Origin of the sequence: Cellulomonas sp. Root485 (genome assembly GCF_001426705.1) — a bacterium.
In the GTDB taxonomy this organism is placed as follows: Bacteria; Actinomycetota; Actinomycetes; order Actinomycetales; family Cellulomonadaceae; genus Cellulomonas.
Genome location: NZ_LMFC01000004.1, coordinates 230,687 through 410,480, shown reverse-complemented (window position 1 = coordinate 410,480; position 179,794 = coordinate 230,687). Strand labels below are relative to the sequence as shown.

Sequence of the window (179,794 nt, the reverse complement as noted above, 5' to 3'; positions counted from 1 at the left end):
CAGTCTTCCAAACTGGCGGTGCGGGTTCGATTCCCGTCGTCCGCTCGCATCTTGCCAGGTCACGGGGCACTATCCGGCTGCTTGGCGTCCGTCGCCCGGCGACGAATCCGACCCGGTGTGCCCCAGCATGCCCTCTCACCAGAGATTCAGTTCCTGTTCAGTTCCCATCCCGAAGACCTGGCTATGTAGAGACCTCCGGCCCGCGCATGTGGAGCCCGACCCCGTGCCCCGGAACCTCGGGCAACGCTCGGGCCGGGTGCCCGCTTGTGGAGCGGCGCAGGTCGAGCAGGATCGCATGCAGACGTCCCGCGGCAGTGTCCTCCATCGACATGATCGGACCCTGGCTGCACTCGGCCAGGAGATTGGTGACGACGGGTTCAGCCACGTTCGGATCCTGATAGAACGGGCACGTCAGCCGCTCGGTCCAGCGACCCGCTTCCTGTAGAGAGGCAGCATCACGCGCTCCGCAGGAAGCTGGGGACGCGTTACCCCCGGTCTTCGCGTCACCGCATGGGAGGCGGAAGTAGCTCCTCGCAGACCTGGCTCGTCCCCCATCGTTGCGGGTCNCAGCGACCCGCTTCCTGTAGAGAGGCAGCATCACGCGCTCCGCAGGAAGCTGGGGACGCGTTACCCCCGGTCTTCGCGTCACCGCATGGGAGGCGGAAGAAGTTTCTCGCATAGTTCTTCGCTATGAGCGACAACTACGGAAGCGGCCGAGCGCTGACCGCCAGGCAAATGTCGCCGAGTGGGTCGCATAGCGCCCAATATGCGGAATCCGGCCTGCACTGTCCGCCGCCCGCGCGCCGCGGCCAACTCGGATCCGTAGCTGCCTGCACGTCCGCGGCACAGCCAATGAGACCGGGAGGTCAGGGCAGCACGAAACAGCGTTCCAACACGGCTGCCTCTGCGTGTTGCGGCAACATCCAGAGCCGAATGGGGCCTCCCTGAGAAGGCCCACCCGCTGCTTGAAAATCGATTGCGGAGTCTCTTCGTCTACTCATCGATCTCTTACCTTCAATCGCTATAGCCACCATCCATTACAGCCTCGCGGACCGCTCAGGACTCTGGCTTGCTTCAGCGTTCTTTGAGCAGGTGCCATGGCCCGGCGGTGTAGTCGTTTAACTCCCGAAAGTAGCGTTGCGCCACGGGGTTGCCAACGTGGCTCGCGAGCGACTCGGCGCCGTCCGTGTAGTCAGAGTCCAACGAGAGATGACGGAGCGGCGTCGGCAGGACGAGGCGCAACGTGGGCATATTGGGCCGCGCGAGGACAAGCGTGCTGTACAACCCGCCGAGATGAACGCGCGCGCGCGCCGTGGTCTTCCCGTCGATCGGGTAGACCCACCTGCCGATCTGGATGATGATCGCTCGACCGTCCGCACCAACGTAGTGTGCGACCAACTTGCCGCCCATCTTTTGGCAAGACCCTGCCGTTTGCGACGTCATCGCCTCTCGGGTACGAAATTTCCGGTATGCACCCGAGTCGGTTTCGAACAAGTAAGCGACATGGCCGATGTTCGCGACATCGCTCAACCAAATCTGCGCCATGCGATCACTTCACCCTCAAAAGCCGGTTGAGCCTCGCACCGGTCTTGCCGGCGCTGACAATTACAGCGATCGGATCGCCGCGCTTCGCCTGCAGGCGCTGAGCGAGCGTGGGACCCACACTATTTCCATACTTGAGCCTGTTGCGCCACTTCGGGATGACATTCAAGATTGCGGGCAGTTTGGCCCGAGTGGCCAGCTTGAGCTGGTTACGTTGGTGCACCACGTCCCCCGCGACCTTAAGGGCATCCTCACCCGCTTCGACCCGCGCCAGCCCTCCTGCACTGAGTGCACGACTTGCATTGACGTAGCCCCGCGCGGCAGGCTTTCCAGTAGGTTGAGAGTTTCCTCGTTTGTAAGCGAGTCCTTCTCGTCGTCAAAGATTTCGGCGTACTGATCGTACAGGTCGCGGCCGAAGATGAATGGGAAGATGATTCGACCGTCCGCAATCTCACGATGGACTGCCTCGGCGAGTTTCGTCGGATCCGTCTTTGCAACATCGATGAACAGGTCAGCGTGCCCAATGGACAAAGCGCACATTAACTTCGCTTCTTTTACTGGGACGCCCTCCTTCCGTGCCAAACGATCTCTAACTGTGACTCCTGCTGGGGTGAGAGCAACCGCGTCATTGAGCGCGTCAGAGATCGCATACTTGTCCGAAATGGTACAATCCCCTAGAACCTCCATGAGGTCGCAAATCTGCGTGAATCGTTCACGCCAGTCCGCGTCCGGGTACTCGACCTTCAGTTGCTCTGCGGTCCGGTGTGCCACGTCGCCCTCCCCCGCTCCTGAGAATCAGAGCGTAGTGTTCGGCTCGGCGCTCCGGGTCGGACGGACGAGGGCGAAATTCATCTCACCCGAGTGGCGGCGCAGTGGCGACGAACCGTCGGCCGACGTGGCAGGGCGCCAGGCAACCTGTGTTTGGGAAGACCCCGCATCACCGGCTCGCGGTGCGGGGATCTCGCGTGTGGCGGCTGCGGCCTACCGGAAGGAGGTCTCGACCGGCTCAAGCGGGAACAGGCGGCCGTTGTTGGGCTCGTACCTGCCGACGCGGGCCACGATATGCAGGTTGGCGCCGGGTCCGATGGTGTCGCGGGTGTAGCGCATGTCGAACGTCGTGTTGACGTCCTCGAACGTGAACGAGGGACCGGACGCGGACGTCTCGCTGTAGTCGCCAGGGAGAATGAGCATGTCGTACCGGGTCTGCGTTGAGCCATGCCGGTTCATCGCGCCGATGTTCCCGTCGAACTCGATGAGCCGGCCCTCGAAAAAAACTGGGCCGTGAGCTGTGCGACCTCAGGGCTGCAGGAGTCGGTCAGCGCGAGAAGGGCTGCAAGCTCCGGACTCGTCTGCACCGTCGCACGCTCTTCCGCTGCGGGCTCCGCGCTCGCTTCCTCGGTCGGCTCGGCCGCGGGCTCAGTGGCCTCCGCAGTCGGCTCGTCGTCATCCTCACCGCAACTGCGGTCGACGACAAGACGCGGCTCTCCGTCGACGGTGACTCCGGACTTGGGCAGTCAGTTCCTGAGCGGCTGGATGACGGGCGACGTGGGACGGGTGGGAGACCCGGCGCCCAGGCACTTCGGGTCGCGCGATTCGAGCCTGCTGGCTGCTGGCCGGCCTACGCCGGGCCTGACGGCCGACCGGCTTGCGAGCCGCTAGGTCTCTCCTCGCAGGAGGCGGCGCGGGCTCGGCTCGACGAAACAGCCCGCGAACGTGACCGCAGCTCGTGGGTCGATCCGGGGGCGTCACATCAACGCTTCGACGCCTCCGCCACTCGTGCCTGGCGCTCGCTCCTAACCGCAGCCGCACCAGGTCCTCGATGTCGCGGTGGACGACGGAGCCCTCGACAGAACCGTTGACAATCCGGAACTAACGCGCGTAAGGTCCCCGCCAAGCGGTCGTCCTAACGCGCGTTAGTTCTCCACTCACTGCGCCCCACGATGCCGCTGACCAGGAGTCAACGTCGACAGGAATGGTGTGCCGTGGCTGGCGATGGATCAAAGGCAGTCCGGATGGGCGACATCGCCCAGCGGGTCGGGGTGTCCAGGACGGCGGTGTCGTTCGTCCTGAACAACCGCGACGACGGCAGCGTCTCGCCCGCGACCCGTGAGCGGATCCTGCGGGCCGCCGAGGATCTCGGGTACCGGCCGCACGCCGCAGCCCGGGCGCTGGCCGCTCAGCGGTCCGGCCTGCTGGGACTGGTGACGGAGATCGTGACCAGCCCGTTCGGGATGGAGACGGTGAAGGGAGCACAGGACCGGTCGTGGCAGGAGGGGAAGTTCCTTCTCATCGCGGCGACCGACGGTAATCCCGGACTCGAGCGCGCGGCGATCGAGAAGCTGCTGGAGCAGCGCGTCGAAGGCCTGATCTACGCCTCTGGCTTCCATCGCGAGGTCACGCTGCCGCCGATCGCCTTCGACGTACCGACGGTTCTTGTCCACTGCTTCGACGCAGACGGTCGACTGCCGTCGATCGTGCCCGACGAGGAGGGCGGAGGGCACAGTGCGACCCGCCACCTGATCGAGGCTGGTCACCGTCGCATCGGATTCATCAACCTCGAGCCCGACACGACAGCAGCGCGCGGCCGGCTCGCCGGCTACCGGCGGGCCCTGGACGACGCGGGTGTCGAGCCCGATGACGACCTCGTGAGGTCGTCGGACGACTCGTCCGCCGACGGCGGCTACCTGGCCGCGAGCGCCCTGCTGAGCCTCCCCGACCGTCCCACCGCGATCTTCTGCGGAACCGACCGCATCGCCATGGGCGCGTACGACGCCATCAAGGAGCACGGGTTGTCCATCCCGTCCGACGTCGCCGTCGTCGGGTTCGACAACCAGGAGCTGATCGCCGCGTACCTGCGGCCGAAGCTCACCACGGTCGCGCTGCCCTTCCACGAGATGGGCACACGCGGCGTCGAGATGCTCGGCGCCGCTCTCGCAGCCGGGCAGCCGATCGCACCCGAACAGGTGACGATCGGCTGCCCGCTGGTCGAACGCTCGTCGGTCTGAGGTCCAGTCAGCCGATCGAGCCCATTCCCACACCCTTCGCTCGCAGCCCAGAAGCAGCAGAGAAGCAGCACAGAGATGGAGAGCAGCATGATGACACGACCGACAACGACCCGACGGGGACTCGCGCTGAGCGCGATCGCCCTTGCGGGAGCCCTCGCCCTGACCGGGTGCGCCGGAGGCGGTACATCCGGGGCACTCGACGGCACCCAGCTCCTGCAGATCCCCCGGGAGGACACGGCGACCTTCAGCCGAAACTTCAACCCGTTCTCTCCCAACGCCGCACCGATGACGCAGCAGGCGATCTACGAGTCCATGCTCGTCTTCAACCCCAACGACGGCACGACGACGCCGTGGCTCGCGACCGAGTGGACTCCCGCGCCCGACGGGACGGGGATCACGTTCACCCTGCGCGAGGGCGTCCAGTGGTCGGACGGGGAGCCCTTCACGGCTGCGGACGTGGCCTTCACGTTCGAGCTGCAGAAGGAGGTCGCCGGCGGCTACGAGTACCTCGACACCGTCACGGCGGAGGACGACGACACCGTCACCTTCACCTTCACCACCCCCTTCGCCCCGGCCCTGTACGAGCTCGGCCGGCAGGTGATCGTGCCGGAGCACATCTGGGAGAGCATCGACGATGCCGCTCTGGAGACGAACGAGACGCCGGTCGGCACCGGTCCGTACACGGAGATCATCAGCTTCGAGAGCCAGGCCTTCAGCCTCGGGAAGAACCCGAGCTACTGGCAGCCCGACAAGCAGAAGATCGAGGGCATCCAGATGCTGGCCTTCGCCGGCAACGACCCCGCGAACCTGGCGACGACCAACGGGGAGACGGACTGGGCCGACCAGTTCATCCCCGACATCGAGAACGCGTTCGTCGCCGACGACCCGGACCACCGGCACTTCTGGTTCCCGGCGACCGACGGCGTGATCAACTGGCAGCTGAACACGACCAAGCCGCCCTTCGACGACGTGCAGGTCCGCAAGGCGCTGAGCATGGCGATCGACCGTGAGTCCATCACCGAGGTCGCGATGCAGGGCTACACCCACCCGGCCGACTGCACAGGGCTGTCCGACGGGTACGACGCCTGGCGCAACGAGGACGTGGCGGGAGCCTGCGACTGGACCGACCGTGACGTCGACGGCGCCAACGCGATCCTCGACGAGGCCGGGTACACCCGCGGAGCCGACGGCACCCGGACGATGCCCGACGGCTCGCCGCTGGCGTTCGACATCTCCGTCGGAGCGACGTCGTCGGACTGGCTGTCGGCGGCGAACATCATCGACCAGAACCTCGACGACGTCGGCATCGACGCGACGGTCGACGCGCCGGACTGGTCCGCGGTGGTCGCCGGCTACGAGGACGGCAGCTTCGACACGGGCATCGTGTGGAGCAACATGGAGGCGACGCCGTACCAGTTCTTCCGCGGCGTGATGTCCACCGAGACGGTCAAGCCTGTCGGTGAGCAGGCGACGCAGAACTACCACCGGTTCGGCGTGCCCGAGGCGGACGCGCTCCTCACGCAGTTCGCCGGGTCCACCGACGAGGCGAGCCAGCAGCAGGCGATCGACGAGCTGCAGGTGCTCTTCGACGAGCTCGCACCGGTCGTCCCGCTGTTCCCCGGCCCCCGGTGGGGCGCGTACAACACGACGCGCTTCACGGGCTTCCCGACCGAGGACGACCCGTACGCGACCCTCTCGACCCGCGGCCCCACCACCGTCCTGGTGCTGACCACGCTCGAGCCGGTCATCTCCGAGTAACCCTCGCCCGCCTTCTCCCGCAGCTGCACACCCGACGGCGCACGCGCTGTCCCGCGCAGGCGCCGTCGGGTGCGCCGCACAACACAACGGAGTGAATGCCATGCGATTCGTCGTCAGCCGCCTGGGCTTCTACCTGGTCGCCTTCTGGGTCTCGGTCACCCTCAACTTCCTGCTCCCCCGCTTCATGCCCGGAGACCCGGTCTCGCGGATGCTCAGCCAGTCCCAGGGACGGATGACGCCGGAGCAGGTCGACCAGATGCGCGTCCTGTTCGGGCTGGACGAGCGCCCGATCTGGCAGCAGTACCTCAGCTACTGGCAGAGCATCTTCACGGGCGACATGGGGGTCTCCATCTCCCGGTTCCCCACCCCGGTGACCGAGGTCATCGCCAGCCAGATCGGTTGGACGCTGCTGCTCGGCGGCACCGCACTGATCATCGCCGTGGTGGTCGGGAACTCCCTGGGGATCCTCGCGGCCTGGCGGCGGGGGGGCGTGCTGGACTCGATCCTGCCACCGGTGCTGGTCTTCATCGGGTCCTTCCCCTACTTCTGGCTCGCCATGGGTGCGCTGTACCTGTTCGGGGTCACGCTCGGCTGGTTCCCCCTCCGGCACGCCTACAGCGCGGGGATGACCCCGTCCTGGTCGCCGGAGTTCATCGCCGACGTCGCAGCACACCTCGTCCTGCCCGTCACGACGATCGTGCTGGTGTCCATCGGCGGCTGGATGCTCGGCATGCGGAACACCATGATCGCCACCAACTCCGAGGACTACATCGTCATGGCGGAGGCCAAGGGGTTGCGACCGTCGCGCGTCATGCTCCGGTACGGCGCCCGCAACGCGACCCTGCCGGCCACCACCTCGTTCGGCATGGCCATCGGGTTCGTCGTCGGCGGCGCCCTGCTCACCGAGGTCGTCTTCGCCTACCCCGGCCTGGGATACCAGCTCCTCGCGGCCGTCTCCGCCCTGGACTACCCGCTGATGCAGGGCATCTTCCTGACCATCACCGCCGCCGTCCTGGCCGCGAACTTCCTCGTCGACGTCGTCTACGTCCGCCTCGACCCGCGCGTGCGGGTCTCCTGAACCGGAAGGAGGAACACTCGTGTCTGCTACCGACCCAGCCGAGGTGCAGCTCCTCGTCGCCACGGATCACCGCGAGATCCTGAGCGGCCCCACCGCACCGGCGGCGCTCGACCGCCCCCCACGACACCCGGTCCGTCAGGGCCTCGGGCACAGCCTCGTCGCCAACCGCAAGGCGCTGACCGGGATGATCATCCTCGCGCTCTTCGTCGCCGTGGCGCTGCTCGCCCCGGTCCTCGCCCCTGGCAACCCGTCGACCATCACCTCGCTCGGAGCGCAACCGCCCTCGGCGGAGCACCTGTTCGGCACCACCGCGAAGGGGCAGGACGTCCTGGCCCTGACCATGTGGGGGGCGCGCAGCTCCCTGCTCGTGGGCTTCGTCGTCGGCATCGCGGCCACGTTCATCGGACTGCTGGTGGGCCTGTCCTCGGCCTACTTCGGAGGCCGGGCCGACAACTCGTTGTCCCTGGTCACCAACGTGTTCCTCCTCATCCCCGGCCTGCCGCTCCTGGTGATCCTGGCCGCGTTCCTGCCGACGGGGATGACCACGGTGATCCTCGTCCTCACGTTCACCGGCTGGGCGGGTTCGGCCCGCGTCCTGCGGTCCCAGGCGCTCTCCATCCGTGGGAAGGACTTCGTCGCCGCCGCGATCGTCACCGGTGAGCGTGCGGGCTGGATCATGTTCCGGGAGATCCTCCCGAACATGGCGTCGATCGTGATGATCACCCTGATCGGGTCCGTGATCTTCGGCATCGGTGCCCAGGCCGGCCTGGAGTTCCTCGGGCTCGGCGACGTCAGCGTGGTCAGCTGGGGCACCAACCTGTACTGGGCCAGCAACGACGGAGCCCTGATGTCGGGCACGTGGTGGGCCTTCGTGCCCTCAGGTGCTGCCATCGCCCTCGTGGCCTTCGCCCTGGCGCTCATCAACTACGGCGTCGACGAGGTAACCAACCCCCGACTGCGATCCACCCGCCGGGGCAGGGCCAGCCGCCGTGCGGCGCCCGGCTCGGCAACCCACCAGGAGGTGAACCGATGAGCACGATCCCGTCGTCACCAGATGACGCGCCGGTCCTGGAGGTCTCGGACCTGTCCGTCGAGTACCACGGCGAGTACCGCACGGTGCGCGCCGTCGACCGGGTCAGCTTCCAGATCGGCAGGGGCGAGATCTTCGGGCTGGCCGGCGAGTCCGGCTGCGGCAAGAGCACCGCTGCCAACGCGATCATGCGGCTGCTGCGCCCGCCGGCCGTGATCACGGGCGGGTCCATCCGGTTCCGGGGACGAGACATCCTCACCCTCGACGCCGAGGAGCTGCGCGCGCTGCGGTGGCGGGAGGTCGCGATGGTCTTCCAGTCGGCCATGAACTCCCTGAACCCCGTCATGACCGTCGGTGACCAGATCGTCGACATCTTCACCACCCACGAGGGCCTGTCGAAGAGCAAGGCGCGGGCCCGGGCGGCCGAGCTGCTCGAGCTCGTGCGCATCGACCCGGCCCGCCTGCGGTCCTACCCGCACCAGCTGTCCGGCGGCATGCGCCAGCGCGTGGTCATCGCCATGGCGGTCGCCCTGCGGCCCCACCTGCTGATCATGGACGAGCCGACGACCGCGCTCGACGTCGTCGTCCAGCAGGAGATCATGGCGCAGATCGCCGAGCTGCAGCGCGAGCTCGGGTTCTCCGTCCTGTTCATCACGCACGACATGTCGCTGATGATCGAGCTGTCCCACCGGATGGCCGTCATGTACGCCGGCCGGTTCGTCGAGACGGCCGACGCGAAGACCATGTTCGCGGACCCGCGCCACCCCTACACCCGCGCGCTCATCAACGCGTTCCCGCCGCTGTCCGGACCCGTCGCCCCCCTGGTGGGACTGGGCGAGGGGGTGCGGTTCACCGACATCCCGGACCTGCGCGAGGAACAGCCCGGCCACTGGGTCGCACCCGTGCCGGTGGGCACCGTCATCGATGGAGGACGATCATGAGCATCTCAGCGCCGGCGACCGGTACGCGTGCGGACACCGAGGCGGTGCCGGACGCCGTGATCAGCCTGCGAGGACTCAGTGTCGACTTCCCGGTCGGGGGCCTCTTCTCGCGCACGGTCGTGCGTGCGCTCCGCTCGGTGGACCTGGACCTCGAGCGTGGGGAGATCCTGGCGCTGGTGGGTGAGTCGGGCAGCGGCAAGAGCACGATCGCGCGCTGCATCGCCCGGCTGGAGCGGCCGACCGCGGGACAGATCTTCGTCGACGGCGTCGACGTGCTCCGCAGCGAGCCACGACGCGCGTCCCGGGAGTTCCGCAGCAAGGTGCAGATGATCTTCCAGGATCCCTTCGGCTCCCTGAACCCGGCCCACCGGGTCCAGCAGTTCCTCGAGCGGGCTGCCCGGCTGCACGGCCGGGCCAAGGGCGCCGACCAGATGCGGGAGCTCGTCGCGGAGCTGATGGCGACGGTCGACCTGCCGATGGACATGCTGGACTCGCGCGCGTTCGAGCTGTCCGGCGGCCAGCGTCAGCGTGTCTCCATCGCCCGGGCGCTCGCCATGGACCCCGAGGTGATCCTCGCCGACGAGCCCACGTCCATGCTCGACGTGTCCGTCCGGATCGGCGTCCTCAACCTCATGCGCCGACTGCGTGACGAGCGCGGCATCTCGATGCTCTTCATCACGCACGACCTCGCCTCGGCGCGGTATGTCGCGGACAGGACGACGGTCATGTTCGCCGGTGAGCTCGTCGAGAGCGGCGCGTCCACGGCCCTCATGGCCCGGCCGGCTCACCCGTACACCCAGCTGCTGCTGTCCGCCGTACCGAACCCGTTGCGGGCCGGCAGCTACGACCCCGACGAACGGGCGAGGCTGCGCGCCGCGGTGCTCGACTCGGAGTCCTGTCCTTTCGACGGGGACCCGAACCAGGTCTGCAGCCGCACCGAACCCGTCCGGCACGACGTCGGACCGGCCGAGGACCGGCACTGGGTCCGCTGCCACCTGTACCGGCCCGCCGCGGACGTCGCCTCGCGGGCCCTGGCCGTGGACACGGTCGAGGGCTAGTCACCGACGCCGCCGCACGCCGATCCGCTCGCCGCCGAACCTCTAGGACTTCTCGTGAACCCGATCCCCGCCGTGCCCACGGCCGACGTCGCCTCGGCCGCGCAGGCTGCCACCCCGCACCTGCGGCCGTCCGCCCACTTCACCGCCCAGGACACCTGGCTCAACGACCCCAACGGGCTGCTCCACCACGCCGGCGTCTACCACCTGTTCTTCCAGAACAACTCCGAGGGCAACATCTGGGGCCCGATGTCCTGGGGTCACGCCACCTCCACCGACCTGGTCACGTGGTCGGAGCATGACGTGGCCATCGCGCACACACCCGAGGAGAACGTGTTCTCGGGCAGCGCCGTGGCCGACGTGCGCAACACCGCCGGCTTCGCCGGACCCGGCGAGACCGCGCTCGTCGCCGTGTACACCAGCGCGTACACCAGCGCGTCACGCCGTCCGGGAGTCCAGGCCCAGTCCCTGGCGTACAGCCTGGACGGCGGGATGACGTGGACCCGGTACGCCGGCAACCCCGTGCTCGACACCGGTTCCTCGGACTTCCGCGACCCGAAGGTGTTCTGGCACGGCGGCGACGAGGGCCGCTGGATCATGGTCGCGGTCGAGGCCCAGGATCGCCAGGTCGTCATCTACAGCTCGCCGAACCTCCTCGACTGGACCCTGGAGTCGCGCTTCGGGCCCGCCCATGCCGTCGGGGGGATGTGGGAGTGCCCTGACCTGTTCCCCCTCGAGGTCCGCGGCACCGGCGAGACCAGGTGGGTCCTGGTGGTCAGCCTGAACCCCGGCGCCATCGCCGGCGGATCCGGGACGCAGTACTTCGTCGGCGACTTCGACGGCTCGACCTTCGTCCCGGACCGACTGTCGGACTCCCCTCACCTCGCCGACTACGACTGGCTGGACTACGGGCGCGACTACTACGCGGCCGTGTCGTTCAACGACGCTCCGGAAGGCCGGCGGCTGATGATCGGCTGGGCAAGCAACTGGGACTACGCCAACGACACCCCCACCCACCCGTGGCGGTCCGCGATGTCTCTCGTCCGCGAGCTCGAGCTGGTCCGGTGCTCGGACGGGGTCCTGCGCGTCACACAGGAGCCGCAGCTCCCCACGGACGCGACCCGTCTCCAGGTCTTCGACGTCCAGGTGCCGTCGGGGCCGGGAGACCGCACCGACATCGTCCTCGGATCCGACGATCCCCACGGCGGCAGGATCACCATCACCGTCGACGGGGACGCACGCACCATCACGTGCGACCGGAGCCGCAGCGGCGCCGTCGACTTCCATCCCGCCTTTTCGTCGGTCGACACCGCCCCTCTGCTCAGTGCCGAAACCCTCACCCACGTCGAGATCGTCGTCGACGCCAGCATCCTCGAGGTCTACGTCGACGAGGGACTCGTCACGCTCACCCAGCAGATCTTCCCCCACGTGCCACTGACCACCGTGAGGCTGGAACCGTCGTCACCCAGCTGACGCATCGGTCGGGCCGGGATGGCGACGTCCACGTCAGGCGTCCGGCTCACCCGGCGACACCTCTCGACGCAGACCCAGGAGCAGCATGCCGTCGCCTTCCCCCACCCGTCGCTACCTCGTCATCGGCGAGGCCGTGGCTGACGTCGTCCACCCGCTGTCCGGCCCTGCCTCCACCCACCCCGGGGGAAGCCCCGCGAACGTCGCCTTCGGCCTGGCCCAGCTCGGGGCCGAGGTGTCCTTGATGACGCAGCTCGGCGACGACGACCACGGCCGCCTCATCCGTGCTCACCTCGCCGGAGCCGGTGTACAGGTCCTCGCCGTGCCGGACCCAGCGGCGAGCGGTGCCGCCACGCCGTTCGCGGTGGCGTACCTGGACCACACCGGCGCAGCGACCTACACGTTCGACATCAGCTGGACATTGCCGCAGGTCGATCCGCCCTGCACGCCGCTGCACGTCCACACAGGCTCCATCGCTGCCCTGATGGCTCCTGGCGCCAGCTCCGTCCGAGCGCTGGTCGAAGGCATGCGTGGCCGGTCGAGCATCAGCTTCGATCCCAACATCCGTCCCGCCCTCGTGCCCGACCACGCCGAAGCAGTCGCCCGCGTCGAACAGATGGTGGAGCTCAGTGACGTGGTCAAGGCCAGCGACGAGGACATCGCCTACCTCTACCCCGGGGCCGATCCGGTGCAGATCGCCCAGGACTGGGTGCATCGTGGACCCGCGGTGGTCGTGGTGACGCTCGGCAGAGAAGGGTCCTGGTGCGCCACCCGGGACGGCGTGGTGCACATCGAGCCGACCGTCGTCACGGTGGTGGACACCGTCGGCGCAGGTGACGCCTTCATGTCCGCCCTGATCGACGGGCTCGGTCGGGAGCACCTGCTGGGAGCCGCGGGCCGCCCAGGACTGTCCGCCAACCGCAACCACGCCGTCCAGCTCGCAGCGCGCCGAGCCTCCCGAGCGGCCGCGATCACCGTCTCCCGCCCGGGCGCCGCACCACCCCGCCTCCACGAGCTCGACGAGGCTGAGTCCGGCGCCCCGTAGACCGGACGCACGCAGACCCGACAAAGCGCCGGACAGGGCACCTGTCAGAACGTGGTCAAGCCGTGTGCGCGGAACTGGCCCCGGACCCGGCCCAGCAGCTCGGGGTCGGGCGAGCGGACACCGTCCAGCTCGTACGTCATGCCGAGCTCGGCCCACTTGTCGCGGCCCATCTGGTGGAACGGGAGCACCTCGACCCGGGTGACGACCGGACCCAGCGAGGCGACGTACTGCGCCACTGCCTCGACGTTCTCGATCGCGTCGGTCAGGTCCGGGACGAGCACGAAGCGGACCCACACCTCCTCGGTGCCGCGCGCTGCCAGGCGACGGCCGAACGCCAGCGTCGGGGCCAGCTCCTGCCCGGTGACCCGCTTGTACGTCTCGGGCAGGCCGGACTTCACGTCCAGCAGCACCAGGTCGATGTCGTCGAGCATCTCGTCGGTGCACGATGCTCCGAGGAAGCCGGAGGTGTCGATCGCGGTGTGGACGCCCATCGCCTTGGCTCCGCGCAGCAGCGTGCGGACGTACGCCGGCTGCATCATCGGCTCGCCGCCGGAGAGGGTCAGTCCCCCACCGGTCGCCGTCATGACTCCGCGGTAGCGCTTGACCCGGCGGAGCAGCTCCTTGGCGGTCACGCTCTTGCCGCGTCGGATCTCCAGCGTGTCGGGGTTGTGGCAGTACAGGCACCGCAGCAGGCAGCCGGCCAGGAACACGGTCAGGCGTGTTCCTGGGCCGTCGACGGCCGTGACCAGCTCCCAGGAGTGGACCGACCCGAGCTCGCCCGCGCGCACCGCTGCGAGCCGTCCACCGTGGTCGTACTCGACGTCCTCCAGCCCGGCGGTGCCGTGACCCACCGGGCGCTCGCTCGAACCCCCGACGACAGGTTGCCCCAGAGGCACCACCTGTGGGCCCGTGGTCTCGTTGCTGACCATGCCTCTCCTGCGCCCGAAGACCCGACAGACTCAGATGGAGCCGTGGAACGTCCGCGACAGCACGTCGAGCTGCTGCTCACGGGTGAGGCGGACGAAGTTGACCGCGTAGCCGGACACCCGGATGGTGAGCTGCGGGTAGTTCTCGGGGTGCTCCATCGCGTCGAGCAACGTGTCCTCGTTCAGCACGTTGACGTTCATGTGGTAGCCCTCGGAGATCATCTGCGCGTCCAGCAGGCCGACCAGGTTGTGCACCTGCTCCACCCGCGTGCGGCCGAGGCCCGGAGGGGTGACCGTGTTCGTCAGGGAGATGCCGTCCTGCGCCTCGTCGAACGGCAGCTTCGCGACGGACAGTGCGGACGCGAGCATGCCGTGCGAGTCGCGGCCGCTCATCGGGTTGGCGCCGGGCGCGAAGGGCTGACCGGCCCGGCGGCCGTCGGGGGTGTTGCCCGTGGCCTTGCCGTAGACGACGTTCGAGGTGATCGTCAGCACCGACTGGGTGTGCACCGCGCCACGGTAGGTCGCCAGCTCGCGGAGCTTCGCCATGAACGTGCGGACCAGGTCGACGGCGATCTCGTCGACCGCGTCGTCGTCGTTGCCGTAGGTGGGGTAGTCGCCCTCGATCGTGTAGTCGACGACCAGGCCCGACTCGTCGCGCACCGGGTGGACCGTGGCGTACCTGATGGCCGACAGCGAGTCGGTCACGACCGAGAGCCCGGCGATGCCGCACGCGAGGGTCCGCATGACCTGGCTGTCGTGCAGCGCCATCTCGATGCGCTCGTAGGCGTACTTGTCGTGCATGAAGTGGACGACGTTGAGCGCGTCGATGTAGGTCTGCGCCAGCCAGTCCATCGTCGCGTCGAACTTGGCCACGACGTCGTCGTAGGACAGGACGTCGCCCTCGACCGGCGCGGTGACCGGCGCGACCTGCTTGCCCGTCACCTCGTCGCGGCCGCCGTTGATCGCATACAGCAGCGTCTTGGCGAGGTTCACGCGGGCGCCGAAGAACTGCATCTGCTTGCCGACCTTCATCGGTGACACGCAGCAGGCGATGGCGCCGTCATCGCCACAGACCGACGTGATGTGCGCGTCGGACTCGTACTGGATGGCCGACGTGTCGATCGAGACCTTCGCGCAGAACTCCTTGAAGCCCGCGGGGAGCCTCTCGCTCCAGAAGACGGTCAGGTTCGGCTCCGGCGCCGGTCCCAGGTTGTACAGGGTCTGCAGGAGGCGGAACGAGTTCTTCGTGACGAGCGTGCGCCCGTCCTCCCCCATGCCGCCGATCGACTCGGTCACCCACGTCGGGTCGCCCGAGAAGAGCTCGTCGTACTCCGGGGTGCGCAGGAAGCGCACGATCCGCAGCTTGATGACGAAGTCGTCGATGAGCTCCTGCACCTGCTCCTCGGTGAGGAGGCCGGCGTCGAGGTCGCGCTGCAGGTAGATGTCCAGGAACGTCGACGTGCGGCCGAGCGACATCGCCGCGCCGTTCTGCTCCTTCACCGCGGCCAGATAGGCGAAGTACAGCCACTGCACGGCTTCACGGCCACTGGTCGCCGGACCGGAGATGTCGTACCCGTAGGACGCGGCCATGACCTTGAGCTCACCGAGCGCCCGGAGCTGCTCGGCCAGCTCCTCACGGTCGCGGATCACGGTCTCGACCGAGCGCTCCATGTCGAGCATCGAGCGGTCGCGTTGCTTGGCCGCGATCAGCGCGTCGACGCCGTACAGCGCGACGCGGCGGTAGTCACCGATGATCCGGCCCCGACCGTAGGCGTCCGGGAGGCCGGTGATGAGGTGCGCGGACCGTGCCTTGCGCACGTCCGACGGGTAGGCGTCGAAGACGCCGTCGTTGTGGGTCTTGCGGTACTTGGTGAAGATGTCGCGCACGAGCGGGTCCGGCTCGTAGCCGTAGGTCGCCAGGGCGTTCTCGACCATCCGGTAGCCGCCGTTCGGCATGATCGCGCGCTTGAGCGGCGCGTCGGTCTGGAGCCCGACGATGAGGTCCTTGTCCTTGTCGATGTAGCCCGGCGCGTGCGACGTGATGGTCGACGGGGTGTGCGCGTCGACGTCGTAGATGCCCTTGGCGCGCTCCTCGGGGAACATCGCAGCGATCTGCGCCCAGACAGCGGTGGTGCGCGCGGTCGCACCGGCCAGGAACCTGTCGTCACCCTCGTACGGCGTGTAGTTGCGCTGGATGAAGTCGCGGACGTCGATGGCGTCGGCCCACGGGCCGACGCTGAAACCAGCCCACGCGTCCCGGACGACCTGGTCGATGGTGGAGGTGTTCATGGTTGCTCCCTCATGTCGTGCCTGGCCACGCGTCGCCCGGCGACGAGCCAGCCGCTCTCGGCACGTGGAAGAGCCACCAGGACCTCGGAACCTTCGATGAAGAGCAACCTTCACCGTAGACCTCGAACAGGCCCAGATCGATGGGTCCGCGCGAGCGGCGTGATCGTCGAGGCGTCACAGCCGGCTGCGGTCCGCGTCCGCCGGGCCCGTCGGAGCTAGTGGCTGCCGGAGTGGTAGCCCTCGGCGTGCAGGTGTGCTCGCGGCAGCCCGGCACGGGTCAGGTCCGCCATGAGCGTGCGGGTCATGGCGGGCGGCCCGCAGATGAACACGTCCCGGGTCACCAGGTCCGGCACCCGGCCGAGCAGGGAGGCAGCGGTGAGCTCCCCTCCCCCCGGCTGGGTCAGGTAGTGGAGCCGAGCGCCGGCACGCTGCGCGAGCCGGTCGAGCTCGTCGCCGAGCAGCGCGTGCTCGGGGTCGGCCGTGCGGTACAGCAGGAGCACGTCGCCGCCGGGTGGTATGGCCAGCGTCTCGAACAGCGCTCTCATGGGGGCGATCCCGACACCACCGGCGATCAGCACGACGTCGCGTCGGGTGCGCCGGCGCTCGGTCAGGATTCCGTACGGGCCCTCGGCGACGACCCGGGTGCCGGGCTCGATCGACTGCAGTGCGTGGGTCCCGTCTCCCCGGGCCGAGACGGTGAGGCGGAACGAGTCGTGAGCCGGTGGTGCGGACAACGAGAACGGGTGGGCGCTGAGCCAGGTGTCCGGGGTGAGGAACCGCCAGCGGAAGTACTGTCCCGGCTGGGCTCGCAGCTCGTGGAGACGGCTCCCGCCCACGGTGATCGAGACGGTTCCGGCGCCTTCCTCGACCACGTCCGCGACACGCAACCGGTGCCGCATCGCCGTGCGGAGCGGCACCAGGAGCCGGTAGTGCACGACGAGCGCGAACGCTGCCGTGTAGAGCAGGGACCAGCCCACCTGCACCGCCCGGTGCCCTGCGAGGTCCGGTCCGGCCAGCTGGTGGACGAACCCGGCCGCGACGGCCAGGTAGCTCACCAGGTGGATGCCGTGCCAGGTCTCGTACCGGATCCTGCGCCGGGCGCGGCGGATCGAGGTGCCGGCGACGGCCAGGAGGAGCACGAGGGCGACGACGGCGGCGGCCACGCCGGGCATGCGCACCACCTCGATCAGGGCGCTCCCGGCGTCGATGCCACGGAGCCTGGCCCAGACGACGACCGCGGCGCAGGCGTGGGTGACGATGAGGGCCATGACCAGCCGGCCGCCGCGCGCGTGCCACCGGGCGAGCTCGTCGGCGCCGACGGCACGTTCGATCACGGGCCACCGCGACATCAGCGCGACGAGGACGACGGCGCCGTACCCGGCGAGCATCCCCGAGACGTGGGCGATGACGACGTCGCCGGTGATCCCGGTGGCCGACGGCCGGACCGGCCACACGGCGACCACGGCCCCCAGCACGATCAGGGCCTGCGGGAGGGCCGCGTTGCCTGGTCCGCGGTCGGCGCTCATGGCCCGTGGACGGGAGCGGTGCTCGGGAGCTGGTTCACCGGCGACGTGACGGGAGCGGTCAGACCCAGCCACAGCCCTACGGTGAGCGCCACGCCGGCCAGCACGACCGTCGCCCAGTGCCGCTGCCACCACTGACCCGCCATCACGGCACGCTGGCTGCCAGTGCCGGCGTCGACGGGCGGTCGACGTCGAGCTCACCGAGGAAGCCCGCCATGGTGCGCTCGGCCCCGTACGTGCGCCGCAGCCACCGGTAGTACAGGAAGGCCGCCGGGCCGAACGCCGCCTGCGCGGGCACGATGACGTCGGTCCGTGCGTCGATGAACACGTCGGTCAGGACGGGAAGCAGCGCCGGCACGACCGCTCCGCACAGCACAGCGATGATCGTCGCCCCCCGCGCCGCTCGCGGACCGTACGCCTTCAGTGCGGCGATCACGAACAGGCCGTAGACGAGCAGGTCGCCCAGGCCGATGGTCGCGTTGTAGATGCCGATGCGAAAGCCCACGGACGGGTCGAACGGCCACCCGATGAAGCGTTGGGCGAGGGTGTTCGTGACGGGCCAGACGAAGGTGAAGATGGCGTCGTAGACCGCCAGGATCAGGCCGAACCAGGCGACGTGCCGCAGCCTCATCCCGCCCTGCACGTAGAGGTTCGCGGTCGTGACAGCCGCGCAGACGACGAGGATGTCGTTCTCGATCCAGAACAGCTGCCAGCCCACCACGGTGCCGAGCATCGTCCGACCCATCCAGATGTTGGCGGCGATCACGATGCCGACGACGATCCACGTGGCGGTGGGCCCGATCATCGGCCGCAACCCGATCACCAGGGCCGAGGTGAAGGTCAGGCCGAGGGCGACCAGCAACGGCGTGAGCGGCAGGATCAGGTAGAACAGCGGCAGCGCGACGATGAAACCGAAGAGGACGACGATGTCCGAGCCGTTGAACGTGCCGATCGCCGGGCGGTCCATCCGGACGCGTCGCAGGTAGAGGACGCAGAGCGCGATGGTGATGAGCGTCCCCGTGATGGCCACGCACAGCGCCAGCAGGGTGGGGAGGGTGGCCGAGGTCGGCGTCGACATGTCAGGCTCCCACCGGCTCAGCAGCGGCGAAGGAGAGCTCGCGCAGGTCGCTGCGCACGCGTCGCAGGCCCGGTGCCCGATGGTCCTCCAGGACGCGCACCTGAGCATCCAGGCCACGTTCGGCGAAGTGGTCGGTCAGCCCGGCGTTGCTCAGCCCGGCCACCGCACCGGCCGGCAGGTCGATGCGCAGGCGACCGTCCTCCGGTTCCGCGTGGAAGCGCGCCGGCCACGGCCTGCTGGGCAGGTCCTCGACCGCTTCGACCAGCTCACGGGGGGTGATGACGCGTTCCGGCGTGACCTCGATCAGCTGGGTCGCCTTGCCCAGCACGGCGCTGGTGGCGGGGATGCCGGCCTGTTCGCAGTCGACCGGGCCGGGGAGCTGACGCACGACGTCACGGGTGTCGTACCGCAGGACGGGCATGCACTCCCGGTAGGGGAAGTACGGCGTGACGACGAGGGTGCCGAGCTCCCCCGGCATCGCTGCGACGCCCGACCGCAGACCGAGGACCTCCACGTGCCCCATGGTCAGGTCGTGATGGAGGTGCCCCGCCGAGCAGCTGGTGCCGGTCACGGGGATGACCTCGGTCATGCCGAAGTTGTCCGACACCGGTGCACCGAGGACCTGTTCGGCAGCGGCGCGGACAGCGGGTGACAGGATCTCGCTCACGCAGTCGATGCGGCGGAGGCGGAAGTCGGCCGGGCCGAGACCTCGGCGCTGGGCGGCCACCACCAGCTCGGCCAGATAGCTGGCGTTGACCGACATCGTGGTGGCACTGCCGGCGAGCGCGTCGAGCGCGTCGTCGACGGCGATGATGCCCAGGACCCGGCAGCGCGCACCGACCAGGCGGCACGTCATGGCGGAGAGCTGCACGGCGGCGGTCGCCCGGGAGCTGACGTGCACCTGCATGAGGTCGCCGCCGTGGAGCTCGTCGTGCAGGACCGCGCTCAGGGCGCCGAGCGCCGCAGCGACCTCGAGCTCGTACCGGGACAGCCAGACCTCCAGGGCTCGGCCGGTGGTGCCTGTCGTCCGGGTCGCCAGGTGCGGCTGGCTGCCGCGGCAGACGAAGTCGCGAGGCCGGCTCATGAGGTGGTCCTTCGTGGTGACCGGCAGTCCGAGCAACGTGGTGGCATCGGCGGTGCGGGCCTGGAAACCGTGGGCGGCGAACCACTCGGCGTAGAACGGCGACAGCTCCGCCAGCCGTCGCGCCGTGCGCCGCAGCGACCGGTCCGCGTGGTCGACCCGGTCGGCGTCGTCGGCGAAGGGCGTCTCGATGACCTCCCGGGCCTCGAGGCCGAGCTCACCGAACTCGTCGATCGTGGCGACCGCGTCGGCGACGAGCCGCGTCAGGGAGTCGGTGTGGAACGGTCGGCCCCACACCATGCTCAACGCCATGCGCAGCTGGCGAACTCCGGTCTCTAGCACGGCTTGCTCCTGTCCTGGTGACGAGGGTCGGAGACTGTCCGCCCGAAGCGATGGCCGGGCGGACAGTCTGGGGTGACGGTCAGAAACCGTTCCCGGCGCCGACGGCGAACATGACGGCCGACAGCGAACCCAGCACGTACTTCGCGTGCTTCGCGCTCTTGAGCAGTGACTTCATGGCTTTCCCCTCCCCCCGTGGTGTCGAGGTCGATCGACCGACCGGGTTGGTCGGCACGCTCTGTGGTCACGGCACGACGACGACCTTCGCGTTCATGTCGGGGTGCACCGTGCAGGTGAGGTCGAACGTGCCCTCGGTCGTCCACGCGTGCGTGCTGAACACGTCGTTCTCCTCGAGCATCTTCAGAGGCGTCATCGCGCCGTCGCCCGGGTCGGTGAGCAGCCCGCGCTTTCCGGGACCGATGATGTGCACCCATCGCGAGTCGTTCTGGAACGTCAGCCGGTCCCCGCGATGGATCGTGATCACCGGGACGCCGTCGGTTCCCAGGTGAGCGTCATGGACGCCGCCGATCCGGTACCCCTCGTGCCCCATGCCGATCACGCCGGCCGGCCGCGCGTCCAGCGGTGGCGCGGCAGCGGGAACCGCCATGGCAGCGACGACGAGCGCGGCGGCGACCGTGATCCGCGGAAATCTCATCATTGCCCCCCGTTCGACCTCGTCCGGATCCCGGAAGAACACACCGGCACGGAGAGCAGAACCTCCGTGCCGCGGTGGATCGCTGTGTGACGAGGTGCCTGACTGAACGAGCACCCACCGGAATGACGGATACACCGGCCCGACGTCTTCACCCACCACGGGCACGGACCGCTCGGCCCCGCGCCCGACCCGTCGACGGGTCGCGGTCGCCCCCTACGGTGGTGCCGTGGGTACCGCACTGATCACCGGCGCGGCCGCCGGGCTGGGGCGCGAGTTCGCCTGGCAGCTCGCCACCGCTCGCCACGACCTGGTCCTCGTCGACCGGGACTCCGAGCGGCTCGAGCGGCTGGCCGGTCAGCTGGAGGGCGCTGCCGGCGTCCGCGTCGAGATCCTCGTCGCCGACCTGTCGGTACGCGGCGACGTCGAGCGCGTCGCCGAGCGGCTCCGGACGGCCGAGCGCCCGGTCGGGCTGCTGGTCAACAACGCCGGCGCAGCTGCGGGGCAACGGTTCGTGGGCGGCGACGTCGGTCGCGAGGAGGCCGTGCTCGACCTCATGGTCCGCGCCGTCCTCGTGCTGTCGCACGCCGCTGCGGGGCAGATGACCGCGCGCGGGCGCGGCGCGATCCTCAACGTCGCGTCGGTCGCCGCGCTCATCACGCTCGGCACGTACTCCGCGCACAAGGCGTGGGTCCGGACGTTCACGGAAGGGCTGGCGGTCGAGCTGCGGGGCACCGGGGTCACCGCGACCGTCGTGTGCCCCGGGTTCGTCCACACCTCGTTCCACGACCGCGCCGGCATCGACATGACGTGGCTGCCCGAGATCGCCTGGCTGCGTGCCGAGGACGTCGTCGCCACCGCCCTGGCCGACGTCCGGCGCGGCGCCGTCATCTCCACGCCGAGCCTGCGCTACCAGCTGGGCTCCGGCGCCGCACGGGTGATGCCCCGCTCGGTGGCGCGGGCGATCGGCGCGCCCCGGCGGCGAGCGCGTCCTCGCGGGCTCGCGGGCTGACCAAGCCTGTGGGAGGTCGAGTTGCCGACCGGCGACCGACGTTCTAGCGTCTAATCCGTCGTCCTTTAGAAGAACGCCAGCCACGTTCCTCCACGGACGTGCCGCCCACGACGCGAGCGTCACGTCACCCCCGGAAGCAGAGCGAACGGCCCGAGGAGGACCGATGTCTCGACCCCGAAAGATCCGGACCCTGACCGTCGCAGCGGTCACCTTCCTCTCAACCGCGCTCGCCGGCGCCGCCCCGGCGGCCGCGAGCGCGGACACGACTCCCCCGAGCACCCCGGTCCTCGGCTACACCGCGGGCTTCCAGTGCCTGATGCTCATCGTCGGCACCCAGCGATCCACCGACGACGTCACGCCGCAGTCCCAGATCGTCTACCGCGTGCTGGCGAACGGCGTCGAGATCGGCGTGCTCACCGACCAGGGCGCCTACTCGGGCGTCTACGGCGTGCTGCACCTCCTGCAGCCGGGCACCAGCACGGTCTCCGTGCAGGCGGTCGACCAGGCGGGCAACCGCTCACCCAGCCGTTCGACGACGGCGTGGGGCTACTACACGCCCGGCTGCACCCCGGGTCACCTCTGACCGCTCAGGGCTCCCGGACGATCACGCAGCAGCGGTCGGGGCCGGGGTCGAGCCGCGCCGACAGCGCGCCGGGACAGATCGCGTCGATGACGCCGTCAACCAGGTCCCGGTTCATCGAGCAGACGAGCCCCGTGTAGTCCGCGGCGAGCCGGTGGAACGGGCAGTTGGTCAGCACGATCTGGTCGTCGACCGTGCGCGGCTCGTACCCGTGGCGCGCCAGCACCCCGCTGACGGCGTCGCGACCGCCGGCCTCGTCGACGGGGCCGTCCCTGCCGACCCGGCGGCCTGTCTCGCGGGCCGCCGCGTGCAGGGCGTCCCCGACCGGGATCCCGTCGCGGTCCACGAGGGTGAGGGCCTCGGCCATGACGCGGCCCGCCAGGTCGTACCGGCGCTCCGGCAGGCTGACCGCGATCTCCCGGGCGGCGCGCCGGTACAGCTTCGAGGGGCGGCCTGCGCCCGGCCCGCCACGACCGGGGGGACGCCGGTACTCCACCTCCAGCAGCCCGGCCGCGACGAGCTTGTCGAGATGGAACTTGGCGACGTGGTGCGCGACGCCGGTACCGCCGGCCGCCGACTCGCGGCTGACCGGCTCACCCTGGGCGACGACGTAGCAGTACAGCTCTCGACGCACCGGTTCGCCGAGCGCCGCCACGCCCGCCACGTCGGCCGTGAGCTCCTCCGACATCGCCGCCACCTCCAGCCGACCGACCTGCCCTGTGACGGGCACTCTATCGTTCGGCAAACTCTCCGTTGGAGCCGCGGCCGACCGCCGTAGGGTCACGCGAGGTCGAGCGCCACGGTGACGTACGAGTGCGCCGGCAGGTCGACCGCCAGACCCCGCGGGTGCGCCCGCACCCCTGCGTGGGACGCGGGCGCCACGGCGTCGCGCTGCTCGGGGGTGTTGTGCGCGTCGAGCGTGGCGGCCGTCAGCACGCGTGCGGTGTGGCCCACGACGTCCCGGCCGCGCAGGTCCAGCACGAGGGTGCGGTCCTCGTCGGCGTCCAGGTTCGACAGGGAGACGAGCGCGGTGTCGTCCTTGACGGACGCGGACGCGGAGACCAGCGGCAGCGCGGCGGAGCCCTCGACGTGGCGGGTCGGCACGTCGCGCAGGTGCACGGTGAGGGCGCCGGCGTCGTGATGACCGACGTTCATCGCGAACACGTGGTACGTGGGCGTGAGGACGAGCGCGCCCGTGTCGGGGTCCGTGAGGATCATCGCCTGGAGCACGTTGACGGTCTGGGCGATGTTCGCCATCACGACCCGGTCGGCGTGGTCGTGGAACGCGTCGAAGTGGAGTGCGGCCACGAGCGCGTCGCGCAGGGTGTTCTGCTGGTACAGGAACCCGGGGTTCGTGCCCTTCTCGACGTTCCACCACGTGCCCCACTCGTCCACGACGAGCCCGACCTTGCGGTGCGGGTCGTGCCGGTCCATGACCGTCGAGTGCCGGGTCAGCAGCTCGTCCATGTACCGCGCACGCGCCATCGTCACGTACCACTCGTCGGTGCTGAACGCCGTCGCGTCGCCCTTGTCGGCCCACGGGCCGCTCATCGTGTAGTAGTGCAGGGACAGGGCCTGGAACGGTCCCGCGGCGGCCGCCGGGTCGGCGGCGAGATCGCCCAGCGACCGCATCAGCGTCTCGGTCCAGTGGTAGTCCGCGTCGCTCGCCCCGGCTGCGATCCGCGTGAGCGTGTTGCCGCCCTGGTTGCGTGCGTAGGTCGCGTACTGCCGGGCGAGCGAGGCGAACTGCTCAGCGCGCAGATTCCCGCCGCAGCCCCAGGCCTCGTTGCCCAGGCCCCAGAACGGCACCCGCCACGGCTCCTGACGCCCGTTCGCCCGCCGGAGGGCAGCCATCGGCGAGTCGTCCGCCCGGGTCAGGTACTCGACCCACTCGCTCATCTCACGCACGGAGCCCGACCCGATGTTCGCCGACACGTACGGGTCGGCCCCGAGGAGCTCGCACAGGTCCATGAACTCGTGCGTGCCGAACGCGTTGTCCTCGACCACGTCGCCCCAGTGCGAGTTCACCATCCGGGGCCGGTCCGCACGCGGGCCGATGCCGTCGCGCCAGTGGTAGTCGTCCGCGAAGCAGCCGCCCGGCCACCGCAGGTTCGGGATCGCGATCGCCCGCAGCGCCTCCACGACATCGGTGCGGATGCCGCGCACGTGGGGCTCCGTGGAGTCCTCACCCACCCAGAACCCCCCGTAGATGCAGCGACCCAGGTGCTCGGCGAAGTGCCCGTAGACGTGCCGGGAGATCGTCGCCCCCGGCAGGTCGAGGTCGATGACGGCGGTCGGGGTGGTGCTCACGGTGGTCCTCTCGATCGGGCAGGTGGGACGGAGCACGACCGCGGCGTTGCGGTGGCTCCGGTGGGCGCCGGGCGCCTGGGATCTACCGGCGGGTCGACCCGCGGACCACGAGGCTGACCGGCGCGACGACGTGCTCGGCCGGCCCGTCACCGCCGGCCATCCGCCGGTGCAGCAGTCCGACGGCGTGCTGGGCGACCCCGTGGTGGTTCGGGTCGACGGACGTGATCCCTGGCGGGACGAAGCTCGACACCTCGAGGTTGTCGAACCCCGCGAGCTGGACCTCGTCGGGCACGCGCAGCCCGCGGTCGGCCAGCGCGGCCACGGCACCGAGCGCGATGACGTCCGTCGCGGCGAAGATGCCGTCGAAGGGCAGGCCCGACGCGATGACGTCGTGGAGCGTGGCGCGGGCGGTGTGCGAGGAGTACGTCGCGATCGGCACGACGTACCGCTCGTCGACGGGGAGGCCTGCGTCGCGGTGGGCGGTCTCCCAGCCCAGTCGCCGGTCCGACGTCATCATGTGCGCCCGGTCGAGCGTGCAGCCGAGGGCCAGGATGCGGCGCGATCCGCGCTCGATCATGTGCGCGGTGGCCAGGCGGGCCCCCTCTTCGTTCGCCAGCCGCACGTGGTCGAAGTGGGCGGGCACGTCGCGCTCGCCCAGGAGCACGATCGGCTTCGACGTCCGCACGCGGCTCAGCTGCTCCGGGTCGAGCCCGGCCACGGACAGCAGGACGCCGTCGTAGAGCTGGAGCCGGGCGACGCTCACCGCCTCCATCTCGTACTGCGGGCTCGCGCTGGTCCGCTCCAGGACGAGGTGGCGCCCCTGCGCCTCGACCAGGGGCGCGATCTCGTCGGCGACCTCGCCGAAGTAGTCGTGGAAGCTGGGCACGATCAGCGCGACCGTGTCGGTCCGGCCCGCCCGCAGGTGCCGGGCGGTCAGGTTCACCTCGTAACCGAGCGCTTCGACCGCAGCCAGGACGCGTTCCCGCGTCGGCCCGCCGACCGGAAGACGTTCGTTGAGCACGTTCGACACGGTCATGACCGAGACGCCCGCCTCACGCGCGACGTCGGACATCGTCACCATCGGCATCCTCCTGCGGGGATTGTGTCAGGCGGGAGACCCCGCGAGGCCTCGACCATCTGACCGCCGCTGCGCGAGTTCGCAGACTATATCGATAAAACGCGCCGCGCCGGAAGCCCGGCGACCGTCCACGCGGCCGGGCGCGCCGTCGCGCGCCGGTCGCCCCACAGCTCCTCCGGTCACGAGTCGGTCACAGGTTCACGACAGTCGCGCAAAGGGTTGACTCTGCGAGTGGTTGCTCCTATTTTAACGCTAAAATTGCGACGCGACCGGTGTGGACCCCCTCGCACCTCAAGGCGGCATGGATCTCGGGCGACGGCGCCCGCGACGTTCTCAAAGGAGAGACATGAAGCTTGACCTGGCACCACGCCTGACCCACCGCGCACGGCACCGCGTGACCGCGCTCGTCGCGGCCACGGCCCTGATCAGCCTGGCTGCGTGCAGCTCCGGCGGCTCGGGCGACGACGACGCCGGCGAGAACGACGCGGCGTCGATGAGCGACTACGCCGCCGACACCACCTTCAAGGCCACCGAGCCCGTGACCTTCTCGATGCTCTGGACGGACTGGCCCGAGACCCCGATCACGGACTCGTGGGAGATCTTCGACGAGATCGAGGAGCGCACCAACGTCTCCCTCGACCTGACGAACATCCCCTTCAGCGACGCCGTCGAGAAGCGCAGCCTGCTCATCAGCTCGGGCGACGCGCCCGACATCATCCCGCTCATCTACACGGGCGACGAGCAGCAGTTCGCGGCCTCCGGGGCGGTGCTCCCGCTCAGCGACTACGAGAAGTACATGCCCAACTTCCGCAAGTACGTCGAGGAGTGGGACCTGGGCGACATGGTCGACAACCTGCGCCAGGCGGACGGCAAGTACTACATGACGCCGGGCCTGCAGGAGGTCTCCGTCCCCACGTTCACGGTCCTCATCCGCAAGGACATCTTCGACGAGGTGGGCGCCCCGATCCCCGAGACCTGGGACGAGCTGCGCGACGGGCTGGTGAAGATCAAGGCCAAGTACCCGGACAGCACCCCGCTCGCCGACGGCTTCGAGGGCGCGTCGATGCTCAACTACGCCGCGCACGCGTTCGGCACGGTCGCCGGCTGGGGCTTCGGCAACGGCACGTTCTGGGACGAGGACAAGGGCGAGTTCGTCTACGCCGCCACCAACGACGGCTACAAGGACATGGTCGAGTACTTCCACGGCCTGGTCGAGGACGGCCTGCTCGACACCGAGTCCTTCACCGCCGCGAACGACGGCAGCGGCACGGTCACCGAGAAGTTCGCCGCCGGGCAGGTCTTCGCCGCCTCCGGCGCGAACGGCACGGTCAACGACTTCTCCACCGCGCTCGACGCCACCGTCGGCAAGGGGAACTACGAGGTCGTGCAGATCGCCCCGCCGGGTGGCGAGGCCGGTCAGGTGGTCGAGCCGCGCAACTTCTGGAACGGCTTCATGCTCACGTCCGAGGCCAAGAACCACCCGAACTTCATCGCGATGCTGCAGTTCCTCGACTGGCTGTACTACAGCCCCGAGGCTCGCGACCTGCTGCGCTGGGGTGTCGAGGGCGAGACCTACACGAAGGCCGACGGGAAGTACACGCTGAACCCGGCGTTCTCCCTGGACGCCTTCAGCATCAACCCGGACGCACCGACGGACATCCTCAAGGACCTCGGCTACTCGAACGACGTGCTCGCCGGCTCGACCGAGTCGCGCGCGTTGAAGGAGTCGTACAACGCGCCCCAGTACGTCGAGTACATCGACTCGGTCCTGTCCACGCGCACGCCGCGCGACCCGTTCCCGCCTGCGCCTCTGGACGAGGCCGAGCTCGAGCAGGCCTCGCTCCTCGCGACACCGCTCAAGGACACCGTCGACACCAACACGCTGCGGTTCATCCTCGGCGAGCGCCCGCTCAGCGAGTGGGACGCCTACGTCGGCGAGCTCGAGTCGCAGAACCTGCAGGGCTACCTGGACCTGATCAACGGCGCTCACGAGCGCTACGCCGAGGACAACGGCTGACCGGTCCGAGCCCGAGGTCCGGTGGGGCGGCGACGCCGCCGCCCCACCGGCGGTCGTGGAAGGTGTGACAGATGACCATCCCGCGCGAGCGCACGGACGCCGTGCTCGTCGCCGACGACCCCAGGGGGATCGGCGCGACGCCCGGAGAGCCCCCGGTCGACCCGGTGCGGCGACCACCACGCCCGACACGCCAGAAGGTGGCGAAGGTGCCCTGGCGCCTGGCTCTGCGGCGGGACGGCGCGCTGTACCTGATGGCGCTCCTGCCGCTGCTGTTCCTCCTGGTGTTCCGCTACCTGCCGATGGTCGGGAACGTCATCGCGTTCCGCCGGTTCCGTCCGGGGGGCAGCATCTTCGGCGAGGAGTGGGTCGGGCTGCGCTACGTGCGCATGTTCATCGAGGACCCGACGTTCTGGCACGTCTTCACCAACACGGTGATCCTCGGGGGCCTCACCCTTCTCGTCTGCTTCCCGCTGCCGATCATCCTGGCGCTCCTGCTCAACGAGGTGCGCACGAAGTGGTTCAAGGGCGCCGTCCAGTCGATCTCGTACCTGCCGCACTTCCTGTCGATCGTGATCGTGGCGGGGATGGTCATGCAGCTCACCTCCCTGCAGGGCACCGTGAACCAGATCGTCGAGGGGTTCGGCGGTGAGGCGATCCCGTTCCTGCAGCGACCCGAGTGGTTCCGGGCGATCTACGTCGGCTCCGAGGCGTGGCAGACCGTCGGCTGGGGCACGATCCTCTACCTCGCAGCCCTCACGACGGTCGACAGCTCGCTGTACGAGGCGGCCCGCATCGACGGCGCCAACCGGTGGCGGCAGACGTGGCACGTGACCCTCCCGGGCATCCGGCCCACGATGATCACGCTGCTCATCCTCAACATCGGTCTGTTCCTCAACGTGGGCTTCGAGAAGGTGCTGCTCCTCTACACGCCCCTGACCTACTCGACCGCCGACGTCATCTCGACCTACCTCTACCGGGTCGGCCTCGTGTCCAACAACTTGAGCTACGCGGCAGCCATCGGCTTGTTCCAGGCCGTCATCGGCCTGGTCATGGTGCTGTCCGCGAACTTCATCTCGAAGCGAGTGGTGGGAGCAAGCCTGTGGTGAGCACGGATCTGACGCCCCGGGTCGACGAACGAGCCGGCGTGCCGGTCGGCCCGCGCGACTCCCGCGGCTACCGCCTGTTCACCGGGCTCAACGCGACCGCTCTGGTGCTTGTCACCCTGCTGATCCTGTACCCGTTCGTCACGCTGCTCGCGCAGTCGTTCTCCAGCTCGGGAGCGATCAAGGCCGGCCTGGTGAACGCCGTGCCGGTCGGCTTCAACCTCGAGACGTACCGCGTGGTGGCCGGCGACGACCGGTTCTGGACGAGCTACGGCAACACCGTGCTGTACACGGTGGTCGGGACCGTCATCGCGATGGTGCTCACGACGACCTTCGCCTACGCGATCTCGAAGCCGCACCTGCGCGGCCGCAACGCGCTGATCGGGATCGCCGTCTTCACCATGTTCTTCAACGGCGGGATCATCCCCAACTACGTCCTCATCTCCTCGCTCGGCATGAAGAACACCATGTGGGCCCTCGTCCTGCCCGGGGCGCTGTCGGTGTTCAACCTCCTGGTGATGAAGTCGTTCTTCGAGAACATCCCCCGCGAGCTCGAGGAGGCCGCCCAGATCGACGGCCTGGGCTGGTTCGCGATCTTCACCCGGATCGTGCTGCCGCTGTCCAAGGCCGTCATCGCGACGATGATCCTGTTCTACTCGGTCGCCTACTGGAACGACTGGTTCACGGCGTTCCTCTACCTCGACGAGGACAACCTCTTCCCGCTGTCGCTGTTCCTGCGCAACCTCATCGCGGGTGCGACGACGACCACCGCGGCGAGCGCGGCGGCGGCGGGGACCACGTCGGCCGCCATCTCGGCGAACATCCAGGCCGTCACCATGATCCTGGCGATCCTGCCGATCCTGTGCGTCTACCCGTTCGTCCAGCGCCACTTCGTCTCAGGCGTGATGCTCGGCTCGGTGAAGGGCTGAGGGCCCCGAGCGCGCGCCGCGCTGTGTGACCGATCCCTCGCGGTCTGCAGGGAGTATCCCGACATGGTGTCGGTAAGATGTCGACACCATGTCGGGAAAGGCATGGCTCCCTGCCGCCCTGGAGGTCCTCGGTGTTCCTCGCTCTGCGCGAGCTAGCTTTCGCGCGCACCCGCTTCGGCCTGATGGCCGCCGTCATCGCGCTCATCGCCGTCCTCATGGTCCTGCTGTCCGGCCTGTCCTCCGGCCTGGTGGTCGACGGCGTCTCCGGGCTGATGCGCAGCCCGATCGGCGCCATCGCCTTCTCCGAGGGGACGAAGGACGACTCGGCCTTCACCCGGTCCGAGGTCACCAGGGCCCAGTCCCAGATCTGGGCGGATCGCGACGACGTCGCGGACGCCGAGCTGCTCGGCACCGCGATCGTCAACGCCAAGAACGCCGACGGGAGCGCGCTGGACCTCACGCTGTTCGGCGTCGAGCCGGACGGGTTCGTGGCACCGTCCGCCGCGGAGGGCCGCGAGCTCACCGGTACCGGCGAGGCCGTGCTCAGCTCGTCCGCGCGCGACGCGGGCGTCGACCTCGGCGACGTCATCACGCTCGACCGCCTCGGCACCGAGCTCACCGTGGTCGGCTTCACCGCGGACCAGCGGACCTTCGGGCACGTGGACATCGCGTTCGTCCCCCTGACCACCTGGCAGGAGGTGCACGCCGGAGTGACGGCCGGTGAGCAGGCCGACGCGGACGCGTACGACGTCGCCAGCGCCGTCGCCCTGCGCGGGCTCGACGGTCAGGTCCCGGACCTGGCCGCGGGCGACGCCGCAGCGGGCACGTCCGCCCGCACCCTCGAGGCCGCGTTCGACTCCTCCCCCGGCTACACCGCCGAGACGATGACCATGGAGATGATCAAGGCGTTCCTCTACGCCATCTCCGCGCTCGTCGTCGGGGCGTTCTTCACGCTGTGGACGGTGCAGCGCACTCGGGAGCTCGCCGTGATGCGCGCCATGGGCGCCTCGACGCGCTTCCTGCTCACCGACGGTGTGCTGCAGGCGGCGATCCTGCTGACCGGGTCCCTGGTCGTCGGCGTGGGCGCGGGTCTCGCCTTCGGGAGCCTCCTGGAGGGCACCGGCATGCCGTTCGCCCTGCAGTCCGGTCCCGTCCTGACCGGCGCCGCCCTGCTCCTCGGGCTCGGCCTGGCCGGCGCGGCCATCGCCACGGCTCGTATCGCCTCCATCGACCCTGTGACCGCGCTGGGAGAGAACCGATGACCACCACCGCCTCGAGCACCCGCACCCGGACCGGCCTCAGCCTCACCGACGTCACCCTGACGTTCGGCGACGGCGACGACCAGGTCGCCGCCCTCGACCACGTCGACCTGACGGTCGCGCCCGGCGAGCTGATCGCGATCGTCGGACCCTCGGGCGCCGGCAAGTCCAGCCTCCTGGCCGTCGCCGGCGGCCTGACCCGGCCCACCTCCGGATCGGTCGTCGTGGCCGACACCGACCTGATCGCGCTGTCACCGCGCGCGCTGGCGGCGTTCCGACGCGACCACCTGGGCTTCGTGTTCCAGTCCGGCAACCTGGTGCCCGCCCTCACGGCCCTCGACCAGCTCCGGCTGGTGGAGAAGATCACCGGCCGGCGCGCCGCCACACTACCGCTGGAGCTGCTCCGGGCCGTGGGGATGGAGAACCACGCAGGTCGTCGCCCGGGACGCCTCTCCGGTGGTGAGCGCCAGCGCGTCGGTATCGCCCGGGCGCTCGTCGCCTCGCCGTCGGTGCTCCTGGTCGACGAGCCCACGGCAGCCCTGGACCGGCGCCGGAGCCACGAGATCGTCGAGGTGCTCGCGCACCAGACGCACGAGTTCTCCGTCGCGACCGTCATGGTCACCCACGACCACGACGTGCTCGGGCACTGCGACCGCGTCCTGGAGATGGTCGACGGACAGCTGCGCCCGGTCTGACCCGCCGACGCCCGGCGCCCGGTGGAGACCGGACGCCGGGCCTCGGCGTGGTCAGCCCTGTTCGACCGCCCGCAGGTACGCGTCCATCAGGGACGCCGCAGCGGTGTAGGCGCGCTCGAGGTCGCCGTCCTGCTCCACCCGACGCGACGCCGCGTGCACGAGCGCGTTGACCAGCTCGCTGGTGGTCGCCGGGTCCGGCACGCCGATCTCGACGAGGGCGCCGACGACGGGCAGCAGGAGCTGGTCGTGGAACTCGCGCGACTGCCGCGCCAGGTCCTCCGACGGCGCCACCATCGCGAGGGTGCGCGCCAGGGCGTGCTCGCCGTCCGCCACGAGCTCCAGGTTGGCGCGCAGGAACGCCAGCACGCGCGCCCGGGGGCTGGTCGCCGCGGCCACCGCGGCGTCGAGCCGCTGCTGCCACCGCGGGAACGAGTCCGCGACGACGGCGGCCAGCAGGTCCTCGCGCGACGCGTAGTACTGGTACACGCTCGACCGGGACAGACCGGCCAGCGCACCGACCTCGGCAAGGGACGGCACCGTGTCCGGCTGCGCGGTGAGCAGCGCACGGGCCGCCTCCAGCAGCGCCTGCTCCCGCGCGGCCCGGTGCTGGACCACGGTCGGGGCGTCGATGCGGGGCACACCCCATCCTCTCAGTCGACAGCAGCACGGGAGCGGCAGGGACGCGCACCGCACCCGGACGGTCTGCCGCTCAACCCTCCTGCACGAGCGACGCCACCGCCCACGGAGGCAGATCGAGCAGGATCTCCAGGACGCCGGTGTCCGGCACGACGAGCGTCTCCCGGTGCAGCGCGTCGGCGACGCCGCGCAGCCGTTCCGTCTCCAGCGGCGTGAGGTTCAGCGGCTCGCCCAGGTGGTGCCACGCCTCGGCGACGTTGCCGTGCTCCCAGTCGAGCACCTCCAGGGTGAGGCGTGTCCCCGGCGCGAGCCCCTCGACGGTGTGCTGGACGGTGCGGCGGGGACCCAGGTCCTTCAGCGCACGCGTCGCGTCGTAGGTGATCCGTGAGCCGATCGACCTGGTCCCCATGTCGTCCGGGTAGTTGAGGAAGACGGCCGCGAGCGCGCCGTCGCGGCCGCGACGCGTGATCACCCCGTCGGGCGTCGACAGCAGGAGCCGGTCGCCCAGCCGCGCCAGCATCGCCATCGCGTGGAACGTGGGCTTGTGGATGCCCTGCTCGTTGACCAGTCCGAAGCCGCCGTGGAACGGGCCGATGCCGCCACCGCCCTCCTCGAAGACGTCGGTGAAGGTCCAGTAGGAGATCGAGTCGGCCAGCGCGGCTCCCTTGAGGAACGCCCGCGTGATGTAGGTGGCGGCGAAGAGCGTGTCGTGCATCCGGTCGCGGCTGGACGGCGAGCTCGACCACTCGCTGATGTGCAGCTCAGCGTCGGGGAAGGGGCCCTCGTCGATGATCGCGCGCATCACGACCAGGTCGTCGTAGGTCGCGTCGACGTGCCGCTGGATGGGTCGTCCCTCTCCGTCGGCGCCGAACGCGTAGTCCGTCGGGTACAGGTGGGTCGACAGGAAGTCGACCGGGACGTCACGGGTCGCGCACCAGTCGACGAACTCGTGGATCCACACCGGCTGCCAGTCGAGCGCATCGGGATCGGTCGCCTCCGCCGTCGCGACCTCGGCCGACCTGTCCTGCGTCTCCCCGGCGTAGCGCGCGTCCGGCACGAAGACGCTCGTGGACGGTCCCCCGACCCGGAGCCCTGCGTCGATGTCCTTGAGCGCCCGGGCCGTCGCCTCGTACAGCTCGAAGTACTGCGTCCGCGTGCCCGTCCAGAAGTGCGGCACCAGGTTCGGCTCGTTCCACACCTCGAAGCGCCACTCGCGGACCTCGTCGAGTCCGTACCGCTCGATCCAGTGCCGCACCGTCGTGGTGACCAGCTCCACCCAGCGCCACATGTCCTGCGGCGGGCTGCCATGTGCCTTCCACCAGAACACGGTCTCGGTCTGCGTGGCGAGCTCGCGAGGCAGGAAGCCGAGCTCCACGAACGGCCGCGCTCCGGTGGCGAGGACGGCGTCGAACACCTTGTCGACGTAGGCGAAGGTGTAGACGGGCTCGGGCAGCGGCGTGGGCGGACCGAAGCCACCGCCGTCGGCGACGCGGTACACGAACATGTCGTCGTGGAAGACGCCGTGGAAGCGCACGAACCGCGCCCCCAGCACGTCGACCGCCTCGCGGAAGTGGGCCTGCCAGTCCGCACGCAGGGCCTCGTTCGCCCGTCCTGCTCCGACGCACGCGTTCCAGACGTGCCGGAGCTCGGTCTCGACCGGCGCCCGCCCGTCGATCAGGAGGGTGGCCGGCGCGGCGTCAGAAGACATGAGAGCTCCGATGCATCTCGAAATGTTTCGACCGGTGTTCGGTCGCCCGGCTATGCTAGCGAACGGCTAGCACGAGGGATTGCCCGCGACGGGTGTCCTGCATGACGAAAACATTTCGAGAGGATGGCCCCCATGGTCGGCCGCAGCAGACCCACGCTGGCCGACGTCGCGCGGGCCGCTGGGGTCTCGCCGGCCACCGCCTCCAAGGCGCTCAACGGCCGTCTCGACGTGGCGACGAGCACGCGTGAACGTGTCCTCGCAGCCGTGGCGGAGCTCGGGTACCGGCCGGGCACGTCGCCGGTCCCGGGCACGTCGCGTCGAGCGCTCGCGGTGGTCTTCGACCTCCCCGCGTCGCCCTACATCCTGAACGTGCTCCAGGGGGTGCTCGCATCGGCCACCGACGCGCACCTCGACCTGCTGACCCGCCTGGCCCCCGACCGGGCGACGCGCACGCAGCACGCCACCGCCCGCGCGTGGATCGCCGACCAGCGGTCCTCCGGCGTCGTCGGGATCGTGGGCCTGACGCTGTCCGAGCCCGACGGGCTGCTGGCTGCGGCCGCGGACGCCGGGCTGCCGTTCGTCATGGTCGACCCCGTCGACGCCCGGCACCGACCGATGGTGAGTGTCAGGTCGAGCAACTGGGCGGGAGCCCGCGCCGCGGCCGACCACCTGATCACGCTCGGCCACCGACGGATCGCCTGGGTCGGCGGCCCGGATGCCTCGACCTCCGCCCGGGACCGCTTCTTCGGCTACCGCGCGGCTCTCGAGTCGGCGGGGATCGAGCTGGACCCGGCGCTGGTGCGCAGCGACCGGTTCGAGGTCGACGCAGGCGCGCGGCATACCCGCGACCTGCTCACCATTGCCCACCCCCCGACAGCCATCATGGCGGCCGACGACGAGATCGCCGTGGGGGTGCTCGCCACCGCCCACCAGCTCGGTGTGCAGGTTCCGACGCAGCTCAGCGTCGTGGGGTTCGACGACACGCCACAGGCCGCCTGGACCACTCCCGCGCTGACCACCGTCCGCCAGGACCTGGACGGGATGGGGCGGCTGGCCGTCCACACGGTCCTCGCCATGTCCTCCGGGGAGCACCCGCAGTCGCGACACATCGAGCTGGCGACGTCGCTGACCGTGCGGGACACGACCGGGCCGGCCGCGACGCCGCCCGAGGAGCGGTAGCCGGCCAGGGGCGACGACACTGGGCACATGAGCGACTGGAACCAGCAGATCATCGACGAGTTCCGCACGAACGGCGGCGACGTCCGCACGAACGGCTTCGGCAAGGGTCTCGTCCTGCTCCACCACCGCGGTGCGAAGACCGGCGCCGAACGCGTCAGCCCCGTGGCAGGCATCCGGGTCGACCCGGACACGTGGCTCGCCGCAGCGTCCAAGGGCGGCGCGCCCGACAACCCGGCGTGGTTCCACAACCTGCTGGCGCACCCCGACGTCGAGATCGAGACACCGGACGACGGGATCGTGCCGGTGCGCGCGACACAGCTCCTCGGCGCCGAGCGCGACGCGGGCTGGGCCCGGTTCACGGCCCGCTCGGCAGGGTTCCGCTCGTACGAGCAGCGCACGACCCGCACGATCCCCGTGCTGCAGCTCACGCGCCGGGACACCTGACCCCAGACATCCGCCACACTTCCTCGGTGCGTACCCGCAGCAAGGCGTTCGTCGCCGTCACGGTCGTCCTCGTCGTCGGCGCGCTCGCGGCCGTGCTCGTCGAGCGCGGGGTGATCTGGCCCAACCGCCTGCTGGCCGCACGGTACGAGGTGCTTGGTGTCGACGTGTCCTCCTACCAGGGCGCGATCGACTGGCCGGTGCTCGCGGCACAGGACATCGACTTCGCGTACGTGAAGGCGACCGAGGGGTCCGGGTTCGTCGACGAGACGTTCGAGACGAACCTGCAGGGCGCCCGGGAGGCCGGCGTCCTCGTCGGCGCCTACCACTTCTTCAGCTTCGAGAGCCCCGGTCGCGCGCAGGCGGAGAACATCATCGCGACCGTCCCCGCGGACCGCGAGCTCCTGCCGGTCGCCATCGACGTCGAGCACTACGGGACCTTCTACCGCGATCCTCCCGACCCCGAGACGATCCGCGCGGAGCTCGAGGCGCTCGTCTCGACGCTGCGCGAGCACTACGGCGTCGAACCCGTGATCTACGCGACGCAGGCCGCCTACAGCCGGTACATCGCCGGAGGCTTCCCCGACGCGCCGCTGTGGATCCGCGCCGTGTACCTGCCGCCACGCGTGTCCGACGGCCGCGCCTGGACGTTCTGGCAGTACTCGCACCGGGACCGTCTCGACGGGTACGACGGCGAGGAGTCCTTCATCGACGTCAACGTCTTCCGGGGGGACCTGGCCGATCTGCGGCTCCTCCGATCCGGCAGTTGACCCTCGGGCCACCCGAAGGTCCACAGTTCTGCTTGTGGACACCGACGAGATCTCCATCGGCAGGTTCGGGCGGCTCTGCGGCCTGTCCGTGCACACCCTGCGGCACTACGACGACGTCGGGCTGCTGACCCCGGCACGCGTCGACGCGGCGACGGGCTACCGGTACTACCTCCCCGACCAGCTCGAGCGTGCCCGCCACATCCGCTCGCTGCGCTGGACCGACCTGTCGGTGGAGGACACCCGCACGGTCCTCGACGACCCGTCGCGCGCCGACGCGGTGCTCGCCGCACACCGCGACAGGCTCGGACGTGAGCGCGCCCGCCTCTCGGCGAGCCTCGGCGACACCGAGCGGTTCGCGGACGACGGGCTCCCGGCCACGGCTCCTGCGACGGGCGCTCGCCCCGTGCAGGTCAAGCTGCTCGTCGCCGACCTGGATGCTGCGGCGGCCTTCTACATCGACGCGTTCGGGTTCGGGTACGAGGTCACGCAGCGCACCGCCGACGAGGACTTCTCCGGGTTCGTGTTCGGCCGGTACGGCGAGAGCGACTTCTTCCTCGTGCACCTGCAGACGGCCGACTACCCGGGGGCGGCGGGGCCGGCGACGATCGGGGTGCTCGTCGACGATCTCGACGTCGCCCACCGACGGGCGCTCGACGCCGGCGCGACGGAGGTCCTGGGACCCCACGACACGACGGGCATGCCGCGCTCGTCGGCCGTGCGGGACCCGGACGCGAACGTCGTGTGGCTCTACCAGGGGTGAGCGTCAGTAGGCGGTCTGGCCGCGCTCGGTGTTGAAGATGTGCCGGCAGCCGGGGCACTCGCCGCGGTCGGGGCCGTCGTCCTCGGGGAACCGGGTGGTCGGCGTGACGAACCGCCCGCAGACACTCATGCCGTCCCGGAAGAAGTGCTGCCGCCGATCGTTCCGGGTGAGTCGGAGCCAGCCCTCGGCGTACGTGGTGACCATGAGGTCAAGTCTTGTCCGGCCGTCCGGGCGTCGGCAGGGTCGAAAGGCCCGGGGGACGACAACGGCCCCGGTGCTGCGCCGCGACTCTCGTCGCGGGCTGCACCGGGGCCGCATGTCCGTCAGCACCTGTTGGCCTTCGCCCACCGCGCCCGCTTGTCCTTGTTGCGCGCGGCTTGAACCGCCCCCAGCGCCATTGGGGGCTGTCGAAGATCAGCCACCCGAACCATGGCCGTCTGCCGCTCTCGTAGCGGCGCGTTCCACCTCCGGGCCGATCTTTCACGATGGGATGCTGACACCATCGCGCAGACCGGGAGATCCAAGGTTGAACTATACACACGTTCTGGTCACCTGTCTAGCTCGAGCCTGACCGGTACCCCGGCGAACGCCGCGAGCCGGTCGAAGGACGCCCGCATCGCGTCGCGCTGATCGGCGTCCAGGCGCACCGCGAGGTGCGGCTCCGCGACGACGTGGTCACGCTCGACCACCCGACGCCACCAACCGATGACCTGGCTGTCGAGCACGAGCGGCTGGATCACCTGGTTGGTGCCGGCCGGCGCGACGGTCAGGCCCGCGATGTTCGCCGCCGCGCGGCCCTCGGTATAGGCGACGCCGTACTCGTCGTACCCCTGCAGCACGTGCACGGTCGGGGACGGGTCCCGGGTCGGTGCCTCCGCCGGTACGAACCAGTAGGTGAGCCCGTCGACGTCGACGGACGTCAGGTCGTCCCCGACCATCGCCAGGCCGCGGCGGATCTGCGTGAGCGCCAGGCTGGACCACCAGCGGAAGTCCTTGATGGTCGCCGGTCCGTGGCTGTCGAAGTACCGGCGGGTCAGCTCGGCGAGCGCCTCGTCCGCATCGAGCACCGGCGCCGGCGGCACCCGCTCGTCGAGCATCGCGTAGGTCCTCTGCTTCCCGCGCACCTCTCCGCTGACCACCACGGCCGCCAGCTCGGCCGCCATCACCAGGTAGGCGAGCCGGACGCCGCTCGCCTCGATCCCCCGGCGCGCCAGGGCCTCCTGCACCTGCGGACGGGTCAGGTGGTTCCCACCCCGGAGCGCCTCCCCCATCACGGAGATCGCCCGGTCCACGAGGTCGTCGTCGATCCCTGCCTGGCGCTCGTAGTAGCGGCTCGCCTGCCGCACCCGCGGTCCGGTGAGCGCCAGCATCCAGCGGACGTCCTCGGGGGCCACGAAGTGCCACGTCGGGCGCAGGACGTGCGTGCGCAGGACCGTGCCCGCATCCAGCGCCGCCTGGACCGCGGCGTCGTCGGCACCCGCGCTGCGCTGGCCGAGCGACCACCTGGCCATCGCGTACTCCTGGGCCTGCGACGCGCCGAGGTGCCTGACGACGGCCGCCGGGTCGGGCAGCGGCGGCCCGGACAGGCGGTGGTTGTGGAGCCGACGGTGCGCCACCTCGAGGCGGTCCATGAGGCTCGATCCTGTTGCGTGTGGGCGGGCGGTGACAAGGTGGCCGGGTCGGAACCCAGTCGAAGGAGACCACCCGTGGCGACATACCTGAACCCCTACCTGAGCTTCCGGGACAACGCCCGCGAGGCCATGGAGTTCTACCAGTCCGTGTTCGGCGGCGAGCTCGTCCTCAGCACGTTCGGTGACTTCCACGCCAGCGACGACCCCGCCGAGGTCGACAAGATCATGCACGGCCAGCTCGAGACGCCCGGCGGCCTCGTGCTCATGGGCGCGGACACGCCGGCCTCGATGGAGCGTGCGGCACAGACGAACATCTCCGTCTCGATCAGCGGCCAGGACCTCGCGGAGCTGCAGGGCTACTGGGACAAGCTCGCGGACGGTGGCACGGTTCTGCAGCCCTTCGCGGACGCCCCGTGGGGCGCGCGGTTCGGGATGCTCAACGACAGGTTCGGCACCCCCTGGCTGGTGAACTGCGGACCCGAGACGGCATAGCGATCCGTCGCGGGGCCCGCACCCTGAGCGACTCCTCCACGACCGGGAGGGGCCATGGTGAGGTGGCCCCATGACGACGTTCCTGCAGCCTGACGACCGCATCCTGCTCACGGGTGACTCCGTCACCGACTGGGGCCGCGACCGCTCCGACCCGACGAGCCTCGGGCACGGGTACGCAGGCATCGTCGCGGCGATCGCCGGCGCCAGGAGGCCGGATCTCGGCCTGACCTTCCTCAACCGGGGCGTCGGTGGTGACACGTCCGCCATGCTCCGCGCGCGGTGGGAGCAGGACGCGGTCGCGCTGGCACCGACGGTCGTGTCGATCCTCATCGGCATCAACGACACCTGGCGCCGGTACGACGCGGGCACGCCGACGTCCACCGACGAGTACGAGGAGAACCTGCGGGCCGTCGTCGGGACGGTCGACCGGCTCGTGCTGATCGAGCCGTTCGTCGTGCCCGTGACCGCGGCGCAGCACGCCTGGCGCGAGGACCTCGACCCGCGGATCGCGGTCGTGCGCCGGGTCGCCACCGAGCGGCGTGCCGTGCTCGTGCCGGCCGACGGGCTGTTCGCCGCCGCGGCCGCCCGGACCGGGCCTGTGACGTGGGCGGACGACGGCGTGCACCCCACGCCCGCGGGTCACGGGCTGCTCGCGCAGGCCTGGCTGGACGCGGTCGGCCTCGGCTGAACGTCCGCCTGGTGGGGATGCTTTGCGCGCGCGTGGGCGTTGACGCTAGCGTCGTGGCCGATCGTGTCCCGCAGCCGCGGGTACGACCTGACCGATCCGGTCCTGGAGGACGAAGCGATGCGCGTGCAGCCTGCCGCCCCCGCCGTCCTGCGCCGCGCCCACGTGGCGCTGCCGTGTTGTCGCTGTCTGTAGAGCGCTGGCTGCTCCTTCGCGCGAGAACCCCTGAACCAGGGGTCGACTCCCGCGCCAGCGCTCGCCCCGCACCGGGACGGACGGCCCCCCGCTGATCCGCTCCTCCGTCCGGCGTCCGTGCGCCGCCGGAGCCCCGGACGCATCGCTAGTCAGTCCCCCACCAGCTGCCGGCCGGCCGGCAGCTCGACCAAAGAGGAACCATGGCACGCATCTACGACGACGCCACCGCGCTCATCGGCAACACCCCGCTCGTCCGCATCAACAAGATCACCGACGGCGCCCCCGCGACCGTCGTCGCGAAGCTCGAGTTCTACAACCCGGCCAACTCGGTCAAGGACCGCATCGGCGTCGCGATCATCAACGCGGCGGAGGCGTCCGGCGAGCTCAAGCCCGGTGGCACCATCGTCGAGGCCACCAGCGGCAACACGGGCATCGCGCTCGCGTTCGTCGGTGCCGCCCGTGGCTACAACGTCGTCCTGACCATGCCGGAGACGATGTCCAAGGAGCGCAAGCTCCTGCTGCGCGCCTTCGGCGCCGAGCTCATCCTCACGCCGGGCTCCGAGGGCATGCGCGGCGCGGTCAACCGTGCCGACGAGATCGTCGCCGAGCGTCCGGGCGCCATCCTGGCCCGCCAGTTCGCCAACGAGGCCAACCCCGAGATCCACCGCACGACGACCGCCGAGGAGATCTGGGCGGACACCGACGGCGAGATCGACATCCTCGTCGCGGGCATCGGCACCGGCGGCACCATCACCGGCGTCGGTCAGGTGCTCAAGGCCCGCAAGCCCGGCGTGAAGATCGTCGGCGTGGAGCCGGCCGAGTCGCCGATCCTCAACGGTGGCGCACCCGGCCCGCACAAGATCCAGGGCATCGGCGCCAACTTCGTGCCCGAGATCCTCGACACCACGGTCTACGACGAGATCATCGACGTCGACGCCGAGACGGCCGTCAAGGTCGCCCGCCGCGCCGCCGCCGAGGAGGGGCTGCTGGTCGGGATCTCCTCCGGTGCCGCCCTGCACGCCGCGACGCTCCTGGCGCAGCGCCCGGAGAACGCCGGCAAGCTCATCGTCGCCATCGTCCCGTCGTTCGGTGAGCGCTACCTGTCCACCGTGCTGTACGCGGACCTCGTCGACTGACCTGCAGAACGCTCGCGCCACACCCGACGACAGGACGAAGGCATCCGTGTCCGACCACCACCTGCACTTCTTCGCGACCCTCAGGGAAGACCTCGAGGCCGCCCGGCACCGCGACCCCGCGGCCCGGTCGCTCGCCGAGGTCGCCCTGGGGTACCCGGGCGTGCACGCGGTGTGGGTGTACCGGCTGACGCACAGGATGTGGCACCAGCCCGGCCTGCGGCTGCCCGCGCGACTGGTCTCCCAGCTCGCGCGGGCAGTCACCGGCATCGAGATCCACCCCGGCGCCCGGCTGGGACGCCGGCTGTTCATCGACCACGGCATGGGCGTCGTCGTCGGCGAGACAGCCGAGGTCGGGGACGACGTCGTCCTGTTCCACGGGTCGACCCTGGGGGGCAAGTCGATGCGCCACGGCAAGCGGCACCCGACGCTCGGCGACGACGTGGTCGTCGGGGCCGGGGCCAAGATCCTGGGTCCGGTGTGGATCGGTGCGGGCGCGCAGATCGGTGCGAACGCCGTCGTCATCCACGACGTGCCGCCGGGCGCGATCGCGGTCGGGGTGCCGGCGACGATCCGGCTGCGCCCGGCGGCTGCTCCGTTCGACGTCGAGATCGACGACCCGGCGATCTACATCTGAGGCGTCTGATGTTCTAGTTGTCCTCGAACAACTAGGGTCGACGCATGCTCTTCCGCATCGATGCCGCGTCACCCGACCCGCTGTTCACGCAGCTGGCCGGGCAGGTGCGGGCCGCCGTCGCGCACGGTGAGCTGGTCGACGGCGAACGGCTGCCGGGCGCCCGGGAGCTCGCCGCGTCGCTCGACATCAACCTGCACACGGTGCTGCGCGCCTACCAGGAGCTGCGCGACGAGGGCGTGATCGAGCTCCGCCGCGGCCGGGGTGCCGTGGTCACCGCCCCCGCACAGGACAACTCCGAGCTGCACGCCGCCGTGGAGACGCTGGTGCGCGTCGCCGGGTCGCTCGGCATCGCCCCGCAGACCACCACCGCCCTGGTCACCGAAGCGCTCCGGCGACACGCGATACCCGGGGTAGCAGGTAGCCTGGCGCGGGCGTCGACGACGACGCCGGACCAGGAGGACTGACGATGCGGCTGGGCTACCACACGGGCTACTGGTCGGCGGGTCCCCCGCCCGGTGCGCAGGAGGCCGTCCTCGGCGCCGAGCAGCTCGGGTTCGACTCGGTCTGGACCGCCGAGGCGTACGGCTCCGACGCCCTGACCCCGCTCGCCTGGTGGGGTGCACGCACCTCGCGCATCCGGCTGGGCACGGCGATCGCGCAGATCTCCGCGCGCACCCCGACGGCCGCGGCGATGGCCGCCCTCACGCTCGACCACCTGTCCGGCGGCCGCTTCGTGCTCGGGCTCGGCGCCTCGGGCCCGCAGGTGGTGGAGGGCTGGTACGGCCAGCCCTACCCCAAGCCGCTCGCCCGCACCCGCGAGTACGTGTCCATCGTCCGGCAGGTCCTGGCCCGCGAGGCACCCGTCACGTTCGACGGCCAGTTCTACCGGCTCCCCCTGCCGGCCGACGAGGGGTCCGGGCTGGGCAAGGCGCTGCGCTCGACCGTGCACCCCCTGCGCTCCGACCTGCCGATCCACCTGGCGGCCGAGGGTCCGCGCAACATCGCGATGTCCGCGGAGATCGCCGACGGCTGGCTACCGCTGTTCTACTCCCCCCGCATGGACGGCGAGTACCGGACGCTCCTGGCGGAGGGCTTCGCCAAGCGCGCGGCCGGGCTCAGCCCCGTCGAGGACTTCGAGGTCGTCGCCACCGTCCCGGTCGTGATCGGTGCCGACGTCGAGTCCGCCGCCGACAGCGTCCGGCCGTTCATCGCGCTCTACGCGGGCGGCATGGGCGCCAAGGGCGCCAACTTCCACCGCGACGTGCTGGACCGGCTCGGGTACGCCGAGGCGTGCGACGAGATCCAGGCGCACTACCTCGCCGGCGACCGCGCGCGTGCCACCGCCGCCGTGCCGATCGAGCTGGTGCGGGACATCGCGCTGGTCGGGACGGTCGAGGACATCCGCGCCCAGCTCCCCGCGTGGGAGACCACGGCGGTCACGACGATGCTGGTCCAGGCCGACCCGCGCACGCTCCCGGCGATCGCGGACGCCCTGCGCGCACCGGCCTGACCCGCGGCATGGACGACGACTACGCGGAGGCCGTGCTCGACCTGGTCGCCGCCATCCCCGCCGGTCGCGCGATGACCTACGGGACCGTCGCGGAGGTCGTCGGCGACCTGCTCGAGGCCCGCGACGGCGTCCGGCGGGGCGGACCGCGGCAGGTCGGCCAGGTCATGAGCCACGCCGGCTCGGGGGTGCCGTGGTGGCGCGTCGTCAACGCCGCGGGCAGGCCGCCCGCCCGGCACACCACGCGCGCGCTGGCGCTGCTGGGCGACGAGGGCACCCCGCTCACCGCGGACGGCACACGCGTCGCGCTGCGTCGCGCGATCTGGTTCCCGGACGAGGACTGACCGGCCCGCGTGTCCGCGGCCGGATCGCCCGTCGACCCGACCTACCCTGGCCGCACGGGAGCGCCCCCAGGCACCCCGTGCACGTGCACCGACCCGGGAGATCCATGACCGTCACCGCCCAGCGCCCCGCGCTCGCGGAGCAGCGGTCGCCCCGCCCGAGCGTCCCGGCCCGCATGCCGCACCTGGGCGGGCTCGACGGGGTCCGCGCGATCGCCGTCGCCGGGGTGGTGATCTACCACCTGGGCGCACCGTGGATGCGCGGCGGGTTCCTGGGCGTCGACGTCTTCTTCGTCCTGTCCGGCTTCCTCATCACCACGCTCGTGCTCGACGAGGTGGAGGGCACCGGAGCCTTCTCGTTCCGCCGCTTCTACGCCCGGCGGGCACGCCGCCTGCTGCCGGCGCTCGGCCTGCTCCTGGTCGCGATGGCGGGCGTCGCGGTCGCGATGCCGAGCGAGGCGGCGGAGCTGCGCGGGGACATCGCCGCCGCCGCGACGTACGTGTCGAACTGGTGGCAGGTCTACGCGGACCGCTCGTACTTCGAGATGGTCAGCCGCCCACCCCTGCTCCAGCACCTGTGGTCGCTGGCCATCGAGGAGCAGTTCTACCTGGTGTTCCCGCTGGTCGTCGTGCTGGCGCTCAAGGCCGGCCGGGCGCGGGTCGGCCAGGTCGCCGGGATCCTGGCGCTGCTGTCGACGGTGGCGATGGCGGTCCTGGCCATCCGTACCTCCTCCCCCGTGCCGAACGACCCCAGCCGGGTGTACTTCGGGACCGACACCCACTCGATGGGGCTGCTCGTCGGCGCCGCGATGGCCGCGGCCTGGACCCCGTGGCGCACCTGGGACCGGACGGGGTCGTGGCTCCGCGAGCGCGGCCGGGCGGTCCGGCGGTTCGAGGCGGGCGTCACCGACGTCCTCGGGCTCCTCGCTCTGCTCGGGGTCGTCGCGGCGTTCGTGTGGGTCGACGAGTTCAGCGACGCCCTCTACCGCGGCGGCTTCCTCGCGTTCTCCCTCGTGGCCGCGGTGCTCGTCGGGGCGGTCGCGGATCCCGCCGGGCTGCTCGGGCGCGCTCTCGGCCGCCAGCCGTGGCGCTGGCTCGGCGAGCGGTCCTACGGCATCTACCTGTGGCACTGGCCGGTCTTCATGCTCAGCCGCCCGGGGGTGGACCTCGACGTGTCCCCGTGGCTGGTCACGATCCTGCGGCTGGCCGCGGTGCTGGGCGTCGCGGAGCTCTCCTACCGGTTCGTCGAGCTCCCCGTCCGCCGAGGAGCCGTGGGCCGGGCGGTCGCGCGGGTGCGGCGGCCGCACGAGGACCGGGCGCGCACCGTGCTGCGGGTCGTCGCCGCGGCCGTCGGTCTCGCGGTGGTCGGCGGGGTGGCGACGGCAGCCCTCGCCCAGGTGCCCCGGGTGGGCGGGGACGTCGCGTCGTGGCAGCCGGCGCCCGTGGCCACGGCGACCTCGCAGCGGTCGACCCCGACGCCCACCCCGACACCCACGCCGACGCGGTCGGAGACCCCTGCGGCCGTCCAGCCGCCACCTCCGCCGCCGCCGGAGGAGGTCGGTGCCGTCTCCAGCATCGGCGACTCCGTCATGCTCGGGGCCGCCGCCGACCTGGCCGCCCGCGGGGTCGCCGTGGACGCCGAGGTGTCACGGCAGTTCGGCGCCATGCTCGAGCTCGTCCGCGCCGGCGTCGCCGCAGGGACCCTCGGGCACACGGTGATCGTGCACGGCGGGACCAACGGGCCGATCGACGAGGCCAGCCTCCGGGAGCTGCTCGAGCTCACGCGGGACCGGCGCGTCTACCTGGTCAACGTCCACGTCCCGCGGACCTGGGCGGACTACAACAACGAGCTCCTCGCCCGCGTCGCTCCCGAGTACCCCCAGGCGCACCTGCTCGACTGGAACACGCTCGGCGCCGCCAACCGCGCGTGGTTCTACGACGACGACATCCACCTGCGGGCCGGTGGCGGTCGCGAGGGGTACGCCGACTGGCTGGTCCGGTCCGTGCAGCCCTGACGTCAGTCGCGGTGCACCAGCACGACCGCGCGGTCGTCGTCGTCACCCGCCCTGACCGCGGCCAGCACCGCCGCCGCGGAGCCGCGGCCGGGCGCCAGGACGCGGTCCGCCGCCCCCATGAAGCGGTCGATGCCCTGGTCGAGGTCTCCCCCGCGCACCTCGATCAGACCGTCCGTGTAGAGCAGCAGGACGTCGCCGTGCTCCATGCGTCCCGCGCGTGACTCGCACCGGATGTCGGCCACCACCCCGAGCGCGGGGCTGCCGACCGTGTCGATCAGCTCGAGGCGCCCGGAGCCGGCGTGCAGCTGGACCGCGGGCGGGTGCCCGGCCGACGACACCCAGAAGTCGCCCGTGCGCAGGTCGAGCGCGAGGTGGATCGCCGTCGCGAAGCCCTCGTCCCACGCCTGCGCGAGCAGGTACTGGTTGGCGGCGCGGAGGAACTCGTCGCGCGGCATGGCGCCGAGCAGACCGCCGAACGCACCGGACAGCTGCAGCGAGCGCACTCCCGCGTCCAGGCCCTTGCCGGACACGTCGACCAGGACGATCTCGAGCGCGTCCGCGTCGGACCGGGTGCCCGCCACCATGAAGTCGCCGGAGAAGCCGTCGGCGTGCGCCGAGCGGATCTCGCTGTCCACGCGCCACCCGGCGGGCAGCGGGGGGACGCGGCCGTGCGCGGCGAGCCTGTCCCGCAGGTCGACGAGCATGAGGTCGCCGGGCGCCCCCTGGAGGCCGAGGCGCTCCCGCTCCCGCGCGAACGCGATGGTCGCGCCGACGGAGACGGTGACCACGACGAGGATGCCGGGGATCATCGACGTCGCCCCCCACCACCACAGCCACCACGAGCACCCGAGGATCGCGACGCCGAGCACCACGATGTTGCGCAGCCGCAGCAGGAACACCGCCACCAGCTCGACGAGCAGGAAGGTCGACGGCGGGACCCACTCGGGCTGCTGCGCGATGCCCAGCGTCAGGAGCCCCACGCTGAGCACGAGGGCCGCCGTGAGCGTCACCTGGGAGCGACCGCTCCACCGGCGCAGCACCAGGCTGGCGCGGGTGAAGAGCCCCTGCGCCGGCACCCATCGGGTTCCCCTCACCTGGCGAGCGTATCCGCAGGTCCGGGGCATACGAATGTCTCCGGCGCGCCGGAAATGACGTGCCGATCCGGGTGCCGTGACGGACGATGGGCGGCATGACCCCGCTTCCCGACGGATACCGCCTCGTCGACGTGCCCGAGAGCCGCAAGGACGAGTACCTCGAGGTCGACCGCCTGGCGTTCGCGTTCGACTCGAACGCCGAGACCGACGCCCTGGTCCCCATCACCTTCGAGTGGGACCGCGCGCAGGCCGTCGAGGATGCCGACGGGGTGCTCGCGGCCGTGCACGCGTCGTACGCGCACGCGATGCCGGTGCCGGGCGGGACGATCGCCTGCTCGGGGCTCACCTGGGTGGGCGCCCGGCCGGACCAGCGTCGCCGTGGCCTGCTGACGGCGATGATCGACTCCCACTTCGCCCGGTCGCTCGCCCGCGACGAGCCGATCTCCGCCCTGTTCGCCGCCGAGCACGCGATCTACGGGCGGTACGGCTACGGATCGGCCGCCGACGACGTCCGCGTGAAGCTCGCCCGGGGTGCCGCGCTGCGTGACGTCCCCGGCGCCGACGAGCTCACGGTGAGGCTGGCGACCGCCGACGTCGCCCGGCACAGCGCCCTGGTCGACGCCGTGCACCGCGCTGCGGGCGCCGGCCGGCCCGGCTGGACCACGCGGGACAGCGAGGCGTGGCGCACCCGGGTGCTCGTCGACCCGCCGGCGTGGCGCGAGGGTGCCGAGCCGTTGCGGATCGTCACGGTGCACGACGCCGCGGGCGACGTCCGCGCCTTCGCGCTGTTCCGGCGCAAGGAGAACTGGGCGGAGGGCGGCCCCGCCGGGACCGTCAAGGTGCGCGAGGCGGTCGCCGTCGACGCGGCGGCGACCCATCGCCTCTGGTCGTTCCTGCTGGACCTCGACCTCACCGCCACCGTCGAGGGGCCCATGCTGCCCGTCGACGACACCCTCCTGCACCTGCTCGTGGACCCCCGCGCGGTGGTCCCCAAGGTCAACGACAACCTCTGGGTCCGGATCCTCGACCTGCCCACGGCCCTCGCCGGACGCCGGTACGCGGCACCGGTCGACGTCGTGCTCGACGTGACCGACACCCGCCTGACCGCGAACGCGGGCCGGTGGCGTCTGACCACGGGCGCCCGGCAGGACGACGGGACGTACCCGGCCGAGGTCACCCGCACGCAGGACGACGCCGACCTGACGCTCGACGTCCGCGAGCTCGGCGCCGCCTACCTGGGCGGCCGGTCGCTGGCGGCGCAGGCCCGCGCGGGCCTGGTGACCGAGCAGACGCCCGGTGCGCTGCAGTCCGCGGCCGTCGCGTTCGGCTGGCCGGTCGCGCCGATGTGCAACTACGTCTGGTGACCTGCGACAGCTAGCGTGCGGCCTCGTAGTCCGCGAGGAGGTCGATCCGGCGCTGGTGGCGCGCGTCGTGGCTGAACGGCTCGGCCACGAACGCGTCCACCAGCTCCAGCGCCTCGTCGACGGAGTGCTGACGGGCGCCGATCGCGACGACGTTGGCGTCGTTGTGCTGACGGCCCAGCTGCGCGGTCGTGAGGTTCCAAGCGAGCGCGGCGCGCACCCCGGTGACCTTGTTGGCGGCGATCTGCTCACCGTTGCCCGAGCCGCCGATGACGACGCCGAGCGAGCCCGGCTCGGCGACGACGGCCTCGCCCGCCGCGAAGCAGAACGGCGGGTAGTCGTCGAGCGCGTCGTAGGTGTCGGCACCGTGGTCGACGACGTCGTGGCCCGCGGCCCGCAGATGCTCGACGAGAGCGACCTTCAGCTCGTAGCCGGCGTGGTCGGAGGCGACGTGGATGCGCATGAGGCCATCCTGCCGCACCACCCCCGGGGCGCCGCGTCGGCAGTCCGGCAGGCGGTCGTCAGCCCTGGGCGTAAGCGTCGGCAGAGCAGAGCTACCCGTCCGTAGGCTGTGCGCATGACGCGCAGTGGCATCGACCTGTCCGCACTCGACCCCGACGTCCGCCCCCAGGACGACCTCTACGCCCACGTGAACGGCCGCTGGCTCGCGGCGCACGTGATCCCCGCGGACCGCGCGATGGACGGAGCGTTCCGCGCCCTGCACGACCACGCGGAGGAGCAGGTCCGCGACATCATCGCCGACGCCGGAGCGTCCGCCGCTGCGGGGACCTCCACGGACCCCGTCGAGGCGAAGGTCGGCGCCGTCTACGCGTCGTTCATGGACACGGAAGCCGTCGAGGCCGCCGGCATCGCGCCGCTGCGCACCGATCTCGCGCTCGTGGAGGCGGCGACCACGCAGGCCGAGCTCACCGGGGCGCTGGGGGCACTGCAGCGCACCGGGGCCGGCGGTGCCGTCGGGTTCTACGTCGACAACGACGCCAAGGAGCCCACCCGCTACGTGGTCCACCTCGCGCAGGGCGGCCTGGGTCTGCCGGACGAGGCCTACTACCGCGACGAGCAGTACGCGCCGGTGCTCGCCGCGTACCGCCCGCACGTCGCCCGCATGCTGCTGCTGGGCGGAGCCGCAGCGGACGAGGCGCAGGCCGACGAGCTCGCCGGTCGCGTCGTGGCCCTGGAGACCTCGCTGGCCGCGGGGCACTGGGACGTCGTCACGGACCGGGACGCCGACCTCACCTACAACGCCCTGACCCTCACCGCGCTGGCCGAGCGCGCCCCCGGGTTCGACTGGCACTCCTGGGTGCTGGCGCTCGGGGCGCCCGCCGCGGCGTTCGACCACCTCGTCGTGCGCGAGCCGTCCTTCGCGGAGGCGTTCGCCGCGCTCTGGGCGAGCGAGCCGCTGGAGGACTGGAAGGCGTGGCTCAGCTATCACGTCATCTCCGACCGGGCGCCGTACCTGAGCGACGCGCTCGTCGAGGCGAACTTCGACTTCTACGGCCGGACGCTCACCGGCGCACAGGAGCTGCGCGACCGCTGGAAGCGCGGCGTCTCGCTGGTCCAGGGCGTGCTCGGCGAGGCCGTCGGCAAGGTCTACGTCGAGCGGCACTTCCCGGCGGCGCACAAGGCGCGGATGGAAGGGCTGGTGGCCAACCTGGTCGCCGCGTACCGCGAGTCCATCTCGCAGCTGGACTGGATGGGCGAGGAGACACGCGCGAAGGCACTGGCCAAGCTCGAGGCGTTCACCCCGAAGATCGGGTACCCCGCCCGCTGGCGCGACTACTCGACGCTCGTCGTGTCGGCGGACGACCTGCTGGGCAACGTGCGCCGCGCGTACGCGTTCGAGCAGGACCGCGACCTCGGCAAGATCGGCAAGCCGATCGACCGCGACGAGTGGTTCATGACCCCGCAGACGGTCAACGCCTACTACAACCCCGGGCTGAACGAGATCGTGTTCCCGGCCGCCATCCTGCAGCCGCCGTTCTTCGACGCGGATGCCGACGACGCCGTCAACTACGGCGGGATCGGCGCCGTGATCGGCCACGAGATCGGCCACGGGTTCGACGACCAGGGGTCCAAGTACGACGGCGACGGGCGCCTCGAGGACTGGTGGACGGCCGACGACCGCGCCGAGTTCGAGTCGCGCACCAAGGCGCTGATCGACCAGTACGCGGAGTTCTCCCCGGTCCAGCTGGACGGGTCGCACCACGTGAACGGCGAGCTCACCATCGGCGAGAACATCGGCGACCTCGGCGGGCTGTCCATCGCGTTCACGGCCTACCGGATCGCGCTCGGCACCCCGCTCGAGGACGCCCCCGTGATCGACGGGCTGACGGGCGCGCAGCGCGTGCTGCTCGGCTGGGCGCAGGTCTGGCAGTCGAAGGGTCGCGACGAGGAGCTGATCCGGCGGCTCGCCATGGACCCGCACTCCCCGAACGAGTTCCGCTGCAACGGTGTGGTGCGCAACGTCGACGAGTTCTACGCGGCCTACGACGTGCAGCCGGGTGACGCCCTGTACCTCGCCCCCGAGGAGCGCGTCCGCATCTGGTGAACCCTCCTGGTCCGGGCGGCCGGCGTCAGGCCGGCAGCTCGGACCACGAGGCGCGCGCCAGCTGGAAGCCGGTACCCGACCCGTCGACGCACTGCACGCCGTCGGTCGCGCTGCGGCACGTGTAGTCGCCGACGCTCGTGGTCATCCCGTACTCGAGGACGGGGACGTCGTCGCCCGCGACCGCAGGCGCCGGCCCGCTCACGCAGTCGAACGCGACACCGTCCGCGTTCAGGACGATCACGTGGCCGGTCACCTCCGTGCATCCTGCGACGACCGGCGGTGCGTACGTGTAGCTGGCGATGGTGCAGGTCACGCCGTCGACGGACATCGTGCACGCGATGTTGCCGCTGGGCAGCGCGAACGCGACCGGCTCCGTGGACGAGGACGACGAGCTCGACGTCGGGGTGCTCGACGCGCTCGCCCCGGCGGTCGCGTCGTCCGAGCCGTCGTCGCCTCCGCCGTCATTGCTCAGGTAGACGATCGCCATGATCAGCAGGAGCAGCACCAGCACCGCGTCGACGATGACGAAGAGCCGGATCGTGCGCGCCGAGGTCATGCTGCTCCGTTCCTCCCCGTGGGGGTCGCCGACCCGCCCCGTCCGGGGCGGAGTCGGCGACCAGGATCACACGGGACGAACCGGACGGGCCAATCTTCCTGGTCGGATGCTCAGAACGACGGGCCGGCGGTCCGCGAGCGCTTGAGCTCGTAGAAGCCGGGGACGCTCGTCATCAGGGCCAGACCGTCGAACAGGCGACCGGCGGCGTCGCCTGTAGGGGCGGGCGTCATGACCGGACCGAAGAAGCCGACGCCGTCGATGGCGACGACCGGGGTGCCCACGTCGTCGCCGACGAGCGAGATGCCCTCGCCGTGCGACTCGCGCAGCAGCGCGTCGACCTCCTCGGTGCCGGCGACGGCCGCCAGCTCTGCCGGAAGACCGACCTCGGCCAGCGACTCGGCGATGATCGCGGCGGTGTCCGTGCGACCGCCGGGGTGGCGCCGCGTGCCCATCGCGTCGTAGAGGGGCTTGATGACCTGCTCACCGTGGTCGCGCGCGGCGGCGATGATGACGCGCACCGGTCCCCAGCCCTCGTCCATGAGGTCGCGGTACCGCTCCGGCAGGTCGTCGCGCTTCTCGTTCAGCACGGACAGGCTCATGACGTGCCAGCGGACGTCCACGTCGCGGATCGCGGCGACCTCGTCCATCCAGCGGGACGTCATCCACGCCCACGGACAGGCCGGGTCGAACCAGAAGTCGACGACGGGGCGGGCGGTGGGCGTGCTCGTCACAGAGTCCTCCAGAGATGTCGGTGCCTGGCGCAACCATCGCGCCGCGCCCGAGTATTCCCGCAGGTCGTCAGGCTGTGCCGAGCACCGCGAGCGCGGCGGCGCGACCGGGGATGCCGCTGACACCGCCTCCGCGGCGGGCTCCTGCGCCGGCGATCAGGACGCGTGGGTCGGCCGTCTCGACACCCCACGCCCCCACCTCGTCGTCGTGCTCGGCCCAGGGCCACGCGAGGTCGCGGTGGAAGATGTGGCCGCCGGGCAGGCCGACGTCCGCCTCCAGGTCGACGGGGCTGCGGACCTCCAGGCAGGGCGCCCCGGTCGCGTCGCGGGCGAGGCAGTCCTCGAGGGGTTCCGCGAGGACGCTGTCGATGGACCGCAGCGTGGCGGCCAGCGCGCGCTCGCGCGCACCGTCGGGGTCGGCCGCGAAGAGCCGCGCGGGCATGTGCAGGCCGAAGGCCGTGAGCGTGTGGTGCCCGGTCGCGCGGAGCTCGGCGCCGAGGATCGAGTCGTCCGTCAGCGAGTGGCAGTACGTCTCGACCGGGGGCACGTCCGGGATCGTGCCGACGGCGGCCTGCTGGTAGGCGGTCTCGAGCTCGCTCGCGGACTCGTGCACGTGGAACGTGCCGGCGAACGCGACGGCCGGGTCGATCCCTGAGCGCAGCCGCGGCAGGCGTGTGAGCAGCATGTTCAGCTTGAGCTGCGACCCTTCGGGGGCCGGTCCGGGAGGCCTGCCGAGCAGCCGGTCGAGGACGGCGGGAGCGCACGCGGCGAGCACGTGCCGCGCGCCCACCCGGTGGGTCACCCCGTCGGCGTCGGACCACGTCACCTCAGCCGGGGTCGTCGCGCCACCCGGGTCGACGGCTGCCACGTCGGCGGACGTGACCAGCTCCGCACCGCCCGCGCGGGCCGCCACCTCCAGCGCTCCGGACACGGCGCCCATGCCACCGACGGGGACGTCCCAGTCCCCCGTGCCGCCGCCGATCACGTGGTAGAGGAAGCACCGGTTGGCTCGCCCGTCCGGCTCGTGCGCACGCGCGAACGTCCCGATGAGCGCATCAGTCAGGACGACCCCGCGCACCAGGTCGGAGGCGAACGACGCGTCCACGAGCTCGCCGATCGGGCGCTCGACCAGGTCGCGCCAGTCGTCCTCGCGCAGCAGGCGGCGGGCGTCCGCGGCGGACATCAACGGCTCGGTCATCGTCGGGAAGAGACGTGCCGCGACCGTGCCGGTACGCCACGCCAGCTCCCGCCAGGCGGCAACGTCCCCGGCCGCGCCGACGGACGCGAACGAGGCGTCGGTCCCCTGACGGTCGCCCGCGTCGACCAGCAGACCTGCGCCGTCGGGAGCCGGCGTGTAGGAGGAGATCCGTCTGCGGCGCAGCTCGACCCGCAGCCCGAGCTCCTCGCGGACCTGTCGCGGCATCAGCGAGACCAGGTAGGAGTACCGCGACACGTTGGCGTCGACCCCGGGGAACGCGCGCGCCGACTGCGTCGCACCGCCCAGGTGGTCCGCCCGTTCGAGCAGCAGGACGGTCCGCCCCGCGCGGGCCAGGTAGGCCGCCGCGGTCAGGCCGTTGTGGCCCCCGCCGACGATGACGGCGTCGTAGGTCGCGTGCACGCGTCGACCTTAGGACCCCCATCGCTGCGTGCGATGATCGACCCGGCCAAGAGCCCACCCGATCGCGTCCCGAGGAGTACCTGCGTGCCTGGAGAGAACCTCACCCGTGCAGAGGCGCGCGAGCGCGCCGCAGTCGTCGCCACCGAGTCCTACGACGTCACCCTGGACCTCACGACCGGTCCCACGACGTTCGGCTCCCGCACCGTGGTGCGGTTCACGGCGACACCGGGCGCCTCGACGTTCATCGACCTGATAGCGCCGACCGTGCACGAGGTCACGCTCAACGGGCGGTCGCTGGACGTCGCCGCGGTCGTCACCGACGCGCGCATCCAGCTCGACGGCCTCGCCGCGAGCAACGAGCTCGTCGTCGTCGCCGACGCCGCGTACATGAACACCGGCGAGGGGCTGCACCGCTTCGTCGACCCCGTGGACGACGAGGTCTACCTGTACTCGCAGTTCGAGGTGGCCGACTCCCGGCGCGTGTTCGCCGTCTTCGAGCAGCCCGACCTCAAGGCAGCGTTCACGTTCACGGTCACGGCTCCGGCGCACTGGACCGTCGTGTCGAACTACCCGCAGGTGGGCATGCCCGTCGTCGTCGAGGGTGGCACCAACCTCAACGGCGGCGTCGACAAGGGCACGGCGACGTGGTCGTTCGAGACCACGCCGCGCATCTCGTCGTACATCACCGCCGTCATCGCGGGGCCGTACCACGCGGAGCACCGCGAGCTCACCAGCCAGGACGGCCGCATCATCCCGCTGGGCGTCTACTGCCGCGGCTCGCTCGCCGAGCACCTGGACACCGACAACATCGTCGACCTCACGCGCGCCGGCTTCGACTTCTACGAGCGCGCCTTCGGCGTCCCGTACCCGTTCATCAAGTACGACCAGCTCTTCGTGCCGGAGTTCAACGCCGGGGCCATGGAGAACGCCGGCGCGGTGACGTTCCTCGAGTCGTACGTCTTCCGGTCCAAGGTGCCCGAGGCCACCATCGAGCGCCGCGCCGTGACGATCCTGCACGAGCTGGCGCACATGTGGTTCGGGGACCTGGTCACCATGCGCTGGTGGGACGACCTGTGGCTGAACGAGTCGTTCGCGGAGTACATGTCGACGCTCGCCACCGCGCAGGCCACCCGCTGGACCAGCGCGTGGACCACGTTCTCCTCGATGGAGAAGAACTGGGCGTACCGGCAGGACCAGCTGCCCTCCACGCACCCGATCGTCGCGGACATGCGCGACCTGGAGGACGTCGAGGTCAACTTCGACGGCATCACGTACGCCAAGGGCGCGAGCGTGCTCAAGCAGCTGGTGTCGTGGGTGGGCCAGGACGAGTTCTTCGCGGGCGTCCGCGCCTACTTCGCCAAGCACGCGTGGGGCAACACCGAGCTGCGCGACTTCCTGACCGAGCTCGAGGCCACCAGCGGCCGCGACCTCTCCGCGTGGTCCGGTCTCTGGCTGGAGAAGGCGGGCGTCACCCTGCTGCGACCGTCGCTCGAGGTCGACGACGCGGGACTCATCACCTCGTTCGCCGTCCTGCAGGAGGTGCCCGCCGAGCACCCGGTGCAGCGCCCGCACCGCCTCGCGATCGGCGGCTACGACCTGTCCGACGGCCGCCTCGTCCGCACCGTGCACGTCGAGCTCGACATCGACGGCCCGCGCACCGAGGTCCCGCAGCTCGTCGGCGCGCAGCGGCCCACGCTCCTGCTGGTCAACGACGACGACCTCGCCTACGCCAAGGTCCGCCTCGACGAGCAGTCGCTGGCCGCCTCGATCGAGCACCTCGGCAAGTTCGACGACTCGCTGCCCCGCACGCTCGTGTGGACCGCCGCCTGGGACGCCACCCGCGACGGCGAGACGCCCGCCCGGGACTTCGTCGACCTGGTGCTGAACAACATCGCGCACGAGACGGACTCGTCCGTCGTGCTCGTGCTGCTGCGCCAGCTGTCCACGGCGCTCGACCTGTACGTGGCACCCGAGCACCGCTCCGCCACCGAGATCGCGGCGGCCGACCGCCTGCTCGCTCTCGCCCGCGCGGCCGAGGCCGGCTCCGACACGCAGCTGCAGCTGGTGAAGTCCTTCGCCGGACGGGCCGCGACCAGCGAGCAGCTGGACGCCGTCCGAGACCTGCTGGACGGTCAGGCGACGCTCGAGGGACTGTCGATCGACACCGACCTGCGCTGGGAGCTGCTCACCTCGCTGGTGACCGGTGGCCGCGCGGGCGACCCGGACATCGCCGCCCAGCTGGCCGCCGACGCCACCGCGACCGGTCAGCGCGCCGCAGCCGCCGCGCGCGCCGCCGTGCCGACGCCCGCCGCCAAGGCGACCGCGTGGGCGTCGGTGGTGGACCAGGACGGTCTGCCCAACGCGATCCAGGCCGCGACGATCGCCGGGTTCGGCCGCGTGCACGACCGCTCGCTGCTCGTGCCGTTCGTCGAGCCCTACTTCGCCGGGCTCGAGTCCGTGTGGGCGGACAAGACCAGCGAGATGGCGCAGAACATCGTCGTCGGCCTGTACCCGACCGAGCTGGCCGACGACGCATCGGTGGACGTGCTGGGCGCGACCGACGCCTGGCTCGACGGCCACCCGGACGCCCCCTCGGCGCTGCGCCGGCTGGTGCTGGAGTCCCGCGACGGTGTCCGCCGCGCGCTGGCCGCACAGCAGGCAGACCTCAGCCGCGCCTGACTCACCGCGCGGCGGCCACCCGGCCGCCGCGCGGCGCTGGTCAGACCTGGTCCAGCCAGTGGGCCGCCTCGCGCGGGCTGCGCAGTCGGACCACCGGGATCGGGGACTGCGTGGCGAGCGCCGAGTAGCGGGTCCGGTTGCGGGCGTGCGACGTCCATGACCACAGCACCACGTTCTGGTCCGGGTCGGCGTTCAGCACGTTGCGCAGGTTCTCGCGGTTGCCGTGCCACAGCTCGGTGCGCAGCAGCCCGCGGCGCACGGTCCGTCGGACCACGCGCGACATCACTGTCCGGCGGGGGTAGTCGAGCCAGACGAACGCGTCGGCGTCCTCCAGGAGTCCCTCGGTCCCGGTCGTCCAGTTGCCGTCGGTCACCCACCCGTGCTCCGCCGACGCCACGAACGCACGGATCAAGGAGCGCGCCTCGTCCGGGTCGCGCTTGGTCCAGCCGGCGTCCCAGAACACCTCGTCCAGCTCCAGGTGCGGCACCCCGAGCCGCGCAGCCAGGCGACCGGCGAACGTGGTCTTCCCGGAGCCCGAGGTCCCGACGACGCGCACCCGGCGGAGCTGCCCGGTCATGCTCCGCTGTTGAGGACGGCCGCCAGCGACCGCAGCCGCTGGTTGGTGAACAGGTCCTCCACCAGCACGACCCGGCCGGAGCTGTCCGCCAGCGGCACCTTCCAGTTCGGGTACTCCTGGTCGGTCCCGGGCTGGTTCTGCGCGCGCCGCTCCCCCACCGCGTCGGCCAGCGAGACCCCGACCAGCACGGACGGGGTCGCCATGACGTAGCGGTGCAGCGCCTCGACGATCTCGCGCTCCGACGGGTCGTCGCCCACCAGGCCACGGTCGCGCAGGGCGCCGAGCATCTGGTCCTTCTCGGCCAGCGCCGCCGCACGGACCACCGCCACCGGGTCCGTCAGCAGGCCGAGGCGCTCGCGGATGGCCACGTGCTCGCCGGCCAGGTATCCCGCGGTCGGGGGCAGGTCGTGCGTCGTCACCGTGGCCAGGACGAGCGGACGGTAGTGCTCGGGCGCGAGCGGGGCGCCGTGCATGTCGCGCTCGAACCAGAGCACCGAGGTGCCGAGGATCCCGCGCTCCGACAGGTAGTCCCGCACCCACGGCTCGACGACGCCCAGGTCCTCGCCGATGACGACGGCGCCGGCCCGGTGCGCCTCGAGCGCCAGGATGCCGACGAGCGCCTCGTGGTCGTACCGGACGTACGCGCCGTCGGCGGAGTCGGCGCCCTCGGGGATCCACCAGAGACGGAAGAGCCCGATGACGTGGTCGATGCGGATGGCGCCCGCGTGCCGGAGCACCGTGCGCAGCATGTCCCGGTACGGCTTGTACGCGGCCCGCGCGAGGGCGTCGGGCCGCCACGGCGGCTGCGACCAGTTCTGCCCCTGCTGGTTGTACATGTCCGGCGGCGCTCCCACCGTGGCGCCGCGGGCGAGCACGTCGCCGAGCGCCCACACGTCGGCGCCCTGCGGGTGCACCCCGACGGCGAGGTCGTGCATGATGCCCAGCGCCATGCCCCCGTCGAGGGCGGCCCGCTGTGCCGCGGCGAGCTGCTCGTCGGCCACCCACTGCAGCCACAGGTGGAACTCGACCCGCTCCGCCAGCTCGACGCGGAGCTCGGCGACCAGCGAGGACGACGGGTCGAGGGCGGCGGCCGGCCACGGCGTGACGTCGGCGTACTTCTCGGCGAGAGCGCACCACAGCGCGAACGTCTCCAGCCCGAAGCCCTCCTGGTCGACGAACGCGTCGAACGCGGCCTGCCGGGCGGCCGACCGCGGGGCGGCGAAGACGACCTCGAGCGCGGCGCGCTTCGCGGTCCATGCGGCGTCGCGGTCGATCGGGCCGGCGTCGTCGTCGGTGGCCAGCACCGGCTCGGACGCCCACTCCACCAGCGTGCGGTCCGCCGACGACAGGTAGCCCGCCTCGCGGACGTCCTCGACGCGGATGTAGAGCGGGTTCACGAAGCGGCGCGTCGTCGGCAGGTACGGCGACGGCGTGAGCGGGACCGTCGGCTCGGCGGCGTGCAGCGGGTTGATGAGCAGGAAGTCGGCGTCGAGCTCGCGCCCGGCGAGCCAGCCGATCTCGGCGAGGTCCGCCAGGTCACCGACTCCCCACGACGCGCGCGACCGCACCGAGTAGAGCTGGGCCATGAGCCCCCACGCCCGCCGCTCGCGCAGCGCCTCGGGAAGCTCCAGGTGGGACGGCGTCACCACCAGGGGGCTGTGCGCGCTGGCGCTCGGTCCCTCGGCGACGATCTCGTGCCAGCCGAGCGGCAGGTCCGTGGGCAGCGTGAACGTGGCGCGCCCGACCAGCCGCCCGTCGACGGTCCGGGGCTCGACGGGCACGTCGGCCTGCGCGACCTCCCGCCGACCGCCGCCGACCTCGGGGTCCAGCTCGATCCACACCTCGACAGGGTCCTCGTGCGTGACGTGCACCGCCACGTGCGCCTGGCGGCCCTCCCGGACCACGAGCACCGGCGGCAGCACGCGGCGCCACGGCATGTCCTCGACGTGGGCGATGGCCAGGTCGACACGCTCCGGGGAGGACGCGTCGACGCCGAGCGCCCCCAGCACCCCCTGCAGGGTGGCGGCCGACGCGCGGCGGCTCTGCCCGTGGAAGTCCCAGTGGTCCGGCACCACCCCGTAGGCCCCCGCGAGGCGCAGGAGGGCGTCGGACGCGGTACCCGGGTCGTCTGCCACACGCCGATCCTGCCAGAGCATCACGCGCGCACGCAGGACAGACGCTCCCGATCGCGTCACTCGCGCACCCTCGTCGGTGCGCGTCGTAGCCTTGCGGACCATGACCGCACCCGCTCTGCGCACGTACCCGGCCGCCCCTCGGACCGATCTGGTCGAGGACCTGCACGGGCACCGCGTCGCCGACCCGTTCCGCGGGCTGGAGGACGCGGGGTCCGACGAGACCGAGGCGTGGTCGACCGCGCAGGACGACCTGTACGTGCAGTACCGCACGTCGCTCGGCACCGCCGGCCCGTTCGCCACCGAGGTCCTGACCGACCGGCTGAGCGCCCTGCTCGGTGCCGGCTTCGTCAGCCCGCCCGCGTGGCGCGGCGACCGCCGGTTCTTCTCGCGCCGGGTCGGCGACCAGGAGCACGCGGTCGTCGTGGTGGTCGACGGTGACACCGAACGCGTCCTGCTGGACCCGATCGCGATCGACCCCGCCGGCACCACGACGCTCGACGCGTGGCAGCCGTCCAAGGAGGGTCACCTGGTGGCGTACCAGGTGTCGTCGGGCGGCACGGAGGAGAGCGTGCTGCACGTGCTGGACGTGGCCACCGGTGAGCTGGTCGACGGTCCGATCGACCGGGCGCGGTACTCCCCGGTGGCGTGGCTGCCGGGCGGCGAGGCGTTCTACTACGTCCGCCGGCTCCCCCCGGAGGAGCTGCCGCAGGACGAGGCTCAGTACCACCGCCGCATCTGGCTGCACCGTCTGGGCACCCCGGCGAGCGACGACGTGGAGGTCTTCGGGGCAGGCCTCGACCACACCAACTACTACGGCGTGTCGGTCTCCCGTGACGGGCGCTGGCTGATCGTCTCCGCCTCGGCGGGGACCGCTCCGCGCACCGACGTGTGGATCGCGGACCTCACGGCGTCGGGGCTCGAGACGCCGTCGTTCGTCGACGTCGCCGTCGGCCTCGACGCCCAGAGCGGCGCGTGGGTCGCCCGGGACGGCCGGCTGTACGTGCACACCGACCTGGATGCGCCACGGGGACGGATCGCGGTCACGGAGCCCACCGCACCGGGCGTCGAGCACTGGACCACCCTGCTGGCGGAGGACCCGACCGCCGTCCTGGAGGACGTCGCGTTCATCGACGGCGGCGGCGCGGACACGACACCGACGCTGCTGCTGGCGTCGTGGCGCCGGCACGCGGTGTCCGAGGTCAGCGTGCACGACCCGCGCACGGGCGAGCGCCGCCCGGACGTGTTCGCGCTGCCCGGCCTCGGCTCCATCTCCGGACTCGCGACGCACCCCGACGGCGGTCCCGAGGTCTGGTTCTCGTACGCCGACCACACGTCGCCGACCAGCGTGCACCGGTTCGACGCACGCACCGGCCGCACGACCCTCTGGGCGGCACCTCCCGGTCTGGTCGCCGACCTGCCCGACGTGCGCGCCCAGCAGATCGAGGTCACCAGCCTCGACGGCACGACCGTCCGCGCGTTCGTCGTCGCGCGCACCGACGCGCTCGACGACGACGGCCGTCCGCTCGCCACGGCGCCGACGATCCTCTACGGCTACGGCGGGTTCCAGATCTCGCTCGACCCCGCGTTCTCCGCGACGACGCTCGCGTGGGTGGAGGCGGGCGGCGTGTACGTCGTCGCCAACCTGCGCGGCGGTGGCGAGGAGGGCGAGGAGTGGCACCGCGCGGGCATGCGGGCGCACAAGCAGAACGTGTTCGACGACTTCCACGCCGTCGGCGACCACCTCGTCGCGCAGGGCTGGACCACCCCGGACCAGCTGGCGTGCTGGGGCGGCTCCAACGGCGGCCTGCTGGTGGGCGCGGCCCTGACGCAGCGACCGGACCTGTTCGCGGCCGTCGTGTGCTCGGCCCCGCTGCTCGACATGGTCCGCTACCAGCGGTTCGGCCTCGGCGTCACGTGGACCGAGGAGTACGGCGACGCCGACGACCCCACGGAGCTCGGCTGGCTGCTCGGCTACTCGCCCTACCACCGGGTGGTGGACGGCACCGCCTACCCCGCGACGCTCTTCACGGTGTTCGAGGGCGACACGCGCGTCGACCCGCTGCACGCGCGCAAGCTCGCCGCGGCACTGCAGGCCGCGACCAGCAGCGACCGGCCCGTCCTGGTCCGGCGCGAGCGCGGGGTCGGCCACGGCGGCCGTGCCCTGTCGCGGACCATCGCACTCACCGTCGAGCAGCTGCAGTTCGTCGCGGACCGCACGGGCCTCGCACGGGGTGACGCATGACGAGCGCTGCGACGCCCGACCCGTCGGAGACGACGAGCATCCTGGACAAGGACATCCCCCCGCCGAGCACGTGGTGGGACTGGTTCGTCGGCCTGCCGCTGCGGATCATCCTCATCGTCGCGATCAGCAGCATCGTGCTGTTCCTGCTCCGGCGGTCCATCCGCACCATCACCAACCACGTCGCGGAGGGCACGCCGTTCCTCGACCGCGGCATCCTGCGCCCGATCGGCGAGTCCGAGGTCGGCAACGTCCTCGCGAAGGCGAACCCGCTGTCGAGCGCACGTCGCGCCCAGCGCGCGCGGACCCTCGGGTCGGTGCTGCGCTCGACCTCCACGATCATCGTCGGCGGGATCGCGTTCTTCCTGATCCTCGCCGAGCTCGGCGTGAACCTGGCCCCGTTCATCGCGTCCGCCGGGGTCATCGGCGTTGCGCTCGGCTTCGGCGCGCAGAGCCTGGTCAAGGACTTCCTCACCGGCCTGTTCATGCTGCTGGAGGACCAGTACGGCGTCGGTGACGTGGTGGACGTCGGCCCGGCGAACGGGACCGTCGAGGCGGTCACGCTGCGGATCACGAAGATCCGCGACTCCGACGGCACGCTCTGGTACGTCCCCAACGGGACGATGCTGCGCGTCGGCAACAAGACGCAGGGCTGGGCGACGGCGGTCGTGGAGATCGACGTCGACTACTTCGCCGACCTGGACCAGGTCCGCGCGCTGCTGGCGGAGGCCGCGTCGCGCGTCGTCAAGGACCCGGTGGTGGGCGCGCACGTCCTCGGGGAGCCGACGATCACCGGCATCGAGCGACTGAGCGCCGACGCCGTGACGCTGCGGCTCAAGGTGAAGACGTCGCCGGCCATGCAGTGGGAGGTGGCCCGTGAGCTGCGGACCGCGACGCGGGACGCGCTCGAACGTGCGGACGTGCCGCTGGCCGGCCAGCGCGACCTCATGGCGACGCACCGGGCGGCCATCGCCCCCCAGGACGAGACCACTCCGCGGGACCCGCGGAACACCCCGATCGACGACGTCGTCAGCAACCGTGACGCCCGGGTCGCGGCGACGGGCGACGAGCCGGTGCCGACGGAGGAGCCCGCCCCGGCCGAGGAGCGCTGACCGGCTACTGGCCGGGCGGACCGTCGAGGATCGTCGGCACGTACTCGACAAGCTGGATCTTCCCGTCGAACGTCCGGCTGTCCACCATCTCCAGCCCGACGTCGGGGTAGCCGTCGTAGATCCGCTCGGCCCCGGTCCGGCCGGTGATCACCGGGAACATGACGACGCGGAACCGGTCGACGAGGCCCGCCTCCAGCAGGGTCCGGCACAGCATGAGGCTGCCGATCGTCCGCAGGCCGGGAAGGTCGCCGTCGGCCTTCATGGACCGGACCACGTCGACGGCATCGCCCCGGACGAGGGTGGTGTTCGCCCAGGTCAGCGGCTGGGTGAGGGTGGAGGAGAACACCACCTTCGGCATGCCGCCCAGGACGTCGGCGCCTTCCTCCCCCGCCGCCGCGAACTGCGACATGAGCCGGTACGTGGTGGCGCCCATCAGGATCGTCCACTCGCCCTCGGGTGACTGGGTGAGCCAGTCCAGGTACTCGGGGCCCTCGAGACCCCACCAGCCCGGCCAGCCCTCCGCCGACGCGTACCCGTCGAGCGAGGTGATGAAGTCGACCAGCAGCTCTGCCATCGCAACCTCCCGTGCTCGACTCCACCGTGCCGCCGTCGTCGGCGCACGGCAAGCGGGGGTCAGGCCCAGTCGAGCAACGGCTCCCCGGCCTGGACGGTCTCGCCGTCGGCCACCAGGTACGTCAGCAGATCTGGGTCGGCCTGGAGCGCGACGACGGGGCAGATCGTCGCCAGCCCGGCGGCGGACACGTCGACCGGCGACCAGGTCACCAGCCGGTCCCCCGCGCGCACGGTCTGCCCGCCGTCGACGTGCAGCGTGAAGCCCTGCCCGGCGAGGCCGACGGTGTCGATGCCGAGATGGACGAGGATCGTGCGGCGCTCACCGAGCTCGAGCGCGAAGGCGTGCGGGTGCAGGGCGCCCACGACCCCGTCGGCGGGCGCGACCACGGTCTGGTGCTGGACGTGCTGCGGCTCCAGCGCGAGGCCGGGACCGACCATGCCCTCGGCGAACACGGGATCCGGGACCGCGGACACGGGCCGGACGACCCCGGTCAGGGGACTGAGCAGCCGCAGGGTGGTCATCGGTCACACCCCGGGGCCGCGGCGGCCGGTCAGCGCAGGCTGTCGAGCTCAGCGGCGAGGTTGTCCGCCTCCGGGCCGACGATCACCTGGACGATGCGGCCCGACCGCACCACGCCGAACGCACCGCTGGCCTTGAGCGCCACCTCGTCGACCAGATGGGCGTCACTGACCTCGACGCGGAGCCGGGTGATGCACGGCTCGAGGTCGACGACGTTCGCGTCGCCGCCCAGCGCTGCGAGGATCTGCTCTGCCTTGCTCAATGGAACTCCCCACTCCGTCGGCGCCGTCTGCGTCCGGGGGCAAGCCTAACCCTGAGACGCCGCTCACAGCCCGCGCCCGGCTGGCGTCCGTGGACGTCGAGGGACCACACTGCCGTCAGGTCGACGAGGAGGTCCCCCGAGGTGAGTCCGGTGCACGCAGCATCCCCCACGGTCATCACCGGGATCGGGGTGAGCCCCGGCCGCGTCGTCGCGCCCGCGGTGCTCATGCCCGACCCGATCGCCGAGCCGCCCTCGGGTCGGCGCCTTCCGCCCGGCACCGACTACGCCGCCGTGTCGAAGCGGATCGGCGCAGCCTCCGAGGTGGTCCGCGCCGCGCTCGACGCGGCTGCCGACCGCGCCCAGGGCGAGAGCGCCGACCTCCTGCACGCGACCGCGGCGATCGCCGCGGACCCGACGCTCGTGGCGGACGCCGAGCAGCGCGTCGTCGACGACCGGCTGGTGCCCGAGCGCGCCGTGTGGGAGGCCGCCGAGGCGGTGTCCGCGCAGTTCGAGGCGCTCGGCGGCTACTTCGCGGAGCGCACCCGGGACATCGCCGACGTCCGCGACCGGCTCGTCGCCGAGCTCACCGGCCGCCCCGCACCGGGCGTCCCCGCGCACGAGGCGCCGTTCGTGCTGGTGGCGGCGGACCTGGCCCCCGCGATCGTCGCGACGCTCGACACCGAGCGGGTGCTCGCGATCGTGACGGGGACGGGCGGGCCCACGTCGCACACCGCGATCCTCGCGCGCGCCCGCGGCATCCCGACGGTCGTGGCGGCCCGCGGTGCCGAGGCGGCCGTGCTGGCCGAGGGCCTGGTGCTGGTCGACGGGTCTGCCGGGACGGTGACCGTCGACCCGACGGAGGAGCAGGTCCTGGCCGCGCTCGCGCTCGCTGCGCAGGTGCGGACGTTCGACGGCCACGGGCACACCGCCGACGGCCACCACGTCGAGCTGCTGGCCAACGTGGGCGACCCCGCCGACGCGGCGCCGGCCGCCGCCGCGGGTGCGGAGGGCATCGGGCTGTTCCGGACCGAGTTCGGGTTCCTCGACCGTGACGAGGCCCCGAGCATCGACGAGCAGGTCAGCGCCTACCGCCGCGTGCTGGCCTCCTTCCCCGGTCGCAAGGTGGTGGTCCGCACGCTCGACGCGGGCGCGGACAAGCCCTTGCCGTTCCTCGCCGGCGACGCCGAGGTCAACCCCGCGCTGGGCGTCCGTGGCCTGCGCACCGCAACCCGGCACCCGGAGGTGCTCGACGACCAGCTCACGGCGATCGCGCGCGCCGCTGCCGCCGAGACCGCCGACGTCTGGGTGATGGCACCGATGGTCTCGACGGTCGACGAGGCCCAGCAGTTCGTCGCCGCGTGCACCGCCCACGGGCTGCCCGTCGCCGGCGTGATGATCGAGGTGCCCTCCGCAGCGCTGCTGGCGGGGCCGATCCTGGCGCACGCCGCGTTCGCGAGCATCGGCACCAACGACCTCACGCAGTACGCGATGGCGGCCGACCGTCTGCTCGGCGCCGTCGCGGAGCTGTCCGACCCGTGGCAGCCGGCCGTCCTGCACCTCGTCGCGGCGGCCTGCAACGGGGGTGCCCAGCAGGGCCGGCCGGTGGGCGTGTGCGGCGAGGCCGCCGCCAACCCCGCGCTCGCGGCGGTCCTCGTCGGCCTCGGGGTCTCGTCCCTGTCCATGACGCCCCGCGCGCTGCCCGACGTCGCGGCGCTGCTGGCGGTGACCCCGCTCGACGAGTGCCGCCGCCTCGCGCAGCTGGCGCTCGCCGCGTCCAGCGCCGCCGACGCGCGAGCCGTCGTCCGCGCCGGCCTCCCCGTGCTGGAGGAGCTCGGCCTCTGACGCGCGTGTGAGGATGGCCGCGTGAGATCCGACTCCTTCTACGCGGCGATCGGCGGGCACGAGACGTTCGTCCGGCTGGTCGACGAGTTCTACCGCGGCGTGGCCGACGACCCGGTGCTGCGACCGATGTACCCGGAGCAGGACCTCGGCCCCGCCGCCGAGCGGCTGACCCTGTTCCTCGAGCAGTACTGGGGCGGGCCCACCACCTACTCCGACGAGCGCGGGCACCCGCGCCTGCGCATGCGGCACGCACCGTTCAAGGTGAACCCCGAGGCCCGCGACCGGTGGCTGCTGCACATGCGCGCCGCCGTCGACAGCCTCGACCTGGCCCCTATGCACCAGGCGCAGCTCTGGGACTACCTGGAGCGGGCGGCGTTCTCGATGCTCAACACGTTCGACGACTGAGCGACCGACGTCACGCTTTCTCGAGGCCCGTCGGCCGCTGGCGTCGTGAGACGCTGCCGTCCATGACGACCGAGCCCGACCCGACCGCCTCCGTGCTCGACATCCTCCGGCTCGAGGACGACCCCACCACCCCCGACCTGTTCAGCGGGCGCAGCCTGCCGCAGCCGCGCGGACGGGTGTTCGGCGGTCAGGTGCTCGCGCAGGCGCTCCTCGCCGCGGGACGCACGGTGCCCGACTCCCGGCTGCCGCACTCCCTGCACGGGTACTTCCTGCGCGCCGGCGACGTCCGCGAACCGATCACGTTCGCCGTCGAGCGCCTCCGGGACGGCCGCTCGTTCAGCGCCCGCCGCACGCACGCCCTGCAGGGCGGTGAGGCGATCCTGTCGATGATCGCGTCCTTCCAGGAGGACCAGCCCGGAATCGACTACGCCGACCCGATGCCGACCGGCATCCCCGGACCGGACGAGGTCCGGTCGGCGCACGACCTGCTCGGCGGCATCGACCACCCCGTCGCCAGGTTCTGGACGCAGGAGGCCGCGTTCGACGTCCGTCACGTCGGCGGCGCGATCTACCTGGACCCGCCGAGGGAGGCCGTCGGCCAGCAGGCGGTGTGGTTCCGGTCGCGCGGCCCGCTGCCCGACGACCAGCTGCTGCACCGGGCGCTGCTCGCCTATGCGTGCGACCAGGTCATGCTGGAGCCGATCCTGCGACGGGCCGGCCGGTCGTGGCGGACACGTGGCCTGTCGATCGCCAGCCTCGACCACGCCATGTGGTGGCACCGCGACGTCCGGGTCGACGACTGGCTGCTGTACGTCCAGTCGACGCCGAGCGCGCAGGGCGGACGCGGGCTCGGTGCCGCCCGGGTGTTCACGCAGGACGGGACGCTCGTCGCATCCGTCGCGCAGGAAGGCATGGTCCGCTTTCCCGACTGACTCCCGCTCGACGCGCGGTCCGGCATCGCGCGGGCGACACTGCCCGCATGGTCCGCCTGCGCCGCGTCCGCATCGACGCCCCCGGCTGGTCGCGACGTCGCGCCGGCCGGGGGTTCGTCTATCTCGACCTCGACAAGGTCCGGATCGTCGACGAGGAGCACCTCGAACGGATCACCACGCTCGCCATCCCGCCCGCGTGGCGGGAGGTCTGGATCAGCCCGTGGCCGAACGGCCACATCCAGGCCGCCGGGCTCGACGACGCCGAGCGGCGTCAGTACCTCTACCACCAGCAGTGGACGCTGCGCCGCGGCCGCCTCAAGCACGACCACGTGCTCGACGTCGCCCGCCGCCTCCCCGCGGCCCGGCGTCGGGTCCGCGCGGACCTCGCTCTCGAGGGGATGCCGAAGGAGAAGGTGCTCGCCCTCGCCTTCCGGCTGCTCGACCTGGCCTACCTGCGGGTGGGCGGCGAGGGGTACGCGCTGCAGCACGGCTCGTACGGGCTGGCGACCCTCCTGCGCTCCCACGTGCGCGTCCTGGCGCCCGAGAGCGACGGGGATCCCGGACGCGTGCACCTGAACTTCCCGGCGAAGTCGGGCCAGGTCCGGGACACCGTCGTCGAGGACGACGACGTCGCCACGATCGTGCGGACCCTGACCCGGCGGCGGGACGAGGGGCCCGAGCTGCTCGCCTGGCGCGACGACGACGGCGCGTGGCACGACGTGACCAGCGCGGACGTCGGTGCCTACGTCAAGGCACGGCTGGGCGAGGACGCGACGCCGAAGGACTTCCGGACGTGGCACGCGACCGTGCTGGCCGCCCGGGGTCTGGCGGACGTGGGTCCGCCCCCGGCCAGCGAGCGTGCCCGCACGCGTGCGGTGACGCAGGTGGTGCGCGACGTCGCCGAGGAGCTCGGGAACACCCCGGCCGTGTGCCGCTCGTCGTACATCGACCCTCGGGTGATCGAGCTGTGGCAGCGGGGCACGATGATCCGCGCCACCCGGTCGCAGGCCGTCGCCGAGCGGGAGACCCTCGCGATGCTGAGCGACGGCTGAGGATCCGGTCCGACCGGGTGCGCGTCGCCGTCGGGCACCGCAGACTGCGCAGATGGCCACCTCTGTCGACGACCTCCTGCCTGCCCCCGTGGCGGACACCCTGCCGGGTCTGGTCCCGGGCCTCGGCGCCGACGGCCGACCCCGTCCCGACGCGCCGCTCGTGGCGGTCACCGGTGTCACCGGGTACGTGGGCGGCCGCCTGGTGCCCGAGCTGCTCGCGGCGGGCTACCGGGTGCGCGCGATCGCCCGGCACCCCGACCGGCTGCGCGGCAGGGACTGGTACGGCGACATCGAGGTGGTCGCGGCCGACGCAGCCGAGCCGGAGCAGATCCGGGCGGCGCTCGACGGGACGCAGATCGCGTACTACCTCATCCACTCGCTCGGCTCCGGACGTCGCTTCGAGTCGACGGACCGGCACACCGCGCTCGTGTTCGGGCAGGCCGCCCGCGAGGCCGGGGTCGGCCGCATCGTGTACCTCGGCGGTCTCTACCCCGAGGGCGAGGACCTTTCCCCGCACCTCGAGTCCCGCACCGAGGTCGGCGAGATCCTGCTGGCCAGCGGCGTCCCGACGACCGTTCTGCGGGCGGCGGTCATCCTCGGGTCGGGGTCCGCGTCCTTCGAGATGATGCGCTATCTCACCGAGCGGCTGCCTGCGATGACCGTCCCGAAGTGGGTGGAGAACCGCATCCAGCCCATCGCGATCCGGGACGTGCTGCGTTACCTCGTCGGCTCGGCGTCCATGGACCCCGACGTGAGCCGCGGGTTCGACATCGGCGGACCCGACGTGCTGACCTACCGCGACATGATGCAGCGGTACGCGGAGGCGGCCGAGCTCAAGCGGCGCATCATCGTCGGGGTGCCGGTGCTGACCCCGAAGCTGTCCTCCCTCTGGGTGTCTCTGGTGACACCGGTACCCGGCGGCCTGGCCCGCCCCCTGGTCGAGTCGCTGGTGCACGAGGTGGTGTGCGACGAGCACGACATCGCCGAGCACGTGCCCGACCCGCCCGACGGGCTGATCGGTTTCGACCGCGCCGTGCGGCTCGCGCTGCGCCGGGTCCAGGACGCCGCCGTCACCACCCGCTGGTCCTCCGCAGCCGTCCCCGGAGCACCCAGCGACCCGCTGCCGGGCGACCCCGACTGGGCCGGCGGGTCGCTGTTCGTCGACGAGCGCAAGGTCACCGTCGACGCGTCCCCGGCGGCGCTGTGGCGGGTGCTGGAGGCCGTCGGTGGCGAACGTGGCTGGTACTCGTGGGGGCTCGCGTGGCGCGTCCGGGGGCTCGCGGACCGGCTCGTCGGTGGACCGGGCCTGCGCCGCGGCCGCCGCGACCCGCTGCAGCTCCTGGTGGACGACGCCGTGGACTTCTGGCGCGTCGAGGAGATCGAGGAGGGGACCTTGATCCGGCTGCGTGCGGAGATGCGCGTCCCCGGGCTCGCGTGGCTGGAGCTGCGCGTCGAGCCGACGGAGCGTCCCGACGAGACGGTGTTCGCCCAGCGCGCCCTGTTCCACCCGAAGGGGCTGCTCGGGCAGGTCTACTGGTGGTCGGTGTACCCGTTCCACGGGATCGTCTTCGGCGGCATGCAGCGGAACATCGCGCGGGCCGCCGAGACGGCCGAGCGGGCGCGCACCGACCGGGGCGTCAGCGCCTCCGGCGGATCGTGACCGGCTCCTCCAGGAACGCGGACCACGCCTCCCGCTGCTCCGGGCCGATGCGACGCGGCGACCCCGTCGCGTTGTCGACGAGGACGAGCGTGGTGAGCGCCCGCGCGTACGTCACGCGCTCAGGACCGACGTCGCCCGCGTCGCGCACCTCGTAGCAGACGTCCAGGCTGGCGCCGCCCAGGTGGCCCAGCCACATCTCCACGATCACCGGCGTGCGGCGGTAGCCGAGCGGCTTGAGGTACTCGATCTCCTGGCGCGCGACGAGCGTCGAGACCTCCGCACCCGGGCCGGCGTCGATGACGGCGGTGGGGAACGCGCTCTCGACGCGGCTGCCGTCGGGTGCCACCGGATGGCTCCAGAAGGCCTCGATCCGGGCCTCCTCCAGCAGCCGGAGCATCTCCACGTTGTTCACGTGCTGGTAGGCGTCCATGTCCGACCAGCGCAGCTGCACCGGGATCTCGAGGCGGGTCATGCGCCCGATCCTAGGAGCGCTCAGGCCGCAGCCTGGGACGCCGCCGACCGGCACCGGGCGAGCGCGTCCATCTCCGCGGCCACGGGCCCGATGACGTGGTCGTGCACGGCCTGAGCCACCGAGGCACCCAGCTTCCGACGCGCCCTGGCCGCCCGACGTCGGCCGGCGAGGACACCGAGCAGCCAGCCGAGCCCCGCGACGAGCACCCCCGCGAGCACTCCCCCGAGCAGCAGGAGCGTCGGCGCGGGGAACCCCCACCACATCGGGGTCTCCGGCGCGGGCAGCTGGAGCCAGGCGAGACCGGCGAGCAGCAGGAGCCAGAGCAGCCCCGCTGCCGCCACGACGAGCAGCACCCACTGGAGGAACGCCAACAACCGCCATGTCCACGGCACCCGGGCGTTGCCGAGCGGGACGCGCACGACGGTCCGGTCCAGCACGTCGTCCAGGGGCACGTCGGCGGCGCGGGACCGGGCGGCGAGCACCCAGTGGTCGGGTGCCCCGGCGGTCGCGGCGTCGACGTACGAGCGCACCGCGCTGAGGGCGGCAGACCGCTCGCCCGCGGCAGGAGCAGACCGGGACGAGCGCAGCAGGTCGTCCTGGCCTGCCTGCACGCGCTCCTTCCCGAGGCCCAGGCGCCGCAGCGGGTCGGGTCGCAGCCGGGCGACCCATCGCGTCACCGGCCAGCCGGTCGCGGCCCGCGCCGACCGCTTGGTCGAGCGCCGCACGGCGTCGGCGACCTCGTCCACGCCTGCCGCGCCCTCCCACGCGCGCACCAGCGCGGCGGCGGCACCGACCTCCCGCCGCGCGTCCGGTGGTGAGCCGCAGGCATCCACCAACGCCCGCGCGGCCTGCCGCACGTCGCCGGTCACCCGCTCCGTCGCCGCGAGCCGTCGCTGCGCGGCCCGGGCCAGCAGGTCGCGCAGCTCGGTGACCCCTGCCCCCGTCGACGCGCTCACGGCGAGCACCGGCGATCCACCCAACCCGTCCTCGGTCGCGAGCCGCTGCAGGTCCGCGACCATCGCACGCTGCTCGGCGGGAGCCAGCCGGTCCGCCTGGTTGAGCACGAGGACCACGACGCCCGCGTGGTCGCGCAGGCCGCGCAGGTACCGGGCGTGCAGGGCCGCGTCCGCGTACTTCTGCGGGTCCACCACCCACACCAGGAGGTCCACCCGCTCGTACAGGCGCTCGGCGATCGCGCGGTGCTCGGTGACGACGGAGTCGTGATCGGGCAGGTCCAGGAGCACGAGGCCCGTCGCGGACTCCTGCAGGGCGCGGCTGCCGGCCACGTGCCGGTCGCGGACGTCGAGCCAGTCGAGGAGCTCGTCGGCGCCGTGCTCCGTCCCGGTGCCCTTCGTGGGGACGATCACAGCCACCGGGTGCCCGGTGGTCGGGCGGCGGACACCGGGCTCGGCGATGTGCGCGTCCGCGAGCGCGTTGAGGAGGGACGACTTCCCGGATCCCGTCGCGCCCGCGAGAGCCACCACGGTGTACTCCCCGGACAGCGCTGCACGGTCGCGGGCGCGGGCCACCACCGCGGCGGGCACGTCGAGAGTGGCGTCGGGCAGACGTCCCCGCGCGAGCCCGACCGCCTCGTCCAGGGCCGCGACCCGTGCGCGCAGCGTGCCGGACGACCCGGTCCCCCGGTTCACCGCCACCAGCGTGACCACCACCGGGTGCGCTCCGGCTGCTCGGTCTCGGCGACCTCGACGGACCCAGCGACGGCGCCCGTCCCGCGCAGGTGCCCGCCGCCGCCGGCCGGGAGCTCGCCGGCTCCCCAGGCGGTCGCTGCGGTCCGAGACGCCATCGCGGACTGCACCCGGCCGGCTGCCGCGCGCAGATCGTCACCGTCGCGGCTCGCGGCGCCCGCGGCGTCCAGCTGACGGGTGAACCGCGACGACTCCTCGTCCAGCAGCGCGTCCGTGCGGACGGCGAGCCGCGTGTGCGCCTCCAGCGTCAGCCGGCGGACCGCCTCGTCGCCGAACACCGCCTCCAGCACCCGCTGCGCGAGCAGTGCCGACCCGCCGACGATGCCGACCTCGGCGCCCGTCAGACCGCCGGTCGATGCGAACACCGCGACCATCAGGACGGCACCGAGCCCGTTGACGCCGTACGAGAGCGCCCGCGCGGTCGTGCGCCGGTCGGCGCCCTCCGTCTCGACCAGGCCGAGCACGTCGCCCTGCCACGCCCGCACCTGCTCGGCCGTGCGCGACCGCAGGTCCGACGACGCCCGGGAGAGCGCCAGCCCGTCCAGCAGTGCCCGGCCGGCCGGGTCGTGACGCCACGCCGAGTGCGCCGTCTCGGCGGCCTCCTCGGCGGCGTCCTGGATGACTGCGGACAGGCCGTGCGCGACAGCCTCGACGAGCGCCGGCTCGGCCGGACGGCGACCGCGCACGAAGCCGACGACGCGGTCCCGCAGCCGGGACACCCCCTGCTCCAGCGACCGGAACCACTCGCTGGTGCCGACGACGTCCTGCCACCGGGCCAGCACCTCGCCGCGCAGCAGCGACCCGTCGGACGTCGCGTGGGCGATCTGGTCCGACGCCGTCGCGTACGCCGCGGTGACCGCTGCGCGCAGCCGCGCGTCCGCCGCCTGCTGCTCGTCGGCGGCCGCCGCCAGGTCGAGCGCACGTCGGGACACATCCGTCACGGCGCCGTCCCACGTCTCGGCCAGTGCCGCGGCTCGGACGGCCGGATCTGTCGCGGTCCGGGTGAGGACGTCGGCGATCGGGCCGATCGCCGCCTCGGGCAGCAGCCCGTCCTCCAGCTCGACCTCCGGGACGACGATCACCGTGGCGGAGGCCAGCCCCGCGTCGGCGAGCATCTGCCGCAGGTGGTCGCCCACCGCCGTCTCGGCGCCGGGATCCACCCGGTCGAGCACGAGAGCGAGGTGCGTCCCGCGGCGCGCGGCGTCGGCCAGCAGCTCCCACGGCACGGCGTCGGCGTACCGCGCGGCGGTCGTGACGAACAGCCACACGTCGGCCGCACCGAGCAGCTGCGCGGCCAGCACACGGTTCCCCTCCTCGACCGAGTCGACGTCGGGGGCGTCCAGCAGCGCGAGGCCCACCGGCACCGCCTCGGACGCGACCAGCCGGAGCCCCGGCCGAGCACCGGTCAGGCCCTGCTCCCCCGCCGCGTCCGCTCTGGACAGCGACGGCAGCACGCGGTCGGAGCTGAACCACCGCACGTCCAGCGGGTGGTGCACGAGCACCGGCCAGCGGGTGGTGGGGCGCAGGACCCCCGACGGGCTGACCTCCGCGCCCACCAGCGAGTTGACCACCGTGGACTTGCCTGCACCGGTGGAGCCGCCGACGACCACGAGCACGGGGGCGCCGGGGTCCCGCAGCCGGGGCAGCAGGTAGTCGTCGAGCTGGTCCAGGACACGCGTGCGATCCGCCCGCGCGTCCGGCGCCGCGGCGGTCTCGAGCGGCAGGCGCAGCTCCGCGACCCGTTCGCGCAGCGCGAGCAGCGCACTGACAAGCTCGTCGTGCTCCATCGCCACACCGCCTCTCAGGTCGTGTGCAGCGTATCCGCGCAGGTCGCGGGCGGCTCATCGACGAAGCCGCCCGCTCCCACAGGAACGGGCGGCTCGTGCGTGCAGGGGATCACGTCCCCCGCCTGCCCCTACGGGAACGGGCGGACTCGCGCCGGCTGCCAGTCGGGCAGGCTTGCGTCCGCCGTCAGTCGGGCGGGCTTGCGTCTGCCGTCAGTCGCGGCGCAGCTTGCGGTACGTCACCCGGTGCGGACGGGCCGCGTCGGGGCCGAGGCGCTCGACCTTGTTCTCCTCGTAGGAGGCGAAGTTGCCCTCGAACCAGTACCAGTTGCCCGGGTTCTCCTCGGTGCCCTCGTACGCCAGGATGTGCGTCGCCACCCGGTCGAGGAACCACCGGTCGTGGGAGACCACGACGGCGCAGCCCGGGAACTCGAGCAGCGCGTTCTCGAGCGAGCCGAGCGTCTCGACGTCCAGGTCGTTGGTGGGCTCGTCGAGCAGCAGCAGGTTGCCGCCCTGCTTGAGGGTCAGCGCGAGGTTCAGACGGTTGCGCTCACCACCGGACAGGACGCCCGCGGGCTTCTGCTGGTCGGGTCCCTTGAAGCCGAACGCGGCGACGTACGCCCGCGACGGCATCTCGACGTTGCCGACCTTGAGGAAGTCCAGCCCGTCCGAGACGACCTCGAAGAGGGTCTTCTTGGGGTCGATGCCCCCACGCGACTGGTCGACGTAGGAGATCGAGACCGTCTCGCCGACCTTGAGGTCACCGGCGTCCAGCGGCTCGAGCCCGACGATCGTCTTGAAGAGCGTGGTCTTGCCGACGCCGTTGGGGCCGATGACGCCGACGATGCCGTTGCGCGGGAGCGTGAAGCTGAGGCCGTCGATGAGCACACGCCCGTCGAAGCCCTTCTCCAGGTCCTTCGCCTCCAGCACGATCGAGCCCAGGCGCGGGCCCGGCGGGATCTGGATCTCCTCGAAGTCCAGCTTCCTCGTGCGGTCCGCCTCCGCCGCCATCTCCTCGTAGCGCGCGAGGCGCGACTTGGACTTGGTCTGGCGGCCCTTGGCGTTGGACCGGACCCACTCCAGCTCCTCCTTGAGGCGCTTGGCGAGCTTCAGGTCCTTCTTGCCCTGGATGGCGAGGCGCTCGCCCTTCTTCTCCAGGTACGTCGAGTAGTTGCCCTCGTACGGGTACAGCCGGCCGCGGTCGACCTCGCAGATCCACTCGGCCACGTGGTCGAGGAAGTACCGGTCGTGGGTGACGGCCAGGATGGCGCCGGGGTAGTCCTTCAGGTGCGCCTCGAGCCAGAGCACGCTCTCGGCGTCGAGGTGGTTGGTGGGCTCGTCGAGGAGCAGCAGGTCGGGCTTCTCCAGGAGCAGCTTGCACAGAGCGACCCGGCGGCGCTCACCACCGGAGAGCACGGTGACGTCGGCGTCCCCCGGAGGGCAGCGCAGCGCGTCCATCGCCTGGTCCAGCTGCGCGTCGAGGTCCCACGCGTCGGCCGCGTCGATGGCCTCCTGCAGGACACCCATCTCCGCCAGCAGGGCGTCGAAGTCGGCGTCCGGCTCGGACATGAGCTCGGAGATCTCGTTGTAGCGGTCGAGCTTGCCCTTGATCTCGGCGACGCCCTCCTCGACGTTGCCGAGCACCGTCTTGGACTCGTTCAGCGGCGGCTCCTGCTGCAGGATGCCGACCGTGTAGCCGGGGCTCAGGCGTGCCTCGCCGTTCGACGGCTGGTCGAGGCCGGCCATGATCTTCAGGATCGTCGACTTGCCGGCGCCGTTGGGTCCGACGACGCCGATCTTGGCGCCGGGCAGGAAGTTCAGGGTGACGTCGTCGAGGATGACCTTGTCGCCGTGCGCCTTGCGCGTCTTGTACATGGAGTAGATGAACTCAGCCACTGGCTCTTCGTCCGCCTCGGTGCTCGATGGGGGTCGCCCCGCACGCTCGGTCTCGGGGCGCGTTCTCGGGGCACTGCTGACCGGCTCGCCCGCGAGGCTGGCCGACCGCGCTGCGCTGTGCGCGCGGTCCGACCGGCCACGTCGTCGGGCTGCCGGTGCCCCAGCCTAGGCGATCACCTGGCACCGGCCAGCGCGAGCTCCTGATCGTCGTCGGCCACCGGGGCGTGGCCGGCCTCCTCGTCCTCCGGGACCTCCTCCAGTCCGGAGACGTCGGCGGGGGCGTCGTCGCTCCCGCCGGCTGCCGTCGGACTCACGGTCCGCGCGAAGTGGCTGCTGCCGAACGCCAGGTTGGGGCCGAGCGCGCTGGCGTCCAGCACGAGCGAGGTGCGCGGACCGTCGGCGCCGACCCACTCCTCGGTGGACAGCAGACCCTGCACGATGACCGGGTCACCCTTGCGCAGCGACCGCGCGGCGTTGAGTGCGGTGGTGCGCCACACCTTCACGTTGAACCACTCCGTCTGCGCGTCACGCCAGACACCTGCCTGCTTGTCGAACCAGCGGCGCGTACTGCCCAGCCGGAACGTGGTGAACGGGACGCCGCCGTCCGACTCGTGATGGATCCGCACGTCCGTGCCGATCCACCCGACGACGGTCAGGTCCAGCGACTGCATGCTCATGGGATACCTCCGGTGCGTGTGCCCCAGCGGCTGCGGGGCTCGTGCGACCAGGGTCGACGTCCACGGTGCCGGGCGTGGCCGGCGGCCGCGGACCGGTGGACCGAGCGCGCTGCGGTGGGGGCTGTGGGCGGCTCAGGCCCGAGCGGCCGCGACGAGCTCGCGGACCGTGCGGTGCTCCGCCAGGACCGCCTCGGTGGGCACCGCGAGCCGCGCCCGCGCGACGTTCTCCAGCGCCGATCGACCGTCCTGCAGCACCCGCGCGGTACGCCGCCGCCCCGCCGAACGCCGGGCCGCCCCGGCCGCGACGAAGGCGAGCACCGACCCGACGAGCAGCACGACCGCGCCCACAGGAGCCCACACGTTCGCGTCCCCCGCTCCGACCAACGAGCCGATCGCCACCGACCCGACGAGCAGCGCAGCACCTGCGAGCGCGACGGCGGCGACGGTCAGCGCCAGTGCAAGTCCGGAGCGTCGCGCGGTGAGCGTCAGCTGCGTCAGGGCGTCCGTCACGGCGAGGCGCATCTCGGTGGTCGACGCCACCCGCGAAGCGACGTCCTTGCCCCACCGGCGAGGCAGGCCCGCGGTCACGGCCTCGAGCCACGTCGCCCGCGCCAGCTCGACAGCGTCCTCCTGGACCGCACCGAACCCGGGCGCGGAGGTCGACCCCGTCCGCACGGCTGTGCCGACTCCCGCGGCAACGGCCGGCAGCCCGATCGCGGCGGCGAGCCGGTCCACGACGTCGGTCACGGAGAGGGCAGCCGGAGCCGGTTCGCGCGCCGCGACCTCCGCGGCGAGCAGGGCGGCGGCGTCGTTCAGCTCGGCACTCGCCCGTCGCGCGGCCAGCGACCGCGACTCCACGTACGTGGACAGGAGCTCTCGCAGCGCGACGAGACCCTCGCCGGTGCGGGCGGACGCCTCGCGGACCGGCACGCCCGTGAGCCCGTCGTCGACGAGGAGGTTCTCGACGTCAGCCACGAGGGCAGGTCGCACGTCGGGCGGCACGGTGTCGACCTGGTTGAGCACCACGACCATCGACGCCTCGTGCCCGACCAGCCGCCGCAGGTAGCCGCTGTGCAGGGCGTCGTCGGCGTACTTCTGCGGATCGACCACCCACGCGAGCAGGTCGGCCTGCGGCAGCAGCCGGTCAACCACCTCGCGGTGCTCCGGGGCGATCGAGTCGTGGTCGGGCAGGTCGAGGAGCACCAGACCACGCAGCGCCGCCTCGCTCTCGCCGTCGAGCAGGCTCTCGCGCTCGATGCGGCGGTCCGGCACGACGCCGAGCCAGTCGAGCAGGGGCCCACCGTCGTCGCCCCACACGCACGCCGTGATCTCCGACGTCGTCGGCCGCCGCACACCCACGTCGGCGAAGTCGAGCCGGCAGATCGCGTTGAACAGGCTCGACTTGCCCGATCCGGTGCCGCCGACGAGCGCGACGACCGTGTGGTCCACGCCGAGGTCGAGCCGCTCGTGCACGCTGTCGACCGTCGAGACGACCTTCTTCACCACGGCCGGCGCCAGACGCGCCCCGCCGATCGCGAGGGCACGGCCGAGCGCGTCGACGCGAGCCGTGAGTGCTGCCGTGTCGTCGCCGTGCAGCGTCGAGCCGATCGTCTGGGTCACGTGAGTCCCTTCAGCACGGCGAGCCGCAGACGCAGCCGCGACGAGGCGTCCTCGGCGAGGTCCGGGTCGGACAGCACCTCGCCGACCGCCGCACGCTCGACCGCCACCTGCCCGGCCACGCGGGCGACCAGGTCGTCGCGCAGCTCGTCGGCGGCGCGCTCGCCCGCGGTGTCGATCAGGTCCACCAGGAGGTCACGCGCCTCGCGCACCCCCGAGGCCGCCGCGAGCGCGACGGCCGCGAGGCCTACGTCGCCCAGCGCGTTCACGGCCTTCGACCGTCGACGGGCCTCGCGCGAGACGTCCCGGCGCGGACGCGCGATCCCGTCGGGCGACGTCTCCGCAGGTCCGACCGTCAGCGCTGCGCGTACCACGCGCGGACCCTGGGCCGTCCAGGCCCGCGCAGCCTGCTCGGCGGTGCTCCGTCGACCGGTGCGCAACGTCGACGACTCCCACGCCGCGTCGACGGATGCGCCGCCCGCCGGTGCGTCGGGGCCGGTGAGCGCGGCCCGCAGCACACCCTCGGTGTGCGCGCCGGCAGCCGTGAGCGTGGCCGCCGCCGACCGGGTCAGGTCCTCCACCAGCGGCTCGATCGCCGCCACCCGCGCACGGCCCTCGCGCGAGGAACCCCGGATCCGACCCGACGGGCGGACCACCCGGCCGAGCGGACCGCTGTCCGCAGCGAGCTCCGACCACCGCGCCCGCACCGCACCGTCCGCGACGGCACCCCCGCGGATCGACGCCGACGCCTGCGCGGTCGGCGCCTCGATCGCCGCGTCGAGCACCGACGCGATCGCTCCGGCCGCATCGGCCTGCGCCTGCACGGCCTCGGCCAGCTCGTCGACCCAGGGGCGCAGCGCCGCGAGCGACCCGCGCAGGGTGCGTCCGATGACCGTGCGCGCGCGATCCGGGCCGGCCAGCATCGCGAGCCACCGCCGGATCGGCGCGACCACCGCAGCCGGCAGCAAGCCCTCGTGCGGACCCAGGTCCGGCACGACGAACAGGGGGGATCCCTGCAGCCCGTGGCCACGCAGCCGGTCGAGGAGGTCGCCGCGCACCGTCGGAAGCGACGCCGGTGGGACCCGGTTGAGCACCATCGCGATGGACGCACCGCGCTCGACGGCACCCTGCAGGACCCGCCAGGGCAACGCGTCGCCATAGCGGGCAGCAGTCGTCACGAACAGCCACAGGTCAGCCGCCTCGAGCAGCCGGTGCGCGGACTCCCGGTTCGACTCCAGCACCGAGTCCAGGTCCGGGGCGTCCAGCAGCGCGATCCCACGCGGGACCTGCTCGTCTGCGACGACCGTCACGGACTCCAGGACCGGGTGGTGCGAGAGGAGCTCCTCGTCGAGCGGGTTGTGCACCAGCACCGGTCGCCGAGTCGTCGGCCGCAGCACCCCAGCCGTGCTCACCTCCGAGCCGACCAACGAGTTCACCAGCGTCGACTTGCCCGCACCGGTCGACCCCGAGATGACCACGACCGCCGGCGCCGAGAGCTCCGTGAGGCGCGGGACGAGATGCTCACCGAGCTGGTCGACGAGCCGAGCCCGGGACGCCCGCGCCGACGTGATCCCCTCGATCTCCAGCGGGAACCCGGTGCGCTCCACGTCGCGGTGCAGGTCCCGGACAGCGTCCAGCAGCGACGTCGCCGCGAGCGGGCGCGCGAGGACATCACGCGGGTCGGAGGCGGCATGGCGCGCGTGTGCGGCCGGTGGCTGCGCGGTCGGCACAGGCTGCACTGGCGCGGTGCCGGGCTGTGCGCTCACGCAACCATTGTCACGGTGCGATCTGACCTGGCAAAACGCGCCACGCGGTGCGGCGGTGTCCGGTTCCTGCCGCGCAGAGGATCGGTTGCCTCGCCGTTACGCTTGTGGGCGCACGTCCAGCCCTCGTAGCTCAATGGATAGAGCAACGGCCTTCTAATCCGTAGGTTGCAGGTTCGAGTCCTGCCGGGGGCACCCACGCGACCACTCTGATCAGTCGCCGAGCGATCGACCCAGGCCTCCACGGAACCCGAGCGCACCTTCTGCCACCCGAGTAGCAGAACTGCCAGTCGAGTAGCAGAACTGCCAGTCGAGTAGCAGAGGGAGCGCGAGCCCGGGGCGTGCCGTTGGCACTCGCAGACTCGTGGCAGCAGACCACGGCCGCAATCGGTTCCTCGTTCCGAACGTCAGCAGTCGGCGGGTTTCGGGACGTCGGTGCACAGACCGGTGACCAGGTGAGACCGGCGCTCCTGGACCTCGAACAGCGGGCCGGTCGCCGTCGTGGTGGCGGTGCCGGTGACCTCGCGCCACTGCGGATCGCCCTCGACCTGGTACCGGCCCGACCACTCCGTGGTGATCGTGACGGCGAACTGGCCGAGGTCCTCGTAGATGTGGAACACGTCGAACCTCGGGTACTCCGGGCCTGACCCGTCACCCCAGTCGTACGTGAACCACGACGGCGTCGCCTCCACCGTCACCTCTCGACCCAGCAGCTGGGTCGTCAACGTCACCGGGGCCGGGTCGGTGTAGACGATCGTCTCCTTGTTCACCAGCACCCAGCCCGTGTCCGGCTGCATGTGCACCGCCGGCACCGGCAACGGCAACCGCCGGAACTCCTCCGCGGTCAGTACTGGCACCACCTCACCGCCGCACGAGCCGTCATCCATCTGGACCCAGGCGCTCCAGTCCGTCGCGGGCGGCACCTGATACCGCCGCCAGCGTGGCTCGACCCACTCCTGCCCAGCACAGTCCAAGACAGGAGCCTGTGGAACCCCGGTGACGCACCCACCGTCACTACCCGCCGGCACCCAATGCCCAGAGGCCTCCATGCACGCCATCGCATTCATATAAGCCCAGACAGTCGCCGGCACGACCGACGGTCCCGTCCCGCCATTAGTCTCGTTCCCCACCTGCCAGTTCGACCAATAACCCAGAACATCGTAGGAATCTGCTTGCGGCGCAGATCTCACATAGTCGTTGAAGTTGCCGTCCGGCGGAGGTGGAGATGTAGTGCTTTCGCTGGTCGCGGGAGGAAGGTGAAGAAGGGCAGCCAGAACCATCAGTCGAACCAAGGCCGGGCTCACAGCTGAGACTCCTCGACATCGACCCCTTCCACCCGCCAGTCGTCGGAGATCCGCGAGATGGCGAAGATGAAGTCGACCGTCCCACCTTCAGATGTCTGCGTGCGTGTCCCATCGGGAGCCACAGCAGTCAGTGGCCCTTGGTGTGCGCTGAGGCGCACCCGGAACCACTCGTCTTCCCTGATCTCCGCGCTGTCTGCTCCCAGGATGTCCACCGGCCCACGAATGCTCGAGTAGCCGGTGCTCACCATCGATTGCACCTGCCCATTGACATACGTGCAGAAATCGCAGGACTCGCCCGACATCGCAAGAAGCGGCTTTGTGTCGCCGGTCGAGAACGCGTAATCGTGCAGCTGCAAGAAGTACGTCGCCGCCGCGATTGCTCCGTCGGTCGTCGGCTCATCCATCGCCGCCGGCCTCTCCGGCTTGACGACCGGTGTCGGCGTGGGCGTCGGTGTCACCTCCACGACAGGCGGCGTCGCCGAGTCCGCGGGTTCAGGCCCGCCACCCGTGCATCCGGCGACCAAGGCCATCAGTGCCACCCCGAGCACCGCCGGAATCACTCGTCGCTGCCACACCCCTGCCGTGCTGCCCCGTCCACGCATGCGGGAGAACCTACCGATTCCGGACACTCTGGCACCGCGATCGCCCACATCTGTGGACAACACGGGATCTGCTCAGCCCTTGGAAGGCACCCTGGCCAGCCGCACAACGACCGCCCAGGACGCGGCGTGCTGAAGGTTCATATCGACTGAGAACTAGAGTCCACGACTGTCCAAGGCATCGACGAGCACCTTCGCGTCCCGAACGGCCTGCTCGGCGGTCACCGGCGTGCAGTACGTCCCGTACTGGAGCAGCGTCTTGTCGCTGAGCAGTCGCCTGAGCTTGTTCGCCAAGCGCACGCCGTCCGGTTGCACGGTCTTGATCAGCGTGGTGGCCGTGCCGTGGTCCTGGTCGGCCGCACGCTCGCCGAGCGCGTGACCACACAGCGCGTCGCTGGCCGCGATGGCTGCGAGCACCGCGTTCGAAGCCGCCGCCTGCGCTTCGGGTGACCGTTCGGGCCGCGCGCGGCACATCTCTAGGCGCTCGTGGGCGATCTGCAGATGCTCACGTGCCAGCCCGGCTCGTTCTCGAGCTTGGGCGAGGTTGACCTTCACGACGCGAGCCACGAGCCTCCCTTGAGCAGAGGGCCGACGTCCGGGCCGACGAGCGTGCGCGCGTCAGCGATCCACGACGCGATCATCGGATCGTCGTTTCTGACGAGCCAATCGAGGCGCGCGCGCGACGCAGGGTAGATGTTCGTCTCGTTCCCGGTGGCGCCGTGTACCTCACCGATGAGACGAGACACGAGCCGGTCGACCCTCTCATCCGCCGCGGGGTCGTTGCGTGTGACCAGGAGCAGGTCGATGTCAGAGTCCGGGCGATTGTCGCCCCGAGCGGTCGAGCCATACAGCGCGACGCTCGTGTGCGCGGCTTCATCGACTCCGAGCTCCATCCGCACGACGTCGTAGATGATGCCCGAGAGCCTGTGCCGTACGGAGTCCGCGGCTCGCATCAACTGCTCGATCGCATCCCACATCAGGTGCCTGCGATTCGCGACATAGAGCACGGCAGGCGGCGCGGATTGGCTAAGCACTAGCCCCTGGTCGACGAGCCGCGCGATCGCGGTGCGGACGCCGGCGTTGGACGCGGACGGGATGAGTGACGCGACCCGCGACCCGCTCAGCGCCAGGTCGGTACGCGCAAGCACCTGGAACACCCGGCCCTCCAGAGTCGGGATCACGGACGTGATCGGGTCGTTCAGGTCCATCGCCGCGACCACCCTCCCGTTTGCCTGCCAAGTCTGCCACTAGAGTGGCAGATCTGCTGAAATAGTGGCAGATCTGCAAGAAAAGTGACAGAGGCGGATCAGCAGTCGGCGGGTTTCGGGACGTCGGTGCACAGACCGGTGACCAGGTGCGAGCGGCGCTCCTGGACCTCGAACAGCGGGCCGGTCGCCGTCGTGGTGGCGGTGCCAGTGACCTCGCGCCACTGCGGGTCGCCCTCGACCTGGTACCGGCCCGACCACTCCGTGGTGATCGTGACGGCGAACTGGCCGAGGTCCTCGTAGATGTGGAACACGTCGAACCTCGGGTACNTCGCCCTCGACCTGGTACCGGCCCGACCACTCCGTGGTGATCGTGACGGCGAACTGGCCGAGGTCCTCGTAGATGTGGAACACGTCGAACCTCGGGTACGGCGCTCCCGGATCGGTGGTCCGCTCCGGGCCTGACCCGTCACCCCAGTCGTACGTGAACCACGACGGCGTCGCCTCCACCGTCACCTCTCGACCCAGCAGCTGGGTCGTCAACGTCACCGGGGNCCGGGCCTGACCCGTCACCCCAGTCGTACGTGAACCACGACGGCGTCGCCTCCACCGTCACCTCTCGACCCAGCAGCTGGGTCGTCAACGTCACCGGGGTCGGGTCGGTGTAGACGATCGTCTCCTTGTTCACCAGCACCCAGCCCGTGTCCGGCTGCATGTGCACGGCTGGGGCGGGCAGCGGCAGCCGACGAAACTCGTCCCCCGTTAACACCGGCACCACCTGCGCGGCGCACGACCCGAAATCCACCTGCTCCCAGGCGCTCCAGTCCGTCGCCGGCGGCACCCGATACCGCCGCCAGCGCGGCTCGACCCACTCCTGCCCCGCACAGTCCAAGACAGGAGCCTGCGAGACACCGGCCGGACATCCGGCACCCTCCCCCGCGGGCACCCACCGTCCCGACGCCTCCAAGCAAGCCATCGAGTTCATGACGTCCCACTCAGTCGTGGGCACGACACTCGGACCCATCCCGCCAGGACGCTCGTTCGGGGCCTGCCACCGCGACCACCCGCCCAGCATGTCGAATGCGTCGGCGTCCTGCGAGACGACGCCGTCCACCATATGGTCGCCGAAACCCGGTAGCCCGGGTGCGGCGCGTGATGGGGCGGGCGCGTGAACCGCGGGCGATAAGGCGGCGAGAGCGATCGTGAGGAGTACCGATGCGACAACACCTGCACTCACGACTGAGGCACCACGATGTCGACACCTTCAACGCGCCAGTCATCGCCGATCCACGAGATCGCGAACACGAAGTCCGCCACTCCGCCATCGGACGTCTGTTCGCGGGTCCCGTCCGGCCCGACGGTCACGAGAGGTCCCTGCTCGGCTCGAAGTGAAACCCGAAACCACTCGTCCTCACGGATCTCCGTGCTGTCGGACTGCACCACGGCCGCCGGAGTCCGCACGCTCGAATATCCGCCGGTCACCATCGACTGCACCTGCTCGTCGACATATGAGCAGTACGTGCACGTCTCCCCCGACATCGCCATGAGGGGACCTGCATCACCCGCCGAGAACGCGTAGTCGTACAGCTGCAGGAAGTACGTCGCCGCCGCGATTGCTCCGTCGGTCGTCGGTTCGTCCATCGCCGCCGGCCGCTCAGGCTTCACCACCGGTGTCGCGGTCGGAGTCGGGGTCACGTCCGCGACGGGCGCCGTCGTCGACGACGCCGGTTCCGGCCCGCCTTCCGTACATCCGGCCACCAGTACCACCCCGAGCAGCGCCGGGATCACCCGTCGCTGCCACACCCCTGCCGTGCTGCCCCGTCCACGCATGCGGGAGAACCTACCGATTCCGGACACCTCGGGACGGAGGTCGACCAGATCTGTGGACGACGCCGGATCGGGTCAGCGTGCGGCGGGCACCCTGGCCCGCCGCACCACGCCGACCGCCACGGCCACGAGCGCGAGCCCGAGCGGCACCACCAGGTGCCACCCCGCGAGCGCGGCGAGTCCGAGCGCGAGCACGCAGGCGACAGCGGCGGCCCACCACCCGGCACTCCCCCGGTCGAGGAGGCGCAAGGCGGCGGCCATGCCCACGGCGTAGATGGCGACCATGCAGCTGGTGTGCACGAGCACGAACGGCTCGAGCTCCCCACCGGTGGCCACGGCCAGCGCGAAGTACACGGTGACCAGCGCGGCCACGACCAGCAGCGCGCGACGCGGCACGCCGCCCGGTTGTGCTCCTCGGGCCACCCAGCGCGGCAGGTCCCCGTCGCGACCGAGCGACGCGCCGAGCTTGGCGAAGGCCCCGACGTAGGTGCCGAGCACGCCGAGCGTGACGATGCCTGCGACGACGGCCACTGCGACGCGGCCGACGTCCGGCAGTCCGACGTCGACCAGGTCCATGAGCGGGACGTCGGAGGAGGCGGTGAGCACGGTCACCGTCACGTACTGCAGGGCGAGGTAGGCGATGCCGACGACGACGAGCGCGATCGCCGTGGCTCGCGGGATGGTCCGTCGCGGGTCCCGGAACTCGCCCGCGAGGTGCGTCACGGCCTCCCAGCCGGCGAAGGCCCAGACGTACAGGCTCGCCGCGGCTCCGACGCCTGCCCACCCGTGCGCGAAGGGTGTGAGGTTGGCCGGGTCGGCCGCCGGCAGGGAGACCAGCACCACGCCGACGACGAGCACGACGAGCGCCCCGGTGAGCGCGAGCTGGACGGGTCCGGCGAGCCGGAGGCCGACCGCGTTGGTGACGAGCGGTGGCACGAGGAAGGCCGCACCGACGAGGTAGACGTGCCACTGCGCACCGCCGAGCATCGCCACGACGTACTGCGCCCCGAGCAGCGCCACGACCGGCGCCCCGACGCAGACGCCGAAGAAGAACCAGTAGCCGGTCATCCGTGCCGCGGTGGGCCCGAGGGCGAGCCGTACGTAGGTCGCGACCCCGCCGGAGTCCGGGTGCCGGGTGGCGAGGGCGGCGAAGGCGGCGGCGAGCGGGACGGAGGCGAGCAGGACGAGGCCGACCGCGACGAGGGAGGCCGGACCCGCTGCGCGGGCGGCCAGGGTGGGGAGCAGGAGGATCCCCGTGCCGAGCACGGAGGCCACGTAGAGCGCGGTGCCGAGCGCGAGCCCGATGCGTGGCTGGGCGTCGGTGCTCGTCGTCGGATCGGCGAGGGCGGGTGCGGGCACCGGTGCAGCCTCTCCCGGACGCCACCCGGAGACCAGACGGCAGACAGGCGACGTCCGTCAACATCCCGCCAGCGCCGTGAGCGGCCAAGAGCGGGCGAAAGTGGCGGAAAAATCAGGTGACGGCGGTCGCGAGCGCGTGGTCGAGTACTCCCACACCACCCAGATCGTCCGGGCTCCGGCCCGGACACCGTCATGCCCGAGGAGCACCCCGTGAACCCGATCCAGACCTACGAGCTCACGCGCCAGGCCCAGGCCGAGCGCCTCGCTCAGTCCCACCAGGCGCGCGTCCGCGAGGCCGCCCGCCACGCCAGACAGCCGGCCGAGAGCATCGGTCGACCTCCGGATACGCGGCGCGTCCAGGCGCGTCCGACGAACCCCGTCGGCGTCCTCGTCGCCCGATGATCCACACCCCGGTGGGCGCGGACCGATCCTCCCTGAGGAACTGGTCCGCGCCCACCGTCATGCGTGCCACCATGTCGCCATGCCGAGCCACCCCCGCCCGCGCGCCCGGTCCCGCGGGCGGCGCTGATGGGTCGGCACAACACCCCGGACCCGGCCGCACAGCTCCCGGTCCGGACGCGGCTCGGGCGTTTCCTCGCCCGGTGGATCGGCTGGATCGGGTTCGGGCTCGTCGCGGGCGCGGGCACGCTCGGCGTCCTGGTCTGGGCCGGCACGTCGTGGACCGCGAGCCTGTGGATCGGCGGCGCGGTCGCCGTGGTCGTCCCGGTCGCCGCCTGGTTGGCGTCGACGGTGCCGGGCCCGCAGTCACACCGCTGACGGCGTCGGCTGTCCGGCGTGCAGCCGGTCCACCACCATGACCACCCCGAGCACGACGACCGCGAGCGCCACGGCTGCCACGACGTCGGTGAGGAAGTGGTAGCCGAGGTACAGCCGGCTCAGCGCGACCAGGGCGGTTCCGACGACCGTCGCGACGCCCCACGCCACGATCCGTGCCACCGACGGGCTCCGGCTGCACACGAGGTACCCGGCGACGAGCAGGAGGGTCGCCGTCCCGATGGTGTGCCCCGAGGGAAAGGACGCCGTCGTCTCGGCGCCCGGTACGAACATGGTGTCCTCCGGCGGTCGCTCACGTGCGACGAGACCCTTGACGGCCAGGCTGATCAGCGTCGACGCGATCATCGCCCCGGCCAGGAGCACGGGTCGCCACCACTCGCGGCGCACCAGGCCCCAGACCAGGCACGCCACCCCGACGACGATCGGCAGGACCGTCGGCCCGGTCACGAAGGTGATGGCCGCCAGCACGGACGTCCACCCGGCCGTCCGGTGCGCGACCAGCCAGTCGAGGACCGGCTGGTCCAGGTCCCACAGGTCGTCCTTCTCCCGCACACCGTCGAGCACCGAGAAGAACACACCGAGACCGGCGACGACGAGCACGAGGCCCGGCAGGACCGCCCAGAGCACCGGTCGTGCGCGCAGCGCGTCGAAGGCCGAGGTGCGCGGAGGGGCGAGGGCGGGTTCGTCCGACATGCACCGACGCTAACCGGGACACGACGAGCCCACGACCGCGCCGACGCGCGACGCCCCCTAGGCTGACCTGCGTGACCAGCACGCCGACGCCCCCGCCCGCCCCGACCGGCCAGGAGAGCGCCGACCGCATCGTCTGGATCGACTGCGAGATGACCGGTCTCGACCTCGGCGCCGACGCCCTGGTCGAGGTGGCGGTCGTCGTGACCGACTCCGAGCTGCGCGTGCTGGGCGAGGGGGTCGACGTCATCATCTCGCCGCCCGCGGAGTCGCTCGAGCAGATGAACGACTTCGTCCGCACGATGCACACCACCTCGGGCCTGCTGGACCAGCTGCCGTCGGGCACCACGATCGAGGACGCCCAGGCCACGGTCCTGGAGTACATCCGCACATGGGTGCCGGACCCCGGCAAGGCGCCCCTGGCGGGCAACTCGGTGGGCACGGACAAGGCGTTCCTCGACCGCGACATGGCCGAGCTCGTGGCGTACCTGCACTACCGGGTCATCGACGTGTCGTCGATCAAGGAGCTCGCCCGCCGCTGGTACCCGCGCGTGTACTTCGCGTCTCCGCGCAAGAACGGTGGGCACCGCGCGCTGGCCGACATCCTCGAGAGCATCGACGAGCTGCGCTACTACCGCGCCGCCCTGCTGCCGGCCCAGCCGGGCCCCGACTCGGCGGCAGCGAAGAAGATCGCGGCAGAGGTCATCGCGACGTCCGTCAAGGGGAGCCTGCGGCCGTAAGGCTGCACCGGGAACGACGTCGGGCGCCGACCAGAAGGTCGACGCCCGACGCGATGGGGTGGCTAACGGGACTTGAACCCGCGACCCCCTGGACCACAACCAGGTGCTCTACCACCTGAGCTATAGCCACCACGATCACCCGACGCGGACGTCGGGCCGTCCAGAAGTGTACCCGAGGCCGGGAGCACTTCTGGAACCGGCGGGGCGTGGCCTGGGCCACTCCCCTGCCGAGGTCAGAGCCGCGCAGCGATCGCGTCGGCGAAGCGTCCGGCCGAGCCCTCGCCGTGCGCGAAGAACAAGGACGGCTCGGTCAGCTCGACCTCGAGGACGACGGGGTTGCCCTCGTCGTCCGGGATCAGGTCGACACGGGCGTACAGGAGCGCACCGTCCACTCCCGGCGCGATGTCCGGCAGGGCCGCGACGACCCGCTCACCGAGCTCGCGCTCGGCGTCGCTGGCGTCCCGCGCGGTCATGATCTCCTGGCGGTACAGCTCGTCCGCCAGCTGCCCCCGGAACGGCCCGTCGAGCAGCGCGTGCTTGCGGACCGAGTGGCTGAACTGGCCGTCGACGAAGACCAGCGCCGTCTCGCCGGTGGTGTCCACGTTGCGCAGGTAGCGCTGGATCATCACGCGGCGGCCCACGCTCAGCAGGTTCTTGGCGTGCGTGATGGCCAGCGAGCGCTGCTGCGTGACCCCGGCGTCGTACCGGCCGGTGTCGCGGGCGCCCGCGCTCACGGTCGGCTTGATGACGAAGTCGCCGAACGCCGGGAAGCGGGTGTGGATCGCGCGCGAGTCGTGGTTGCGCTCAGGGTCCAGCCAGATGGTCGGGACGATCGGCAGGCCGGCCTTCTCCAGGTCCCGCAGGTACGTCTTGTCGATGTTCCAGCCCACCACCGAGGCGGGGTTGATCAGCGTGCTGGTCCGCTCGACCCGGCGCGTCCAGTCCGCGAACTGCGCGGGCCGGTCCGTGTAGTCCCAGGTGGAGCGGATCACGACGTGGTCGTAGGTGCCCCAGTCGATGGTCGGGTCGTCCCAGACGACCGCGTCCGTGGCGATGCCGCGCTCGAGCAGCGCGTCGCGCAGGGTCTGGTCGTCGGGGTCGAGCTCGGGCAGCTCGGCACAGGTGGCGAGCGCGAGTCGGGCCGTCGTCGTGGTCACGTGCGCAGCGTACCGACGGGGCTGTCGACGGCGGATGTGGCGTCCGTCTCGTCGTCCGGCTCCATCAGGCGGTCCAGGGCACGCACGACGGAGGCCGGTGTCGCGCTGCCGACGACGCGACCCTGCTCGTCGTGCACCGGCAGCGGGCCGTCGGCGCCGACGAGCGCGGACAGCACGTCGCCCAGCTCGGCGCCGACGGTCAACGGCGGTCCGCCGGTCCCGCTCTGCACGCCGGGGTCCAGGTCAGCGCGTTCCAGGCGGCCGAGCGCGAGCAGGCGGGCGGTCCGACCGCGGCCGACGAGGTCCGCCACGGCGGGCGTGGCCGGCCGGGCCACGATGTCGAGCGGCGACGCGAGCTGCTCGATGTGGGCGCCGGTGCTGAGCACCGCCACGCGGTCCGCCATGCGCACCGCTTCGTCGATGTCGTGCGTGACGAGCATCACCGTGATGCCGAGCGTGCGCTGGATGCGCGCGAACTCGGTCTGCAGCCGGCGCCGGCCCACCGGGTCGACCGCACCGAACGGCTCGTCCATGAGCAGCACCGGCGGGTCCGTCGCCAGCGCCCGGGCGACCCCGACGCGTTGGCGCTCGCCGCCGGACAGCTCGTGCGGGAACCGGCGGGCGTAGCGGTCGGGGGGCAGCCCGACGAGGTCGAGCAGCTCCTCGACCCGTGCAGCGGTGCGCTTGCGGTCCCAGCCGACCAGGCCAGGGACGGTGGCCACGTTCTGGGCGACGGTGCGGTGCGGGAAGAGCCCGACGTTCTGGATCACGTAGCCCATCCGGCGCCGCAGCCCCACGGGGTCGACCGTCGTGACGTCCTCACCCTGGAGCATGATGCGCCCGGACGTGGGCTCGACGAGGCGGTTCGCCATGCGCAGGGTGGTCGTCTTGCCGCACCCCGAGGGTCCGACGAGCACGAGCACCTCGTGCGGCTGGACCGCCAGGGTCAGGTCGTCGACGGCTGCGCCGGACTCGCCGCGCCCGGACGCATAGGACTTGCTGACGTGCTCGAAGGCGATCGCCGGGTCGTCTGCCACCTCCAGGACGCTAGTCGCTGCGTCCGACAGTCGCAGATCCTGCGCATGTCGGAGGCCGCAGGTACGTTTCACGCCATGCGTCTGGCCGAGGCACCACCCAACCCGTGGTTCTCCTGGGAGTACGTCGAGCGCAACTCCCAGGACATCGCCCGCTACCTCGAGCAGCACGCGTCGCTGACGTTCCAGGCCGTCGTCATCGCGTTCGTGCTCGCGCTGCCGCTCGGTGCGCTGGCACACCTGCGGCCTCGCCTGGCCGGTCCTGTGCTCGGCGTCGCGGGCGTCCTGTACACCGTGCCGTCGCTCGCGCTCTTCGCGATCCTCGCGCCGTACACCGGCATCGGCCGCACCACCGTCCTCATCGGGCTCGTCTCCTACGCCCTGCTCGTCCTGACCCGCAACGTCCTGGTCGGGCTGCAGGGCGTGGATCCCGCGGTGCGTGACGCGGCGCGCGGCATGGGCTACGGCCGCGCCCGGCTGCTGTTCTCGGTCGAGCTCCCGCAGGCGCTGCCCAGCATCATCGCGGGGCTCCGGCTCGCCACCGTGACCACGGTCGCGCTGGTCACCGTCGGGGTCGTGGTCGGGTACGGCGGGCTCGGCCAGCTGATGTTCCGCGGCTTCCGCAGCAACTACCACGCGGAGATCATGACGGCGACGGTGCTGTGCCTCCTGCTCGCGCTCGTGTGCGACCTGGTCCTGGCGGGCATCGGCCGGCGGCTCACCCCGTGGGCGCGCGTCGAGAGGCCGGTGTGACGTGGACGTCCTGCACGAAGCGTTCCTGTGGCTGAACGACCCGCTGAACTGGACCGGTCGCAACGGTGTCATCGCCCTGACGCGCGACCACATCATCGTGTCGTTCCTGGCCGTGATGCTCGCCGCCGTCGTCGCGCTGCCGACGGGTCTCTGGCTCGGTCACCGTCGCCGGGGAGCGACCGCTGGCGTCGTCGTCGCGAACACCACGCGCGCGCTGCCGACGCTCGCGCTGCTCACCCTGCTCGCCGCGAGCGGGCTGTTCGGCAACACCGCGACGGTGCTCGCGTGCGCGGTGTTCGCCGTCCCGCCGCTGCTGACGAACACGGTCACCGGGCTGGGTGAGGTCGACGCCGACATCCGCGACGCGGCGCGCGGTGTGGGGATGTCGGGCCGGCGCAGCCTGTGGGCGGTCGAGGTCCCGCTCGCGGTCCCGCTGATCGCCGCCGGAGTCCGGACGGCGTCCGTGCAGGTGCTCGCGACGGTCCCGCTCGCGGCGCTGGTCGGTGGCCGCAGCCTCGGCACGATCGTGGTCACGGGCTTCGGGACGCAGGACTACGGGCAGGTGCTGGCCGGCGGCATCCTGGTCGCCGGCCTGTGCCTCGTCTCCGAGGGGCTGCTCGCGATCGCCCAGCACCTGCTGACCCCACGCGGGCTGCGGGCGCTCGCACGGGACACCTCCGACACGCCGTCCCGCCGCACAAAACGGGCGCAGATCACGTCTCCAGCGCTTGCCGAGGCTCCGACAAGCGGATCGAATAGGTCGGGTTCTTCGGCCTGACATCCTCCGGCGCCAGTTTCGGCCGTCACCTGGACCACCCCCAGCCGACTCCACGAGGAGAGCACGATGCGAGCGAGACGCTCCACCACCTTGACCCTGGTCGCCATCGCCACCCTGGCGCTCGGCGCCTGTGGCAGCCCCGGCTCAGGCGGAGGCGAGGCCGACCCGACGTCGTCGGGCACGTCCGGCCTGGCCACCTGCGACCCGATCGCGGGCGAGAAGCTCGTCGTCCTCGAGGACGACAAGGGCCTGCAGAACGCGGACAACATCATCCCCGCGGTGAACAAGGCCGCCGCGGAGGCGAACCCGGCCGTCATCGAGCTGCTGGACACGGTGTCCGCCGCTCTCGACACCGAGAAGCTCATCGAGCTCAACAAGGCGGTCGACATCGACCGCCGCACGTCGAGCGAGGTGGCGGAGGAGTTCGTCTCCACCGAAGGTCTGGCGGCCGAGGACGGCGCAGTCGGCGCGGGTGCGCCGCTCGTCATCGGCGCCGCGAACTTCTCCGAGAGCGCCACGCTCGCGGAGATCTACGCGGCCGTGCTGCGGACCGGCGGCTACACCGTCGAGGTGCGGACCATCGGGAACCGCGAGACGTACCTCCCGCCGCTCGCGGACGGGACGCTGACCGCGGTCCCGGAGTACGCGGCGACGCTCGCGGACTTCCTCAACGCCCAGCAGAACGGCGCCGACGCCGAGTCGGTGGCCTCGGCGGACGTCGACGCGACCGTGGCTGCACTGACCCCCCTCGCGGAGGCCGCTGGACTGACCGTCGGCGCAGCGTCCGCGGCGCAGGACCAGAACGCGTTCGCCGTGACCAGCGAGTTCGCGGCGGAGCACGACCTGACCACGCTCAGCGACCTCGCCGCCAACTGCGGTGGTCTGGTCCTGGCGGGTCCGGCCGAGTGCCCGGAGCGCCCGTTCTGCCAGCTCGGTCTCGAGGACACCTACGGCATCGAGTTCGCCGACTTCCAGTCGTACGACTTCGGCCTGATCGGCCAGGCCGTGCGTCAGGGTGAGGCGGCCATCGGCCTGGTGCTGTCGAGCGACGGGTCCCTCGCAGCCGACAGCTGACACGCACCACGAAGGGGCGGACCCACCGGGTCCGCCCCTTCGTCGCGCTCAGAGTCCCGCGGTCTCCAGCAGGCGGAGCCAGACCTCGCTGACCGTCGGGTACGACGGCACCGCATGCCACAGCCGGTCCAGCGGGACCTCGCCGACGACGGCGATCGTCGCTGCGTGCAGCAGCTCCGCCACCTCCGGTCCCACGAAGGTGGCGCCGACGATCACGCCGCGCGCGTCGTCGAGGACGATCTGCGCGTGGCCGGCATAGTCCTCGGCGAACACCGTGGCGCCCGCGACGTTCTCCAGGTCGTACCCGACCACCCGCACGTCGAGCCCCTGCTTCCGAGCGGCCTCCTCGCTGAGCCCGACCCAGGCGACCTCGGGTCGCGTGAACACCACCTGCGGCACCGCGGCGACGTCGGCGGTCGCCCGGTAGCGGCTCCAGGGGGCTGCTGAACGCTCGTCGCCGGCGTCGAGCGAGCGGTCCCCCGCGGTCGCTCCGTCCGGCGAGTCGGCGGCCGAGGACCGCGGGTCGAACCGGGCTGCCACGACGTCCCCGACCACGCGGGCGTCGTACTTGCCCTGATGCGTCGTGGCGGTCCGCCCGGACACGTCGCCGACGGCGAAGAGCCAGCCGCCGTCGACGCCGGTGACCTGGAGGGCGTCGTCCACGGTCAGGGGCTTGCCCGGCTCGAGGCCCAGCGTCTCCAGCCCCAGGTCCGAGGTCCGCGGTCGTCGACCGGTGGCGACGAGCACCTCGTCGACCACGAGGTCCTGGCCCGTGCCGGTCGAGAGATGGACGCCGTCGGCCTCGCGCCGCACCGACTGCGTCTCCGTGCCGAACAGCACGGTGACCCCGAGATCCGCCAGCGACGCAGCGACCGCCTCGCCGGCGAACCGCTCGGCGTTGGCCAGCAGCCGGTCGCCGCGTACGACGAGCGTCACCGCACTGCCGAAGTCCGCGAACGCGGTCGCCATCTCGACGCCGACCACCCCGCCGCCGAGGACGGCCAGTCGCGCCGGTACCTGCTGCGCCGACGTCGCCTCGCGGCTGGTCCAGGGGGGCAGCTCCGCCAGGCCCTCGACGTGCGGGACCACGGCAGCGGAGCCTGTCGCGACGACGACCGCGTGCCGCGCGGTCACCTGCTCCGACCCGCCCTCGCCGTCTACGGTCAGCGCGCGCTCGCCGGTGAAGCGCGCGTGCCCGCGCAGGAGCGTGATCCCCGTGCTCTCCACCCACCCGACCTGGGAGCTGTCGTCCCACTGGTGGGTGACCACGTCGCGACGCGCGAACGCGGCTGCGACGTCCACGTCGCCCGTCACGGCGGCCGCGGCGCCCGGGACGCCGCGCGCGGCCGCGAGCGCCGCACCCGGCCGCAAGAGCGCCTTCGACGGCATGCAGGCCCAGTACGAGCACTCACCCCCGACCAGGGCGTGCTCGACGAGCGCGACGCTCAGCCCGCTCCGACCGGCCCGGTCGGCGACGTTCTCCCCCACAGCACCGCCGCCGATCACCACGACGTCGAACTCGCGACCCATCATCGACCCCTTCGTCCCACCGGCACCTCCCCGGCGGACGGCCGGGGACCACGGCCCATCGTGTCCCGGTCCTCGCGCGGGCGCAGCACGGGGGTACGACAAAGGGCCTCCCTCAACGTTTCCGCTGGTGGGAGGCCCTCCGGGTGGTGCGCCATCAGGGACTCGAACCCCGAACCCGCTGATTAAGAGTCAGCTGCTCTGCCAATTGAGCTAATGGCGCGCGGTTGAGAACGCTAGCAGGCCGGGTGCCCGATCTGCCAATCGAAACCTGCCGCCGTGACGGGCGTCACTCAGGGCCGCCGTCCGAGGACTTCTGGTCCTGCTCCCACCATGCCTCGTCGGGCAGACCTTCGGCCTCGAGGATCTCGGTCGACGTCGCCTCGGGGGTCGCCAGGTCGACGATGAGGGCCAGCGGGACGTGCTCGGCGAGCAGGTCGCGGACGGCCTGGGTGTCCTCGGCAGGTACCGGGGTGGTGTCGTGCTCGGTCATCGTGATCTCCCTGGGAACGAAGTCCCCCGTGCTCATGCCACCACCGCGTCCGATGCGGTGCAAGACGTACAGCCCGATGAACGATCAGAGGTACAGCCCGGTTCCCTCGCCCGCGCCGCGGGGCTCGGCGACCGCGTGCACGTCCTTCTCGCGCAGCAGCACGTAGGTCGCGCCGGCGAGCTCGACCTCGGCGCGGTCCTCGGGGTCGAACAGCACGCGATCCCCGACCTCGACCTGCCGGACGTGCTGACCGGCGGCCACGACGGCCCCCCACGTGAGCCGCTTGCCGACGACGGCCGTGGCCGGGATGACGATGCCGGCGGACGAGCGCCGCTCCCCCGACTCACCGTCGAGCGAGACGAGCAGTCGGTCGTTCAGCATGCGGATCGGGAGGTCGCTCACGCGTCCGACGGTACCCGCGCGACATAGGCTGACCGCATCCCGAACGCCTCGTCCCTGGAGATCTCGTGCCCCGTCTCGCCGTCGGCGACCCTGCCCCCGACTTCACGCTGCCGACCGCCGACGGCGGCACCGTCACGCTGTCCGACCTGCGCGGTCGTCGGGTGATCGTGTACTTCTACCCGGCCGCGATGACTCCCGGGTGCACCACGCAGGCGTGCGACTTCCGTGACTCCCTCGCCTCGTTGCAGGGTGCCGGGTTCGCCGTCGTCGGTGTCTCGCCGGACACCGTCGACAAGCTGGCGGCGTTCGTCGAGCAGGAGCACCTGACCTTCCCCCTGGGGTCCGACCCGGAGCACGCGGTGCTCGAGGCGTGGGGCGCCTGGGGCGAGAAGCTCAACTACGGCAGGACCGTGACGGGGGTGATCCGCTCGACGGTCGTCGTCGACGCCGAGGGCCGGGTCGAGCTCGCGCAGTACAACGTCAAGGCCACCGGGCACGTCGCCAAGCTGCGCCGGGACCTGAAGGTCGCCTGACGTTGTGGGAAACTTCCGCTGCGCGGGAGTGGTGAAACGGCAGCCACGCCAGGTTTAGGTCCTGGTGCTCGAAAGGGCGTGCGGGTTCAAATCCCGTCTCCCGCACGCGCTGGTCGGAGGACGACCAGGCCTCGCAGTTCGGACAGCTCCCGGCAGGACGTGATCCTGCCGGGAGCTTCTGCATGTGCGGACCTAAACGTTCCGGGTGTGCGGAAAGCGTTGTACACCGGTGTAAATGTCGCTACTTTTCCGGCGAACCACCTCACCTCCGAGCGTGGCCGGCCAGGCAGATGTGAGCGCTAACATCCCGCCCCTCCGTATCGACGACGACACGGCACCGGGGCGAGCCGCGTACCGGCCCAGCTCTCGGGAGACGACGCGAAGGAGCGAACGATGAGGAAGTCCGTCGCTGCAGCCGCACTGGCGATCGCCGGTCTGCTGCTGGCCCTGGTGATCACCGCGCCCCCGGCGAGCGCGGCATCGATCGACACCACGGCGTCGTACGTGCTGGTCAACCGCAACAGCGGCAAGGCCCTGGACGTCTACAACCGATCCACCGCCGACGGCGCACGGATCACCCAGTGGTCCCGCAACGACGGCGCCCAGCAGCAGTGGCAGTTCGTCGACTCCGGCAACGGCTACTACCGGCTCAAGTCACGCCTGTCCGGCAAGGTCCTCGACGTCACCAGCCGGTCCACCGCCGACGGCGCCGCGATCATCCAGTGGTCCGACGCCAACTCCACCAACCAGCAGTTCTCCATCCAGGACGTCGACGGCTACATCCAGCTCATCGCCCGCCACAGCGGCAAGGCCGTCGAGGTCCAGGGCGCGTCCACCGCCGACGGCGGCAACATCGTCCAGTACGCCGACTGGAACGGCACCAACCAGCAGTGGCAGCTCGTCCGTCTCGGCGGCACCAACCCCACCACGCCGCCCCCGACCGGTGGCACGTTCACCAACCCGGTCGTCTGGCAGGACTTCGCCGACGGCGACATCATCCGCGTCGGCGACGCCTACTACTACTCGGCGTCGACCATGCACTACTCTCCCGGCGCTCCGATCCTGCGCTCGTACGACCTGGTGAACTGGGAGTACGCGGGCCACTCCGTGCCGCGCCTCGACTTCGACGACAACGGCTACGACCTCAACGGCGGCCGCAAGTACGTCAAGGGCATCTGGGCCTCCACGCTGGGCTACCGCAAGAGCAACAGCACGTACTACTGGTACGGCTGCACGGAGTTCAACCGCACCTACGTCTACACCGCCTCGGCCGTCGACGGCACCTGGACCAAGAAGGCCCGGATCAACAACTGCTACTACGACGCCGGGCTGCTGGTCGACGACAACGACACCATGTACATGGCGTACGGCAACGGCACGATCAGCGTCGCGCAGCTGAGCGCCGACGGCACCTCGCAGGTGCGGTCCCAGACGGTGTACCAGGTGCCGTCGAACTTCGGCGGCACCCTCGAGGGCGCCCGGTTCTACAAGCGCAACGGCTACTACTACATCTGGCTCACCCGCCCGGCCAACGGCCAGTACGTGCTGCGCTCCAGCTCCCCGTTCGGCCCGTACGAGCAGCGCGAGGTGCTGCTGAACCTGCCCGGTCCGATCCAGGGCGGCGGCGTGCCGCACCAGGGTGGCCTGGTCCAGACGCAGGCCGGTGACTGGTGGTACATGGCGTTCACCGACGCGTACCCGGGCGGCCGCGTGCCGACGCTCGCGCCGATCACCTGGACCGCCGACGGCTGGCCGACCCTGCAGACGGTCAACGGCCGGTGGGGTGCCACGTACAACAAGCCGAACATCACGACCACCAAGACGGTCGCCTCGATGATCGGCAAGGACACGTTCGCCGGCCCCACGCTGGGCCACCGGTGGGAGTGGAACCACAACCCGGACACCAACCGGTTCAGCGTGAACAACGGCCTCCGGCTGCAGACCGCCACGGTGACGAACGACCTGTACAACGCCCGCAACACCCTGACGCACCGCATCCAGGGCCCGTCGTCGACGGCCACGGTCGAGCTCGACTACTCGGCGATGGCCAACGGCGACAAGTCGGGGCTCGCGATGCTCCGGCAGTCGTCGGCGTGGATCGGGGTCGTCAAGACCAACGGGGCCACCCGCGTGGTGATGACCGACGGGCTCAGCATGAGCAGCTCGTGGGCGACCACGGGCACCGGGGTCGAGCGCGCGTCGGCGAACGTGTCCGGCGGGCGGATCTGGTTGCGCACCAGCGCGGACATCCGACCCGGCTCCGGCCGGACGGCCACGTTCTCGTACAGCACCGACGGGACGACGTTCATCCCCCTGGGGCCCGCGTTCACGCTGAACAACTCCTGGGAGTTCTTCATGGGCTACCGGTTCGGGATCTTCAACTACGCCACCCAGGCGCTCGGCGGAGCGGTCACGGTCCGCAGCTTCGACCTCACCACGCCCTGACCGGCGACGCCCGATCACCGTCGACCCCACGACCCCCGTGTGGTCTCCGAAAGAGAGCGAGAAATCATGCGCACGACTCCCCACCAGCAGCACCGCACGGGCTGGAGGCGACAAGCAGCGGCGCTCCTCGCCGTGGCCGGCCTGGTGCTGACCATGCTCGTCACCCTGGCCAACCCCGCCCAGGCGGCCTCGACGCTCGGTGCGTCGGCGGCTGAGAAGGGCCGGTACTTCGGTACGGCGATCGCGGCCGGCCGGATGAGCGACTCGACGTACATCGGGATCGCGAATCGTGAGTTCAACATGATCACGGCCGAGAACGAGATGAAGTGGGACGCGACCGAGCCGAACCAGAACCAGTTCAGCTACAGCCGCGGCGACCAGATCGCCAACTGGGCCCGCAGCAACGGCAAGCAGGTCCGCGGACACGCGCTGCTGTGGCACGCACAGATGCCCGGCTGGGCGCAGAACCTGTCCGGCAGCTCGCTGCGCAACGCCGCGATCAACCACGTGACCAAGGTCGCGACCTACTACAAGGGCAAGGTCTACGCCTGGGACGTGGTCAACGAGGCCTTCGCTGACGACGGGCGCGGCAGCCGCCGCGACTCCTCCCTGCAGCGCACCGGCAACGACTGGATCGAGGCCGCGTTCCGGGCCGCCCGCAACGCGGACCCGAACGCCAAGCTCTGCTACAACGACTACAACACCGACGGCATCAACGCGAAGTCCACCGGTGTCTACAACATGGTCAAGGACTTCAAGTCCCGCGGCGTCCCGATCGACTGCGTCGGCTTCCAGTCCCACCTCGGCACCAGCCTGCCGGGCGACTACCAGGCCAACCTGCAGCGCTTCTCCGACCTGGGCGTCGAGGTGCAGATCACCGAGCTCGACATCCAGCAGGGCGGCAACCAGGCGAACATGTACGCCGCCGTGACCAAGGCGTGCCTCGCCGTCAGCCGTTGCAAGGGCATCACCGTGTGGGGCGTGCGCGACACCGACTCGTGGCGCGGCAGCGACAACGCGCTGCTGTTCGACGGCTCCGGCAACAAGAAGGCGGCGTACACCTCGACGCTGAACGCCCTCAACGCGGGCGGCTCCACCACCCCCCCGCCCTCGAACGGCTCGATCGACACCAGCGCCTGGTACGTGCTGGTCAACCGGAACAGCGGCAAAGCGCTCGACGTGTACAACCTGTCCACCGCCGACGGCGCCCCGATCAAGCAGTGGTCGCGCAACAACGGCAACCAGCAGCAGTGGCAGTTCACCAGCGTCGGCAACGGCTACTACAAGGTGAAGTCGCGGCTGTCGGGCAAGGTCCTGGACGTGACCGCCAAGTCCACCGCCGACGGCGCCGTCATCGAGCAGTGGACCGACAACGGCGGCACGAACCAGCAGTTCAGCATCCAGACGATCGACGGCTACGTGCAGCTGATCGCCCGCGTCAGCGGCAAGGCCGTCGAGGTGCAGGGCGCCTCCACGGTCGACGGCGGCAACGTCGTCCAGTACTCCGACTGGAACGGCACCAACCAGCAGTGGCAGCTCGCCAAGGTCGGCTGACCGACACCCGTAGCGAGGGTGGGGCGCCGCCGACACGGCGTCCCACCCCGCACACCCCGAAGGAGTGGGACCTATGAGAAGAACCCCTGGAAAGCTGCAGCCGCGCTGGCAGGCGCTGCTGCTCGCGCTCACCGTGGCCGCCACCGGCGCAGTCGCCGTGGTCGTGGCGCCGTCGGCGAGCGCCGCGTCGATCGACACCACCGCGTCGTACGTGCTGGTCAACCGCAACAGCGGCAAGGCCCTGGACGTGTACAACCTGTCCACCGCCGACGGTGCCCCGATCAAGCAGTGGTCGCGCAACGACGGCAACCAGCAGCAGTGGCAGTTCCTCGACGCCGGCAACGGCTACTACAAGGTGAAGTCGCGGCTGTCGGGCAAGGTCCTCGACGTCACCGCCAAGTCCACCGCCGACGGCGCCATCATCGAGCAGTGGACCGACAACGGCGGCACCAACCAGCAGTTCTCCATCCAGGACGTCGACGGCTACATCCAGCTGATCGCCCGCAACAGCGGCAAGGCCGTCGAGGTGCAGGGCGCCTCCACCGCCGACGGCGGCAACGTCGTCCAGTACTCCGACTGGAACGGCACCAACCAGCAGTGGCAGCTCGTCCGCCTCGGCGGCACCAACCCCACCACGCCACCGCCGACCGGTGGGTGCGCCCTGCCGTCGAGCTACCGGTGGAGCTCCACGGGCTCGCTCGCCACACCGAAGTCGGGCTGGGCATCCCTCAAGGACTTCACGACGGCCGAGTACAACGGCCAGCACCTCGTCTACGCCACCACCCACGGCACGAGCGGTGGTGCGGGCTGGGGCTCGATGAACTTCAGCCTCTTCTCGAACTGGTCGAGCATGGCCTCCGCGACGCAGACCGGCATGTCGTCCGGGACCGTGGCGCCGTCGCTGTTCTACTTCGCGCCGAAGAACATCTGGGTCCTCACCTACCAGTGGGGCGGCAACGGGGCGTTCTCCTACAAGACCTCCAGCAACCCGACCAACCCCAACGGATGGTCGGCGGCGAGCCCCCTGTTCACCGGCTCCATCACAGGTTCGGGCACCGGTCCGATCGACCAGACGGTGATCGGTGACGGCACGAACATGTACCTGTTCTTCGCCGGGGACAACGGCAAGATCTACCGCGCGAGCATGCCGATCGGGAACTTCCCGGGCAACTTCGGCTCCTCGTACACCACGATCATGAGCGACACCACGAACAACCTGTTCGAGGCGCCGCAGGTCTACAAGGTCAAGGACCGCAACCAGTACCTGATGATCGTCGAGGCGATCGGCTCCAACGGCCGGTACTTCCGCTCGTTCACCGCGACCAGCCTCTCGGGCTCGTGGACGCCGCAGGCCGCGAGCGAGAGCAACCCGTTCGCGGGCAAGGCCAACAGCGGTGCGACGTGGACGAACGACATCAGCCACGGTGAGCTCATCCGCACCAGTGCCGACCAGACCATGACCATCGACCCCTGCAACCTGCAGCTGCTCTACCAGGGCCGCTCCCCCAGCTCGGGCGGCGACTACGGTCTGCTGCCCTACCGGCCGGGTCTGCTGACCCTCCAGCGGTAGCCCGCAGGCACGCAGAAGGGCCGGTCCCCACTCAGGGGGCCGGCCCTTCTGATGTCAGGTCAGGCGTCCGTGGTGGCCGCAGCCGCGATCTTCTCGCGGACCTCGTCCATGTCGAGCGCCTTGACGGCCTCGACCACCTGCTCCAGCGCGGGGGCGGGCAGTGCGCCGGCCTGGTTGAACACCAGGATCCCGTCGCGGAACGCCATCAGGGTCGGGATCGAGAAGATCTGCAGCTCGGCGGCCAACTCCTGCTCGGCCTCGGTGTCGACCTTCGCGTGCACGACGTCCGGGTGGTTCTCCGAGGAGTCCTCGAAGACGGGGCCGAAACGCTTGCACGGCCCGCACCACTCCGCCCAGAAGTCGACAAGGACGATCTCGTTGTCCTTGATGGTCTGGCCGATCGTGCTGCCGGTCAGCTCAGTCGTCGCCATGAGATTCCTCCAGTGCTCGGTTACCGCCAGATAGAGCGCGCAGCCACCGACGACTATTCCCGAGCGTGCGCAGACACACACCTCGGGAAGGGGTGATCAGCCTTTCGGGACGGTAGACATGGTCAGTGACCGCATCTGCCGAGTTCCCTCGCGGCCCGGAGCGTCCCGCCGGCTGGCTGAGCCCCGACGAGATCGCCAGTGCCCGCACCCAGCTGCCCATCCTCTACGTGGACGCCATCCCGGTGCGCGTCGACGACTCGGGTGACGTCGTCCAGGTCGGTCTGCTGCTGCGGGTCACGCAGGAGGGGGTCATGTCCCGCGCGCTGGTCAGCGGCCGTGTGATGTACCACGAGCGGGTGCGCGACGCCCTGCTGCGCCACATCGAGAAGGACCTCGGGCCGGTCGCCCTGCCGCAGATCCCCGCCTCCCCGCAGCCGTTCACGGTCGCGGAGTACTTCCCGACACCGGGTGTCACCCCGTACCACGACCCCCGCCAGCACGCGGTGTCCCTCGCCTACGTCGTGCCTGTGCTCGGGGACTGCCGGCCGCAGCAGGACGCCATCGACCTCGCGTGGATGACGCCCGAGGAGGCGTGCGCGCAGCAGATCCAGTTCGAGATGAACGGCGGTCAGGGCCTCCTGCTGCGGCAGGCCATGGGGCACGTCGGCCGCCTGCCGTGACGGAGGTCCGGCCGCGGTACGTCCTGGCGCGCACGCTGCACGCCATCGTCCTCGTCGCGGCCGTCGTCGGGCTGTCCCTGGAGCTGGTCCGAGCGCTGACGTCCGACGACCTCGGCACGCGGCTCGTGCGTCTGTTCAGCTACTTCACCATCCAGTCGAACGTCCTCGCGGCGATCGCCGCGGGGATGCTGCTGTGGCGGCCGGACCGCCGCGGTCGCGTGTTCGCGGTCCTGCGGCTCGACGCGCTCCTGTGCATCGCGGTGACCGGCATCGTCTACCACGCGGTTCTCGCCGGGCTGCAGGAGCTGACGCCGTCCGGTGCGCTGGCCAACCTGATGCTCCACACGGTGGTGCCCGTCGGGACGGTCGTCGCGTGGCTCGTCGTCGGACCGCGCCCGCGTCTGTCGCCCGCCGTGGTCGGGTGGTCCCTGGTCTACCCGCTCGGCTGGATCGCGTACACGTTCCTCCGCGGGGCGGTCGTCGACTGGTACCCGTACCCGTTCCTCGACGTCTCGGAGATCGGGCTGCAGTCCGCGATGGTCCGGACCGGCGTCGTCGCGGTCATCTTCCTCGCGCTGGCGTTCGCGGTCCTCGGTCTCGAGAAGATCCTGCCGCCCGCGCCTCGACCGGTCAGCGAGCCCGTCAGAGACTGAGCTCGGGCCAGTCCGCCAGGTCGGCGCGCATCCGGCGGTCGTGGGTGGCGACGACGACCGCGGCCGACGTCGCCCGCAGTGCGGCGGTGAGCTCGTCGACGAGCCCGACGGACAGGTGGTTGGTCGGCTCGTCGAGGATCAGCACGTGCGGGGCCGCCAGGAGGGCGCACGCCAGGTCGAACCGTCGGCGCTGACCGACGGACAGCTCGCGCAGCGGCCGGTCGAGATCCTGCTCGGTGAGCAGACCGAGCGCTGCGACCGGGACCAGCTGGTCCGGGTCGAGCAGCCGTGCCTCCAGGAGCGTGAGCGCGTGCCGCGCGTAGGCGTCGAACCCCGACAGCTGCTCGGCCGTGCCGGCGGCGCGCGGATGGGCGACGACGGCCGCCGCGTGCTCGGTCGGGCCCTCCTGGGCGAGCACCCCCAGCCGCACCCCCGGCGCGATGGCACGCACCCCGCGGTCGAGCACGATCGCCCCGGCGAGGGCGGCGAGCAGCGTGGACTTGCCCGACCCGTTCGGGCCCGTGACGAGCAGGCGCCCGCATGCCGGGACCTCGATCCGGACCCCCGCCAGGTCGAGGCGGTCCCGCACCCGGGGGGCGCGCAGGTCCAGCAGCGGACCCGGCTGCGGCTCGGGCGGCAGCGACGGCAGGTCCGGGAACGTCAGGACGAGCGGCGGCGTCGGCACCTCCACCGCCTCGGCGTCGAGCTTCTGGATCAGCCGGTCCGCGGCCTTCACGTGCCCGCGCGCCCGGGTGGCCCGGCGGTGCGTCTGCGAGCCCTTGGGCGGGCGCCACTCGTCGGACAGGTTCTCGTACGTCGAGTCGAGCCGCTCCGCCAGCTCCAGCGCGCGCTTGCGCTCGGCCCGGTACCTCGCCTGCCACCGGCGGACCATCTGGGTCTTGAGGAACCGGTAGTCGGAGTACCGCGTCGCGCCGTACAGCGCCGGGCGGCCGTCCATCGCCGGGTCCAGGTCGAGGATCGCGGTCATCACGTCGTCGAGCAGGCGCCGGTCGTGCGTGACGATGACGACCGCGCCCGGCCACTCCCGCAGGCGGGCCGTCAGGTAGTCGATGCCGGCCGCGTCGAGGTGGTTGGTCGGCTCGTCGAGCAGCAGCAGGTCCGCGCGCTCCCCGATCCGGCACGCCAGCCGCACCCGGTACCGCTCGCCGACGCTCAGCTGGTCGAGCCGGCGCTCCGGCTCCCGCGGTGCACCGAACCGCGTCAGCGCCTCGTCGACGCGCCGGTCGGCGTCCCAGGCAGCGAGGTGCTCGTACCGGCTGACGGCCGCGGTCAGGCGCGCGAGGTCGCCGGACTCGTGGTCGAAGCCGGCGATGGCCGCCTCCAGCTCACCGGCGGCCGCACGGACGCCGCCGAGGGCCTCCGCGACGAACGTGCCGATGGTCGCACCGCCGGGTGCGTCGAGCTCCTGCTCGACCGACGCCAGCGTGCCGCGGCGGCGCACCGTCCCGGTCTGCGGCGCGAGCTCGCCCGCGAGCACCCGCAGCAGCGTCGTCTTGCCCGCCCCGTTCTCGCCGACGACGCCCACCCGGTCCCCGGCGCTGACGACGAGGTCGACCCGGTCGAGCACGGGGTGCCCCGGGTAGCCGTAGGTGACGGCGTCGGCGACGAGCTGGACGTCCCCCGTCGGGCTCTCAGTCACGACAGGTCATCCGCCCAGGACGCGCACCAGCGTCGGGACCAGCGCGCGGAACGCAGTGCCGCGGTGGCTGATCGCGTTCTTCTCCTGCGGTGTCAGCTCCGCGCAGGACCGCGTCTCGCCCGTGGGCACCAGGATCGGGTCGTAGCCGAAGCCACCGGTCCCACGCGGTTCGGTCGCCAGCACGCCCTCGAGCGTGCCCGTCTCGACGTGCTCGAAGCCGTCCGGCGTGACCAGCGCGGCCGCGCACACGAAGCGTGCGGCGCGGTGCGGCTCGGCGATGTCCTCGAGCTGCGCGAGCAGGAGCGCGAGGTTGGCGGCGTCGTCCCCGTGCTTGCCGGCCCAGCGTGCCGAGAAGATCCCCGGCGCGCCGCCGAGCACGTCGACACTCAGCCCGGAGTCGTCGGCGACGGCCGGCAGACCCGTGAACGCCGCCAGGGCACGCGCCTTGATCAGCGCGTTCTCGACGAACGTCACGCCGTCCTCGACGGGCTCGGGGGCGCCGACGTCCCGGGCGCCGACCACCGACTCCGGGTCCAGCCCGGGCAGCACGGGCGCGAGGATCGCTCGCAGCTCGCCGACCTTGTGAGCGTTGTGCGTCGCGAGAACGAGGCGCGCGCTCACCGGACCAGCCGCGTGGCCGAGCCGTCCCCCGGTGCCGATGCCAGAGCAGCGACCTGCAGGGCCGTCAGCTGCGCGGTGCCGGCCACGGCCAGGTCCAGCAGCGAGTCGAGCTCGGCACGGTCGAACGGGGCGTGCTCGGCGGTGCCCTGCACCTCGACGAACGTGCCCGAGCCGGTCACCACGACGTTCATGTCCGTCTCGGCACGCACGTCCTCGACGTACGGCAGGTCGAGCACCGGCAGGCCGTCGACGATGCCGACGCTCACCGCGGCGACCGAGTCGCGCAGGACGACCTTGCTCGCGGGGATGTGCTTGTTCTCGACCGCCCACGCGACCGCGTCGGCGAGCGCGACGTACGCGCCCGTGATCGACGCGGTCCGGGTCCCCCCGTCGGCCTGCAGCACGTCGCAGTCGAGCACGATCGTGTTCTCGCCGAGCGCGGACACGTCGATGATCGCGCGCAGCGACCGCCCGATCAGCCGGGAGATCTCGTGCGTGCGACCGCCGACGCGGCCCTTGACCGACTCGCGGTCGGAACGGCTGGACGTGGCGCGCGGGAGCATCGAGTACTCCGCGGTGACCCAGCCCTCGCCGGACCCCTTCTTCCAGCGCGGCACCCCGGGAGTGAACGACGCCACGCAGAGCACCTTGGTGCCACCGAACTCGACGAGCACGCTGCCCTCCCCCGCCTCCAGGAAGCCGCGGGTCAGGGTCACGGGGCGCAGCTCGTCGGGCGCTCGGCCGTCGGCGCGGACGCGCGCCGCAGGAGTGGTGGTGGCAGCAGAAGTCATGCGGACGAGCCTAACCGCGCCCCCGGACACCCCCGGACGCCGCCCACGGGACCGTGCGCGGGACGTCCGTGCTCCGACGGGGTGGGACCCCTAGGAGCGCGGACGTTGCACGCTAGAGGGTGTGGACCGCGCCCGGGTGGGCCAGGGCGATCGGGCCGGTGTAGACCGCGGCCGCCTCGGCCAGCGTCTCGGCCGGGTCGTTCCAGGCGGGGATGTGCGTGAGGACCAGCTGGCCCACCTCACCGCGGGCGGCTGCCTCGCCGGCGCGGCGGCCCGTCAGGTGCACACCGCGCAGGGCCTCGTCGCGCCCCTCGAGGTACGCCGCCTCGGACAGCAGGAGGTCGGCGCCGGCAGCCAGCGTGTCGAGGCCCGCGCACGCGTCGGTGTCCCCCGTGTACGCGAGCGTCACCGTGCGTGACGGGTCCGCGTCGCTCGGCCCGGTCACCCGGATCCCGAAGGCGGGGATCGGGTGCTCGACGGCCACGGGGACGAGCACGAGCGGGCCGACGGTCACGGGCGAGCCCTCCTGCCACTCGACGACGTCGAACTGGCCGTCGGTGCTGGTGGCCGGGTCCTTGCCGGACATCTGCGCGAGGCGCTCGGCCGTCCCGGTCGGGCCGTGCACCGTCACGGGGTCGCACGGCCCGGACGGGTGGTACCGCCGCAGGACGTTGAGCACCACCATGTCGGCCATGTGGTCGGCGTGCAGGTGCGACAGCCCGATCGCGTCGAGACGGGTGGGGTCACCGAACTTCTGCAGGGCGCTCAGGGCACCGTTGCCGAGATCGAGCAGGACCGTCCACGTGCGCCCGTCGGCGTCCTCGGCCTGCACCAGATAGCCCGACGCCGCCGAGTCGGGTCCCGGGAAGGATCCGGCGCACCCCAGGACGGTGAGCCTCACCGCAGGGCCGCGCTCGGCTCGACGACCTCGACCTCGGGGCCGAGGAACCGGCGCGCGAGGATGCGGAACTGGTCCGGGTCGCCGGTGGCCAGGAAGCGGTGCACGGGCGGGCCGGCCGCCGGGTCGCGCTCCAGGTCGTGCGCGACGAGCGTCCGGTAGACGTCCTTGGCCGTCTCCTCGGCGCTCGACACGAGCGTGACCTCCTCCCCCATGACGTAGGAGATCGCGCCGGTGAGCAGGGGGTAGTGGGTGCAGCCGAGCACCAGGGTGTCGACACCCGCCCGGCGGACCGGGTCGAGGTACTCGTGCGCGAACGCCAGGACCTCGGGGCCGGACGTGATCCCCGCCTCGACCAGCCGCACGAACTCCGGGCACGCCTGCGTGGTCAGCTCGACGCCGGGCGCCACGGCGAAGGCGTCGTCGTAGGAGCGCGACTCCACCGTGGACTTGGTCGCGATCACGCCGATCTTGCCCGTCCGGGTGGCGGCGACCGCGCGGCGGGCGGCCGGCAGGATGACCTCCACCACGGGGATCCCGCGTCGCAGGGTGTAGCGCTCGCGAGCGTCGCGCAGCATCGCCGACGACGCCGTGTTGCACGCGATGACCAGCAGCTTCACGCCCGCGTCGACCAGGTCGTCCATCACCTCCAGCGCGTGCGCGCGCACCGCCGCGAGCGGCTTGGAGCCGTAGGGCGTGTTGAGGGTGTCCCCGATGTAGAGGGTGGACTCCTGGGGCAGCTGGTCGAGGATCGACCGGGCCACGGTGAGTCCTCCGACGCCGGAGTCGAAGATGCCGAGAGGGGCGTCGTTCACGCGGACGAGCCTAACCGCTGGCGGCTCACTGGTCCGCCGGGCGCCCCGCGGCGCGCAGGTCGTGCAGCAGCAGGTCGACCAGCGACTCCTGCAGCCAGCTCAAGGCTCCGTAGACGGCGACGAGGTAGCGCCGGGCCGCCGGGTCGAGAATCTCGTCGACCTCCTCCACCTCCGACTGCGGCGAGTCCAGCAGCGCGTCGTACAACCGCTCGGCCTGCTCGTCCGTGCGGATCCCGAGGCGTTCGGCGAGCACGAGGCGCAGGTCCGTGATCGCCGCGGCGACATCCTTCGCGTCCTGCGGCGCGATCACGAACGCGTCCGCCCGCCAGCCCTCGGTGGGGGTGGTCAGGGCGTCCCAGAGGCTGGTCAGGCGCGCGATCTTGCCCGCGCGCAGGTCGTCCTCGGTGAGCCGGCGGAACTCCTCGGCGACCTGCGGGTCGTCGCGCGACGCGTCGGGCAGCAGCCGGCGCACCGCGGGGTCCGACGGCGGCGGCAGCGGCTCGATCCGCATGCGCGGGTTGCCGTCTCCGACGACGACGGACTCCGGGTCGCGCGCCTCCAGCCGCCCCGCCCCGAGCAGCTCGGCGACGTCCGCCACGAGCGCGGCGATGACGTCGCGCTCGTCGGTGTCCAGGCGGGCGGCGTACATCCCCCGGCGACGCTTGAAGGCGCGCATCACTGACCGCTGCGCTGGAGCGTCGCCCAGAGCCCGAAGCCGTGCATGGCCTGCACGTCGACCTCCATCGCCTCGAGCGACCCGGTCGACACGACCGCGCGCCCCTGCTCGTGCACCTGCTTCATGAGCCGCTCGGCCTTCTGGCGGGGGTGCCCGAAGTACGACTCGAACACGTATGTCACGTAGCTCATGAGGTTCACGGGGTCGTTCCAGACGATCGTCACCCACGGGTCGGCGACCGCGGTCTTCTCCTCCTGCGCCACGTCGGCGTCGGGGAGGGTCTGCACTGGCACGTCGTCCACTGTAGGTGGGTCCGGCGGGACCGTCCGCCCTACGTTGAACCCATGACCGCACCGCAGCCGCCCAGCGCGGCGCTCCTCACCGACCGCTACGAGCTCACCATGCTCCAGGCGGCGCTGGCCGACGGGACTGCGCACCGGCGCTGCGTCTTCGAGGTGTTCACGCGCCGGCTCCCCGCCGGCCGCCGCTACGGGGTGCTGGCGGGGACAGGTCGGGTGCTCGAGATGCTGCCGCGCTTCCGGTTCGACGCGCCCGAGCTCGACTGGCTGGCCGACGAGCGGGTGGTCGACGACGCGACGCTCGCGTACCTGGCGGACTACCGGTTCACCGGGTCGGTGGTCGGGTACGCCGAGGGTGAGGCGTTCTTCCCGTCGTCGCCGGTCATGGTCGTGGAGGGCACGTTCGCGGAGGCGGTCCTGCTGGAGACGGTCGTGCTGTCGATCCTCAACTACGACTCGGCCGTGGCGTCCGCCGCGTCCCGCATGACCAGTGCGGCGGTCGACCGTCCCTGCCTGGAGATGGGGTCGCGGCGCGCGCACGAGGAGGCGGCCGTCGCGGCGGCCCGGGCGGCGGTGGTCGCCGGCTTCGCGGGGACGTCGAACCTGGAGGCGGGGCGCCGGTACGGTCTGGCGACGATCGGCACGGCGGCGCACGCCTTCACGCTCCTGCACGACGACGAGGCCGCCGCGTTCACGGCGCAGGTGGCCGCCTTCGGCCCGGGGACGACGCTCCTCGTCGACACGTACGACGTCCGCCGCGGCGTGGAGCTCGCCCTGGCGGCCGCGGGGACGGGGCTCGGAGCAGTGCGGCTCGACTCCGGGGACCTGGGGGTCCTCGCGCACGAGGTCCGCGCGCAGCTGGACGAGGCCGGTGCCGGGAGCACGAAGATCACGGTCACCTCGGACCTGGACGAGTACGCGATCGCGGCCCTCGCGGTGGCACCCGTGGACTCGTACGGGGTGGGCACCTCGGTCGTCACGGGGTCGGGCGCCCCGACGTGCGGGATGGTCTACAAGCTGGTCGCCCGCGAGGGGGCCGACGGGGCGTTGACGCCGGTGGCGAAGGCCGCCCGAGGGAAGGTCAGCGTCGGGGGCCGCAAGGCGGCAGCGCGGCGGCTGGGGGCCGACGGGCGGGCGGTCGAGGAGGTGCTGGTCTCGGGTCCCGACGACGACGTCCGGGGCTGGGTCTCCGACGATGCGTCGCTGCGCGCGTTGCACGTGCCGCTGGTGACCGACGGGGAGGTCGATCCTCGGTGGGTGGGCGCCGACGGGGTGCGCCGGGCAGCAGAACGGCACCGCGCCTCGCGCGACGAGCTGCCGCGCGGGGCGCGACGGCTGTCGGACGACGAGGCAGCGGTGCCGACCGTGGCGCTGCGGCTCGGGGACTGAGGGGCCCGAGCCGCAGCGCCGGCACTGCGGTCAGGGTGTCTAGACCCGCGAGCGGCCCCGGCCGACCAGCCCGAGGATCAGGCTGATGACGAGAACCGCCACACCGATCCAGATGAGCCACTGGCCGATGCCCGTCGCCACACCGAGCACGACGAGGACGACACCGACAAGGATGAGGATGAGCCAGCTAGGCATGGTTGACCCTTTCGTTCTGTGGTCACCGATCCGGCAGTCCGGGGGTACCCGGCGCCGTGTGTCACAGGACAAATCTGGCAGCGTCTGGGCACCTCGGCACGTCGAGCGAAAAGTTGCGCGAGGGAACCGGACTGCTATGTGGTCGCGCGTCCAGGGCGCTGACCTGCAGGTTTACCACTGAATTAGCCGGTCCGCATGCTGAGACAGGCCTTGCGGCTTTACCTGTTCTAGAGGTAATCGCGCGATGCTCATGAACGCGTCGGTCACTTCTTGCCGACGAACCACCCACGGACCATCGCGACGCGCGCCGTGAGCTGGTCCGGGTCCGCCAGCGCGACCTCCGGACCGCCGCACCGGCGCCGCAGCTCGTTGTGCACCGACCCGTGCGGCTGACCGCTCTTGCGGGCCCACGCCCCCACCAGCTGCGAGAGCTCCTTGCGCAGCTCCGCCTGCTTGCGGTGGTCCATCTCCGCCAGCGCGTCCGCCGCCGAGGCGGTCCTCTTGCGCCCGCTGATCTGGTCCGCCTGCCGCTGCCGGAGCAGCGCGGAGACCTGGTCGACGTCCAGCAGCCCGGGCAGGCCGAGGAAGTCGAGCTCCTCGTCGGACCCCATCTCGGCGCCCGTTCCGAACTCACCGCCGTCGAACAGCACCCGGTCGAACGATGCCTGCGCCTCCAGCGCCTCGAACGCGCCCTGCTTGCCGTCCGGCCCGATCTCGTCGGCACCGTTGCGCTCGCGGTTGGCCTCGTCCAGCAGCCCGTCGTCCAGGCCGACGTCGACGCCCTGCTCCTCGAGCGTCTTCGGGCGGTCCAGCGCGTGGTCGCGCTCCAGCTCGAGGGTGTTCGCGAGCGCGAGCAGCTGGGGGACGCTCGGCAGGAAGACCGAGGCGGTCTCGCCCCGGCGGCGCGCACGCACGAACCGGCCGACCGCCTGCGCGAAGAACAGGGGTGTCGCGGTGCTGGTCGCGTAGACGCCGACCGCGAGGCGCGGCACGTCGACGCCCTCCGAGACCATCCGGACGGCCACGAGCCAGCGGGAGTCCCCCGCGGAGAACTCGTCGATCCGGTCGCTGGCACCGTCGTCGTCGGACAGCACGACCGTCGGGGACTTGCCGGTGATCCGCGCGAGGTGGCCCGCGTACGCCCGGGCGTCCGTCTGGTCCGTGGCGATGACCATCGCCCCCGCGTCGGGGATGGCCCGACGCACCTCCGACAGCCGGCGGTCGGCGGCCGCGAGCACGCTCGGGATCCACTCCCCGTTCGGGTCGAGGGCCGTCCGCCACGCCTGCGCGGTGATGTCCTTGGTCAGCGGCTCCCCCAGCCGGGCGCTGATCTCGTCGCCCGCCTTGGTGCGCCAGCGCATCGAGCCGCTGTAGGACAGGAAGATCACCGGGCGCACGACGTGGTCGCGCAGCGCGTCGCCGTAGCCGTAGGTGTAGTCCGCGACGCTGCGCCGGATCCCGTCGCGGTCACGGTCGTACCGCACGAATGGGATCGCCGCGGTGTCGGACCGGAAGGGGGTGCCCGTCAGCGCCAGCCGGCGGGTGGCACCCTCGAAGGCCTCCCGGACGGCGTCGCCCCAGGACAGCGCGTCGCCGCCGTGGTGCACCTCGTCGAGGATCACCAGCGTGGGGGCGGCGGCCGTCCGTGCGGCATGCAGCGCGGGCTTGCTGGCCACCTGCGCGTACGTGACGGCGACGCCGTCGAAGCCGTGGCCGTGCCGGCCCTGGGCGTTGCTGAAGTTGGGGTCGAGCGTGATGCCCACCCGGGCGGCCGCGTCGGCCCACTGGCGCTTGAGGTGCTCGGTGGGCGCGACGACGGTCACCCGACGGACCAGCTTCGCCTCGAGCAGCTCGGTGGCGATCCGCAGCGCGAACGTCGTCTTGCCGGCGCCCGGTGTGGCCACCGCGAGGAAGTCGCGCGGGTTGGCCGTCCGGTAGTGCTCGATCGCCTCGGCCTGCCAGGCGCGCAGCTTGCCCGCCGTGCCCCAGGGCGCACGCGCGGGGAACGCCGGCGGCAGCTGGGAGGCCGCCGACGAGGACGCGTGGGTCGAGGGGAGGGAGGACGGGCGCGGGGCGGCCGTCACGCGCCGCCGCTGCCGGGGTTGCGGCCGAAGCCCCACTTGCGGCCGCCGCCGGAGCCCTTGCCGCCCTCGTTCTTGTCGCCGTCGCCGTCCTGCGGCTCGCGCAGCCCCTCGTAGATCTCCTTGCAGACGGGGCAGACGGGGAACTTGTTCGGGTCCCGGCCCGGCACCCAGACCTTGCCGCAGAGGGCGATCACCGGCTTGCCGCTGATGGCGGAGTCGAGGATCTTCTCCTTGCGCACGTAGTGCGCGAACCGCTCGTGATCGCCCGGCTCGACCTGCTCCGTGGTCTCCTCGCGCTCCAGCACGCTGGTCGACGTGCCCGGGTCCGAGGAGAACGGGTCGTCGGGTCCGGTGCTCGGAGGCAGGGGCTCGCTCATGGCGTGAAGTGTACGTCGGGAGGCCGACACGACCCGGGCACGTCCGCGCTCAGAGACCCTGCCAGTCCGGCTTCGCCGCGAACGTCTCGCGGTAGTAGTCGGCCAGCTGGAGGCGGCTCGCGGCGGCGTCGTCGACGAGCACCGTGACATGCGGGTGGTGCTGCAGGATCGTCGCGGGCCACATCGCGCTGACCGGACCCTCGACCAGCTGGTGCACCGCCTCGGCCTTGCCTCGGCCGGTGGCCAGGAGCACGAGGTGCCGAGCGGACATGATCGTCGCGAGCCCCTGGGTGAGGCAGTGCTGCGGCACCTGGTCGATGTCGCCGCCGAAGAAGCGGGCGTTGTCCTCGCGCGTCTGACGCGTGAGGGTCTTGATGCGGGTGCGGGACGCGAGCGACGAGCCGGGCTCGTTGAAGGCGATGTGCCCGTCGGTGCCGATACCGAGGAGCTGCAGGTCGACCCCCCCGACGGATGCGATGGCCTCCTCGTAGGCCCGGCACGCACCGACGAGGTCGTCGGACAGGCCGTCCGGACCCTGCACCGCACCGGGTGCGAAGTCCACGCGCGACGCGATCTCCTTCTCGATGACGTTGCGGTAGCGCTCCGGGTGGTCGGCGGCGAGGCCGACGTACTCGTCGAGCATGAAGGCACGCACCCGCGCGAACGACAGGCCGTGCTCGGCGTGCCGGCGGGCCAGCTCGTCGTAGACCGCGAGCGGGCTCGACCCCGTCGCCAGTCCCAGGACCGCGTCGGGCTGGTCCCGCACCAGCTGCTCGACCGCCGAGGCGGCCAGCCGGCCCAGCTCGGGCGCCGGTGCGATGACGACCTCCATCAGACGTACTCCCCTCGACCGAGCAGTGCCGCGCCGACCGCGCCGACCGGCACGTCCGCGGGCGCGAGGCTCACGCGCCGCGCCAGACCCATGGTGGCAAGGAACGGGGACGCCTGCGCCTCCCGCTCGAGCTCGGCCGTGACCGCCCGCAGCAGCGGCTGGCCCAGCGCGCTCACGCCGCCGCCGATGACGACGAGCTCGACGTCGCAGGTCAGCACCAGGATCCGCACCGCGGCGGCGACCGCCCAGGCGAACTGGTCCCGGATCACGATCGCCTCCGTGTCGCCGGCCTCGGCCGCCGCGAACAGCTCCTCGGGCGCCGGGCGCCCGTACGTGCTGGGCCAGGCCGTGTCGAGCGCCGAGCCCGACGCGTACTGCTCCAGGCAGCCGAGCTGGCCGCACTTGCACGGCAGGCCGTCGGGGACGAGCGTCAGGTGCCCGATCTCCCCGGCACCGCCGGTCGACCCCCGGCGCAGGCGACCCTCGAGGAGCAGCCCGGCTGCGAGGCCCGTGCCGAGCGCGAGGAAGGCGAGGTCGTGCACGACGGCGTCCTGGGTCGACGCGTGCCCGCCGTCCACCGTGTGCGCGGCGCCGACGACGGCCACCGTCAGGTCGTTCTCGACGCGGACCCGCACGCCGAGCCGGTCGGCGACGAGCGACCCGAGCGGGGTGCGCTCCTCGATGCCGAGGTTGACGGCGTGCTCGACGGTGCCGTCGGACGGGTCGACCACGCCGGGCAGGCCGATGCCGACCCCGGCGAGCTCACCGACCGGGATGCCGGCGCCCGCGCACAGCTCCTCGACCACCGAGACCGCCGTGTCCACCACACCGGACACGCCCCCGACCGTCGCCGACCGCAGCTGGTGCGTCACCACGCCGTCGGCGTCGAGCAGCACGCCGAGCACCTTGGTGCCGCCGACGTCGAGACCGACCGACCACTGACTCCCGACCGGCGCCCAGTGCGGCGTCGGGATCCCCTGCGTACTCACGTCAGCCCTTCACCGCACCCGCGACGAGCCCGGACGTCATCTTGTTCTGCACGAACAGGAAGAAGACGATGACGGGGATCGCGATGAGGGCCGAGCCCGCCATGACGACGCCCCAGTCGGTGGCGCGGTTGGACTCGACGAGCCCCTGCAGCCACAGCGGCAGCGTGCGCTGCGCGGGGTCGGTCATCACGACGAGGGCCAGGGTGTACTCGTTCCAGGCCTGCAGGAACCCGTAGACGCCGGCGGCGACGAGCCCGGGGGCCAGCAGCGGGAACGTGATGCGGAAGAACGCGGCGGTCCGGGAGAGCCCGTCGACCATCCCGGCCTCCTCGAGCTCGATCGGCACGCCCGCGACGAACCCGCGCAGCATCCAGATCGTGAACGGCAGGATCGCCGCGGTGTAGACGAGGGACAGGCCCGCGACCTTGTTGACCAGGTTCCAGCCGTCGAGCATCTGGTACTGCGAGATGAACAGGCCCTCGGCCGGGATCATCTGCACCACCAGGATCGTCAGGATGAAGCCCTTGCGGCCGCGGAACCGGAACCGGCTGACGGCCAGCGCGGCGAGGAAGGCGAACAGCAGCGCAGCGACCAGGACGACGACCACGACCGCCAGCGAGATGCGCATCGCGGCCCAGAACGTCGGGTCGTCCAGCACGCGGCGGAAGTTCGACAGCGTGCCGCCCGCGGGGAAGAACGTCGGCTCCGGGGTCTGGAGCTTGTTCACCGGGAGGAAGGCGCTGTTGATCATCCAGTAGATGGGGAAGACCCACATCGCGGCCAGCACGACGGCGAGGACGCCGAGCGCGCGGCGGCCGACCTTCGACTGGGCGCGACCGGCCTCCGACGACCGGGTGGGCTTGCGGGGTCTCGGGTCGAGGGTGGTCGGCGCGGGCGTGGTGACGGCGCTCACAGCTCGTCCTCCTTCAGCATCTTCCGGATGTAGAACCCGGTGAGGGCGAGCGTGATGACCAGCATGATCGTGGCGAGCGCGCCCGCGAGCGAGAACTCGTCGGCGTAGGAGTAGATGAGGGTGCCCAGGAGGTTGGTCTCGCGGGTCGGGGCGCCCGCGCGCTGGAGCACGTAGATCTGCGTGAACACCTTGAAGTCCCAGATCACCTGCAGGAGCAGGACGATCGACAGGACCGGGCGGACCATCGGCATCGTGATGTTCCAGAACCGCTGCCGGGCGGACGCGCCGTCCAGCTGTGCGGCCTCCATCGTCTCCTCGGGCACCTGGAGCAGGCCCGCGTAGACGGAGAACGCGACGAACGGCACGGACATCCACACGACGATGACGGTGGCGACGAAGTAGAAGGACAGCGGCTCGATGATCCACGAGTGACCGGCCATGTCCTCGAGACCGAACCAGTTGCTCAGGACCCAGTTGATGACGCCGTACTGCGAGTCGAACAGCCACTGCCAGACCGTCATCGACGCGAGGACCGGCGTGCCCCAGGCGAGGAGCAGCGCCACCTGCAGCGTCATGCGGGAGGGCTTGCCGATCCGGGACATGAGGACCGCGAAGGCGACGCCGACCAGCATCGTCACTGCGGCGTTGACCAGGCAGAAGGCGATCGAGCGCCCGATGACCGTCCACACGTAGGGGTCGGTCAGCAGGTCGGTGTAGTTCTGCAGGCCGACCCACTCGGCGGGCTGGCCGAACTGCTGGCGCAGGCCGTACTCCTGGAAGGAGATGACGAACTGGCGGACCAGCGGGTAGCCGAGCGCGACACCCATGAGGATCGCGGCGGGGACGAGCAGGCCGTACACGCCGAGCTTGCGGCGGCGGCGGCGCGGGAAGACGACGTCGGCGTCGTCCTGCTGCAGCGCGGGGGCAGTGGCTGCCATGTGGAGCTCCTGTCTGGTGGCACGACCGGGCCGGCCTGCGTGGGCAGGCCCGGTCGAGCCCGGATCAGGTGGTCGGCCGATCGAGGCGGCGGACCGGTGGTTCGTGGATCACCGGGCCCGGCCGGCCGTGTGTGACGGCCGGCCGGGTGGTGATCAGTTCAGCGCGTCCTCGAGGAGCTGGTCCGTCTCCGCGGCAGCCTCCTTGACGTCCGCACCGGTGGCGAGCTGCTGGAAGAAGTCCTCCAGGATGCGGTCACCCTCGACGTCGGCCCACTTCTCGGCCGCCGGCGTGAGCTTGGCGTCGAGCGCGGCGGCGACGGCTGCCTTGGCGTACACGTCGTCACCCATCGAGGCGGCGTACTCCGTGTTGCCCGGGATGAGGCCGTTCGAGCCGAGCATGTTCTGGAACTCCTCCGTGAAGATGATCTTCAGGAGGCTCTTGGCCAGCTCCGGGTGCTTGGACTTCGCCGCGACGGCGATGTTCGAGCCGCCCGCGAAGCCGTTCGCGACCGAGCCCTCGTCCAGACCGGGCAGCGGGAAGATCCCGGTGTGCTCCTCGTTGCAGGCCTGCTGCTCGGTCCGGAGCGCCTTGGCCTCGTCGGACGTGTCGTCCGGGTCGACGGCCTTGTTGCACTGCGGCAGGTCGATGCTCCACCGCGCCCACGTGGGAGCGGAGAACATGGCGGACTGGCCCGCGTTGAACGGGACCCACGGCTCGTTCGAGTCGCTGTCTGCCGGCGCGTTGGTCGCGTTGGCGAACAGGTCCTGGACCTCCTCGAGGCCCTTGATCGACTCGGGCGAGGAGAGCGCACCCTTCCAGGTGTCGCCGTCCTGGACCGCGAGGTCACCGCCGTTGGTGTAGATCCAGGCGGCGCCGTTGTACCAGTCCTGGCCGGGGAACCAGAAGCCGGACTGCGTGTCCGTCTGGAGCTTCTTGGCGACCTCGGTGAACTCGGCGAGCGTCGTGGGGACCTCGACACCGGCCGCGGCGAACGCGTCCTTGTTGTAGAACACCGCACGGGCACCGGAGTAGTACGGGGCGGCGTAGAACTTGCCGTCCGCGCTACCGGCCTCGACGAAGCCGGGGAGCAGGTTGTCGCCGCCCAGCTCGTCGTACATGTCCGAGATGTCGGCGAAGGCGCCGGCGTAGGTGAAGGTCGGCGACTGCGTGTTGCCGATCTCCACGACGTCGGGCGTCTGGTCGGCCGAGCCGAGCGCGGTCTGGAGGCGCGGCACGAGGCCGCTCCAGTCCTGCTCCTCGATGACGAGCTTCGAGCCGGGGTTCTCCGACTCGAACGTCGTCGTGAGGTACTCACGCAGGGCGTCCGGGGTGTCCGTGCCGTTGAGCCACAGCTTGATCGTGGCGGCCTCGGGCGTGCCGGCGTCGGTGGGCGTGTCGCTGGCGTCGTCGCCGTTGCCACACGCCGTGAGCGTGAGCGCGGCCGCCACGCCGACGGCCGCGAAACGTAGGATCTTCACGTTGGGGTTCCTCCCGTGAGCGAGGCGCGCGCCGGACGGCGCCGCCGGGTGGTGATTCCGACCTGCAGTGGGCCGGCTGGGGGTCGTCACGAGACCCCCAGCTGGCCTGACAGGACGAGGACAGCCGCACCAGCGAGCGCCCCGTCCTCGTCGAGGGATCCCATCCGCAGTGCCAGTCCGTGCCCGATGACGGGCATCGTGCGTGCGCGGACGGTGGCGAGCGCAGACTCGCGCAGAGCGCCGTCCAGCAGCTCCGGGGGGCCGGAGAGCAGGACCTCTGCGAGGTCGAGCGCACTGACGACGGGTGCCAGGGCGATGCCCAGCAACCGTCCGACCGACGCCAGGGCGGCGTCGGAGTCTTCGGTGGACAGACCGGCGGTCCGGCGGCGCAGGGCCGGGACGCTCAGCACGGTCTCGAGGCAGCCGGAGCGGCCGCAGGCGCAGTCGAGCGGCGGCTCGTCGCGCACGTCGCCGTCGACGACCGTGACGTGGCCGATCTCGCCGGCCGCGTGGTGCCGGCCGAGCACGAGGGCGCCGTCGACGACGATGCCGGCGCCCACGCCCTCCCCGATCGTCACGACCATGCAGCCGGACCCGGCCGCGGAGCCGTAGGTGAACTCGCCGAGCGCGCGGGTGTTGGCGTCGTTGGCGACGTGCACCGGGACGCCGAGGCTCTCCGTGAGGCGCGTGGCCAGAGGCAGGTCGTACCAGCCCCGGTTCGGCGCCTGGACGACCGTGCCGTCGAGGTCGATGACGCCCGGGGACGCGATGCCGACACCGATGACGGGGCAGGTCGCCGCGGCCAGCAGCTCGCGGCAGAGGCTCTCCACCAGGTCCGCCGCGTCCTGCCCGGTCCGCCCGTCGAGAGCGACGGACCGCCGGACGGCCACCGCGCCGACGAGGGTCATCACCGCGCCGAGCAGGTGCGTGTCGTTGGTGAGGTCCACCACGACGATCTGGAACGCCTCGGTCCGCATCCCGACGAGCGTGGCCGGCTTGCCGACCTTCCCCTCGACGCGGACACCCAGCTCCTCGACGAGGCCCTCGGCGATCAGCGCGGCCACCAGACCGGACACGGTCACCCGGGTCAGGCCGGTGCTGCGGGCGATGTCGGCGCGCGAGGCGTGGCCGATGTGGAACAGGTGCGAGAGGACCAGCGACCGGTTGTGCGCGCGGGCGTGCTCGGGCAGCACCTTGCCCGTCGGGCGCAGGGCCCGACCGACTCCGTGGGCTGCCGCGAGAGGCTGCGTGGTCGCTGTCACGTTTGTTAGTAGACCTTCCTTACAAATCCATGTCAACTCTGATCTGTGACCGTGACCACATCGTGATCGGACGTTCACCGGACCGACTCATGGGATGACAGGGCCGGAAACGATTCAACCGGCGAGCCCCTCACCTGCGGGAACACCGGGAACAGTCAGTACGGTCCATGCGTTCGCATCGGTATGGAGCTCGGCATGTACACGTTCGGCGACGTCGGGGACACCTCCCCCGGCCAGCGCATCCGGGACGTGCTCGAACGCATCCGGCTGGCCGAGGAGGTCGGCCTCGACTACGTCGGGATCGGCGAGCACCACCGCCCCGACTACGCCATCTCGTCGCCGTCGACGGTCATCGCCGCCGCCCTCGCGCAGACCTCCCGGATCACGGTCGGCAGCGCCGTGACCGTGCTGTCCACCGAGGACCCGGTGCGCGTCTACCAGCAGTTCACGACCATGGACCTGCTCTCCCAAGGACGCGTCGAGCTGCTCGCCGGCCGCGGCTCGTTCATCGAGTCCTACCCACTGTTCGGGGCGTCCCTGGACGACTACGACGAGCTCTACGACGAGAAGATCCAGCTGCTCCTGCGGCTCGACGCGGCCGAGCGGATCACCTGGCAGGGGCGGTTCCGCCCGGCGCTGGAAGACGCCCTCGTGCTCCCGCGACCGCACGGCGAGCACCTGCGGATCGCCGTCGCGACCGGCGGCAACCCGCAGTCGTCGGTGCGCGCCGGGCTGCTCGGGCTGCCCATCAGCTACGCGATCATCGGCGGCCAGCCGGCCCAGTTCGCCCCGCTCGTCGACCTGTACCGCCGCGCCCACGATCAGTCCGAACATCCCCGTGCGGCCCCGTTCGTCTCCGTGGCCGGGATGGGCTTCCTGGCCCGGGACGGCAAGGCTGCCCGCGACTCCTTCTACCCGTACTGGCTGGAGTCCATGCGCCGGATCTCCTCGGAGCGCGGGTTCGCCATGCCCAACCGGATCTCCTACGAGTCGCAGGCCGCTCGCGGCGGCGCGTACTTCGTCGGCGAACCGGAGCAGGTCGCGGAGCGCATCGTGGCCCTGCACGGCGTGCTCCAGCACGACCGGCAGGCGTTCCAGATGGACCTGTCCGGGGTGCCGCAGGCGGAGTCGCTGACGTCCATCGAGCTGCTGGGCACGCAGGTCGCACCGCTGGTGCGCGACGCCCTGGGTCAGTCCATCCGGCCCGACTCGTAGGCCCACATCGCGAGCTCGACCCGGTTCCGGGCGCCGAGCTTGTCCATGAGGCTGCCCAGGTGTGTCTTGGTCGTGCTCAGGCTGATGTGCAGCTCGTCGGCGATCTCGACGTTCGTCCGCCCCCGGGCCACCGTGAGCAGCACCTCCTCCTCCCGCACGGTCAGCGGCACCACGGGCGGCAGGACCCGGCTGCGCTTCCCGGTGGCGGCGAACGCGGCGAGCAGCCGGACCGTGACGTTCGGTGCGATGAGCGCGTCACCGGCGGCCGCGGCGTGCACGGCCTGGACCAGGAGCTCCGGGCCGGCGTCCTTGAGCAGGAAGCCGCGCGCGCCCGCCTTCAGCGCACCGTGCACGTACTCGTCCAGGTCGAACGTGGTGATCACCACCACCGCGAGCGGGTCCGCCACGTCGGGTCCGGCCAGCCGTCTGGTGGCCTCGATGCCGTCCAGCTCCGGCATCCGGATGTCGAACAGGCAGACGTCGGGGCGCAGCTCCCGCGCCTTCGACACCGCCTGCCGTCCGTCGGCAGCCTGGCCCACCACGTCGATCCCCGGCTGCGCGTCGAGGATCATCGACAGCCCGGTGCGGACCAGCTCCTGGTCGTCCGCGACGAGCACCCGGATCGTCATGCGACCGCCCCCGTCCGCGGCAGCACCGCGACGACCGTCCAGCCGCGCTCCGCTCCCGGCCCCGCGTCGAGCGTGCCGCCCAGGAGGGACGCCCGCTCGGTCATCCCCACCAGCCCGTAGCCAGTCCCGGAGCGGCCCTGCAGCTCGCCGTCGTCGTCGACCGTCAGCCGCACGGACTCCTCGTCCGCCGTCACCGCGACCCTCACCTGCGAGGCGAACCGGGCGTGCCGCAGCGCGTTGGTCACCGACTCCTGGGCGAGCCGGTACAGCGCCGCACCGACGGCGGGCCGCAGGCCGTCGAGGTCGCCCGACAGCTCGACCGCGACCCGCGGCGGACCACCGGCGGAAAGCCGCTCGATGTCCGCGACCCCGCGCTGGGGCGCCAGCTCGGCGGCGTCGTCGTCGCGCAGCGCGCTGACCATCAGACGCATCTCCGTGAGCGCCCGGGACGCCTCGCCCTCGATCACGACGAGGGCGTCGAGCGCCGCGGACGGGTCCGTCGCCGCCACCACCCGTCCCGCCTGCGCTCGCACGGCGATCGCGGACACGTGGTGCGCCACCGTGTCGTGCAGCTCCCGGGCCAGCTGCTCCCGCTCCCGCAGCCGGACCTGGTCCCGCTCCCGCAGCCGTGCCGTGGACGCGAGCCGGATCCAGGCGCCGATCGCCGCGGGCGCCAGGATGAACACCACGCCGAGCACGGCCTCCGCGATCCCGTTGAAGTCCCCGGCGATCCCGAGCGCCGCGGCCACCAGGACCGCCGCGAGCCCGAGCACGATCTCCCGACCGCTCCCCCACCGGCACAGTGCGTACGGCAGCACGATCACGCACACGTTCGTGTAGAGCCCCAGCTCGGCCACCCCGCCCACCAGGGTCACCGTGTTGACCACGATCAGCGTGCCGAACACGACCAGGACCGCACCCAGCGGGTGGGTCCGGCGCCACAGCAGCGACAGCACCGCGACGAGAGCCAGGACCAGTGCGACCGGCCCCCAGACCACTCCGGGTCGCAGGACGGCTTCGAGCACGGCAGTCGGCACCAGCACGGCGACGAGCACCCAGTCCCGCCACACCCGGGCGGGTGCACCGGGCGCTCGGGGGGCTGTCCAGAACGGACGGAGGGCGTCGGGGATCACGTGGTGCAGCCTAGGGACGCGTGGTCGCGCGCGGCTCGGCCGATCGGCCGAGAGGTGCGTCGTCCGTCAGGGCACCCAGCCGAGCGCTCCCGGATGACGCACCGACTCGCTCGCCCGCGCGATCCCGTCGGCCAGTGCCGTGAGCACGTCGTGGCCCGCCGCCAGCGAGGCGGCCGTGGCGCCGTGCAGCACGTCGCCCGCGCCCAGCGTGTCGACGACCTCCGCGGCGGGGACGACCGGCGGGTGCAGGACGGCCGACGCGCGGCGACCGTCCGCGTCGACCGTGCGCACCCGGACCGGTCCCGCGCCTGCCGACTGCGCCACGAGACGCGGTCCGAGGTCGGCGACGCGGTCGAGCAGGTCGTGGGTCCCGTCGGGCAGCCGGAAGTCGGCGGACAGCACCGCGTGGTCGACGTGCGCGAGCAGCCCGTCCAGCCCGGGCTTCCAGCTGCCGCCGTCGAGGAGCACCGGGATCCCTCGCCCGGCGGCGTCGGCGGCGAGCACCTCCGCGGCGCCGAGATGGTGGCCGTCGACGAGCAGGGTCGTCGCGCCGACGAGCACGTCGAGACGCCCTGCCGGACCGGTCAGGTCACGGACGCCGACGGCGTTGACCGAGACCACGGCCCGCTCCCCCGTCCCCTGGGTCACCAGCACGGTCGAGACGGCCGGCGTTCCCGGACCGTCCAGCAGGTCGACGACCTCGACGCCCGCTGCCGCGAGACCGGTGCGGACGAGGTCCGCGACCGGCCCGGTCCCGAGCGCCGTCACGAGCACCGTGCGGACCCCGAGGGCCGCCGCCGTCGCCGCCGCGTTCGCCGCGGGGCCACCGAACGTGACGTCCAGGCTGCGGGCGACGATCTTCTCGTCGGCGGCGGGCAGCCGGTCGACCACCTGCACGACGTCGAGCGTCGCCAGGCCGCAGCAGACCAGCAGTGCCGTCACGCGACGCGGGCAGGCTGCGCGGGCCGGTCCACCAGGGCGAACGTCGCGACGCCGAGCACGAGGGCAGCGATCACGACGGCCGGCCAGGCGCCGATCACACCACCGAGCGGGTGGGAGAACGCGAAGCACACGGCGCCGACCAGCACGACCGCCGCGACACGCCACCAGCCCGCCGACCGGGCCCGCACCACGCACCAGGCGACGCCCGCGACCAGGACGACCCCGCCCAGGGCGCGCACCCCGGTGAGGTCGGCGACGGCGAACCCGACCACCAGGGTGAGCGCGGCGATGACGGCGGTGGGGATGCTCGACATGGACACAACCTATGCGGCGAGGAGGATGCTGGGCCCTGGGCCGGCCGCGCCCGCCCGGACGGGAGGTCGACGTGTCCGAGGCTCCAGCCGCGCTCTCCGCGTCCGACCGGCGCGCCGACATCGTCAACCACACGACGAGGCTCGCCGCCGTGGGAGCAGGCGCGGGGCTGCTCGCCGGCGTCGCGACCGGCGTGCTGGCGCGGCTCGCCATGCGAGTGCTCGCGGCAGCCTCACCGCACGCGCGCGGGCGCATCACCGACGACCAGGCGGAGGTCGGCGTGATCTCCGTCGAGGGCACCACCTTCCTGCTGATCGTCGTCGCGATCCTCGGCGCGCTGGCCGGGCTGATCTATGTCGGTGCACGGTTCGCACTCCCCGGACCGCCCTCGGTGCGAGCGGCGACGTTCGGCGTCGTCGCGGGACTGCTCGGCGGATCGCTCATCGTGAAGGACTCCACGTCGTTCGACTTCGGGGTGCTGGGTCCGCAGTGGTTCGCGGTCGTGGCGTTCACGCTGGTCCCCGGGTTCTGCGGCTGGTTCGCGGCCGTCCTCGTCGAGCGCTGGCACGGTTACGGCGACGACCGCCCACCGTGGCTGGACGTGGCCGTGGTGGCGGTCGGTGCACTCGGGATCCTGGCGTCGTTCCCGGTGTCCGTGCCGTTGCTGATCGTCGCCCTCGTCGTCGCGCAGGTGCCCGTGCTGGCACGGACCTGGCAGGGGAGGCCGGGGCGGATGCTCGTGCGGACGGTGCTGGTCGCCGCGGCGGTCGTCGGGCTCGTCGGCCTGGTCCTGGACGTCGTCTCGATCGCGACCGGCACCCCAGCGCGCGCGCCGTTCGCCGCAACGGCTCTCGCAGTGCCACCCGACGGCTGACGCCGCGGACGCCCGATGCGACCGGTCCCGCGCGCGCAATACGGTGGACCCATGCCAACCTCGCCGATCGACGCCACGTCCACCGCTGCCTGGCAGGAGCTCAGCGTCCATGAGTCGACGCTCACGCCCGACCTGCGCGGCTGGTTCGCCGACGACCCCGAGCGCGCCACGCGCCTGACCCTCCCGCTGGCGGACCTCACGGTCGACCTGTCCAAGAACCTGGTCACCGACGAGACGCTCGCCCTGCTCGTCCGGCTCGCCGACGAGGTCGGTCTGGCCGACCGGCTGCAGGCCCAGCTGCGCGGGGACCACATCAACGTCACCGAGGACCGTGCGGTCCTGCACACCGCCCTGCGCCGGCCCGCGGGCGCACAGCCGGCGCTCGTCGTCGACGGGCAGGACATCGACACCGACGTGCAGGCCGAGCTGGCGAAGATGTACGCGTTCGCGGACAAGGTGCGCTCGGGTGAGTGGACCGGCGTCACCGGAGCACGCGTCGCGACGGTCGTCAACATCGGCATCGGCGGCTCCGACCTCGGCCCGGTCATGGCCTACGAGGCGCTCAAGCCGTACGTGCAGGACGGCCTCGAGGTGCGGTTCGTCTCCAACATCGACCCCAGCGACCTCGCGGAGACGGTCAAGGGCCTCGACCCGACCACGACGCTGTTCATCGTCGCGTCGAAGACGTTCGGCACCCTGGAGACGCTCACCAACGCGCGCCTGGCCCGGACCTGGCTCTGGGAGCAGCTGGGCACGGCCGACGACGACGAGTCGCGCAACGCCGCCGTGGCCAAGCACTTCGTCGCGGTGTCCACCGCCCTGGACAAGGTCGCCGCGTTCGGCATCGACCCGACCAACGCGTTCGGGTTCTGGGACTGGGTCGGCGGTCGGTACTCCGTCGACTCGACCATCGGCACCTCGCTGGCCATCGCCGTCGGACCGGCCGCGTTCGGCGAGTTCCTGGCCGGGTTCCACGCCGTCGACCAGCACGTCGCGACGACCCCGTTCGCGCAGAACGTCCCCGTCCTCATGGGCCTGCTGAACGTCTGGTACGTCAACTTCCTCGGCGCGCACACCCACGCGGTGCTCCCCTACGCCCAGTACCTGCACCGGTTCGCCGCGTACCTGCAGCAGCTGACCATGGAGTCCAACGGCAAGTCGGTCCGCTGGGACGGCACCCCCGTGACCACGCAGACCGGTGAGGTGTTCTGGGGCGAGCCCGGCACCAACGGCCAGCACGCGTTCTACCAGCTCATCCACCAGGGCACGCGGCTCATCCCCGCGGACTTCATCGCGGTCGCCAACCCGGCGCACCCGCTGGCGGACGACGGCGTCGACGTGCACGGCCTGTTCCTGGCCAACTTCTTCGCGCAGACCAAGGCGCTCGCGTTCGGCAAGACCGCCGACGAGGTCCGCGCCGAGGGCACGGCCGAGGACATCGTGCCCGCCCGCGTGTTCTCCGGGAACCGCCCGACCACGTCGATCCTCGCGGCCTCCCTGACGCCGAGCGTGCTCGGGCAGCTCATCGCGCTGTACGAGCACATCACGTTCGTGCAGGGCGTCGTGTGGGGCATCGACTCGTTCGACCAGTGGGGCGTGGAGCTGGGCAAGAAGCTCGCGCTCGAGATCGCCCCGGCGGTCCAGGGCGACGCGGCAGCCCTGGCTGCGCAGGACCCGTCGACGCGCGCCCTGATCAGCCGCTACCTGGAGCTGCGCGCCTGATACCGCACAGCCGGAAGAGTTCGTCGCACCCGGTGCGACGAACTCTTCTGACTGTCGGGATCTGAGGCGGGGTGTGGTGACGACGCACCGTCACGACACCCCGTCGAGTTCCTGTGTCAGGCGCGCGCGCAGGTGACCGCCGACGTCGCCGGGCTGCCCGTGCCCTGGAAGCCGAACTCGACGGAGCCGCCCGACGGGACGTTCCCGTTCCACGGGGCTGCCGTGAACGTCGTCGTGCTGCCGGAGGTGACCGGCTGCGAGCTCCACGCGTTGGCCACGGCACCGTTCGGCAGTGTCACGGCGACCTTCCAGCCCGTGAGCGGGACGGCCCGGGCGGTGACGCGGACGTTGGCGACGAAGCCGCCCGGCCACTGGCTGGCGACCGTGTAGGTGGCGGTGCACCCGTCCGCGGGGGGCATCGTGAACGTCGGGCTCGGCGACGGGGAGAGCGTCGGCGACGGCGTCGGGGTCGGGGTGACCGTCGGCGTCGGCGTCGCGGTCGGCGTGGGCGTGGTGCCGTTCAGGGCCGCGGTCAGCGCCGGGTACCACCGGTCGGCCAGCTTCACGATGCCGGTCTCGTTCGGGTGCACGCCGTCGGAGGTGTCGGTAGCGGCGTTCCAGCCGGTCCACTGGTCGACGACCGTGATCGGGGACGCCGACGTGCTCAGTCCCGCGGCCCACGCCGGGATCGCCGCGTTGAGGTTGACCGTCCGCTGCGGGCAGTCGCTGCAGCTCGACGGAGCCACCGGGATGATCTGCGCGACGAGGATCCTCATCGTCGGCTTGCTCGCCCGCATCTGCTGCACGAGCGTCGTCCACGCGGCGAGGATCTCCTGCGGGCTCTTGTTGCTCCACACGTCGTTGGTGGCGAAGTGCATGACGACGATGTCCGGGTGCGTGGCCGACAGCCAGCCGACCAGCTGGTTCTGTGCCGCGACGTTGGTGACCAGGTAGCCGCCGTGGCCCTCGTTGTCACCGTCGTAGGTGATCCCGCAGCCCTGGGCCGGGAGGGTGCCGACCATGTCGATGTTCGTGTAGCCGGTCTGCTGGAGCTTCTGCCACAGCAGCGCCCGCCAGCAGCCGGGTGACCCGGTGATGGAGTCGCCGAGCGTCATGATGCGCACCGGGTCTGCCGCGGCCGTCGGGCCGGCCAGCGCGAGAGCGCCGGTCACGAGCAGCGCCAGGGCGGCGAGAGCGCCGGCCAGTCGGCGCGCGAGCGTGGTCGTCATGGGTCCTCCGTCCGCGTCCGCCCGCAGCCACGATGCCCGGGCGGGGCGGGCGCACGCCCGCCAGGGTGCAGCGTGGTGCGCATCCGCCCGCCGGTCAGGGGCGCGAATCGTTTCGCCGCGGAAGCGGTTCGACGGTGTCCGACGGCTTGGCCCCGCACGACGACGGCCGCACCGCCTCGCCGACGCGAGATCGTCCGGCCGGCGACCAGCGCCGCGACCCGTGGGTCCGCTCGCGCGGGCGTGAGAGGCTCGGGCGGTGGCTGAGGTGACGCGAGCACGCGTGGACGCGTGGACGTGGGCGGTGCGGCTGTTCCCGACCCGGTCCGCCGCCGCGGCCGCGTGCCGCGCCGGGCACGTCCGCGTCAACGGCGACCGCGCGAAGCCCGCGACGATGGTGGTCCCCGGCGACGAGGTGCACGTCCGCGGCGGTGAGCGCGAGCGGATCGTCGTCGTGCAGCGCACCGTCGTGAAGCGCGTCGGCGCTCCGGTCGCGGTGGCCTGCTACCTGGACCGCTCCCCCGCGCCGCTGCCGAAGGAGCACGTGGTCCCGGGCGAGCGCGACCGTGGCGCAGGCCGCCCCACCAAGCGCGACCGCCGCCTGATCCAGCGCCTCAAGGGCCGCTGATCCGGCGGTGAGATCGTGGCCCGCGCACGAGATCGTGGGTTCGCACCGACGTTCTCGCGACGAACTCACGATCTCGACGCGGGCGCCGCACCTACGGGCCGGGCGTCAGGCCCAACCGGGCCGCCAGGGCCATCGAGTCGTACGGGGCGCGGACCTTCAGGTCGTTGTCGAAGTAGACGAAGACGTCGCGCTCAGCGGCGGGTTCGGCCGGAGCAGCCAGGGTCCGCGCACCCTCCGGCTCGCCGCCGGACGCCCACGCGCGGATCTTCGTCGCCCACCGGTCCAGCGACTCGTCGTCGTAGCCGCTCGCGTAGAGCTCGGTCTCGCCGTGCAGCCGCACGTACACGAGGTCGGCGGTCACGTCCTCGATCACCGGCCACCGTCCGGCGGCGTCGGCGACGACGAGGCCGATGCCGTGGGCCCGCAGCAGCTCGACGAACGCCGGGTCCTCGAAGCTCGCGTGCCGGACCTCCAGCACGTGCCGCAGGGGCCGGTCGGCGTCGGTGGTGGTCCACGCCCGGTCGTCGAGGCGCTCGTCGTGCTCGGAGGCGAGCTGGGCGGCGGCTGCCGTGGTGCGCGGCAGGAGGTTAAAGAACGTGGCCAGCCGGTCCGGGTGGAAGCCGAGGTTGGGGGGCAGCTGCCACAGGACGGGTCCCAGCTTGAGGCCGAGCGCGAGCACGCCGCTGGCGAAGAAGTTGGCGACCGGCACCCGCACGTCCGCGAGCTTCTTCATGTGGGTCACGAAGCGGGGGCCCTTGACCGAGAACACGAAGCCGTCTGGCGTCTCGGAGGCCCAGGCGACGTAGTTCTCCGGCTTCTGGAGGGCGTAGAAGGAGCCGTTGATCTCGATCGACGTGAGGTGCCGGGACGCGAACTCGAGCTCACGGCGCTGCGGCAGGCCGGCGGGGTAGAACACGGTGCGCCACGGTGCGTAGCGCCAGCCGGAGATCCCCGTGCGGATGGTCATGGGCCCAGTGTGTCGGCGGTGCGGCGCATAGTTGGTGAGGTGACCACCGTGCCGACCGACGAGCAGGCGGGTCGGGTGTCCGTCTACCGTCCGCGCGACCGCGTCGACGTCCGGCTCACCCTCGGTCCGCTGCGGCGCGGCGGCGGCGACCCGGCGTGGTGGTTCGCGCCGGACGGGTCGGTCTGGCAGGCGACGTCGACCGCGGACGGCCCGGCCACCCGCCACCTCGCCGTGCGGAGCGACGGTGTGCACGCCACGACGTGGGGTCCCGGTGCCGAGCGGGCGCTGGCCGACGTCCCGGACCTCCTGGGCGCGCGCGACGACCCGAGCGGCTTCGACGCGTCGCTGCACCCGGTGGTCCGCGAGGCCCATCGCAGCCGGACGGCTCTGCGGATCCCGCGGTCGGGCAACGTGCTCGAGGCGCTCGTGCCGGCGATCCTGGAGCAGAAGGTCGTCGGGCTCGATGCGAAGGCGGCGTGGCGACGGCTGGTGCTGCAGCACGGCACGCCGGCGCCCGGTCCGGCTCCCCGCGCGATGCGGGTGCCGCCGACCGCCGCCGGCTGGCGCGAGGTGCCGGTGTGGGACTGGCGCCGGGCGGGCGTCGAGGAGGCTCGGGCGGGCACGGTGCTGCGCGCCGCCGTCGTGGCACACCGTCTGCAGGAGGGCGCGGACCTGCCGGTCGAGGAGGCGCGCCGGCGGCTGCTCACGGTGCGCGGCATCGGGCCGTGGACGGTCGCGGAGGTCGCCTCGCGCGCCCTGGGTGACGCCGACGCGGTCTCCGTCGGCGACTACCACCTGGCCCACCTGGTCGGCTGGGCGCTCACCGGGAGCCGCACGGACGACGCGGGGATGCTGCGCCTGCTGGAGCCCTGGGCGGGTCATCGGCAGCGCGTGATCCGGCTCATCGAGATCACCCAGACCAGCCGGGCGCCCCGGTTCGGACCCCGCGCGCCACGCGCCCGACCGTTGCACTAGGAAAACTGCTCGCCCGATCGTGTCGATCCGACGCCCGCAGGATCGTCCATCAGATGAAGGCCCGACCACCACCTGGAGGACTCCATGCGTTTCCTGCTCCTGATCTGCGACGACCCGACCGCCGAGACGTACCGCCCCGAGGACGACAACATCGCCGACTGGGTGGGCGAGAACGACCGTCGCAACCTCAGCGTCCTCGGCGACCGGCTGCGGCCCGCGCTGGACGCCCGCACCGTCCGCGTCCGCTCGGGACAGCTGCTGGTCACCGACGGGCCGTTCGCGGAGACGCAGGAGTCCATCGCCGGGTTCGACGTGCTGGAGTGCGCGGACCTCGACGAGGCGCTGGAGCGAGCGGCGGCGCACCCGATGGCCCGCTTCGGGCGCGTCGAGGTCCGGCCGTTCTGGCCGCTGGAGCTGTGAGAGGCGTCTCCTGACAGCGAAAAACGTCGACCCGCCGTGGCCGCACCGCACAGACTGTGCACACCGTCCGCGCCGATCTCCACCGGCCGCGCCACACCCTTCCCTCTTCACACCCGAGGTGTACCCCTGTGACCGACGAGACCCTGACCACCACCCATCCGCCCTCGGACGCGACTGCGGGAACCGGCGCGCGCGACCGTCTCGCGGTCCGCCTGCTGCTGACCTCGACGTTCGTCGTGATCCTCAACGAGACGATCATGGGCGTCGCGCTCCCCCGGCTGATGAGCGACCTGGCCATCCCCGCGAGCACCGCCCAGTGGGTCACCACGGCGTTCATGCTGACGATGGCGATCGTCATCCCCGTGACCGGCTTCGTGATCCAGCGGTTCACCACGCGCGCCGTGTTCCTGGCGGCCATGTCCCTGTTCAGCCTGGGCACCGCGATCTGCGCGCTGGCGCCCGGGTTCGACGCGCTCATCGTCGGCCGCGTGGTGCAGGCGTGCGGCACGGCGATCATGCTCCCGCTGCTCATGACCACGGTCATGACCGTGACCCCGCCCGCGAGCCGCGGCCGCACGATGGGCAACATCTCCATCGTCATCTCGGTCGCCCCGGCGATCGGCCCGACCATCTCGGGGCTGGTGCTGAGCGTGCTCGACTGGCGCTGGCTGTTCGCGCTGGTCCTGCCGATCGCGCTCGGCGCCCTGGCGCTCGGCGCCGTCCGGCTGCCGAACCTCACCGAGACCCGGACCGCCCGCGTCGACATCGGCTCGGTGATCCTGTCGGCCATCGCGTTCGGCGGGATCGTGTACGGGCTCAGCGGGCTCGGGGCGGTCGCGACGACCGGTATCACCACCGCGACCTGGGTCTCCCTCGGCGCCGGCGCGGTCGCGCTGGTGGTGTTCGTGCTGCGCCAGCTGCAGCTGCAGAAGGTCGACGACGCGCTCCTGGACCTGCGCACGTTCTCGTCGTCCACGTTCACCATCTCGGTGGGCGTGATGGCGATCAGCATGATGTCCCTGTTCGGGACCCTGATCCTGGTGCCCCTGTACGCGCAGACGGTGCTCGGGCTCGAGGCCCTGCAGACCGGTCTGCTGCTGCTCCCCGGCGGGCTGATCATGGGCCTGCTGGCACCGAGCGTCGGGCGCGCCTACGACAGGTTCGGTCCGCGGCCGCTGCTGGTCCCCGGCGCGATCATCGTCAGTGCCAGCGCGTGGGGCTTCACGCTGCTGGGTGCGAACAGCTCGCCGTGGCTCATGCTCGCGTGCCACGTCACGCTCAGCGCAGGGCTGGCCCTGATGTTCACGCCGTTGTTCACCTCGGCGCTGGGCTCGCTCCCGATGCACCTGTACTCGCACGGCAGCGCGATGGTCGGCACGGTGCAGCAGGTGGCGGGCGCGGCCGGCACGGCGCTGTTCGTCACGGTGCTGACCGCGCAGAGCGCCACGCTGGCGGCCGCGGGCTCCGGTGTGGTCGACGCGACCGCGGGCGGCATCCACGCCGCGTTCCTGGTCGGCGCGGTCATCTCGCTGGCCGCGATCCCCGCCGCGTTCTTCGTCAAGGCCGCTCCGTCCCCGCACGGCGCACCGGTCGACGAGTCGGCGCCGGCCCTGGCGCACTGACTACGCTGGGGTCCTCGGTGGAACCACACCGGGGACCCCAGCACAGCACTCCCTGGAGGACGACCCATGAGCTACCCGGTGATCGAGCGCCGCGAGGACGACGGGTCGGGCACGCCCGGTCGCATGCTCAGCGTCGTCTTCCCCGCGATCCTGTTCCTGCTGGGCCTGGCCCTGTTCACCGTGGCATTCAACGTCGGCGACTGGGGACCGTGGGTGTTCTTCGGCGGCATCGTCGCCATCTCGCTGTCGTTCGCGATCCCCACCACGATCCTCCCGGCCCTCGAAGACCGGGCCTGACCGTCAGGTCCGGCGCCCCCACCGGCGCCGCTTCCTCTCCGGCTCCGGAGCGGGCGGGGGTTCCGGGACGCGGCGACGCTCGATCCATCCGCGGACCTCACGGTCGGCGTCCCGCAGCGGGGTGACCACCGGCGGACCGCCCATCAGCTGACGCCGGGCGGACACGATCCGGGCGTTGAACTCGTCGACCGCGGCACGCACCTCGTCCTCGGTGCGCAGCGCGTCCAGCCGCTCCCCGAGGACCGCGTCGTCCTTGCGCAGCTGGATCGCCTCCGGCAGGACGCCCGAGATCTGCTCCCGCTCGATCAGCGCCTTGAGCCACCAGTCCGGGTCGTGCCGCGCGATGCCGGGGATCGGTTTGCCGGCCAGGGGAAGGTCGTCGAACTCGCCGCGGGCGATCGCCTGGTCGATGACGACGTCGACCCACTGGTGCCGGTTCTCCATCCGGCCGCGGAGCGGCGCGGCGGGCTCGTTCTCGGCACGCTCACCCGCCGAGTCGCGCTCCACGCGGTACCGGGCCGCGTCGCGCACCGGGTCGTGCTCGGGCATCGTCGTCACCTCCGGGGCTCGTGAAACCCAACCTACGACGACAGATCGGTCCGCGGCAGCCGCAGCTCGGCTCGCAACCCGCCCAGGTCGGCAGCGCCCAGCACGACGTCACCGCCCTGCTCGCGCGCGATCTCACGGGCGATCGCGAGGCCGAGGCCGCTGCCGCCCTCGTCGCGCTGACGAGCCTCGTCGAGCCGCACGAACCGCTCGAACACGCGCTCACGGTCTGCCGGGTCGAGCCCGGCGCCGTCGTCGTCGACCCGCACGACGCCCTCCCCGACCGTCAGCACGACCCGGGACCCGGCGTGCCGCACGGCGTTGTCGACGAGGTTGCGCAGCACGCGTCCGACCGCGGCGGCGTCCCCCCAGGCGTGCCCGGAGCCGGAGACGGTCACGGGTTCGGTCGGCCGCACGACGTCGCGCGCGACCGCGCCGAGGTCGAGCTCGTCGCTGGCCATCGGCGACGACCCCACCCGCGCCAGCAGCAGCAGGTCGTCGACCAGCGCCTGCATCCGCAGCACCTCACCCTCGAGCTCCGCCGCCAGCTCGTCGGCTCGGTACGACTGCGGGTGCGCCTGCGCGACCTCGATGCTGGTGCGCAGGGCAGCCAGCGGGGAGCGCAGCTCGTGCGCGGCGTCCGCGACGAACGCGCGCTGGCGCGCCGCTCCGGCCTCCAGCCGGTCGAGCATCGAGTTGAGCGTGCGGGCGAGCGCGCCGAGCTCGTCGTCCCGCGCCGGGACCGGCAGGGAACCCGGGCCGCCCGACGACGCGACGAGCGCCGCGCCGCGCCGCAGCTCCTCGACCGGCCGCAGCGCCCGCCCGAGGATCAGCCACACCACGAGCCCGAGCGCCACGGTGAGCAGCGGGACGACCACCGCGAGCGCGACCCGGAGCGCGTCGAGCACCCCTTGCACCTCGGTCAGCGGAACGGTCGCGACGACCGTCGCGGGCTCGTCCTGGTAGGTCGTCGTCTGCACGGCGACGCGGGCGGCCTCGTCGTAGGCGCTCCGGTCCGTCGTCGAGACGCCGCTCAGTCCCGCCAGGACGTCCTGCGGCAGCACCGGCAGGGTCCGGCTCGCGTTCGGGGAGGTGGCGAGCACCGCGCCGTCGGCGTCGATGAGCTGCACGATCTCGCCCGGCTCGGCGACCGGCAACGTCTCGGGGAGCCGGTCGTCGGAGGCGAGCGCGGACACCGTGGCGGCGCGGTCACGGACCACCTGGTCGAGGGCGTCGATGCGGGTGCTGCGCAGGACGGTCGTCAGGGCGATCGCGCCGACGACGAGCGCCACGCACAACGCCCCCGACGCCAGGAGCGTGAGCCGAAGGCGGAGCGACACGTCAGCCGGCCACGCGGTACCCGGCGCCACGGATCGTCTCGACGACCTCCCGGCCGAGCTTGCGCCGCAGGTAGCCCACGTAGACCTCGACCACGTTGACGTCCTCGCCGGTGCCGTCCCACACGTGGTCGCGCAGCTCGACCTTGCCGACGACGCGGTCGGCGTGGTGCATCAGGTACTCGAGCAGGGCGAGCTCGCGCGTGGTCAGCGCGACGGCCTCGCCGGACCGGGTCACGCGCCGGGTCGCGGGGTCGAGGACGAGGTCCCCGGCGGTCAGCACCGGGGGGCGGACCTGACCCTGCCGGCGCAGGAGGGCGCGCAGCCGCGAGACCAGCACGACGAACGCGAACGGCTTGGTCAGGTAGTCGTCGGCGCCGACGTCCAGCCCGTCGGCCACGTCGTACTCGCCGTCCTTGGCGCTGAGCATGAGGACGGGCGTCCACACGTCCTGCGCGCGGAGCTCGGTGACCACGTCGTACCCGTTGCGTCGCGGGAGCATGACGTCGAGCACGATGACGTCGTACCCGCCCTGCGCGGCGAGCTCGAGCCCGCGCTCCCCGTCGTACGCGACGTCGACGGCGAAGCCCTCGGCGGTCAGCCCGCGGTGCAGCGCGCGCACGAGACCGCGCTCGTCGTCCACCACCAGAACCCGCATGTCCTGAGCATCCCATCCGGTGCCCGAGCCCACGCCGTCGCGCTCTCAGGATGGCCTCAGCAGGCATGACGCACAGTGGAGCCATGAACGAGCCCCGTCGCACCCTGAGCCCCCGGACCCGCTGGGCCGTCCCCGTCGTCGCCGCCGTCGCGGTGGGTCTGGCGTTCGCCGCTCCCCCGCTGTTCGCGTCGGCCGACGACGCCGGACTGCCGACGATCAGCCCCGAGGAGCTGGCCGCGCAGGTGGCGAGCGCCGAGCCGTCGCCGCTGTCCGGCACGGTCGTCTACACCGCACGCCTCGGCCTGCCGGCGCTGCCCTTCGGTGACGTCGGCGGCGCCAACCCGGTTGCCCTGCTCGGCGGCAGCTCGACGATGCGGGTCTGGTCGGACAGCGGGGACCGGTCCCGGGTCGCGCTGCTGGGCGCCACGTCGGAGTACTCGGTGGTGCAGGACGGCGCGGAGGCGTGGACGTACTCCAGCACCGACGACGCGGTCGTGCACTACAGCCTGAGCGCGGCCGACGCCGCCCGCTTCGACGAGCTGACGGCGCAGGCGGAGGCCGGTGACCTTCCCGTGCAGGGCGACCTGCCGACACCGGAGGAGGCCGGACGGCAGGCGGTCGGGATGGCGAAGCTCACGTCGACCGTGACGCTCGACTCGCAGACCGAGGTCGCCGGGCGGCCCGCCTATCAGCTGGTGGTGACGCCGACCAGCGACACGACCCTGGTGGGGAGGATCGTGGTGGCCGTGGACGCCGAGACCTCGACCCCGCTGCGCGTGCAGGTGTGGAGCACGTCGGACACCGAGACGCCCGCGCTGGAGATCGGCTTCACCGACGTGTCGTTCGCGACGCCCGCCGACTCGGTCCTCGCGTTCTCGGCCCCCGCCGGGGCGTCGACCCGCGAGGTCGTCGTGCCGCTGCCGGAGGTTCCCGCCGAGGCAGCCACGGCGACACCGGAGAAGGAGCTGCCCGAGGGCGTCACCGTCACCGGGACCGGCTGGGACACGGTCGTGGAGGCCTCCGGGCTCGACGTGGCGGCCCTGGTCGCCGGCGACCCGTCGGCCGCGGCCAGCCTGCCCGGCGTCGACAAGACCTTCGGCTCGAAGGGTGCCGCGGACCTGTACTCGGAGTTCGTGCCCGAGGAGGGGTCCGGCTCACCGATGGGTGACCTCGACACCACCGCGCTGTACGACACGCTGACGACCGAGGTGCCCGAGGGGCGGCTGCTGTCCTCCGCGCTGCTGTCGGTGCTGGTCACCGACGACGGCCGCGTGCTGGTCGGCGCGGTGCCCGGTGCCACGCTCCAGGCCCTGGCGGCCCAGTGACGGACCCGACGACCGGGGCCGCACCTTCGGGTGCGGCCTCCGTCGCGCCGCTCGCCATCTCGACCGAGGGACTGACCAAGCGGTTCCGCTCGGGACAGGTCGCGGTCGCCGGCATCGACCTGGAGGTCCCGCGCGGCGCCGTCTACGGCTTCATCGGGCCGAACGGCTCGGGCAAGACGACGACCATCCGCATGCTGCTCGGGCTGGTGCGGCCGACGAGCGGGCGCGCGTTCCTGCTCGGCGGCGAGATGCCGAGGGCCGGCGCCGACGTGCTGCCGCGCGTGGGTGCGCTCGTCGAGGGACCCGCGTTCCACCCGTACCTGACGGGCTCGGCGAACCTTGCGCGGCTGGACGCCAGCGACGCGACGGCCGACCCGCGCACCGCCCGCCGGCGCGCCGACGAGGCGCTCGACCGGGTGGGGCTGGGTGCGGCGGCGAGCAAGCCGTACCGGCAGTACTCGCTCGGCATGAAGCAGCGGCTCGGTCTCGCGGCCGCCCTCCTGCGCCCGCGCGAGCTCCTCGTGCTCGACGAGCCGACCAACGGCCTCGACCCGCAGGGCACGCGCGAGGTCCGCAACCTGGTGCGCGAGCTCGCCGAGCACGGCACCACCGTGCTGGTCTCGTCGCACCTGCTGGCCGAGATCGAGCAGGTGTGCAGCCACATCGGGATCATGAGCGGCGGACACCTCCTGCTCCAGGGTGACCGCGCCGAGCTCACCTCCCGCGGACTGCCCCGGCTGTCCGTACAGACGTCGACCGAGCACGTCGGCGCCGCGGCGGAGGTGCTGACCGGTCTGGGCCTCACCGACGTCGAGACCACCGGCGCCACGGTGTCCGCCCTGCTCGGCGCCGTGCCGCCCGAGAAGGTGTCGGCCGCGCTCGTCTACGCGGGCGTCGACCTGCTGGGGCTCGAGGTCCGGCGTCCGAACCTCGAGCAGATCTTCGTCGAGCTGACCGGGGAGGGCTTCGATGTCGCTCGTTGAGACCGCCGGTCCCCGCAGAGGTTCCCTGCTCCGTCTCGTCCGCTCCGAGCTGCGCCTCGTGCTCGGCCGACGCCGCAACCAGGTCCTGCTCGCCGGGCTCGCGCTGGTCCCCCTGCTGCTGGGCACCGTGCTGTTCCTCTCCCAGGACACCGCACTCCAGGGCCAGGGTCCGGGGTTCGTCGGGCGGGTGACCAGCAACGGGCTGTTCCTCGTGGTCGCGTCCCTGTTCGTGTGCCTGCCGTTCCTGCTGCCGCTGACCATCGGGATCGCGTCCGGCGACGCCATCGCCGGCGAGGCGTCCGCGGGCACCCTGCGCTACCTGCTGACCGTGCCCGTCGCGCGGGGTCGGCTGCTCGCGGTGAAGGCCGTCGGTGCGCTGACGTTCGCGGCCGCCGCCGTTGCCGCGATCGCGGTGGTCGGGATCGTGGCCGGGGCGGCGTACTTCGGTGTGCGCGGCATCACCCTGCTGTCCGGGACCACCGTCCCCCTCGGCGACGGGATCCTGCGCATCGCCGCGGTCGTCGTGTACGTCGGGCTGTCGATGACCGGGCTCGTCGCGGTCGGGCTGTTCTTCTCGACGCTCACCGAGGTGCCTGTCGGCGCGATGGCCGCCACGGTCGTCACCGCGATCGTCTGCGGCGTCCTCGACCAGCTCCCGCAGCTGCACACCATCGCGCCCGCGCTGCTCACCCACCACTGGCTCGACTTCGCGGAGTTCCTCCGGCTCGAACCCGACTGGGGTGTGCTCGGGCAGGGGCTCGCGCTGCAGGCCGCGTGGGTGGTCATCTTCGGCGCGCTGGCGTGGAGCCGCTTCACGACGGCCGACGTGTCGAGCTGAGGTCCCCGGTACGGTCGAGCCGTGCGACGGGACACCCTGCAGGACGTCGAGCTGGACGGCCCCGCCACAGCTCCTGACCCGCCGCAGGGTCGGCGGCGAGTCTGGCTGGGGGTCGGCGCCCTCGTGGTCGTCCTGGCACTCGCGGGCACGCAGGCGCTCCTGTCGGCCCGTGAGGATGCGGCCGCGGAGCGGTTGCAGGCCGTCCCGGGGGTGCTCCGACCGGTCGGCGACACCCTCGAGGTGGTCCGCCGGCTGACCGACGACGCCGCCGCCGGGCTCACCGGCGAGGCGGGCGGCACCCTGTCGCTGGCGGAGGACGGCGTGCTGACCTACCGCTGGCTCGCGCCCGGCGAGCCCGGCTGGGCCAGACAGCTGCTGCCGGCGACGCGCACCGGCTCGCGCGACGTGGTGGTCGTCGGCGGCAGCGCGTGCGAGCCCGACGGTGCGGCCGTGGACGCCGACCGGATCGTCTGCCTGGTCACGGACGGCGCGCAGGTCCTGTCCGGCAACGGTGACGTCGATCGCCGGCCCGCCACCACGACCGAGATCGTCGTCCTCGGGACCGCGGACGGCTCGGTCCTGGCGCGGTGGCCCCTGGAGCACGGCACGAGCGCCGCGTCGTTCCCGGGCGACCTCGTCGTGGTGGCCTCCGCGACCGACGACACCCTCCGGGTGACCGGCCACGACGTGCTGACCGGTGCCGTGCGGTGGACGCGCGAGGAGCCGGCGACACCGGGTGGCGGTGAGCTGGCCGTGTTCCACGCCGGTGACCTGGTCGCCGTCTCGACGGCTCGCGGCGCGCTGCGCCTCCTCTCGCGCGACGGTGCGATGGTCCGGGACGACCTGGTGCTCGTCGGCGTCGACTCGCCCGAGCAGGGCGCTCGCTGGGGCTGGAGCACCACCCCGGGCGGCGACCTCGCGATCCTCGGGCAGTCAGCCGACGGCCGGCTGCTGTCGACCCTGGTGGCGGCGGACGGGGACCCCGCGGCCGACCGGACGATCGACGGGGAGATCGTGCCGACCCCGGTCGACGACGGGAGCGTGCCGGGTCTGCTGCTGACCAGCGACGGCTCGGTGCACGCCTGGGACGCGGGGACCGGTAGGGCGCGATGGTCGGCCGACGTGCCCTCCTCGACGAACGCGCTCGTCCTGCGCGGCCGCGTGTACGTGGCGACCACGGCACGCGAGGTGGTGGCGCTCGACGGGGGGTCAGGGCGGGAGGTGTGGCGGAGCGACGAGCTGGTCGGGATCAGTCCGTCTGCCCTGCTCACCGACGGCACGCACGTCCTGGTCGCGACGGATCGCACCACCCTGACCGCCGAGCCCAGCCTCGTCGCGTACGACGCCGCCGGGGGCGACCTCGTGTTCCGCGCCCCGTACCCGCCGCACGTCGCCGAGCTGGAGGTGCTCGGCCACACGCTCGTCGGGCGTGACCAGGGCTACGAGCAGGTCCAGCTCGGCTGACGGCGCTGTCCGCTGATGGCAGAAGCGGCGCGACCCCGGTCGACGGCCATCGCGGGCTAGCGTGGCGGGAGCACCTCGTCGACCCCGGAGGACGCGATGACGCCGCACCTGACGCACCTCGAGCACCGCACCGAGCCGCTGCTGCGGCGGCTCGTGGGCTCGATCCTGCGGGAGCAGCGGGAGCGCCAGCGGCGGACCCTGCGCGACGTCGCCGAGGACGCCCGGGTGTCCGTCGCGTACCTGTCCGAGGTCGAGCGCGGGCGCAAGGAGGCGTCGTCGGAGGTCCTCGCCGCGGTATGCCGGGCGCTCGGGCTGCGGCTCGTCGACCTGGTCGGCACCGCGCACGCGCAGCTTGCGCTCGCCGAGGGCCGACTCGTGGTGGACCTGACCGCGCCGCCCGCGGCCGCCGACCCGGCGGCCTCCGCCCGCCACGAGCTCGCGAGCGTCACCACCCTCACCGCCCACGCGGAGCGGCCGTCGCCGACCGGCGAGGTCGGCGCGGCTCTCCTGCTGGCCGCCTGAGCGTCAGCTGATCGGCGGCACCTCCTTGAGGGTCGTGACGACCCGGTCAGCCAAGCCGTAGTCCACGGCCTGCTGCGCCGTGAGGATGAGGTCGCGCTCCGTGTCGGTGCGGAGCTTGGCCAGCGGCTGGCCCGTGTGGCGGTGCAGGATCTCGTCCACCTGCTCGCGCAGCCGCGCGATCTCGCGGGCCTGGATCTCCAGGTCCGCTGCGGTCCCCTCTCCCCCGCCCGACGGCTGGTGCAGGAGCACCCGTGCGTGCTCCAGCACGTGCCGGTTGCCGGGCGTCCCCGCGGCCAGCAGCACGGCAGCCGCGGACGCCGCCTGCCCGAGGCAGAACGTCGCGACCGTCGGCTTGATGTACTGGATGGTGTCGTAGACGGCCAGGAGCGCGGTGATCGAGCCGCCCGGCGAGTTGATGTACAGGTGGATCGGTGAGTCCTGGCTCTCCGACTGCAGGTGCAGCAGCTGCGCGATGACCACGTTGGCGACGCCGTCGTCGATCTCGGTGCCCAGGAAGATGATCCGGTCGGTGAGCAGGCGCGAGTAGACGTCGGACGCGCGCTCGCCCGTCGGCCGCTGCTCGATGACGACGGGGATCGTGTACTGGCCGGCCATCACAGACCCGCCCGTCGCATCGAGGCGTCCGGGCGGACGTCGTCGAGGTGCTCGACCACCCGGTCGATGAACCCGTACGCCAGCGCCTCCTCGGCGGTGAACCACGCGTCGCGGTCGGCGTCGCGCTCGATCGTCTCGACGCTCTGCCCGGTGTGCTCGGCCGTGAGCGACTGCATGGTCCGCTTCACGTGCGCCATGTTCTGCGCCTGGATCGCGATGTCGATCGCGGTCCCGCCGATCCCGCCCGACGGCTGGTGCATGAGCACGCGCGAGTGCCGCAGCGCGAACCGCTTGCCGGGGGTGCCTGCGCTGAGCAGGAACTGGGCGGCGCTCGCGGCCAGTCCCATCGCGAGCGTCGCGACGTCGTTCGGGATGAGCCGCATCGTGTCGTACATCGCGAGGGCCGCGCTCACGGATCCGCCCGGCGAGTTGATGTAGAGCGCGATGTCGCGCCGGGGGTCCTCCGCGGAGAGCAGCAGGAGCTGCGCGCAGACGCGGTTGGCGATGGTGTCGTCGACCTCCTGGCCCAGCACGACGATCCGCTGGTGCAGGAGGCGGGTGGACAGGTCGTCGTCGAAGGGGCGCACTGTGGTCGGTGCGGTGGTCATGGGTGCCTCCGTGGGTCGCTGGTCCCTCGACGGTCACACGCGCAGACCGCCCACCGACCCCCGGTCTGCCGTCGGCGGATCTGCCGACGGCAGACGCATACTTGCCAGTCTGGAAAGTTGAACCTATGCTTTCCACTATGGAAAGTATCCCGGACGACCCGCACTCCGCCCTGGCCGCGGCCGACGACGCACGCAGCCGACTGACGACGAGCCTGCGCCTGCCCGCCGGCTTCTACCCGCTGCTCGCCACCGGGATCGCGGTCCAGGTCGGCGCCGCGGCCTACGGGATCGCCGCACAGACGGTCACGGGGGTCGCCATCGCGCTGGCCGGGGTAGCGGTGTTCCTGGCCGTCGCGGCGCTGGTGCTGCACCGGTTCAGCCGGATCAACGGGGTCCGGGTCGACGGCCTGGCCAGCCAGGTCGTCCTCGTCGCCGGGGCACGCGCGTCGCTCGTCTACCTCGGCGCGCTCGCCGTGGCGATCGTGGCCGCCTTCGACTCCCGGTGGTGGCTCGTCGCGGTGGCGGCCGTGGCAGCAGGATTCGGCTGCGCGCTCGGCGTCCGCCACTGGTGGCACGCCTACCGGCAGGATCCCGTCACCCACGCGCGCGGTGCCTCCCCGCGGGTGCTGGCGGTCCTCGCGGTCGTCGCGTGCCTCGGGTGCGCGACGCTGCTGGTCCTCGGCTGATGGCCGGGCTGGACCCGCTGATCCACGCGCCGACGCGGCTGGAGCTCGTCGCGACGTTGTCGGGGGTGTCGGAGGCCGAGTTCGTCACGTTGCGGGACGCGCTGGACGTCAGCGACTCGGTGCTGTCCAAGCACGTCTCGGCGCTGGTCGAGGCCGGTTACCTGCACAGCCGCAAGGGTGTCCGTGCGGGACGGCGGACCACGTGGGTCGGACTGACACCGGTGGGCAGGCAGGCACTGCGTGACCACGTCGTGGCCGTGCGCCGACTGATCGACGCGGTGGAGTGACGACCGGCCTAGTCTCGACCTCGTGACCGACCACACCCCGATCCCGCTGCGGGAGCTGCGCTCGGACTGCTCACGGTGCGCAGGGCTGTGCTGTGTCGCGCACGCGTTCCAGCGGTCGTCGGACTTCGCCTACGACAAGCCTGCCGGTACTCCGTGCCGGAACCTGCAGGACGACTTCCTGTGCTCCATCCACGCGGACCTGCGCACCAGCGGGTTCACGGGCTGCACGGTCTACGAGTGCTTCGGGGCAGGCCAGTTCGTCACCCAGCAGCTCTTCGACGGCCGCACGTGGCGCGACGAACCCGGGATCGCCGCGGAGATGTTCGCGATGTTCGGCACGATGCGCGGGCTGCACGAGCTGCTCTGGCACCTCACCGAGGCGCTGTCGATCCGAGCCGCCGCGCCGCTGCACGACGAGATCGCCCGCCTGCGCGACGAGGTGGCCGAGGTGCGGGAGGCGGGTGCGGGACCGGCTGCGCAGGTCCTGGTCGGCGAGCTGCTCGGAAGGGTGAGTGCGGTCGCGCGGGAGGGTCTGCGTGGCCGTCAGGCCCGCGGCGCCGACCTGACGGGGGCGAACCTCCGTCGTGCCGACCTGCGCGGAGCCGACCTGCGCGGGGCGCTCCTGCTCGGCGCGGACCTGAGGGGCGCCGACCTGCGGGTGGCCGACCTGCTCGGCGCGGACGTGCGTGGCGCGCGGTTGGACGGTGCGGACCTCACGGACGCGCTCTTCCTGACACCGCCGCAGGTGGCGTCCGCGCGCGGCGACGGGACGACCCGGCTGCCCGACGGCCTGGACGCGCCCGCGCACTGGTGAGCGCGGCCCTCAGGTGGCCGGCCGGGGCATGCGCGCGGTGATGGCGCCCAGCACCGCCGGAGAGCACCGTCGTCATCCCCTGCGGATGATGCGCGCGCCCTGGTCCCCGGGACCGCCCCTTTCATCCCGACGGGGTGATGCTCGTCCGCCGAACCCGGTGCGACGCTCGACAGACCGGCACGCCGTCCGCGCGTGCCGCTCGCACCCGCGTCGAGCTGTGGGGGAGGTCGGGTGTCTGACCTGGATCTGGCCCGCCTGCAGTTCGCCTCGACGAGCATCTACCACTTCCTCTTCGTCCCTATCACTATCGGGCTCGGCTTCCTCGTGGCGGTCCTGCACACGATGTGGTTCCGGTCCGGCAACCCCGACCACAAGCGGCTGACCAAGTTCTTCGGCACGCTGCTGCTGATCAACGTGGCCGTCGGCGTGGTGACGGGCCTCATCCAGGAGTTCCAGTTCGGCATGAACTGGTCGGCGTACTCGCGGTACGTCGGTGACGTGTTCGGCGCTCCCCTGGCGATGGAGGGGCTGGCCGCGTTCTTCCTGGAGTCGACGTTCATCGGTCTGTGGGTATTCGGCTGGAACGTGCTGCCCCCGAAGATCCACCTGCTCACCGTGTGGCTGGTCGCGGCGGGGGCCGCGGGCTCGGCGGCGTTCATCATGGCCGCGAACTCCTGGATGCAGCACCCCGTGGGGTACACCGTCGACCAGGCGACCGGCCGCCCGGAGCTGTCGGACATCGGCGCGGTGATGACGAACCCCGTCTTCGTGTGGGGCTACGCGCACGTGCTCACCGCGTCCCTCGTCACCGGGTCGGTGCTCATGCTGGCCGTCTCCGCGTGGTACCTGCGGCGCGGTCAGCACGCGGAGGTGTTCACGCGCTCGGCGAAGGTGTCCATCGCCGTGCTGCTGCCCTCGATCTTCCTGGCGCTGGGCGTCGGCAGTCACCTCGGCGTCATCGAGGCGACGTACCAGCCGATGAAGATCTCGGCGGCCGAGGGGCAGTGGGAGACGTGCCAGCCGTGCTCGTTCTCCGCGTTCCAGATCGGCGGCGGCAACGACGACCAGACCCCCACCAAGATCATCGAGATCCCGCACCTGCTCTCCATCCTCGCGACGGGCACGTGGAACGGGGAGGTGCAGGGGCTGAACGAGCTGAACGCCCAGTACCAGGAGGAGTACGGCCCGGGCGACTACGTGCCGAACGTGTTCGTCCAGTACTGGTCGATGCGCGTGATGGCGTACCTCGGATCGCTGGCCGCGCTCGTGGCCCTGTGGGGTCTGTGGCTCATCTGGCGGCGCCGACTACCCACCGCGCGCGTGTTCCTGTTCGTCGCGACGTGGGCCGTCGCGTTCCCGTTCCTGATGAACACGGCCGGCTGGATGCTCACGGAGAACGGCCGCCAGCCGTGGATCGTGCAGGGCCTGATGCTGACCAAGGACGGGATCTCGACGTCCGTCGGCAGGACCGAGCTGATCATCAGCATCGTCGTCTTCTACACGATCTTCCTGCTCCTCGGCGCCGTGAACGTCTACCTGATGATGCGCTACGCCCGCCGCGGCCTGGAGCTCGAGGAGCCTGACGAGCCGCCCGTCGAGGGCGAGCCCCGCGTCCCCGCCCTGACGTTCTGAGGAGGTGTCCCGATGACCCTGCCCGACCTGTGGTTCCTGATCATCGCCTTCCTCTGGACCGGCTTCTTCGTCCTGGAGGGGTTCGACTTCGGCGTCGGGATGCTGCACAAGGTGGTCGGCCGCACCGACACCGAGCAGCGCGTCGCGATCAACGCGATCGGCCCGTTCTGGGACGGCAACGAGGTCTGGCTGATCGTCGGTGCGGCGGGGATCTTCGCGGCCTTCCCCAGCTGGTACGCCACGTGGTTCTCCGCGATGTACCTCCCGCTGGTGCTGCTGCTCGTCGCGCTCATCGCCCGCGGCGTCTCGTTCGAGTTCCGCGGGCGGATGGAGGCGACGCGCTGGCGGCAGACGTGGTCGTGGAGCCTGACCCTCGGGAGCCTGCTGTGCCCGCTGCTCCTCGGCGTGGCGCTGGGCAACCTCCTCGCCGGCCTGCCGGTCGACTCCACCGAGGAGTTCACGGGCTCGGTCACCGACACGGTCACCGGCTACGGCCTGCTCGTCGGACTCACGCTCACCGCCCTCTGCGTGCTGCACGGCGCCACCTTCCTGGCCATGCGGACCACGGACGTGGTGCGCACCCGGGCCCAGCGCGCTGCGGCCGTGGCCGTGGTGCCGGCGGTCCTGCTCCTGCTCGCGTTCGCCGTCGCGACGCCGGCCGTGTCGGGCGCTCCCGCGTTGCGCGGCACCGTGCCGCCGGTGCTCGCGGTCGTCGCGGTCCTCGCGGCGGCGCTGCTGGTGCGGGCCCATCGGGACGGCTGGGCGTTCACCGCCACGGCGCTCGGGATCGCACTGACCGTCGTGACGCTGTTCGCGAACCTCTACCCGAACGTCCTGGTGTCCAGCACCTCGGCGGCCGACAGCCTGACCGTGACGAGCGCGGCGTCCGGGGCGTACGCGCTCCAGGTCATGACGATCGTCGCCGTCGTGCTGGTTCCGCTGATCCTGCTCTACCAGGGCTGGTCGTACTTCGTCTTCCGTCGCCGGATCGTAGGCCCGCCGACGGCTGAACCACCGGACCCGGCCCCGGGTCCGTCCGCACCCCTCGACGAAGGAGCACGCACATGAGCCTGCACGGGAAAGTGGCCATCGTCACGGGCGGCAACAGCGGCATCGGCAAGGCCGTCGTCCTCGCGCTCGCGGAGGCGGGAGCGAACATCGTCATCGACTTCGTCGCGCACCCGGAGGCGACCGAGGAGCTGGAGAAGCAGGTGCACGCCCTCGGCGACCAGGCGATCGGGGTGGACGCCGACGTCAGCAAGGTCGCGGACCTCGAGCGGCTCGTCGCCACGACGGTGGAGGCCTTCGGGCGCCTCGACATCATGGTGAACAACGCCGGCATCGAGACGCGCACGTCCGTCCTCGACACCACCGAGGAGCAGTACCAGCGCGTCATGGACATCAACCTCAAGAGCGCGTTCTTCGGCACCCAGATCGCCGCCAAGCAGATGATCAAGCAGGGCACGGGCGGCCGGATCATCAACATGACGTCGGTCCACGAGGACTGGCCGATGCCGGGGAACACCGCGTACTGCCTGTCCAAGGGCGGGATGCGGATGCTCACCCGGACCGCGGGCGTCGAGCTCGGGCCGCAGGGCGTGCAGGTGGTGGGTGTGGGGCCCGGCGCCGTCGCGACGCCGATCAACACCTCGACGATGAACGACCCCGAGAAGATGAAGACGCTCGACGCCGCGATCCCGCTGGGCCGGATGGCCGAGCCCGAGGAGATCGCCAGCCTCGTCGCGTTCCTCGCCGGCGACGGCGCCACCTACCTCACCGCCACGACGGTCTTCGCCGACGGCGGCATCATGCACAGCAGCCCCGGTCTGTGAGGCAGACGAGATGACCGAGCACTACGACGTCGTCATCATCGGGTCTGGCGCCGGGGGCGGGACGATCGCCCACCGGCTGGCCCCGTCGGGAAAGAAGATCCTCATCCTCGAACGGGGCGACTGGCTCCCGCGCGAGCCCCAGAACTGGGACGCGACGGAGACCTTCGTCAAGAACCGCTACGTCTCGAAGGACACCTGGTTCGACCACACCGGAAAGGCCTTCCAGCCGCAGGTGCACTACAACGTGGGCGGCGCCACGAAGTTCTACGGTGCCGCGCTCTACCGGCTGCGGGAGCGGGACTTCGGCGAGATCCAGCACCACGGGGGGATCTCGCCGGCCTGGCCCGTCGCGTACGACGAGTTCGAGCCGTACTACACCCAGGCCGAGGAGCTCTACCAGGTGCACGGTGCGCGCGGTGAGGATCCCACCGAACCCCCGTCGAGCGGTCCGTACCCGTTCCCGCCGGTGTCGCACGAACCGCGCATCCAGAAGCTCTTCGACGACATGACGGCGATCGGCCTGCACCCGTTCCACTCCCCCTCGGGCATCATGCTGAACGAGGCGAACCCGGCGTACAGCCCGTGCATCCGTTCCGCCACGTGCGACGGGTTCGCGTGCCTGCTGCACGCCAAGTCCGACGCGGAGGTCATCGCGGTGCGGCCCGCCGTGGAGCACGCGAACGTCACCCTGGTCCGCAACGCCGAGGTGCGTCGGCTCGAGACCGACGACTCCGGGAACACCGTGACCTCGGTGGTCGCCGACGTCGAGGGAGTCGAGCAGCGGTTCTCCGGCGACGTCGTCGTGGTCTCGGCAGGCGCCGCCAACTCGGCGAAGCTGTTGCTGCAGAGCGCCAACGACCGGCACCCGAACGGCCTGGCCAACGGGTCCGACCACGTCGGCCGCCACTACATGTTCCACAACAGCCGGGCGTTCCTGGCGATCTCCATCGAGCGCAACGACACCCGGTTCCAGAAGACCCTCGGCGTCAACGACTACTACTTCGGCGACGAGAGCTTTGCGTTCCCGATGGGCAACGTGCAGATGGTCGGCAAGTCGTCGGCGCCGATGTACCGCGGCGAAAAGCCCATCGCGAAGCTCGCGCCGCTGTTCGCGCTCGAGGAGGTCGCGGAGCACGCGGTCGACTTCTGGCTGTCGGCCGAGGACCTGCCCGACCCCGACAACCGTGTGACCTTGGGCAACCACGGCGACATCGTGCTGACGTACACGCCGAACAACCGGCAGCCACTCGACGAGCTGTACAGCCGGGTCAAGCACAACCTCGGGCACCTCGGCATGCACCCGCACCACCTGGTCCCCCGGGACCTGTACATGAAGAACGACATCCCGGTCGCGGGCTGCGCGCACCAGGCCGGCACGGTCCGGTTCGGCGACGACCCGGCGACGTCGGTGCTCGACCGCGACTGCAGGACGCACGAGGTGGACAACCTGTACGTCGTCGACACGAGCTTCTTCCCCAGCATCGGCGCCGTGAACCCCGCGCTCACCGCCATGGCGAACGCCCTGCGCGTGGGTGACCACCTGCTCGCCCGGCTCGCCTGAGCACCCCCACCAGGAGGAACCCGTGGACTCGAACAGCCCCGCATCCCCGTTCCCGCCGATCGCCCAGTACGCGTTCCTGTCCGACTGCCACACGGGGGCGCTCGTGGCGCCCGACGGGTCGGTCGACTGGTTGTGCGTGCCGCGGTTCGACAGCCCCAGCGTCTTCGGCAGCCTCCTGGACCGGGGCGCCGGCTACTTCCGGTTCGCGCCGTACGGCATCAACGTGCCGACGTCGCGCGCCTACGACCCCGGCACCAACGTGCTCGTCACCACCTGGCACACCCCGACGGGCTGGCTCGAGATCCGCGACGCGCTGACCATGGGTCGGCGCGAGGGACCCGACGAGACCACGCCGCACACCCGCCCGCCTGCCGACGACGACGCGGAACACCTCCTCGTGCGCACCGCGACCTGCCTCGAAGGGTCGGTGCGGGTCGAGCTCGTGTGCGACCCCGCGTTCGACTACGGCCGGACGCGGGCGCCCTGGGCCCTCGACACCGACGGCCACACGGCCGACATCACCGGCGCGGGGACGTCGATGCGCCTGCGCACCGACCTCGCGCTCGGGGTCGAGGGCGACGCTCTGCGGGGCCGGCACGAGCTCACGGCCGGCGAGACCGCGTTCGTCTCCCTGTCGTGGGCCGCCTCCCTGGACGGACCCGCCGACGCGACGGACGCCGCCGCGCGGGTCACGGCGACCCGCGACTTCTGGCGGCGCTGGCTGGGGCGCGCCCGGATGCCCGACCACCGCCTGCGTCCCTACGTCGAGCGCTCGGCACTGGTCATCAAGGGCCTGACCTACATGCCGACCGGGGCGACCGTCGCGGCGCTGACGACCTCACTGCCCGAGACGCCCGGCGGCGAGCGCAACTGGGACTACCGCTACACCTGGATGCGCGACTCGACGTTCACCTTGCAGGCCCTGCACTACCTGCTGCTGGACTGGGAGGCCGACGAGTTCATGCAGTTCGTGGCGGACATCGAGCCCAACGAAGACGGCGGGCTGCAGATCATGTACGGCATCGATGGCCGCCGCGACCTCACCGAGACCACGCGTGACGAGCTCACCGGCTACCAGGGCGCGCGCCCGGTCCGCCTCGGCAACGGCGCCTTCGACCAGAAGCAGAACGACGTCTTCGGGTCCGTCCTCGACTCGATCCTGCTGCACACCCGGCGCAGCGAGCGCCTTCCGGCCCGGCTGTGGCCGATCGTCAAGGCCCAGGCCGAGTGCGCGGCCGCCATCTGGCAGGAGCCCGACCAGGGCATCTGGGAGGCACGCGGCAAGCCGCAGCACTACGTCTCCTCGAAGATCATGTGCTGGGTCGCCATGGACCGAGCCGCCCAGCTGGCCGGGATCCGCGGCGAGCCGGAGCTCCAGGCCGCCTGGGGCGCCACCGCGCAGGAGATCAAGGACGACATCCTCGCCCGCGGCCTGAGCGACCGCGGCGTGCTCCGCCAGCACTACGAGACGGACGCGCTCGACGCCTCGAACCTCCTCGCCGCGCACTTCGGTCTCCTGCCGGGCACGGACACGAGGCTCCGCGCGAGCGTCCTGGCCATCGCCGACGAGCTCTCCGAGGACGGGTTCGTCCTGCGCTACCGGACGGACGAGACCGACGACGGGATGTCCGGCAAGGAGGGCACGTTCGTCATCTGCTCGTTCTGGCTGGTCTCGGCGCTCATGGTGGTCGGCGAGAAGCAGCGCGCGCTCGACCTGATGGAGCGGCTGCTGCGGATCGCCTCCCCGTTCGGCCTGTACGCGGAAGAGTTCGAGGTGGCGGCCGCGCGGCACCTCGGCAACATCCCGCAGGCGTTCTCGCACCTCGCCCTCATCGAGGCCGCCGCACGGATCATCCTGGCCGAGCGCGTCGAGGAGATGTCGCTGTGACGGACGTGCTGGTCCTGGGCGGCGGCCTGGCGGGCGTCGCCGCGGCGCAGACCCTGGGCGAGGCGGGGATCCGCACGACGCTGGTCGACCGCACCGACTACCACCAGTTCCAGCCCTTGCTCTACCAGGTGGCCACGTCGCAGCTGCCGGCCGAGGACGTCGCCCGCCCGCTGCGGACGATCTTCGCGGACGTGCCGAGCGTCGACGTGGTGCTCGGGGGTGTCGCGTCGGCGTCGCTCGCGGACCGCACGCTCGTCCTCGAGGACGGCAGGTCGCTGTCGGCCGAGCACCTCGTGCTCGCGGCGGGCGCGCGCCCGAACTTCTTCGGCATCCCGGGCGCCCAGGAGCACGCGTTCCCGCTGTACTCCGTCGCGGACGCGGAGCGCCTGCGGCTGCACCACCGCGCCCTGGTCGAGGAGGCCCTCGTGGGCGACACCGGGTCGCGCGACGTCGTCGTGGTCGGCGGCGGTCCCACCGGCGTCGAGGTCTCCGGCGCGCTCGCCGAGCTCGTCGCGGCCCTCCAGACGCAGGGCAGGATGCCCGCCGACGCTCGCGTGCACCTGGTCGACCGCGGCCACGCGGTGCTCGGCCAGTTCTCGTCGCGGGCCCAGGAGTACGCGCACAAGCACCTGGAGAAGGCCGGTGTCGACATCCGCCTCGGCGCGGGCGTCAAGGAGGTGCACCGGGATGCGGTCGACCTCGACGACGGCACGCGTCTGCCCACCCGGACCGTCATCTGGGCCGGCGGCGAGTCCGCAGCCGCCATCGCGCGGTCCGCCGGCCCGGCCACAGGACGTGGGGGGCGGATCGACGTCCGCCCGGACCTCGGGGTCGAGGGGTACCCCGGGGTCTGGGCGGTCGGCGACGTGGCGAACATCCCGTCCGGTCCAGGGGCGCCGACGCTGCCACAGCTCGGGTCCGTCGCGCAGCAGTCCGGGCGCTGGGCTGCCCAGAACATCCTGCGCTCGACCCAGGGCGACGGCCTCGCGCCGTTCCACTACAAGGACAAGGGCATCATGGCGATGATCGGCCGCAACGCCGCCGTCGCCGAGGTCGGCGCGCACCGCCACGAGGTCGACGGTCCGATCGCCTTCGCCGCGTGGCTCGGGGTGCACGCGATGCTGCTCAGCGGCGTGCACAGCCGCACCGACGCGTTCCTCAGCTGGGCCTGGGACTACTTCGAGCGCGACCACGCGGCGACCGTCGAGTCGCACGACGCCCCGCGCCGGATCGCGTGGGGCGACGACAGCGACGACGTGCCGCACATCGACCTGACGGCCGGACGGGACTGACCTCACCCGACCCAGGTCCTTGCGCGTGTCCAGGGGCCCGGTAGCGTGGCCCGACGTGGGGGAACGTCCCGTTTGGCACGGTTCATCCGCCGTTGAGCAACAGTCGGCGACCTCGCAGAGCTCGGGGCACCCCGTGGTGCGCCGACATCGCGCCGGGGTCGGGCTGGTGGCCCGCGGTGAGCTGGTCGACGCGCTCGTCGGCTCACCCACCCGGGTCGTCGCCATCGTCGCGGGTCCCGGCTACGGCAAGTCCGCTCTCCTCGGCCAGTGGGCGGACCGGTTGGCCGGCGCGGCCGTGTGGCACACCTGCACCGACGCCGACAACGACCCCGCCGCACTGCTGGCGGCGATCGGCCGCGCCGCAGGTGCGGGACCGGGCATCGTCACCGTCGCCGGCCTCATCCGGGCTCTCGACCCCGCCCCCGCGGGCACGCTGCTCGTCGACGGCGTCCAGGTGATGACCTCGGCGGCGAGCCTCAACGTGCTGACCGACGTCATCGACCGGCTGCCCGACACGTGGCGGGTGGGCATCACGTCCCGGGCGCGACCCCGCCTGCCGATCGCGCGCCTGCGCGCCGCGGGCGAGCTGCTGGAGCTCGGTCCTGGCGAGCTGTCCTTCGCTCACGACGAGACCGCCCAGGTGCTCGCACGGTCCGGGATCACCCTGTCGCCCACCGCGACGGACCAGCTCCTCGAACGCACGCAGGGGTGGCCGGTCGCGGTGTCGCTCGCGGGGATGGCGCTGCGCGCCGACGAGACCCGGACGTTCACCGGCGACGACGTCTTCATGCGCGAGTACCTGCGCACCGAGGTGCTCGCCGGCCTGCGGAGTCGCGACACCGCGCTCCTGGTGCGCTGCGCGATCCTCGACGAGCTGTCCGGACCGTTGTGCGACGCGGTGCTGCGGACCCGGTCCTCGGGCGCGGCGCTGGAGCACCTGGCCGCGCACGGGGTGATCGAGCAGGCCGGCCGGGACGGCGACCGGTTCCGGTGCCATCCCCTCCTGCGGGACCTGCTGACCGCCGAGCTGCACCGCAAGGAGCCCGCACTGGTGCCGGAGCTGCACCGTCGCGCGGCCCGCTGGTACGGCGACGCAGGCGTCCCGGACCAGGCGATCGAGCACGCGCACCTGGCCGGCGACACCGCAGAGCTCACCCGGCTCGTCCTCGACTGGTCGCAGCACACCTGGGCCAACGGCGGCATCGACTCCGTCCACCGGTGGATGTCGTGGCTCGAGGAGTCGGACGGCGGCAGCGCCTTCCCGGCGATCGCCGCGCACGCGGCCCTCATCTTCGCGCTGGTCGGCGAGCCGGCACGTGCCGAGCGGTGGTCCGCGATCGCGAAGGGGGCGCCTGTGTCCGGCTCCCTGTCCGACGGGAGCACGGTCGAGGCGACGCTCGCGTACCTGGACGCGATCGAGGCACGCCAGGGCACCGCCCAGATGCGGCTCGACGCCCGCGTCGCGTGGGAAGGGCTGGCACCCGCGAGCCCGTTGCGCGCGACGATGCGTCACACCGAGGCGCTCGCGGACCTGCTCGACGGCGACCTCGACCACGCGGACGGCCTGTTCGTCGAGGCTCAGGAGGCCGCGGAGGCGGCGGGGATCGGGCCGCTCGTCGGGATGGTCATGTGCGAGCGGGCATCGATCGCGGTCGAGCGCGGCGACTGGTCGGCCGCGGAGGACGCCGTCCGCCGTGCGACGTCCATCGTCACGGACGGCGACTACGGCTCCTACTGGTCCAGCGCGCTCGTGTTCGCCTGGGCCGCCCGCCTCGCCGTGCACCTCGGCCTGCGGTCGGAGGCCGTCGAGCACACCCGGCGCGCCCTGGCCCTGCGGCCGCTGCTCACCTACGCGCTCCCGGTCGTCTCCACGCAGGCCCTGCTGGCGACGGCGCAGGCGTCGCTCGGCCTGGGCGACCACCACGCCGCCGCCGCCACAGCACGGCGGGCCGAGGAGATCGTGCACCGCCGGCCCGGACTCGGGGACCTGCCGGACAGGGTCGCGGCGCTGGTCGCGGCCGTGCAGGAGACGGCGGACCAGGGCCGCCCCGACACCCTCACGCCGGCCGAGATCCGGCTCCTGCCCCTGCTCGCGACGCACCTCACGTTCCCGCTGATCGCCGAACGGCTCGGTGTCTCCCGCAACACCGTCAAGACGCAGGCGATCTCGACGTACCGCAAGCTCGGCGTGACCTCGCGCAACGAGGCGGTGGCGCGCTGGGAGGTGCTGGACGGCTCGTAGAAAGTCGCACCGGGCCTGATGTCGAGATCGCGGGGACGGCTCCGACCACCTCACGAAGGGACGCCGGGCACCCGGCTCGCGTCGCACACACCGGAGGCACCGAGATGCAGACCATCAGCCCGTTCCTGTGGTTCGACGACCAGGCCGAGCAGGCCGCGCAGCGCTACGTCGAGATCTTCCCCAACTCGGCGATCACCTCCGTCGCCCGCTACGGCGAGGGCGCCCCCCAGCCGGCCGGCACGGCGATGTCCGTGAGCTTCGTGCTCGACGGCGTGGAGGTCCAGGCCCTCAACGGCGGACCGATGTACTCGTTCACCGAGGCGTTCTCGTTCTTCGTCTCGGTCCCCGACCAGGCCGAGGTCGACCGCGTGTGGGACGCCCTGACCGCGGACGGCGGCGAGCCGGGCCGGTGCGGCTGGCTCAAGGACCGCTGGGGCCTGTCCTGGCAGGTCATCCCCACGGACCTCCCGGCGCTCCTGGGCGACCCGGACCCCGGCCGCGCGGGCCGCGCCGTGAACGCCATGCTGGCGATGAGCAAGATCGACGTGGCGGCCCTGCACGCGGCTGCCGACGCGAGCGCCTAGCCCCGACCCAGGTCCGCCAGGCGCGGCACCGCGGGGGCGACCGTGTCCTTCACCCACGCCGCCAGGCTGGTGTCCGCCGGCGTGAGGATGACGGACTCCACCCCGAGGGCGTCGTAGGCCCGCATCTCCTCCACGAACCCGTCGAGGTCCCCGGCGAGCAGCCTCTCGCCGCGGGACAGCATGGTCACGCGGATCTCGGCCGGGTCGCGGCCGAGGTCCGCGCAGTGGCCGCGCAGGACCTCGAGCTTGTGCGCGACCTCGTCGGGCGTGGACGTGAACAGGTTGCACGCGTCGCCGTACTGCGCGACCAGGCGCAGGGTCTTGCGCTCGCCCGAGCCACCGATGAGGATCTCGGGGCGCGTCAGCGGCTGGGGCGAGCACAGGGTCTGGGCCAGCTGGTAGTGCCTGCCCTCGTACGGCCCGTCGTCGGTGGGGTCCCACATCTGCCGGCAGATCTGCAGCGTCTCCTCGAGACGCTCGAACCGCTCGGCCAGCGGCGGGTAGGGCACCCCCATCGCGCGGTGCTCCTCCTCGTACCAGGCGGCCCCGATCCCGAGCGTCGCGCGGCCACCGGAGAGGACGTCGAGCGTGGCGTGGATCTTGGCCAGCAGGCCGGGATGCCGGTAGGTCACGCCCGTGACCAGCACGCCCAGCTGCACCTGTGACGTCACGCCCGCGAGGTAGCCGAGCGTCGTGTACGCCTCGAGCATCGGGTCGTCGGCGGGGAATCCTGCCGCGACCATCTGGAAGTAGTGGTCCATGACCGAGACCCAGGCGACCCCGGAGTCGTCGGCGGCGCGGGCCGCGTCGGCCAGCTCCTGACGCAGGGCCGCGGGCTCGACGGAGTCGAAACGGTAGAGGTGGACGCCAACGCGCACGAGGGGCTCCTTCGACGGGGGTTTCCCGTCACCATGCCCCTTCGAGCGCGCTCGAAGTCAAGCGGTGACGACCCAGTCCGACAGCACCAGCAGGACCACGTCGACGGCCGCGACCGCGATGGCGAACAGGAACGGCAGCCGGTTGCGCCCACCGCCGAGCGCGAGCACCGTCCCCACGATCGTGAGGCCGACGGCGGCGACGAGCACGGCGGCAGCGGCCGCGCGCGGAGGACCGCTCGGCGCCAGCACGAGCAGGACGGTCGCGCCCAGGAGCGCCAGGGCCGTTCCGATGCTCGTCGCGGTCCCACCCAACCGGTGCGGAAGTCCGCGCACCCCGGTGTCCTGGTCGTCCTGCAGGTCCGGCACCACGTTCGCGCCGTGCGCACCGATCCCGAGCAGCGCGCCTGCCGCCATGGCCCACCAGGCGGCGACCGGCGCCCCCGGCAGCGCCAGCGCGATCGCGAGCGGCAGGAAGCCGAACGAGAACGCGTACGGCGCCCACGACCAGACGGTGCTCTTGAGCCGGGCGTTGTAGGCCCAGGCCGACGCCACGGTGGCCAGGTGCACGAGGCCCGCCCGCCAGCCGAGCGCCAGCGACAGCACCACGCACAGCGCCGCCGCACCGAGGGCCGCAGAGCGGACCGTCCCGACCGCCAGCCGCCCGAGACCGACCGGCTTGTCCGAGCGGCCGACAGCGGCATCCCGCTCGGCGTCGATCCAGTCGTTGGACCAGCCGACGGACAGCTGCCCGGCCAGGACCGCGGCTCCGACCAGAGCCGTCGTGACGGGGGGCGCATCGGCCCCGGCTGCCATGGCAGCCGCGAACACCGTGACCGCGACGGTCGGGGCCGGATGGCACGCCAGCGCGAGGTCGACGACGAGCGGCCGCCGCAGTTCCGTGCCCACGCTGCCCTCCTCCGTCTCGACGCGCCATCGTCGCAGGTCGGGTGAAGGTTGGGCACGACGGCCTCGACACGTGCCGGACGTGCAGCCGCGTGGCACGATGCCCGGATGGCGCGTATCGCCGCTATTGCCCCCGTCCTGCCCAGGCACGCCTACGCCCAGACCGAGATCACCGCCACGATCGCGCCGCTGCTGTCCAGCGACCCTCGCCGCCTGGCGACGATCGAGCGGATCCACGCGGCCACCGGCATCCAGACCCGCCACCTCGCACTCCCCCTCGACGAGTACGCCGACCTGACCTCGTTCACGGTCGCCAACGACACGTTCGTCCGCGAGGGCACGTCGCTGGCGGCGCAGGCGTGCGAGGAGGCCCTCGCGGCGGCCGGGCTGGACGCGCAGGACGTCGACTACCTGCTGGTCACGACGATCACCGGCATCGCCACCCCGTCGCTCGACGTGCTGCTGGTGGAGCGGCTCGGGCTGCGTCCGGACGTCAAGCGGGTGCCGGTGTTCGGGCTCGGCTGCGTGGCCGGGGCCGCGGGGATCGCCCGGGTGCGGGACTACCTGCACGGTCACCCGCAGGACGTCGCGCTGCTCGTCTCGGTGGAGCTGTGCTCGCTGACCCTGCAGCACGGCGACGACTCGATGGCGAACATCGTGTCCAGCGGGCTGTTCGGCGACGGCGCCACGGCCGTCGTCATGCTGGGCGACGATCGCGCGGCCGGCGTGCCCGGCGGTGTCGACGCGGTCGACTCCCGCAGCGACCTGGTCCCGGGCACCACCGACGCCCTCGGCTGGGACATCGGCGGCAGCGGTTTCCGGATCGTGCTCGCCGCGAGCCTCGCGGACATCGTCGAGCGCAACCTCGGCCCCGGCGTCGTCGACCTGCTCGCCGCGCACGGCCTCAAGGTCGCCGACGTCGGCACCTGGGTGGCGCACACCGGCGGACCCCGCATCCTGCAGGCTGCCGCGAGCGCGCTCGAGCTGCCCGACGAGGCCTTCGCCGCGAGCTGGCGGTCGCTGGCGCGGGTGGGCAACCTGTCGTCGTCCGGCGTCCTGCACGTGCTCGCCGACGAGCTGGCGGCGGGCGGGCAGATCCCCGGGTCCGCCGGAGTGCTGTTCGCCATCGGTCCCGGGGTGTGCACCGAGACCGTCCTGCTGCGCTGGCCCGAGGAGAACTAGGTGAGCTGGTACGACTGGCTGATCGTCGTCGTCGCGTTCGAGCGCCTGGCGGAGCTGATCGTCTCTCAACGGCACGTGACCTGGGCCTTCGCGCACGGCGGCATCGAGACGGGCAAGCGGCACTACCCCCTGATGGTCGCGCTGCACACCGGGCTGCTCGTCGCGTGCGTGGTCGAGGTGCACGTCGCGGACCGGCCGTTCGTCCCCGCGCTCGGGTGGACGGCACTGGCGTTCGTGATCGCCGCGAACGCGCTGCGCTGGTGGTGCATCGGGACGCTCGGCAACCAGTGGAGCACGCGGGTGATCGTCGTGCCCGGGGTGGCCCTGGTCCGTCGGGGCCCGTACCGCTGGCTGAGCCACCCGAACTACGTCGCCGTCGCCGTGGAGGGCGCGGCACTGCCCTTGGTGCACACCGCGTGGGTCACCGCGGTCGCGTTCACCGTGCTCAACGCCATCCTGCTGCTCGGTTTCCGCATCCCGACCGAGGAGCGCGCCCTGCGGTCCGTCAGCCCGGCCCCGGCATGACACCCGACGCCGACCTGCTGGTCATCGGCGGCGGACCGGTGGGGCTCGCCGTGGCGATCGAGGGACGGCTCGCGGGCCTGTCCGTGATCGTCGTCGAACCCCGGGCGACCCCCGTGGACAAGGCCTGCGGTGAGGGGCTGATGCCGGGTGCTGTCGCGGCGCTCGCCCGACTCGGCGTCGACCCGGCGGGCCACACCCTCACCGGGATCCGGTACCTGCGGGGCAGCTACACGGCCGACCACCTGTTCGCGTCCTCGCCCGGGCGTGGGGTCCGGCGGACCGTCCTGCACGCCGCCCTCGCCGCACGTGCGCGCGAGCTCGGCGCCGTCGTGGTGCCCGGCCGGGCCGGCGCCGTCGAGCAGGACGGGTCCTCCGTGTGGTGCGCGGGGATCCGGGGGCGCTGGCTGCTGGCCTGCGACGGCCTGCACTCCACCGTGCGGCGCCAGGTCGACCTTGCGACGCACCACCGCCTGCGCGCCCGGCGGTTCGGGGTGCGCCGCCACTTCCGGGTGGAGCCGTGGACCGACCTCGTCGAGGTGCACTGGGGGCGCTCCGTCGAGGCGTACGTGACGCCGGTGGCCGACGACGTGGTCGGCGTCGCGCTCCTGGGCCCGGCCCACCACGACTACGACCGGACGCTCGACTCGTTCGCGGCGCTGCACCACCATCTCGACGGGGCGGAGCGGCTCGGCCCCGCCCGCGGTGCCGGCCCCATGTTCCAGCAGAGCCAGCACCGCACGGCGGGGCGCGTGCGCCTGGTCGGCGACGCGTCGGGCTACGTCGACGCCCTGACCGGCGAGGGGGTCCGGGTCGGCCTCGCCCAGGCGCACGCCGCCGTCGCGACCCTGGGCGAGGACGTCCGCCGCTCCAACGCGGCCTACGAGAAGGCGTGGACGGCCGCCACCCGCGACTACCGGGTGCTGACCAGCGGCCTGCTCGCCGCCGCCGGATCACCGCTGCGGCGCGGCATCGTGCCGTTGGCGGTCACCGCACCCGGCCTGTACGGCGCGGTCGTCGAGCGCCTCGCGCGCTGACGTCGGTCTCCGGACCCGGCCGTCACGCGCGCCGAGGACGCCGGCGCTCGAACCCGACATGGCTACCGCGAACGACCGGATGACGGCATCCATGTCGGGTTCGCGGACCGCGTCTGGGGGCGACCAGGCCATGGGTGACGTGACTGCACGTGGTGGCAGCCCTCATGGCTTGTTCGCGCGGGTCGTGGTCGAGCCTGCGCGGTAGCTCAGGACTCGAACGCTGCCGGTCCGGCGGGGGCCAGGGCGCTCGCGATGCGCGCGTGCATCTCGTCGGACATCGGCGGGAGCGCGTCGAGCGCGAACCAGGCCGCCTCGGTGTTCTCGCCGTCCGCGGGGAACGGCTCGCCGGAGACGTACCGGAACCGGAACGTGTGGTCGAGGTACTGCGCGCGGTCCCCGTTGTCGTACTCCATCGGGGGCAGCACGTGCACCCACGTCAGCCGCTCCGGGACCGCGACGACCGACGCCTCCTCCAGCACCTCGCGCGCGCCCGCGACGGCCGGCTCCTCTCCCGGGTCGACGATCCCCGTCACCGGCGTCCACGAGCCGTCGTCCGCGCGCCTCACCAGGAGGACCTCGTCCCCCCGGACGACGACTGCGGTCACGCCGAGCAGCCAGAGGAGGTCGTGACCGACCGCTGCTCGCAGGGCGAGGATGAACTCGGGGATCGGCACGGGCCGATCGTAGGCGACCCCGTTTCGGCCCCTGGGCTCTCGCGGGAGAGAATGGTCCGTCGCCGACCGAGAAGGACCTGTGCCGTGAACCAGCCCCGCATGAACGTCGAGTCGTTCAACCTCGACCACCGGACCGTCGCCGCGCCGTACGTGCGCCTGGCCGACACCAAGCAGCTTCCCGCCGGGGACGTGATCCAGAAGTACGACGTCCGCTTCACGCAGCCGAACGTCGCGCACCTCGAGATGCCGACCGTGCACTCCCTGGAGCACCTGTTCGCCGAGCACTCCCGCAACCACTCGGAGCGGGTCATCGACTTCTCCCCGATGGGCTGCCAGACCGGGTTCTACCTGATCCTGCAGGGCGAGTGGGACTACGACGACGTCCTGGGCCTGGTCCAGGACACCCTCACGGACATCACGACGGCCACCGAGGTGCCGGCCGCGAACGAGGTGCAGTGCGGCTGGGGTGCCAACCACACGCTCTCGGGTGCCCAGGAGGCGGCGAAGACGTTCCTGGCCGCCCGCGGGGAGTGGTCTCAGGTCACCGCATGATCGCCGTCGACGCGGTCATCGTCACCGCGATGCCCGACGAGTCCGCAGCGTTCCTCGCGCGTGCCGACGTCGTCGGCGACCCCACCCAGATGGGTCACGCCGAGCACCGCCTGCTCACCGTCTGCGGCCGGCAGGTGCTGCTGGTGCAGTGCGGGATCGGGCTGGTGAACTCCGCGACCGCCGCCGCCGTCGCCATCCAGGGCACGCACCCGCGGGCCGTCATCAGCGCGGGCAGCGCGGGCGGGGTCGGCCTGGACGTACGGGTCGGCGACGTCGTCGTCGGCTCGGAGTACCTCTACTCCGGCGCCGACGCGCGCGCGTTCGGGTACGAGCTGGGCCAGGTCCCGGGCATGCCCGAGGTGTACGAGGCCGAACAGATCCTGCACGACGCCGCCGCGACCGCGTCGGTCGACCTGCGCGTCCTGTCCGGCACCATCCTGTCCGGCGACGCGTTCATCGACGCCAGCCGCATCGACCGGATCCGCACCGCGTTCCCGGCGGCCATGGCCACCGACATGGAGTCGGCCGCGCTCGCGCACACCGCGCACCTGTACGGGGTGCCGTTCCTGTCCGTGCGCGGCATCTCCGACCTGTGCGGCCCGGTCGCGGGTGCGGACTTCCTCACGCACGTGGACGATGCTGCGGAGCGGTCCGCGGCCGTCGTCATCGAGGTCCTGCGACGGCTCGCCGTCGGCGACATGGCCCACGCACGCTGACCACCTCCCTGTCCCGACCGGAAGCGAGCAGATGACCCAGAACCACGCCGTGCGCGTGCACCCGAGCGCCGACCGCCTGGCGCGCACCGACCAGCTGGCCTGGGCCATCGCACAGGTCGCCGCCGACCCCGTCGAGGTGCCGGACGACGTGGTCGACATGATCATCAACCGCGTGATCGACAACGCCGCGGTCACGGTGGCGTCGCTGACGCGCACTCCCCCGTCGACGGCCCGCGCGCAGGCGCTCGCGCACCCGTACGCGGGTCCGCGCAACGGCGCGACGGTCTCCGGGGTGGACCCGGCGACGCGCGTCAGCCCGGAGTGGGCGGCGTGGGCGAACGGGGTCGCGGTCCGTGAGCTCGACTACCACGACACGTTCCTCGCGGCCGACTACTCCCACCCGGGCGACAACATCCCGCCGATCGTCGCGGTCGCGCAGCACACCGGGCGTTCCGGGAAGGAGCTCGTTCGCGCCATCGCGACGGGCTACGAGATCCAGGTCGACCTGGTCCGCGCGATCAGCCTGCACAAGCACAAGATCGACCACGTGGCCCACCTGGGCCCGTCGGTCGCGGCGGGCCTCGGCACGCTGCTCGACCTGTCGCCCGAGGTGATCTTCCACGCGGTCGGTCAGGCGCTGCACACCACGACGGCCACGCGGCAGTCCCGCAAGGGCGAGATCTCGTCGTGGAAGGCCTACGCCCCGGCGTTCGCGGGCAAGGTCGCCATCGAGGCCGTGGACCGGGCGATGCGCGGCGAGACGTCGCCGACGCCCATCTACGAGGGCGAGGACGGCGTCATCGCCTGGATGCTGGACGGTCCCGACGCCGCCTACGACGTGCCGCTGCCCGCACCCGGCGAGGCCAAGCGGGCGATCCTCGACACGTACACCAAGGAGCACTCGGCGGAGTACCAGTCGCAGGCGCTCATCGACCTGGCGCGCAGCCTGCACCGCGAGCGCCCGGACCTGACCAACCCGCACAACGTGGCGTCGATCGTCATCCACACGTCGCACCACACGCACTACGTGATCGGCTCCGGCGCGAACGACCCGCAGAAGTACGACCCGACCGCGTCGCGCGAGACCCTCGACCACTCGATCCCGTACATCTTCACGGTCGCGCTGCAGGACGGCGTCTGGGACCACGTCGCGTCCTACGCCCCCGACCGCGCCGCCCGGGCGGACACGGTCGAGCTGTGGCAGAAGGTCACCACGACCGAGGACCCCGCGTGGACGGAGCGGTACCACTCCAGCGACCCGGCGCAGAAGGCGTTCGGCGGCCGTGTCGAGATCACGACCACCGGCGGCGAGGTCGTGGTCGCGGAGCTCGCCGTGGCCGACGCCCACCCGCTGGGCGCCCGCCCGTTCGCGCGGGAGCAGTACGTGGCCAAGTTCCGCTCGCTCGCGGCGGGCGTGCTGGCCCAGGACGAGATCGAGCGGTTCCTCGACGTCGCCCAGCGGCTGCCGTCCCTGACCGCCGACGAGCTCGCCGGTCTCACGGTCGTCGCACCCGGTGGCCTGCTCGACACGGTCAGCACCCCGGAAGGACTGTTCTGATGCTGTACGCCACCGCGACACCGGCCGAGAAGCGCGTCGCCCTGCGGGACGGGCTGGCGTCCGGGCGCCTGCTGCGGCTGCCGGGTGCGTTCAACCCGCTCTCCGCGCGGCTGATCGAGGCCAAGGGCTTCGAGGGTGTCTACATCTCGGGTGCGGTGCTCGCCGCCGACCTGGGGCTGCCGGACATCGGGCTGACGACGGCCACCGAGGTCACGCAGCGCGCCGGGCAGATCGCACGGATGACCGGCCTGCCCGCGATCGTCGACGCCGACACCGGGTTCGGCGAGCCCATGAACGTGGCCCGGACCGTCCAGGGCCTCGAGGACGCGGGCCTGGCGGGCTGCCACATCGAGGACCAGGTCAACCCGAAGCGGTGCGGGCACCTCGACGGCAAGTCCGTGGTGGACGAGGACACCGCGCTCAAGCGCATCCGGGCCGCGGTCGACGGGCGCCGGGACCCGAACTTCCTCATCATGGCCCGCACCGACATCCGGGCCGTCGACGGCCTGACGGCGGCGATCGACCGGGCCAAGGCGCTGGTCGACGCCGGCGCCGACGCGATCTTCCCCGAGGCGCTCACCGGTCCCGACGAGTTCGAGGCCGTGCGCGCCGCGGTCGACGTGCCGCTGCTGGCCAACATGACCGAGTTCGGCAAGGGCGAGCTGCTGACCGCGCGCCAGCTCGAGGACATCGGCATCAACATCGTCATCTACCCGGTCACGCTGCTGCGGCTGGCCATGGGCGCCGCGATGACCGGGCTCGACACGATCCGCGCCGAGGGCACCCAGGCCGGGCTGCTCGACAGGATGCAGACGCGCGCCGAGCTCTACGAGCTGCTCGACTACGAGGCCTACGGCCAGTTCGACACGAACGTCTTCAACTTCACGCTCTGACCCTCGGGAACGTCCCGTCAACGACGATGGAGGCACACCGCATGACCGAGACCGACACGCAGATCCACAAGGGCCTCGCCGGCGTGGTCGTCGACACCACCGAGGTCTCCTCGGTCGACGCCGCCAGCAACTCGCTGCTCTACCGCGGCTACCCCGTGCAGCAGCTGGCGGCGCAGTGTTCGTTCGAGCAGGTCGCGTACCTGCTGTGGCACGGCGAGCTGCCGTCCGCCGACGAGCTGGCCCGGCTGCAGAAGGACGAGCGCTCGCAGCGGGTGCTCGACGAGGACGTGGTCCAGGCCGTGCTGTCGCTGCCCACCACCTGCCACCCGATGGACGTGGTGCGCACGGCGGTGAGCGTGCTCGGGGCGCACGACGCGACCGAGGAGGACTCGTCGCGCGAGGCGAACCTGGCCAAGTCGGTGCGGCTGCTCGCGCAGCTGCCGGGGATCGTGGCGCTCGACCAGCGCCGCCGCCGCGGGCAGGAGCCGGTGGCGCCGCGGGACGACCTCGGGTTCGCGGAGAACTTCCTGCACGTCACGTTCGGCGAGGTGCCGGACCCCGTCGTCGTGAAGGCGTTCGAGGTGTCGATGGTGCTGTACGCCGAGCACTCGTTCAACGCCTCCACGTTCACCGCGCGCGTCATCGCCTCGACCCTCTCGGACCTGCACTCCGCGGTCACCGGCGCGGTCGGCGCGCTCAAGGGCCCGCTGCACGGCGGCGCCAACGAGGCGGTCATGGCCACCTTCACCGAGATCGGGACCGCCGACCGCGCGGCGGCGTGGCTCGACGACGCCCTGGAGCACAAGCGCAAGATCATGGGCTTCGGGCACCGCGTCTACAAGCACGGCGACTCGCGGGTGCCGACGATGCGCGAGGCGCTGGTGACCCTGGTCGACCACTACGACCGGCAGGACATGCTCGACCTGTACGACGCGCTGGAGTCCGCGATGACTGAGCGCAAGAACATCCTGCCCAACCTCGACTACCCGACCGGCCCGGCGTACCACCTCATGGGCTTCGACACCCCGACGTTCACGCCGCTGTTCGTCGCCAGCCGGGTCACGGGCTGGACGGCGCACGTGATGGAGCAGCTGGACGCGAACTCGCTGATCCGGCCGCTGAGCCAGTACGTGGGACCGGCCCGGCGGGACGTGCCGTAGCGGTCAGTCGGTCGCGATCGGCCGTCCCACCGTCAGGGCGTCCCGCATGGGAGCGTCCAGCGCGCGGTACGCGACGTCCGGCGCCGCGCCCACGGCCTCCAGGACGGTGCTGAAGAAGCACCGCGCGGCCGCGGCGAGCACCACGTCGAGGACCTCGTCGTCCGTCCAGCCGAGGGCGCGCAGCTCGTCGAGGTCGGCCGGCGTCATGTCCGCGGCACCGGCGGCGACCTTGTCGGCCAGCCGCGCGATCGCGTGGTCGACCTCGGTCAGCTCGGGAGAGTCGTCATCGTCCGCGAGCGCGCGGACGGCGTCCGGGCTCATGTGCGCCGCCGCCAGGACCTTCCCGTGCGCCAGCGCGCAGTAGCTCGACCGCAGCCGCAGCGCCGCCGCGGTCGTGGCCACCTCGTAGCGCCGCGCGTCCATGCCCTTGATCGCACCGTTCAGGCCTTGCCAAGCGCGCAGGACGGCAGGTCGGTGCGCGAAGATCCGCGTGTAGTTGGCGACGTAGCCCAGCGACGCCCGGTCATTCTCGAACGCCGCCGTCACCTCGCCCGTGGGGTCGATGTCCTGCGTGGCGTCCTGGATCCAGCTCATGAGCCGATCATGGACGTACGGATCCGTCGGCGTCGAGCACGGGGTGCGGCAGAGTCGGGACCATGTCCGACGACGACCGGATCCTGGCCGCCGCGGTGGCGAACAACGCTGCCTGGTGCGGCCTCGTGTGCCGCTGCGCCGGTCTGCCCACCGACCTCGGCCCAGACCTCTGGTCGACCCCGCGCCGCTCCCCCGACGCCTACCCGGACGCCGTCACGCTGCGGCCAGGGGTCCCCGTGGACGCCGTGCTCGCAGCCGTCGACGACTCCGCCGGCGCGTCGGTGAAGGACTCGTTCGCCGACCTCGACCTCGCACCGCACGGCTGGTCCGTCCTGTTCGAGGCGCAGTGGCTGACCCGCCCCGCCGCTTCCGGAACGGCCCCGGGACTGCTGTGGAGGACCGTCGACCGGGACACGCTGCCGCTCTGGCTCGCCGCCCACGGTTCTGACTCGATCCGGCCGGGCGTCCTCGACGACCCGGACGTGCGGCTGCTGCTCGCCACCGACACCGACGGCCCGCTCGCCGTCGCCGCGCTCAACCGCTCCGACGCCGTCGTGGGCGTCTCGAACGTGGCAGTGCTGCGAGCCGAGCCCGAGCTCGTGTGGTCGGACCTGGCGATGGTCGCCCGTCGTGAGCTCGGTGCGCACCGGCTCGTCGGCTACGAGTCGGGACCCGACCTGCTCCCGCCGGTCGCGGCCGGGTTCGAGCCCGTCGGGCCCTTGCGCGTCTGGGTCCGCTGACCGCTCACGGCTCGATCTCGAACCCGGTGAGACCCTCCGGCGGCTCGTCGGTGACCTCGACGTCGGACACCTGGGCACCCCCGGGGCCGGACCGGCACCAGGCGACGAGCCCCGCGACCGCCTCGTCAGGCCCCTCGGCCACCGCCTCGACGGCGCCGTCGGCCCGGTTGCGCACCCAGCCGTGCACACCGAGCCGGCGCGCCTCCCGGGAGAGCGACCACCGGTAGCCGACGCCCTGCACCATCCCGCGGACGACGACGTGCCGGCGGATCATCGGCCGTCCCCTGCCCGGCTGTACTCCGCAGGCCCGAAGACGACGAGCACGTGCAGGTCCTCGGTGATGTCGACGAAGCGGTGCGGCTCTCTCGCGGGCACGAACGCGACCGCGCCCGGTGCGACGTCGAGGGTCAGTTCCGGGGTCCACAGCCGCGCGCGGCCGCGCAGGACCACGTAGACCTCGTCCTCGGTGTGCGGCTCCTGCCCGTCGACGTCCCCGACGCCCAGCACGTAGGTGCCGACGCTCAGGTCGGGTACCCGCAGGTGCTCGGTGTAGGCGGCGGAGCCGCGCTGGCCGGCGCCGGTCAGGAGGTGCATCCGCCCAGTGTGGCCGTCGGGGTTGCCTCCGGCGACCCACCCGTGATGACCATGGTTCGTGACCGAGCACGCGGTGGTGATCGCAGGAGGCGGCCCGACGGGGCTGATGCTGGCAGGTGAGCTGGCGCTGGCCGGGGTGGACGTCGTGATCGTCGAGCGACGGACCAGCCAGGCGCTCGACGGCTCTCGCGCGGGCGGGCTGCACTCGCGCTCGCTCGAGGTGCTCGACCAGCGCGGCATCGTCGACCGGTTCCTCGCGGAGGGGCGGGCGATGCAGATCGCGGGGTTCGTCGGCATCCCCCTGGACATCTCCGACTTCCCCACCCGCCACAACTACGGGCTGGCCCTCTGGCAGAGCCACATCGAGCGCCTCCTGGCGGGCTGGGTCGACGAGCTCGGCGTGCCGGTCGTCCGCGAGCGCGAGGTGACGGGCTTCGCGCAGGACGACTCCGGTGTCGACGTCGAGGTGTCCGACGGTCGACCGCTGCGGGCGCAGTACCTCGTCGGGTGCGACGGGGGGCGCAGCGCGGTCCGCAAGTCGGCCGGCATCGACTTCGTCGGGTGGGACGCCACCGTCGGCTGGCTCATCGCCGAGGTCGCCATGGAGCAGGAGCCCCAGGTCGGGATGCGTCGCGAAGGTGGTGGCATCGGCCCGGTCGACCCGCAGCGGGACGACGGCCCGTACCGGGTGGTGCTGCAGGAACGCCTGGCGGACCAGCCGGGCGAACCCAGCCTGCAGGACGTCCGGGACGCCCTGACGGCCGCGTACGGCACCGACTACGGGGTGCACAGTCCGACCTGGATCTCGCGCTTCTCCGACGCCACCCGCCAGGCCGCGTCCTACCGGCAGGGGCGGGTGCTGCTCGCCGGAGACGCCGCCCACGTGCACCCGCCCCAGGGAGGTCAGGGCCTGAACACGGGCGTGCAGGACGCGGTGAACCTCGGCTGGAAGCTGGCCCAGGTGGTCCACGGGACCTCGCCCGACAGCCTGCTCGACACCTACCACTCCGAACGGCACCCGGTCGCGGCCCGCGTCCTGCAGAACACGATGGCGCAGGTCGCTCTCAGCACCCCCGACGACCGCCACGACGCCCTGCGCGCCACGATGGCCGAGCTGCTCGCGATGGACGAGCCGCGCCGGCGGATCGCGGGGATGCTCAGCGCCCTGGACCTCCACTACGACCTGGGCGACGGGCACCCGCTGCTCGGGCGGCGGATGCCCGACCTCGACCTCGACACGGCGGACGGGCCCGTGCGGGTGTTCTCCCTGCTGCACGACGCCCGACCGATGCTGCTGAACCTCGGCGACCCCGGCCGCGCCGAGGTCTGGTCGGACCGCGTGCGGGTGGTCGACGCCACGTACGACGGCGCGTGGGAGCTGCCGGTCCTGGGCGCTGTCGACGCGCCGACGGCCGTGCTCGTCCGGCCCGACGGGCACGTCGCCTGGACCGGGGACCCCGCAGACCCGGCGCTGTCGGAGGCGCTGGACACGTGGGTCGGTACCCGGCCGGCGGTTCCACCAGGGAGGATGACCCGGTGACCTCCCCCAGCGTGACCTCTGCCGACCGGACGGACGCGGGCCGCCGCTTCCGGACCGCCCTGTTCGTCGACTTCGACAACGTCTACATCGGGCTGCAGCGCCTCGACCCCGTGGCGGCCGAGGCGTTCGCGACGAACCCCGCCCACTGGCTCAGCGAGCTGGAGTCCGGCACCGACTCCGAGGGCGACTTCACGCGGCGGTTCCTCATCCGGGCGTGCTACCTCAACCCGTCACGGTTCTCGCAGTTCCGGCCCAACTTCACGCGCGCCGGCTTCCAGGTGGTCGACTGCCCCTCGCTCACGCAGCAGGGCAAGAGCAGCGCCGACATCAACCTCGTCCTCGACGCCGTCGACGCGCTCGACGCGCCGACGCACTACGAGGAGTTCGTCATCGTGTCCGCCGACGCCGACTTCACGCCCCTGGCCCTGCGCTGCCGGGCGGCCGACCGCCGCGTCACGATCATGACCGCGAGCCCGGCCGCGAGCGCGTACCGGGCCGTCGCGGACTCCGTCATCACGGCCGACGAGCTCGCGGACCTGGTGACGCACACCGCGTCGACGCTCGCCGTGGAGAGCCCCACCATCGAGGAACCCGTCGCCGTCGCCGTCGCCCCGGTCGCCTCTCCGCCCCCACGCACGAAGAAGCCGTCGGAGCCGGCTGCCGCCACAGCGCCGGAGAGCGCAGCCGCGCGCAAGGCAGTGCTGCAACGAGTGCGCACCGCCGACCGTCCCGTACCCCTCGGGACGATCGTGCAGGTGGCGCAGAAGGCGGACGCGAGCCTGGCCGAGTCGAAGTGGGCGGGCACCGGCGGCATCCTCCCGTGGCTGGCGCGCGAGCTCCCCGAGCTGGGGACGTCGTCGCGTCCGCCCGGGTTCGTCTGGGACCCCAAGCGCTTCGGCGAGGCCGACCTGCCTGGCTCCGTGACGGACACCGCCCCGAGCGCTCTGCAACGGCAGGTGGTCGCTGTGACCGATACCCCCGGTCTCAGCGCAGGCAATTACAAGGTCCTGTTGAACGCACTTGCGGCGGACCTCAAGTCCAACCCGTTCGATCGCGCGGAGACATCGCGGCGCGTGCGCGACGTGTGCCAGAGCAAGGGTGCGAAAGTCGGCCGCTCGACCGTCAACTTCGTCATCGGCGGCATCATCTTCGCCGGGCTGCGTCTCACGTCGTCCGTGACCGCGCGCGACCTCGCGACGGCGTGGGCGGACAACGTCGTCGGACTGTGCCGGGGCGCACGCATGCAGATGAGCACCGGGGACGTCACGGCGATCCGCGCCTGGGTCGGCGGCGGTCTGCTCGAGGGCTGACTGCTACCGCTGCGGGACGCGGACGTCGTCCGCACCGGGTCACCGGTCGTAGTCGAAGCGCAGGCGCATGCGGTCGCCGCGGAACACGATCGACGAGTACTCGAAAGGGCGTGAGAGCGCGTCGGAGATGACGTCCTGCAGCTGGAGGGCCGGTTCGCCGCGCCGCATGCCCAGGTGCTTGGCGTCCTCCGTGCTGACGGCGACGGCTTCGAGCTCCTCGTGGACGCGCTTCATGGGGAGCCCGTAGTGCTCCTCGAGGACGACGCAGAGCTGGTTGGCGACGACGTCGTGCCCGTCGAGACCGGGTGCCAGGCGGGCCGGCACATAGGAGCGGTGCAGGCTGATGGGCTCGCCCTGGACGGAGCGGACGCGGACGATCACGTACGTCTCGTCGCCCTCACCGAGCGCGAGCCGTTCGCGGACCCCCGACGACGGCGTCTCGAGCCCGACCGACACCAGACGCGTGGACGTCTCGTAGCCGAGGCCCTCGAGCTGCTCGCGCACGCCCCGGTAGGCCGGGGAGACCGCGTTGATCTTGGGCGTGGCGACGTAGGTGCCCTTGCCGGGCACGCGGACCAGCAGGCCGTCGCCGACGAGCTTGGTCAGCACACCGCGCACGGTCATCCGGCTCAGGCCGTAGATGCGGTTCAGCTCGTTCTCCGACGGGATGCGCTGCCCGGGCAGCCACTCGCCGCTGGTGATCCGGGTGTGCAGGATCTGCTCGAGCTGCGCGTAGAGCGGCACCGCCGACTCTCGCTGCAGGACGTCCGTCATGGGGTCCAGGGTTCCACGGATCTTGCCTCCCTGGTCGGGCATGAGTAGACCTGTCTAGACTGCCGAGTGGTCGGGACGATGCGGTTCCGGTCGCGCAGGATCCGCTCGCCGGGAGGGCTGAGCCATGATCTCGTCGACGCTGGCGATGACGCGGGCCGCTCGCGAGCGCGGCTACGCGGTGCCGGCGGTGAACATCCTCGACGACCTGTCGCTGCGCGCCGTGGTCGCCGCCGCAGTCGCCGCGAGCTCGCCGCTGATCATCCAGATCTCCGTCAAGACGGTCCGGTCCATCGGCACCGACCTGATCACGACGATGTTCCGGCACGCCGCCGCCGACGTTCCCGTGCCGGTCGCGCTGCACCTCGACCACTGCCCCGACCGGTCCGTCATCTCCGACGTCGTCCGCGCCGGGTGGTCGTCCGTGCTGTTCGACGCCTCCGACCGCGACCTGGAGACGGCCGAGCGCGAGACCGCCGAGGTGGTCGCCGAGGCGCACGCCGCGGGTGTCGACGTCGAGTCGGAGATCGAGAACATCATCGGCGTCGAGGACGGCGTCGGCTCCGATGTGAGCCTCCACTCCTACGACGTCGCCACCCTCGCCGCCGTCGCGGAGCGCACCGGGGTCGACCTCCTCGCCCCTCAGCTGGGCACCGCGCACGGCGAGTACAAGGCGCTGCCGGTCCTGCTCCCCGAACGGGTCCGCGAGCTCGCGGCCCTGACCGACCGGCCGATCGTCCTGCACGGCGGCACGGGACTGTCCGCCGACGACTTCGCGACGTTCATCTCCGCGGGCGTCTCGAAGATCAACATCTCGACCGGAGTGAAGGTCGCCTACATGCGCTCCGCCGAGCAGCACCTCGCCGAGGCACGGGCGAAGGACAAGTGGGACCCGCCGTCGATGTTCCGGGACATCTCCGCCGCCGTGCAGGCCGCGATCGCGGTGCACCTCGAGGAGTTCGGCTCCGCAGGAAAGGCCCGCTGATGAGCCCCACGCTGATCTTCGACTGCGACGGCGTCCTGGCCGACACCGAGCGCGACGGCCACCTGCCCGCGTTCAACCAGACGTTCGCCGAGGCGGGCCTGCCGATCCACTGGAGCGAGGAGGAGTACGGGAACCTGCTCGCGATCGGCGGGGGCAAGGAACGCCTGGCGACCGTGTTCACGCCGGTGTTCGTCGAGACCGCGCACCTGCCCACCGACCCCGACGAGCAGCGGGACCTCGTCGCCCGCTGGCACAAGGCCAAGACCGCGCACTACACGGCGATGGTGGCCGACGGGGTGCTGCCCGGCCGGCCCGGGATCGCGCGGATCGTGGCCGAGGCATCCGGGGAGGGCTGGGGGCTCGCCGTCGCGTCGACGTCGGCCGAGGCGTCCGTGCGCGCCGTGCTCGAGCACGCCGTCGGCGAGGAGCTGGCCGCGCAGTTCACGGTGTTCGCCGGAGACGTCGTGCCCGCCAAGAAGCCCGCCCCCGACATCTACCTGCTCGCGCTGAGAGAGCTGGGCATCGGCCCCGAGGAGGTCGTCGTCGTCGAGGACAGCGCGAACGGCCTGCGCGCCGCGCTCGGTGCCGGGCTGCGGACGATCGTGACCGTGAGCAGCTACACCGCCGACGAGGACTTCAGGGGCGCCTCCCTCGTCGTCAGCTCGCTGGGCGACCTCCCCGACGACCCCGCCGTCGTCCTGAGCGACCCCCACGGCCTCGCGGTCGACGGCCAGGTCGAGCTGTCGCACGTCGAGCACCTCCTGCACACCCCCTAGAAGAGAGCGACTGCCGTGTCCGATGCCCGCGTCGAGTCCGTCGTCCGCACCGTCACCGAAGGCTGCATCGAGAACGAGAAGTACTTCGGGGACCTCGACTCCGTCGTCGGCGACGGCGACTTCGGGTTCTCGCTGGCCCGCGGGTTCGAGAACGTGCTGGCCCAGTGGGACACGTTCGACCGCTCCGACACCGGCACGTTCCTGCAGAAGGTCGCCGTCGTCATGTCCGGCCGGATCGGCGGCACGTCCGGACCGATCTGGGGCACCGCGTTCCTGCGCGCCGCCGGGCAGGTCAAGGGCAAGCAGGAGATCACGGGCGACGACGTCGTCGCGATGCTGCGGGCCGCGATCGAGGGCATCAAGGCGCGCGGCGGCGCGGACCTCGGCGAGAAGACCCTGCTCGACGCGCTCGCGCCGATGACCGACACCATCGAGCGGGAGCTCGCGGCGGGGTCGGCACCCGCGGACATCGCGAAGGCCGCCGCCGTCAGCGCCCGGGAGGCCGCCGAGGCGACGCGGCCCATGCAGGCCCGTCGCGGACGGGCGTCGTACACCGGCGAGCGCAGCATCGGGTCGCTCGACCCCGGCGCGGTCGCCGTCGCCGTGCTGGCCGAACGCGTAGCCGACACCTGGTGACACCCACGTCCGCGCTCCGGGGGGCGACGCGGCGACAGGTCAAAGAGAACACGACGATGTGGAGGAACGACTGTGAAGAAGTTCGTCAACGACCCGTTGAACTTCGTCCCCGAGATGCTCAAGGGCATCGCCCTGGCCAACCCCGACACCCTGCGCTACGTCCCCGAGTACAACCTGATCATGCGGGCCGACGCCCCCAGCCCCGACAAGGTCTCGATCATCCAGGGGTCCGGGTCGGGGCACGAGCCGGCGCACGTCATGGTCGTCGGCAAGGGGATGCTCGACGGGGCGTGTCCGGGTGACGTGTTCGCGGCGCCGCCCATGGAGTACGTGCTGGAGACCGCGAAGCTGCTGGCCTCGGACAAGGGCGTCCTGCTGCTGGTCAACAACTACACGGGCGACAAGATGGCCTTCGAGATGGCGGCCGAGCTGGCGGAGGCCGAGGGCCTGAACGTGCGGACGCTGTTCATCAACGACGACGTCGCGGTCAAGGACTCCACGTGGACGGTCGGCCGGCGCGGCGTCGCCGGGAACTTCTTCGTCATGAAGGCCGTCGGCGCGGCCGCGGAGGCGGGGGCGTCGCTGGACGAGCTCGTCCGGATCGGCGAGAAGGTCAACTCCGTCACGCGGACCATGGGCATCGCCCTGACCCCGTGCACGCCGCCCGCCAAGGGCTCACCGCTGTTCGAGCTGGCCGACGACGAGATGGAGGTCGGCGTCGGCATCCACGGCGAGCCCGGCCGACGGCGCGCCAAGCTGGTCAGCGCCGACGAGATCGTCGACGAGCTGCTCGGCGCAGTCGTCCCCGACCTGCCGTACGCCTCGGGCGACTCCGTGGCGCTCATGATCAACGGGCTCGGCGGCACCCCGATCAGCGAGCTGTACCTGCTGTACGGGCTCGCGCACGAGAAGCTCGCCGCGCAGGGCATCACCGTGGGCCGCAGCTACGTGGGCGAGTACTGCACGTCGCTCGACATGGCCGGCGCGTCCCTCACGCTGGTCCAGCTCGACGACGAGATCACGGAGCTCCTGCTGGCCCCCGCCGAGATCGCCAACCGGGTGTTCTGAGGCCCGCGACGCCGCGGGGCTCGCTCACGGGCTCCGCGGTGTCCAGGCGGCGACCAGCACGCACACGTCGTCGCGCTCGTCGCCCGCGCGCGCGAGCAGGCCCGTGACCAGGTCCGCGACCGAGCCGTCACCGAGCTCCGCGCCCGCGGTCGCCAGGGCGTGCAGACCGTCGGGCAGCGGGCGGTCGCGGCGCTCGACGAGCCCGTCGGTGTAGAGCACGAGCAGGTCCTGGGGTGCCAGGACGGTGACGGCCTCGGTCCGGCCCACGCCGAGCCCGAGCGGTGTCGACCTGCCCTCCCACAGGAACTCGTGCTCGCCGCCCGCCGCGAACCGCAGCGGGGGCAGGTGACCCGCACAGGCGTACCGCACCTCCCCCGTCACCAGGTCGATCTCGGCGTAGGCCAGCGTGGCCATGAAGCCGACGGCTGCCTGCGTCACGAACCGGTCCAGCCGCGTGAGCAGCCCGGCAGGACCGACATCCGGCCCGGCGAGCGCGCGGACCGCGCTGCGCAGCTGCCCCATCGCGGTGGCGGCGTGCAGGCCACGACCGACGACGTCGCCGACCGCCACCGCGAGCACGTCGTCGTCGATCAGGAACGCGTCGTACCAGTCGCCGCCGACCTCGAGCGCCTGGACACCGGGGCGGTACTCGGTGGTGACGCTGAACCGGTCGTCCACCGGCAGGTGGGTGCTGAGCAGGGCTCGCTGGAGCTCGTGGGCGACCGACGCCTTCTGGTCGAACATCAGCGCGCGCTCCAGCGCCAGTCCCGCCTGCTGCCCGACGGCGGTGAGGACCCCGACGTCGAACGGGACGTCGCGCGGGGACAGGACGAGCACGCCGCGCGGGGTGTCCGGCGCACCCAGCGCCACGACGACGACGCCCCCGGCGTGCTGCTCGACGGCGTCAGGCGCGGCCCGGTCCGCCGGCGAGCGTTCGGGCGTCTCCCGCGGAGCCGGGGCCCACGGCTCGTCCGGCACTCCCGCGCCGTCCTCGGCGCCGGCACCGGCCCTCGCCCGACGCACCAGCGTGCCGTCCGCGGCCGCGATCCACACCGTCGCGGTCACCGCTCCCAGGTGGCTGACGGCCGTCTCGACGAGCGCGCGGGCGACCCCGTCCGTACCGACGCCCTGCGACAGGGCCGCCGTCGTCGCCTGCAGCGCGCGGAGCTGGTCCGCGGAGCGGTCCGCGGCCGCCCGCGCGGCGAGCAGCTCCCGCTCGTACCGGGAGCGCTCGGTCGCCCGCGAGAGCGCCACGTCGACCCGGCGCCCGCCGTCCGCGGCGGCGTGCACGACCGCCGACAGGAGCACGGGCAGGCGGCCGTCCGTCCCGCGCAGCTCGACCGCGACCTCGTCGACCCGGCCCTGCATGTGCAGCAGCGGGGACAGGTGCGTCTCCCAGTAGATGCGACCGCCCACGGAGAGCAGGTCGCTGAGGCGCAGGCTCTGCACCGGGCGACCCACCCAGTCGAGGAGCACGCGGTTGGCGTCGAGGATCGTGCCGTCGCCGTCCAGCCGCAGGAGCGCGACGGGCGCGGCGTCCCAGGCGTCGCTATCGGGAGGGGACACGGGACAGGTACGCGGTGATGGCCTCGACGACCTGATCCGGTGCGCTGAGGTTGGGGCAGTGCCCGACGGCATCCAGGAGCACCAGCTCGCTGCCGGCAAGGTGCTCGTGCACGTACCGGCCGACCTCCGGGGGCGCGATGACGTCCTCGCGGCACTGGAGCACCAGCGCGGGCGTGGTGACGCCCGCGAGGTCCGCCCGGTTGTCCGCGAGGAACGTGGCCCGGGCGAACCGCCGGGCGATCGCGGGGTCCGTGCGGCAGAACGAGTTGGTCAGCTCCGCGCCGAGCTCCGGCCGGTCCGCGTTGCCCATGATCACGGGCGCGATGAACGCGGACCAGCCCAGGTAGTTGTCGTCCATGGTCGCGAGCAGCTCGTCGATCTCCGCCGCGCCGAACCCGCCGCGGTAGTCGCCGTCGTCGACGTACCGGGGGCTGGGTCCGACGAGCACCAGCCGGTCGAACAGCTCCGGCCGGCGCCCCGCCGCGAGGACGCCGATCATCGCGCTCACGGAGTGGCCGACGAACACCACGGGGCCCACGTCGAGGGCGTCCAGGAGCTGCACCACGTCGTCCGCGTACCCGTCCAGGGAGCCGTACCGCTGCGCGTCGTAGGCGCTCAGGTCGGAGCCACCCGCACCGGCGTGGTCGAAGAGGACGACCCGGTGGGTCGCCTCGAACGCCGGCGCGACGAACCGCCACATGCTCTGGTCGCACCCGAACCCGTGCGCGAACACCATGGCCGGCGCGCCGGGGACGCCCGAGAGGACGACGTTGTTCCGGGTGAGCACGGTCATGGCACGAGGGTAAGCGTCAGACCGTCGAGGCCGGCGACCCGTTCGTCGTCGTCGGGACGACCAGCGTGGACGAGTCCGTCAGCTGGTGCACGATCTGCGTCAGGTCCAGCCCGGTGGTCGACTTGATCAGCTCCTGGAGCTGCAGGAAGTTCCCCGCGACCGCCTTGGGCAGCGCCGACGCCCCGTCGGTCGAGACGACCGTGAGGGTGTCGATGCTGGCCATGGGCGCGGCGAGCTGCTTCGCGATCTCCGGGAGCGTCTCCAGCAGGCGGTCGAACACCGCCGCCTGGTTGAACTCCTTGTACGCCTCGGCCCGCTTCTGCAGCGCCTCCGCGTCGGCCTTGCCGCGGGCGAGGACAGCAGCAGCCTGCGCCGCACCCTCGAGCTCGGTGGCCCGCGCCTGCGCCGACCGGAGCGCCAGCTCACCGGCGCCGCGGAGCTCGTTCTCCGCCTTGGACGCCTCGGCGGCCTTGACGGCGGTGACACGCTGCGCCTCGGCCTGCTGCTCGAGGCGGTACCGCTCGGCGTCCGCGGGGCGGCGCACGGTGGTGTCGAGCTGACGCTCGGTCAGCGCGGCCTGCCGCTCCGCGACGAGCTCCTCCTGCGCGAGGATCTCCTGCTGGCGGGCGGCGGCCTCGAGCGGGCCGGCCGATGCAGACAGTGCCTTCGCGCGGTCGGTCTCAGCGAGGATCTCCGCCTGCCGCAGGTCGAGCGCCCGCTGGTAGTTGGCCACCTCCGTCTCGGAGTGGATCCGCTTCTCCTCGGAGAGCCGACGGGCCTCGGCCTCGGCGATCTCGGCCTCGCGGCGGATCGCGGCGGCCGACGCGCGGCCCATGTCGAGGATGTACGAGCCACCGCCGTGGTCGCCGACCTCCTGGATGGTGAACGCGTCGAGGCTCAGCCCCTGCGCGCTGAGCGACCCGGTGACGGACTCGAGCACCTGCTGGGAGAACGACTCGCGGTCCCGGATGACCTGCTCCACGGTCAGGTTGCCCACGATGGCGCGCAGTGCACCGGAGAGCTGGTTCGTCGTGAAGCTGTCGATCTCCTCCTGCTGGCTGCCGAACCGCTGGGCGGCCGCGCGGATGGAGACGTCCTCGTTGTGCACCTTGACGATCGCGACGCCGGACACGTTCAGCGCGATGCCCTGCGACGACGGCGCCCCGTTGACCTCGACCGTGATCCGCCGGGACGACATGTCGAGCACCGACAGCTGCTGGACGAACGGCAGGACGAACACGCCGCCGCCGGTCACCACCTTCTGCCCCGACAGGTCGTTCGACGTCTTGCCCTTGCGGCCGGTGACGATGAACGCCTCGTTGGGCAGGGCCACGCGGTACCGCTTGGCGATCGCCATGCCGACGAGCAGGACGACCAGGACGAGACCGGCGACGCCCGCGACGGGCAGCCAGGATTCGGGCACGGAGAGCTCCTAGAGAGACTGGGACGTGGTGGTGGTGGCGACCTTGACGACGCCGGGACCGAGGTTGGCGACGACCGTCACGCCCGCACCGGTGGGCACGGGAGAGTCGGCGCGGGCCGCGAGCGCGGTGCTCTGACCGGCGACGACGAGCGAGATCTGGCCGAGCCCGTCGGACGGGATCGAGGTGGTGACCGTGGCGGACTGGCCGACGTAGTCGCTGCTGGTGATCTGGTGGGCCGTCGGACCGTTGGTCAGGGCGCGCGTGGCGACACCGGCCCCGGCACCGACCACGGCACCCGCCACGACACCGGCGACGGTGGCGAGCAGCACGCTCGCGTCGGTCGTCGCCAGCAGCAGACCGCCGACGATGCCGAACGTGGCCAGGAACGACAGCACGACCGTCGACGACAGCCAGCCGCCCGTGACGTCGATCGCGTCGATGACCCCGTCGAGGAAGTCACCGAGGACGACGGTGAGGACCAGGAGCAGCAGCGCCACCCCGGCGATCACCCAGAAGATCAGCATGCGTCGGTGTCCTCGGGGTTGGGCGGAGATGGCGGCGCGTCGGTTATACCGTGCGGGATCGCGGTCGGGAGGCCGTTTGGGGCGCGTGTGCGCGACGAGTTCAGAATCCATCCGAACGGCGGCGCTCGTAGCCCCGCAGGCTGTCGACGACGAGCTCGGGAACCGCGTCGGCGTCGTCTCCGACGGACCTCTCGGGGAAGTCGAAGACCGCGAGCATCATCTGCATCGGGTACGTCGGCGGCGCGGCGCAGCGGCGGACCACGGCGCCGTCGACGAGGAAAGTCGCCTCCCGCGCCGACCAGTCGAGCGCGTACGTGTGGAACGCCGCGATGTCGAGCGGCAGCCGGACCGCCTCGAAGTCCTCGACGACCGCCGGGTCCCGGAACGCGTGCAGCCCCGTGCCCACGGCCGCCGACCCGCGCTCGACGGCGTCGCCGAACATCTCGGTCACGCAGATCTCCGCGCAGCGGTCGGGCTCGTCCTCCAGCCCCACCATCCAGAACGCGACCATGGACCGCGGCGTGACCACGGCACGCGCCCGCAGCTCGATGTACCCGCCCGACGGCGTCCAGCCCCAGAACTCCTCCTGCGCCTCGCGGACGCGGACGCCGTCGCGGTACGGCTGTTGGCCCAGGGTGCTGCCGACCGGGCCGGAGAAGTTGCCCGACTGGATGCCCGACACGCGCATCGGCGGCACGTGGTCGTCTCCGCACCAGAGCCCCTGGTCGGGCGGGATGCGCAGGTGCAGGCAGGAGTCGCGCAGCTCGTAGGACGCCGCCGTCTGCGCGCGAGAGCTCCACGCGGGCAGGTAGTGCGGCAGCCACACGGCAGGATCGAGGTCGGGGCCGTCGAAGTGGTCCTCGAAGGACAGCACCCATCCGTCGGGGTGGTCGGTCACGAACCCAGTCTCCGACACGTCCCCGTCAGAAGGCAGCCCTCATGACAGTCCCCCGCTGGGCCCTCGCGTCCGCGATCGCCGCGCCCGTCGCCATGATCGGCGGCTGGACCCTCGCCGCGTCCCGGCAGCCGTCGTTCGACCCGGTGCAGGAGACGATCAGCGCGCTCGCGACCTCGACGGCGACGGACCCGTGGATCATGACGGCCGGCCTGGCGATCACCGGCGTCGCGCACATGGTGACGGCGGCCGGGCTGCGGCCGGTACCGCGCCGCGCGCGGGTGCTGCACGCGATCGGCGGGGCCGCCACCCTCGCGGTCGCGCTCTTCCCGTCCGACGCCGCCCCGCAGGCGCACGGCGTCGCCGCCGGGATCGGGTTCGGCGCGCTGGCGCTCTGGCCCGCGCTGGCCGCACGCCGCGGTGCGACCGGCATCCTCCGGCCGGCCGTCACCGTCGGCGCGTCGGTGGTGCTCACGGGGCTGCTCGGCGGGTTCGTCGTCGAGCTGCAGGGCGACGGCGACCTGACCGGGCTCTCCGAGCGGGCCGTCGCCGGTGCCCAGGCGCTGTGGCCCCTCGCGGTCGTCGTCGCCCTGCGTCGCGCTACGGGAGGTGCCGCGTGAGGACGTCGAACGCCGAGTCCCAGCCGTCGTAGACGCTCTCGTCGCCGGGCTGCCCGCCGACGCCGTCCACGTGGAAGACCATCCGCGTCCGCTCCCCCAGGTCCTCCAGGGTCACCGTGACGACCGGCGCCCCGTCCTGCGGGTCGCCCGGGTCGGCCCACGTGAACACCAGCCGCTCGGGCTCGACGACCTCGCGGTAGACGCCGCCCGTGGGGTACTTCCCGCCCTTGGGGTCGATCATCGTGTACCGGTACGAGCCCCCGGGTCGGACGTCGAGCTCGACCGAGTCCCGAGGGGTGACGACTCCCTCCGGGTGCCACCAGGCGGCGGCCTCGTCGGGGTCGGTCCACGCGTGCCAGATCGCGGCCCGCGGGGCGTCGAAGATGCGCGTGATGGTGAACGTCTTCTGGTCGGTCTCGCTCATGGTGCCTCTCCTGGTGTCTCGCGGAGCAGCTGCAGTCGCTGGTCCAGCAGGTCGAACCGCTCGTCCCACAGGCGTCGGTGGCTGTCCACCCACGTCGCGACCTCGTCGAGCGGCTCGGTGCGCAGCACGCACGTGCGCCACTGCGCGGTCACGGTCCGCTCGATCAGGCCGGCGTCCTCGAGCACCTTGAGGTGCTGGGAGATCGCCGACC

General features: G+C 72.0%; 177 protein-coding genes, 4 tRNA genes and 1 pseudogene (1 of these 182 only partly in view). 92 read left to right on the top strand and 90 right to left on the bottom strand.

The annotated features are described in order from the left end of the window. Positions 1 to 1,074: 1,074 nt before the first annotated feature. The 3 genes and pseudogenes from ASD16_RS19435 to ASD16_RS19425 all read right to left on the bottom strand — a co-directional run. On the bottom strand, positions 1,075 to 1,545 hold the full coding sequence (locus ASD16_RS19435) for a hypothetical protein (protein WP_157454036.1): 471 nt from the start codon (positions 1,543 to 1,545) through the stop codon (positions 1,075 to 1,077). 162 nt (positions 1,546 to 1,707) lie between these two features. Further along, positions 1,708 to 2,313, bottom strand: coding sequence for a hypothetical protein (locus tag ASD16_RS21885; RefSeq protein WP_157454035.1), 606 nt, complete (start codon positions 2,311 to 2,313; stop codon positions 1,708 to 1,710). A gap of 210 nt (positions 2,314 to 2,523) precedes the next feature. Continuing rightward, positions 2,524 to 2,799 (bottom strand): annotated as a pseudogene (locus ASD16_RS19425) (DUF4839 domain-containing protein); the annotation flags it as partial. Positions 2,800 to 3,554: 755 nt separating this feature from the next. Here ASD16_RS19425 and ASD16_RS19420 point away from each other — a divergent pair. The 8 genes from ASD16_RS19420 to ASD16_RS19385 all read left to right on the top strand — a co-directional run bounded on the left by ASD16_RS19420 (position 3,555) and on the right by ASD16_RS19385 (position 12,924). After that, positions 3,555 to 4,547, top strand: a complete 993-nt coding sequence (locus tag ASD16_RS19420) for a LacI family DNA-binding transcriptional regulator (RefSeq protein ID WP_082571001.1) — start codon at positions 3,555 to 3,557, stop codon at positions 4,545 to 4,547. 90 nt (positions 4,548 to 4,637) lie between these two features. After that, positions 4,638 to 6,305 carry an ABC transporter substrate-binding protein gene (locus tag ASD16_RS19415; RefSeq protein ID WP_055921829.1) on the top strand — a complete coding sequence of 556 codons (1,668 nt, stop codon included), beginning with the start codon at positions 4,638 to 4,640 and terminating at the stop codon, positions 6,303 to 6,305. A gap of 100 nt (positions 6,306 to 6,405) precedes the next feature. Next, a complete protein-coding gene (locus ASD16_RS19410) occupies positions 6,406 to 7,383 on the top strand; it encodes an ABC transporter permease (RefSeq protein WP_055921620.1) in 978 nt (325 codons plus the stop codon). A gap of 19 nt (positions 7,384 to 7,402) precedes the next feature. Next, positions 7,403 to 8,416, top strand: a complete 1,014-nt coding sequence (locus ASD16_RS19405; RefSeq protein WP_235523433.1) for an ABC transporter permease — start codon at positions 7,403 to 7,405, stop codon at positions 8,414 to 8,416. Beyond that, on the top strand, positions 8,413 to 9,354 hold the full coding sequence (locus tag ASD16_RS19400; protein ID WP_055921617.1) for an ABC transporter ATP-binding protein: 942 nt from the start codon (positions 8,413 to 8,415) through the stop codon (positions 9,352 to 9,354). Before ASD16_RS19405 ends, ASD16_RS19400 begins: the two co-directional genes overlap by 4 nt. Next, positions 9,351 to 10,412 carry an ABC transporter ATP-binding protein gene (locus ASD16_RS19395; protein ID WP_055921614.1) on the top strand — a complete coding sequence of 354 codons (1,062 nt, stop codon included), beginning with the start codon at positions 9,351 to 9,353 and terminating at the stop codon, positions 10,410 to 10,412. The genes ASD16_RS19400 and ASD16_RS19395 overlap by 4 nt, the downstream gene beginning before the upstream one ends. A 54-nt stretch (positions 10,413 to 10,466) precedes the next feature. Next, a complete protein-coding gene (locus ASD16_RS19390; RefSeq protein ID WP_235523431.1) occupies positions 10,467 to 11,882 on the top strand; it encodes a glycoside hydrolase family 32 protein in 1,416 nt (471 codons plus the stop codon). A gap of 85 nt (positions 11,883 to 11,967) precedes the next feature. Beyond that, on the top strand, positions 11,968 to 12,924 hold the full coding sequence (locus tag ASD16_RS19385) for a carbohydrate kinase (protein WP_055921611.1): 957 nt from the start codon (positions 11,968 to 11,970) through the stop codon (positions 12,922 to 12,924). 44 nt (positions 12,925 to 12,968) lie between these two features. On the opposite strand, the gene pflA is transcribed toward ASD16_RS19385, so the two are convergent. The 7 genes from pflA to ASD16_RS19355 form a co-directional block, all read right to left on the bottom strand. Beyond that, a complete protein-coding gene (gene pflA / locus ASD16_RS19380; protein ID WP_055921608.1) occupies positions 12,969 to 13,853 on the bottom strand; it encodes a pyruvate formate-lyase-activating protein in 885 nt (294 codons plus the stop codon). A gap of 30 nt (positions 13,854 to 13,883) precedes the next feature. Further along, the gene (gene pflB / locus ASD16_RS19375) at positions 13,884 to 16,139 is read right to left on the bottom strand and encodes a formate C-acetyltransferase (protein WP_055921606.1); all 2,256 of its coding nucleotides are present in this window, start codon (positions 16,137 to 16,139) and stop codon (positions 13,884 to 13,886) included. 215 nt (positions 16,140 to 16,354) lie between these two features. Continuing rightward, entirely contained in the window at positions 16,355 to 17,665 is a 1,311-nt protein-coding gene (locus ASD16_RS19370; RefSeq protein WP_055921602.1) for a ferric reductase-like transmembrane domain-containing protein, read from the bottom strand. Further along, complete coding sequence (locus ASD16_RS21880) at positions 17,662 to 17,808, bottom strand: hypothetical protein (protein ID WP_157454032.1); 147 nt, start codon at positions 17,806 to 17,808, stop codon at positions 17,662 to 17,664. Before ASD16_RS21880 ends, ASD16_RS19370 begins: the two co-directional genes overlap by 4 nt. Next, entirely contained in the window at positions 17,808 to 18,740 is a 933-nt protein-coding gene (locus tag ASD16_RS19365; protein WP_055921600.1) for a hypothetical protein, read from the bottom strand. Before ASD16_RS19365 ends, ASD16_RS21880 begins: the two co-directional genes overlap by 1 nt. Before the next feature lies 1 nt (position 18,741). Beyond that, on the bottom strand, positions 18,742 to 20,163 hold the full coding sequence (locus tag ASD16_RS19360) for a hypothetical protein (RefSeq protein ID WP_157454031.1): 1,422 nt from the start codon (positions 20,161 to 20,163) through the stop codon (positions 18,742 to 18,744). A gap of 241 nt (positions 20,164 to 20,404) precedes the next feature. Continuing rightward, positions 20,405 to 20,815, bottom strand: a complete 411-nt coding sequence (locus ASD16_RS19355) for a hypothetical protein (RefSeq protein ID WP_157454030.1) — start codon at positions 20,813 to 20,815, stop codon at positions 20,405 to 20,407. A gap of 226 nt (positions 20,816 to 21,041) precedes the next feature. Here ASD16_RS19355 and ASD16_RS19350 point away from each other — a divergent pair, with 226 nt between their 5' ends. Then, a complete protein-coding gene (locus ASD16_RS19350; protein ID WP_055921590.1) occupies positions 21,042 to 21,824 on the top strand; it encodes an SDR family oxidoreductase in 783 nt (260 codons plus the stop codon). A 163-nt stretch (positions 21,825 to 21,987) separates the two neighbouring features. Then, entirely contained in the window at positions 21,988 to 22,407 is a 420-nt protein-coding gene (locus tag ASD16_RS19345) for a hypothetical protein (protein WP_055921587.1), read from the top strand. Between the two features lie 4 nt (positions 22,408 to 22,411). Here the strand turns inward: ASD16_RS19345 and ASD16_RS19340 are convergent, their stop codons facing one another. From ASD16_RS19340 to ASD16_RS19330, 3 genes are all read right to left on the bottom strand, one after another. Then, positions 22,412 to 23,092 (bottom strand): metalloregulator ArsR/SmtB family transcription factor, encoded by a 681-nt coding sequence (locus tag ASD16_RS19340; protein ID WP_055921820.1) that lies wholly within the window; start codon positions 23,090 to 23,092, stop codon positions 22,412 to 22,414. Positions 23,093 to 23,184: 92 nt separating this feature from the next. Further along, complete coding sequence (locus ASD16_RS19335) at positions 23,185 to 24,714, bottom strand: alpha-N-arabinofuranosidase (RefSeq protein WP_055921817.1); 1,530 nt, start codon at positions 24,712 to 24,714, stop codon at positions 23,185 to 23,187. Positions 24,715 to 24,796: 82 nt separating this feature from the next. After that, positions 24,797 to 25,795 carry a LacI family DNA-binding transcriptional regulator gene (locus ASD16_RS19330; protein ID WP_055921584.1) on the bottom strand — a complete coding sequence of 333 codons (999 nt, stop codon included), beginning with the start codon at positions 25,793 to 25,795 and terminating at the stop codon, positions 24,797 to 24,799. A 343-nt stretch (positions 25,796 to 26,138) separates the two neighbouring features. Here ASD16_RS19330 and ASD16_RS19325 point away from each other — a divergent pair, with 343 nt between their 5' ends. From ASD16_RS19325 to ASD16_RS19305, 5 genes are all read left to right on the top strand, one after another. After that, a complete protein-coding gene (locus ASD16_RS19325) occupies positions 26,139 to 27,809 on the top strand; it encodes an extracellular solute-binding protein (RefSeq protein WP_055921581.1) in 1,671 nt (556 codons plus the stop codon). A 71-nt stretch (positions 27,810 to 27,880) separates the two neighbouring features. Further along, the gene (locus tag ASD16_RS19320) at positions 27,881 to 28,915 is read left to right on the top strand and encodes a sugar ABC transporter permease (protein ID WP_082571000.1); all 1,035 of its coding nucleotides are present in this window, start codon (positions 27,881 to 27,883) and stop codon (positions 28,913 to 28,915) included. Further along, the gene (locus tag ASD16_RS19315; protein WP_082570999.1) at positions 28,909 to 29,841 is read left to right on the top strand and encodes a carbohydrate ABC transporter permease; all 933 of its coding nucleotides are present in this window, start codon (positions 28,909 to 28,911) and stop codon (positions 29,839 to 29,841) included. The genes ASD16_RS19320 and ASD16_RS19315 overlap by 7 nt, the downstream gene beginning before the upstream one ends. Positions 29,842 to 29,972: 131 nt before the next feature. Next, the gene (locus tag ASD16_RS19310; RefSeq protein WP_200943008.1) at positions 29,973 to 31,103 is read left to right on the top strand and encodes an ABC transporter permease; all 1,131 of its coding nucleotides are present in this window, start codon (positions 29,973 to 29,975) and stop codon (positions 31,101 to 31,103) included. Continuing rightward, the gene (locus tag ASD16_RS19305) at positions 31,100 to 31,795 is read left to right on the top strand and encodes an ABC transporter ATP-binding protein (RefSeq protein WP_055921578.1); all 696 of its coding nucleotides are present in this window, start codon (positions 31,100 to 31,102) and stop codon (positions 31,793 to 31,795) included. The genes ASD16_RS19310 and ASD16_RS19305 overlap by 4 nt, the downstream gene beginning before the upstream one ends. Positions 31,796 to 31,846: 51 nt before the next feature. On the opposite strand, the gene ASD16_RS19300 is transcribed toward ASD16_RS19305, so the two are convergent. Both ASD16_RS19300 and ASD16_RS19295 read right to left on the bottom strand, forming a co-directional pair. Further along, positions 31,847 to 32,434, bottom strand: coding sequence for a TetR/AcrR family transcriptional regulator (locus ASD16_RS19300; RefSeq protein ID WP_055921575.1), 588 nt, complete (start codon positions 32,432 to 32,434; stop codon positions 31,847 to 31,849). Positions 32,435 to 32,504: 70 nt separating this feature from the next. Next, positions 32,505 to 34,139: a beta-xylosidase gene (locus ASD16_RS19295; RefSeq protein WP_055921572.1), complete on the bottom strand. Its 1,635-nt coding sequence runs from the start codon at positions 34,137 to 34,139 to the stop codon at positions 32,505 to 32,507. 132 nt (positions 34,140 to 34,271) lie between these two features. On the opposite strand from ASD16_RS19295, the gene ASD16_RS19290 reads away from it, so the two are divergent. The 4 genes from ASD16_RS19290 to ASD16_RS19275 are packed head-to-tail and all read left to right on the top strand — an operon-like array spanning position 34,272 to position 37,289. Further along, positions 34,272 to 35,318, top strand: coding sequence for a LacI family DNA-binding transcriptional regulator (locus ASD16_RS19290; protein ID WP_157454028.1), 1,047 nt, complete (start codon positions 34,272 to 34,274; stop codon positions 35,316 to 35,318). A gap of 27 nt (positions 35,319 to 35,345) precedes the next feature. After that, the gene (locus tag ASD16_RS19285) at positions 35,346 to 35,762 is read left to right on the top strand and encodes a nitroreductase/quinone reductase family protein (RefSeq protein WP_055921566.1); all 417 of its coding nucleotides are present in this window, start codon (positions 35,346 to 35,348) and stop codon (positions 35,760 to 35,762) included. A 26-nt stretch (positions 35,763 to 35,788) separates the two neighbouring features. Further along, complete coding sequence (locus tag ASD16_RS19280) at positions 35,789 to 36,529, top strand: GH25 family lysozyme (protein ID WP_055921563.1); 741 nt, start codon at positions 35,789 to 35,791, stop codon at positions 36,527 to 36,529. Between the two features lie 34 nt (positions 36,530 to 36,563). Continuing rightward, a complete protein-coding gene (locus ASD16_RS19275) occupies positions 36,564 to 37,289 on the top strand; it encodes a MerR family transcriptional regulator (protein ID WP_055921560.1) in 726 nt (241 codons plus the stop codon). 3 nt (positions 37,290 to 37,292) lie between these two features. Here the strand turns inward: ASD16_RS19275 and ASD16_RS19270 are convergent, their stop codons facing one another. Next, entirely contained in the window at positions 37,293 to 37,493 is a 201-nt protein-coding gene (locus ASD16_RS19270) for a hypothetical protein (RefSeq protein WP_055921557.1), read from the bottom strand. A 344-nt stretch (positions 37,494 to 37,837) separates the two neighbouring features. Beyond that, positions 37,838 to 38,920 carry a winged helix DNA-binding domain-containing protein gene (locus ASD16_RS19265; protein ID WP_055921552.1) on the bottom strand — a complete coding sequence of 361 codons (1,083 nt, stop codon included), beginning with the start codon at positions 38,918 to 38,920 and terminating at the stop codon, positions 37,838 to 37,840. Between the two features lie 75 nt (positions 38,921 to 38,995). Between ASD16_RS19265 and ASD16_RS19260 the strand changes: the two genes are divergently transcribed. The 8 genes from ASD16_RS19260 (at position 38,996) to ASD16_RS19225 (ending at position 45,925) form a co-directional block, all read left to right on the top strand. After that, entirely contained in the window at positions 38,996 to 39,412 is a 417-nt protein-coding gene (locus ASD16_RS19260; protein ID WP_055921549.1) for a VOC family protein, read from the top strand. Between the two features lie 70 nt (positions 39,413 to 39,482). Then, positions 39,483 to 40,100, top strand: a complete 618-nt coding sequence (locus ASD16_RS19255) for an SGNH/GDSL hydrolase family protein (protein WP_055921546.1) — start codon at positions 39,483 to 39,485, stop codon at positions 40,098 to 40,100. Between the two features lie 392 nt (positions 40,101 to 40,492). Further along, a complete protein-coding gene (cysK, locus tag ASD16_RS19250; RefSeq protein ID WP_055921543.1) occupies positions 40,493 to 41,428 on the top strand; it encodes a cysteine synthase A in 936 nt (311 codons plus the stop codon). Between the two features lie 46 nt (positions 41,429 to 41,474). Further along, positions 41,475 to 42,062: a serine O-acetyltransferase EpsC gene (gene epsC, locus ASD16_RS19245; RefSeq protein WP_235523430.1), complete on the top strand. Its 588-nt coding sequence runs from the start codon at positions 41,475 to 41,477 to the stop codon at positions 42,060 to 42,062. Between the two features lie 44 nt (positions 42,063 to 42,106). Then, positions 42,107 to 42,526, top strand: a complete 420-nt coding sequence (locus ASD16_RS19240) for a GntR family transcriptional regulator (protein ID WP_082570998.1) — start codon at positions 42,107 to 42,109, stop codon at positions 42,524 to 42,526. Between the two features lie 2 nt (positions 42,527 to 42,528). Continuing rightward, positions 42,529 to 43,572 carry an LLM class F420-dependent oxidoreductase gene (locus ASD16_RS19235; RefSeq protein WP_055921540.1) on the top strand — a complete coding sequence of 348 codons (1,044 nt, stop codon included), beginning with the start codon at positions 42,529 to 42,531 and terminating at the stop codon, positions 43,570 to 43,572. An 8-nt stretch (positions 43,573 to 43,580) separates the two neighbouring features. Beyond that, positions 43,581 to 43,913: an MGMT family protein gene (locus ASD16_RS19230; RefSeq protein WP_055921537.1), complete on the top strand. Its 333-nt coding sequence runs from the start codon at positions 43,581 to 43,583 to the stop codon at positions 43,911 to 43,913. 104 nt (positions 43,914 to 44,017) lie between these two features. Continuing rightward, positions 44,018 to 45,925, top strand: coding sequence for an acyltransferase family protein (locus tag ASD16_RS19225; protein WP_055921534.1), 1,908 nt, complete (start codon positions 44,018 to 44,020; stop codon positions 45,923 to 45,925). A gap of 2 nt (positions 45,926 to 45,927) precedes the next feature. On the opposite strand, the gene ASD16_RS19220 is transcribed toward ASD16_RS19225, so the two are convergent. Next, positions 45,928 to 47,019, bottom strand: coding sequence for a PP2C family protein-serine/threonine phosphatase (locus ASD16_RS19220; RefSeq protein ID WP_235523429.1), 1,092 nt, complete (start codon positions 47,017 to 47,019; stop codon positions 45,928 to 45,930). A gap of 95 nt (positions 47,020 to 47,114) precedes the next feature. Here ASD16_RS19220 and ASD16_RS19215 point away from each other — a divergent pair, with 95 nt between their 5' ends. Further along, on the top strand, positions 47,115 to 48,383 hold the full coding sequence (locus ASD16_RS19215; protein WP_055921801.1) for a GNAT family N-acetyltransferase: 1,269 nt from the start codon (positions 47,115 to 47,117) through the stop codon (positions 48,381 to 48,383). A 10-nt stretch (positions 48,384 to 48,393) separates the two neighbouring features. Here the strand turns inward: ASD16_RS19215 and ASD16_RS19210 are convergent, their stop codons facing one another. Beyond that, the gene (locus ASD16_RS19210) at positions 48,394 to 48,843 is read right to left on the bottom strand and encodes a ribose-5-phosphate isomerase (protein ID WP_055921528.1); all 450 of its coding nucleotides are present in this window, start codon (positions 48,841 to 48,843) and stop codon (positions 48,394 to 48,396) included. Between the two features lie 114 nt (positions 48,844 to 48,957). On the opposite strand from ASD16_RS19210, the gene ASD16_RS19205 reads away from it, so the two are divergent. Further along, a complete protein-coding gene (locus ASD16_RS19205; protein WP_055921525.1) occupies positions 48,958 to 50,946 on the top strand; it encodes a M13 family metallopeptidase in 1,989 nt (662 codons plus the stop codon). A gap of 25 nt (positions 50,947 to 50,971) precedes the next feature. Here ASD16_RS19205 and ASD16_RS19200 read toward each other — a convergent pair whose 3' ends face one another. From ASD16_RS19200 to ASD16_RS19190, 3 genes are all read right to left on the bottom strand, one after another. Next, complete coding sequence (locus ASD16_RS19200) at positions 50,972 to 51,502, bottom strand: hypothetical protein (protein ID WP_055921523.1); 531 nt, start codon at positions 51,500 to 51,502, stop codon at positions 50,972 to 50,974. Positions 51,503 to 51,612: 110 nt separating this feature from the next. Beyond that, positions 51,613 to 52,233, bottom strand: coding sequence for a hypothetical protein (locus ASD16_RS19195; protein WP_055921519.1), 621 nt, complete (start codon positions 52,231 to 52,233; stop codon positions 51,613 to 51,615). Positions 52,234 to 52,300: 67 nt separating this feature from the next. Further along, entirely contained in the window at positions 52,301 to 53,848 is a 1,548-nt protein-coding gene (locus ASD16_RS19190) for an NAD(P)/FAD-dependent oxidoreductase (RefSeq protein ID WP_055921516.1), read from the bottom strand. Positions 53,849 to 53,932: 84 nt separating this feature from the next. Between ASD16_RS19190 and pepN the strand changes: the two genes are divergently transcribed. After that, positions 53,933 to 56,527 (top strand): aminopeptidase N, encoded by a 2,595-nt coding sequence (gene pepN, locus ASD16_RS19185; RefSeq protein ID WP_055921510.1) that lies wholly within the window; start codon positions 53,933 to 53,935, stop codon positions 56,525 to 56,527. A 40-nt stretch (positions 56,528 to 56,567) separates the two neighbouring features. On the opposite strand, the gene ASD16_RS19180 is transcribed toward pepN, so the two are convergent. Beyond that, positions 56,568 to 57,104, bottom strand: coding sequence for a toxin (locus tag ASD16_RS19180; RefSeq protein WP_055921507.1), 537 nt, complete (start codon positions 57,102 to 57,104; stop codon positions 56,568 to 56,570). Continuing rightward, the gene (malQ, locus tag ASD16_RS19175; protein ID WP_055921798.1) at positions 57,101 to 59,260 is read right to left on the bottom strand and encodes a 4-alpha-glucanotransferase; all 2,160 of its coding nucleotides are present in this window, start codon (positions 59,258 to 59,260) and stop codon (positions 57,101 to 57,103) included. Before malQ ends, ASD16_RS19180 begins: the two co-directional genes overlap by 4 nt. A 79-nt stretch (positions 59,261 to 59,339) precedes the next feature. On the opposite strand from malQ, the gene ASD16_RS19170 reads away from it, so the two are divergent. Together ASD16_RS19170 and ASD16_RS19165 are read left to right on the top strand one after the other, a co-directional pair. Then, positions 59,340 to 61,481, top strand: coding sequence for a prolyl oligopeptidase family protein (locus tag ASD16_RS19170; protein ID WP_055921504.1), 2,142 nt, complete (start codon positions 59,340 to 59,342; stop codon positions 61,479 to 61,481). Next, positions 61,478 to 62,590, top strand: a complete 1,113-nt coding sequence (locus ASD16_RS19165; protein WP_055921501.1) for a mechanosensitive ion channel family protein — start codon at positions 61,478 to 61,480, stop codon at positions 62,588 to 62,590. Before ASD16_RS19170 ends, ASD16_RS19165 begins: the two co-directional genes overlap by 4 nt. A gap of 4 nt (positions 62,591 to 62,594) precedes the next feature. Here the strand turns inward: ASD16_RS19165 and ASD16_RS19160 are convergent, their stop codons facing one another. Genes ASD16_RS19160 through ASD16_RS19150 form a run of 3 tightly spaced genes read right to left on the bottom strand, consistent with a single transcriptional unit; the run spans position 62,595 to position 63,945 of the window. Continuing rightward, a complete protein-coding gene (locus tag ASD16_RS19160) occupies positions 62,595 to 63,164 on the bottom strand; it encodes a dihydrofolate reductase family protein (RefSeq protein WP_055921499.1) in 570 nt (189 codons plus the stop codon). Positions 63,165 to 63,223: 59 nt separating this feature from the next. After that, positions 63,224 to 63,685 (bottom strand): PTS glucose transporter subunit IIA, encoded by a 462-nt coding sequence (locus ASD16_RS19155; RefSeq protein WP_055921496.1) that lies wholly within the window; start codon positions 63,683 to 63,685, stop codon positions 63,224 to 63,226. Between the two features lie 29 nt (positions 63,686 to 63,714). Then, positions 63,715 to 63,945: a glucose PTS transporter subunit EIIB gene (locus tag ASD16_RS19150; protein WP_055921493.1), complete on the bottom strand. Its 231-nt coding sequence runs from the start codon at positions 63,943 to 63,945 to the stop codon at positions 63,715 to 63,717. A 150-nt stretch (positions 63,946 to 64,095) separates the two neighbouring features. Here ASD16_RS19150 and ptsP point away from each other — a divergent pair, with 150 nt between their 5' ends. The 5 genes from ptsP to ASD16_RS19125 all read left to right on the top strand — a co-directional run bounded on the left by ptsP (position 64,096) and on the right by ASD16_RS19125 (position 69,836). Further along, complete coding sequence (gene ptsP, locus ASD16_RS19145) at positions 64,096 to 65,787, top strand: phosphoenolpyruvate--protein phosphotransferase (protein ID WP_055921490.1); 1,692 nt, start codon at positions 64,096 to 64,098, stop codon at positions 65,785 to 65,787. A 21-nt stretch (positions 65,788 to 65,808) separates the two neighbouring features. Then, complete coding sequence (locus tag ASD16_RS19140) at positions 65,809 to 66,192, top strand: globin (protein ID WP_055921487.1); 384 nt, start codon at positions 65,809 to 65,811, stop codon at positions 66,190 to 66,192. A gap of 62 nt (positions 66,193 to 66,254) precedes the next feature. Further along, complete coding sequence (locus ASD16_RS19135) at positions 66,255 to 67,124, top strand: acyl-CoA thioesterase II (RefSeq protein ID WP_055921484.1); 870 nt, start codon at positions 66,255 to 66,257, stop codon at positions 67,122 to 67,124. Positions 67,125 to 67,171: 47 nt separating this feature from the next. Beyond that, positions 67,172 to 68,176 (top strand): DNA topoisomerase IB, encoded by a 1,005-nt coding sequence (locus ASD16_RS19130; protein ID WP_055921481.1) that lies wholly within the window; start codon positions 67,172 to 67,174, stop codon positions 68,174 to 68,176. Between the two features lie 52 nt (positions 68,177 to 68,228). Then, positions 68,229 to 69,836: an SDR family oxidoreductase gene (locus ASD16_RS19125; RefSeq protein ID WP_082570997.1), complete on the top strand. Its 1,608-nt coding sequence runs from the start codon at positions 68,229 to 68,231 to the stop codon at positions 69,834 to 69,836. On the opposite strand, the gene ASD16_RS19120 is transcribed toward ASD16_RS19125, so the two are convergent. The 7 genes from ASD16_RS19120 to ASD16_RS19090 form a co-directional block, all read right to left on the bottom strand. Continuing rightward, positions 69,814 to 70,308: a thioesterase family protein gene (locus tag ASD16_RS19120; protein WP_055921479.1), complete on the bottom strand. Its 495-nt coding sequence runs from the start codon at positions 70,306 to 70,308 to the stop codon at positions 69,814 to 69,816. The two genes, ASD16_RS19125 and ASD16_RS19120, sit on opposite strands and share 23 nt — an antisense overlap. A 20-nt stretch (positions 70,309 to 70,328) precedes the next feature. Beyond that, complete coding sequence (locus ASD16_RS19115) at positions 70,329 to 71,957, bottom strand: GTPase (protein WP_235523427.1); 1,629 nt, start codon at positions 71,955 to 71,957, stop codon at positions 70,329 to 70,331. Next, positions 71,954 to 73,801: a dynamin family protein gene (locus tag ASD16_RS19110; protein WP_055921477.1), complete on the bottom strand. Its 1,848-nt coding sequence runs from the start codon at positions 73,799 to 73,801 to the stop codon at positions 71,954 to 71,956. The genes ASD16_RS19115 and ASD16_RS19110 overlap by 4 nt, the downstream gene beginning before the upstream one ends. Before the next feature lie 210 nt (positions 73,802 to 74,011). Next, entirely contained in the window at positions 74,012 to 75,694 is a 1,683-nt protein-coding gene (ettA, locus tag ASD16_RS19105; RefSeq protein WP_055921475.1) for an energy-dependent translational throttle protein EttA, read from the bottom strand. A gap of 173 nt (positions 75,695 to 75,867) precedes the next feature. Beyond that, positions 75,868 to 76,371 carry a single-stranded DNA-binding protein gene (locus ASD16_RS19100; RefSeq protein ID WP_055921473.1) on the bottom strand — a complete coding sequence of 168 codons (504 nt, stop codon included), beginning with the start codon at positions 76,369 to 76,371 and terminating at the stop codon, positions 75,868 to 75,870. Between the two features lie 132 nt (positions 76,372 to 76,503). Continuing rightward, positions 76,504 to 77,991 carry a GTPase gene (locus tag ASD16_RS19095; RefSeq protein WP_055921471.1) on the bottom strand — a complete coding sequence of 496 codons (1,488 nt, stop codon included), beginning with the start codon at positions 77,989 to 77,991 and terminating at the stop codon, positions 76,504 to 76,506. Beyond that, on the bottom strand, positions 77,988 to 79,754 hold the full coding sequence (locus ASD16_RS19090) for a GTPase domain-containing protein (protein WP_055921469.1): 1,767 nt from the start codon (positions 79,752 to 79,754) through the stop codon (positions 77,988 to 77,990). The genes ASD16_RS19095 and ASD16_RS19090 overlap by 4 nt, the downstream gene beginning before the upstream one ends. 119 nt (positions 79,755 to 79,873) lie before the next feature. Between ASD16_RS19090 and ASD16_RS19085 the strand changes: the two genes are divergently transcribed. Continuing rightward, positions 79,874 to 79,946, top strand: a tRNA-Arg gene (locus ASD16_RS19085). 212 nt (positions 79,947 to 80,158) lie between these two features. Here ASD16_RS19085 and ASD16_RS19080 read toward each other — a convergent pair. From ASD16_RS19080 to ASD16_RS19045, 6 genes are all read right to left on the bottom strand, one after another. Next, positions 80,159 to 80,608, bottom strand: coding sequence for a hypothetical protein (locus ASD16_RS19080; protein WP_235523426.1), 450 nt, complete (start codon positions 80,606 to 80,608; stop codon positions 80,159 to 80,161). Between the two features lie 443 nt (positions 80,609 to 81,051). Then, positions 81,052 to 81,585 carry a DUF6318 family protein gene (locus tag ASD16_RS19075; RefSeq protein WP_235523438.1) on the bottom strand — a complete coding sequence of 178 codons (534 nt, stop codon included), beginning with the start codon at positions 81,583 to 81,585 and terminating at the stop codon, positions 81,052 to 81,054. A gap of 225 nt (positions 81,586 to 81,810) precedes the next feature. Next, positions 81,811 to 82,221, bottom strand: coding sequence for a hypothetical protein (locus tag ASD16_RS19070; RefSeq protein ID WP_157454025.1), 411 nt, complete (start codon positions 82,219 to 82,221; stop codon positions 81,811 to 81,813). Further along, on the bottom strand, positions 82,206 to 82,862 hold the full coding sequence (locus ASD16_RS19065) for a nucleotidyltransferase domain-containing protein (protein ID WP_055921461.1): 657 nt from the start codon (positions 82,860 to 82,862) through the stop codon (positions 82,206 to 82,208). Before ASD16_RS19065 ends, ASD16_RS19070 begins: the two co-directional genes overlap by 16 nt. 1,230 nt (positions 82,863 to 84,092) lie before the next feature. Further along, on the bottom strand, positions 84,093 to 84,647 hold the full coding sequence (locus ASD16_RS19050; protein ID WP_055921451.1) for a DUF6318 family protein: 555 nt from the start codon (positions 84,645 to 84,647) through the stop codon (positions 84,093 to 84,095). A gap of 114 nt (positions 84,648 to 84,761) precedes the next feature. Further along, the gene (locus tag ASD16_RS19045) at positions 84,762 to 86,045 is read right to left on the bottom strand and encodes an APC family permease (protein WP_055921448.1); all 1,284 of its coding nucleotides are present in this window, start codon (positions 86,043 to 86,045) and stop codon (positions 84,762 to 84,764) included. A 210-nt stretch (positions 86,046 to 86,255) separates the two neighbouring features. Between ASD16_RS19045 and ASD16_RS19040 the strand changes: the two genes are divergently transcribed. Together ASD16_RS19040 and ASD16_RS19035 are read left to right on the top strand one after the other, a co-directional pair. After that, positions 86,256 to 86,447 carry a hypothetical protein gene (locus ASD16_RS19040; protein ID WP_157454024.1) on the top strand — a complete coding sequence of 64 codons (192 nt, stop codon included), beginning with the start codon at positions 86,256 to 86,258 and terminating at the stop codon, positions 86,445 to 86,447. 126 nt (positions 86,448 to 86,573) lie between these two features. After that, positions 86,574 to 86,822 carry a hypothetical protein gene (locus tag ASD16_RS19035; RefSeq protein ID WP_055921443.1) on the top strand — a complete coding sequence of 83 codons (249 nt, stop codon included), beginning with the start codon at positions 86,574 to 86,576 and terminating at the stop codon, positions 86,820 to 86,822. Here the strand turns inward: ASD16_RS19035 and ASD16_RS19030 are convergent. After that, a complete protein-coding gene (locus ASD16_RS19030) occupies positions 86,811 to 87,533 on the bottom strand; it encodes a phosphatase PAP2 family protein (RefSeq protein WP_055921440.1) in 723 nt (240 codons plus the stop codon). The genes ASD16_RS19035 and ASD16_RS19030 overlap by 12 nt on opposite strands. Before the next feature lie 71 nt (positions 87,534 to 87,604). Here ASD16_RS19030 and orn point away from each other — a divergent pair, with 71 nt between their 5' ends. Next, positions 87,605 to 88,270, top strand: coding sequence for an oligoribonuclease (gene orn / locus ASD16_RS19025; protein ID WP_055921437.1), 666 nt, complete (start codon positions 87,605 to 87,607; stop codon positions 88,268 to 88,270). A gap of 54 nt (positions 88,271 to 88,324) precedes the next feature. Here the strand turns inward: orn and ASD16_RS19020 are convergent. The 3 genes from ASD16_RS19020 to ASD16_RS19010 form a co-directional block, all read right to left on the bottom strand. Further along, positions 88,325 to 88,400, bottom strand: a tRNA-His gene (locus ASD16_RS19020). A 103-nt stretch (positions 88,401 to 88,503) separates the two neighbouring features. Continuing rightward, positions 88,504 to 89,427 (bottom strand): RimK family alpha-L-glutamate ligase, encoded by a 924-nt coding sequence (locus ASD16_RS19015; RefSeq protein WP_055921436.1) that lies wholly within the window; start codon positions 89,425 to 89,427, stop codon positions 88,504 to 88,506. Then, entirely contained in the window at positions 89,424 to 90,464 is a 1,041-nt protein-coding gene (locus tag ASD16_RS19010; RefSeq protein WP_055921432.1) for an ABC transporter ATP-binding protein, read from the bottom strand. The genes ASD16_RS19015 and ASD16_RS19010 overlap by 4 nt, the downstream gene beginning before the upstream one ends. Before the next feature lie 75 nt (positions 90,465 to 90,539). Here ASD16_RS19010 and ASD16_RS19005 point away from each other — a divergent pair, with 75 nt between their 5' ends. The 3 genes from ASD16_RS19005 to ASD16_RS18995 all read left to right on the top strand — a co-directional run bounded on the left by ASD16_RS19005 (position 90,540) and on the right by ASD16_RS18995 (position 93,066). Next, positions 90,540 to 91,214, top strand: coding sequence for an ABC transporter permease (locus ASD16_RS19005; protein WP_055921429.1), 675 nt, complete (start codon positions 90,540 to 90,542; stop codon positions 91,212 to 91,214). A 1-nt stretch (position 91,215) separates the two neighbouring features. Further along, complete coding sequence (locus ASD16_RS19000; RefSeq protein ID WP_055921426.1) at positions 91,216 to 91,992, top strand: ABC transporter permease; 777 nt, start codon at positions 91,216 to 91,218, stop codon at positions 91,990 to 91,992. A 66-nt stretch (positions 91,993 to 92,058) separates the two neighbouring features. Then, positions 92,059 to 93,066: a glycine betaine ABC transporter substrate-binding protein gene (locus ASD16_RS18995; protein ID WP_055921423.1), complete on the top strand. Its 1,008-nt coding sequence runs from the start codon at positions 92,059 to 92,061 to the stop codon at positions 93,064 to 93,066. Positions 93,067 to 93,114: 48 nt separating this feature from the next. Here the strand turns inward: ASD16_RS18995 and ASD16_RS18990 are convergent, their stop codons facing one another. The 4 genes from ASD16_RS18990 to ASD16_RS18975 form a co-directional block, all read right to left on the bottom strand. Then, positions 93,115 to 94,599, bottom strand: coding sequence for an NAD(P)/FAD-dependent oxidoreductase (locus ASD16_RS18990; RefSeq protein WP_055921420.1), 1,485 nt, complete (start codon positions 94,597 to 94,599; stop codon positions 93,115 to 93,117). Between the two features lie 141 nt (positions 94,600 to 94,740). Continuing rightward, positions 94,741 to 94,816 (bottom strand) — tRNA-Lys (locus ASD16_RS18985). A gap of 66 nt (positions 94,817 to 94,882) precedes the next feature. Beyond that, on the bottom strand, positions 94,883 to 95,086 hold the full coding sequence (locus ASD16_RS18980) for a hypothetical protein (protein ID WP_157454023.1): 204 nt from the start codon (positions 95,084 to 95,086) through the stop codon (positions 94,883 to 94,885). An 84-nt stretch (positions 95,087 to 95,170) separates the two neighbouring features. Beyond that, a complete protein-coding gene (locus ASD16_RS18975; protein WP_055921788.1) occupies positions 95,171 to 95,467 on the bottom strand; it encodes a co-chaperone GroES in 297 nt (98 codons plus the stop codon). 86 nt (positions 95,468 to 95,553) lie between these two features. Between ASD16_RS18975 and bcp the strand changes: the two genes are divergently transcribed. From bcp to ASD16_RS18950, 5 genes are all read left to right on the top strand, one after another. Further along, complete coding sequence (gene bcp / locus ASD16_RS18970; RefSeq protein WP_055921414.1) at positions 95,554 to 96,021, top strand: thioredoxin-dependent thiol peroxidase; 468 nt, start codon at positions 95,554 to 95,556, stop codon at positions 96,019 to 96,021. Positions 96,022 to 96,043: 22 nt separating this feature from the next. Then, positions 96,044 to 96,126, top strand: a tRNA-Leu gene (locus tag ASD16_RS18965). Between the two features lie 288 nt (positions 96,127 to 96,414). Continuing rightward, on the top strand, positions 96,415 to 98,466 hold the full coding sequence (locus ASD16_RS18960; RefSeq protein WP_055921411.1) for a family 43 glycosylhydrolase: 2,052 nt from the start codon (positions 96,415 to 96,417) through the stop codon (positions 98,464 to 98,466). 66 nt (positions 98,467 to 98,532) lie between these two features. Beyond that, positions 98,533 to 100,020 carry an endo-1,4-beta-xylanase gene (locus ASD16_RS18955; RefSeq protein ID WP_055921407.1) on the top strand — a complete coding sequence of 496 codons (1,488 nt, stop codon included), beginning with the start codon at positions 98,533 to 98,535 and terminating at the stop codon, positions 100,018 to 100,020. Positions 100,021 to 100,093: 73 nt separating this feature from the next. Beyond that, a complete protein-coding gene (locus tag ASD16_RS18950; RefSeq protein WP_055921405.1) occupies positions 100,094 to 101,590 on the top strand; it encodes a non-reducing end alpha-L-arabinofuranosidase family hydrolase in 1,497 nt (498 codons plus the stop codon). Positions 101,591 to 101,649: 59 nt separating this feature from the next. Here the strand turns inward: ASD16_RS18950 and trxA are convergent, their stop codons facing one another. Then, a complete protein-coding gene (gene trxA, locus ASD16_RS18945) occupies positions 101,650 to 102,021 on the bottom strand; it encodes a thioredoxin (RefSeq protein WP_055921401.1) in 372 nt (123 codons plus the stop codon). Between the two features lie 125 nt (positions 102,022 to 102,146). On the opposite strand from trxA, the gene ASD16_RS18940 reads away from it, so the two are divergent. Then, complete coding sequence (locus ASD16_RS18940) at positions 102,147 to 102,701, top strand: NUDIX hydrolase family protein (protein WP_055921398.1); 555 nt, start codon at positions 102,147 to 102,149, stop codon at positions 102,699 to 102,701. Beyond that, complete coding sequence (locus ASD16_RS18935; RefSeq protein ID WP_055921394.1) at positions 102,698 to 103,354, top strand: Pr6Pr family membrane protein; 657 nt, start codon at positions 102,698 to 102,700, stop codon at positions 103,352 to 103,354. The genes ASD16_RS18940 and ASD16_RS18935 overlap by 4 nt, the downstream gene beginning before the upstream one ends. Here the strand turns inward: ASD16_RS18935 and ASD16_RS18930 are convergent. From ASD16_RS18930 to clpS, 7 genes are all read right to left on the bottom strand, one after another. After that, positions 103,344 to 105,014 carry an ABC-F family ATP-binding cassette domain-containing protein gene (locus tag ASD16_RS18930; protein ID WP_055921391.1) on the bottom strand — a complete coding sequence of 557 codons (1,671 nt, stop codon included), beginning with the start codon at positions 105,012 to 105,014 and terminating at the stop codon, positions 103,344 to 103,346. The genes ASD16_RS18935 and ASD16_RS18930 overlap by 11 nt on opposite strands. A 6-nt stretch (positions 105,015 to 105,020) precedes the next feature. Further along, positions 105,021 to 105,635 (bottom strand): RdgB/HAM1 family non-canonical purine NTP pyrophosphatase, encoded by a 615-nt coding sequence (gene rdgB, locus ASD16_RS18925; RefSeq protein WP_055921389.1) that lies wholly within the window; start codon positions 105,633 to 105,635, stop codon positions 105,021 to 105,023. Next, a complete protein-coding gene (gene rph / locus ASD16_RS18920; protein ID WP_055921388.1) occupies positions 105,632 to 106,426 on the bottom strand; it encodes a ribonuclease PH in 795 nt (264 codons plus the stop codon). Before rph ends, rdgB begins: the two co-directional genes overlap by 4 nt. 112 nt (positions 106,427 to 106,538) lie before the next feature. Continuing rightward, positions 106,539 to 107,327, bottom strand: coding sequence for an MBL fold metallo-hydrolase (locus ASD16_RS18915; protein WP_055921385.1), 789 nt, complete (start codon positions 107,325 to 107,327; stop codon positions 106,539 to 106,541). Further along, positions 107,324 to 108,139 (bottom strand): glutamate racemase, encoded by an 816-nt coding sequence (gene murI / locus ASD16_RS18910; protein ID WP_055921382.1) that lies wholly within the window; start codon positions 108,137 to 108,139, stop codon positions 107,324 to 107,326. The genes ASD16_RS18915 and murI overlap by 4 nt, the downstream gene beginning before the upstream one ends. 25 nt (positions 108,140 to 108,164) lie before the next feature. Next, complete coding sequence (locus ASD16_RS18905; RefSeq protein WP_055921379.1) at positions 108,165 to 108,815, bottom strand: DUF2017 domain-containing protein; 651 nt, start codon at positions 108,813 to 108,815, stop codon at positions 108,165 to 108,167. After that, positions 108,815 to 109,108, bottom strand: coding sequence for an ATP-dependent Clp protease adapter ClpS (gene clpS / locus ASD16_RS18900; protein ID WP_082571012.1), 294 nt, complete (start codon positions 109,106 to 109,108; stop codon positions 108,815 to 108,817). The genes ASD16_RS18905 and clpS overlap by 1 nt, the downstream gene beginning before the upstream one ends. 51 nt (positions 109,109 to 109,159) lie before the next feature. Here clpS and ASD16_RS18895 point away from each other — a divergent pair, with 51 nt between their 5' ends. Next, the gene (locus ASD16_RS18895) at positions 109,160 to 110,503 is read left to right on the top strand and encodes a nicotinate phosphoribosyltransferase (protein WP_055921375.1); all 1,344 of its coding nucleotides are present in this window, start codon (positions 109,160 to 109,162) and stop codon (positions 110,501 to 110,503) included. 39 nt (positions 110,504 to 110,542) lie between these two features. Here the strand turns inward: ASD16_RS18895 and ASD16_RS22105 are convergent, their stop codons facing one another. The 9 genes from ASD16_RS22105 to ASD16_RS18855 all read right to left on the bottom strand — a co-directional run bounded on the left by ASD16_RS22105 (position 110,543) and on the right by ASD16_RS18855 (position 119,572). After that, positions 110,543 to 110,698: a hypothetical protein gene (locus tag ASD16_RS22105; protein ID WP_200943006.1), complete on the bottom strand. Its 156-nt coding sequence runs from the start codon at positions 110,696 to 110,698 to the stop codon at positions 110,543 to 110,545. 263 nt (positions 110,699 to 110,961) lie between these two features. After that, the gene (locus ASD16_RS18890) at positions 110,962 to 112,782 is read right to left on the bottom strand and encodes a DEAD/DEAH box helicase (protein ID WP_055921785.1); all 1,821 of its coding nucleotides are present in this window, start codon (positions 112,780 to 112,782) and stop codon (positions 110,962 to 110,964) included. Beyond that, complete coding sequence (locus tag ASD16_RS18885; RefSeq protein WP_055921372.1) at positions 112,779 to 113,159, bottom strand: DUF3039 domain-containing protein; 381 nt, start codon at positions 113,157 to 113,159, stop codon at positions 112,779 to 112,781. The genes ASD16_RS18890 and ASD16_RS18885 overlap by 4 nt, the downstream gene beginning before the upstream one ends. 49 nt (positions 113,160 to 113,208) lie before the next feature. Continuing rightward, complete coding sequence (nagB, locus tag ASD16_RS18880) at positions 113,209 to 113,991, bottom strand: glucosamine-6-phosphate deaminase (RefSeq protein ID WP_055921369.1); 783 nt, start codon at positions 113,989 to 113,991, stop codon at positions 113,209 to 113,211. Continuing rightward, entirely contained in the window at positions 113,991 to 114,980 is a 990-nt protein-coding gene (locus ASD16_RS18875; protein WP_235523424.1) for an ROK family protein, read from the bottom strand. Before ASD16_RS18875 ends, nagB begins: the two co-directional genes overlap by 1 nt. Before the next feature lies 1 nt (position 114,981). Next, the gene (locus ASD16_RS18870; RefSeq protein WP_055921366.1) at positions 114,982 to 115,893 is read right to left on the bottom strand and encodes a carbohydrate ABC transporter permease; all 912 of its coding nucleotides are present in this window, start codon (positions 115,891 to 115,893) and stop codon (positions 114,982 to 114,984) included. Then, positions 115,890 to 116,831 carry a carbohydrate ABC transporter permease gene (locus ASD16_RS18865; RefSeq protein ID WP_055921363.1) on the bottom strand — a complete coding sequence of 314 codons (942 nt, stop codon included), beginning with the start codon at positions 116,829 to 116,831 and terminating at the stop codon, positions 115,890 to 115,892. The genes ASD16_RS18870 and ASD16_RS18865 overlap by 4 nt, the downstream gene beginning before the upstream one ends. A 153-nt stretch (positions 116,832 to 116,984) precedes the next feature. After that, positions 116,985 to 118,310 (bottom strand): extracellular solute-binding protein, encoded by a 1,326-nt coding sequence (locus ASD16_RS18860; protein ID WP_055921359.1) that lies wholly within the window; start codon positions 118,308 to 118,310, stop codon positions 116,985 to 116,987. Between the two features lie 86 nt (positions 118,311 to 118,396). Then, positions 118,397 to 119,572: an ROK family transcriptional regulator gene (locus ASD16_RS18855; protein WP_055921356.1), complete on the bottom strand. Its 1,176-nt coding sequence runs from the start codon at positions 119,570 to 119,572 to the stop codon at positions 118,397 to 118,399. 195 nt (positions 119,573 to 119,767) lie between these two features. Between ASD16_RS18855 and ASD16_RS18850 the strand changes: the two genes are divergently transcribed. After that, positions 119,768 to 120,787, top strand: coding sequence for an LLM class flavin-dependent oxidoreductase (locus ASD16_RS18850; protein ID WP_235523423.1), 1,020 nt, complete (start codon positions 119,768 to 119,770; stop codon positions 120,785 to 120,787). Here the strand turns inward: ASD16_RS18850 and ASD16_RS18845 are convergent. The 4 genes from ASD16_RS18845 to ASD16_RS18830 form a co-directional block, all read right to left on the bottom strand. Further along, complete coding sequence (locus tag ASD16_RS18845; protein WP_055921349.1) at positions 120,763 to 121,416, bottom strand: response regulator transcription factor; 654 nt, start codon at positions 121,414 to 121,416, stop codon at positions 120,763 to 120,765. The two genes, ASD16_RS18850 and ASD16_RS18845, sit on opposite strands and share 25 nt — an antisense overlap. Beyond that, positions 121,413 to 122,549: a sensor histidine kinase gene (locus ASD16_RS18840; protein WP_055921346.1), complete on the bottom strand. Its 1,137-nt coding sequence runs from the start codon at positions 122,547 to 122,549 to the stop codon at positions 121,413 to 121,415. Before ASD16_RS18840 ends, ASD16_RS18845 begins: the two co-directional genes overlap by 4 nt. A 66-nt stretch (positions 122,550 to 122,615) precedes the next feature. Next, entirely contained in the window at positions 122,616 to 123,491 is an 876-nt protein-coding gene (locus ASD16_RS18835) for a PfkB family carbohydrate kinase (RefSeq protein ID WP_055921343.1), read from the bottom strand. Further along, positions 123,488 to 123,805, bottom strand: coding sequence for a hypothetical protein (locus ASD16_RS18830; RefSeq protein WP_055921340.1), 318 nt, complete (start codon positions 123,803 to 123,805; stop codon positions 123,488 to 123,490). Before ASD16_RS18830 ends, ASD16_RS18835 begins: the two co-directional genes overlap by 4 nt. A 71-nt stretch (positions 123,806 to 123,876) precedes the next feature. Between ASD16_RS18830 and ASD16_RS18825 the strand changes: the two genes are divergently transcribed. Both ASD16_RS18825 and pgi read left to right on the top strand, forming a co-directional pair. Further along, positions 123,877 to 124,677, top strand: coding sequence for a hypothetical protein (locus ASD16_RS18825; protein WP_055921337.1), 801 nt, complete (start codon positions 123,877 to 123,879; stop codon positions 124,675 to 124,677). Positions 124,678 to 124,728: 51 nt separating this feature from the next. Next, positions 124,729 to 126,399: a glucose-6-phosphate isomerase gene (gene pgi, locus ASD16_RS18820; RefSeq protein ID WP_055921334.1), complete on the top strand. Its 1,671-nt coding sequence runs from the start codon at positions 124,729 to 124,731 to the stop codon at positions 126,397 to 126,399. Between the two features lie 116 nt (positions 126,400 to 126,515). On the opposite strand, the gene ASD16_RS18815 is transcribed toward pgi, so the two are convergent. Beyond that, positions 126,516 to 127,628 (bottom strand): cellulose binding domain-containing protein, encoded by a 1,113-nt coding sequence (locus tag ASD16_RS18815; protein ID WP_055921331.1) that lies wholly within the window; start codon positions 127,626 to 127,628, stop codon positions 126,516 to 126,518. 256 nt (positions 127,629 to 127,884) lie between these two features. Here ASD16_RS18815 and ASD16_RS18810 point away from each other — a divergent pair, with 256 nt between their 5' ends. Beyond that, positions 127,885 to 128,253 carry an RNA-binding S4 domain-containing protein gene (locus ASD16_RS18810; RefSeq protein WP_082570996.1) on the top strand — a complete coding sequence of 123 codons (369 nt, stop codon included), beginning with the start codon at positions 127,885 to 127,887 and terminating at the stop codon, positions 128,251 to 128,253. Positions 128,254 to 128,344: 91 nt separating this feature from the next. Here the strand turns inward: ASD16_RS18810 and ASD16_RS18805 are convergent, their stop codons facing one another. After that, complete coding sequence (locus tag ASD16_RS18805) at positions 128,345 to 129,220, bottom strand: DUF72 domain-containing protein (protein WP_055921324.1); 876 nt, start codon at positions 129,218 to 129,220, stop codon at positions 128,345 to 128,347. A 39-nt stretch (positions 129,221 to 129,259) separates the two neighbouring features. Here ASD16_RS18805 and ASD16_RS18800 point away from each other — a divergent pair, with 39 nt between their 5' ends. The 4 genes from ASD16_RS18800 (at position 129,260) to ASD16_RS18785 (ending at position 132,534) form a co-directional block, all read left to right on the top strand. Next, positions 129,260 to 130,195 carry a DNA-3-methyladenine glycosylase gene (locus ASD16_RS18800; protein ID WP_369818000.1) on the top strand — a complete coding sequence of 312 codons (936 nt, stop codon included), beginning with the start codon at positions 129,260 to 129,262 and terminating at the stop codon, positions 130,193 to 130,195. A gap of 84 nt (positions 130,196 to 130,279) precedes the next feature. Then, positions 130,280 to 130,615 (top strand): YciI family protein, encoded by a 336-nt coding sequence (locus ASD16_RS18795; protein ID WP_055921321.1) that lies wholly within the window; start codon positions 130,280 to 130,282, stop codon positions 130,613 to 130,615. A 128-nt stretch (positions 130,616 to 130,743) separates the two neighbouring features. Then, positions 130,744 to 132,237, top strand: a complete 1,494-nt coding sequence (locus ASD16_RS18790; RefSeq protein ID WP_082570995.1) for a DHA2 family efflux MFS transporter permease subunit — start codon at positions 130,744 to 130,746, stop codon at positions 132,235 to 132,237. Between the two features lie 66 nt (positions 132,238 to 132,303). After that, a complete protein-coding gene (locus ASD16_RS18785; protein ID WP_055921318.1) occupies positions 132,304 to 132,534 on the top strand; it encodes a hypothetical protein in 231 nt (76 codons plus the stop codon). Positions 132,535 to 132,537: 3 nt separating this feature from the next. On the opposite strand, the gene ASD16_RS18780 is transcribed toward ASD16_RS18785, so the two are convergent. Genes ASD16_RS18780 through ASD16_RS18770 form a run of 3 tightly spaced genes read right to left on the bottom strand, consistent with a single transcriptional unit; the run spans position 132,538 to position 135,075 of the window. Continuing rightward, on the bottom strand, positions 132,538 to 133,083 hold the full coding sequence (locus ASD16_RS18780; protein WP_055921774.1) for a DUF1992 domain-containing protein: 546 nt from the start codon (positions 133,081 to 133,083) through the stop codon (positions 132,538 to 132,540). A 32-nt stretch (positions 133,084 to 133,115) separates the two neighbouring features. After that, the gene (locus tag ASD16_RS18775; RefSeq protein ID WP_235523422.1) at positions 133,116 to 134,420 is read right to left on the bottom strand and encodes an ATP-binding protein; all 1,305 of its coding nucleotides are present in this window, start codon (positions 134,418 to 134,420) and stop codon (positions 133,116 to 133,118) included. Position 134,421: 1 nt separating this feature from the next. After that, entirely contained in the window at positions 134,422 to 135,075 is a 654-nt protein-coding gene (locus tag ASD16_RS18770) for a response regulator transcription factor (RefSeq protein ID WP_055921312.1), read from the bottom strand. 83 nt (positions 135,076 to 135,158) lie between these two features. Between ASD16_RS18770 and ASD16_RS18765 the strand changes: the two genes are divergently transcribed. From ASD16_RS18765 to ASD16_RS18745, 5 genes are all read left to right on the top strand, one after another. After that, complete coding sequence (locus tag ASD16_RS18765) at positions 135,159 to 136,400, top strand: hypothetical protein (RefSeq protein WP_082570994.1); 1,242 nt, start codon at positions 135,159 to 135,161, stop codon at positions 136,398 to 136,400. Continuing rightward, positions 136,397 to 137,383 (top strand): ABC transporter ATP-binding protein, encoded by a 987-nt coding sequence (locus ASD16_RS18760; RefSeq protein ID WP_055921307.1) that lies wholly within the window; start codon positions 136,397 to 136,399, stop codon positions 137,381 to 137,383. Before ASD16_RS18765 ends, ASD16_RS18760 begins: the two co-directional genes overlap by 4 nt. Then, positions 137,370 to 138,221, top strand: a complete 852-nt coding sequence (locus ASD16_RS18755) for an ABC transporter permease (RefSeq protein ID WP_055921304.1) — start codon at positions 137,370 to 137,372, stop codon at positions 138,219 to 138,221. The genes ASD16_RS18760 and ASD16_RS18755 overlap by 14 nt, the downstream gene beginning before the upstream one ends. 21 nt (positions 138,222 to 138,242) lie before the next feature. After that, positions 138,243 to 139,685, top strand: coding sequence for a PQQ-binding-like beta-propeller repeat protein (locus ASD16_RS18750; protein ID WP_055921301.1), 1,443 nt, complete (start codon positions 138,243 to 138,245; stop codon positions 139,683 to 139,685). 96 nt (positions 139,686 to 139,781) lie between these two features. Next, positions 139,782 to 140,207, top strand: coding sequence for a helix-turn-helix domain-containing protein (locus tag ASD16_RS18745; RefSeq protein ID WP_082570993.1), 426 nt, complete (start codon positions 139,782 to 139,784; stop codon positions 140,205 to 140,207). A gap of 3 nt (positions 140,208 to 140,210) precedes the next feature. On the opposite strand, the gene ASD16_RS18740 is transcribed toward ASD16_RS18745, so the two are convergent. Both ASD16_RS18740 and ASD16_RS18735 read right to left on the bottom strand, forming a co-directional pair. Continuing rightward, on the bottom strand, positions 140,211 to 140,822 hold the full coding sequence (locus tag ASD16_RS18740; RefSeq protein WP_055921772.1) for a ClpP family protease: 612 nt from the start codon (positions 140,820 to 140,822) through the stop codon (positions 140,211 to 140,213). Further along, positions 140,822 to 141,430 (bottom strand): ClpP family protease, encoded by a 609-nt coding sequence (locus ASD16_RS18735; protein ID WP_055921298.1) that lies wholly within the window; start codon positions 141,428 to 141,430, stop codon positions 140,822 to 140,824. The genes ASD16_RS18740 and ASD16_RS18735 overlap by 1 nt, the downstream gene beginning before the upstream one ends. A 137-nt stretch (positions 141,431 to 141,567) precedes the next feature. On the opposite strand from ASD16_RS18735, the gene ASD16_RS18730 reads away from it, so the two are divergent. The 11 genes from ASD16_RS18730 to ASD16_RS18680 all read left to right on the top strand — a co-directional run bounded on the left by ASD16_RS18730 (position 141,568) and on the right by ASD16_RS18680 (position 154,248). Beyond that, positions 141,568 to 142,116: a hypothetical protein gene (locus tag ASD16_RS18730; RefSeq protein WP_055921293.1), complete on the top strand. Its 549-nt coding sequence runs from the start codon at positions 141,568 to 141,570 to the stop codon at positions 142,114 to 142,116. Next, a complete protein-coding gene (locus ASD16_RS18725) occupies positions 142,116 to 142,403 on the top strand; it encodes a transcriptional regulator (RefSeq protein WP_055921290.1) in 288 nt (95 codons plus the stop codon). The genes ASD16_RS18730 and ASD16_RS18725 overlap by 1 nt, the downstream gene beginning before the upstream one ends. 22 nt (positions 142,404 to 142,425) lie before the next feature. Further along, positions 142,426 to 143,217, top strand: coding sequence for a pentapeptide repeat-containing protein (locus ASD16_RS18720; protein ID WP_055921286.1), 792 nt, complete (start codon positions 142,426 to 142,428; stop codon positions 143,215 to 143,217). 231 nt (positions 143,218 to 143,448) lie between these two features. After that, positions 143,449 to 144,849, top strand: a complete 1,401-nt coding sequence (locus tag ASD16_RS18715; RefSeq protein WP_055921283.1) for a cytochrome ubiquinol oxidase subunit I — start codon at positions 143,449 to 143,451, stop codon at positions 144,847 to 144,849. Positions 144,850 to 144,861: 12 nt separating this feature from the next. After that, the gene (cydB, locus tag ASD16_RS18710) at positions 144,862 to 145,917 is read left to right on the top strand and encodes a cytochrome d ubiquinol oxidase subunit II (RefSeq protein ID WP_082570992.1); all 1,056 of its coding nucleotides are present in this window, start codon (positions 144,862 to 144,864) and stop codon (positions 145,915 to 145,917) included. Further along, positions 145,914 to 146,681: a glucose 1-dehydrogenase gene (locus tag ASD16_RS18705; protein WP_055921280.1), complete on the top strand. Its 768-nt coding sequence runs from the start codon at positions 145,914 to 145,916 to the stop codon at positions 146,679 to 146,681. Before cydB ends, ASD16_RS18705 begins: the two co-directional genes overlap by 4 nt. A gap of 10 nt (positions 146,682 to 146,691) precedes the next feature. Next, entirely contained in the window at positions 146,692 to 148,242 is a 1,551-nt protein-coding gene (locus ASD16_RS18700) for a GMC family oxidoreductase (RefSeq protein ID WP_055921277.1), read from the top strand. 22 nt (positions 148,243 to 148,264) lie between these two features. Next, positions 148,265 to 150,130, top strand: coding sequence for a glycoside hydrolase family 15 protein (locus ASD16_RS18695; protein ID WP_055921275.1), 1,866 nt, complete (start codon positions 148,265 to 148,267; stop codon positions 150,128 to 150,130). Beyond that, positions 150,127 to 151,422 carry an NAD(P)/FAD-dependent oxidoreductase gene (locus ASD16_RS18690; RefSeq protein WP_055921272.1) on the top strand — a complete coding sequence of 432 codons (1,296 nt, stop codon included), beginning with the start codon at positions 150,127 to 150,129 and terminating at the stop codon, positions 151,420 to 151,422. Before ASD16_RS18695 ends, ASD16_RS18690 begins: the two co-directional genes overlap by 4 nt. A 136-nt stretch (positions 151,423 to 151,558) precedes the next feature. After that, the gene (locus ASD16_RS18685; RefSeq protein WP_157454022.1) at positions 151,559 to 153,664 is read left to right on the top strand and encodes a LuxR family transcriptional regulator; all 2,106 of its coding nucleotides are present in this window, start codon (positions 151,559 to 151,561) and stop codon (positions 153,662 to 153,664) included. A 104-nt stretch (positions 153,665 to 153,768) separates the two neighbouring features. Beyond that, positions 153,769 to 154,248, top strand: coding sequence for a VOC family protein (locus ASD16_RS18680; RefSeq protein WP_055921267.1), 480 nt, complete (start codon positions 153,769 to 153,771; stop codon positions 154,246 to 154,248). Here the strand turns inward: ASD16_RS18680 and ASD16_RS18675 are convergent. After that, positions 154,245 to 155,126, bottom strand: coding sequence for an LLM class F420-dependent oxidoreductase (locus ASD16_RS18675; protein ID WP_055921264.1), 882 nt, complete (start codon positions 155,124 to 155,126; stop codon positions 154,245 to 154,247). The genes ASD16_RS18680 and ASD16_RS18675 overlap by 4 nt on opposite strands. 57 nt (positions 155,127 to 155,183) lie before the next feature. Beyond that, on the bottom strand, positions 155,184 to 156,032 hold the full coding sequence (locus ASD16_RS18670; protein WP_055921261.1) for a UbiA family prenyltransferase: 849 nt from the start codon (positions 156,030 to 156,032) through the stop codon (positions 155,184 to 155,186). A gap of 105 nt (positions 156,033 to 156,137) precedes the next feature. On the opposite strand from ASD16_RS18670, the gene ASD16_RS18665 reads away from it, so the two are divergent. The 3 genes from ASD16_RS18665 to ASD16_RS18655 are packed head-to-tail and all read left to right on the top strand — an operon-like array spanning position 156,138 to position 158,770. Further along, complete coding sequence (locus tag ASD16_RS18665) at positions 156,138 to 157,211, top strand: type III polyketide synthase (protein WP_055921258.1); 1,074 nt, start codon at positions 156,138 to 156,140, stop codon at positions 157,209 to 157,211. Then, positions 157,212 to 157,736, top strand: a complete 525-nt coding sequence (locus ASD16_RS18660) for an isoprenylcysteine carboxyl methyltransferase family protein (protein ID WP_055921255.1) — start codon at positions 157,212 to 157,214, stop codon at positions 157,734 to 157,736. It abuts the gene before it with no gap. Further along, entirely contained in the window at positions 157,733 to 158,770 is a 1,038-nt protein-coding gene (locus ASD16_RS18655) for an NAD(P)/FAD-dependent oxidoreductase (protein ID WP_055921252.1), read from the top strand. The genes ASD16_RS18660 and ASD16_RS18655 overlap by 4 nt, the downstream gene beginning before the upstream one ends. A 206-nt stretch (positions 158,771 to 158,976) precedes the next feature. Here ASD16_RS18655 and ASD16_RS18650 read toward each other — a convergent pair whose 3' ends face one another. Continuing rightward, a complete protein-coding gene (locus ASD16_RS18650; RefSeq protein ID WP_055921250.1) occupies positions 158,977 to 159,444 on the bottom strand; it encodes an NUDIX domain-containing protein in 468 nt (155 codons plus the stop codon). Positions 159,445 to 159,543: 99 nt separating this feature from the next. Between ASD16_RS18650 and ASD16_RS18645 the strand changes: the two genes are divergently transcribed. From ASD16_RS18645 to ASD16_RS18625, 5 genes are read left to right on the top strand one after another with little or no spacing between them, the layout of a single operon-like run. Continuing rightward, positions 159,544 to 159,996, top strand: coding sequence for an S-ribosylhomocysteine lyase (locus ASD16_RS18645; protein WP_055921768.1), 453 nt, complete (start codon positions 159,544 to 159,546; stop codon positions 159,994 to 159,996). Beyond that, positions 159,993 to 160,712, top strand: a complete 720-nt coding sequence (locus ASD16_RS18640; RefSeq protein WP_055921247.1) for a 5'-methylthioadenosine/adenosylhomocysteine nucleosidase — start codon at positions 159,993 to 159,995, stop codon at positions 160,710 to 160,712. Before ASD16_RS18645 ends, ASD16_RS18640 begins: the two co-directional genes overlap by 4 nt. 31 nt (positions 160,713 to 160,743) lie before the next feature. Continuing rightward, entirely contained in the window at positions 160,744 to 162,270 is a 1,527-nt protein-coding gene (locus ASD16_RS18635) for an MmgE/PrpD family protein (protein ID WP_055921246.1), read from the top strand. After that, positions 162,270 to 163,163 (top strand): methylisocitrate lyase, encoded by an 894-nt coding sequence (prpB, locus tag ASD16_RS18630; RefSeq protein WP_055921243.1) that lies wholly within the window; start codon positions 162,270 to 162,272, stop codon positions 163,161 to 163,163. Before ASD16_RS18635 ends, prpB begins: the two co-directional genes overlap by 1 nt. A 41-nt stretch (positions 163,164 to 163,204) precedes the next feature. Next, entirely contained in the window at positions 163,205 to 164,323 is a 1,119-nt protein-coding gene (locus ASD16_RS18625; RefSeq protein ID WP_055921765.1) for a bifunctional 2-methylcitrate synthase/citrate synthase, read from the top strand. A gap of 3 nt (positions 164,324 to 164,326) precedes the next feature. Here the strand turns inward: ASD16_RS18625 and ASD16_RS21870 are convergent, their stop codons facing one another. Next, positions 164,327 to 164,917, bottom strand: coding sequence for a carboxymuconolactone decarboxylase family protein (locus ASD16_RS21870; protein WP_055921240.1), 591 nt, complete (start codon positions 164,915 to 164,917; stop codon positions 164,327 to 164,329). Positions 164,918 to 164,979: 62 nt separating this feature from the next. On the opposite strand from ASD16_RS21870, the gene ASD16_RS18615 reads away from it, so the two are divergent. Then, complete coding sequence (locus ASD16_RS18615) at positions 164,980 to 165,657, top strand: hypothetical protein (RefSeq protein WP_055921238.1); 678 nt, start codon at positions 164,980 to 164,982, stop codon at positions 165,655 to 165,657. A gap of 4 nt (positions 165,658 to 165,661) precedes the next feature. On the opposite strand, the gene ASD16_RS18610 is transcribed toward ASD16_RS18615, so the two are convergent. Together ASD16_RS18610 and ASD16_RS18605 are read right to left on the bottom strand one after the other, a co-directional pair. Then, on the bottom strand, positions 165,662 to 165,931 hold the full coding sequence (locus ASD16_RS18610; RefSeq protein ID WP_055921235.1) for an acylphosphatase: 270 nt from the start codon (positions 165,929 to 165,931) through the stop codon (positions 165,662 to 165,664). After that, positions 165,928 to 166,251 carry a cupin domain-containing protein gene (locus ASD16_RS18605; RefSeq protein ID WP_055921230.1) on the bottom strand — a complete coding sequence of 108 codons (324 nt, stop codon included), beginning with the start codon at positions 166,249 to 166,251 and terminating at the stop codon, positions 165,928 to 165,930. Before ASD16_RS18605 ends, ASD16_RS18610 begins: the two co-directional genes overlap by 4 nt. Positions 166,252 to 166,309: 58 nt before the next feature. Between ASD16_RS18605 and ASD16_RS18600 the strand changes: the two genes are divergently transcribed. Both ASD16_RS18600 and ASD16_RS18595 read left to right on the top strand, forming a co-directional pair. Next, entirely contained in the window at positions 166,310 to 167,791 is a 1,482-nt protein-coding gene (locus tag ASD16_RS18600; RefSeq protein WP_055921227.1) for an FAD-dependent monooxygenase, read from the top strand. Further along, positions 167,788 to 169,101, top strand: coding sequence for an NYN domain-containing protein (locus ASD16_RS18595; protein ID WP_055921224.1), 1,314 nt, complete (start codon positions 167,788 to 167,790; stop codon positions 169,099 to 169,101). The genes ASD16_RS18600 and ASD16_RS18595 overlap by 4 nt, the downstream gene beginning before the upstream one ends. A gap of 39 nt (positions 169,102 to 169,140) precedes the next feature. Here the strand turns inward: ASD16_RS18595 and ASD16_RS18590 are convergent, their stop codons facing one another. Next, the gene (locus tag ASD16_RS18590; RefSeq protein ID WP_055921220.1) at positions 169,141 to 169,917 is read right to left on the bottom strand and encodes a GntR family transcriptional regulator; all 777 of its coding nucleotides are present in this window, start codon (positions 169,915 to 169,917) and stop codon (positions 169,141 to 169,143) included. Positions 169,918 to 169,999: 82 nt separating this feature from the next. Between ASD16_RS18590 and ASD16_RS18585 the strand changes: the two genes are divergently transcribed. The 4 genes from ASD16_RS18585 (at position 170,000) to dhaK (ending at position 173,337) form a co-directional block, all read left to right on the top strand. Beyond that, positions 170,000 to 170,857 (top strand): class II fructose-bisphosphate aldolase, encoded by an 858-nt coding sequence (locus ASD16_RS18585; protein WP_055921217.1) that lies wholly within the window; start codon positions 170,000 to 170,002, stop codon positions 170,855 to 170,857. Then, on the top strand, positions 170,857 to 171,633 hold the full coding sequence (locus tag ASD16_RS18580; RefSeq protein WP_055921214.1) for an HAD-IA family hydrolase: 777 nt from the start codon (positions 170,857 to 170,859) through the stop codon (positions 171,631 to 171,633). Before ASD16_RS18585 ends, ASD16_RS18580 begins: the two co-directional genes overlap by 1 nt. Positions 171,634 to 171,648: 15 nt before the next feature. Further along, entirely contained in the window at positions 171,649 to 172,269 is a 621-nt protein-coding gene (dhaL, locus tag ASD16_RS18575) for a dihydroxyacetone kinase subunit DhaL (RefSeq protein WP_055921212.1), read from the top strand. A gap of 72 nt (positions 172,270 to 172,341) precedes the next feature. Next, entirely contained in the window at positions 172,342 to 173,337 is a 996-nt protein-coding gene (dhaK, locus tag ASD16_RS18570) for a dihydroxyacetone kinase subunit DhaK (protein ID WP_082570988.1), read from the top strand. 24 nt (positions 173,338 to 173,361) lie between these two features. On the opposite strand, the gene ASD16_RS18565 is transcribed toward dhaK, so the two are convergent. The 5 genes from ASD16_RS18565 to ASD16_RS18545 form a co-directional block, all read right to left on the bottom strand. Further along, positions 173,362 to 174,903: a PP2C family protein-serine/threonine phosphatase gene (locus ASD16_RS18565; RefSeq protein ID WP_055921209.1), complete on the bottom strand. Its 1,542-nt coding sequence runs from the start codon at positions 174,901 to 174,903 to the stop codon at positions 173,362 to 173,364. After that, the gene (locus ASD16_RS18560) at positions 174,887 to 175,696 is read right to left on the bottom strand and encodes an alpha/beta fold hydrolase (protein ID WP_055921206.1); all 810 of its coding nucleotides are present in this window, start codon (positions 175,694 to 175,696) and stop codon (positions 174,887 to 174,889) included. Before ASD16_RS18560 ends, ASD16_RS18565 begins: the two co-directional genes overlap by 17 nt. Positions 175,697 to 175,712: 16 nt before the next feature. Further along, on the bottom strand, positions 175,713 to 177,119 hold the full coding sequence (locus ASD16_RS18555) for a flotillin family protein (RefSeq protein WP_200943005.1): 1,407 nt from the start codon (positions 177,117 to 177,119) through the stop codon (positions 175,713 to 175,715). A 9-nt stretch (positions 177,120 to 177,128) separates the two neighbouring features. After that, complete coding sequence (locus ASD16_RS18550) at positions 177,129 to 177,644, bottom strand: hypothetical protein (RefSeq protein ID WP_055921202.1); 516 nt, start codon at positions 177,642 to 177,644, stop codon at positions 177,129 to 177,131. 100 nt (positions 177,645 to 177,744) lie between these two features. Next, positions 177,745 to 178,542 carry a glycoside hydrolase family 16 protein gene (locus tag ASD16_RS18545; RefSeq protein WP_235523421.1) on the bottom strand — a complete coding sequence of 266 codons (798 nt, stop codon included), beginning with the start codon at positions 178,540 to 178,542 and terminating at the stop codon, positions 177,745 to 177,747. A 41-nt stretch (positions 178,543 to 178,583) separates the two neighbouring features. Here ASD16_RS18545 and ASD16_RS18540 point away from each other — a divergent pair, with 41 nt between their 5' ends. Continuing rightward, positions 178,584 to 179,159 (top strand): DUF998 domain-containing protein, encoded by a 576-nt coding sequence (locus tag ASD16_RS18540; RefSeq protein ID WP_055921199.1) that lies wholly within the window; start codon positions 178,584 to 178,586, stop codon positions 179,157 to 179,159. Here the strand turns inward: ASD16_RS18540 and ASD16_RS18535 are convergent. Further along, on the bottom strand, positions 179,140 to 179,583 hold the full coding sequence (locus ASD16_RS18535) for an SRPBCC domain-containing protein (protein ID WP_055921196.1): 444 nt from the start codon (positions 179,581 to 179,583) through the stop codon (positions 179,140 to 179,142). The genes ASD16_RS18540 and ASD16_RS18535 overlap by 20 nt on opposite strands. Further along, positions 179,580 to 179,794, bottom strand: the 3' portion of a protein-coding gene (locus tag ASD16_RS18530) for a helix-turn-helix transcriptional regulator (RefSeq protein ID WP_055921193.1). 130 nt of this gene lie beyond the right edge of the window; only the last 215 of its 345 coding nucleotides appear in the window; its start codon lies off the right edge, out of view; the stop codon is at positions 179,580 to 179,582. Before ASD16_RS18530 ends, ASD16_RS18535 begins: the two co-directional genes overlap by 4 nt.

Bases quoted from the DNA above. Each gene is read 5' to 3' on its own strand.
- ASD16_RS19030 (WP_055921440.1), bottom strand. From the start codon at position 87,533: ATGTCGGACGAACCCGCCCTCGCCCCTCCGCGCACCTCGGCCTTCGAC.
- cysK (WP_055921543.1), top strand. From the start codon at position 40,493: ATGGCACGCATCTACGACGACGCCACCGCGCTCATCGGCAACACCCCG.
- ASD16_RS19295 (WP_055921572.1), bottom strand. From the start codon at position 34,139: ATGTCTTCTGACGCCGCGCCGGCCACCCTCCTGATCGACGGGCGGGCG.
- ASD16_RS18765 (WP_082570994.1), top strand. From the start codon at position 135,159: ATGAACGAGCCCCGTCGCACCCTGAGCCCCCGGACCCGCTGGGCCGTC.
- ASD16_RS19160 (WP_055921499.1), bottom strand. From the start codon at position 63,164: ATGGCAGAGCTGCTGGTCGACTTCATCACCTCGCTCGACGGGTACGCG.
- ASD16_RS19270 (WP_055921557.1), bottom strand. From the start codon at position 37,493: ATGGTCACCACGTACGCCGAGGGCTGGCTCCGACTCACCCGGAACGAT.
- ASD16_RS19365 (WP_055921600.1), bottom strand. From the start codon at position 18,740: ATGTCGACGCCGACCTCGGCCACCCTCCCCACCCTGCTGGCGCTGTGC.
- ASD16_RS19110 (WP_055921477.1), bottom strand. From the start codon at position 73,801: ATGGAGCACGACGAGCTTGTCAGTGCGCTGCTCGCGCTGCGCGAACGG.
- ASD16_RS19155 (WP_055921496.1), bottom strand. From the start codon at position 63,685: ATGACCACCCTGCGGCTGCTCAGTCCCCTGACCGGGGTCGTCCGGCCC.
- ASD16_RS19075 (WP_235523438.1), bottom strand. From the start codon at position 81,585: ATGGCCTTGGTCGCCGGATGCACGGGTGGCGGGCCTGAACCCGCGGAC.
- ASD16_RS19065 (WP_055921461.1), bottom strand. From the start codon at position 82,862: ATGGACCTGAACGACCCGATCACGTCCGTGATCCCGACTCTGGAGGGC.
- ASD16_RS18535 (WP_055921196.1), bottom strand. From the start codon at position 179,583: ATGAGCGAGACCGACCAGAAGACGTTCACCATCACGCGCATCTTCGAC.
- ASD16_RS19255 (WP_055921546.1), top strand. From the start codon at position 39,483: ATGACGACGTTCCTGCAGCCTGACGACCGCATCCTGCTCACGGGTGAC.
- ASD16_RS18680 (WP_055921267.1), top strand. From the start codon at position 153,769: ATGCAGACCATCAGCCCGTTCCTGTGGTTCGACGACCAGGCCGAGCAG.
- ASD16_RS19180 (WP_055921507.1), bottom strand. From the start codon at position 57,104: ATGACCGGGCAGCTCCGCCGGGTGCGCGTCGTCGGGACCTCGGGCTCC.
- ASD16_RS19240 (WP_082570998.1), top strand. From the start codon at position 42,107: ATGCTCTTCCGCATCGATGCCGCGTCACCCGACCCGCTGTTCACGCAG.
- ASD16_RS19305 (WP_055921578.1), top strand. From the start codon at position 31,100: ATGACCACCACCGCCTCGAGCACCCGCACCCGGACCGGCCTCAGCCTC.
- ASD16_RS22105 (WP_200943006.1), bottom strand. From the start codon at position 110,698: ATGCCTAGCTGGCTCATCCTCATCCTTGTCGGTGTCGTCCTCGTCGTG.
- ASD16_RS19125 (WP_082570997.1), top strand. From the start codon at position 68,229: ATGGCCACCTCTGTCGACGACCTCCTGCCTGCCCCCGTGGCGGACACC.
- ASD16_RS18645 (WP_055921768.1), top strand. From the start codon at position 159,544: ATGAACGTCGAGTCGTTCAACCTCGACCACCGGACCGTCGCCGCGCCG.
- ASD16_RS18805 (WP_055921324.1), bottom strand. From the start codon at position 129,220: ATGACCATCCGCACGGGGATCTCCGGCTGGCGCTACGCACCGTGGCGC.
- ASD16_RS19355 (WP_157454030.1), bottom strand. From the start codon at position 20,815: ATGAGATTTCCGCGGATCACGGTCGCCGCCGCGCTCGTCGTCGCTGCC.
- ASD16_RS19135 (WP_055921484.1), top strand. From the start codon at position 66,255: ATGACGACCGAGCCCGACCCGACCGCCTCCGTGCTCGACATCCTCCGG.
- ASD16_RS18895 (WP_055921375.1), top strand. From the start codon at position 109,160: ATGACCGCACCGCAGCCGCCCAGCGCGGCGCTCCTCACCGACCGCTAC.
- ASD16_RS19210 (WP_055921528.1), bottom strand. From the start codon at position 48,843: ATGCGCATCCACGTCGCCTCCGACCACGCCGGCTACGAGCTGAAGGTC.
- ASD16_RS19395 (WP_055921614.1), top strand. From the start codon at position 9,351: ATGAGCATCTCAGCGCCGGCGACCGGTACGCGTGCGGACACCGAGGCG.
- ASD16_RS18665 (WP_055921258.1), top strand. From the start codon at position 156,138: ATGGCGCGTATCGCCGCTATTGCCCCCGTCCTGCCCAGGCACGCCTAC.
- ASD16_RS18735 (WP_055921298.1), bottom strand. From the start codon at position 141,430: ATGACCACCGCACCGACCACAGTGCGCCCCTTCGACGACGACCTGTCC.
- ASD16_RS19100 (WP_055921473.1), bottom strand. From the start codon at position 76,371: ATGAGCATGCAGTCGCTGGACCTGACCGTCGTCGGGTGGATCGGCACG.
- ASD16_RS18850 (WP_235523423.1), top strand. From the start codon at position 119,768: ATGTACACGTTCGGCGACGTCGGGGACACCTCCCCCGGCCAGCGCATC.
- ASD16_RS19435 (WP_157454036.1), bottom strand. From the start codon at position 1,545: ATGGCGCAGATTTGGTTGAGCGATGTCGCGAACATCGGCCATGTCGCT.
- ASD16_RS18700 (WP_055921277.1), top strand. From the start codon at position 146,692: ATGACCGAGCACTACGACGTCGTCATCATCGGGTCTGGCGCCGGGGGC.
- ASD16_RS18795 (WP_055921321.1), top strand. From the start codon at position 130,280: ATGCGTTTCCTGCTCCTGATCTGCGACGACCCGACCGCCGAGACGTAC.
- ASD16_RS21870 (WP_055921240.1), bottom strand. From the start codon at position 164,917: ATGAGCTGGATCCAGGACGCCACGCAGGACATCGACCCCACGGGCGAG.
- ASD16_RS18730 (WP_055921293.1), top strand. From the start codon at position 141,568: ATGGAAAGTATCCCGGACGACCCGCACTCCGCCCTGGCCGCGGCCGAC.
- cydB (WP_082570992.1), top strand. From the start codon at position 144,862: ATGACCCTGCCCGACCTGTGGTTCCTGATCATCGCCTTCCTCTGGACC.
- ASD16_RS18625 (WP_055921765.1), top strand. From the start codon at position 163,205: ATGACCGAGACCGACACGCAGATCCACAAGGGCCTCGCCGGCGTGGTC.
- ASD16_RS18830 (WP_055921340.1), bottom strand. From the start codon at position 123,805: ATGTCGAGCATCCCCACCGCCGTCATCGCCGCGCTCACCCTGGTGGTC.
- ASD16_RS19005 (WP_055921429.1), top strand. From the start codon at position 90,540: ATGCGTCTGGCCGAGGCACCACCCAACCCGTGGTTCTCCTGGGAGTAC.
- ASD16_RS19205 (WP_055921525.1), top strand. From the start codon at position 48,958: ATGACGCGCAGTGGCATCGACCTGTCCGCACTCGACCCCGACGTCCGC.
- ASD16_RS18950 (WP_055921405.1), top strand. From the start codon at position 100,094: ATGAGAAGAACCCCTGGAAAGCTGCAGCCGCGCTGGCAGGCGCTGCTG.
- ASD16_RS18585 (WP_055921217.1), top strand. From the start codon at position 170,000: ATGATCTCGTCGACGCTGGCGATGACGCGGGCCGCTCGCGAGCGCGGC.
- ASD16_RS19385 (WP_055921611.1), top strand. From the start codon at position 11,968: ATGCCGTCGCCTTCCCCCACCCGTCGCTACCTCGTCATCGGCGAGGCC.
- ASD16_RS19420 (WP_082571001.1), top strand. From the start codon at position 3,555: ATGGGCGACATCGCCCAGCGGGTCGGGGTGTCCAGGACGGCGGTGTCG.
- ASD16_RS18580 (WP_055921214.1), top strand. From the start codon at position 170,857: ATGAGCCCCACGCTGATCTTCGACTGCGACGGCGTCCTGGCCGACACC.
- pflA (WP_055921608.1), bottom strand. From the start codon at position 13,853: ATGGTCAGCAACGAGACCACGGGCCCACAGGTGGTGCCTCTGGGGCAA.
- ASD16_RS18605 (WP_055921230.1), bottom strand. From the start codon at position 166,251: ATGCACCTCCTGACCGGCGCCGGCCAGCGCGGCTCCGCCGCCTACACC.
- prpB (WP_055921243.1), top strand. From the start codon at position 162,270: ATGCTGTACGCCACCGCGACACCGGCCGAGAAGCGCGTCGCCCTGCGG.
- ASD16_RS18845 (WP_055921349.1), bottom strand. From the start codon at position 121,416: ATGACGATCCGGGTGCTCGTCGCGGACGACCAGGAGCTGGTCCGCACC.
- ASD16_RS18560 (WP_055921206.1), bottom strand. From the start codon at position 175,696: ATGACCGTGCTCACCCGGAACAACGTCGTCCTCTCGGGCGTCCCCGGC.
- ASD16_RS19230 (WP_055921537.1), top strand. From the start codon at position 43,581: ATGGACGACGACTACGCGGAGGCCGTGCTCGACCTGGTCGCCGCCATC.
- ASD16_RS18980 (WP_157454023.1), bottom strand. From the start codon at position 95,086: ATGACCGAGCACGACACCACCCCGGTACCTGCCGAGGACACCCAGGCC.
- ASD16_RS18615 (WP_055921238.1), top strand. From the start codon at position 164,980: ATGTCCGACGACGACCGGATCCTGGCCGCCGCGGTGGCGAACAACGCT.
- rph (WP_055921388.1), bottom strand. From the start codon at position 106,426: ATGACTTCTGCTGCCACCACCACTCCTGCGGCGCGCGTCCGCGCCGAC.
- ASD16_RS18745 (WP_082570993.1), top strand. From the start codon at position 139,782: ATGACGCCGCACCTGACGCACCTCGAGCACCGCACCGAGCCGCTGCTG.
- ASD16_RS18975 (WP_055921788.1), bottom strand. From the start codon at position 95,467: ATGCTGAACGACCGACTGCTCGTCTCGCTCGACGGTGAGTCGGGGGAG.
- ASD16_RS18550 (WP_055921202.1), bottom strand. From the start codon at position 177,644: ATGCTGATCTTCTGGGTGATCGCCGGGGTGGCGCTGCTGCTCCTGGTC.
- pflB (WP_055921606.1), bottom strand. From the start codon at position 16,139: ATGAACACCTCCACCATCGACCAGGTCGTCCGGGACGCGTGGGCTGGT.
- ASD16_RS19120 (WP_055921479.1), bottom strand. From the start codon at position 70,308: ATGACCCGCCTCGAGATCCCGGTGCAGCTGCGCTGGTCGGACATGGAC.
- ASD16_RS18885 (WP_055921372.1), bottom strand. From the start codon at position 113,159: ATGAGCGAGCCCCTGCCTCCGAGCACCGGACCCGACGACCCGTTCTCC.
- pgi (WP_055921334.1), top strand. From the start codon at position 124,729: ATGCCAACCTCGCCGATCGACGCCACGTCCACCGCTGCCTGGCAGGAG.
- ASD16_RS18655 (WP_055921252.1), top strand. From the start codon at position 157,733: ATGACACCCGACGCCGACCTGCTGGTCATCGGCGGCGGACCGGTGGGG.
- ASD16_RS18955 (WP_055921407.1), top strand. From the start codon at position 98,533: ATGCGCACGACTCCCCACCAGCAGCACCGCACGGGCTGGAGGCGACAA.
- ASD16_RS18815 (WP_055921331.1), bottom strand. From the start codon at position 127,628: ATGACGACCACGCTCGCGCGCCGACTGGCCGGCGCTCTCGCCGCCCTG.
- ASD16_RS19345 (WP_055921587.1), top strand. From the start codon at position 21,988: ATGTCTCGACCCCGAAAGATCCGGACCCTGACCGTCGCAGCGGTCACC.
- ASD16_RS19235 (WP_055921540.1), top strand. From the start codon at position 42,529: ATGCGGCTGGGCTACCACACGGGCTACTGGTCGGCGGGTCCCCCGCCC.
- ASD16_RS18705 (WP_055921280.1), top strand. From the start codon at position 145,914: ATGAGCCTGCACGGGAAAGTGGCCATCGTCACGGGCGGCAACAGCGGC.
- ASD16_RS18755 (WP_055921304.1), top strand. From the start codon at position 137,370: ATGTCGCTCGTTGAGACCGCCGGTCCCCGCAGAGGTTCCCTGCTCCGT.
- ASD16_RS18590 (WP_055921220.1), bottom strand. From the start codon at position 169,917: ATGCCCGACCAGGGAGGCAAGATCCGTGGAACCCTGGACCCCATGACG.
- ASD16_RS18740 (WP_055921772.1), bottom strand. From the start codon at position 140,822: ATGGCCGGCCAGTACACGATCCCCGTCGTCATCGAGCAGCGGCCGACG.
- ASD16_RS18610 (WP_055921235.1), bottom strand. From the start codon at position 165,931: ATGATCCGCCGGCACGTCGTCGTCCGCGGGATGGTGCAGGGCGTCGGC.
- ASD16_RS19290 (WP_157454028.1), top strand. From the start codon at position 34,272: ATGGTCGGCCGCAGCAGACCCACGCTGGCCGACGTCGCGCGGGCCGCT.
- ASD16_RS19035 (WP_055921443.1), top strand. From the start codon at position 86,574: ATGGGTCGGCACAACACCCCGGACCCGGCCGCACAGCTCCCGGTCCGG.
- ASD16_RS18905 (WP_055921379.1), bottom strand. From the start codon at position 108,815: ATGCGCGCCTTCAAGCGTCGCCGGGGGATGTACGCCGCCCGCCTGGAC.
- ASD16_RS19320 (WP_082571000.1), top strand. From the start codon at position 27,881: ATGACCATCCCGCGCGAGCGCACGGACGCCGTGCTCGTCGCCGACGAC.
- ASD16_RS19285 (WP_055921566.1), top strand. From the start codon at position 35,346: ATGAGCGACTGGAACCAGCAGATCATCGACGAGTTCCGCACGAACGGC.
- ASD16_RS18960 (WP_055921411.1), top strand. From the start codon at position 96,415: ATGAGGAAGTCCGTCGCTGCAGCCGCACTGGCGATCGCCGGTCTGCTG.
- ASD16_RS18995 (WP_055921423.1), top strand. From the start codon at position 92,059: ATGCGAGCGAGACGCTCCACCACCTTGACCCTGGTCGCCATCGCCACC.
- ASD16_RS19370 (WP_055921602.1), bottom strand. From the start codon at position 17,665: ATGAGCGCCGACCGCGGACCAGGCAACGCGGCCCTCCCGCAGGCCCTG.
- ASD16_RS19215 (WP_055921801.1), top strand. From the start codon at position 47,115: ATGACCCCGCTTCCCGACGGATACCGCCTCGTCGACGTGCCCGAGAGC.
- ASD16_RS19200 (WP_055921523.1), bottom strand. From the start codon at position 51,502: ATGACCTCGGCGCGCACGATCCGGCTCTTCGTCATCGTCGACGCGGTG.
- ASD16_RS19330 (WP_055921584.1), bottom strand. From the start codon at position 25,795: ATGGTGACGATGTCCGACGTCGCGCGTGAGGCGGGCGTCTCGGTCATG.
- ASD16_RS19265 (WP_055921552.1), bottom strand. From the start codon at position 38,920: ATGGACCGCCTCGAGGTGGCGCACCGTCGGCTCCACAACCACCGCCTG.
- ASD16_RS19400 (WP_055921617.1), top strand. From the start codon at position 8,413: ATGAGCACGATCCCGTCGTCACCAGATGACGCGCCGGTCCTGGAGGTC.
- ASD16_RS18770 (WP_055921312.1), bottom strand. From the start codon at position 135,075: ATGCGGGTTCTGGTGGTGGACGACGAGCGCGGTCTCGTGCGCGCGCTG.
- ASD16_RS19170 (WP_055921504.1), top strand. From the start codon at position 59,340: ATGACCGCACCCGCTCTGCGCACGTACCCGGCCGCCCCTCGGACCGAT.
- ASD16_RS19410 (WP_055921620.1), top strand. From the start codon at position 6,406: ATGCGATTCGTCGTCAGCCGCCTGGGCTTCTACCTGGTCGCCTTCTGG.
- ASD16_RS18785 (WP_055921318.1), top strand. From the start codon at position 132,304: ATGAGCTACCCGGTGATCGAGCGCCGCGAGGACGACGGGTCGGGCACG.
- nagB (WP_055921369.1), bottom strand. From the start codon at position 113,991: ATGGAGGTCGTCATCGCACCGGCGCCCGAGCTGGGCCGGCTGGCCGCC.
- trxA (WP_055921401.1), bottom strand. From the start codon at position 102,021: ATGGCGACGACTGAGCTGACCGGCAGCACGATCGGCCAGACCATCAAG.
- ASD16_RS19130 (WP_055921481.1), top strand. From the start codon at position 67,172: ATGGTCCGCCTGCGCCGCGTCCGCATCGACGCCCCCGGCTGGTCGCGA.
- ASD16_RS19415 (WP_055921829.1), top strand. From the start codon at position 4,638: ATGACACGACCGACAACGACCCGACGGGGACTCGCGCTGAGCGCGATC.
- ASD16_RS18780 (WP_055921774.1), bottom strand. From the start codon at position 133,083: ATGCCCGAGCACGACCCGGTGCGCGACGCGGCCCGGTACCGCGTGGAG.
- ASD16_RS19325 (WP_055921581.1), top strand. From the start codon at position 26,139: ATGAAGCTTGACCTGGCACCACGCCTGACCCACCGCGCACGGCACCGC.
- malQ (WP_055921798.1), bottom strand. From the start codon at position 59,260: ATGCTCTGGCAGGATCGGCGTGTGGCAGACGACCCGGGTACCGCGTCC.
- ASD16_RS18640 (WP_055921247.1), top strand. From the start codon at position 159,993: ATGATCGCCGTCGACGCGGTCATCGTCACCGCGATGCCCGACGAGTCC.
- ASD16_RS21880 (WP_157454032.1), bottom strand. From the start codon at position 17,808: ATGGCGGGTCAGTGGTGGCAGCGGCACTGGGCGACGGTCGTGCTGGCC.
- ASD16_RS18635 (WP_055921246.1), top strand. From the start codon at position 160,744: ATGACCCAGAACCACGCCGTGCGCGTGCACCCGAGCGCCGACCGCCTG.
- ASD16_RS18540 (WP_055921199.1), top strand. From the start codon at position 178,584: ATGACAGTCCCCCGCTGGGCCCTCGCGTCCGCGATCGCCGCGCCCGTC.
- ASD16_RS18865 (WP_055921363.1), bottom strand. From the start codon at position 116,831: ATGGCAGCCACTGCCCCCGCGCTGCAGCAGGACGACGCCGACGTCGTC.
- ASD16_RS18725 (WP_055921290.1), top strand. From the start codon at position 142,116: ATGGCCGGGCTGGACCCGCTGATCCACGCGCCGACGCGGCTGGAGCTC.
- ASD16_RS19225 (WP_055921534.1), top strand. From the start codon at position 44,018: ATGACCGTCACCGCCCAGCGCCCCGCGCTCGCGGAGCAGCGGTCGCCC.
- ASD16_RS19165 (WP_055921501.1), top strand. From the start codon at position 61,478: ATGACGAGCGCTGCGACGCCCGACCCGTCGGAGACGACGAGCATCCTG.
- ASD16_RS19340 (WP_055921820.1), bottom strand. From the start codon at position 23,092: ATGTCGGAGGAGCTCACGGCCGACGTGGCGGGCGTGGCGGCGCTCGGC.
- ASD16_RS18990 (WP_055921420.1), bottom strand. From the start codon at position 94,599: ATGATGGGTCGCGAGTTCGACGTCGTGGTGATCGGCGGCGGTGCTGTG.